The following is a 224,013-nucleotide window of genomic DNA, read 5'->3' as shown; positions in this document are numbered from 1 at the left end:
GCGGCGCGAGCTGGCCAAGCCCGACAACCAGCAGAAGCTCAAGGGGTTGGCGGCGCGACTGTCCAACCGCCGTCGCTGACCGCGCCACCGGCCGTCCTACCCGTACCCACCCCTGGGGAGACCCGGTGACCGACACCCCGCCCGTCGGCGGTCAACCCGCCGTGCCCACTCCCGAGCCGTCGGCCGACCTGCCGGTCGCACCGGCGGCCGCGCCCGAGGGGCCGCCGGCCCGACTCTGGGACCGGATGCGCGACGATCCGCAGTACGCCCCGGAGCACCTCGCCCTGGAGGCGGTGCGCCGGCTCGGGCCGGAGGCCGCCCAGTGGGCAGCCCGGGCCCGCAGCGAACACCCCGGTGTCTCGTCCGACGTCCTGGCCGACCAGGCGGCCCGCAAGTTCGTCAATCTCGCTCGGCTGTCCGGAGCGGTCTCCGGCGCGGCCGGGCTGCCCGGTGCCGTCCTCGACGTCGGCGTGCTCGCCTGGACCCAGGCACGCATGGTGTTGCACATCGCCGCCGCGTACGACGTCGACCCGCTGCACAGCGACCGGGCCACCGACCTGCTCGTGCTCCAGCGCGTGCACAAGGTCGCCGAGAGCGCCCGGCTGGCGCTCGGGGTGGCCGCCGGGCGGGAACGCGCCGACGCGCTCTTCGGCCTGGGCGGCCAGCGTCCGCTCGGCCGGGTCATGTTGCAGCTCGGCGTGCGGCTGGCCCAGATGGCAGGCGTGCGGGCGGCCAAACGACTCGTCGCAAAGATCGTGCCGGGTGCGGCGATCGTGCTCGGCACCTGGGCCAACTCGTCAGCCACCAAGGATCTGGCCGAGCGCTCCCGGGCGCTCTACCGTCAGCGCGGCACCGGCGTCCCGGAGCCCCGCCGCCCGTGAGCCCGCCCCCGAGAGGGGGCGGATCAGTCGGCCAGGCCGGAGGAGCGCCAGGTCACCTCGGCCAGCCGGCCCTGACCCGTGGCGTTGGGGTGGAACCAGTCCAGCGGGTTGAGCAGGTCCAGGGTGAAGCGGACCCTGTGCGCGGCGCCGCCGTCGTGCCGGCACCGTGAGCCGTACGCCCGGCAGGCCGCCACCAACTGCGCGTTGTACGCGTCGATGCGGTCCCGGACGGCGGCCCGGCGCGCCTTGTCGGCGGGGGCCGTCGACGTCGCGTTGGCCAGCAGGGCCGGGCAGATGCCCCGCCGCCAGGCGCGTGCCGCCCGCGCGTCGCCGTGCCCGACCTCCCACAGTCGATAGAGGTCGGGGATGCTCACCACCAGCACCCGGGCCTTCGGTCGGCCGCTGCGCAGCACCCGCAGACCCCTGTCGACGTCGGCCCGGAACTGGGTTACCGGGGTCATCGCGTCCACGCCGCCCCGGCAGATGTCGTTGGCGCCGATCAGCACCGTGACGTAGTCGACGCGATCGCGTACCGCTGCCTGGGCCTGGCCTTCGAGCGCGTCGGCGCGGGCGCCGGGCTTGGCGTGGTTGTACGTCCGACCGCGGATCGCTGCGTTCTGCTCCAGCAGCCGGCGGTAGTGGCTCTGCACCCGCAGGCCGTCCCCTGTCGACCAGGAGTTGCGCTCGCAGGAGGTGAGCACCAGGCAGGAGGCGAAGCCGGTGCTGATCGAGTCGCCGAGGGCGGCGATGCCGCCGGGCCCGCCGGACGACGGCGAGCTCTTCGTGGGGCGGGGGGAGGCCGACGTGCCGCCCTCGCAGGCCAACGCGACAAGCGCGGCGAGACAGGCCAGGGCGGCGACCCACCGTCGAGGCATGGCATCCCCCGTCTCGCGGCACAGAGCGACAGCGCGGTAACTCTAAGCGCTGGACGTGGTGCGACGGGAAGTTGCTGTCGGGTATGCGGCCGAGTGCCGTCGAAGGCGCCACCGGAGTGCTATAACCGCCGCCCGCGCGAGCGATGGTTGCCGGTTAACGACGCCGATCGGGGGTAGATCAGGCGGTATGACGAGATCGCAGCCCCGGCGCGCCCGTGGCACGGTCGGCCACGCCTACAGCGCGCTGAACCTTCGGCTCACCCTCGCCGGTTTCGGGTTGGTGATCATGGTGGTGTTCGCGGTGCTGGCGTTCTGGGCCGGGCTCGCCTGGCTCGGCGTGCTCTGCGCGATCCTCGCAGTGGTCGCCGTGGTCGATCTTGTCGTGATCCAGCGCCGCCGTGCCGCTCGCCGCCGCGAGGAGCCAGGCGTACGACACTCGCTGTTCGAGTGACAGGAGGACGAGATGCCCCACATCGCCACCACCAACCCCGTTACCGGACAGGTACTCAAGACCTATGAGGCGATGTCCACCGAGCAGCTCGACGCCGCCATCGAGCGCGCCGACCTCGCGTACCGGCAGTTGCGGGAGACGACTGTCGACAAGCGCGCCCGGTGGATGAACGCCGCCGCCGACCTGCTGGACGCCGAGCGCGACGAGATCGCCCGGATCATGACCACGGAGATGGGCAAGACGTACGTCGCGGCGCAGGCCGAGGTGACCAAGTGCGCCACGGCGGCCCGCTTCTACGCCGACCGGGCGCCGGGGTTCCTCGCCGACCAGCCGGCCGACGCCGCCGCCGTCAAGGCGACCCGGGCCTTCATCCGCTACCAGCCGATCGGCGTGGTGCTCGCGGTGATGCCGTGGAACTTCCCGCTCTGGCAGGTGATGCGCTTCGCCGCCCCGGCGCTGATGGCCGGCAACACCGGCCTGCTCAAGCACGCCTCGAACGTGCCGCAGACGGCGCTGCTGCTGGAGGACGTGTTCCGTCGCGCCGGCTTCCCCGAGGGGGCGTTCACCACACTGCTTGTCGGCTCCGACGCCGTCGAGCGGATCCTCGCCGACCCTCGGGTACGCGCCGCCACCCTCACCGGCAGTGAGGCGGCCGGACGTTCCATCGCCCAGATCGCCGGCCGGGAGTTGAAGAAGACGGTGCTGGAGCTGGGCGGCAGCGACCCGTTCGTGGTGATGCCCTCGGCCGACGTGGACCGGGCCGCCGAGGTGGCCACCACCGCCCGCTGCCAGAACAACGGCCAGTCCTGCATCGCCGCTAAGCGGTTCATCGTGCACACCGACGTCTTCGACGCGTTCGCCGAGAAGTTCGCCGCGAACATGGCCGCGCTGCGCGTCGGCGACCCCATGGACGCGGACACCGACGTGGGCCCGCTGGCCAGCGAACGGGGTCGTGACGAGGTGCACGCCCAGGTGCGCGACGCGGCGGACAAGGGCGCGACGGTGCTCTGCGGCGGCGAGCTGCCCACCGGCGACGGGTGGTTCTACCCGCCGACGGTGGTCACCGACCTGACTCCCGAGATGCGGATGTGGTCCGAGGAGGTCTTCGGCCCGGTCGCCGGCCTGTACCGGGTGTCCTCGTACGCCGAGGCGATCGAGGTCGCCAACGGCACCAGCTTCGGGCTCGGGTCGAACGCCTGGACCCGGGACGCGGCCGAGCAGGAGCGCTTCGCCACCGACCTGGACGCCGGCAACGTCTTCATCAACGGGATGACCACCTCCTACCCGGAGCTGCCGTTCGGCGGTGTGAAGAACTCCGGCTACGGCCGGGAGCTGTCCGAACTGGGCATGCGGGAGTTCTGCAACATCAAGACCGTCTGGGTGGGTGAGGGCGCGGCCTCCGCCGGCGCCGGCGCGCACGCCGAGTAGCTTCCGAAGCGGTACGCATCACCGAACGACGTCATGGGTAGGAAGTGCGCCCATGACGTCGTTCGGATTCCACGCCTCCCACGAGCAGATCCCTCCCCGCGCGCTGCTGAAGGCGGTGATGCACGCCGAGCGGGCCGGCTTCGACGCCGCCATGTGCTCCGACCACTTCTCCCCGTGGAGCGCCCGGCAGGGTGAGTCCGGCTTCGCCTGGTCCTGGCTCGGCGCCGCGTTGCAGGCCACCGGCATGTCGTTCGGCGTGGTCAACGCCCCCGGTCAGCGCTACCACCCGGCGATCATCGCGCAGGCGATCGGCACCCTCGGCGCGATGTACCCGGGCCGGTTCTGGGCGGCACTGGGCACCGGCGAGGCCAGCAACGAGCACATCACCGGCGAGGTGTGGCCGCGCAAGGACGTCCGCGCCACCCGGCTGCGCGAGTGCGTGGACGTGATCCGGGCGCTGCTGGCCGGCGAGGAGGTCAGCCACGACGGTCTGGTCCGGGTGGACCGGGCCCGGCTGTGGACCCGCCCCGACGAGCCGCCCGCGCTCGTCGGCGCCGCCGTCAGCGTGGCCACCGCCCGCTGGTGCGCCGAGTGGGCCGACGGCCTGATCACCGTGAACGCCCCGGTGGCCCACCTGCGCGAGATGATCGACGCGTACCGGGACGCCGGCGGGCGCGGCCCACTGCACCTCCAGTTGCACGTCTCCTGGGCGCCGGAGCAGGCGCAGGCCGAGGCGCTCGCGTACGACCAGTGGCGCAGCAACGTCTTCGCCCCTCCGGTCTGCTGGGACCTGGAGACCGTCGAGCACTTCGACGTGGTCTCGGCCGACGTGCCGCCCGAGCGGATCGCGCAGGTGGTGAACGTCTCGTCCGACCTGGGCCGGCACGTCGGCTGGCTGGAGGAGTACGCGGCGCTGGGCTTCGACCAGATCGCCCTGCACCACGTGGGGCAGGAGCAGCGCGGGTTCATCGACGCGTTCGGCGCCGAGGTGCTGCCGAAGCTGCGACCGACCGGCTGATCAGGGTCCGGTCTGTCGCACCCCTAGGCTCGTACCCCATGGAAAGCCTGTTTCCGGTCGTCGTCTTCCTGGCGATCGCCACCCTCGGCGCCGCGCTCGCCCGCCGGCTCGGCCTGCTCGCGCCGATCGTGCTTGTCGTGCTCGGCCTGGCGCTCTCCTTCGTGCCCGGCGTCCCACACGTCGAGCTCGACCCGGAGTTGGTGCTGATCGGCATCCTGCCGCCGCTGCTCTACGTCGCCGCGCTGGAGACGTCGGTACCGGCGTTCAAGAACAACATTCGGCCCATCCTGTTGCTAGCGGTCGGCCTGGTGCTGTTCACCGCGTTCGTGGTCGGGTTCGTGCTGCACCTGCTGCTGCCGCAGGTGCCGTTCGCGATCTGCCTGGCCCTCGGTGCGGTGGTCGCGCCGCCGGACGCGGTGGCCGCCACGGCTGTCGCGCGTCGGGTCGGGCTGCCCCGCCGGGTGGTCACCATCCTGGAGGGGGAGAGCCTGGTCAACGACGCCACCGCGCTTGTGCTGCTGCGGGTCGCCACCATGGCCACCGCCGGCTCGGCGGTCGGCGCCACGGACGTCAGCCTCCAGGTGCTGCGGGCCACCGGCGGCGGCATCCTGATCGGCGCGCTCGGCGCGGTGGTCTTCGGCTTCCTGCACCGACGGATCACCGACCCGCTGCTGGACAACGCGCTGTCGTTGATCATCCCGTTCGCTGTGGTGTTCGCCGCCGAGGCGGTGCACTCCTCCGGCGTGGTAGCGGTGGTGGTCACCGGGCTGGCGCTCGGCCACAAGCTGTCCCAACTGCTCTCGGCGGCCTCCCGGTTGCAGGTCGGCGCGTTCTGGCGGCTGGTCCGGTTCCTACTGGAGGGACTGGTCTTCCTGCTGGTCGGACTGCAACTGCGGGAGGTGGTGCGCGACCTCGACGAGCCGGCCGGCTCGCTCGTCCTCATCACCGTCGCGGTGCTCGCCACCGTCTTCCTGACCCGTTTCGTCTGGCTCTTCCCGGCCACCTACCTGGCTCGGCTGGTTCCCCGGATCCGCCGCCGCGACCCGGCCCCGTCGCCGAAGATCCCGGTCATCATCGGGTGGGCCGGGATGCGGGGCGTGGTGACGCTCGCCGCCGCCCTGGCCCTGCCGCTGACCCTGGCCGACGACGAGCCGTACCCCCGGGCCCTGTTCATCTGGTTGGCCTTCGCGGTGATCGTGGTCACGCTTGTCGGTCAGGGCGCCACGCTGCCGTTGGTGGCCCGCCGCCTGAAGCTGCCCCAGGACGACCCCGTGCAGGACGCCCTGTCGGCCGCCGGGGTTCAGCAGCAGGCCAGCAGGGCCGCGCGGGACCGGCTGGAGGAGTTGGCCGAGGGCGCGCCCCAGCCGGTGGTGGACCGGCTGCGCCGGGTGGTGGAGGACCGCACCAACATGGCGTGGGAACGGCTCGGTGGGAACGAGCGGGAAACCCCGTCGCAGGCGTACGGTCGGCTCCGACAACAGATGATCGACGCCGAGCGGGACGTGTTCCGGGCCGCCCGGGACTCCGGTCGCATTCCTGAGGAGGTGCTGGTGCGGGCCTATCGTGACCTGGACCTGGAAGAGTCGTTGCTGCGGCAGGAGGTCGAGCAGTGAGCTGTCAGCACCTGACCGAGGCGGGCACCGCCGAACCGCGCACCCCCGACGAGTGCGCCGACTGCGTGGCCATCGGCAACACCTACTGGGTGCACCTGCGTACCTGCCTGAGCTGCGGACAGGTGGGCTGCTGCGACTCGTCGCCGAACCAGCACGCGAGCAAGCACTTCGCGGCCACCAGCCACCCGGTGATCCGCTCGGCCCAGCCGGGCGAGGACTGGCGCTGGTGCTTCGTCGACGAGGAGATCGGCTGACGGTCGCGGATGGCGCTGGCCGGCCGGTCCTGCCCAGCACAGGAGCAGCCGGCCATCGTCCGCCCGCCGGTCATCAAGCCCGGCGTCGCGGGCGGCGGCTGACCACCGCTCATCGGCCGGTCAGGCATGGCGTCGCGGGCGGCCGGGCGACTGGCCACTGATCACTGGTCGGTCAGGCCCGGTGTTGCGGGGCGGGTGGCCTCCGCTCACTGGCCGGTTCCGTCCGGCGACGCTGGGCGGTCGGCCAGGGCCCACCGGGTGAGCGCGGGGCTGGCCAGGCCCACCACGGCGAAGAGCGCGCCGACGGCCAGCCAGCCGGGCATCCCGCCGTCGAGCACCACGAGTGTCAACAGGGCTGGGCCGGCGGCGCGGGCCAGACCGGCAAGCATTCCGTCCGCCCCCTGGTAGGCGCCGAGCGCATCCGGCGGAGCGAGATCGTAGGCGAGCCCTGCTCCACCAGCGCCGTGCCACAGGTCTCCGGCCGTGTAGACGACGGTGGCGACCAGCAGTAGTCCGACAGCGGCAGCGGTGGGCAGTCGGGCGGTGGCCGCGTACAGCAGCATCGCGGCGGCCAGCACCAGACCGGCCCTGCGCATCGTCCGGGCCGCCGGGGCCGCGGTGTCCGCGCCCCGGCTCAGCCGCACCGCCAGCAGCACGGTGAGCACCGTGTTGGTCAGCAGGACCGCCGCCACGACCGGCGGGGGCGCTCCGACCACGGTCACCGCCCAGAGCGGCACCACCAGTGTGAGGACCGTCTGGTGTAGGGCGAGCACCGCCGACGCGCCGCTCACCGCGAGGAAACGGCCGTCGCGCAGCGGCCGCCCACGGCGGGCAGCGGCCGTCGGGGCCGGCGTGGTCGAGGGCTGCGTGGTTGGAGGCTTCGTGGTTTGGGCCGGCGTGGTCGAGGGCTGCGCGGTCGGGGCCGGCGCGGTTGGGGGACAGGCCGGCAGCCGGAACAGCAGCGCCGCCGACACCAGATAGGTGGCCGCGTTCCCGGCCACCAGGATCTGGTACGCCAGGTGTGTGTCGGCTGCCAGCGCGAATCCGGCCAGACCCGCCCCGACCCCGATGCCCAGGTTCGCCACGGCCCGTAGCGTGGCGAAGGCGTGCACCCGCCCCTGCGGGCCGGCGACGGCGGCGACCAGCGCGGCGCGGACCGCGAGGTTGCCTGAGGCCAGCAGCAGATCGAGCACCGCGACGGCCAGGAACACCGGAAACGAGCCGACGAGCAGGTACGTGGCCGCGACCACCGCCTGGAGCACCTGCAGAACGGCCCGCAGCGTACGTGGGTCGCGCCGGTCGGCGAGGCTGCCGAGCGGCACGCTGGCGCTCAGACCGACCAGCCCGGCCACGCTGAGCCCGGCGCCCACCTGCGCGGCGGAGAGCCCCACGTCCCGGGTGAGGTAGAGGGCCCCGCCGGTCAGCCACAGTCCCGAGCCGACGGTGTTCGCCAGCGTGGCGAGGGAGAGGGTGCGCAGCCGTCCGGACGCCGGCAGCGGCGACACGCCCCCCATCAGCGCACGGCTGCCGTGCCCGAGGAGACGTAGACGACTGGGCCGATCTCGGCGGCCTGACCGCCCTGGATTGCCCAGTCGTCGTCGGAGGCCCTGTCGCTCTGGGCGGGCCGTTCGAACGTGTCTCCGTTGACCGTCATGGTGTCGACGTTAGGGAAGGCCGGGCGGAGTTGACCGTCCCGAACGACGCGAGGCCTGTCACACTGGCCCGCCGTTACGGCAGGGGCGTCAGGGCGTGCCGTCGCAGTGGCCGGCGACGTTCGCCGCGTCCGGAGAAGCCGTACACCCGGGATGGGGCCGTGGTCACGTCCGCCGGTGGTAGAGGTTGCGGCGGGGGACCTGCGCGGGGTCGAGCCACGCTGGCGGGACGAAGTCGGGGTGGCCGTCGCCGCCGAGCCGGACCGCCCAGTCGCCCTGGTGGACGTGGCGGTGGTGGTGGCCGCAGAGCAGCACGGCATTGTCGAGGCTGGTGTCACCGCCGTCGGCCCAGTGCCGTATGTGGTGGGCGTCGCACCAGCGGGGTGGGCGGTCGCAGCCCGGAAAGGCGCAGCCGCGATCGCGTAGGACCAGGGCGCGTCGTAGCGGCCCGGTGACGAGGCGGCGTTGCCGGCCCACGTCCAGTGTCTGGCCGGCGCTGCCGAGGACGGCGGGCAGGATCGTCGCGTCGCAGGCGAGACGGCGGACCGTTGCCGGGGTGAGCCGGAGACCGGTGTCCAGGGCTCCCACGTCGAGGTGCCGGGCCAGCGCGTCGAAGCTGGTGGTGACCACGAGTTGGGCGTGCTCTCCGCCGTGCTCCGGCAACTCGCCGGTGCGCAGGGTGAGACGGCAGAGGTCGGCGAGCGCGTCGTGGCGGCGTTGCCCTGGGCTGCGCGTGTCGTCCGGGCCCGATGGTGCGGTCAACGGGTCGATCGCGGCGCGCAACAGGCCGGCGGCCTCGGCGTCCAGACTGCCGGTCAACCGTAGGCGGCCATCCGACAGCTCGGACAGGGTGACATGACGATCCCGGGCGGATCGGCGGGCCTCGGCCTCCAGCGCCGCCCGGGCGGCGGCCTCGGCAACCTCCGGGGCGACGTGGTCGAGGATGCGGGTGCCCAGCTTGCGCAGCAGGGTCGGCTCGAACTGCCCGGCCCACTCGACCAGCACGCCGACCGCCTTGTCGGCGGGCTCGGCGCCAGCGGTGGCGTGCACGGTGCGAACCGTGTCGCCGATGACCCGGGCCTGCTCCACGCTGATGTCCCCGTTGGCCAAAGCGGCCCGCACCCCCGGTGCTCCGGTGTCCAGCGCCCCGGCCAGGTCGACCAGCCGGCGGGCGGCGGGGACCGTGAGCCGTAACCGGTCACGCAGCCAGACGGCCGTCGAGGACGCGCCCTGCGCCTGGGCCGTGCCCCGGCCGTCCAGCTCACGCACCAGGCTCAGCTGCACTGCCGCCAGACGCTGCTCAAGCCGGTGGGCGGCATCGAGGGCCGCGACGAGGTCGGGCTCGGTGAGAGCCCAGGCCGGCGCGTCGACGCACGCGGCGACCGCCGCCTCCGCCTGCGCCAGCTCCTCGAACATGGACCGAGAATAGAACAGGTGTACGACAACTTCGGGGGCTTGCGCGGGGCGGCTTCCTCATCCCGCTGACCGGTTGCCGGCCCTTGCTACTCCTTGGCGTGGTCGTGCGCCCACATCAGGCTCTCGCTCGATCAACTGCGGTACGCCTGGAGCGCGTCCCGCGCCCACGTCAACATCTCGCACCCGTCGTCCTGGCACTGCATGCAGCGGCTCGGCGGCAGGTGATGCTGGTTGATCACCCTTTGCGCGGTCCAGATCACCAGCGCTGGCGTCACGGGTCCGTCGTCCATGGGCACTGCTCCACCTCCGCAGACAGGTAGATCCCGTCATCGATCTCCGATCAGGGTGAATTGGTGAGCACCGACCGCACCGGGCGCGAAACGTCGACCCTGACGCGCGCTGAAACGGCCCGAAGCCCGGCAGGGGTACGGGCGCCTTCCGTGTCGTCGGCGCCGGGAGAGAGCGTCAGGGCATCCCGCCGGAGTCGCTGGCGACGCCACTGCTGGAGGCCTGGTTGTCGTCTCCGCCGTAGCCCTTGCCGCGCAGGCTGCCGCGGCGCTGGCGGCGCTGCTCGTGCCCGCTCGCCCGGATGGCCTGGCGGGCTCGGCGCATCGTCTCCGCGGGCCCGTCGGCCCGGGCACGGCGACGGCGTCGCCGTGCGATGACCAGCAGGGCGGCAAGCAGGAGGGCTGCCGCAGCCCCGACCAGGATCCACGCTCCTCCGTCCATGTTCGTGATGGTAGGTACGCGGGTCCAGCCGAGCTGGTGGCCGCCCGGGGGAGGGCGGCCACCAGCCGTGCGTGCTCAGGACAGTGAGCAGGCGTTTCCGTTGACGGTGACCAGACCCGGCCTCGGGTTGGCGCCGCCGCCGGTCGTCGCGTTGAAGCCGAACGTCACAGTGCCGCCGGGGGCGATCTTGGCGTTGTACGACTCGTTCTTCGCCGTCACCGTCGCGCCGGCCTGGGTGACCTTCGCCAGCCAGGCCTCCCGGACGCGCTGGTCACCCGTGAACGCAAACCGCACGGACCAGCCGTTGACGGCGGTGGCGCCGGTGTTGCGCACGGTCAACTGCGCCGTGAATCCGGTGCCACCCTGCCAGGCGCCGTAGTTGGCGTAGCTCACCGAGCAGGTGGTGGCCGGCACCGCGCCGGCCTCGCCCTGGTCGGCCAGGAACGAGGAAATCCAGGCCAACGCGGAGTTCCAGTTGATCGCGACCTCGTTCGTCGAGTACGAGTTGATGTCGTCGACGTAGCAGAACTGCGGCGCGCAGCCGGCGAGCAACTGCACCACGAACGGGTCCTGCAGGGCCGCGTTCGCGCCACCGGCGAGGGAGCCGGCGGGCGGGCGGGGCAGGTCCGGGTTGAGCTGGTGACCGAAGATCCGGCTGTGCTGGTTCTGCGCGTTGTGTTCGCCCCAGCCGGTGACGTAGGAGATGTTCAGGGCGTTGCGGCCGAGGATGTAGTCCATCGCCTGGACGGCGCCGTCGCGGTACGTGGCGTCGTGGGTCAGGTCGAAGGCGGTGGCCAGGACGATGGCGTTGTTGATGATGCTGCTGTTGCCGCCCCAGAAGTAGCTGTTGGCGTCACCGGGCATCGGCAGCCCGTACGCCTGCCGGCGCAGCTCGGCGAGGTACGCGTCGGCGGCGCCGGTGACCGAGGCGCGGACCCGGGTCAGCTCGGCGGCCGGCAGCCCGTTAGGCACGGTGGCCAGGTCGAGGCGGCCGAGCGCCGCGACGCTCTGCCAGCCGAAGCCACGGGGGTCGAACACGTCGCCGGTGTGGTGCGGCGAGGCGCTCAGGTCGGTCAGGTAGGTCTGCTCCCCGGTGCTGAGGTACAGCTCGACGGCCGCCCAGTAGAACTCGTCGGTGACGGTGCCGTCGTCGTACGCGCCGCCGCCGGTGCCGTCGGTCGGGCTTGCGTACACCGCGGGGTGGGCCTTGGCGGCGGCGTAGGCCGTCTTCGCGGCAGTGGCGCAGCGGCGGGCGAACGCCGCGTCGTAGGGGGCGAACAGCCGCGCGCACTGGGCGGCGGTGGCGGCCAGGTTGAGGGTGGCCGCTGTCGACGGCGGGTGCAGCTCACGCGGCTGCGGGTCGTCCTGCGGGGCGAGCGGCAGCCCGGTCCAGTTCTGGTCGTGGATCTTGTGGTGGACCATGCCGGCTAGGGGCTTGCCGGCCGGCACCTGCATGCGCAGCAGGAACTCCAGCTCCCACCGGGCCTCGTCGAGGATGTCCGGGGTGCCGTTGCCGCGCTCGGGCACCCGCAGCGTGCTGTCGGCGAGCGCCGCGCCGCCGGCCGCGGTGGCAGCCGTCTTGGTCCGCTCGAACGTGTTGAGCAGCTGGTAGGTGGCGATGCCGCCGTTGACCACGTACTTGCCGTGGTCGCCGGCGTCGTACCAGCCGCCGCGCACGTCGAGGGAGTAGTCGCAGACGCCCGGCTGGCAGGGCACGTTGGTGTCGCCCTTGTTGGGTGCCACGTCCAGGTGCCCGGCGGGGCGGGCGTACTCGTCGCCGATCAGGTCACCGTCGATGGCGATGCCGCTGCGCTGGGCGTAGAAGAACTGCATCGAGTCGGCGTGCAGCCGGTCGTAGAGGGTGCCGGAGATGTCGAACGGGTGGCTCGTCTCGCCGTCGACGGTCAGGGTCAGCCCGCTGCCCGGCGTGCGGTAGCTGGAGAAGTCGACTGTCTGCACGTTCTGGGCGGAGGCGGCGTCCACGCCGCGCGCGGTGGTGGTGCCGCTGGCCAGGACGGCGCCGGCGGCCGAGCGCAACTGCCAGGGCAGCGGCTCGGTGGCCTCGGTGACCACTGTGGCGTTCTTCGGGCCGCCGGGCAGGTAGCCGACCTGGTTGACACGCACCCGTGGCCCGGTGTCCGGCTCGTACGGCGCGGGCGGCTCGCCACCGCGCAGCGAGACGTCATCCAGGCAGATGGTCTGCGTCGCGGCGCTCCCGCCGACCTGGAAGATCAGTTGGGCGTTCGGGTTGTCGTCCGGGACGGTGAAGGTCTGCTCGACCCGCTGGGCGGTGCCGGTGGCCGTGGCGTCCACAGCGGCGTACGTGGTGTACGGGGCGCTGCCGAGCTGCAGCACGGCCTTGACCGCCGCGCCGGGGGTGGCGGAGACGGCGAAGCCGAGGGTGTATTCGGCGCCGGCGATCAGCGGCACCCCGTCCTGGCCGATGCCGGCGTCCCAGGGGTTGGCCAGCCCGCCGGGGACCGTGGTGCAGAGCCTGCCGTCGGTGACCGCGAGCGTGCCGGTGCCGAAGGAGAACCAGGGGCTCACCCCGGCGCTGAAGTCGCCGTTGTCGATCTGCTCGGGGGCGTCCGGTGGCGGTTCGGCATGGGCCGCGCCGGCGCCCGCGCCGGTGAGGGCCAGGGTGGTCGCCGCGGCCAGGAGTAGGCGGCGTCGGGATGGCGTCACGGGGAGTCCTTCCGGGACGGGAGAGGAACAGTGATGGTGGGTGCAGTGGTGCCGAAAAGCTGGGAGCGCTCCCAGGTATCGCGTCGATGTTTCCAGCGGCGGATCGCCCTGTCAATTGATCCGACTGGATGGGTTCTGGCGTGCGACGAGGGCGGCCGGTCCGGCCGCGCGCCCCGTCGCGCCGGCCGGGCGACGTGAGATTGGCCGCGCCACGCGCCGTCGTCCTGATCTCCTAGAGACAACTGCGCCCTTCGCCTGGCAGGCTGCCTCCCATGACCCTGAAGCTGCGTTCGGTGGGAACGAGCGACCGTGGGCTGATCCGCAGCGGAAACCAGGACGCCCTGCACGCCGGCACCTGGCTCGTCGCCGTCGCCGACGGCATGGGCGGAATGGCCGCCGGTGACCTGGCCAGCTCGCTCACCATCGACGCGGTCGCTCCGCTGGACGTGGAGACACCCGAGGACGCCCTGGTGGCGGCCCTCCAGGACGGCATCGCGCTGGCCACCGCCCGCATCCGGCAGGCGGTCGCCGACGACCCCGAGCGCCAGGGCATGGGCACCACGCTCACCGCCCTGCTCTTCGCCCGTACCGGCAGTTGCCTGGCCCTCGCCCACGTCGGCGACTCGCGGGCCTACCTGTTCCGCGAGGGCGTGCTCAAGCAGGTCACCCGGGACGACACCTTCGTCCAGATGCTCGTCGACCAGGGCGTGATCACCGCGGACCAGGCCAGCAGCCACCCGCGCCGGGCCGTCGTCACCCAGGCGTTGCAGGGCGAGGACGTCTCCCCGTCGTACGCGACGATGGTGCCCCGGGCCGGCGACCGGTGGCTGCTGTGCAGCGACGGCCTCTCCAACGTCGTCCGCCCGGACACCCTGGCCGAGGTGCTGACCACCTACCCGGACCGGTCCGCCTGCGCCGGCAAGCTGATCGACCTGGCGCTGCACGCCGGCGGGCCGGACAACGTCACGGTGGTCGTGGCCGACGTCGTCGAGGAGTAGCCGGCCCTCACCGCCGGCGCGGCGCTGCCCGCCGGGTGGGCGTCGCCGTGCCCGGGTCCTCCGGCCACGGATGCCGGGGATAGCGACCGCGCAGCTCCGCGCGGACCTGCGGATAGCCGGTACGCCAGAACGACACCAGATCCGCGGTGACCGCCACCGGCCGGCCGGCGGGGGAGAGCAGGTGCAGCAGCACCGGCACCCGGCCACCGCCGATGCGCGGGGCCGCCGGCCAGCCGAACGTCTCCTGGAGCTTGACCGCCAGCACCGGCGCTGCCGGGTCGGCATAGTCCACCCGGATCCGCGAACCGCTTGGCACCTCGATGCGTTCCGGCGCCAGCTCGTCGAGGCGCGCGGCCTGGGCCCACGGCAGCAGTCGGCGCAGCGCCGAGGTCACGTCCATCCGGCTCAGGTCGGCGCGTCGCCGGGCGGCGGCCAACTCCGGCCCCAGCCACGTCGGCGCGGCGGCGAGCAGCGCCTCGTCGCCGACGTCGGGCCACTCGGCGTCGAGGTGCAGCCGGCAGAACGCCATCCGCTCGCGCAGCCCCCGCGCCGCAGGCGTCCACGGCAGCAGCCCCAGCCCTTCCTGGCGCAGGCCGGTCAGCAGCGCCGCCGCCACCTCCGCCCGGTCCGGGCGGTCCAGCCGCCGTGCCACCAGCTCGATCGCGCCCAGCCGGGTCACCTCCCGGGCCACCACGTCCCCGTCGGACCAGCCCACCTCGCGGCGCGTGGACAGCAGCGGACCCGCCGCCTCCCGGGCGGTCGCCTCGTCCAGCGGCGTGGCGCGGCGGATCCGCGCCGACGGCGTACCGGGGCGGCGGTCCGCGACGGCCACCGCGAGCCAGTCGGAGCCGGCCAGCCCCGACCCGGCCGCCAGCTCCGCGGCGGTCCCACCCGTCATGAGGTACGCGGACCCGCCCGGGCGTCGCACCCGGGCCAGCCGCTCCGGGTACGCGAGACCGACAAGCAGCCCGGCGGCGAGATCGTCGGTCAGCCCGCCCGAGCCGGCACGCCCACCGGCCCCACTGCCGGCGGAGTCGGCGGGGGCCTGCTTGCGGGCGGAGTCGGCGGGGGCCTGCCTGCCGGCGGAGCCGGCGGCGGCCCGCCTGCCGGCGACGTCAGCGGCGGCCTGCCTGCCGGCGGAGTCGGCGGCCCCGGGCGTGGCGCCGGCACGTCCGCTGGCCGTGCGGCCGGTCGGGTCGGCGGGCAGCGCGGCGCGCAGCCGGCGTACCTCGGCACGCCAGCGGGCCGTGGCGCCCGCGTCGGTCCCGGCGCGCAGCCGACGCCAGCCGGCCACCAGGTCGTCACCCGGGCCGGCCGCGCTCTCCTCGGCGAGCAGGGCCACCACCTCGGCGGCACGGTCCGCGCCGACCCGACCGGCGCCGTCGAGCAGCGCCCGGGCCAGCCGCGGGTGCGCCCCGGCGGAGGCGATCACCCGACCCCGCCCGGTGATCCGGCCCGTCCCGTCGACCGCGCCAAGCGTTTCGAGGGTGTCCCGGGCCACCGCCATCGCCGCGGTCGGCGGCGGATCGGGCAGCGCCAGCCCGACGCCGTCCGGGCGCCCCCAGGCGGCCAGCTCCAGCGCGAACCCGGTCAGGTCGGCGGTGGCGATCTCCGGCTCTGCTCGGGCGGGCAGCCGCTCGTGGGTCGCCTCGGACCAGCAGCGGTAGACGTACCCGGGGGCCTCCCGGCCGGCCCGGCCGGCGCGTTGGGTGGCGGCGGCCCGGGAGACCGGCACGGTGATCAGCGCGCCCAGCCCACGGGCCAGGTCGATCCGGGGCACCCGGGACAGTCCGGCGTCCACCACCACCCGCACGCCCGGCACGGTGAGGCTCGTCTCGGCCAGCGCGGTGGACAGCACCACGCGACGCCGGCCGTCCGCGACGGCGGGACGCAGGGCCGCGTCCTGCTCGGCGCCGCGCTGGCGGCCGTGCAACGGCAGCAGGTCGACGGCGTCCCGCAGGTCGCCGAGCCGTCCGGCGACCGCGGCGATCTCACCGGCCCCGGGCAGGAAGACGAGGACGTCGCCGTCGTGTTCGCGCAGCGCCCGCCGGACGGTCGCGGCCACGTGGTCGAGCAGGGCACGGTCCACCGGCCCTGCCCCCGGCGGCGCGACCGGCCGGGCCGGCGGCGCCCAGATCCGCCGTACCGGGTGCAGCGCCGACTCGGCCCGGATCACCGGGGCGGCGGCGGTCCCGCCGAGCAGCGCGGCGAACCTGTCGGTGTCCGGTGTGGCGGACATCGCGAGCAGCCACAGGTCCGGCCGGAGGGTGGCCCGGGCCTCCACCGTGAACGCCAGCGCGAGGTCGGCGTCGAGCTGCCGTTCGTGGCACTCGTCGAGCAGCACCGCGCCCGTGCCGGGCAGCTCCGGGTCGTGGTGCAGCCGGCGGACCAGCAGGCCGGTGGTGACCACCTCGATCCGAGTGGCCGGGCCGACCCGACGCTCGCCGCGCACGGCGTAGCCGACCCGCTCGCCGACGCGCTCGCCGAGCAACTCGGCCATCCGCCGGGCCGCGGCGCGCGCCGCCACCCGGCGGGGTTGGGCGATCACCACCCGGCCGTCGACCCGGTCGGCCACCGCCAACGGCGCGAGGGTGGTCTTGCCGGTGCCCGGCGGGGCCACCAGGACCGCGGCGCCGGCCGCGTCGAGCGCGGTCAGCAGCGCCGGCAACGCCGGACGGACCGGCAGGTCCAGGGTTACGTCGGAAAGCACGGCCCAGTCTCGCACCGGCCCGGGGAACTCAGCCGCGACGGACCTCGGTGAGGCCCTTCAGGAACGAACGCCAGGCGGCCGGGCCGAACGCGAGCGCCGGACCGGAGCGATCCTTGCTGTCCCGGACGGCGATCCGACCGTCGACTGTCGCGACCTCCACGCAGTTGCCGTTGCCACTGCTGCGCGTGCTGGTGCGCCAGTCGGCCCGGTTCAGGTCGAGCGCCGTCATCCGTGGTACCTCTCGTCTGCGTCGGCGTGCCGCAGACGCGGTCACGCAAAGTTACGAGAAGCTTCCTTGAGGTGGGTCAGCGACGCCCCCGGATCGAGTGCCATCCGGCACAGCTCCTCGTGCAGAAGGCTATACCCGAGCACATGATCGGCATCCTCCAGAGCCAGGCCCATCGTGAGGTTATCCAGGTAAACCACGGACGCGTCGGCGGCGTCGGCGAAATTGAGGATCACGTACGGCGTGGTCATCGCCGGGTGCTCGCCGGCCGCGAACGGCAGTACCTGAATTGTCACGTTGGGTAACTGGGCGATGTGGCTCATGTGGACCAGTTGCTCCGCCATCACGGCGGGGCCGCCGACCGGGCGTAACAGCACTGCCTCGTTGAGCACCACCGACATCTGCACGGGCTCGTCGTGGCGCAGCACCTCCTGGCGGCGCAGCCGGGCCGCGACCTTGCGCTCCAGGCCGTCCTCGCCCGCCGTGCGGCGGAAGATCGCCCGGGCGTACGCCTCGGTCTGCAGCAGCCCGGGCACCGACTCGGCCTCGTACGTGCGCAGCGCCGCCGCCTCGGCCTCCAGTCCGACGTAGAACTCGAACCACTCCGGCAGCACGTCGCTGTAGTTCTGCCACCAGCCGCGCTGCTGTGCGCCCCGGGCGATCTCGATCAGCGCCTCGGCGTCCGCGCCGGTGACCTGGTAGAGGGCGAGCGCCGCCCGGACGTCACGGGGCTTGATGCCGATCTGCGCGGTCTCGATCCGGGACAGGTTGCTCTTGGACATGTCGAGCTGGCGGGCGGCCACGTCGAGGGTCATGCCCGCCCGTTCCCGGAGCTGACGGAGCTCGCGAGCGATGCGTCGACGGCGCACGGTGGGGCTGGCGGCGGGGCGGATGGTGGAAGCGGCGGTCACCGTCCGAGTCTGTCACGGCAAGATCCGCAGGTCGCGCCAGCACGGAGTGCAACTATCAAATCTGGGAGTTGCGTTGCAGTAGCTGTCGGTGCATCCTTTTCCGGGTCGCGAACACAGTGGACACACCCGAGCGGGGAGGACCGTTTGCTCATCGCCGACGAGTTCTTCCTCATCGCCCACAACGACACCCGCGGCAAGGCCAAGCTCCACCCGGCGGCGACCGGTCTCGGCCTGGCCGCCGGCCTCCTCGGTGAGCTGACCCTCTACGGGCACATCACCGTCTCGGGTGGACAGGTCACAGTGATCGACCGACGCCCACCCGCCGACGCGCTGGCGCACACAGTGCTCGACCAGCTGATCGGCGAGTCCCAGCACCGGGCGGTCAACGTGTGGCTCAGCTTTCTGGCGCAGAGCGCGACGACCTCGGTGGGCGAGCGGCTCGCCCGGGCCGGCGTGCTGCGCCGCCGGGAGAGCCGGCGGCTGCTCCGCACCTCGGTCAGCTATCTCCCGATCGACCTCAACGCCGTGGCCTGGCCGGCCACCCGGCTGCGGGCACTGCTGGACCGCCCGGACCCGCCGAGCGTGCCGGACGCGCTGCTGCTCGGCCTTGTCGTGGCGGCCGGGCTGACCCGCGAGGTGCTGTGGAGCGCCGGTCCCCGCGCCCACCACCGGCTCAACGTGCTCATCCCCGCGCTGCCGGCGCCCCTGAAGGAGCTTGTCGGGCACACCGAGGCCGCCGTCGGCGCAGCCGTGCTGCGCGGCATCCCCTGATCCCCCCGGTAACCCCAACCCCCTCGACAACCGGAGTAGTCGTATGCCATCGACATCGACAGTCGACAGACCCAGCAACGTCTCCGAAGCCCTCGCGAGGGGTCGCCTCGGCGTCCCCTCGGTCATCTTCTTCGTCCTGTCCGCAGCCGCGCCGCTGACAGTGGTGGCAGGCGTCGTCACCACCGGCTACGGCGTCATCGGCGTGACGGGCATCCCGCTGGCCTTCCTGGTGGTCGCCGCGGTGCTGGCCCTGTTCTCGGTCGGCTACGTGGCGATGTCGCGCCGGGTCGAGAACGCGGGCGCCTTCTACGCCTACATCTCGCGTGGCCTCGGCCGGCCGGCCGGCGTCGGCGCCGCCTGGGTGGCGCTGATCGCGTACAACGCGCTCCAGGTCGGGCTGTACGGCACCATCGGCGTCGCCGCCGAGCCGGTCCTCGACCGGATCTTCGGCGGACACCCGCACTGGTCGATCGTCGCCCTGGTGGCGTGGGCGCTGGTCGGGCTGCTCGGCCTGCTGCGGGTCGACATCAACGGCCTGGTGCTCGCCGCGCTGCTGGTGGCCGAGATCGTGGTGATCCTCGTCTTCGACCTGGGTCAGCTCGGCAATCCGGCCGACGGTCAGGTGAGCTTCTCCGCCCTGTCGCCGGACAACCTCTTCGTGCCGGGCGTCGGCGCGGTGCTGGTGCTGGCCATCCTCGGGTTCGTCGGGTTCGAGTCCGCGGTGGTGTTCAGCGAGGAGAGCAAGGATCCGAAGCGGACGGTGCCGCTGGCGACGTACCTCTCCGTGGCGATCATCGCCGGGCTGTACGCGCTCTCGTCGTGGACCATGACCGTCGCCGTCGGGCCGGACAAGATCGTCGCCGAGGCCGGCGAGCAGAGTGTCGGGCTGATCTTCAACCTGGCCGCCGCCCAGCTCGGCGACACCGCGGTGACCATCGGGCAGGTGCTCTTCCTGACCTCGGTGCTCGCCGCGATGATCTCGTTCCACAACACCACGGCCCGTTACACCTTCGCGCTGGGCCGGGAGCGGGTGCTGCCGGCGGTGTTCGGGCAGACCTCGCCGCGGACCGGCTCGCCCCGGGCCGCGTCGCTGGCACAGAGTGTCCTCGGCCTGCTGGTCATCCTGCTCTACACAGTCAACGGCTGGGACCCGGTGGTCCAGCTGTTCTTCTGGGGCGGCACCACAGGTGGGTTCGGCGTGCTGCTGCTGATCGCCACCACCTCGGTAGCGGTGATCGTCTACTTCGTCCGCCACGGCGGCGAGACCCTCTGGAAGCGGGCCATCGCGCCCGGCCTGGCCACCATCGCGCTCGTTGTGATCATCTGGTTGGCCGTGTCGAACTTCGCCAACCTGCTGGGGGTCGCACCCGACTCCACCCTGCGCTGGGCGCTGCCCGCCGTCTACCCGGTGGCAGCCGCGCTGGGCGTCGCGTGGGCGCTGGTGCTGCGCAGCAACCGTCCGGACACGTACGCCCGGATCGGTCTCGGCGCGGCGAGCGCCGCGGCGGCGGTGCGGTCGGCGGAGCGGCAGGCGCCGACGCCGGCCGGTGCGGAGGTGTCCCGATGAGCGTGACGATCGAGCAGCTCGGGCCGCAGGACACGACGTTTGTCGCGAACCGGATCGCGGAGGCCTTCACGGCCCTGGAGGTGACCTACTGGCTGGTGCCCGACGCGAGCAAGCGTGAGGCCGTGCTGGCCGGGGACTTCGAGATCCTTGTCGACCACGCGATGCGGCACGGGTTCGTGCACGCCACGGGGGACCGGGCCGGTGTCGCGGTCTGGCTCCCGTCGGTCGGTGAGCCGGCTCCGCCGCCGCCCGACTACGACGCCCGGCTCGCCGCCGCGTGCGGCGAGTGGACCGACCGGTTCCAGCATCTCGACGAGTTGTTCGCGGCCAACCATCCGCATCCGGACCATCACCACATGGCCTTCCTGGCCGTTCAGCCGGGACGGCAGGGGCAGGGGTTGGGCACCGCGCTGATGAGGCACCACCACGCCTGGTTGGACGCCAACGGGATGCCTGCCTACCTGGAGGCGAGCAGCCCGCGCAGCCGGGACCTGTACGCACGGCACGGATATCGGGCCGGCGAGCCGTTCCGGGTGCCCGACGGCACGCCGTTCTGGCCGATGTGGCGGGAGCCCGCCGGCCGCTGACGGAACCGGCCGGGCCGCTGCCCACGAGGGGAGCGACCCGGCCGGTGCGCCGATCGAACGTCCTGACACACGATGCGGGGTCGGGGCCACGCTGACCCGGCCCCGCATCGTGTGGGGCCTAGTAGGTGCCGTCGAGCTGGCCGCGCAGCTTGGTCAGCGCCCGGGCCAGCAGCCGGGAGACGTGCATCTGCGAGACGCCGATCTGGTCGGCGATCTGCGACTGGGTCAGGTTGCCGTAGAACCGCAGGGTGAGGATCTTCTGCTCCCGCTCGTCGAGCGTGGCCAGCGCGGGGCCGAGGGCGACCCGCAGCTCGGCGAGCTCGAACTCGTTGTCCTCGCCGCCGAGCATGTCGCCCAGCTCGGTGGCCCGGTCGCCGTCGCCGGTCGGGGTGGACAGCGACACCGCGTTGTACGCGCGGGCGCCTTCCAGGCCCTCCAGGACCTCTTCCTCGGTGAGCTTGAGGTGGGCGGCGATGTCGGCGACCGTCGGCGAGCGGCCGAGGGTCTGCAGCAGCGAGCTGTTGGCGTCGGAGATGGCCAGCCGCAGCTCCTGGAGGCGACGCGGCACCCGGATGTCCCAGGTGCGGTCGCGGAAGTGCCGCTTGAGCTCGCCGATGATGGTGGGGATCGCGTAGCCGGCGAAGTCGACGCCGCGGGACGGGTCGAACTTGTCGATGGCCTTGATGAGGCCGACGGCGGCGGTCTGCGCCAGGTCGTCGGTCGGCTCGCCCCGCCCGCTGTAGCGGTGGGCGAGGTGGTTGGCCAGCGGCAGCCATGCCTCGATCGCCCGGTCGCGCAGCGCGGCGCGCGACGGGTGGTTGGCGGGCAGTGCGGCCATGGCGTTGAGCAGGTCGGCGGCGCTGTCGGTGAGCGCCCGCGGGTCCAGCTTGGTGGTGCTCGTCTGCTCGGCAGCCGTGGTGCTCGCCTGCTCGGTGATCGTTGGCGCGGTCATGGGTGGTCCTCCCTGCACCTCGTCCGCGGACAAAAAGACGTGACGCTTTGGTTTAGCTTTCAATGGGCCGTTCGGGACTCACCTTAACCTGATCAGCTCCCGGAAATCTAGCCGAAAGGTTGATGTACTTAAGGTGTGTTGAGCCACAAAACGGCCCAAAACGGGCAAGATGTCGAGAGGTTGTGAGGTCTCTTACCCGCTTACCGGGCGATCCAGCGGCAGCTGGTCATCTCATCCGGCTCGACCGGTCGGTGTGCCGCACTCGGCCGACCGGTCAACATGAAATCCGACAATCGGGCGGCAGTGTCGACTATCCGTCGTTGTCCCGCCGATGGGACCGGCCGTAGCGTCGCGGGGTAGACACCCGGTTCGGAGGCACCATGCTCGATCCAGCCGCTCCCCAGCTCGTCGTGAACAGTCGCACGCTCTACTTCAGCTGGTTGCCAGCGGATCCGGACGCGGTCGCCGCCCTGGTCCCCGCCGGGTTGCGTCCGCGCGCCGACCGGCAGGTGTTCCTCAATCAGTACGTCGTCGAGGACGAGACGCAGACCTCGGGCTTCGGCGCCTACTCGCTGACGTACCTCGGCATCTCACTCGCCGGCGTGGACGCGCCCGGCGGGCTCAACCCGGGCGGTTGGTGGACCCACTACGTGGCCTCCAGCCGGCTGGTCCGCGAGTACGCCACGGCGCGGGGCGCCCCGGCGCTCGCCGGCCGGACCAGCATCGAGGTGAGCGGTGAGGCGCTGCTCTCCGAGACCGAGGCGGAGGGGGCGCCGCTGATCCGCGCCAGGTGTCGTGTGGGGGAGACCGGCCACGTGATCAGCAGCGGGCACCACCGCTACTTCACCCGCCGCGAAGACCAACTGCTCAGCTCGGTCTACCCGTTCGTGGCCGAGCCGGTCGCGCCGTTCGAGATCGAGTCGGTGGAGTTCCTGCAACCCCGGCACCCCATGTACGCGCTACGCCCCGCCAACCCGCTTACCATCGGCTTCGGCTACTTCTCGCCGCGCTCCTCGTTCGCCTACCCGGGCGGGCTCACCGTGCACCCCGGTGGGGTCGGCCTGCCCGAGCCGGCCCGGCCGGCTCACCAGGTGCCGGCCAACCTCGCCCGCAGCGGCCTGCCGTCCGGGTCGTAGACCAGCCGGTACACCGGCAGCGCCCAGGCGCGGGTGTACCAGGGCAGCCGCTCGGGGCGGTGCGGGCGCAACCGGCCCGGCGGGCGGTCACCGACCTGGCCGCCGTCGTACCACAGTTGCAGCGCGTCGGCCGCTGCCGTGACGGCCGCGACGGCGTCGGCCGGGTCGAGCAGGTCGGCGTCGTCCGCGCCGTCCGCATTGCGGTCCAGGTGCTCGCGCCAGAGCCGCAGCCGCAGGTCCCGGGCGAAGGTCCGCGCCCCGTCGCCCCGACCCGCCGGGTCGGTGGGCGTCCGCTCGTCGCGCGTGTCGTCGAGCACCGCGCAGGACAACTCGCTGTCGTGCGTCCAGGAGCGGCGGTTGAAGTTGTCGCTGCCGACGCTGGCCCAGACGTCGTCGACCACGCAGACCTTCGCGTGCACGTACACCGGGGTCCCGGCGTGGTTCTCCACGTCGAACACGTGCACCCGGTCCGGCGCGGCACGTTCGCACAGCGACAGCGCCTGCTCCCGGCCGACCATGTTGGGTGGCAGGGCGAGCCGGCCGTCCACGTCCGGGTGCCGGGGCACCACGGCGACCAGGTGCAGCTCGGGATTCTCCCGCAGCGCCTGGGCGAACAGGTTGGCCACCTCGGTCGACCAGAGGTACTGGTCCTCCAGGTAGATGAGCCGACGCGCGCGGTGGACCGCCTTGGTGTAGCCCCGTGCCACGGTCCGCTCGCCGTCGGGCGCGAAGGAGTAGCGCGGCCGCACGGCCGGGTAGGTGCGCAGCACCTGGATCTGGTGCGGGCCGCACTCGGGCGGGTCGGCGGGCTGCTCGGGCAGCGGGTCCGGCCGCAGGTCCGCGCCGCGCAGCCGGTCCCGCGCGTACGCCATCGGGTTCTCCGAGTCCAGCGGCATCGGGTCGGTCCAGCGTTCCCGGAACAGGGTGTCAAGCGCGCCGACGACCGGGCCGCGCAGCGCGAGCTGCACGTCGTGCCAGGGCGGGTTCGAGCCGTACCGGGGGGACATCTGGACCGGCTGCGGGTCGCCGCCGTGCGCGGCGTCGTCGCGGCGGCTGTGGCACAGGTCGATCCCGCCGGCGAAGGCGATGTCCCGTTCCGGGTTACCCGGGTGCCGCAGCACCACAAGCTTCTGGTGGTGCGAGCCGCCGCGGCGGACCCGCTGGTCGAGCAGCACCTCGCCGCCGGCCGCGGAGACCGTCTCGCTGAGGTTGCGGTTCTCGGCCTCGCTGTAGGCGAGGGTGTCGAGGTGTGAGCGCCAGATCAGCCCCTTGACCACCACGCCGCGCTGGGCGGCCTGGGCGAAGAGCTGACTCACTGTGGGGCCGTCCGGGCGCAGTCGCTGGTCCGGATCGCCCCGCCAGTCGGTGAAGAAGAGGTGGTCACCGGCGGTCAACGCCTCCACCTCGTCGACCAGCCGGTCGAAGTACGCCGCGCCGTGAATCAACGGCTCGGCGAGGTTTCCCGTGGTCCAGACGGGTAACCCAGAGACCGGGTTGGCCCGTTCCTGTGCGGTGAGGAACCAGTCCTGTAGCGGCAACGTCCAGCCCCCCGGAGGTCGACAACGTCCTCACGGTAGGACCCCGGACGCGGGTCCGCATGCCAGGCCGGCAGACCGGTGACCTGGATGACGCCAGCACGACGCGACAACAGCCGAGGAGGCCACACCATGCCCCGCGAGACAACGAACCCCGTGACCGAGTACCGCGAGCCGGCGGTGGAGAGCGAACGGGGTGCGCTGGTAGCGGTGTTGCTCATGGTGATTCTGGGCGTCGCGGGGATTTTCGCGGTTTCCTGACGTCGGCGCCGGCGCCCCGGACGAACGGGGGCGCCGGCGCCGATCTCAGCGGATGACAGGGCTCAGGGACGCGGGCCCTGACCGTCGGTGTGCGGCACCCGCTCGGTGGGGATGACGCCGAGCCGGCCGGCCTTGAAGTCCTCGAACGCCTGGAGCAGCTCGTCGCGGGTGTTCATCACGAACGGGCCGTACTGCGCCACCGGCTCGCGGATGGGCTGGCCACCCATGATGTAGAGGTCCAGCGCCGGCGCGTTGCTGTCCTGTTCGCGGTCCGCGCCGAAGCGCAGCGCGTCGCCCGGGCCGTGCACCGCGAGCTGACCGGTGCGCACCGGCCGGCGCTCGACGCCGACGGTGCCGCGCCCACCGAGGACGTACACCAGCGCGTTGAAATCGGGCTGCCAGGGCAGGTCGACCTGGGCGCCCGGCTGCACGGTGACGTGGGTGATGGTGATCGGCGTGAAGGTCGACCCCGGGCCCCGGTGCCCGGCGATCTCACCGGCGATCACCCGGACCAGCGCGCCGCCGTCCGGCGTGGTGAGCAGTGCCGACTCGCCGCCGCGGATGTCCTGGTAGCGGGGCGGGTTCATCTTGGCCGAGCGGGGCAGGTTGACCCAGAGCTGCGTGCCGTGGAAGAGCCCGCCGCTGACCACCAGGTGCTCCGGCGGGGCCTCGATGTGGAGCAGGCCGCTGCCGGCCGTCATCCACTGGGTGTCGCCGTCGGTGATGGTCCCGCCGCCACCCTGCGAGTCCTGGTGGTCGAAGATGCCGTCGATGATGTACGTGACGGTCTCGAAGCCGCGGTGCGGGTGCCACGGGGTGCCCTTCGGCTCGCCCGGCGCGTAGTCCACCTCGCCCATCTGGTCGAGGTGGATGAACGGGTCCAGGTCGGCCGTCGACACCCCGGCGAAGGCCCGGCGGACGGGGAAGCCCTCCCCCTCGAAGCCGCTGGGCGCGGTGGTCACCGTGCGGACCTTGCGGAAGGTGGTGGACTCGTCGAGCTTGGGCAGGCGGGGCAGGACGAGGACGTTGTCGACGGTGATCGCTGGCATCGGGAGGCTCCTTAACTTGTGGCGTTGGTGCTCGACGTGCCCCGGGCCGCCCGTAGGCGGGTGCCGAGCCGGTCGAAGATCCGGGTGAGGCAGGCGACCTCGGCGTCGTCGAGGTCATCCATCAGGTGGGTACGCACCGACGCCAGGTGGTGGGGTGCGGCTTCGGACAGGGTGAGCAGCCCGGCGGCGGTGAGCACGGCCTCGCTGCCGCGTCGGTCGTCCGGGCAGGCCTCCTTGCTGACCAGTCCGCGCCGCTGCATCGAGGAGATCTGGTACGTGAGTCGGCTGGGGGAGAAGACCAGTCGGCCGGCCAGCTCGCCCATCCGCAGTCGTTGCCCCGGCGCCTCGGAGAGCAGGACCAGCACGTGGTAGTCGGCGAAGGTGAGGTCGCTGTCGGCGCGCAGGTCGTCTTCCAGCTGGGTGAACAGGCGCTGGCTGGCCTCGATGTAGGCGCGCCAGGCGGCCGCTCGGGTGCTGTCCAGGCTCTCTGTCACGCTCCTGACGATAGCACTAGTTAAAAATTTAACTAGTGCCGTTGAGGGTCGCCTGCATCAAGTCTGTCCGAATGGCTGATTGATTCGTCCAGCTTTGAAGTAAGCACGGAGAAATCGGGCGGCGGGGCCGGAGCGGTATGTGCCAGACTCCGGCCTCGTGGAACACGTGGAGCTCGCCGCCGCCGACCTGCTGCTGCGCCCGTGGCGGGAGGCGGACGCCCCGGCGGTGCGCGACGCCCTGAACGACCCCGCCATCGCCCAGTGGAACCCCCAGGGTGGCGGCCCGATCGACGACCAGGCCGCCCTGCTCTGGGTGCGCCGCCGGGGCGACTGGTCGGGCGGCGACCACGCGTCCATGGCGATTGTCGACGCCGCCGAGGGGAAACTGCTCGGCTCGGTGTCGCTGCACCACATCCACCACGGCGACGCCTCCATCGGCTACTGGACGATGCCGGCGGCACGCGGGCGCGGGGTGGCCACGCGAGCCGTCGTCCGGCTCACCGACTGGGCCTTCGGTGACCTGCGGCTGCACCGGGTGGAGCTGTGCCACGCGGTGGCCAACGCGGCCTCCTGCCGGGTCGCCGACCGGGCCGGCTACCTCGCCGAGGGGACGTTGCGCGAGTCGTACCGTTACGGTGACGGCCGCCGCCACGACGAGCACCTGCACGCCCGCCTGGCGACCGACCGCTGAGTCGGCCCGCCCGACCGTTACTCGGTGACCTTGCGGAGGAAGGCCGCCAGGGTGGCTCGGGTGCGCTCGATCTTCTCCTCCACGGACAGCGTCTCGTGCATCCGTGGCCCGGCGTGCTTCCTGCCCCGGAGGTAGAGCGAGCAGGCCAGGTCCGAGCAGACGTACGCGCCCACGGAGTTGCCCTGCCGGCCGTCCCGGCCGGCCTTGCGGGCCGTCATCAACGAGACGCCGTCGCCGGTGTGATTGGTCAGGCAGAACGAGCACATGCTGCGCCGGACCCGCCCGGTCTGCTGTGCCGCTCGCAGCGCGACGCCGACGAGCGCGCCGTCGGACTCGGCGACCAGATAGGCCCGCTGCGGTGCGGCGGGATCCCGCCAGCCGAGGAAGTCGAGGTCGTCCCAGGGGCGGAACTCAAGATCATTTGGTATGGCCAACCGCTTGGTCTCGCCCTGCGTGCAGTTGACGAAGGACGCGCGGATGGCGGACTCGGTAAGGGCTAGCATAGGTAGTAGCCTAGCTCGCCTAGGCAAACGATTATCGAGACTAGATTCGGGGTGTACGGAGTGACACGTGCGGGGCTCACCGCCGAGCGACTGACCCAGGCGGCCGCCGAGCTGGCCGACGAGGTGGGCGTCGAGAACGTCACCATCGCGGCGCTCGCGCGGCACTTCGGCGTCAAGGACGCGAGCCTGTACTTCCACCTCCGCAACGCACACGACCTGCGGGTCAGGCTCGCCGTCCTGGCGCTCGCCGAGCTGGCGGACCGGGTCGCCGAGGCGCTCGCCGGCAGGGCCGGCAAGGACGCGCTTGTCGCCTTCGCCAACGCCTACCGGGACTACGCGCGCCAGCACCCGGGCCGGTACGCCGCCATGCAGATCGACCTCGACCCGGAGACCGCCGCCGCGAGCGCGGGCGTCCGGCACGCCGAGATGACGCGGGCGATCCTGCGCGGCTACCACCTTTCCGAGCCGGACCAGACCGACGCGGTTCGGATGATGCACAGCACGTTCCACGGCTTCGTGAGCCTGGAGCGGACCGGCGGGTTCCGCCACACCCCGCGTCCGACGGACGACTCCTGGGCGCGCGCCCTCGACGCCCTGGACGCCGTCCTGAGCAACTGGCCGTCGCGGTGACGACCCGGCGGGCACGACTGGCGTGCCCGCCCGGTCCGTACTCGGGCACCCGCGCAGCTGACCCGGGCGGTCATCGTCCGGCCTCTGTGGCGAGCGGACGTCGCTGCGCGGTCCGCTGTCGGAGCAGGACGAGACCCAGCCCCGCCAGGAACCAGGCGGCGAGCACGGCGAGGGGCACGAGCGTGTGTGAGCCGTTGAAGTAACCGAAGTTGTTGACCGCGCGTACGGCCGCGCCCGGGGGAAGCTTCGCCGAGATCGCCTGTGCCCATCCCGGCAGCAGGTCGACGCCTATCGTCGCTCCGCTCGTGGCGTTGCCGATGGTGGTGAGGGTGAGCACGGCGAGCGCGATACCGATCGGGCCGAGCCAGGCCCCGAGGGCCTTCGTCGTGAAGGCGCTGGCGGCCGACAGCAGGATCAGCGACAGGGCCAGCAGCGGGAACGGTGCCGTCAGCGAGCCGTAGACAGGGCCGGCGACAGTTGCCGCGACCACGCCGATCACGACCGCGAATCCGGCCATCGCGTAGAGCCGGTGACGCAGGCGTACCAACGTGGCGGCCGCGGTGAGCCCCTGCGCGAGGACGAACGACGAGAGAGTGACCCCGAACACCACGTAGAAGGCGGACAGCCCGCGGCTGTCGTAGTTCGCCAGCGGCACGATGTCGTTCTCCTGGACGGTCATGCCAGCCTGCCTGCCGAGGCCGGCGACCAGTTGCCGGGCAGCGCCGCTCTCACTCAACCCGCTCGCACCGGCGTAGTCGAGCGTCAGCGTGTCGGAGGAGGTCCCGCTGAGCACCGCGACGGCGTCACCGTCGTGGACCAGGGCCTTTCCGGCCTCGACGCTGATCACCGGTGTGACGGCGACGGCGTCGCCGAAACCCCCGTGGGCGGTGGTGACCAGCCGATCGCCGACCACCGCGATCGGCAGGCGGCTCGGCGTGGGATCGCGTTGCAACCCGACGTAGACGGCGATGAACGCCGTACCGATGATCAGGCCCGTGAGCACGAGCGAGATCCAGGCTCGGCGCTGCGTGGTGACGGGCGGTTTCGCCTCGGGGGGTGGATCGGATGGCGACGTCATGGGTGCTTCCTCGGGTAGTGTGGTTTGAATGTCCAACCAGACGAACCGTAGCACCGACGGTTTGAAATCCAAACCATCGCGGGACACTCTCGCTGTGGCGCTCGACGCAGTCAACGACAGGTGGTCGCTGCACATCGTGCGAGCGCTCGCCTTCGGGGCCTCCCGGTACACCGAGATCCTGCGAGCGGTAGGCGCTCCTCGGGACGTCCTCGCCGCGCGGCTGCGAAAGCTCGCCGAGAGCGGCATCCTGCGCGCGCGATCGACCGAGGACGGCAAGGTCGCGGGGTACGAGCTCACGCAGAAGGGCCGGGATCTGGGGCAGGTCATCCTCGTGCTCAAGCGCTGGGGTGACACCTACAGCGATGCGGACGTGCCAACTGTCGACTTCATCCACGATGTCTGCGGTGAGGTGTTCGTCGCGGAAGTCCGTTGCCAGGCATGCGGCAGGCCCCTCCGGTCCGGAGAGTTGTCAGTCGATCAGGAGGCCGCCGCATGCTGACCGATCTGGAGTTGGCCGACTGGCGGGAGCGGGTGGCCCGGCTGTACCTGTCCGACGTCGATCTGGCCGGCTTCCGCGCCGGCCGCGACGAACTCTTCGCCACCCACCCGCAGAGCCCGATCCCGCCTGCCGAGCGGCCCGGCTTTCCCGGAGTGCGGTACTACCCGCCCAACCCCGAGGCCGTGGTCGAGGCGCCGCTGCGGCCGGCCAGCGGCGAGCTGCGGGTGGACACCGGAGGCCCGGACGGGGTCGTCGCGTACCGGCGGGTCGCGGTGGCCGAGACGCCGTGGGGGCCGCTGACGCTGTGGTGGATCGAGGCGTACGGGGGAGGGCTGTTCGTCCCGCTGCGCGACGGCACCTGCGGGCGGGAGACCTACGGCGGGGGGCGGTACCTCACCGACACGGTGAAGGGCACCTTCGGCCGGGGCGTCGAGCTGCTGCCCGGCGACCGGGTCCGGCTGGACGCCAACTACCTCTACAACCCGAGCTGCGCGTACGACGACCGCTGGGCCTGCCCCCTCGCGCCGCCGGAGAACCGGGTCGACGTGCCGTTGGTCGCCGGCGAGCTGGCGTACCACGACTGACCGGCCGCCCCGGCGGACTGCCGGGACGGCCGGTCGGGCCGGTGGCTCAGCGGGCGTTAGCCGGTGACGAGCCGGGCACCTGCATCCGGCCCAGCAGTTGCCGGGCCTGGTCGGCGAGCTGCGCGTCGACGGTCACCGCGTACTGGCCGGCGCGCAGCGAGCTGGCCGAGGTGAAGTCGCGTTGTCCGCCTGTCATCGCGTGCGCGACCGCGCCGAACACGGCGCCCCAGATCGCACCGATGACCAGGCCCACGAGGATCACCGCCAGCCAGTTGCCCACGGTGAAGATGCCGAACAGCAGGCCGATGAAGAGCCCGAACCAGGCGCCGGTACCGGCGCCGAGCAGGGCCGCGCGGCCGGTGGTCATCCGCCCGAGCACCGTCTCCACGAGTGTGAGGTTCGTGCCGACGATGGCGCTGTGCTCCACCGGGAATCGGTTGTCGGCCAGGTAGTCGACAACCTTCTGCGCGGACGGATAGTCCGGATACGAACCGATCGTCACGGTTGCCGGGCCGCCCTGCGGCCCGTGCCCGTCCCCGGCCGGCGTCGACAGGCGGCCTGCCGGCCCGGACGGAAGTACGTCGCCACTCTGTGTGCCGGGCCGCCACGCGGCGGCCGGCCCCGAAGCTGAGGTCATGAGCATCCTCCCTCGTCAGCCGACCGCGTTCCCGCCAGTGTCGAGCGGTAACGCCCGGTGCCGGGCGGGTGCCGGACCCGGCTCGGCCCGACAGGCGGCCGCCGGCGGCACCGGGCGGCGGCAGGGCGGCGACGGGCGAGGCATGTGCGGGGACGGTCCGGGTAGGCAGGCGGGTGCAGAGCGGACAGATCAGCGACCACGGTTTCCTCGCCGACGGCCGCACGGCGGCGCTCGTGGACCGCGCGGGCTCGGTGAACTGGTGGTGCCCGGGCCGGTTCGACGCGCCGTCGGTGTTCGCGCGGCTGATCGGTGACGGCGCCGGACACTGGGCGATCTGCCCGGACGAGGACTACACCGTCGAGCGTTGCTACCTCGACGGCACGCTGGTGCTGCGGACCGTCTTCCGCACCGCGCAGGGCGAGGTGGAACTGACCGACGCGCTCGCCCTGGAGCCCGGCGCGCGCGAGCACGAGATCGGAATGCGCTCACCCCAGGTGCTGGTCCGCAGCGTGCGGGGCCTGGCCGGCGAGGTGCCGATGCGGGTGCACTACCGACCCCGCTTCGAGTACGGGCGCACCACACCGTTCCTCGTCGAGCGGGACGGGGCCCTGGAGGCCGTCGGCGGGGCCAGCCGCCTCACCCTCGCCAGCGATGTGCCGCTGACCTGCGGCGACGGTGAGGCCACCGGGACGTTCACGGCCCGTGCCGGCACGAGGAACAACTTCACCCTCGGGTACGCCCCGACGTACGACGGGCAGCCGCCGCAGGTGCCCGCAGCGGACCAGACGATCGCCGACACGGTCGAGGGATGGCGCTCCTGGGTCCGGCAGCACGAGTACTACGGGATCTACGCCGAGCAGGTGCGGCGCAGCGCGCTTGTGGTGCAGGGCATGACCTACCGACCGAGCGGCGCGGTGGTGGCCTCGGTGACCACGTCGCTGCCGGAGAAGCTCGGCGGTGACCGGAACTACGACTACCGCTACGTCTGGGTGCGCGACTTCACCCTGACCCTTCGGGCGCTGTGGCGCACCGCCTGTTATGACGAGGTGCAGCGGCAGTTCACCTGGTTGGGTCGGGCGATGGGCCGGATCGACGAGGAGCCGGCACCGATCATGTACGGGGTGCTGGGGGAGCGGGACCTCACCGAACACCGCCTGGACCAGCTCGCCGGTTACCGCGACAGTCCGCCGGTGATGATCGGCAACGACGCGTGGCGCCAGCGCCAGACCGACATCTACGGTGAGGCGTTGGACGCCGCCTGGCTGATGCGCGACCGGCTGGAGCCGTTGGAGTTGGACGTCTACCACCTGCTCCGGTCGCTCGTCGACAAGGCGGAGCGGGACTGGAAGCTACCGGATGCGGGGATGTGGGAGGAGCGCGGGATCCAACGCCACCACGTGTCCTCGAAGGTCCAGTGCTGGGTGGCCCTGGACCGGGCGGTCCGCTTCGGCGAACGGCTGGGTGGACCGTCGGACGTGGCCCGCTGGGCGGCCGCCCGCGACGAGGTACGTGCGGCGGTGCTGGAACGGGGATGGAGCGACCGGCTCGGGGCGTACACGGGCAGTTTCGAATCCGAGGACCTGGACGCGTCGGTGCTGATCATGCCGCTGGTGGGGTTCCTGCCGGCCGACGACCCGCGGATGCGCTCGACCACCCTCGCGGTGGAGACGCGGCTGTCGCACGACGGCCTGCTGCGGCGCTGGGACGGCGACCCGGCGGGATTCGTCATCTGCTCGTTCTGGTTGGTGTGCTGCCTGGCGTTGGCAGGTGAGCGGGACCGGGCGCGCGAGTTGTTCGACGCGCTGGCCGGACGGCTCAACGACCTCGGGCTGTTCGCGGAGCAGATCGACCCGTCGACCGGGGAGCAACTGGGCAATTTTCCCCAGGCGTTCTCGCACATCGGCCTGATCAACGCCGCCGGTGTGCTCAGTGACGTGGAGCAGAACCCGGCGCTGCGCGATCTCGGCATACCGCCGGCGTACTTCACCCCGATGTCGCGCTGACCGCCCACGAGCGTCCCCGGGTGGACGGGCCCGGCTCGGGGGATGATGCCGGCATGAGGCTGGTGCTCACGGCGGACACGCATCTCCCCAAGCGGGCCCGGGATCTCCCGGGGCCGCTGTGGACGGCGATCGAGGCGGCGGACGTGGTGCTGCACGCCGGCGACTGGGTCGACGAGCCGCTGCTGGACGCGATGACCGCCCGTGCGCGGCGGCTCATCGGCGTGTACGGCAACAACGACGGCCCGGCGCTGCGCGCCCGGCTGCCGGAGGTGGCCCGCGTCGACCTCGACGGGCTGCGGGTGGCCGTGGTACACGAGACGGGCCCTCGCACCGGCCGCGAGCAGCGGTGCGCTGCCCGCTTTCCCGACGTCGACCTGCTGGTCTTCGGGCACTCGCACATCCCCTGGGACAGCGTGGCGCCCGGTGGGCTGCGTCTGCTCAACCCCGGGTCGCCCACCGACCGCCGCTCCCAGCCGCACGCCACCTACCTGGAGGCCGAGACAACCGCGGGTCGCCTGACGCGCGTCCGGCTGCACGCCCTGCCGCGTCCCTGAGCCGACCGAGCTACTGGCCGCGGCCCGTCTCGGCCTGGAGTTCGTCGATCCTCTTGGACGCCTCGGCCTTGGTCAGGTCGTCCGGCAGTGTCGCGTCCGCCTCCCGGGCCAACGTGGCCAGGTACGACTCCTGGGCCGCCGTCGGCGGCTCGTCGCCGGTGACCCACTCGTCCGGGTCCTTGATCGCGCCACGCGGGTCGGCCTGGTCGTTGCTACGGTCCGTCATCATCATCACCCTTTCTTCGAACAGGTGTGCCAGTACCCCGATCACCACTGGTTCATGCCCGTCCGCAGCGACTGTCGGCACCTACGATCAGCGGATGAGCGTGAACTCGTCGGGCGTGGTGGTGGTCGGGGCGGGCATCGCGGGGGTGGCCTGCGCGGTGGAGCTGGTCCGGGCCGGGGTGCCGGTGCGGGTCCGCGAACGTGGGCACGTCTGTGGCGGCCGGATGGCCAGCAAACGCTTCGACGGCCGTCCCGCCGACACCGGCGCCGCGTACTTCACCGTCAGCGACCCGGACTTCGCCGCCGTGGTCGACGAGTGGCGCGCCGCCGACCTGGTCCGGGAGTGGACCGACACCTTCTGGTCGTACGACACGAACGGCCGCCACGACGTGCCCGGCCCGATGCGCTACGCCGCGCCCCGCGGGCTGCGGTCGCTTGTCGAGCACCTGGCCGGGGCGGTGCCGGTGACCGTCGACCGGTTGGTGCTCGCCGTGGAGCCCGGCCCGGCCGTCGACGATGAGCCGTGCGCGGCGGTCGCCCTGGCCATGCCGGGGCCGCAGGCCGGCCTGCTGCTCGATCCCGCCCTGGCCGACGCCACCCGTGTCGTACAGGCGCAGACCTGGTCACCGGCCCTGGCCGCGGTGCTGCGTTTCCCGTCCCGTCGCTGGCCGCGCTTCCGCGGCGCGTTCGTCAACGACCATCCGGTGCTCAAGCTGGTCTGCGACGACGGCGACCGGCGCGGTGACGAAGCGCCGGTGCTGGTGGCGCACACCGTGCCGGAGTTCGCCGCCGGGCACCTGGCCCAGCCCACCGGCGCCGGGCCGGCGATCCAGCAGGCCGTCCGGGACCTGCTGGGGCTCACCGAGGAGGCCGCCGACGTGCACGTGCACCGCTGGACGTACGCCACGCCGGCCGGTGACGTCACCGGAAACACCCACCACCTCGACGCCGACGGAATCGGCCTGGCCGGCGACGCGTTCGGCAAGCCCCGCGTGCAGAGCGCCTGGCGCTCCGGTCGCGACCTCGGCCGGGCGCTGGCGGCCCGCCTCGGCTGACCGCCGCTGCCCACTCCTCAGGAGTGCCCACTGGCGGCGACCGGCTGGGCCTCCCGTTCGGACGGGTCCTCGGTCCGCTCACCCTCCCGGTCCAGCAACTGCATGACCGGGGTCGCCGCGACGCCGTGCACCACCACGGAGACGAGCACCACCAGCCCGACGGTGGCCCACAGCAGCTCCGCCTGCGGAAAGTCCGCCTTCGTGGTGGCGTACGCCAGGTAGTAGAACGAGCCCACACCGCGGATGCCGAACAGCGAGATCACCAGGTGTTCGGCCGACCGGCCGGGCGCGCCGCGCAGCGATAACCAGCCGAAGGCCGGCCGGACCAGGAAGACCAGCGCCAGCCCGACGGCCGCCGCCGGCCAGGTCAGCGGGCCGAGCAGGCCGCCCACGATCGCGCCACCGAGCAGCAGCAACAGCACCAGGGTGAGCAGCCGCTCGACCTGCTCGGCGAAGTCGTGCAGCACCGAGTGGAACTCGTGGGTCCGTTCGGCGGCCCGGATGGCCCGCGCGGCCACGAACACCGCCAGGAACCCGTACCCGCCGGCCACCTCCACCAGCCCGTACGCCAGGAAGGTGGCGGCCAGCGCCAGGAAACCCTCGGCGTGCCGGGCCAGCCGCAGCTCGCTTGGCGCGCGGAAGAACAGCTTGCCGAGCAGCCAGCCGATGAGCAGGCCGCCACCCACACCGACGCCCACCTTCCAGAGCACGTCGACGGTGAACCACTCCGCCAGCCACGCGCGCGGGGCGAGGCTTGTCGAGGCGATCGCGATGGCCGCGTAGACGAACGGGAACGCCAGCCCGTCGTTGAGGCCCGCCTCCGAGGTCAGGGCGAAGCGGACCTCGTCCTCGGAATCCTCCACGTCGGTCGGCTCGCCGACCTGCACATCGGCGGCGAGAACCGGATCGGTCGGTGCCAGCGCGGCACCCAACAGCAGCGCCGCGGCCGGCACCAGACCTGCCCACCACCACCCGAGCAGCGCCACCGCCGCGATGCAGAGTGGCATCGCGATGGCCAGCAGTCGCCAGGTGGACGACCACCGGGCCCAGCTCAACGGCCGGTCGATCTTCAACCCGGCGCCCATCAGGGCGACGATCACCCCGATCTCGGTCAGGTGGGTGGTCAACTCGGGGTGGGCCAGCGGGTCCGGTGTCGGCAGCCCGATCGGCAGGAGGAAGACCAGCATGCCGAGGGCGAGGAACGCGATCGGCATGGACAGGGGGCGGTGCTCCAACACCCGGGGCAGGATGCCCGCGAGCAGAGCGCCCACTCCCACCAGCGCGAACGCGACGTCTACCGGCTCCACGAACACCACCTCTCGCCGCACCCGCGCGATGCGGGCAGGTGGCCACAGACCATGCCCCGGAAGACTTCCGGCTATGCGTGTGCGGCGCGGTGAACCGGAGTGAGCCTCACCTCGGCCGGGCGAGCGGGGAATCCGTCAACTCGGCCAGGAGCGCGGCCGGGTCGTCGTAGACCGCCACCGCGCCGGCGCCGGCGAGTTCCCCCCGGCTGGTGCCGCCGCAGGTCAACCCGACGCACGGGATGTCCAGCTTGCCGGCCGCGGCGACGTCCCAGACCGAGTCGCCGACGAAGACGACACGCTCGGCGGCCAGCCCGGACTGCTCCAGCGCCGCTTCGAGAATGTCCGGTGCCGGCTTGCTCTCCCGCGCGTCCGCCGAGGAGGTGACGGTGTCCACCACGTCGTCGGCGTTCAGGGCCCGACGCAGCGCACCCACCTCGTGCTCGGCGGCGGAGGTGGCGAGCACCACCCGCAGCCCCCGCTCGGCGCACGCGCGCAACAGGTCCCTCGCCCCGGGCAGCGGAGTCAGCCGTTCCCAGTACTCGGTGTAGAGGGTGTCGTGCGCCTCGCGCAGCTTCGGGTCGTCATCGCGGTCGCGCTCCGGGCCGAGCAGGTGGTCCAGCAGCTTGTCCGAGCCCATCCCGATCGAGCGGTGCACGGTCGCCATCGGCACCCGGTGGTCGGCCTGGCGCAGCGCCTCCCACCAGCTCACCGTGTGCAGGTAGGTGGTGTCGACGAGCGTTCCGTCGATGTCGAAGAGGACCCCATGGGGTTGTTCGGTGGCCATGAGCGCACTCCTACCCGGTCTGCGGCCGGCTGATTCGTCCGCGCTCGCCGAGGCCGGACGACCTCAGCGGGGTTCGGCCCGCGGAACGAGGATCTCGAACCAGACCGTGGAGCCGCGCACCGACGGGTCGGTGCCCCACGCGTCGCTCAGCTCCTCGATCAGGCCCAACCCGCGCCCGCGACTGCTCAACGTGTCGGTGCGGGCCCGGGTCACGGTGCCCCGGGTGCCGGAGTCGGCGACCGAGACCAGCAGCCGCTCCGGGCTGAGGTCGATCTCCACGCGGGCCGCCGTGCCGGCGTGCAGCAGCGCGTTGGTGGTCAGCTCGCTCGTGCACAGCACCGCCGCGCCGATCACCGACTCGGGCACCTGCCACTCGGTGAGCTGGCCGGTCATCCAGTGTCGGACCCGGCTGGGCGCGGTCGGCTCGGCAGGCACCTCCATCGCCGCCGACCGGCTCGGCTTGAGCGCGTGCTCGACCGCCAGCACGGCCACGTCGTCCTCGGTGCCACCGGACACCGCAGCGGTGGCCACGGCACAGAGGGCACGGGGATCACTGGTGCCGGCCTTGGCGACGGCGTCGCCGAGGGTGTCCAGGCCGGCGGTGAGGCTCTGCCGCCGGCGCTCCACCACCCCGTCGCTGAACAACAGCAGGGTGTCGCCGGGCGGGAACGCGACGGTGACGGTGGTCGGGCGCCCACCCAGCCCCAGCGGGGGACCGGCCGGCAGGTCCACGTACTCGGCGTGCGACCGGCCGTCCGGGGCGCTGCGACGGATCAGCGGGGCGGGATGACCGGCGCTGGCCAGGGTCAATTCCCGCCGCTCGGCGTCGATGACCCCGAACGCCACGGTGGCGAACAGCTCGAGGGTGCCGGCCTCCGCGCCGAGGCTGGTCACCAGCCGGTCCAGCCCAGCCAGCACCGCGTCCGGCGCGGGGTCGGCCAGGGCCAGCGCCCGCAGTGCCGCCCGCACCTGCCCCATCCGCGCCGCGGCCTGCACGTCGTGCCCGGCGACGTCACCCAACACCACGCCCAGCGCGCCGGTGGGCAGCAGGAACGCGTCGTAGAAGTCCCCGCCCGCCGCGTTGCCGTCCACCCCCGGGTCGTAACGGGCCGCGATGCGCAGCCGGGGCAGGTCGGGGAGGTGCTCCGGCAGCATGCTGCGTTGCAACAGTTGGGCCGTGCCGTGCTGGGTCTCGAACCGCCGGGCCCGTTCCGCCGCCTGACCGATCAGCTCCGCCGAGGCGGCCAGCAGTGCCCTATCGGCGGCCGACCAGGAGTGCGGCGCCTGGTAACCGACAGTCAACCCACCGCGGATCACCGATGTGCCCAGCGGCAACACGGCCATCGACCTGATCTTCTGGTCGTGGCGGTCCACTGCCGTCTCGCGCAGCGGCTGCCCGTCACGGGTGAACGACGGCTCGCCCGAGCGGGCCGCGAGCGCGACAGGGCTCGACCAGTCCGCCGGGGCGCGTCGCCACAGCGGCGGCAACCGTTCGTCGGCCTCGTCCATCAGCTCGCCACGGACCCGGCGCACCATCCGCCATCCGCCGCCACCCTCGTCGACCACGAACGCGACCCGGTCGGCGTCGAACGTGGTGATGGTGTGGCGCAGCGCCACCCGAGCCACGTCGTCGAGGGTGAGGGTGCCGGCGAGCGCGGCGGCGACCTCGCTGAGACTCTGCAACTGCTCCGTCACGTGGGTGGTCTCGGCGGCCACCGTCAGGATCCCCACGATCCGCCCGGCGCTGTCCCGGACGGCGGAGTGCCCGCGGGTGAAGACGACAGGCTCGACCACCCCGGAGCTGTCCCGGATCAGGGGGAGCGTGGACTCCTTCTCCAGGAACGGCACACCCTCCCGGTAGGCGCGCTCGATCACGTCACCGAAGCCGGGCAGCGCCCAGACCTCGGCGTACACCTCGGCGGCCGGTCGGCCCAGGGCTGCCGGATGTTTGCTCCCCAGCAACTCGGCATAGCCGTCGTTGTAGAGCAGGACGAGGTCGTCGCCGTACGCCAGGGCCATGGGCATCGGCGAGGCGAGGATCAGCTCGACCACGGCCCGGACCGCCGGATCCCACCTCTCGCGGGGGCCGAGGGGAGTGGCGGACCAGTCGTGGGCGAGCACGGCGGCCGCACCGGGTCCGGTGGATGCGCCGGGGACCGGAATTGCTGGCGTGGGGACTCGCCCGACGGTTCCTGGCATGTTCGCAGCCTAGCCGGCCGTCGGCCAGCCGCATCCGATCATGTGCACGAGTCGCGGCCGGCCCCGGCGCGGTGACTGTTCGGGCAGGTCAGGGCCCCTGTTTGTCGACTTGTCGGAAAAATGGCAGCGACCCGCGCGGACTGCCGTACCGGTGGCCGGGTATGCGCCCGGCGCAGTCCATGCGACAGGAGGGACATCATGCTGAAAACCCTCGCGGTTCGGCAGGCCGACATCGGCGATGCCATCGCCGACACCTGGAGGTCGGTGCTGCTCTTCATCCCGAAGGCAGTGGCCTTCATCGTCATCCTCGTGGTCGGCTGGCTCATCGCCAGAGCGGTCCTCAAGATCGTGGATGCGGTGCTGGAACGGGTGCACTTCGACCAGGCGGTCGAACGTGGAGGCATCAAACGGGCACTGGAGAGAACGAAGTACGACGCCAGCGACATCCTGGCCAGGCTGGCGTACTACGCCGTCCTGCTGTTCACCCTGCAGTTCGCCTTCGGAGTCTGGGGGCCCAACGCGATCAGTGACCTGATCAGCGGTGTGGTGGCCTGGCTGCCGCGCGCGTTCATCGCGATCGTCATCGTGGTGGTCGCCGCCGCGATCGCCAACGCCGCCCGGGATCTGGTCACCGGGGCGCTGGGCGGGCTCTCGTACGGCAAGGTCCTGGCCGACCTGACGGCGATCTTCATCATCGCTCTCGGCGTGATCGCCGCGCTGAACCAGGTGGGTATCGCCACCACGGTCACCACTCCGGTGCTGATCGCGGTGCTCGCCACGGTCGCCGGCATCCTGATCGTCGGCGTCGGCGGTGGTCTGGTGAAGCCGATGCAGAACCGCTGGGACGGTTGGCTCGACCGGGCCGCCCAGGAAGCCCGTGCGGTGCAGGAGCACCGGCGGGCCACCTCGGCCGGGCGCGGCGACATGGAGCGGCAGATGGCCGACCGTGGGGGCGACCGGACCCAGGCCATGCCCCGGGTCGACGAGCAGTCGACGATGTCCGGTGGGCGCGGCACGTACCAGTCCGGTGCGGCCGACGAGACCCAGCAGTACCGCCCGTAGCGGGGCGCACGGCACGATCGTGAGGGGAGGGTGTCCGCGTCACGCGGGCGCCCTCCCCGCGTCACGAGTGGTCCGGGGTGACCGGCCCGTCAGGATCGGTCGAGCGAACGGGCCAGCGCGCAGACGGCGACGAGCCGGGCGAGCGGCCATTCCGGCACGCTCCAGTCCACCGGCCCCCGCGGCGGCGTCCACCCGTGCTCCAGGGCGGCCGCGCGTACCCCCTCGGCGTAGCCGGCGAGCGTCGCGGCGGTCAACGGCCGCCGGTCGCCGTCCAGGCTGTCCCGGACGGCGGCGGCGTGCTGGTCGACGAGCGCCAGCAGCCCGGGACGGGCTGCGGCGGCGGCGAGGCCGGCGGTGCCCACGGAGACGGTGAGGGCGGCCAGGGAGGAGCGCGCCGACTCGACGGCGGTCCCGCTGGCGGCCCAGTGGTACGGCACACGCATGGTGACCGAGGCTAACCGACGGGTGACCGGGTCGACCTCGGCCGCTCGGCGGGTGTCGGCTGGGCCACTGGACGAGTCGGGGCTGGCCGCGAGGGTTGATCCGGCACAGACGGGGCAGCAGGAGAGCAACGGTGCGGCGTGGCACAGAGCACGGCCGCCGCCGGTGGGACGGCACACCAGCACGGAGGGTGATGATGGGGGAGCGGACGGACGGCCCGGACGAGCGGCACCGGCGGCCGGCGGGGGTCAGCGACGAGACGGTCGCGGCGCTGGGCAAGCTCAGCGAGGCGCTGGAGTGCGTGGAACGGGCCCGCGGGCACCTGTACTCGCTGCACCAGCTGATCGGGCACGCCGACCTGATGCTCGACGACGCCGTGGAGCAGTTCCGCGCCGCCGGACATCCGCGCATCGCCGACCGGATCGACACCGAACTGCTCGGCCGCAACGTGATCGCCGGCCGGTGGACGTTCCAGATCGTCGAGGACTTCGACGACGGTTACCACGCGCTGTTCCGTGAGCTGGACCGGCAGGCCCGTGAGGAGTTGGTGGGCGGGCGGCGTCACCTCTACGAGGCGGAGATGAAGGAGCGCCGCCGTACCCGGGGCCGGCCGGGACACGAGGCCCGGCCAGCCGGCGACGGCTAGTCGCCTGTCGCGTTGGCCGGCCGGCGCCGGGCGGCGTCGTCGGCGATGATCACGGTCGCCACCATGAGCGCAACGCAGAGGCTGAACAGCCAGGAGTCGTCGGAGACGAGCCAGGCCGACACGGGCGCCTGCAGCGCGGCGAGCAGGAAGCCGAGCCAGGCGAGGCGGCGCTGACGCGTGGAGAGGATTCCGGAGCCTTGATGCATCCCGAAATTCTTACGCGAACGGGCTCGATTGCCGTCACCCGATCGGCCGATTCTGGCTGAGCTGTCCGCTTTTTCAACCGTCCGGACACCAGTTCTTGTCGCGACGCACGGGCGGCTCCGACCTTCGGTAGGGTGCGCTGCGGCAGGATGGTTTCCCGTGTCGACCTCGCCCGCGCCTCCCCGCGCCACGCTGCTCCTGCTGGCCTATCTCGCATTCGTCAGCCTCGGCCTGCCCGACGGGCTGCTCGGCGTCGGCTGGCCGTCGATCCGGGCGGACCTCGGCGTACCCACCGAGGCGGTCGGATTGCTGCTCACCGCGGGCACCGTCGGCTATCTCACCTCCAGCGTGCTGGCCGGGTTCACGCTGGCCCGCGTCGGCGTGGGCGCGCTGCTCGCCGGCAGCACCCTGCTGGCCAGCCTGGCGCTCACCGGTTACGCCCTGAGCCCCGGGCTGGCCGTGCTCGTGGGCTGTGCGCTGCTGCTCGGGCTGGGCTCCGGCGCGGTCGACTCCGGTCTCAACGCGTACGCCGCCGGGGCCTTCGGCCCGCGACACATGAACTGGCTGCACGCCTTCTTCGGCCTCGGGGTGGCGATCGGTCCACTGATCATGACGGCGGCGCTCACCGCGGGGCTGGCCTGGCGGTGGGGGTACGGCATCGTGGCGGGCGCCCAACTCGCCCTCGCCGGCGCGTTCGCGCTCACCGTACGCGCCTGGCAGCGCCGCGATCCCGCTCCCGAGGCGGGCGGGGGGACGACCGGGGCCGCTCCGGCGGGCCGGGTGCCCGTCCTGGCCACGCTGCGACTGCCGGCGGTCTGGTCCGGGGCACTGGCCTTCGCCCTGTACGTGGCCATCGAGGTGTCCGCCGGACTCTGGGCGTTCCTGCTGCTCACTCAGGGGCGCGGTCTGAGCGGCGCCGTGGCGGGCGGCTGCGTCTCCGCGTACTGGGGCAGCCTGTTCGTCGGCCGGGTGGTGCAGGGCGTGGTGGCCGAGCGGCTGGGGCCACGGTTGGTGTTGCGGGTCAGCCTCGCCGGCATGGCCGTCGGCGCGGCGCTGATCGCGGTGCCCGGGTCGGCCGCGCTTGCCGTGCTCGGCCTGGTCGTGGTCGGCTTCGCCGCCGCGCCGGTGTTTCCGTTGCTCACCCTCACCACCGCCGACCGGGTCGGCGCGGCGCACGCCGACCGGACCATCGGGCTCCAGATCGGCGCCTCCGGCCTGGGCGCGGCGCTCGTACCCGGCGGGCTCGGCGTGCTGATCAGCCACCTGTCCGTGCAGGTGCTCGGCCCGGCCCTGGTGGTGCTCGCGCTGGCGCTGATCCTGCTCTACGAGCTGGGCGCCCGCCGGCCCGCCGCCGGGAGCGGGCCGGAGCGGACCGACGCTGCCGGAAGCGGGCCGGGGCAGACCGACGCCGCGCCGGAGCGGACCGGAGGCGGCGCGGCCGAGGCGCCGGCCCAGTCCCGGACCGCCGCGTCCGACGCGGACTATCCGTTGTCCGGCCCGGTCCGGCCGGTCGTCGACGGGCGGTAGGCGCGCTGGGGGTCGGTCGCCTCCCGTACGGTGCCCTCGGCCTGACCGTCGCGGTCGGCCGCTGCTGGCCCGTGCCCGAAGGCAGCCTCCTCACCGGCGTCGTTGCCAGTCACGTCGTCGGCCTGCCCGTCGATGCTGGAGCCCGCCACAGCGCGCTCCAACTCCTCCAGCGGAAGCCGTTCCTCGTCGCGCCACACCCTGTCGTCCGTCATGACTACAGCCGTACCCGGGCGCGATGATCGCAAACGGGCGCCGGCCGGGCCGAAACGCCACGATGGCCGCCGGAGAGTCCGGCGGCCATCGTCGTTCGGTGCGAGGTCACGGCTGCGGGCGGTCCACCGTGCCACGCCAGCCGCCGGTCTCCTGACCGCGCCGCTCGATGAACGTCTTGAACCGCTCCAGGTCGCCCTTGGCCCGCCGGTCGACGATGCCGAGCTTGTCGCCGGCCTGCTCGACCACCCCGTGCGGCTCGAACTCGAGCTGGAGGGTGACCCGGGTCTTGGCCTCGTCCAGGCGGTGGAAGGTCACCACGCCCGCCTGCTGGGTGCCGCCCGTGGAACGCCAGGCGACCCGCTCGTCGGGCAACTGCTCGGTGATCTCGGCGTCGAACTCACGCTTCACCCCGGCGATGTCCACAGTCCAGTGGGTCATCGTCTCGGAGAGCTGCCGGACCTCCTGCACGCCCTCCATGAACTGGGGGAACTCCTCGAACTGCGTCCACTGGTCGTACGCGGTGCGGACGGGTACGGCTACCTCGACGTGTTCGGTAACGCCACTCATCAGGAATCCTCCTTCAGTCGCGGGTGCGGACGGGATCGGGGGACGATCCCGCTCACCAGCGGGTTGTCTCGTTCTTGTGGCCGAGCGCGGCCCACACCTCGGAGACCGTCTGGTACTCGGTGCCCTCGGGCAGGCGTTCCAGCGCCGCCACGATGTCGTCCGGCGCGTCGTTCTCACGGGCGCTGGCGATGAGCACCAGTCGGTCGCCCGGCAGCGCGCTCATCGAGATGAACCGGCCGAGCCGGCTGCGCTGCTCGACGTCTGTGGAACTCATCCCCTGCGGCGTGCCGGTGCGCAGGTCGCCCGCCGGGGCCGTGGTGGTCTCCGGCTGGTCCTCGCCGGCCGGTTCCGGCACCCGGGACTCGTCGACCCGAGAGCCGCCGGCCCCGGGCCCCTGGACGAGGCCGCTGACCTCCTGGCTCATCTGCTCGTCGATCCTCGGTCCGTGCTTGCTGTTGCCACGCTCCATGCCTTCTGCGCTACCCGGCACCCCGGCCGCTAAACCGGCACCGCGTCACGAACCGGCCCCCGGGCCGGACATCCGGGCGGACATCAGGCGTTCAGGAATCGGCTGGCTTCCGTGGCGGCAGCACCGGCTCCTCCGGGTCGGGATCGCCCGCCTGCAACTGCCGGCCGCGCTGCACCTCGGCGTTGATCTGCACACCCAGCATGAGGGCGGAGTTGGACAGGTAGAGCCAGACCAGGAACGCGATGGCCGCGCCCAGGCTGCCGTAGGTCGTCTTGTACGAGGCGAAATTGGTCACGTAGAGGCCGAAGCCGAAGGACACCGCCGCCCAGGAGACCAGGGCGACCCCGCCGCCGGGGGTGAGCCAGCGGAAGCGGGGCTGGCGTACGTTCGGGGCGATCCAGAACAGCAGGGACAGCAGCACCATCATGACCAGGGCGAGCACCGGCCACTTCGCCACGCTCCACACCGTCCGGGCCAGGCCACCGGCGTGGATCAGGTCGCCGACCGCGTCGGTGACCGGGCCGCTGACGATCAGCGCGAGGGCGACCACCGCGAGCAGCACCAACGTCACCGCGGCCAGACCGATCTGCACAGGCCGCAGCTTCCAGACCGGCCGTCCCTCGGTCACCCCGTAGATCGCGTTGGAAGCGCGGGTGAACGCCCCGATGAAGCCCGACGCCGACCAGAGCGCGCCGAGCAGACCGAAGCTCAGCAGCACCTTGACGTTGCTCTGCTGCACCACCACGGCCCGGATCACCCCGATCATGCCGCCGTCCTTGTCGGCCACCACCGAGCCGGCACCCACCTGCTGGGCGAGGTCGACCACCGTGTCCAGCGTCCGCTCGCCGTCGGAGACCAGACCGACCAGGGCCACCACCACGATGGCGGACGGGAAGAGCGCCAGCACCCCGTAGTAGGTGAGCGCGGCGGCCCAGTCGGAGCAGTTGTCGTTGACGAAGTTCTGCACGCTGCGGACCAGCACCCCACGCCACGTCCGCCAGCTCAGCTGCCGCATCCGCCGGGGCACCCGTTCACCCGGTGTGCCGGCGCGCGTCGTACCGGGCTCCGTGGTCGTCATGCCCGCTCCCTGTGCCCCGGCCACCGGATGACCGGTCGTCCGGTCGGGCCTGGCCCGGCCGGTACCCGCACCGGGACATCGACAAACCGACGCCGACGCCGCCGCGGTGTGCCGTCCCGCCCCGCGGGACGCCGCGGTGTGCCCGTCCCGCCCGCGGGACGCCGTGGTTTGCCATCGCACGCGCGGGGAACCCAGACAGTCACGCTGTCGACACGGAGGAGGACGGGATGCCCGGGCGCGAAGACCTGCCCAGCACGCTGCGGCGCTCTCCAGACAAGGCGCAGCGCACCTGGGAGAAGACACACGACTCGGCGGTGGAGACCTACGGCGAGGGCGAGCGGTCGCACCGCACCGCCTTCGCGGCGGTGAAGCACCAGTTCGAGAAGGTGGGCGACCACTGGGAGCCGAAGGGCCGTAAGGGCCCGAGCGACAGCCAGGCCGCCGGCGGCGGCCCGGAGCGGCGCGCACCCACAGCCGGTGGGGTGGACGCCAACGCCAGCAAGGACCACCTCCTGTCGGTGGCCCGCAAGCTGGACGTACCCGGCCGGTCGAGCATGACCAAGCCGGAGCTGGTCACGGCCATCGAGAAGGCCAACGACCGGGCCACCCGCAAGGCTCGCGGCGACTGACCCACACCCATCGTGGTACGGGCGGACGCGCCACCCCTGCGTCCGCCCGTACCGCTCACCAGTGCCCGCCGCCGGGCGCCTCGATGTGCACCGCCTTCGTGGCCGTGAACTCGTCCAGCAGTTCCGGGCCGTACCCGAAGCCCTGCCCGCTGGCCCGGCGCGGATGCGCGGCGCCGCCGGGCGCCCCGCCGAACACCGAGTTGACCTTCACGGTGCCCACCGGCAGCTCCCGCCAGGCCCGCTGCGCATGGCTCATCGACGCGGTCAGCACCGTGGCGGCGAGCCCGTACGGGGAGTCCGCGGCGCAGGTCAACGCCTCGTCGAAGGAGTCGACCACCACCACCGGGGCGACCGGCCCGAACGTCTCCTCCCGCACCAGCACCATGTCGTGCCGGCAGTCGGTGACCACAGTCGCCGGGTAGTACGCCCCGGGTCCGTCCGGCACCTCTCCGCCGGTACGCACCCGCGCGCCGGCCGCCACGGCCGCGCTCACCTGCCCGTGCACGTGGTCGCGGTGCCGGCGGTCGACAAGCGGCCCCAGCTCGGTGCCCGGGTCGCGACCCGGCCCGACCCGCAGGGCGCCGGCCCGTCGTACCAGCGCCGCCACGAAGTCGTCGGCCACCTTCCGGTGGACGTAGATCCGCTCCACCGCGACGCAGATCTGCCCGGCGTTCGCGAACGCGCCGAGCGCGGCCTGCTCCGCTGCCCAGTCCGGGTCGACACCCGCGTCGACGACGAGCGGGTCGCTGCCGCCGTTCTCCAGCAGCGCCTTCGCGCCGGTACGGGCCGCGGCGGCGGCGATCGTCCGCCCGGTGGCAGTGGAACCGACGTGCGCGACCACGTCCACGTCCTGCGCGGCCAGCGCCGCGCCGACCTCCGCGCCTCCGGTGAGCAGGGACAGCACGCCGGCCGGCAGCGCCTCGTCCAGGGCCCGCGTCAGCAGCCAGCCCGTCGCCGGCGTTCGCTCGCTGGGCTTGTAGAGCACCACGTTGCCGGTGACCAGTGCCGCGCCGAGCAGCCCGCAGGAGACCGCCACCGGGTCGTTCCACGGGGTGAGAGCGGCGACCACGCCCCGCGGCTGCGGAGTCAGGAAGTCCACCGCCTCCGGTGCGCCGTTCAACGTCCGCCCGCCGCGCAGGGGGGCCAGCTCCGCGTACTGTCGCAGGGTGCCGATGCCCGCCTCGACGCCACCGCGGGCGTCCGCGAGTGGCTTGCCCATCTCCGCGGTGACCGCCGCCGCCAGTTCGTCGGTGATCGCCGCGACCGCGTCCGCGGCCCGGTGCAGCATCGCCGCCCGCTCCGCCGCCGCGGTCGCCGCCCACTGCGCGGCCGCGTTCCGGGCCGCCTGGGCCGCCTTGCCGACCTCGTCCGCCGTCGCGATCGGCACCGAGCTGACCGGTTCGCCGTCCGCCGGATCGTGGACGACCAGCTCGCCGCCGGCGCCGCCCGCGCCCCAGACCCCGCCCACCAGCTGCGCAACCGTGTACATGCGGCGGTGGATGCCCCGGCCCCGGCGAGACAAACGCGTTTCGCCCGGTTGCGCGCCGGGTAGGCGGATCGGGTGACTACCACCGGCGCGCAGAGCGCGGACGCCGTCGTCGTCGGAGCCGGGCACAACGGCCTCGTCGCGGCGAACCTGCTGGCCGACGCCGGGTGGGACGTGGTGGTGCTGGAGGCGACAGCCGTGCCCGGCGGCGCGGTCCAGTCCGCCGAGGTGACCGCGCCTGGTTACCTGAGCGACCTCTACAGCTCGTTCTACCCCCTGGGGTACGCGTCGCCGGTGCTGGACGGCCTCGAGCTGGGCGCGTACGGGCTCTCCTGGCGGCACGCCCCGGACGTGCTGGCGCACCTGCTGCCCGACGGCCGGGCCGCGGTGATCAACCGGGACCCCGACGTCACGGCGGCCTCGCTGGAGCAGTTCGCCCCGGGCGACGGCAAACGCTGGCTGAACGCGTACACCGACTGGCTCGACGTGGCCGAGCCGATGCTGACCACGATCACCTCTCCGTTCCCGCCGGTACGAGGCGGGCTGGGCCTGCTGCGCCGGCTGCGGATCGCGGGCGCGCTGCGGCTGGCCCGGCGACTCGTGGTGCCGGTGCGCAAGCTCGGCGACGAGCTGTTCGACGGTCCGGGCGGGCCGGCGCTGCTGGCCGGGTGCGCCCTGCACACCGACCTGTCTCCGGAGGAGGCCGGCTCCGGCGTGTACGGCTGGCTGCTGGCCATGCTCGGCCAGCAGGTCGGCTGGCCGGTGCCCGACGGTGGCGCGCGGCAGATCACCAACGCGCTGGTGGCACGCCTGGAACAACGCGGGGGCCGCATCCTCTACGGCGCGCGGGTCGACCGGGTGCTCACCGCGCGCAGCCGGGCGATGGGCGTTCGCACCGAGGGCGGCGCGCTGTGGCGGGCCCGCCGGGCGGTCCTCGCCGACGTGCCGGCCCCGGCCCTCTACCTCGACCTCGTCGGCGCGGCGGTACTGCCGTCGCGGCTCGTGGAAGATCTGGCGCACTTCCGGTGGGACGGCTCGACGCTGAAAGTGGACTGGGCGCTCTCCGCCCCGGTGCCGTGGACCAACCGGGAGATCGCCGGCGCCGGCACGGTGCATCTCGGCGCGGACCTCGACGGGCTGACCCGCTACGCCGGTGAGCTGGCCCGCGGCGAGCTGCCCCGCGACCCGTTCCTGCTGGTCGGGCAGATGTCAGTGGCCGACCCCAGCCACTCGCCGCCGGGCACCGAGTCGCTCTGGTCGTACACCCATCTGCCGTTCCGGCACGACTGGCGGGCCGAGGAGATCGCCGGGCACGTAGAGCGCATGGAGGACGTGCTGGAGGCGGCCGCCCCGGGCTTCCGGCAGCTCATCGTGGGCCGGCACGTGGCCGGGCCCGCCGATTTGGAGAAGGGCGACCCGAGCCTGGTCGGGGGCGCGCTCGGCGGGGGGACCGCCGCCGCGTACCAGCAGCTGTTCCTGCGCCCGATTCCCGGCCTGGGCCGGGCGGACACCCCGGTGGACCGGCTCTTCCTGGCCAGCTCGTCGGCGCACCCGGGCGGTGGGGTGCACGGCGCCCCGGGCGCGAACGCGGCCCGCGCGGCCCTGGCCCGCGACCGAGCCCTGACGGGCGCCGCCTACGCCAAGGCCATCTCCACGGCCCACAGGACGATCTACCCCGCCTGACCCCGACCCGCCTCGGTGATCAAGAGGTTTGCGTCGGACTCCGGCTCGCCGGTGACGCAAACCTCTTGATCGACGCTGGGGTCAGCTGGTGATGTTGCGGTGCTTGCTGCGCAGGCGGAACGGCATCAGGGCGCTCTCGACCTTGGTCGCGGTGGTCATCTTGGAGACGCCGTCGCGCCGCTCCTCGAAGCGGATCGGGACCTCGAGGATCGTGTGCCCCAGCTTGGTGGCCAGGTAGTGCATCTCGACCTGGAAGCTGTAGCCGTTGGACTGCACCCGGTGCAGGCCGATGTCCTTCAGCGCGTCGGCCTGCCAGATCTTGAAGCCGGCGGTCAGGTCACGGATGCGTACCCGCAGCAGCGTGTGCACGTAGAGATTCGCCCATCCGCTGAGCGCGCGCCGGTACAGCGGCCAGTTCTCGTCCAGCTCGCCACCGGGCACGTACCGGGAGCCGATCACCACGCCGGCCTGGGTGGAGAGCAGCGCGCCCAGCATCCCCGGCAGCGCCTCCGGCGGGTGCGACAGGTCGGCGTCCATCTGCGCGACGAACTCGGCGCCGCTCTCGAGAGCCCTGCTCATCCCGTCGACGTACGCCCGGCCCAGGCCTTCCTTGCCGGCCCGGTGCATCACCTCGATCCGCTCCGGATACTCGATGGCCAGCTTGTCGGCCACCTCGCCGGTGCCGTCGGGGGAGTTGTCGTCGGCGACGAGGATGCGCAGCCCCGGCAGCGGCAGTGCGAGCAGCCGCTCGACAAGCGCCGGAAGGTTGCCCGCCTCGTTGTAGGTGGGCACGACGACTGTCAGGTGTGCGTCTCGCCACGGCGACGGCAGCTGGACGGGCTCGATCATGTCGGACATCCTCGGTTTGCGGACAGGGCTACCTGAGAGGGTAGCCAGTTGCCCGATCGGGATTGAAAAGGCTCCCCGTCGCTCGGGCGAACCGCTGGTGGTGGGCGCGCTCAGCGCAGCCGGCGAACCATCGCGGTGAGGGCCATCGCGACGCCGGCGAGGGCGAGGCTCGACAGCGCCGGCTTGTGGGTGCCCACCCAGAGCGCCGCGGAGCGCCGCCGCGCCTGGTCGCCGAAGATGCCCGCCGCACCCCGGTCCCGGTCGTCGTCGCCGGGGTGGTCCAGGTTGTCCCGCCAGGTCGCCGGGTCGATCTCGTCGCCGGTCTGCTGGCTGTCGTACCCGTCGCGGGCCAGCTTGTGGTCCAGCAGGCCGGGGAACAGGATGTCGCCGAGGCGGGCCTGCCACGTCGGGCCGCCCACGTTCAACTCCCGGGTGCCCCGGTCGGCGGCCCAGACGATGGCCCGCGCCGCCACCTCCGGTGCGAAGATCGGCGGCACCGGCTGCGGGTGTCGGGGCAGCCGGGTCCGCACCCAGGAGAACTGCGGCGTGTTCACGGCGGGCAGCTGCACCATCGACAGCTTCACCCCCGGGCAGTCGTGCAGCAGTTCGGCCCGCAGCGAGTCGTTGAACCCCTGCACCGCGTGCTTGCTCGCGCAGTACGCCGACTGCAACGGGATCCCCCGGTAGGCAAGCGCGGAGCCCACCTGCACGATCGCGCCCCGGCCGCGTGCCCGCATGTGTCGCAACGCCGCGAGGGTGCCGTGCACCGTGCCGAGGTACGTCACCTCGGTGACCCGGCGGAACTCGCGGGCCGGGATCTCCCAGGCCGGCGCGAACACCGACACCATCGCGTTGTTGATCCAGACGTCGATGGCGTCCCAGTGGTGCACCACGTCGTCGGCGGCCTGCTGCACGGCGCCCGCGTCCGCGACGTCGACCTGGTACACCCGCACGGCGGCGGCGCCCAACGACAGGCACTCCCGCTCGGCCGCCGCCAGCCCCGCCGCGCCTCGGGCCAGCAACGCCAGCCGGGCGCCCCGGGCCGCGTACGCGCAGGCCACCGCGCGACCCACGCCGGCGCTCGCGCCGGTCACCACCACCGTCTGCGTCATCGGGAGCCCTTCCGTCGGACGGCGATGTCGGAGAGCCGGTCCAACGTCTCCCGGTTGCGCAGGTGCAGCACCAGGTCGTTGGCCTTGTTGCGGACCCAGCGCAGCGGGCCGGCCGCGAAGTCCTCCCCGAGGCGGACGCGGGTGGCACCGTCGTCGACCGGTTCCAGGGTGAACGCCACGATCGCCTCGCCGGCCGGCCACAGACCGGCGCGCAGCACCAGCCGGTGCGGCGGCTCGCAGACCAGCACCGTCGACGCGTCCTGCAACGAGAACGGCCACGGCCCGGCCCGGTGGTGCAGTTGGCTGCCCACCCGCGGCCAGGCGTCGTCCACGTCGCGCACGTGTGCCGTCCCGACCACCCAGTCGCTGTACGTCCACCCGTCTGCCAGCACGTCGAACACCTGCCGCGGGGGAGCGTCGATCACTTTCTCCACTATCGCCACTGGGCTCCCATACCCTCGTCGTGACGGGGGCTAACGGGCCTGCGGGTTAGCTTCTCGGAAGCGGCGGGTAAGGCCGAGCCGGGGCACCGCCGGCGGCGTTGGCCCACGGCGCCGCAGCCGACGTTTACTCCTCGGGGCGCCGGGAACCCGCCGGCTGTGCGACAGGACCAGGAGGATCCGTATCAGCGCAGGTCAGCCCGGGGGTACGCCGGTGTTGGCCGGGCTGGTCACGGGCCTGCCGAACCCACCCGGGGTGTCCTGTACGACGCGGTCCTGCTCGACCGCGACGGCACCCTGATCGAGGACGTGCCGTACAACGGCGACCCGGAGAAGGTACGCCCGGTCCCGGGGGCGCGGGCGGCGCTGGACCGGTTGCGGGCCGCCGGGCTGCGCCTGGCGGTGGTGACGAACCAGTCGGGTCTGGCCCGGGGCTACTTCAGCGCCGAGCAGATGCGGGCGGTGCACGCCCGGGTGGAGGAGCTGCTGGGCGGCTTCGACGCGTGGCTGGTCTGCCCGCACGACGACTCCGACGGATGCGACTGCCGCAAACCCGCGCCCGGTCTGGTGTACGCCGCCGCCCACGAGCTGGGCACTACCGCGTCGCGCTGCGTGCTGGTGGGCGACATCGGCCGCGACGTGGGCGCCGCGCTGGCCGCCGGGGCGGCCGGGGTGCTGGTGCCCACCCCGGTGACCCGACCGGAGGAGATCGCCGCCGCCGGCTGGGTGGCAACGGACCTGCCCTCGGCGGTGGACGAGATCCTGCGCCGTCAGCGGGCCGTGCAACCCGCGCGGACCGGCGACCCGGTGGGTACGACGTTGGTGGTGCGCTCGGACTCGGCCGGGGACGTGCTCGTCACCGGGCCGGCGATCCGCGCCGTCGCGGCCGGCGCCCAGCGGGTGGTGCTGCTGTGCGGCCCGCGCGGGCGCGCCGCCGCCGAGCTGCTGCCCGGCATCGACGAGATCATCGAGCATCCGCTGCCGTGGATCGACCCCGCGCCGGCGCCTGTCGATCCGGACGCCATGCGGGACCTGACCGCCCGCCTCGCCGCCGTCGGCGCGGACGAGGCGGTCGTCTTCACGTCGTTCCACCAGTCCGCGCTGCCGCTCGCGCTGCTGCTGCGGATGGCCGGGATCACCCGGATCGCCGCGATCAGCGACGACTACCCGGGCTCCCTGGTGGACATCCGCCACCGGGTGCCGGTGGGCGTCCCCGAACCCGAGCGGGCGCTCTCCCTCGCCGCCGCCGCCGGCTACCGGCTGCCGGTAGGCGACGAACCCGTGCTCAGGCTCCGGGACGACGCCGGGGCGTCCCGACCGACCGCTGCCGGTGACCCCGGCTACGTGGTGCTGCACCCCGGGTCGGCCGCGTCGAGCAGGGCCTGCCCGACCGAGCTGGCGGCACGGATCGCCGCGGCGCTGACCGCCGCCGGGCATCGGGTGCTGGTCACCGGCGGGCCCGACGAGCGGACGGCCACCGCCCGGGTCGCCGCGTCGGGCGGCACCGACCTGGGCGGCCGGACGGACCTGGCCGGGCTGGCCGCGCTCGTCGCCGACGCCGCCGCCGTGGTGGTCGGCAACACCGGGCCCGCGCACCTGGCCGCGGCGACCGGGGTGCCGGTGGTCAGCCTGTTCGCGCCGACGGTCCCCTTCGGACAGTGGGGGCCCTACCGGGTGCCCACCGTTCGGCTCGGCGACGCGGCCGCGCCCTGCCGGGACACCCGGGCGGCCAGCTGCCCGGTCCCGGGGCACCCCTGCCTCAGCGGCGTCGACCCGGCCGAGGTGGTCGAGGCGGTACGCACGCTCGTGCCCCGCGGCGGTGGCATCCGATGAACATCCTGCTCTGGCACGTGCACGGCTCCTGGACCACGTCCTTCGTGCACGGCAGCCACCGTTACCTGGTCCCCACCACACCCGACCGTGGCCCGTACGGCCTCGGCCGGGCCCGCACCTACCCGTGGCCGGACAGCGCCGTCGAGGTGGCCCCCGACGACCTGCCCGGCAGCGACGTCGACCTGGTCATCCTGCAACGCCCCGAGGAGATCGACCTGGCCGAGCAGTGGCTGGGGCGTCGCCCCGGGCGCGACATCCCCGCCATCTACGTCGAGCACAACACCCCCAAGGGGGACGTGCCGAACACCCGCCACCCGATGGCCGACCGTGGTGACCTGCTCGTCGCCCACGTCACCGGGTTCAACCAGATCTTCTGGGACACCGGCGCGACCCGCACCCGCGTTGTCGACCACGGCATCGTCGCGCCGGCCGTGTCGTACACGGGTGAACTGGACCGGCTCGCCGTGGTGATCAATGAACCGGTGCGGCGGGGCCGGGTCACCGGCACGGACCTGCTGCCGCAGTTCGCCGAGATCGCGCCGCTGGACGTGTTCGGCATGGGCGTGGCGGGCCTGGCCGACCACCTCGGGCTGCCCGCCGACCGGCTCACCAGTCACGACGACGTGCCCCAGGAGCGGATGCACGCTGAGTTGGCCCGTCGGCGCGCGTACCTGCACCTGTGCCGCTGGACCTCCCTCGGGCTCAGCCTCATCGAGGCGATGGCGATCGGTATGCCTGTCGTCGCGCTCGCCACCACCGAGGCGGTGACAGCGGTGCCACCGGAGGCGGGAGCCCTCGCCACCCGGATGGACACCCTGCTCGACGCCGCCCGCCGGTTCATCGCCGAGCCGGCGGCCGCACGTCAGGCCGGCGCGGCGGCACGGGCCGCCGCGCGCGACAGGTACGGCCTCGACCGTTTCCTCGCTGACTGGGACCGGCTGCTGGAGGAGGAAGTATGCGGATCGCGATGATCTCGGAGCACGCCAGCCCGCTCGCCATCCTCGGAGGCGAGGACGCCGGCGGCCAGAACACGCACGTCGCCGAGCTGTCCGCCGCGCTCGTCGCGGCAGGGCACGAGGTGCGGGTCTACACCCGCCGTGACGCGCTCGACCTGCCGGTGACCGTGCGCGCCCCGGACGGGTACGACGTGGTGCACGTGCCCGCCGGTCCGGCCGAACCGGTCGCGAAGGACGCGCTGCTGCCGCACATGCGGGAGTTCAGCCAGTGGCTGGTCGAGCGGTGGCGGGGCGGGGACTGGACGCCCGAGGTGATCCACGCGCACTTCTGGATGAGTGGCCTGGCCGCGCTGACCGCCGGTCGGCAGACCGGTGTGCCGGTGGTGCAGACGTACCACGCGCTGGGCACTGTCAAGCGCCGCTACCAGGGCGTGCAGGACACCAGCCCGGCCCGGCGCATCTCCTACGAGCGGGAGTTGGGCCGGTCGGTGGACCGGGTGGTCGCCCAGTGCCGCGACGAGGTCGGCGAGCTGGTCCGGATGGGGGTGCCCCGGTCCCGGATGACGGTCGTGCCCTCCGGGGTCAACCTCGCCTCGTTCGCCCCGCTCGGGCCGGTCGCCGACCGCGAGCCGGGCCGAGCCCGGATCCTGACCGTGGGCCGACTGGTCGAGCGCAAGGGTTTCCAGACGGTGGTCCGCGCGATGGCGCTGGTGCCCGACGCCGAGTGCGTCGTGGTCGGCGGCCCGCCCGAGGGGCTGCTGGAGACCGACCCGTACGCCCGGAGGCTGCGCGCCCTGGCCGAGTCGTGCGGGGTCGCCGACCGGGTGCACCTGGTCGGTGCGGTGCCCCGCGAGGAGATGGGCCGCTGGTACCGCTCGGCGGACCTGCTGGTCGCCGCCCCCTGGTACGAGCCGTTCGGGTTGACCCCGCTGGAGGCGATGGCGTGCGGCGTGCCTGTCGTCGGCACCGCCGTGGGCGGCATCCGCGACACAGTGGTCGACGGCACGACAGGCGATCTCGTGCCGGCCCGGGATCCGCAGGCCCTCGCCACCGCGATCCAGCGGCTGCTCGATGACCGGATCCGCCGCTTCCGGTACGCCACGGCGGCGCGTGAGCGGGCCCGGTCGCGCTACTCGTGGGCGGTCACCGCCGAACGCCTGGCCGAGGTCTACGGCGAGGTCGCCGCGGTGCGCCGGCCGACCCGGGTGGTGGCCTGATGCCGGCGGGCAGCCCGCTCGACGCGCACCTGACCAACCTCGCCGCGGCACTGACGCCCTACCGCCGCTGCGAACCGCAGGTGGCGCGCTGGGGCGCGGACCTGGCGCACCGGCTGGTCGGTGGCGGACGGCTGCTCGTGGCCGGCAACGGCGGTAGCGCCGCCGAGGCCCAGCACCTCACCGCCGAGCTGGTGGGCAAGCTGCACGACGACCGTCAGCCCCTGTCGGCCATCGCCCTGCACGCCGAGACCAGCGCCGTGACCGCCATCGCCAACGACTACGGCTACGCCGACGTCTACGCCCGCCAGGTCCGCGCCCACGGCCGGCCCGGCGACGTCCTGTTGCTGCTCAGCACCAGCGGCACCAGCCCGAACCTGCTCACCGCCGCGCACGCCGGGCGCGATGCCGGCCTCACCACGTGGGCACTCACCGGGCCCGCCCCCAACCCTCTCGCCGACGCCTGCGACGAAGCGCTCACCGTGTCGTCGGCCGACAGCCAGGTCGTCCAGGAGCTGCACCTCGTCACCAGCCACCTGATCTGCGAGTACCTGGAACAGGAACTGCCCGCCGCGCTGGCCGCCGCCGGTGCCGTACGCGTGCCCGCCGAGCCGCCGCCGGCCGGTCGGCTCGCGTCCGGTCCGGTGCGGACCGGAGTCGAGGTGGTGCTCGACGGTGGGGCCGGACAGCAGGTCGACGCGTGAGGATGAGGAGGACAGCGTGAGGGGACCCGTGGTGGTGGTCGGGGACACCCTGCTCGACCGGGACGTGGAAGGGGTGGTGAACCGCCTCTGTCCGGACTCCCCGGTGCCGGTGCTCGACGAGACCTCGGCGGTCGACCGGCCCGGCGGCGCCGGCCTCGCGGCGGTCTTCGCGGCCGCGCAGGGCGCCGACGTGGTGCTGGTCACCGCCCTCGCCGACGACGCCGGGGGCGCCCGGCTCAGTGCGCTGCTCGCCGCCGCAGGCGTGCGGGTGTACCCGCTGAGCCTGTCCGGCGCGACGCCGGAGAAGATCCGGCTGCGGGCCCGGGGCCGGGTACTGCTGCGCCACGACCGGGGCGGCGCCTCCGGTGAGCCGGGCCAGCCCTCCGACGAGGTGCTGCGGGTGCTCGCCGCGGCGTCGGCGGTGCTGGTAAGCGACTACGGCAGGGGAGTGGCCCGCCAGCCCGCGCTGCGCGCCGCGCTGGCCGCCACCCGCGCGCCTGTCGTGTGGGACCCGCACCCGCGCGGTCCGGCGGCGGTGCCCGGCGTGCACCTGGCCACGCCGAACGAGTCGGAGGTACGCGAGCTGGTCCCCGCGCTGCCCGGCGCGTCCCGGCTGGCCACCGCGTCGCGGGGAGCGCAGGGCCTGCGTCGGCGGTGGCGGGCGGGCGCGGTCGCGGTGACGTTGGGCGGTGACGGCGCGCTGCTCTGCCACGCCGGGTCGACGCCGCTCGTGGTGCCCACCCCGGGCAGCGCCGAGGGTGACACCTGCGGGGCGGGTGACCGGTTCGCCGCCGCCGCCAGTCTCGCGCTGGCCCAGGGCGCGCTGGTCTCCGAGGCCGTGCAGGTGGCGGTCGCCGAGGCGTCCGCGTACGTGGCGGGTGGGGGAGTGGCGACGGCACTGCCGCCACCGGAGCAGTCGTTTCCACCCGTCCGGCGGGCGGGAACGAACCGCCGGCCGGCGAGCGCGTACGGAGTGGCCGGCCCGGGTGGCGAGCGGGTGGGCATCGCGGCGGTCGCCACGCTGCTGGCCGAGGTGCGGGGTGCCGGCGGCACGGTGGTGGCGACCGGGGGCTGCTTCGACCTGCTGCACGCCGGGCACCTGGCCACCCTGCAGGCCGCCCGGCAGCTCGGCGACTGCCTGATCGTCTGCGTGAACTCCGACAGCAGCGTGACCGGGTTGAAGGGGCCGGACCGGCCGGTGATGGCCGAGGGGGATCGGGCCCGGCTGCTGGCCGCGCTGAGCTGCGTCGACGCCGTCCTCGTCTTCGACGAGCCGACGCCGGAGGCGGTGCTGTCCTGGCTGCGCCCGGACGTGTGGGTCAAGGGCGGCGACTACGCGACAGGTGGCCCGGACGCTGTCGGGCTTCCCGAGGCCGAGGTCCTGCGCCGCTGGGGCGGGAACACGGTGGTGGTGCCGTACCTGGACGGCCGTTCCACAAGCGATCTGATCGCCCGGTCCGCGGGCGGGCGTGTCACCGGCGCGGGCGGGCGACCGGAGCAGCCGGTAGGGCTCGTCGCGCCGGTGTCGACGACACGGGAGCGCACCCGATGACCGCCACGAGGTCGGGTGCCGGGCCCACCGTCCTGGTCACCGGTGGCTCCAGCGGGCTCGGCGCGGCGGTGGTCGCGGCGGTGGCCGCCTCCGGTGGCCGTCCGCTCGTGCTGGACCGGCAGCCACCTGTCGACGGGGTGTCCTGGACCGAGTGCGACCTGGCCGACACCCGTGCCGCCGAGGTGGCCACCCAGCACCTCGCCGAGCAGGCCGGTGGACTGGACGCGGTGGTCACGGCCGCCGGTATGGACGTGCCGGGTCGGCTCGCCGACGTGCCGGGGGAGATCTGGGACCGCATCGTCGCCGTCGACCTGCTGGCCACCGCGGCGGTGATCCGGGCCGCGCTACCGTTCCTGCTGACCTCTCGCGGTCGCATCGTCACGGTCGCCTCGACCCTCGGGGTCAAGGCGGTGAGCGACGCCACGGCGTACTGCGCGGCGAAGTTCGGCGTGGTCGGGTTCACCCGCGCCCTGGCCGCCGAACTCGCCGGCCAGGTCGGGGTCACCCTGCTCATTCCCGGCGGGATGCGTACCGCGTTCTTCGACGAGCGCGACCCGCAGTACCGGCCGGGGCCGGACGCCATCCTCAACGACCCAGTCGACACGGCCGCGGCGGTCATGTTCGCGCTCAACCAGCCGCCCGGCTGCGCGGTGCGCGAGCTGGTGGTCTGCGCCGAGCAGGAGACGTCGTACCCGTGATCCTCGTGCTGCGCGCCCTCGGCGTCGGCGACCTGGTCACCGCGGTGCCCGCGCTGCGGGCGCTGCGGGCCGCGTACCCCTCTCGGGAGCTGGCGCTCGCCGCGCCCGCCGCCCTGGCCCCGCTTGTCGACCTGGTGGGGTGCGTCGACAGGCTGGTGGACACCTCCGGGCTGGACGGGCCGTCCTGGCCCGGCCCCGCCCCGCAGGTAGCGGTGAACCTGCACGGGCGCGGCCCACAGTCGCACCGGCTGCTGGCCGCCGCCCGCCCGGGGCGGCTGGTCGCCTTCGCGAACGCCGACGCCGGGTTCGGCGACGGCCCGCGGTGGGTCGACGACGAGCACGAGGTGGACCGCTGGTGCCGGCTGCTGTCCTGGTACGACATCCCGACCGACCGTGGCGACCTCGGGCTGCGCCGGCCCGACTCGACGGGCCAGCCGGCCGGCACCACGGTGCTGCATCCGGGCAGCAAGGTCCCCGCCAAACGGTGGCCTGCCGAGCGGTTCGCCGCGCTGGCCCGGGCGCTCACCGACCGGGGGCACCGGGTGCTGGTCACCGGCTCGGCCGACGAGCGCGCGCTTGCCACCCGGGTCGCGGACGCGGCCGGCCTCGCCCCGGACGCCGTGCTGGCCGGCCGGACCGGCCTCGGCGCGCTTGCGGCGCTCGTCGCCGACGCCCGGCTGGTGGTCAGCGGGGACACCGGCGTGGCGCATCTGGCCACCGCGTACGGGACCGCGTCGGTGGTGCTGTTCGGGCCGGTGCCTCCGAGTGCGTGGGGGCCGCCGCCGGACCGGCCCCGGCACCGGGCGCTCTGGGCCGGTGCGGGGGATTGGGGCAGGTGGGACGGGGTAGGAAGCCACCCGACATTGACGGCCCTGCGCCTCGACGAGGTGCTCGCCGCCGTGGACGAGGTGGAGAGGGCGGTGCGGGTCTCCGGTGCGGTTGCGGCGTAGCGACCCGGGTCGGCCCGGTTACGGGCGACGCCGACGCGGTAAGGGCTGGACCTTCGTCGATCCGAGCGGTGCGGTCGTGCGGGATCCCGCGACCCTGACGCGGCTGCGGGAGCTGGTGATCCCCCCGGCTTGGCAGGACGTGTGGATCGCGCCGCACCCGAACGGGCACATCCAGGCGACAGGCATCGACGCGGCCGGCCGCAAGCAGTACGTCTATCACCCGGTGTGGCGGGAGAAGCAGGACGCGGCGAAGTTCGACCGCATGCTGGAGGTGGCCCGGCGGCTGCCGGCGCTGCGGGAACGGGTGGCGCAGGACCTGGGCGGGCGCGGGCTGGGTCGGGACCGGGTGCTGGCCACCGTGGCCCGCCTGCTCGACATGGGGATGTTCCGGGTGGGCAGCGACCAGTACGCGGCCGGCGACGACCCGACGTTCGGGGTGTCCACCCTCCGCCCGGAGCACGCGCGCCGGCGCGGCGACTGCGTGGTCTTCGAGTTCCCCGCCAAGGGTGGCATCGAGCAGGTGCGCCGGATCGAGGACCCGGAGCTGTGCGAGGTGCTTGTCAGCCTGCGCCGCCGTCGCCGGTGGGCGGACCGGCTCTTCGGCTACTGGGACGGCCGGGAGTGGCGTGACGTACGCAGCGACGAGGTCAACGGCTATCTCCGCGATGCCTGTGGTGGCGAGATGACCGCCAAGGATTTCCGTACCTGGCACGCCACGGTGCTCGCCGCCGCCGAGTTGGCCGCGGCCGACCCAGCCCGCTCGGTCACCGCCCGGCGCAGGGCGGTGGCGGCGGTGATGCGGGCGGTGGCCGATCTGCTGGGCAACACCGCGACTGTGGCGCGGACGTCCTACGTGGATCCGCGGGTCGTCGACCTCTACCACGACGGAGTGGTGGTGCCCGTCGACCGGGACGCGCCGCGCGAGGAGATCGAACGGGTCGTGTTGGAGTTGCTGGAGAAGGCGTGACCGGCCCCGCCGACGATCCTGGGGGGGAAGCGGCGGGACCGGAGCCTCGGCCCGGGGTGGCACCGGGCGGCCGCCCGCCGCGATCCACGGCGGGCGCCTCGCCACGGCCCCCGTTCGTGACCGCCGTCGAGCCCCGGTGCGGGGGCGCCGCCTCGGCCACGTCGATGGTCAGTCTGACCCGGGCGAGTTGACTCTGGACGCCAGGCGGTTGACGGCCCGCGCCGGAAGCGCCTCGCCGTCGCGGCACGCCTGCGGGCTCATCCCGTACGCCGCCCGGAACGCCCGACTGAAGTGGGCCTTGTCGCCGAACCCCCACCGCGCCGCGATGACCTGCACGGGCTGGGCCCGCAGCGTCGGGTCGGTCAGGTCGCGTCGGCACCGGGCGAGCCGAAGGTCCCGGATGTACGACGCCACGGTGGAGTTCTCGGCCTCGAAGAGGCGGTGCAGTGTGCGCAGCGAGATGTGGTGGGCGTCCGCGACGACCTGTGGGCCGAGCGTCGCCTCGCCCAGGTGACGGTGAACGTACGCCTGCACCTGGGTGAGCAGCGCCCGGCGGCGGACGTCGGTCGGCACGGCGTCCTCGGCGACGAGGTGCCGGCCGAGCATTGTGGTGGCCAGGTCGAGCCCGACCGCGCCGAGCCGGCCGGCGTCGGCGGCATCATACTGCTCGGGGTGCCCGGTCACCCGGAGCAGGAACTGCGCCAGCAGCGCCCCGATGCCCTCGCTGCCGGACATCCGGCCTCCGTAGAGGGCGGCCATCCGCTGTGGTGGCAGCGGCAGCGCGGCGTGCGGGATCATCGTGATGATCGAGGTGGCCTGGTCCCGCTCCGGCTCGGTCGCGTGGTGGCGCACGTCGTGCGGCCGGGACGCGTCGTAGAAGGTGAACTCGCCGGTCAGGATCTCGCTGCGGCGACCGTCCTGGCTGGACGCGCCGATGCCGCCGGTGGTGAGGGCCAGGATGTACAACTCCCGGTCGGACTGACGGACCAGCTTCCGGGTCCGGGTGACGTCCAGCGACGGGTACTCGTACTGCACCAGCTCGATCGGGCCGAGCCCGATGAAGTCGGCGCGGGCGGCGAAGTCGTCGCTGTGGCCGGAGTGGATCCTTACCGGCACCGAGGTGCGCGCGATCAGGTCCAGCCACATGCCGAACCGTTCGCCCGGCGGCAGGACTGTGGTGTCGATGGTGTCTCTCGGCAGCATCGGCGCTCCTCGCTCAGCCCGCCCGGCGTCGGATCAGCGCCTCGACGCCGTCGAGGATCCGGTCCAGGCCGAAGGTGAACTCGTCGTCGGGGTCGTCGTCCTGGTTGAGCACACCAGCGCTCAGCACACGGTGCAACGCGGGGAAGCGGGCCGGGTCGATGAGTCGGGTCACGAGCCGACCGTACGCCGGCATGATCTCGCCCGGTTCGACGCCGGCTGCCCGACTGCCCTCGGCGATCTGGTTGGTGAGCGTGGCCTCGTTGCGGACGTACCCGGTGATCAGCAGGAGCACCGACATCTTCTCGCCCTCGGCGAGCGTGGTGTCGTCGAGGCAGCGCAGCCCGTCCTCCATCCAGTCGAGCTGCTGGGGCGTGATCGGCGGGCCGGTGATGGGCACGTGCAGCAACCAGGGGCGCTGGCGCAGCACGTCGTGCTCGGCCCAGGCCCAACGGGTGAGGCCGGCGCGCCAGTCGTCCTGCGGTGGAGGCGGCCCGGGGGAGGGGCCGTACCCGGTGTCCACCATGAGCATGAGCAGCTCGTCCTTCGAGCCGACATGCCGGTAGAGGGCCATGGTGGCGGCGCCCAACTCCTTGGCCACCCGGCTCATCGAGACGGCCGTCAGCCCGTCGGCGTCGGCGACCCGTACGGCGGCGTCGACGATGCCGGGCACGCTGAGGCCGGGTCGGGGGCCCCGCGGTGGCCGCTCCCGCAGGCCCCAGGCGCTCTCGATGGCCGGTGGGAGCGCCGGACCGCTGTCGTCTTTCGTCTCCGCCACATTTCCTCCTTGCCTCGCCATCCTAGTTCTGCGTATGGTCTACGCATAACAGCGTACGACATACGCAGAGGAGAAACTGATCATGACTTCCCCCACCACACAGGCGTCCCGCGCGGGCCGGCGGGAGTGGATCGGGTTCACGGTGCTGATGCTGCCGCTGCTCCTGGTCTCGATGGACGTGTCGGTGCTCTACTTCGCCGTCCCGTTCATCAGCGAGGAGCTGCGGCCCAGCGCCACCCAGCAGCTCTGGATCTTCGACATGTACGGCTTCGTGCTCGCCGGCCTGCTCATCACCATGGGCGCACTCGGCGACCGGATCGGGCGGCGTCGGCTCCTGCTGCTGGGCGCCACCGCGTTCGGCGCCGCGTCCCTGCTGGCCGCGTACGCCGACAGCGCCGCGACGCTCATCGCCGCCCGCGCCGTGCTCGGCGTCGGCGGGGCCACCCTGATGCCGTCCACGCTCGCCCTGGTGCGCAACATGTTCCACGACGCCAAGCAACGGGGCACCGCGATCGGCATCTGGACCGCCACGCTCACCGGCGGCATCGCCATCGGCCCGGTGCTCAGCGGCGTCCTCCTGGAGCACTTCTGGTGGGGCTCGATCTTCCTGATCAACATTCCGGCGATGCTGTTGCTGCTCCTGCTCGCCCCGGTCCTGGTGCCCGAGTTCCGTAACCCGGTGCGTGGGCGGTTCGACCTGGTCAGTGCGGTCCTGTCGCTCGGCGCGCTGCTGCCGGTGATCTACGGCGTCAAGGAGATGGCCCGCGACGGCGTCAGCGCGGTGCGGGTGCTGGCTGTCGTCGCCGGTCTGCTCGTCGGGGCGCTCTTCCTGCACCGGCAGCGGACCCGGGCGTACCCGATGGTCGACCTGGCGCTGTTTCGCCGCCACGGCTTCGCCGGGTCGCTCGCGGTCAACCTGCTGGCGATGTTCGCCCTCGTCGGGTTCGCCATCTTCACCACCCAGCACCTGCAACTGGTGCTCGGCCTGAGCCCGCTGCGGGCGGCACTGTGGAGCCTCGTACCGTCCCTCGCCGTGGGCGGCGTCGCCCCGGCCGCCGCCGCGCTCGCCCAGCGCGTCGAGCGGGCGTACCTGATCGGCGCCGGCTTCGCGATCGCCGTGCTCGGCTTCGCGGTGCTGACCCGGGTCACGCCCGAGACGCCGCTCTGGCTGCTGCTGCTCGGCGCCAGCGTCTACGCGGGCGGCCTGGTGATGGTGATGTCGCTTGTCACCGAGCTGGTCCTCGGTGCGGCGCCGCCGGAGCAGGCAGGTGTCGCCTCCGCGCTCACCGAGTCGAGCAGCGAGCTGGGCGGCGCGCTGGGCATGGCAATCCTGGGCAGCGTGGGTGCCGCGATCTACCGCCGCGAGGTCCTCGACGAGCTGCCGGCCGGGCTGCCGGGCCAGGCCCGCGACGCGGCCGGGGAGACGCTCGGCGGGGCCCTGGCCGTGAGCCGGGGACTGCCGGCGGAGGTGGGTGACGCGGTGCTGCACGCCGCCCGGTTCGCCTTCACCGACGGGCTGCACCTCGCCGCGATCGCCGCCATGGTGGCGATGGTCCTGGGCGCGGTGACCGCGTTTGTGACGCTGCGCGGCGTCCGGCCGGCCGACCCGGCGGCGCTGGCCGCCGAGTCGACCGAACCAAGCGGTACGCCGCTGTCGGAAGCGTCGTCGGTCAGTCGTTGAGCACGTGCGCGAGCCGGTCGCGGAACCGCCGCTCCGAGTCGCTCACCGACTCGCCGCCGATGCCCAGCAGCCCGCCGCTGGACGCGGCGCCGACCACCTGCTCGGCGATCTTCACCAGCCAGTGCTTGTACGCGCCGGCCTCGCCCTCGTCGACGCGGACGGCCAGCAACGCGTTCGCCTCGCCGGCGCGCACCAGCACGTCGTCGATCATCGCGCCCGGGTCGGCGGGCGCGATGACCGGCAGCTCCTCGCCGCTGTCCGGGTCGCCGACCCGGCTGACGATCTCGCCGGCCACGGCGGCGACCAGCGGGCTGGCCGACTCCCGGCCCGCGGCGATGGTCTCCAGCCCGGCCGCGTTCTCCGCCATGGTCCGGCGGGTGCCGTCGGACTCGGCGGCGCTCGCCGCGGTCAGCACCGACTGTGGCAGGCCGACCAGCAGCCCCCACTCCCCGTCGGAGAAACCGAAACCGGTGTACGCCGGCTGCTCGATCACGGCAATGCCCCTTCCGCCCTGCTCAGTGTGGTCAATCCACGGGCCCCGCACCGGTGCCCGGGTCAGGCTAGTCCAGGGTCAGCAGACCCTGCTCGGACACCACGCGCACCGACAACGTCTTGTACCCGACCTCGTCGAAGAGGACCGTCATCTTGTCGTCCTCGTACGAGAGCACCAGTCCGTTGCCCCACTCCGCGTGGCGCACCTGGCTGTGCACCGGGAACGGCCCGACCGCGCCCTGGTCGGCCACGCTGGTGCCCCGGTGGCAGTTGTCGCAGTGCGCGCAGACCTCGGTCATCTGCTCCCCGAAGTAGGCAAGCAGGGTCTGCCCGCGACAGGCGGTGGTCTCGGCGAAGGCCCGCATCATGTCGGTGCGGGAGCGGGTCACCGTCTGCTGGCGTTCCGCCTCGGCCAGCGCCGCCGTGGCCGCGTCGGTAGGAGTGGGCGAGTAGCGGGGCGCCCCGATGCGCTGCCGGGCGCGCGGCTCGGCGGCGCCGACCTGCTCCAGCAGCGAGAGGTACTGGCCCAGCTTGCGTGGGCCCAGGCCGGTGGTCTCGCGCAGCTCGGTCTTGGTGGCCGGCTTGCGACGCAGCAGCGCGGCCAGGTCCCGCAGCTCGTCGGCGTCCGGCAGGCCGCCGCTGAAGAACCGTTGCAGGCCCACGTCCTCGGCCTGCCAGAGCAGCAGCACCCGGGCCGGCTGCCCGTCGCGCCCGGCCCGGCCGATCTCCTGGAAGTAGCTGTCCGGCGAGTCGGGCAGCGCCATGTGCACCACCCAGGCGATGTTCGGCTTGTCGATGCCCATGCCGAACGCCGAGGTGGCCACCATGATCGGCACCCGGTCGGCGAGGAACGCCTCGTGCAGTTCGTTGCGCGCGCCGGCCGGCATCCCACCGTGGTAGAACTGCGCCGGGAAGCCCGCGTCGGTCAACCGGGCGGCCAGCTCCTCGGCGGAGCGGCGGGTCGGCACGTAGATGATCCCCGGCCGTTCGTCGTCGCGCAGCAACGCGACCAGCCGCCGCCACCGGTAGTCCTCGGTGGGGCAGTGCGCCACCTCCAGGAACAGGTTGGGCCGGTCCAGCCCGGAGACGACCACCTCGGGGTCGCGCAGTCGCAGGCGGGCGACGATGTCGTCGCGGACCGGCGGGGAGGCGGTGGCGGTCAGCGCGACCACCGGCGGCCGGCCGATGCCCTCGATGAGGTGGCCCAGCGCCAGGTAGTCGGGCCGGAAGTCGTGCCCCCAGGCGGAGATGCAGTGCGCCTCGTCGATCGCCACCAGCGCCGGCTTCAGCGCGGCGACCTCGGCCATCCGGTCGGGGTTGCTCAACTGCTCCGGCGTGATGAACAGGAACTCCGCCCGGCTCGACTGGATCTCGGCGATGGCCTCGGCCTGCTGCGCGGCCGACTCGTTCGAGCTGATCCGCACCGCCCGTAGCTCCGGACGCTGTCGCTCGTTGAGCGCCGCGATCTGGTCCTGCTGCAGGGCCAGCAGTGGGGAGATCACCACTGTCGGGCCGGGGATCAGGCTGGCCGGGATCTGGTAGATCGCCGACTTTCCGGCGCCGGTGGGCAACACCACCAGGGCGTCACGTCGCTTCATCACCGCACGCATGGCGGCGAGCTGGTTGGGCCGCAGCGCTTTCCAGCCGAAGAGGCTCCGCGCCGCGCGGCGCAACGTCATCGAGTGCGTGGACAGTTTCATCGAGGGCCGGAGGTACCCGAGCCCACGACCGCCGAAACGCGTTCGGCGATCATGGGCTCGGGCTGATCCGAGGCTCAGCGCAGACGGGGGAGCACCTCGCGCTGGTAGAGGTCGAACAGGCCCTGGTAGTGCGGGCCGGTGTTGGCCACGTACACCTCGTCGAAGCCGGCCTTGGCGTACTTGTCGATCATCTCCAGGTGCGCGTCGACGCTGTTGCCGCACACGAACGCGTCCCGCACCATCTCCGGAGTGACCAGCTCGGCGGCCTGCTCGAAGTGGCGTGGCGAGGGCAGCACCTGGGACAGCTCGCCCGGCACCCCGGCATTGGGCCAGCGCTCGTACGCGATCCGGGCGCCCTCGGACTCGCTTGCCGCGTACGCAGCCTTGAAGCCGGCCTGGCACGGCTTGTCGCCGCCGCCGTTCTCCCGGAAGCGCCGGACCATCTCGCCGTCGGGCATGGTGCTCACGTAGCCGTCGCCGATGCGGGCGGCCAGATCGATGGCCTTCGGCCCGAAGCCGGAGACGTAGATCGACGGCGGGGTGTCGGGCAGCGTGTAGATCCGGGCGTTCTCCACCGTGTAGTGCGTGCCGCGGTGGTTGACGAACCCCCCGCCCCACAGCTCGCGCAGTACCTCGACGGCCTCCTCCAGCATCTCCAGCCGGACGTCGGCCTGCGGCCAGGCGTCGCCGAAGATGTGCTCGTTGAGCGCCTCGCCGGTGCCGACGCCGAGTACGAACCGCCCGCCGTGCAGCACCGCGCTCGTCGCCGCCGCCTGCGCGATCACGGCCGGGTGGATCCGCACGGTCGGGCAGGTCACCGCCGTGGTCACCGGCAGCGAGCAGACCTGGCTGAGCGCGCCGATCATCGACCAGACGAACGGGCTCTGCCCCTGCGCGTCCACCCAGGGGTGGTAGTGGTCGGAGATCCACAGAGCCTCGAAGCCGGCGCGTTCGGCGCCGCGCGCCTGTTCCAGCAACTCGGCCGGCGTGAACTCCTCACTGGACAGAAAGTAGCCAATCTTCATCGCTTCCCCTTCGGCGCGCGGACCTGCTGATGGGGAAGCCGTACCCCGGTCGCGGTCGGTCACACCCGGCTCGCCCGGCCGGAAGGGCTCAGCGTCTACCGAACATCGCCCGGATCGCGGCGAGCAGCAGCAGGGCGCCGACCACCAGGCCGAGCAGGCGTACGCCGGGGATGTCGGCCGGGCTCGTGGCATCGGCCAGCAGGGCGGGATCCATCCCCGCACTCTCCCGGGAACGGTGCCACCGGGCAACTGTAAGGTTTATTGACTATTGAATCGCTCAATGTGACCATGGCAGCACCGCCCGCCGGTGGCGGTGCGCCGAGGGCGTGCGAGAGATGGGGTACGGGGGCCGCATGAGCGAGCGCAACCAGCGGATCGGCGGGTACGCGCCGACGCCCGCGACCGACGCCTACCGCTGCGAGGGGACGGCGTGACCGCGCCCGCCGGGCACCTCCCGGCGCTGGCCGCCGCCGTCCTGCAACCCGGGTTCGTCGGCACCACGCCGCCGCCCTGGGTGTGCCGCTGGCTCGGCGAGGGGCTCGGCTCGGTGGTGCTCTTCGCCCGCAACGTCGTCGACACCAACCAGGTGGCGGCGTTGACCGCGACGCTGCGCGCGGAGCGGCCGGACGTCATCGTGGCGATCGACGAGGAGGCCGGCGACGTCACCCGCATCGAGTCCGCCCGGGGCAGCTCCCGGCCGGGCAACTTCGCCCTCGGCGCGGTCGACGACCCGGCGCTGACCGAGGCGGTCGCCCACGACCTCGGCGTCGAGCTGGCGGCGGCCGGGGTGACCCTCGACTACGCGCCGGACGCCGACGTCAACTCCAACCCGGCCAACCCGGTGATCGGCGTCCGGTCGTTCGGGGCCGACCCGGCGCTCGTCGCGCGGCACACCGCCGCCTGGATCCGCGGATTGCAGCGCGGCGGCGTGGCCGCCTGTGCCAAGCACTTCCCCGGGCACGGTGACACCCGCGTCGACTCCCACCACGACCTGCCCCTGATCACCGCCGACCGGGCCCGCCTGGACGCCTGCGAGCTGGCGCCGTTCCGCTCCGCCGTGGCGGCAGGCGTGCAGGCGGTGATGACCGGTCACCTCCTGGTGCCCGCGCTCGACGAGCGGCTGCCGGCCACGCTGAGTCAGCGCATCCTGGGCGGGCTGCTCCGCGACGAGATGGGTTTCTCCGGCGTGGTGGTGACCGACGCGGTGGAGATGCGTGCGGTCGCCGACCGGTACGGCTTCGCCGGCGCGGCGGTGCTGGCGCTCGCCGCCGGGGCCGACGCGATCTGTGTCGGTGGTGAACGGGCCGACGAGGGGGCGGCCCGGGAGCTGCGCGACGCCATCGTGGCGGCCGTCGTCGCCGGTGAGCTGCCCGAGGAACGCCTCGCCGAGGCAGCCAAGCGGGTCGGCCAGCTCGCCGCCTGGACGGTGGCCGCCCGCGCCGGCCGCTCGGGCGCCGCACCCGGGGCCGCCGACGTCGGGCTGGTCGCCGCCCGCCGTGCCGTGCGGGTCACCACCGGCCCGGCCGCGCTCCGCACGCTGCCGCTGACCCGCGCCGCGTACGTGGTCGAGTTCGAGCCGCCGCGCAACATCGCCATCGGCGCGGAGACCCCGTGGGGCCTCGGGGAGCCGCTGGGCGAGCTGCTGCCCGGCACCACGACGGTCCGCCACGCCGAGCCCGACGTGCCCGCCGATCCGGGCGCCGGTGCCGGGGACCGACCGCTCGTCCTGGTGGTCCGTGACCTGCACCGGCACGAGTGGATGCGGGCGGCGGTCCGCTCAGCGCTCAGCGCTCGGCCCGACGCCGTCGTGGTCGAGCTGGGCGTGCCCGAGCTGGTCACCGGGTCGGTGCACGTGGCCACCCACGGCGCCACCCGGGCCAGCGGGCAGGCCGCCGCCGAGGTGCTCACCGGCCGGGCCGGCTGACCCCTGGCCGGGCCGGCCCTACGGCTGCTCGGCGACCAGGTCGGCGTACTCGGGGTGCTTGTCGATGAACGCGGCCACGAACGGGCACTGCGGCACCACCCGGCCACCGCGGGCGCGCACCTGATCCAGGGTGCCCCGGATCAGCACGCTGCCGACGCCCTTGCCCTGGAAGCCGCGGTCCACCTCGGTGTGGGTGAAGACCAGCACCTCCCCCCGGGGCACGTACGCGGTGAAGCCGGCCAGCGCGTCGTCGACCAGGATCTCGAAGCGGTTCTTGGCGGGGTTGTCCTCGACGAGGGTGCTCACCGGACCATTGTCCCCGTCCGGTCGGTCACCGCGTCGAGTTCGGCAAGCAACCGGTCCACCTCGTCCGCCGTGTTGTAGTGGTAGATGCTGGCCCGCACCGCCCCGCCGCTGTCGCGCAACCCCATCGTCTGGAAGTACTCGTAGGCGTAGTAGTCGCCTGACGACAGGCAGAACCCGGCGTCGCCCAGCGCCTGCTGGGTCGCCGCCGGCGACATCCCGGCGACCCGGAAGGAAACGGTCGGGCAGCGCCGGGCCGGCGAGCCGTAGACGGTGACGGCGGGCCGCGCGGCGAGCCCGGCGAGCAGCTGATCCAGCAGCGCCTCCTCGTGTGCCTGCGCGGCGGTCAGGCCGGCCCGCAGCCGCGCCCGACGGTCGCCGACCGCGTCCGGGTCCAGCCCGGCGAGGTGATCCACCGCTGCGGTCACGCCGGCCAGCAGCGCGAAGCTGGGGGTGCCGTACTCGAAGCGGTCCGGGACCGCGTCGGAGGACGGCACCAGCTTCGTCGGGCGCAGCTCCGCCCACCGGGCCGGGTCGGCCACCATCGCGGCCAGGTGCGGCCCGGACCACTTGTACGCGCTGGTGACCAGCACGTCGGCTCCGAGCGAGGCCAGGTCGGTCGGGCCGTGTGGCACCGAGTGCACCCCGTCGACGCAGACCAGTGCGCCGACGGCGTGCGCGGCCTTGGCGATCGCCGGCACGTCCGGCACGGTGCCGATGGCGTTGCTTCCGGCGGTCACCGCGACCAGCCGGGTCCGCTCACCGATCAGGTCGGCGTACTGGCCGGTGGGCAGCTCGCCTGTGTGCCTGTCGAACTCGGCCCAGCGCACCGTCGCGCCGGCCGCCTCGGCGGCCTGCACCCACGGGCGCACGTTCGCGTCGTGGTCGAGCCGGGACACCACCACCTCGTCGCCCGGCCGCCAGCCCGCGCCGAGCGTACGGGCCAGGGTGTACGTCAGCGCGGTCGCGCTCGGGCCGAGCACCACGCCCTCCGGCTCGGCGCCGAGCAGGTCGGCGACCGCCTGGCGGGCCGCCGCCACCACCTCCAGCGAGCGGCGGCCGGGCGCGAACGCGGCGCTGCGGTTGCCGACGGCAGCGCGCAGCACGTCGGTGACCGCGTCGATCACACCGGCCGCGGTCTGGGTCCCTCCGGCGCCGTCGAAGTGGACGAAGCCCTCGGTCAGGGCGGGATAGGCGGCCCGGGTGCGGGCGATGTCGAAGGCCATGCCGGGACCCTAGCCGGGGTGCCTTCGGCGCTCGCTCTCGCCTGGGCGTCGCGGACGTCTCGTACCCTTGGAAAGGTGACGAACCGACCCGCCACCATCCCCCTGCCCCCCGTTCGCCGCGCCGCCGGGCTGTTCGCCGGTCTGGCGCTCGGCCTCGCCGTGCTCGCCGGTTGCAGCTCCCAGGGCGCCTCCACCGACTGCGGGCTGGACGCCTGCACTGTCACCTTCGAGCGGGGTGTCGACGCCAGCGCCACCATCCTGGGCGTCGAGGCCAAGCTGGTCGGCGCCGAGGGCGACCAGGTGACCGTCGAGGTCGCCGGCGAGCAGCTCACCCTCACCACCGGTCAGCAGGCCACCGAGGCCGGCGGCTTCGGGGTCACGCTGGACAGCGTCACCGACCAGCAGGTCAAGATCCGCGTTTCCCGCAATCCGGGCAACTGACCTGGCGGGCGGCGGTGGCCGACGTTTGGGGATCTCCGAAATCGGAGATTGTGACGGCATGTCACTCACCCGTAGCGCCGAAGCCACCGCCTCCCGAGCGGCGGACAGCCGGTGGCTGGAACTCCTCGCCCGGGCCGGCTTCATCGGCTACGGCATCGTCCACCTGCTCTTCGCCTGGCTGGCCCTGCAGATCGCGTTCGGCACGTCGTCCGACGACGGCGACCAGTCCGGCGCGCTGCGGACGCTCGCCGCACAGCCCCTCGGTAAGTTCCTGGTCATCGCCGTCGCGGTCGGTCTGCTCGCGATGGCGATCTGGCAGGGGCTGGAGGCAGCGGCCGGGCACCGCGCCGAGCGCGGCAGGGAGCGGGTCATCGAGCGGCTGGCCTCGGCCGGCCGGACCATCGTCTACCTCTACTTCGCGTGGACCGCGTTCAAGGTCTTCTCCGACGCCGGCTCCAACAGCGCCGACAACCAGGAGGCGCTGACCGGCAAGCTGATGACCTCCACCGGGGGCCGCTGGCTGGTCGGCCTGGCCGGGCTGGTGGTCGCCGCGATCGGTGTCGGCCTGGTGATCTACGGGCTGAAGAAGTCGTTCGAGAAGCACCTCAAGACCGGTGAGATGAGCCCGAAGACCCGCACGCTCGCGCGCCGACTCGGCATCGCCGGGTACGTCGCCAAGGGCGTCGCGTACGGCATCGCCGGCCTACTGGTGATCGTCGCGGCGGTGAACTACGACCCGAAGAAGGCGCGTGGTCTGGACGCCGCGCTGCACACCCTGCGCGAGCAGTCGTACGGCACGTTCCTGCTGACCCTTGTCGCCCTGGGCATCGCCTGCTTCGGCGTCTACTGCTTCCTCCAGTCCCGGTACCGCAAGGTCTGACGCTGGTCGATATCGGGGACGTCGGGCACTATTGGGCTTTTGCCCGAAGCGCCGACCCCCGGTCGAAGGGAAGCGACACACCCGTGCAGAGCTATCTCGAAACGGCCGTCGCCGCGCTCGCCGCGGCGGCGGTCGCCCTTTTCCTCGTCGAAATCGTCCACCGGCTCACCCGCCGGTTCGGCCGCCGGTCGCTGCTGTTGACCGAGTTGACCGACCACGCGCACCGCCCGTTCCAGGTCGCCGCCACGGTCCTCGCGGTGCAGTTCGCCGTCCGCTTCAGCACCGGGTACGCCGTCGGTGTGAGCTGGCGGCGGCTACTGCTGCACCTGCTGGTGCTCTGCGTGATCGCCAGCGTGGCCTGGCTGGTGGCGGCGCTGCTGATCGTCGTGGAGGACACCGCGCTCGCCCGGTTCCGCGTCGACGTGCCCAACAACCGGCACGCTCGGCGGGTGCGTACGCAGGTGGTGATGCTGCGGCGGCTGACCGTCGCGGTGATCGTCATCCTGACCGTCGGCGTGATGCTCATGACGTTTCCGAGCGTGCGCGGTATCGGCGCCGGCGTACTGACCTCCGCCGGTGTGGTCGGTGTGGTCGCCGCGCTGGCCGCCCAGAGTCTGCTCGGCAACGTCTTCGCCGGGCTGCAACTCGCCTTCAGTGACGCCGTCCGCCTCGACGACGTGGTGGTCGTCGAGGGGGAGTGGGGTCGGATCGAGGAGCTGACCCTCAGCTACGTGGTGGTCCAGATCTGGGACGACCGACGGTTGATCCTGCCCACCTCGTACTTCACCAGCACGCCCTTCCAGAACTGGACCCGGACCGAGGCGGCAGTGCTCGGCACTGCCGAGTTCGACGTCGACTGGGCCGTACCGGTGCAGACCATGCGGGAGGAGTTGCGCCGGCTCGTCGAGGGCACCGAGCTGTGGGACGGCCGGGTCTGCGTCCTGCAGATCACCGACGCCACCGGCGGGACGGTACGGGTGCGCGCGCTGGTCAGCGCCGCCGACGCGGGCAGCCTGTGGGACCTGCGCTGCCTCGTCCGCGAGCACCTGGTGGCCTGGATCCGGGACAACCGGCCCACCGCGATGCCCCGGATTCGTACCGAGCTGGGCGACGCCAACAGCAACCTGCCCTGGCAGTGGGTGCAGCCCCGGCGGCCGACCCGCCGTCCGACCGCCACCGAGGCCCCCGACGACGCTCGCGTCTTCGGCGGCAGCGACGACGGCGACGCGCGCAGCGAAGCCTTCGTCGGCCCCGAGGAGACCGCCCCCTCCCGCGCCTGACGCCACCACCGCGGCCACCCGAGCGTGAGCCCGCGCGCGATCCAGGATCGAGTGGCCTCCGCCCGCCGCGGAGGCCACTCGATCCGTGTTCGGGGCGATCTCTGTGCCCTGTCGGGCACCGGCTCGTGATCGGCGGGATGGGTGAGAGGTTTGGGCGGCCTTGGGTGGGGGATCTGCTGCCGGGCGTCTCTTCGGCGATTGCGGGGTTCGGCCGCCGGGTGCGCGGCGCGGCGATCGGACAACAGGAACGGTCAGCGACCAGTGGCGCTCTAGGATTGACGGGCGGCAACTCCGGGCATACAGCGCGGTGATGAGGAAAGGAGGACAGCATGGCTGACGTGGCAAATGCCCGCACATCCCGCAATGGGAGCGAGCCCTCCACCGCCGAGCTGGTGCAGCGGGCCACCGAACAGGTCTCCCGTCTGATACGAGACGAACTGACGCTGGCCCGGGCGGAGTTGACCCAGAAGGGCAAGCACGCCGGCATCGGGATCGGCCTGTTCGGCGGCGGCGGCGTGCTGGCGTTCTACGGCCTGGGCGCGCTTGTCGTCACGGCGATCCTGCTGCTCGACCTGGTGCTGCCCGCCTGGGCCGCCGCGCTGATCGTCGCGGTGGCGCTCTTCCTGGTGGCCGGCATTCTCGCGCTGGTGGGCAAGAAGCAGGTCAGCCGTGCCGTTCCGCCGATGCCGGCGGCAGCGGTCCGCAGCCTCCGGGCTGACGTGGACACCGTCGCCGCCGCGGTGAAGGACAGGGGTCGGGCATGACGGGCAACGGGACGGGCGACACCGAGGCCCTTCGGGAGGAGATCCGCCGCACCCGGGTCGAGCTGGGCGAGACGATGGAGGCGCTGGCCGCCAAGGCGGATGTCAAGGCCCGCCTGAAGGAGTCCGCCGAGCAGGCGCGGGAGCGGATGCGCGAGCAGGCGGCGCAGACCGTGGCCCGGGTCCGTGGGCAGGCCGCGCGCGGCGCCGGAATGGCACGCGCGCAGGCGTACGACAAGGGCGGCCTGGTCCGCGAGAAGAGTGAGCTGGTTCGACGCAACCCGGTGCCGTGGGCGGCGATCGCCGCCGGCGCGGTGGCCACCGTGGTCGTGCTGATGATCGTGCGGGGGAGGCGTAGGTGAGCAGGAGCATCGGCAAGGTGGCGTACCGGCCGGTCGGCGTGTTGTTGGGTATCGCCGCGGGCACGGTGGCCGGCGCGATCTTCCGGCAGGTCTGGAAGGTCACGGCGGGCGACGGCGAGGCGCCGAACGCCACCGACGAGGACCGCGGCTGGGGCGAGATCCTGGCGGCCGCGGCGTTGCAGGGGGCCATCTTCGCTGTGGTCCGCGCCGCCGTTGACCGGGGCGGAGCGGTGGGTGTCCGCCGGATGACCGGCCACTGGCCGGACTGACCGACGCATCGACTCAGGCCCCCTTCCCGCATCGACGGGAAGGGGGCCTTTCGCACGGCTCGGCACGCCGCCCGACGATCTCAGACATCCGTCAGGTCACATGTCGGAGAAATTCGCCTGAGAGGTCGTGACAGACTTTTCGGGTCCGTGATTTGCTGTTCCACGCTGTTGCGAGATGGCGTGGGTTGAGAGAAGTTCCCTTCGTGGGGGCCGCCTCAGGCGCCGCTGCTCGAAACGGCCAATCGGCCGCACGGCGTGCACGGCCACCAGTTTTAGAAGGAGATACACATGGCGCAGGGAACCGTGAAGTGGTTCAACGCTGACAAGGGCTTCGGCTTCATCACCGTCGACGGCGGGGGTGCTGACGTGTTCGTCCACTTCTCGGCCATCCAGACGAGCGGCTACCGCTCGCTGGAGGAGAACCAGCGGGTGGAGTTCGAGATCGCTCAGGGTCAGAAGGGCCCGCAGGCTGAGCAGGTCCGTCCGCTCTGATCAGAGTGGCTGGCCGTCGTCGGTCAGAGGACTACCCGGCCAGGGGTCGTTGTAGTAAAGCCCCGTATCCCTTCCGGGATGCGGGGCTTCCCACTGTCGCCCGTCAGAGTCGGCGGCGCGAGCGCAGGCCCAGCCAGAGCACCACCACGCCGACCAGGGCCACGATCGGGCCGATCACCGCCCAGATCCGCTCGTCGGTCATCGCGCTGCCGCTGACGTAGCCGAGGCCCTGCACCGTCCACACCGCACCGATCACCACGGCCAGCAGGCCGAGGGTGAGCGTCAGCCAACCCCTCATCGCGCGCTCTCCTTCCCGGATCCGGCGGCACGCCGCCCCCGGGTGCCAGCATCGCCATTGTGGCGGCGCGACGCGAGCACTCGGGGTGGGCGGCTCACCACCGGTCGTGCACCTGCGGGCGGATCAGCTCGTCGTAGACCTCGCGTACACCAGTCTGTTGCGCGGCCGTGAGCGGCGGCAGGTCGGCCGCGGCGGCGTTGCGTCGGGCCTGCTCGGCGTCGCGGGCGCCGGGGATGACGACAGTGACACCGGCCTGGTCCAGCACCCACCGCAGCGCGAACTGCGCCATCGTGCGGTCGGAGTCGACGAGCGGCGCCAGCCGGCGAACGGCCGCGAGGCCCTGCGTGTAGTCGACGCCGGAGAACGTCTCGCCCACGTCGAACGCCTCGCCGTGCCGGTTGTAGTTGCGGTGGTCGTCGGCGGGGAACTCGGTGTGCTCGTCGTAGCGGCCGGAGAGCAGGCCGCTGGCCAGGGGCACCCGGGCGATGATGCCGACGCCGGCCTGCGCGGCCGCCGGCAGCACCTGCTCCAGCGGCTTGTGCCGGACGGCGTTGAGGATGATCTGGACGCTTGCCACACCGGGCCGGGCGATGGCGGTGAGCGCCTGGTCGCATGTCTCCACGCTGACGCCGTACCCCGCGATGGCCTTCTCGGCGACGAGGGTGTCCAGGGCGTCGAACACCGCGTCGTCGGCGAAGACGGCGCTCGGCGGGCAGTGCAACTGGACCAGGTCCAGGGTGTCCATCCCGAGGTTGGCCCGGGACCGGTCGGTCCACTCGCGGAAGTGGGCCAGGGTGTACGCCTCCGGGCGCTGCTCGACGCGCCGGCCCATCTTGGTGGCGACGGTCAGGCCGGCGTCCGGCCGGGACCGCAGGAAGCGGCCGATCAACTGCTCGCTGCGGCCGTCGCCGTACACGTCGGCGGTGTCCAGAAAGGTGACTCCGGCGTCCACCGCGGCGGTGAGCACCGCCATGGCGTCGGCCTCGCTGACCGTGCCCCAGTCGGCGCCGAGCTGCCAGGCGCCCAGGCCGACCACTCCGACGGTCCGGCCGAGCCGGTTGAAGCTGCGCTGTTCCATGCCCCGAGCCTAGTGATCGGGTTGCCGGCCTGCCACGCGAGCCGTACGGTAAACAAGACGGACGTACGGTTTGGAGGCGACGATGTGGGATCCGACGACGTACCTGCGCTACGGCGACGAGCGCTCCCGACCGTTTCACGACCTGGTGGCCCGGGTCCCCGCCGACCGGCCCCGCACGGTGGTCGACCTCGGCTGCGGCCCCGGTCAGCTCACCGCCACCCTCGCCGAGCGCTGGCCGACCGCCCGGGTCGTCGGCCTCGACTCCGCGCCGGAGATGATCGACCGGGCGCGCGACCTGCCGACCCCCGTCGAGTTCGCCGTCGCCGACCTGCGCGAGTGGCGGCCGACCGGCGACGAGGACGTGGTGGTCACCAACGCGGCGCTGCAGTGGGTGCCCGGCCACCAGGAGCTGCTGCGCCGCTGGGCCGCCGAGCTGCCCGCCGGCGCCTGGCTCGCCATGCAGGTCCCCGGCAACTTCGACGCCCCGTCGCACCGGGCGCTGCGTGAGGTCGCCGGCCGCCTGGCCTGGCGTGCCCGGCTCGCGCCGCTGCTGCGCGCCGACCCGGTCGACGACCCCGCCGACTACGCGGAGCTGCTGACCGCCGCCGGCTGCGCGGTGGACGCCTGGGAGACTACCTACGTGCACCTGCTGCCGGCCGAACCCGCCGCCGACCACCCGGTGCTGGCCTGGATGGAGGGCACCGCGCTGCGCCCCGTCCGGGCCGCCCTGGACGCCGCCGGCTGGTCGGCCTTCCGGGCCGAGCTGGGCGTACGGCTCACCGCCGCGTACCCGGTGCGGCACGGTCAGGTGTCCTTCCCGTTCCGCCGCGTCTTCGTCGTCGCCCGCACCGGCGACCATGCCCAGGAGAACCCGTGACCGACCTGTCCACCTTCATCGCCGGCCTGCCCAAGGTGGAGCTGCACGTGCACCACGTCGGCTCCGCGTCGCCCCGGATCGTCGCCGAGCTGGCAGCCCGCCACGAGGGACGCACCCCCGTGCCGGCCGACCCGGAGGCGCTCGCCGCCTACTTCGAGTTCCGCGACTTCGCGCACTTCATCGAGGTCTACCTGAGTGTCGTCGACCTCATCCGCGACCCGGAGGACGTCTGGCTCCTCACCCACGAGGTGGCCCGGGAGCTGGCCCGCCAACAGGTCCGTTACGCGGAGCTGACCATCACTCCGTACTCGCACGTGCGGCGGGGCATCCCCGCGCCGGCGTTCTGTGAGGCGATCGAGGACGCCCGCAGGCGCGCCGCCGCCGACTTCGGCCTCGACCTGCGCTGGTGCTTCGACATCCCCGGCGAGGCCGGCCTGCCGGCGGCCGAGGAGACGCTGCGCATCGCGCTTGACGAGCGCCCCGACGGACTAATCAGCTTCGGTCTCGGCGGCCCGGAGATCGGCGTACCCCGGCCGCAGTTCAAGCCCTTCTTCGACCGGGCCCGCGCGGCCGGGCTGCGCTCGGTGCCGCACGCCGGGGAGACCACCGGCCCGCAGACGATCTGGGACGCGCTCAACGAGCTGAGCGCCGAGCGGATCGGCCACGGCATCTCCGCCGCACAGGACCCGGAGCTGCTCACGTACCTCGCCGAGCGGCAGATCGGCATGGAGATCTGCCCGACGTCGAACGTCCGCACCCGGGCCGTGGCCAGCCTCGACGAGCACCCGCTGCCCCGGCTGGTGGAGGCCGGACTGCTCGTCACCATCAACTCCGACGATCCGCCGATGTTCGGCACCACCCTCAACGACGAGTACGCGGTGGCGGCCCGGCTGCTCGGGGCGGGCCCGCAGGAGCTGGCCGCGCTGGCCCGCAACGCGGTCACCGCGTCCTTCCTCGACCCGGCCGGCAAGCAGCGGATCGCCGCCGAGATCGACGCGTACCTCGCTGCGGCCGGCTGACACCGGTCCGGCGGGTCGGGCGAAGGGGCGCGCGGCGGGAGCGTTGGTGTGGGGGGACCTGAGACTCCCGCCGCGCGCGTGGCTCCACCGGCCGGTGGGTGCGCGGTGCGCTGGCCGGTGGAACTGGTGGGTTCGTGCTCTGATCCTGTCAGCCCGCGAGCGCCTGACCGCCGTCGTTAACCGCGATCTAAGGAAGACTTGCGCCGCCGCACAGCCCCGGCCCGCTCAGCCGATCGGAGCGCCCCCGTCAGCCGATCGGTGGGGAAGGGCTCAGTCGTCGGTGGGGCGCTGGCGGGGCCAGCGACGGCCGCTCGTCTTCTGGTCCCGGGCGTCGCGTGCCATCCGGCCGACGAGGCCGAACCGGCTGACCTGCCGGGGCGTCGCCTCCGGGTCGGCGAGCAGCATCACCACGCTGGCGCCGCCCAGCCGGGCCCGGTCGATGCTGACCGAGCCGTTGGCCTGCAACGCCACCCGCTTGGCGATGTCCAGGCCGAGGCCTGTCGAGCCCTGGTCGCTGGTGCCCCGCCGCAGCGCGCGGTCCGGATTGGCGATGCCCGGGCCCGCGTCGTCGATCCGGATCCCCACGTACCCGTCGCGACGGGACACGGCCACCTCGAACGCCGTGCCCTGCGGGGTGTAGCGGAAGACGTTGCCGATCACCGCGTCCAGCGCGGCGGCCAGCTCGGCGCGCGGCACCGGCGCGGGGATGCGCAGCTGCGCGCCGCTGACCCGGTGCGGCCGGTTCTGGTCACCGGCGAGCGCCGCCCAGAACACCATCCGGTCCCGGACGACCTCGCTGACGTCGCACATCGCCGGGCCGGCCTCGTGGGCCACCGCCTTGCGGGTGGTCTTGATCAGCACGTCGATCTCACCTTCGAGGGTGACGATCGCCTGCCGGATCCGGCGGATGCCCCGCAGCCGGTCCAGCTCCGCCGGGCTGAACGAGCCCACGCTCGTGTCGTCGGACTCCAGCGCCTCCGCGTCCAGCCGGAGCACCGTCAACGGCGTCCGCAGCCGATGTGACAGGTCGGCCACCAGTTCCCGCTCGTCGGTGCGCGCCGCGTCCAGCCGATCGGCCATCCGGTTGAAGGCGTACCCGGCCTCCGCCAGCTCACGAGGGCCCGTCGGCTCCACGCGTACGCCCAGGTCGCCGTCGCCGATCGACAGGGCCGCCTGGACCAGACCGCGGGTGGCCTCCACCGCACGGGCGGCCACCCGGTCGACCACCAGCACCGCCGCGCCGGCCATCGCCGCACCCACCCCGAACAGCAGCAGCCAGGTGCCGCCGGCACCCTCGCCCAACGTCGAGTCCGCCACGAACACCTCGACCACTGCCGTCCTGTCGCCGAGGACCACCGGGTCGAGCCGGACCACCCCGCCGTCGACGTCGGCGACAAGCGAGCGTCGCTCGGCGCGGGCCCGGTCCAGGTCGCTGCCGCTGGCGCGGGCGGCGGACTCGTCCAACCCGAGTCCGTGCACCACCGGCCGGGTCGACGCGCCGTCACCACTGGCCACGACGGCGCGTTCCACCACCGCCGGGTCCGTGCTCACCGCCAGCGCACCGGTCACCAGCGCGCTGCGTCGGGCCGCGTCGGCGATCGCCTCCTCCCGCGTCTGCCCCCGCAGGCTCAACCCGAGCGGGATCAGGAACGCGAGCGCGACGAGACTGCACATGCCGGCCGTGAGCAGGGCCAGCGCCGTCCTCAGTCCGGTGCCACCAGCCGGAACCCGACCCCCCGCACGGTGCGCAGGTAGCGCGGCTTCGCCGCGGACTCGCCCATCTTTCGGCGGAGCCAGTACAGGTGTACGTCGATGGTCTGATCCTCGCCGACCGATGGCTGCCGCCATACCTCCTCCAAGAGTTCCCGGCGGGACACTACCCGCCCGGGTCGTGCGGCGAGATACGCCAGCAGGTCGAATTCCTTACGGGTCAGCGCGAGCGGCTCCCCGTCGAGTTGGGCGCTGCGCTCACCGACGTCGACCCGCAATCCGCCGACTGTGTGCACCGCGGGCTGCACCGTCCGGCTGGCCCGCCCCGCCCGCCGCAGCACCGTGGTGATGCGGGCGTCCAGGTGTGCGCCCGTGAACGGCTTCACCATGTAGTCGTCGGCCCCGGCGCGCAGCAGCTTCACCACCGACTGCTCGTCGTCGCGGGCGGTGGCGATGATGATCGGGACGTCGGTGATGCCGCGCAGCATCCGCAGCGCGTCGGAACCGTCCAGATCGGGCAGGCCGAGGTCCAGTACCACCAGGTCGGGTGTCTCCGCGGCGACCCGACGCAGCGCGTCCAGGGCGGTGCCCACGGCGTGCACGGCATGCCCCCGGTCAGCGAGGGACCGCAGCATCGCGCCGCGTACGACGTGATCGTCTTCGACCAGGAGCACGGAGGCCACGACAAGACCGTACTTGGCCTGGCAAGTTGATCGCGTTGCGACGTACCTGTGAACCGGGCAAGCTGGTACGACGATGTCCTTCACCCTGTTCGCCGACGCCCGACTGGCGCTCGCCCGGGACAGCCTCGCCGGCCTCTCCACCGGCGACGCGCTCGGCGCACGGTACTTCCTGCCAGGGCTGCCGGAGGACCTCACCGACGCCACGCTGCCGCCCGCGCCCTGGGAGTGGACCGACGACACCGAGATGGCCTGCTCGGTGGTCGCTGAGCTGGCCACGACGGGCGGCATCGACCGCGACCGGCTGGCCCTGGCGTTCGCGCGGCGCTGCGACGTCCGGCGCGGGTACGGCCCCGGCGCGATGCTGATCCTGCGGCTGATCCGCACCGGCACCCCGTGGCCGGTGGCCGCCGCGTCCGCCTTCGACGGCCAGGGCTCCTGCGGCAACGGCGCGGCGATGCGGGTGGCCCCGCTGGGCGCGTACTTCGCCGACTCCACCGCCCGCGCCGTCGCGCAGGCCCGCGCCTCGGCCGAGGTGACCCACGCGCATCCCGAGGGGATCGCCGGTGCGGTGGCGGTGGCCGTCGCCGCCGCCCTCGCCGCCCGGGCCCGCCTCGACGGACACCGACCGGACCCGGCCCGGCTCCTGGCCGGGATCGCCGCCGCGGTCGACCCGGGCACCGAGGTGCACCGGAGCGTGAGCCGGGCGGCGGGGCTGCTCGGTCGACCGGTGGACCGGGTGGTGGCGGAACTCGGCAACGGCTCGCGGGTGACGGCTCAGGACACCGTCGGATTCACCCTCTGGGTGGCCGCGACCCACCTCGACGACTACCCGGAGGCCATCCGGGTCTGTGTGCGCGCGGGCGGTGACATGGACACCACGTCGGCAATCGTCGGGGCGATCGTGGCCGCGTACACGGGTGTCAGCACCCCGGGCGGGGTGCCCGAGGCGTGGCTGGCCGCCCGCGAGCCGCTACCCACCTGGCTCCCCTGACCGCCGCGGGCTGCCCGGCGCCTGCGCGGGCTGCCCGGCGCCTGCGCGGGCTGCCCGGCGCCTGCGCGGGCTGCCCGGCGCCTGCGCGGGCTGCCCGGCCTGCGCGGGCTGCCCGGCCTGCGCGGGCTGCCCGGCCTGCGCAGGCCGTCCGGCCATGGTCAACTCGGCTTCCTGCAAACCGGGCCGTCCGGTCGCCTGGATGCCGCGGTTTGCAGGAAGCCGAGTGGATCACCGCTAAATCGGGCTGTCCGTGCGGCTCGGATGCCACGGTTTCCGGGAACCCGAGTGGATCACCGCGATGCTGCGGGAACAGCGGGCTGGGGCTCGGCGTGCGCGGCGGTGTCGTCCGCGCGGCCGGTCCCCTCGGCGAGCGCCGGGTCGTCGGCCGGGTCGCCGGTCACCTCGGCGAGGGCCGCGTCGTCGGCCGGGTCGCCGGTGATCTCGGCGAGGTTCGCGTCCCCGGCCGGGTCGCCGGTCGCCTCGGCGAGCGCCGTGGCCTCCTCGGGGTCGCCGGTGATCTCGGCGAGGGCCGCGTCCTCGGCCGGGTCGCGCCGCCGCCACCGGCTGACCAGCCAGCCGATCGCCGCGCCGCCGCCCAGGCCGGCCAGCAGCCCGCCGGCGAGCATCGCGTCGGCGTTGCCGGGCTCCTCGCCGGAACCACCCGACCCGGCCACCGCCGCGCCGCCGCCAGCGCTGTCGCCGGCGGTGTCGCCGCCAGCGGCGTCTGCGCCGGCGGGACCGTTCGCCGCGCCGGCCGCCGGAGCACCGTGCCCGCCGTGTCCGGCCGGTCCGGCTGCGCCCGCTGCCGGGGGCAGCAGCGTCAGCACCGGGGCCCGGTGCGCGCCGCTGGCGTCCGCCCACCGGACGACAGTGCCGTCGGCGTACGTCTGGACGACCTCGAAGGTGAGCCGCTCCGCCTGCGGCAGCGGGCCCATGGACAGGGCCAGTCGGGCCGGGCCGGACGCGCCCGCGGCGACCCGAACCCAGGTCACCGCCGTGGTCACGGTGCTCACCCCGGAGGAGTGGATGCCGGCGACCGGCGTGTCCAGCGTGCGAGAGCTGATCGTGGGCGCCCAACCGTCGACCGACATCGGGTAGACCTCGGCCACCGGGGCGTCGGCCGGCAACCGGACCTCGATCCGGCTGGTATTCGTGCCGGCCCGCTCCTCGGGCACGCTGAACTCCAGCCGGACGGCGTCACCCTGCCGTGCCTCGGTCGGGGTGGTCGTCACGTCCGCGGCGTGCGCCGCCGCACCGGGCCAGAGCAGCAGCCCCGCGGCGGTCAGCGCGGTCACCGCCGCGATTCGCCGCGGGCGGCCTCCGCCGTGCGTGCTCGCCATCTCGTGCCCCCATCCGTCTCGACGCGACCGGCACCGGTTTCCGGCCACACCACGTAGTTCGGATCCGACGCACGAAAGGTTCAACGCGAGCCGTCTGGAAGGCGCCGACGGTGCGACCGATAGCATCGGCCAAGAGCCGAGGATCGGCACCGTTTCGTACCGCTTGGAGGAGTCACCGTGTCCGCACCCCGTACCCCCGCCGTGGCCGACCCTGTCGTCGTCGCCGCCGGGACGACGGCGGCCGACGCGGTGGCCGCGGCCGGACTGCCCGCGAACGGCCCCAAGGCGATCGTCGTGGTCCGTGACCCGCAGGGTCAGCTGCGCGACCTGGACTGGGCGCCGGCCGAGGAGACCACCGTCGAGCCGGTCAGCCTGGACTCGCCGGACGGGCTCAACGTGCTGCGCCACTCCACCGCGCACGTGCTCGCCCAGGCCGTGCAGGACGTCTTCCCCGAGGCCAAGCTGGGCATCGGCCCGCCCATCGAGAACGGCTTCTACTACGACTTCGACGTCGCCAAGCCGTTCCAGCCCGATGACCTCAGCAAGATCGAGAAGCGTATGCAGGAGATCGTCAAGAGCGGGCAGCGGTTCCGTCGCCGCCGCTTCGGCAGCCTGGACGAGGCGCGCGCCGAGCTGGCCGACGAGCCGTTCAAGCTGGAGCTGATCGAGGTCAAGGGCGAGGGCCTGGACACCGACGAGGTGATGGAGGTCGGCGGCGGCGAGCTGACCATCTACGACAACCTCGACGCGAAGGAGGACAAGGTCTGCTGGTCGGACCTGTGCCGGGGCCCGCACCTGCCGACCACCCGACTGATCGGCGCGTTCAAGCTGATGCGCTCGGCCGCCGCGTACTGGCGCGGGTCGGAGAAGAACCCCCAACTGCAGCGGGTGTACGGCACCGCGTGGCCGACCCGCGACGAGCTCAAGGCGTACCTGAAGCTGTTGGAGGAGGCCGCCCGGCGCGACCACCGCAAGCTCGGGGCGGACCTGGACCTGTTCAGCTTCCCCGACGAGATCGGCTCGGGCCTCGCGGTCTTCCACCCCAAGGGTGGCATCATCCGCCGCGAGATGGAGCAGTACTCGCGGCGTCGGCACGAGGAGGCGGGGTACGAGTTCGTCAACACCCCGCACATCACCAAGGCGCAGCTGTTCCAGACCTCCGGTCACCTGCCGTACTACGCGGACACCATGTTCCCGCCCATGCAGCTGGAGGGCGCGGACTACTACCTCAAGGCCATGAACTGCCCGATGCACAACCTGATCTTCCGGGCGCGCGGGCGGTCGTACCGGGAGCTGCCGCTGCGGATGTTCGAGTTCGGCACGGTCTACCGGTACGAGAAGTCCGGCGTCGTGCACGGCCTGACCCGGGTGCGCGGGCTGACCCAGGACGACTCGCACATCTACTGCACCCGGGAGCAGATGGCCGGCGAGCTGACCACGCTGCTCAGCTTCGTGCTGGACCTGCTGCGCGACTACGGCCTGGACGACTTCTACCTGGAGCTGTCGACCCGCGACGACTCGCCCAAGTTCATCGGCGCGGACGAGGACTGGGCCGAGGCGACCGAGGCTCTGCGGACCGCCGCCGAGACCTCCGGCCTGGACCTGGTGCCCGACCCGGGCGGCGCGGCATTCTACGGGCCGAAGATCTCCGTGCAGGCGCGGGACGCGATCGGCCGGACGTGGCAGTTGTCCACCCTTCAGGTCGACTTCAACCAGCCGGAGCGGTTCGGTCTGGAGTACCAGGCCGCCGACGGCAGCCGGCAGAGGCCCGTGATGATCCACCGGGCGCTGTTCGGGTCGATCGAGCGGTTCTTCGGGGTGCTCACCGAGCACTACGCGGGGGCGTTCCCGGCCTGGCTGGCGCCGGTGCAGGTGGTCGGCATCCCGATTCGCGAGGACCACACCGACTACCTGCACGGTTTCGTCGCGGCGCTGCGCGCCGAGGGCATCCGGGCCCAGGTGGACGCGGGCGACGACCGGATGCAGAAGAAGATCCGTACCGCCCAGCAGCAGAAGATCCCGTTCATGGTGATCGCGGGCGACGACGACGTGGCCGCCGGCACGGTCTCCTTCCGCTACCGCGACGGCTCCCAGCGCAACGGGGTGCCGATCGCCGAGGCGGTCACCCACGTCCTCGACGTGGTGACCTCCCGCACGAACATCGGCCCGTCGGCCGCTGCGGAGTAGGCACGGCCGTGCGCCGTGCCTGATCGCGCTCGATCCAGGAAGTAGTGGCCTCCCCGGCGCGGGAGGCCACTACTTCCCTGTTCGGGCGCGATCCTCCCCGGGCAGGGCGACGCCCGGAGGGTCAGATGCCGCAGGTGGGGGCCGACCAGCCGCCGACGGCCGCCACGTGGGTGTGGTCGTTGTGGTCCGGGTAGCCGGGGCCGAGGATCTGGCCGAAGCCGTGGTTGCGGGCCTGCTGGGCCAGCCGGCACAGCGACGGTGAGCCGACCAGGTCCACCGCGTCGCCGTACAGGTGCCTGCTGTTCGACGCCCCGCCGACCGCGCTGTTGCAGGCGTAGCTGCGGAAGCTGCTGCTGATCGCGATGGGCACGTCGCCGAGGGCGTGCCGCAGCGCCTGGAGCTTCCACATCGAGACGAGCGCGTTGGCGCGGGCGGTGCTCGCCGCGACCGCTCCGCCGGACCAGGTGCTGTTGCAGTTGTTCAGCTCGGCGTAGCTGAAGTTGACGGGTGTGCAGTCGTCGTCCTGGAGGGCGTACAGCCGGTTGAAGGTCTGCGGCCCGGCGACGCCGTCCGCGCCCAGCCCGTACGCCTGTTGGAAGCGGATCACCGCGGACCGGGTCGCCGGGCCGTACGCGCCGTCGATGGTGAGCACGGCCCCGTAGCCGGGGTAGCCGGCGACGCGGATCTGGAGTTGCCGGACGTCCTCGCCGGACATCCCCTGCGACAGGGTGCGACCCCAGGTGTAGCAGCCGTCGGCGTGTGCCGCGCTGGCGGTGAGGGTGACCCCGGTCACCGTGGTGGCGGCGGCCAGCGCGAGCGCCGCGATGACAGTGCCGAGCCGTCGGATCATGAAGATCTCCATTCATCAATTCAAGTGCCTGAATGTATGGAAGTTTCATGTCTGAGCGTCAATCCGTCAACAACTTGCAGCAAGGAGTTTCCCGGTGACGGGTGTCGCGGCCGGCACGCGCGGCTCCGTAGGATCGGCTCGTGACAGGGGCGGAGCGGCACACGGACAGCGACGGCATGGCGGACGGCCTGGAACGGCTCTGGACGCCGCACCGGATGACCTACATCTCCGGCGAGGACCGCCCGGCCGAGGGCTACGAGAAACCGACCGGCTGCCCGTTCTGTCTGGCCCCCGGGCTCCCGCCGGAGGAGAGCCTGGTGGTGGCCCGCGGCGAGCACGTCTTCGTGGTGCTCAACCTCTACCCGTACAACCCGGGGCACCTGCTGGTCTGCCCGTACCGACACGTCGCCGACTACACCGACCTGGACGAGCCGGAGACCGCCGAGCTCGCGTCGTACACGCAGGCGGCGATGCGGGTCGTCCGCAAGGTCAGCAACGCGCACGGCTTCAACCTGGGGATGAACCAGGGCGGGGTGGCCGGTGCCGGCATCGCCGCCCACCTGCACCAGCACGTGGTGCCGCGCTGGGGCGGCGACGCGAACTTCATGCCGGTGATCGGCCGCACCAAGGTGCTGCCGCAACTGCTCGGCGACACCCGCGACCTGCTCGCCCGCGCCTGGCCGTCCTGACCCGCCGGGCCTGACCCCGCCGGCGCGAGGTCCGCGCCGGCCCGGCTAGTCGGCGCGCAGCAGGTCGGTCAGCTCCGCCCAGCTCCGCACCCGGTGTACGCCCGGCAGCAGCGCGGCGTGTGCGGCGACCTCCGCCGGGCGGGGCCGGAACAGGTAGCGGTGCGGCACCGAGTCGAGGTAGCCGAGCACCTCCAGTTTGTCGTCCACGAAGTGGGTCAGGTCGAGCCGCTGGGCGATGGGCGCCTTGGCCGGCCGCGTCCGGCAGAAGTGCACCCGCTCGGCGGGGATGCCGGTGCGGGCCGTGAAGTCGTGGTGGGCCAGCCACTCCCGGGTCCGCCGCTCGGTGGACTCGCCGCACTTGGAGACGAGGTGCACCTCGTCGAACGCCGGCCCGAGCGCCGCGAGCGCGTCGAACGCCCCCTCGACCATGGGCGTGCGCAGGTAGTGCGCCCCGAAGAACGACGTGTCGGCGTCGTCGTCGGCCGGTTCGATGAGCACACCGCCGATGTCCACGCCCAGCCGTCGCATGGTGTCGATCATGCCGTACGGCCTCGACGCGCGCGTACCGCGTTTCCGCGTCCCGAGTTGCTACGCCCCGGCCCGGTGCAGGTGGCACGATCGGCCGATGGCAGTGACGACACGGGTGTTGGGGCGCAGCGGCATCGAGGTCAGCGCCCTCGGCATGGGGTGCTGGGCCATCTCCGGTCCCTGGGCGGAGGGCAGCCAGCCGCTGGGCTGGGGCGCGGTCGACGACGACGAGTCCGTTCGCGCGGTACGCCGGGCGCTCGACGAGGGCATCACCCTCTTCGACACCGCCGACACGTACGGCGCGGGGCACGGTGAGCGGGTGCTGGGGCGGGCCCTCGCCGGCCGCCGGGACGAGGCAGTGATCGCCACCAAGTGGGGTTACACGTTCGACGAGGCGACCCGGCAGGCGACCGGGGAGGACGCGTCACCGGCGTACCTGCGACGGGCCGTGACCGCGTCGCTGCGGCGGCTGGGCACCGACCGGATCGACCTCTACCAGCTGCACCTGGCCGACCTGTCGGTGCCCCGCGCGGAGGCGCTTGTCGGCGTCTGCGAGGACCTGGTCGCCGAGGGCTTGATCCGCGCGTACGGGTGGAGCACCGACCGCCCGGACCGGGCCGCCGCGTTCGGGCACGCCGCTCCCGGCGCCACAGCCGTCCAGCACGCCCTGTCGGTGCTGCGCGACGCCCCCGACGTGCTCGCCGTCTGCGACAAGTACGACCTGGCAAGCGTCAACCAGGGGCCGCTCGGGATGGGCCTGCTCACCGGCAAGTACACCGCCGCGTCGACGTTGCCCCGCGACGACGTGCGCGGCTTGGCGCCGGGCTGGCTGGAGTGGTTCCGGGGCGGCCGCCCCGCGCCGGAGTGGCTGCGCCGGGTCGGTGCGGTCCGCGCCGCGCTGACCGCCGACGGGCGCACCCTCGCCCAGGGCGCGCTGGGGTGGATCTGGGCGCGCAGCGGGCGCGCCATCCCGATCCCCGGCTGCCGTACGGTCGCCCAGGTCGAGGAGAACGCCGCCGCGATGCGTCGGGGCCCGCTCGCGCCGGACCAGTTCGTCGAGGTGGAACGCCAGCTCGCCGCCCTGCGCACCGCCGCGCTGCGCGACGCCGACCGCCCACACTGGCCCCGCCCCACCCACCCCACCGTCCACCCCTGAAGAACTCAGGCGAGGCTAGCGCGGTGGCCCTGAGCTGTGCGTACCCGATGCTAGCTTCGTTGTGGTGCCGGAGCAGGATTGCCGCTCTTCCGGCCCTGGATTTCGATGAAGCGCTTGAGCAGCATGTCGTGCCGGAACTCGTACCCGGAGCCGACCGCGCGCAGGATGTTCCGCCTGCGCGCGTCCTCGAAAAAGGCCATCAGGCGCAGCGGTGTTCCCTCGGTGCGGGCGAGATCCACCATCGCGAACGCGGTGGCCACGCCGACGTTCCGGGCCAGCGCGGCGGTGATGGCGGTCATGAGCGCGAAGGTGGCTCCCATCGCGATGCCGGCCCGCGGGCCATCGACGGATCCGGCCGACCCCCCGAAGAACAGACCCACCGCGAACCCCACCATGATCCCGAGCACGAGCCGCAGGCCGAGGTGGTGCCGCCACACCTCCCGGGGACCGAGCGTCCTGACTTCGATCTCCGCCGGACCAGTCCCGTCCCGGATGGGGTCGAATGACGGACCCGCCCCGACGCCGATGATCGTCCCGGACACCATCTGGTAGCCCCGGCCGACGATGAGGATCGCGCCGAACGTCAGCGCCAACGCTCCGGTGTACAGCACCCAGGGCGGTGGAGGGTCGTCCCCCAATATGCCCGCCTGGGTCAGTAGCACCGACCCCGGGCCGGAGAGGGACCACACCACGAGCCCCACGGGTACGGCCCGGGGTGGAAAGATGTCCCGCCAGCCCGCGGTGGTCAGGGCATCGTCATCGCCGGATGTCGTCGCTTTCGCAGACAGCCGCTGGAACACGTTGGCACCCAGCCCAATGCTGGTGATCGCCGCGTAACGGAGGTCCATCACGGGTGGCAGGAGGACGAACCCCACGACGGTTTGGAGCGCCGCGGCGACGGTCGCGGCGGCCAGGGGTGTGCGCCGGGACGTGGCCCAGGATGGGATCGTCCACCACCGCAGCGACTTGTTCTCCTGCTGGTCGAGGCGCCTGGCCAGCAGCCGCAGCGTGTGGGTGGCCTGGTCGATCGAGAACGGTGGCGCGGGCTGGCGCGGCCGGGGCCGGTACGCGGACCAGACGATCACATCGAGCAGGTGACGCTGGATGGCCAGCGGGGTGGGGAAGCGACCCGGGTCGAGCAGTTCGTCAACGCGGCGGTCATTCCCGGCGTTGTCGTAGATCTCGTTGGTGAGGCCGACGAAGAGCGGATTGGCGAGCGCGGTCGCCAATCTCCCCGTCGGCTCCCCGGTGAGGTTCGCGGCCACTGCCGCCCAGGCTGGCGGGATCGGCTCTGGCCGCTCGTGCAGGAGGTACGTCACCGCATCGGAGGATTCGACGCTCTTGAGTTCCACCATCACGCCGGAGCCCTGGGGGACCTTCTGCAGGGTGCTGGACGCCTCATAGCCTCGCGAGATGAGAACGATCCGGTAGTTCGCGTCGCTCAGCGCAGACAGGATGACCGGGCGCAGGGATTTCTGGACCTGGTCGAGGCCGTCGAGGAAAACCGAGATCCGGCCCTCCTCAAGCAACTCCTCGGCAGCCGCGCGCCCGATGCGCCCCCGGAACATCTGGTACCGGCGGGCCAGCCGGCCGACGAGCCACCGCGTCGGATCCTCGTCGTTGGGATTCCAGCCGACCAGGTCGAACATGACCGGCACCGGCACCCGCGCGGCGTGTTCGGATCCGGCTTTCTTTCGATGTTCCAGCGCCGCGCGCAGGAGCAGCACGGCGGCGGTGGTCTTTCCCGCCGCGGGTTCTCCGGTGAGGATGAGCCGGCCCGATCCGAGCCCGCCGTAGACGGTGTGCAGTTCGCCGAGACCGCCACCCTTGGCCAGGGTTTCCTGGGTGGCACGCTGGACACCCGGCAGGGGAGTGAAGGTTTCCGACCCGTCGAGAGCCGACTTGAACTTCTTCGGTACGTTCCGGGTGGTCAACTGCCACCGCACCGGCAGCTGGGGTTGCGCCGTCAGCCGGCGGAGCTTGGCTTCCCTGTCCCACTCGCGTTTCACCGCTTTCGCCAGTTGGTCCGCCCAGCCGTCGAGCGCCCGTTCGGCCGCGGCCTGACGTGCGTTCAGCCACCACCAGAGAGCGAGGGAAACGACAAGAAGGACGGGTGCGAGTGGCAGGTATCTGCGCGGAATGTTGTTGGAGATGACGCTTGTCGCGATCCCCGCCACCAGGGTCAGCCAGAGCAGATAGTTGGCTATCCGGAGGGATCGCACATGCACTCCCGGCTCGTTGGCTCACCGTGGGGCCCACCCGATCCGCCGTGATGCCGCACGGGTCGGTGCTCGCCGTATTCTAGGTGAATTCGGCACGGCTTCGCCGCCCCGGATCGCTCACTTTCCCGGCCCCAGGCGTGGAAGTTCCACGTCTCGGAGCCGTTGTGGACGCTGGCTCTGCAACCTGACCGCGATGTTGTTCACGCACCGACAAATGTTCGCGACATTCAGGCGAAACAAAGTGCAAGATCGCGCGGGCAGGGTGGCGTTACGGGGTGTGTTCCTTGCGGACCTGGTCGGCCAGGTGGGCGGGCATGGGGTCGTGGCGGACGAAGTGGCGGCGGAAGGTGCCCGTACCGGCGGTCATCGAGCGCAGTTCGACGGCGTAGCGGAGCAGTTCGGCGGCCGGCACCTCGGCGCGCACGAGGGTACGGCCGTCGGCGTCCTCGTCGGGTTCGGTGCCGAGCACGCGGCCGCGCCGGCTGGACAGGTCGCCCATCACCGCGCCCACCGAGCCGTCCGGCACCCGGACGGTCACCTCGTCGATCGGTTCCAGCAGCGCCGGCTGGCCGCGCTCGGCGGCGTCGCGCAGCGCCAGTGCTCCGGCGGCCTGGAAGGCCGCGTCGGAGGAGTCGACGCTGTGCGCCTTGCCGTCGACGAGGGTGACCCGCACGTCCACCACCGGGTGACCGGCGACCAACCCGCGCTCCAACTGGGCGCGGACGCCCTTCTCCACGGACGGGATGTAGTTGTGCGGCACCGCGCCGCCGACGATCCGGTCGACGAACTCGAACCCGGCGCCGCGGGGCAGCGGCTCCACCTCGATGTCGCAGACCGCGTACTGGCCGTGGCCGCCGGACTGCTTGACGTGCCGGCCGTGGCCGGTTGCCGGCACGGTAAGCGTCTCGCGCAGCGACACCGTGACCGGTTCGGTGTCCAGCTCCACGCCGCCGGCGCGCAGGCGGTCGAGCACGACGTCGGCGTGCGCCTCGCCCATGCACCAGAGCACCAGCTGGTGGGTCTCCGGGTTCCGCTCCAACCGCAGGGTGGGGTCACCGGCGACCAGCCGGGCGAGGTTGCGGGCCAGCGCGTCCTCGTCGGCGCGGCTACGGGCGACGATCGCCACCGGCAGCAGCGGCTCCGGCATCTCCCACGGCGCGATCAACAGCGGGTCGTCCTTGGCCGAGACGGTGTCGCCGGTCTCCGCGCTGCCCGACTTGGTGATCGCGCAGATGTCGCCGGCCACGCACTGCGACACCTCGCGCAGGGTGGCGCCCAGCGGGGTGTAGATGTGCCCGACCCGCTCGTCGGCGTCGTGGTCGGGGTGCCCGCGCTCGGCCATGCCGTGCCCGCAGATGTGCACGGTCTGCTCGGGGCGCAGCGTGCCGGAGAAGACCCGGACCAGCGAGACCCGACCGACGTGGCGGTCGACGGTGGTCTTGACGACCTCGGCGACGAGCGGGCCGTCCGGGTCGCAGGTAAGCGGCGGGCGGGGCGAGCCGTCCACGCCGGTGACGGCCGGGAGCTCGTGCTCCAGCGGTGACGGGAACGCGGCGGTCAGCACCTCCAGCAGCGTGTCCAGACCGACGCCGGTCTCGGCGCAGACCGGCACGACCGGGTAGAAGTGGCCCCGGGCGACGGCCTTCTCCAGGTCGTCGATGAGCACCTCGTCGCTGATCTCCTCGCCGTCGAGGTAGCGGTCCATGAGGGTCTCGTCCTCGCTCTCGGCGATGATCCCCTCGATCAGCTCGTTACGGGACTCGTCGATGGCCCGCTGGTGCTCCGGGTCCGGGTCGCGGACGTCGGCGGGAAGCCCGGCGGAGTAGTCGAAGACCCGTCGGGTGATCAGCCCGAGCAGACCCTCGGTGGAGACACCGTCGTCACCGAGCATCGGCAGGTAGAGCGGCATCACGTTGTCGCCGAAGACCCGCTGGCAGAGCGCCACCGCCTCGTCGAAGTCGGCGCGAGGCTGGTCCAGGCGGGCCACCGCGACGGCGCGCGGCAGGTCGACCGCCGCGCACTCCTCCCACAGCGCCACCGTGGCGGCGTCCATCCCACCGGCCGCCGAGACGACGAACAGCGCGGCGTCGGCGGCTCGCAGGCCGGCCCGCAGCTCGCCGACGAAGTCGGCGTACCCGGGGGTGTCCAGCAGGTTGACCTTGATGCCGTCGTGCAGCAGGGGAGCGCAGGACAGGCTCACGGAGCGCTGCTGGCGTACGGCGGCCGGGTCGTGGTCGCCGACTGTGGTGCCGTCGACGACGCTGCCGGCCCGGCCGATCGTGCCGGTGGCCGCGAGCAGCGCCTCGACGAGCGTCGTCTTGCCCGCTCCGGAGTGCCCGACGAGCACCACGTTGCGAACCCGTGCGGGTTCGGTCACCACAGGCGTGCCGCCGGTGGAACCCTTCTCCTGATTTTTCTGCGCCATGGGGGCGCACCTCCCTCAGCCGGTGGTGGGTGGCGACTGCCGCGCGAGGTGGAAGCGGCCCGGGGCGAGTGCGCGGCAATATCCTCCGGTGGTCTGCTGCACAACGGGAACGGGACGGGCGGGCGGGTGAGCTGGCTCACCCCTCCGGCTCGATCTCACACCCGTTGTCGGGTAGGCACAAGCCTCTCCCGGGCGGGTCGGAGGGGCGGCCGTATCGGCGGACCTGGGCGGACCGTTATCGTGGGGACCGCCATGGCGAAGATCTTCCAAGTGTCGGCCCGCGCGGGGATGACCCGCGTCGTCGAGCCGATCGCACGTGCCCTCCTGCGCGGGGGCGTCACTCCCAATGCCGTCACCGTCGCGGGCACCGTTGGTGTGCTCGTCGGCGCGCTCGGCTTCGGTGCCCGCGGCCACCTGGTCGCGGGCGCGTTGATCGTGACCGTGTTCGCGCTCACCGACCTGCTCGACGGGACGATGGCCCGGATGAGCGGCGGCTCCACCAAGTTCGGGGCGTTCCTCGACTCGAGCATGGACCGGGTCGCCGACAGCGCCGTCTTCGGCGCGGTGGCGTACTGGCTGGCCACCCGGGGCGACCACTCCGGGGTGGCCGCCGCCCTGGTCTGCCTGGCCGCCGGCAGCCTGGTCTCCTACGTCAAGGCGCGCGCCGAAGGGCTCGGCATGACCTGCAACGTGGGAATCGCCGAGCGCACCGAGCGGCTGCTGATCGTCGGGGTCGGCGGGATCCTCACCGGCGTCGGCGTGAAGCCGGCGTTGGAGATCGCGCTGTGGCTGCTCGCCGCCATCTCGATCTTCACGGTCGGGCAGCGGATGGCGCACGTCTACCGCCAGGCCCAGCAACTCCAGCCGGACGGTCAGGCGTGAGCGCGGTCCGCACGCGGCCGGCCCGCCGCCGGACGACCGGCGGCCGGGCCGCGTGAACCTCACCGAGCTCGGTTACGTCGCCGGCTGGCGGGTGGCCCGTGCGCTACCCCGGCCGCTGGTGGCGGCGGCCTTCCAGGCGGGCGCGGACCGCGCCCACCGACGCCCCGGCGGGAGTACGGCCCGACTGCGCGCCAACCTGCGCCGAGTGGTCGGCCCGGAGCTGCCCGAGGCCGAGCTGGACGATCTCGTCAAGCGCGGGCTGCGCTCGTACGCCCGGTACTGGATGGAGGCGTTCCGGCTGCCCGCGTTGAGTCGTGCGCAGATCCTGGCCGGCTTCCGACTCGACGGCGCGGACCTGCTCGCCGCCGACGTGGCCGCCGGCCGGGGCGCCGTGGTGGCGCTGCCGCACGCCGGCAACTGGGACGCGGCGGGCGCCTGGGTGGCGGCCACCGGCTGGCCGATCACCACTGTCGCGGAGCGGCTCGCGTCGGAGGGCCTGTACAAGCGTTTCATGGCCTTCCGGGAGGCCCTGGGGATGGAGATCCTGCCGACCCGCGGCGGGTCGCGTCCGGCGTTCGACGTGCTGCTGGACCGGCTCCGTGCCGGTGCGGTGGTGCCGTTGCTGGCCGACCGCGACCTCTCCGCCCGGGGGGTGGAGGTCGACTTCTTCGGCGGGAAGACCCGCATGCCGGCCGGGCCGGCGCTGCTCGCGCTGCACACCGGAGCGCCGCTGTACGTAGCCTCGATGTGGTACGAGCAGGACGCGGCGTGCGCCTCGCTCACCGGTCCGCTGCCGGTGCCGGGGCCCGAGACGGGGCCTCTGGACCAGCGGGCCCGGTCGCTGACCCAGCTGATCGCCGACGGTCTGGCGGCGGGTATCGCCCGGCATCCGGAAGACTGGCACATGTTGCAACGGATGTGGCTGGACCAGCGTGGCGCGGGGGGCGCGGAGTTGTCGGCACCGGCCCCGGGCCGGTCCTGAAGGGGGTGGCTGACGCGTGCGGATCGGCATCGTCTGCCCGTACTCCTTCGATGTTCCCGGCGGGGTGCAGAACCACGTCATGGACCTCGCGGAGGCGCTGATCACCCTCGGGCACGAGGTAAGCGTGCTCGCGCCTGCCGACGAGGACGCCGCGCTGCCGGCGTACGTGGTGTCCGCCGGCCGGGCGGTGCCGCTGCCGTACAACGGCTCGGTGGCCCGGATCGCGTTCGGCCCGGTCTCCACGGCTCGGGTCCGGCGCTGGCTCACCAACGGCGACTTCGACGTGCTGCACGTGCACGAGCCGCTGACGTTGAGCCTGTCGCTGCTGGCGGTGCTGTCCGCGCGCGGGCCGGTGGTGGCCACGTTCCACACGGCGATGACCCGCTCCCGGGTACTGGCCGCCGCGCAGGGCGTGCTGCAGATCGTGTTGGAGCGGATCACCGCCCGGATCGCGGTGAGCGCGCTGGCCCGCAAGGTGCAGGTCGAGCACATGGACGGCGGTGCCGTGGAGATCCCCAACGGGGTGGCGGTGGCGAAGTTCGCCGACGCCCAGCCGTTGCCGGACTGGCCGGGGGAGTGCGGGCCGGGCACCGACGGCACGCTGGGTTTCCTGGGGCGCTTCACGGAGGCGCGCAAGGGCTTCCCGGTGCTGCGGGACGCCTTCGTGGCGTTGGCGGCGACCCGCCCGGGGCTGCGGCTGCTGGTCGCCGGCCCGGGTGACCCGGACGACCTGTACGACCAGTTCCCGGCCGCGCTGCGGGAGCGGGTGACGTTCCTCGGGCTGGTCTCCGAGGCGGACAAGGCGCGGATGCTGCGCAGCGTGCACCTGTACGTGGCGCCGAACACCGGCGGCGAGTCGTTCGGGATGATCCTCACCGAGGCGCTGGCCGCCGGCACCACTGTGGTGGCGAGTGACCTGGACGCGTTCCGCCGCGTGCTCGACGGGGGGCGGGCGGGGCGGCTCTTCCCGACCGGGGACGCGGTGGGGCTGCGCGACGCCCTGTCCGAGCTGCTCGACGATCCGGCCGGGCGGGCCACGCTGAGCGCCTGCGGCGATCAGGTGGTGGCGAATTTCGACTGGCCGGTGGTTGCGCGGCGTGTACTGGAGGTATACGCAGCGGCGATCGAGGCCACCGACGGGCGGGTCATCGACCAGGAGTGGGTGGGGCTGGGCTGATCCGCGTGACGGATGGTGCGGCTGGTGACGCCGGTGACCGGCGGGGGCGCGCGCAACGGAGGAGAAACGGAGCAGCACTACGATGCCGCACATGTGGTGGGTGGTGGCCGCGAGTGTGCTCGTGGGGGTGCTTTCGGCGTACCTCATCTGGACCGCCGGCCGGGTCGAGCGGCTGCAGGGCCGCGCGGAGCTGGCGGCGCGGGCCCTCGACGCCCACCTGCTGCGTCGGGCGGCGGCCGCCGCGGTGCTGGCGGAGCGGCGTTTCGGGGTCGAGCTGTACGCCGCCGCCCGGATCGCGTTGGACGCCCCGCCGCAGGAGCGGGAGGCGGCCGAGAACGACCTGACCCGGCAGTTGCGCTCGGTACGGCTGGACCCGGCCGATTCGGACTGCACGGCGGTCATCGCGGCGAGCCGCCGTCTCGCGTTGTCCCGGCAGGTGCACACCGACCTGGTTCGCGACGCCCGGTCGGCGCGCAGTCGTCCGCTGGTGCGGTTGTTGCGGATGGGGCGGGGTCGGGAGTGGCCGCGCTACTTCGACATCGACGACCCGACGCTCGTCGTGCCGGCGGACGTTCCGGCCGGCTGACGGTGACCGGGCGCCCGGCTGAGCGGCGCGGGTTGAGCGGCGTGGGTTGAGCGGCGCGGGCTGACCCCGGGCGGGGCCGGAGTGGGCCTGGGCGGGCCGGCCCGGCGGTGAGCAGGGCCACAGTGCAGGCCACCGGGGGTCTGATTGGCTGTCGGCGCGGCGTTGCGAGGTGCGTAGCATTTTCGCTGCCACCCCCACCGCACGTCCAAGGAGCGATGACCCGTGTCCGAAAACACCGCCTCGACCACCGGTACCGCCCCCGTCGTCGGCACGGCCCGCGTGAAGCGGGGCATGGCCGAGATGCTCAAGGGCGGCGTGATCATGGACGTCGTCAACGCCGAACAGGCCAAGATTGCCGAGGACGCCGGCGCGGTCGCGGTGATGGCCCTGGAGCGGGTGCCCGCCGACATCCGCGCGCAGGGTGGGGTCTCCCGGATGAGCGACCCCGACATGATCGACGGGATCATCGAGGCGGTGTCCATCCCGGTGATGGCCAAGGCCCGCATCGGGCACTTCGTGGAGGCGCGGATCCTCCAGTCGCTCGGCGTGGACTACGTCGACGAGTCCGAGGTGCTGACCCCGGCCGACTACGCGAACCACATCGACAAGTGGGCCTTCACGGTGCCCTTCGTCTGCGGCGCGACAAACCTGGGCGAGGCGCTGCGCCGGATCACCGAGGGCGCGGCCATGATCCGCTCCAAGGGCGAGGCGGGCACCGGTGACGTCTCCAACGCCACCACCCACATGCGGAAGATCCGTCAGGAGATCGCCCGGCTGGCCTCGTTGCCGGCCGACGAGCTGTACGTCGCGGCCAAGGAGTTGCAGGCGCCGTACGAGCTGGTCAAGGAGGTCGCCGAGAGCGGCAAGCTGCCGGTGGTGCTGTTCACCGCCGGCGGGATCGCGACCCCGGCCGACGCGGCGATGATGATGCAGCTCGGCGCGGAGGGCGTCTTCGTCGGCTCCGGCATCTTCAAGGCCGGCAACCCGGCTCAGCGGGCCGCCGCGATCGTCAAGGCCACCACCTTCCACGACGACCCGGACGTGCTGGCTAAGGTCTCCCGCGGTCTCGGTGAGGCGATGGTCGGCATCAACGTCGACGAGATCCCGCAGCCGCACCGCCTGGCCGAGCGCGGTTGGTGACGGGATCGTGGCCGTACCTGTGATCGGTGTGCTCGCGCTCCAGGGCGACGTCCGGGAGCATGTGGCGGCGCTGGCCGCGGCGGGCGCGGATGCCCGCCCGGTCCGCCGCCCGGGCGAGCTGGACGCGGTCGACGGGCTGGTGATCCCCGGCGGCGAGTCCACCACCATGAGCAAGCTCGCCGACATCTTCGAGATGCGCGAACCGATCGACAAGCGGATCGCCGGCGGCATGCCTGTCTACGGCTCCTGCGCCGGCATGATCATGCTGGCCAGCGAGGTGCTGGACGGCCGGGCCGACCAGCGCGGTTTCGCCGGCATCGAGATGACGGTACGGCGTAACGCGTTCGGCCGGCAGGTCGACTCCTTCGAGGCGCCGGTGGAGATCGCCGGTGTGCCGGGGGAGCCGTTCCACGCGGTGTTCATCCGCGCGCCGTGGGTCGAGCGGGTCGGCGCCTCCGTCCAGGTGATCGGGAAGGTGACCGGCGGCCCGGCCGCCGAGCGGATCGTGGCGGTGCGGCAGGGCAACCTGCTGGCCACCTCGTTCCACCCCGAGCTGACGGGTGACCTGCGCGTACACGCGTACTTCGTGGAGTTGGTGCGGGCCGCCTGACCGGCGGACGCGGGCGGGTGGGCATGGATCCCGGCCCCCGATCGTTGATCCAGGGCGGGTTCTGCGCCGTTTCGGCACCCCGGGCAGGTCCCGGGTGTGACATGGCGCGGTGTGACCTCGGTAAGATTGCCGCGGTTCGGCAGGGCCGTCGCCCGGCGCGGCACTTCCCGCGGGGCCGACCGGCCGCCGGATCGCCGGATGCGGCGCGGAATCGGTGCGGCAGTCGACGCAGGCGTGCAATGACAGACGGAGGTAGAAGATGTCCGGCCACTCAAAGTGGGCGACGACCAAGCACAAGAAGGCCGTCATCGACGCCAAGCGCGGCAAGATGTTCGCCAAGCTGATCAAGAACGTCGAGGTGGCCGCGCGCACCGGCGGCGGAGACCCGTCCGGTAACCCGACGTTGTTCGACGCCATCCAGAAGGCGAAGAAGAGCTCGGTTCCCAACGACAACATCGACCGCGCGGTCAAGCGTGGCTCCGGCCTCGAGGCCGGCGGCGCCGACTGGCAGACCATCATGTACGAGGGCTACGGCCCCAACGGCGTGGCGATGCTGATCGAGTGCCTCACCGACAACCGCAACCGTGCGGCGACCGAGGTGCGCACCGCGCTCACCCGCAACGGCGGCTCGCTTGCCGACGCCGGCTCGGTGTCGTACATGTTCTCCCGCAAGGGCGTGGTGATCGTCCCCAAGGAGGGCACCAGCGAGGACGACGTGATGATGGCGGTCCTCGACGCCGGCGCCGAGGAGGTCAACGACCTCGGTGAGGCGTACGAGGTGGTCTCCGAGCCGACCGACCTGATCCCGGTGCGGACCGCGCTGCAGGACGCCGGCATCGAGTACGAGTCGGCCGAGTCGTCCCTCGTGCCCAGCATGAACGTACCGCTGGACGAAGAGGGCGCCCGCAAGATCTTCAAGCTGATCGACGTCCTGGAGGACTGCGACGACGTGCAGAACGTCTACGCGAACTTCGACGTCAGCGACGACGTGATGGCAGCCGTCGACGCCTGAGGTCCGGCCCGCCAGGCGTGATGTCAGCGTGCCCGTGATCGACTCGACTTCGTGGAAGTCGGGGTGTCCGACGCGTGAGGACACCCCGATTTCCGTGAACCGGAGTCGATCAAGCGCGCCGTCGCCGGGCGGCAGCCACCGGGCCGTACGCTTCCCCGGGGGCGAACGAGGAGGTTCCGGGGAGATGGTGGAGCGGCGATTCGCGACGGGTGACGTGGTCGTTCGGCGGGAGATCCTGCGCGGCGAGGTCTGGTTCGGCTACCCGACGATCTGCGTGGAGGATTCACCGGACCTGCTCGCCCTCTACCTTCCGCCGGGGGCGGAGTTCGGGTTCCCGACCAGCGGCGTCTTCCCGTGTGGGCGGCACCCGTGGGAGACCGCCGGGCACACGGCCTGGCAGGGGCACGGCAAGGTGATGGTGCAGCGCCCCGGTGAGGCGCACTCCGTCGACGTGTTCTGGACGGGCCCGCAACGCGACTTCGCCGGCTGGTACTTCAACCTGCAGGATCCGCTGCGGCGTACCCCGATCGGGGTGGACACCCTGGACCACGAGCTGGACCTGTGGTGGGGTGCGGACGCCGACCGGTACGTCTTCAAGGACGTCGAGATGTTCGCGCAGCGACTCGTCGAGGGCCGCTACCCGGGCATGGCGGACGCGATCCGCGGCGAGGGTGACCGGATCGCCGCCCTGCTCGACGCGGGGCAGCGCTGGTGGAACCCGGCGTGGGCGCGGTGGCAGCCCGACCCGGCCTGGCCGACACCTCGACTGCCGGCCGACTGGGACCTGGTGCCGCCCGCCCGGTGAACAGGCCGCCGACCCTCGTGGGCTGTCAGCCCGCCGCGGGCGCGGCGATGAGGAACTCCTGGTCCGTGCCGCCGGTGCACGGCTCGACCAGCGCCTCGATCAGCGCGTCCGCGGACGCCGCGGTGTCATCGTCACGCAACCCGACGCACAGATCACCGCGAGCCGGCCGGATGCGGTAGGCGGTCGGGGCCGACCCGGTCGACTCGAAGCGGAACAGCTGGATCTCCCTGTCCTTCCGGCAGTCCTTCCAGGGTTCGAGCAGGTTCCGGGCGGGATCGCCCTCACGGATGGTGAGGCAGCCCGGCCCCTGCACGGGATGATTCCACTTGATGAAGTACAACCCGGCGGTCACCGGCTCCAGGTAGGTGTCCGGTGGGGTGGCCTCCGTACAGCGACGCTGGACCGCCACCTCGCTCGGGTACTCGCCGGTGCGGTCCCGCCCCTCGGTGAGGCAGAGCTGCGGGCTGCGGGCGGGGCGGATCTCGGTCAGGCCGCCCTTCGGCCCGCTCGACGGCCCGGCGCTGACACCGGTCGTGGCCGACGAACTGGTGCCCGCGCCGGCCTGCGGCGTGGTCGGCCGCCGCTCGTCGTCGTCGGGCCGCAGGAACCACGCGCCGAGCGCGGCCAGCACGGCGGCGACGGCGAGCAGCGCCAGCGGCGCGGGTCGCGTGAACCAGCGCGGGCCGGCCTCGTCCGGTCGCCCGCCGACCAGCACGTCAGCCGAGGCCGGCCCGGTGGCCTCGGTCGGCGGGTGGGATGACGCGGGCGACGTCGGGGCGTACGCGCCGACGGCGAGCCGGTCCCGCGCCCGCAGCCACGCGTCGACCTGATCGCCAGCCCCGCAGGCGCGGACGAAGGCGGCCAACACCTCGGGTCGCGGCAGGGTGGAGCGGCGCAGGACGTCGGCCGCGGTGCTGCGGGCCAGCACGTCGCCGGACGCTGCCGCGCGCTGTTCCAGTTGCCGGTACGTGAGCCGTGAGGCGTCCTTGAGCTGGCGCAGCAGGTCGACGAACGCGACCGGGTCGGCCGCCTCGTCCGGTCGCAGGTCCCCCGTGGTCATCGCACGATTGTCCAGACATCGTGAGCGCCAGGGCAACCGGCCCCGGGACCGACTGTCCGAGATGGTCGGACAAGACCCGGACATGCCGCTCTGAGCTGCCCGGACATCGCGGCGGTGCGATCGGGGCGTTGTTCTCGGCGAACCTGCTGTCTAGCGTCGTTTCTCGATGGCGGCGCCGCCGAGGGGCGTACGACCGCAGGCTCGGACCGGCACCGGTCCGAGCCCGATCACATCGACGACACGGGGAGATCCGATGGATGACGCTGCCCGGGATCCGGTGCCGCAGGCGGCCACGGCGGGGGAGTACGTCGCGTTGCTCCGGGACGTGCGGCGACGTTCCGGCCTCACGTACCGGGAGATCTCCCGGCGGGCCGGGGCGGCCGGGCACTGGCTGCCGCCGAGCACCCTCGCCACGATGCTGGGGCGGGCGACCCTGCCCCGCGAGCGGACCGTCGTGGCGCTGCTGATCGCCTGCGGGAGGCCAGCGGCGGAGATCGAGCGCTGGGTGGGGGTCCGACACGACATCGACGCTCAACTCGGCGAGCGTACGGGCTGGGCCGACCAGGCGGCGTCGTCGCCGGACGAGACACCAGCCGGCGGGACGCAGCCGGAGACGGTGCTGGCAGAGGCGGTCCCGCCACGGCACTCGATCGCCCGGGTGTACCGGGCCGCCCGGCCGGCGCGGCGACTGCGGCTGGGTGCGCTCGCGCTGGCGAGCGCGCTGACCGTCGGGGCGTTGCTGCCGCACGCCGATGCCATGCGAACCGCGTCGGTAGGCGCCGCGTCGGCCGACGCCTGCCCCCTCGTGCTGCGTCAGGGCATGTACGGGCCGTGCGTCCTGACGCTCCAGGAGCGGCTGGTGGCCGGCGGTCTGCGGGTGCCGGTGGACGGCTGGTTCGGCCCGGACACGACGAGCCGGGTGATCGCCTTCCAGGCGCTGGTCGGCCTGCCGGTCAGCGGCACTGTGGACGGCCCGGTGCTCGACGCGCTGTCGGGCGATCCGGTGGTGGCGACCAGTTGGCCGGAGGACCGGGTCAGCAAGCACCTGCGGGGGACGTTCCCGGAGGACCCGGCGGAGGCGGTGCGGCTGGCGCGCTGCCTGTCCGGGTTGGACCCGCTGCGGGTGGAGGTCACCGCGGACGGGTCGCGGCGCTGGGGGTTGTTCCAGTTCAGCGACATGGAATTGTCGCGGCTCGGCGTCGACCGTCGGACCGCCTTGGATCCGGGTTGGAACATCGGGACGGCACGGGAGGTCTGGTCGCGTACCGGCGACTTCGGCCACTGGCGCTGCGTGCCGTCGCCGTGACGCACCGCTCCCCGCCCGGTCCGCGGACCGGGCGGGGAGCCCCCTCAGACCGGACGACTCACGGTCGCAACCGGGTGGCGAAGACGTACGCGCCGACGGAGTTGCCGGTGGCCATGCCCGCCTCCGCGTCGAAGCGGTAGTGCACGCCCAGGTAGATCCGGCTGAGCGCGTTCTCCCAGGCGGCCTCGTCGAAGCCGTTCATGCGTCGGGTGACTCCCCGGGCGTGCGGGTCGTCGGTGGTGGCGTCGAAGGCGATGGCGTTGGTCCCGAAGAATGCCTTCATCACCGCCGCCCAGGCCCCGGCGAAGGTGGCGTGCCCGGAGATGTACGCGGGGAAGGCCGGTGAGAACGAGACGCCGGCCTCATCCTGCGACAGCGGCTGCCAACCGTTGCCGATGGCGGTCTCCGGCCGCCACAGGTCGATCTTCGTGAGGTACTTGGCGTCCCAGGCGGCGATCGCGGCGTCGGCGAGCGCCAGGGCGACGAGCCCGAAGAGTCGGGCGTTCGCCAGGATGCCGAGTTTCCGCTGCTCCGACACGATCCGGGTGTGCGCGAAGAGTTGGCCCGGCGGCCGGTAGGTCACGGGCAGGTCGTTGGCCCAGAAGAACGCGATCTGCGTCTGTTCGGTGGTGCGCAGCGACGTCGCCCTGCCGCCCAGGGTGCGGACCTCCTCGACCTGCTGGCGGTACTCGTCCGTGGCGAGCAGGTCCGCGTAGTCGTCCGCGTCGGCCGGCAGGCCGGGTCGGAACTGGTCGCCCGCTGTCAACGCGAACGGGGTGACGCGCCCCCAGTTCGGGCTGACCGCGGGCTTTTCGTCGGTCGGCCGCCACGACCCGGCGACCCCGTCCAAGGCGTACCCGCCGGTGGTGCTGGAACCGTCGTTGGCGCGGGCCTGGAGGTTCGCGGCGGCGGCCGCGGCGCCGACGGTCTCGCCGCGCGCGACCTCCGCGCTGTTCACGCCGGACGGCCGCCGCGTCACGGCGGTGCCGTAGGCGCCGTCGAAAACCGTGCGCCGGCTCGGGTACAGGGTGGTCAACACGTCGAACGCCGCCCTGTCGATGGCCGCGTGCAGCGACGGCGCCACGACGTCGTCCATGGTGCCCGGATAGCTGACCGGCACCCGCACCCGGTAGGGGTTGCCGACGCCGGTGACCGAGACGGCGGCGTCCTGCATCGCCGCGTGCAGGATGGCCGCGTGGCGGGACAGTTCGGTCGGTGGCAGCTCCATCCCCTTGAAGGCGCCCAGCAGGATGCCGTTCCAGTACAGGATCGGGTCGGTGGCCGGGTCGATGGCCAGTGGGGTGAGCGAGATGTTGTCCAACCGCACCGTCGACGCCGCGTGGTTGCCGAAGTGGAACAGCAGCACCGCTTTCGGGTCGCCGAACGGCGACGTGAAGTCGAAGGTGAAGCGGCGCGTCGTGGAGGTGAGCGCGACCGTCCGGTCGAAGGCGGAGGTGAAGGGCGTGTCCGCCCGGGAGACCGAGACGCGCACGTCGCGGCTGACGTCCGCCGAGGCGTCGAACTGCAGGCGGTACGGCTGGGCGGCGGTCACCCCGAACTCGAAGTGTCCGACCAGGTCCTCCCACACGTTGTCGCCGGCCGTGGCGCTGGTGCGGACGCGCAGTTGCCCGGCGTTGACGGTGGTGCTGGTCGAGGCGAGGCGGGTCCACCAGGGCGCGGTGCTGCCGTTGTCGAACGTGCCGTTGAGGATCAGGTTGCCCGCCGCGGCGTTGGCCGGCGCGGGGCGGACGACTGTGGTGAGCGTGCTGGCGAGCACTACCGCCAGCACCACGCTGAGCAAGCGCCGGAGCTGCTGTGCGGGGCGCTGGTGCCGCGTGTCGATCGGTGGGGTCATGGAGAGCCTTTCCGGTCCGGGGCAGGCGACGATCAGGTCGTTGCCGTGAGGATCGGCTCACCGTAGGAGTGTTCGCCCTGTTCAGAGCCACCGAACGGGCGTTCGGCCCGGTGCCGTACGGGGCGGGAACGACGACGGGCGTCGGCATCCGTTGCGGACACCGACGCCCGTGCGGCGGACCATCGGCTCAGCCGATCGTCTCCCGCTCCCGCCACGCGGTGCGCAGGGAGGTGCGGCCGTTGGTGCGCAGCAGCGATCCCTCGTACACCCGGGCGCCGGCGAGCAGGAACGCGCCGGTGGCGAGCAGCAGGATCAGAAGCGAGAGGAACGGTTCCCAACCGGCCGCATCGCCGGTGAACAGCCGCAGTGGCATGGCCGTGGGTGACGAGAACGGCAGGTACGACAACACCCGCATCGCGGTGTCGTTGTCGTTCAGGAAGATCACCGCGAAGAAGGGCAGCATCACGGCGAGCTGCACCGGTGTCGAGACGGCGGCGATGTCCTCCTGCCGGTTGGCCAGCGCGCCGGCCGCCGCCCACATTGCCGCGAGCAGCACGAAACCGAGCAGGAAGAACGGCACGAACCAGCCGATCGCCGGGGCGAGCAGGCTGAGCAGTCCGCCGCTGTCGCCGAACTGGAGCCCGATCACGGCCACCACCGCGATCAACGCGATCTGCGCGAACGCCAGGATCGCGCCGGCCACCACCTTCCCGGCCAGCAGCGCCCGTACCGGCACGGCGGCGACCAGGATCTCCACGATGCGGGTCTGCTTTTCCTCGATGACGCTCTGCGCGATCTGTATACCGAACGTCTGCGAGGTGATGAAGAAGACGAACCCGAAGGCGAACGGCACCAGGAACGCCACCACCGGGTCGACCGCGTCCGGGTCGAGCAGTCGTACCGTCGGCTGGCTGCTCAGAGCCTTCATCACGTCGTCGGGGGCTTCCTCCTGGGCCAACACGGTCGGTCCGGCGACCACCGCGGCGTCCACGTCGTCGTCGCGGACGGCCTGCTCGGCGGCCCGGTCGTCGGCGACCACCCGGACCTCCAGGCCGGCGGCGCGCAGCGGACCGGCCGCGCTCTCGGTCACCGCCACCGTGGACGCCCCGCCGGAGAGCAGCGGCGGCAGGATGGTGCTCGCCGCGGCGACCAGCAGGTAGAAGAGCGTGCCGAACAGGAAGGTGCGGTCGCGCAGCTTGACCCGGATCTCGCGTTCGGCGACCAGCCGGGTGGCCTGGGTGACGTTCACTGGGTGACCTCTCGGAAGATCTCGGTGAGCGAGGGGCTGACCGGGCGGAAGGCGCGAACCGGGCCGCGGGCGAGGGCCGCGTGCAGGACGGGCTGCTCGTCGGCGCCGGCCGGCAGGTCGAAGACCACCCGCGCGCCGTCCAACTCGACCAGGGTGATCCCGGGCTGGTCGCGCACCCAACCGGCGTCGGTCGCCACCACCAGCTCGAACCGCGGCGAGGTGTACGAGTCGCGCAGCTGCTGACGGCTGCCGGCGGCCCGGATCACCCCGTCGTTGATGATCACCAGGTCGTCGCAGAGGCGCTCCACCACGTCGAGTTGGTGGCTGGAGAACAGCACCGGCGCTCCGGCGGCGGCGCGTTCGCGCAACACGGCGACGACAGTGTCGACTGCGAGGGGGTCGAGGCCGGAGAACGGCTCGTCGAGTACCAGCACCTCGGGGTCGTGCACCAGCGCGGCGGCGATCTGGGCCCGCTGCTGGTTGCCCAGCGACAGCGTCTCCAGCAGGTCGTCGCCGCGCTCGCCGAGGCCGACCCGCTCCAGCAGCGCGTCCGTGGCCCGCCGGGCGGCGGGGGAGTCCAGGCCGTGCAGCCGACCCAGGTAGGTCACCTGCTCACGCGTGGTCATCTTGGGGTACAGGCCCCGCTCCTCCGGCATGTAGCCGAAGCGGCGGCGGTCCTGCCGGGTGAGCGGCGCGCCGCCCCAGGTCACCTCGCCGGCGTCGGGGGCGAGCACACCCAGGATGATCCGCATGGTGGTGGTCTTACCGGCGCCGTTGGCCCCGACGAAGCCGGTCATCCTGCCGGCTGCCACCTCGAAGGACACGTTCTTGAGCACCTGCCGGTCGCCGAAGCTGCGGTCGACGCCGTTCAGGCGAAGTGTTCTGGTCACGCGTCCACGCTAGATCGGACGCGCCGCCCCGCCCTCCGCCCGACGGGTGAGCCGACGGGTCCGTCGCGCGGTGGACATCGGTCATCCACCGGGACGGACCACCCCGTTCTCGTACGCGAACACCACCGCCTGGACCCGGTCGCGCAGGCCGAGTTTCGCCAGCACCCTACTCACGTGCGTCTTCACCGTCGCCTCGCCCAGCAACATGGCCGTGGCGATCTCCGCGTTGCTCGACCCGGCGGCGAGCAGCACCAGCACCTCCCGTTCCCGTGGGGTCAGCTCGCCCAACGCGGCCTCGGCGTCGGCGCCCCGGTGTGCGGTGCCCGCCGGATCGCCGGGACGGGCGAACGTGGAGATCACCCGCCGGGTGATCTCCGGGGCGAGCAGACCGTCGCCGCGGGCCAGCACCCGGATCGCCTCGATCAGCTCCTCGGGTGTGCCGTTCTTGAGGAGGAAACCGCTGGCCCCGGCCCGCAGCGCGGTGAAGAGGTAGTCGTCGCGGTCGAAGGTGGTGAGGATCAGCACCGCCGGCGCGTCCGGCCCGTCGTCGGTGATCCGCCGGGTGGCCTCCAGCCCGTCCATGCCGGGCATCTCCACGTCCATCAGCACCACGTCGGGGCGCGTGGCGCGGGCCATGGTGACAGCCCGCGCGCCGTCGGCGGCCTCGCCGACCACAGTGATGTCGTCCTCCACCTCGAGGATGATCCGGAAGCCGGTACGCACGAGATGCTGGTCGTCGGCGAGCAGCACCCGAATCGGGGTGGCCGGTGCGGTGCTCACGACGACCGCCCCGCGCCGGTGGTCAACGACTGCCCGTCGCCGGTGTCCCGCTGGCTGCCGATCGTCGGGTCCGCGAGCGGGAAGCGGGCACGGACCCGCCAACCGCCGCCGGCCCGGGGACCGGCCTCCAGCTCGCCGTCGTGCGCGGTGACCCGCTCGCGCATCCCGATCAGACCGAGCCCGGGAACGTCGGGCCGGCGTACGGTTCGTCCGTCGTCGGTCACGTCGATCTCCACCTCCCGAGCCAGATAGCGGACCCGCACGTCCAGCAGGTCCGCCCCGGCGTGCTTCAGGGTGTTGGTCACCGCCTCCTGCGTCACCCGGTAGGCCGCCTGCGAGACCGACTCGGGCAGTGCGACGGGCTCGCCGTACACGCCGAGGGTGGCGTTCAGGCCCGCGGCCCGCGCCCGCTCGACCAGCTCACCGATCCGCTCGACGTCCCCGGGCGCGGGCCGCGTGACGTCGCTGTCGCCGGAGGCGCGCAGCACGCCGAGCATCCGGCGCAGCTCGTCGACGGCGGTGCGGGCGCTCTGTTCGATGGCGGCGAGTGCCGTGCGGGCCAAGCCCGGGTCGCGGTCGAACACCCGGCGGCAGGCGGACGCCTGCACTCCCATCACCGACACGTGGTGGGCGACGACGTCGTGCAGCTCCCGGGCGATCCGGACCCGTTCGCCGAGCACCGCCCGTTCCCGGCCCTCGGCCTGGGACCGACGCAGCTCCTCGGCCTGTTCGCGCAGCTTGTGCTCGCGCCGCGCGGCCACCCAGGCGGTCTCGCCGAAGAAGTACGCGAACCCGAAGACCAGTACGTTCACCAGGGCGCCGCTGACCATCGCGGCGAGCACCGGCGGCACCGGGCCGACCGCGTCGTCGAAGGCGTCGGGCGGAATCCGGTCGATGGTCACCGCGTAGTAGACGCCCAGCCAGGCCAGCATCGTGGCGATCACGCCGATCCGCAGCCGGCGGGCCACCTGATGGTCCGGTCCCCACGCGCCCAACGTGTACAGGGCGCAGAACAGGGCCCACGAGGAGAACTGGGTCTCTGGCGCCGACCGGGCCTGCGCGGCGATGAACGCCGCCGCGACGACCAGCAGGGTGGTGGCCGGCCAGCGCCGCCGCCCGACCAGCGGCAGCGTCACCGCGACGGTCCAGAACAGCTGCTCGGGCCCGGACGGCGGCGGCCCCAGCAGGAACGCTCCGGTGCTGCGGGCCAGGGTGAGGCCGACCAGCGCCAGCCCGGTGATCGCGAGCCCGATCCACAGGTCGATCCGCCGCTGCTCGGCGGTCGGGCCCGGACGGCGCCACTCGTCGCGCTGTGCCTCGGTCATCCGGGAACGATGCCACGTCCGGTGTGGCGTCCGCTATCCGGACGGACCTGCGGTGACAGCGCGGCGCCCGACGCGGTGTCCGCGCCGGGCCGCCGTCTCCGCTGTCGCTCAGGTCGCCTGGCGGCGGGTCTTGAGGGCCGTGTCGATCAGGTCCCACACCAGCACCACGGCGGTGCCCAGCGCGATGAGGGCGTTGACGAGGCCGCGGTTGTCCGCGTCCGCCAGCCAGCTCAGCCGCTCGCCCAGGGCCGGGTTGAGTAGCGCGTCGGAGAGTGCCAGCCACATCAGCGGCACCGTGAACGCCAGGCTGAGCAGCGCCTTCACCGCGAACAGCGGCCAGCTCCAGCGCCCGATCCGGTACTTGACGATCTCGAACACCACGTCGGCGACCAGGACGACGATCAGCGCCGGCAGCCAGAACGACCACAGCGCCGGGTCGAGGATCGGGATGTTGTCGCCGTCGGTGGCGTGGACCCAGGACTGGTAGTGCTGGAACGGCAGGTAGCCGATGGTCACCACCAGCATCACCACCGACGCGATGGTGTCGACGAGCGAGACGCCGCGGTGCGCGGGGACGTCGGGCAGCTCGTCGACGGACCAGTCGGGCAGGTCGACGGTGGGCTGCGCCCGCTCGATGAGGACGAAGGTCAGGGTGAGCCAGAAGCTGATGTGCACTGCCACGTGCAGGGCGATGACGACGCCCGGCCCGATCGCGCCGAAGCCCCTGCCCTCGGCGACCTTGACGACCGTGACCACCGTGCCGGCCAGCGCCGGGATGAAGCTGAGCAGCAGCTTCAGCAGCCGTAGCCAGACCAGGTAGTACGTCGGGCCGATGAGTTGGAGCCGGCGGTCGGCGTAGCGGGCGGCCAGCCGGTCGGGGTTGCCCAGCTCGGTGAGCACCTGCCGCTCGGCGACTGCCGCGTCCTCGCCGCCCCCGGCCCGGTCCTCGATCATGTCCTCGATCGAGGCGCGCAGCTCGGTGGCGATCTCGTCGCGGCGCTGCGCGGGCACCGAGCGCAGGGTGGCGGCCAGGTAGCGGTCGGTCAGGGTGTTCATCGGTCCACTCCTTGGATCAGCCCGGTGATGGAGGTCTGTACGGCGGCGAGGTCGTCGAGGAGCCGGTTCAGCATCGACTCGCCCTCGTCGCTGGTCCGGTAGAACTTGCGCGGCCGGCTCTCCTCGGTGTTCCACTCGCTGGTCAGCAGGCCCTGGTCCTCCAGGCGACGCAGCAGCGGGTAGAGCGTGTTGGCGTCGACCGGAAAGCCGTGGTCGGTGAGCCGTTGCAGCAGTGCGTAGCCGTAGTCCGGCCGGCGGAGCGCGACCAGGCTGGCCACCACGACGGTGCCTCGACGCAGCTCCTGCAGGTGCGTCCGTAGAACATCCTCGCTAACCATGTGTCACACCATACTGTGTGGCACACAGTGTTGTCTACGGGAACATCATCGTGTCCGCTCCAGCCCCGATCGAGGCCGCTACGAGTGCGAGGCGCCCGGTCGACACCGGACGCCCCGCACCTGGCCGGAATCAGCAGGCAGCGCCCTGGCGGAAGTTCCGCTCGACGAAGGTGGCCGGTCCGACCTGGAAGTAGCCCACGCCCGGCCGGATCGGGTGCCCGGTGAACAACTCCACCCGCGACCCGACGCGAACCAGGTACGCCTCGGCGTTCCCCGCGTCGTTGCGGATCAGCGACCCGCGCGCGCCGTAGATCGCCTCCAACTCGGCGAAGGACATGCCGACGCTGGCCCCGGCGGGCGACTGCGGCGGTGCGGTGGCCGTACCGACCTCGACGAGTCGACCGTCGCGGAAGGCGAGCAGGAGGACACCGGCCCAGGAACCGGTCACCCCGGCGTGCACCACCGTGCCGCAGCCCGGCGCCGTCCAGTCGATGCGGCCGGCCGCGGTGAGCGCGGCCAGGCTGGCACCGATCCGGTAGACGCCGGCGCCGCCGACGCTGAGGACCTGCGGGTGGTCGTGCCCGACGGCGGTGGCGAGCGGGCCGCGCGCCGAGGCTGGTGCGGCGCCCCCGATCAGCGGCGCTGCCGCTGCCGGTCCCGCGGCGGTCACCGTGACGAGCGTGCTGAGCGCCAGCGCGGCGGTGGTGAGGAGGATCGAGGGACGGTGCATGGTGTGCTCCTTCGGTGATGGGTCTCCTGCCCTGTTAGTCACCGCGCCGGGGTCAGCGGTTCGTCGGGTTTCCGACCGGCCCGGTCTACTGTGCAGAGACCGTCCTGGCCGGGGGTGACAGGGTGACGGCTCCGCAGCGGATCGGGCCCTACGCCATCGAGCGACTGCTGGGCGTCGGCTCGTTCGCGACCGTGTGGCTGGGCTACGACGCGGTGCTCGACGCGCGTGTGGCGATCAAGGTGCTGGCCGAGAACTGGAGCCACGACCTGCGGGTCAGGGAACGCTTCCTCGACGAGGCCCGGCTGTTGCGCCGCCTGGAGCACGAGCGGCTGATCCGGGTGCACACCGTCGGTGAGTTGCCCGACGGCCGGCCGTACGCGGTCCTGGCCTGGGCGGACGGCGGCAGCCTGCGGGACCGCCTCGCCACCGGTGACCTTCCCGCGCCGGCCGCGCTGCGGCTGCTGGGCGAGGTCTGCGCCGGTGTCGCCGTGCTGCACCGGCACGGCGTCGTGCACCGTGACCTCACCCCCGGCAACGTCCTGTTCCGCTCCGCCGGTCCGGACGATCCCGACGTCGAACAGGTGCTGATCGCCGACCTCGGCCTCGCCAAGGCGCTCGCCGCCGCCTCGGGGCTGACCGCGCGGGCCGGCACCCCCGGCTACATGGCCCCCGAGCAGGACGACCCGGGTGCGGTGGTCGACACCCGCGCCGACGTGTACGGGCTCGGCCGGCTCGGTATCCGGCTGCTGGCCGCCGATCCGCCGGACGCGCGCCCGCCCCGGCCCGGCCTGGCACCGGACCTCCGACTCCGCGCGGGCGTGCCTCCGGCGGTGGCGGCGGTGCTCGCCCGGGCGACCGCGTACCACCCGGCCGACCGCTATCCCGACGCCGCAGTCCTGCGGGCCGCGCTGACCCGCGCGAGCGACCCGTCGCCGTCACCTCGGCCGGGCGCCCGCCGCCCGTACCGTTTGCGGCTGGCCGGGGCCGCTGTCGTGTCCGCCGTCGCGGTGGGTGCGGTGGGCGCCGAGCCGGGTGGCGCCGGGTCGGGCCGACCCGGGGACGGCACGTACACGGCCGGGCCGTTGACCGTGGCGTTGCCGGCCGGCTGGTCCGCAGTGGGAGCGACCTGGGCCGGTCAGTACGGCGCCGATGGCGACCCCGAACCGGCGTTGGTGATGTCCCCGCAACCCCGGCGGTGGGCCGCCGATCCCCGAATGCCCGGCGCGTTCGTCGGCCTCTCCGCCACCACTGCGGCACGCACCACCCCGGCCGGGTTCCTGGCCGAGCGCACGCACGGGGACTGCGCGCCCGCACCGGCCCGCACCACCCGGCAGGCGGGCGTCGAGTGGACGGTGGTGGCGTACCGCTGCGAGCGGGACCGGCCGAGCATCGTCGAGTCGGCCGGCCTGCATCCCGCCCGGCACGCCCTGGTGTACGTGCAGATCGCCCCGCCGACGGACAGCCGGCCCGACTTCGTGGACACCCTGCTCGCCGGAGTGCGGGTCACCGGACCACCACGGTGATGGTGTGCTCCCGACCCTCCTTGGGGATCGTCACGGCGACGGTGCCGGGGCGGACGAAGCGGATGTCCACCACGCCCGCCTCGTACTGCTGAGAGACCAACTCCGGGCGGTCCACGGTGACGAGCCCGGGCCCGATGCCCTGGATGCGCAGCACCGCGCCGGTGGCGAAGCAGAGCGATTTCAGCAGCTCGACCTCGGTCTCGGCGAGCGGCAGGTCGTAGCGGACAGCGCCCTGACAGGCCGGGGTCGCGGCGGCCGGCGGGGGAGTCGTCCGGGGCGTACCCCTCGTTGTGGTGGGTGTGAGGGGTGCCGCGACCGGGCGCCCGCCGGTCGGCGGCGGCGGTCGGGACGGCGACCCGGTGGGCGCGGGCGTCGCCGGGGTCGTGGAGATCGCCGAGGGTGCCGGCGTGGAACGGGTCGCGCCGGGCGGTTGGACGGGCAGTGGTGCGACGGCGTCGGCGCCGCAGGCGGCGACCCCCACGGTGGCCGCGAGGACGACGAGCCGGCGGAACGACGCCCGGCTCATTGAGCGCCGAGCCGCTGCCGGACCTGCCGCCGGGCCAGGTGCAACCGGGACTTCACCGTTCCCACCGGAACGTCGAGCAGGGCGGCGATCTCGGGGTAGCTCAGCCCGAGGACGTCGCGCAGGGCCACCACCTCGGCGTGGTCGGGGTGGACCGAGTCGAACGCGTCGAGCAGGTCGAGGCGGGTGCCAGCCACCACGCTGGTCCGTCGCGGATCCGCCTGGTCGGGTAGCGGCACGCCGCCGGCCTCCAACCGGCAGCGGCGGCGCAGCGTGCGGTAGGTCGAGCGGGCCCGGTTCGCGGTCAACCGGTGCAGCCAGGTCCGGAACGAGGAGCGCCCCTCGAACCGGCTGATGCCGCCGGCCAGGGCCAGCAGCGCGTCCTGGCAGGCTTCCTCGGCGTCCTCCCGGTTGGGCAGGAACCGGGCGCACAGCCGCAGCACCTCCGGGCGCACCGCGACCAGCAGGGCGTCCAACGCCGCCGCCTCACCCCGCGCGGCGCGGCGGGCCAGGGCGTCGAGGTCGTCCGGAGCGGGCATGCCGGGTGTCCAATGCTCGCCGGTGCCGATCCTCAAGCGTACGGCCGTCGGCGCTGTCCGACCCTCCTCCGGTCCGCCACCCGACCCGCGCTACTCGAACCGGGAGACGTCCCCCGCGCCGCGGCGCAGAATCTCCGGCTCGGGCCCGGACAGGTCGATCACCGTCGTCGGCTCCTTGCCGCACTCGCCGGCGTCGAGCACCGCGTCGAGCTGGTGGTCGAGCCGTTCCTTGATCTCCCAGCCCTGGGTCATCGGCTCGTCCTCGCCGGGCAGCGCCAGGGTGCTCGACACCAGCGGCTCGCCCAACTCGGCCAGCAGCGCCTGGGTCACCGTGTGCCGGGGGACGCGCACACCGACCGTGCGCTTGCGCGGGTGCAGCATCCGGCGCGGCACCTCCTTGGTGGCCGGCAGGATGAACGTGTAGCTGCCCGGCGTGGACGCCTTCACCAGCCGGAACACCGCGTTGTTGATCTGCACGAACTGCCCGAGTTGCGCGAAGTCGCGACAGACCAGTGTGAAGTGGTGCCTGTCGTCGAGGTGGCGGATCTGGCGGATCCGGTCCAGGCCGTCCTGATTGCCCAACTGGATGCCGAGGGCGTAGCAGGAGTCCGTCGGGTACGCGACCAGCCCACCGCCGCGGATCAGGTCGGCGACCTGGCCGATGATCCGGGGCTGCGGGTTCTCCGGGTGCACGTCGTAGTACCTCGCCATGCGCAAGAGCCTAGGCGCTTGTCTGTCAGCATGTCCCGTCGCCGTCGTACCGAAAACCCAATGCCTTCCGGGAGTCGCTGTCCGCCTCGTACGCGTCGCCAAGGGCCAGATTGATCGCCAGCCGCTCGTCGAACTCATCCTTCTTGCCGATGCCGAACGCCCGATACAGCTGGATGCCGTCCGCGGGGCCGCTCCGGACCTCGATCCGCCCCCTCACCTCGACGAAGCTGGACGCGGTGACGGAGTCCTCGAAAACGTTGTTCGGACCGGCCACCACGGGCCTGTCCATGATGCTGGTCAACTCGTACGGAGCCGCGAGGAGTTGCTCCAGCCGGGCCTGGACGCGTCGCACCCCCGCAGCGTCGTCGGGCTCGAACACCCACACCCAGATCTCCCGGGGGTGCCCGTCCCAGCAGATGAGTTCGGGGCCGGAGAACTCGCCCTCGAGGTCGCACGTCAGCAGGGCGTTGGGGAAACGTCTCCGCAACTCCGCTAAACGGGTGGCGAGCCCGCCGCATATGCCGCATGTACCTTGATGTCCCATTCGGCCACGGCATCCTCCTCGTCACGGTTCGCCGAATGGTACGGATGGATCCGGGCGCAGCGACCCCTGCCCACCTGCCACCTGCACCGACCAGGGTGCTTTGCCATGCCGGCCGGGCGTCGTATCTCGGTGGATCATGATGGAATGTCTGCCGTCGGGGGCCTGATCCCCATCAACGGGCCGGTGGGTGGTCGATGAGTGACTTCGAGATCATGGTGGGCCGTCTGGAGGGCTCTCTCGACCTGCGGCGACTGCTGCAGGACGTGGAGGACGTCCTGGGTGTGCGCCTGTGGGAGCTGCCCGAAGGGAGTCGCCGGTTCCGGGGTGAGTTGGGTGATCACCGCATCTACGTGAACGACGAGTTCGCGGTGAACGGCATCGACAATCCCACCGAGCCGTTCAAGAGTCATCCGTACGAGGTCATCGTCGATGCGGTCGATGACGCGGACGGGAGGGCCATTGCCGTCCGTCTCTACGAGGCCATGGAGCGGTCTGGTCACTATCGGTTGGTCCTGCTCAAGGAGGGCCAGTTCCTCGACTCGACCCACTTTCCGGAAGCGGAGTGGTGAAGGGCCGGCGCGTCGCTCACCCGACGAGATGCGGGCCACGGCCGTCGGCGCGGACGGTGGAGCCGTCGAGATCACCTCGGTAGGGTAGGTCCCGGTCGGCTCCGACCAACAAGATCCACACCGCCGGGGGGCGCCAGGCATGGCCGATTCGTTCGCGCATCTGCACGTGCACACGGAATACTCGATGCTCGACGGAGCGGCCCGGCTGAAGGACCTGTTCGCCGAGGCCAACCGGCTGGGCATGCCGGCGGTGGCGATCACCGACCACGGCAACATGCACGGCGCGAACGACTTCTACAACCAGGCGATGGCCGCCGGGATCACCCCGATCCTGGGCGTCGAGGCGTACGTGGCGCCGGAGTCGCGCTACCACAAGGCGCGGGTCAAGTGGGGTCGGCCGGAGCAGAAGAGCGACGACATCTCCGGTAACGGCGCGATCACCCACAAGACCATGTGGGCGAAGAACGCGCAGGGTCTGAAGAACCTGTTCACGCTCAACTCGCGCGCGTCCATGGAGGGGCACTACGTCAAGTGGCCCCGGATGGACATGGAGCTGATCGCCGAGCACGCCGAGGGGATCATGGCGACCACCGGCTGCCCGTCGGGCGCGGTGCAGACCCGGCTGCGGCTGGGCCAGTTCGACGAGGCGCTCAAGGTCGCCGCGAGCTACCAGGACATCTTCGGCAAGGACAACTACTTCCTGGAGATCATGGATCACGGCCTCTCCATCGAGAGCCGGGTCCGTGAGGGGCTCACCGAGATCGCCCGCAAGCTGGACATTCCGCCGGTGGTCACCAACGACTCGCACTACACCCACGAGGCGCAGGCCACCGCCCACGACGTGCTGCTGTGCGTGCAGACCGGCAGCAACATCGACGACCCCAACCGGTTCCGCTTCGAGGGCGGCGGCTACTTCGTCAAGAGCGCCGACCAGATGCGCGCGGTCGACTCGTCCGAGCTGTGGCAGGAGGGCTGCCGCAACACCCTGCTGGTCGCCGAGAAGGTCGACCCGAAGGGCATGTTCGAGTTCCACAACCTGATGCCGCGCTTCCCGGTGCCCGACGGCGAGACCGAGGAGTCCTGGTTCCGCAAGGAGACCTTCGCCGGTCTGGCCCGCCGCTACCCGAACGGCATCCCCGAGGGGCATGTCGTCCAGGCCGAGTACGAGCTGGGCGTCATCAACCAGATGGGCTTCCCGTCCTACTTCCTCGTGGTCGCCGACTTCATCCAGTGGGCGAAGAACCAGGGCATCGCTGTGGGTCCGGGTCGTGGCTCGGCCGCCGGCTCGCTCGTCGCGTACGCGTTGGGCATCACCGACCTGGACCCGATCCAGCACGGCCTGATCTTCGAGCGGTTCCTCAACCCCGAGCGGGTCTCGATGCCTGATGTCGACATCGACTTCGACGAGCGTCGGCGCGGCGAGGTGATCAAGTACGTCACCGACAAGTGGGGTGAGGACAAGGTCGCCCAGATCGCGACCTTCGGCACGATCAAGGCGAAGGCCGCGATCAAGGACTCGGCCCGCGTGTTGGGCTTCCCGTACGCGGTCGGCGACCGGATCACCAAGGCGATGCCGCCGGCCGTGATGGGCAAGGACATCCCGCTCACCGGCATCTTCGACCCGAAGCATCCCCGCTACGCCGAGGCCGGCGAGATCCGCGGCCTGTACGACTCCGACCCGGACGTCCGCAAGGTGATCGACACGGCCAAGGGCATCGAGGGGCTGATCCGGCAGACAGGTGTGCACGCCGCGGGCGTCATCATGTCCGCCGAGCCGATCATCGAGCACATCCCGTTGATGCGCCGCGACGCCGACGGGGCGATCATCACGCAGTTCGACTACCCGACCTGCGAGTCGCTCGGGCTGCTGAAGATGGACTTCCTCGGCCTGCGCAACCTGACGATCATCGACGACGCGGTCAAGAACATCGAGCTGAACCACGGCCTCAAGCTCGACCTGCTGGGTCTGCCGCTCGACGACAAGGCCGCGTACGAGCTGCTGGCCCGCGGTGACACCCTGGGCGTGTTCCAGCTCGACGGCGGGCCGATGCGGTCGCTGCTGCGGTTGATGAAGCCGGACAACTTCGAGGACATCTCCGCCGTTCTGGCGCTGTACCGGCCCGGTCCGATGGGCGTCGACTCGCACACCAACTACGCGCTGCGCAAGAACGGCCTCCAGGAGATCACGCCGATCCACCCGGAGCTGGAGGAGCCGCTGCGGGAGATCCTGGCGCCCACCCACGGCCTGATCGTCTACCAGGAGCAGGTGCAGCGCGCCGCGCAGATCCTCGCCGGCTACACGCTGGGTCAGGCGGACCTGCTGCGCCGGGCGATGGGTAAGAAGAAGAAGGAGATCCTCGACAAGGAGTTCATCCCGTTCCGGGACGGCTGCCGCGAGCGCGGCTACTCCGACGAGGCGATCCAGGCCGTGTGGGACGTCCTGGTGCCGTTCGCCGGGTACGCCTTCAACAAGGCGCACTCCGCCGCGTACGGCCTGGTGTCCTACTGGACCGCGTACCTGAAGGCGCACTACCCGGCCGAGTACATGGCCGGGCTGCTCACGTCCGTCGGTGACGACAAGGACAAGATGGCGCTGTACCTGTCCGAGTGCCGCCGCATGCGCATCCAGGTGCTGCCGCCGGACGTCAACACGTCGGCCGGGCCGTTCACCCCGGTCGGCAAGGACATCCGCTTTGGCCTGGCCGCCGTCCGCAACGTCGGTGCGAACGTGGTCGCCTCGATCATGCGGTGCCGGGGGGAGAAGGGCGACTACGCCGACTTCTACGACTTCCTGTCCAAGGTGGACGCGGTGGTCTGCAACAAGAAGACAATCGAATCGCTGATCAAGGCCGGTGCGTTCGACTCGCTGAAGCACCCCCGCAAGGGTCTGCTCGCTGTGCACGCCGACGCCATCGACGCGTACGCCGATGTCAAGCGCAAGGAGGCGGTCGGCCAGTACGACCTCTTCGGGGCCGGCTTCGGTGACGCCGACACGGGCAGTACGACGGTGATGCCGGTCATCAGCGAGAGCGAGTGGGACAAGCGCGACAAGCTGGCCTTCGAGCGCGAGATGCTCGGCCTGTACGTCTCCGACCACCCGCTGTTCGGCCTGGAGCACATCCTCGGCGCGGCGGCCGACACCACAATCGCCTCCCTGGCCGAGGAGGGCGCGGTCCCGGACGGGGCTGTCGTCACCCTCGCCGGCATCCTCTCCGGCGTGCAGCGGCGGGTCACCAAGCAGGGGCGGGCGTGGGCCTCGGCCACCCTGGAGGACCTGGCCGGTGGGGTGGAGACGCTGTTCTTCCCCAACACCTACGAGGTCATCGGGCAGTACATCGCCGAGGACGCCATCGTCGTGGTCAAGGGCCGGGTGGACCGCCGCGACGACACCCCCCGGATCATGGCGATGGACATGTCCATGCCGGACGTCAGCACCAGCGCCACCAACAAGCCCGTCACCCTGACCATCCCGGTGCACAGGTGCACGCCGCCGCTCGTGGAGCGGCTCAAGGAGACCCTGGTGCTGCACCCCGGCGACACCGAGGTGCACGTCAAGCTGCTCAACGGCGGGCGTACCACCACCCTGCGGTTGGGCCCGTTTCGGGTGGCGGCGACGACCGCGCTGATGGGTGACCTCAAGAGCGTCCTCGGCCCGGCCAACGTGAGTTGACCGGTCCGCGGCCCGGCCGGCGTGCGTCGGCCGGGCCGCGACGCCGGCTCAGCCCCGGTCGGGGGCCGCGATCTCGCGCAGCTGGCCGTCGGCCAGCCGCAACCAGCGCTGCACGCCGATCTCGGCGAGGAACCGTTCGTCGTGGCTGACAACGACAAACGCCCCCTGGTACGCGGACAGCGCGCTCTCCAACTGGGCGACGCTCACCAGGTCCAGGTTGTTCGTCGGCTCGTCGAGCAGCAGCAGTTGCGGTGCCGGTTCGGCGCAGAGCACACAGGCGAGGGTGGCGCGCAGCCGCTCACCGCCGGAGAGCACCCCGACGGGCAGGTTCACCCGCGAGCCCCGGAACAGGAACCGGGCCAGCAGGTTCATCCGCCGCGCGTCCGGCAGGCTCGGCGCGTACGCGGCGAAGTTCTCCGCGACCGTGCGGTCGACGTCCAGCAGGTCCAGCCGCTGCGACAGGTACGCGATCCGCCCGTCGGCCCGTTTGATCTCGCCGCCGGCCGGTGCGAGATCGCCGTCGACGAGGCGCAGCAGGGTCGACTTGCCGACGCCGTTCGCCCCGGTGAGGGCGATCCGCTCCGGCCCCCGGATCACCAGGTCGGCGCCGTCGCCGCCGAACAACTCCCGGTCGTCGAAGCGGGCCCGCATCCCCTGGCCGGAGAACACCGTGCGCCCAGCGGGGACTGTCGTGTCCGGCAGGTCGACGGTGATCGTGTCCTCGTCGCGTACCGCCCGGCCGGCCTCGTCGAGCCGGGCCTTGGCCTCGCCGAGCCGGGCCGAGTGCGTCCCCTGCGCCTTACCCGCCGACTCCTGCGCGCTGCGCTTGAGCCCACCGGCCACGATCCGCGCCAGTCCGGCGTTCTTCAGGTTCTTGGAGGCATTGCTGGCCCGCCGGTCGGCCCGCTCCCGGGCCTGCTGCATCTCCCGCTTCTCCCGCTTGACCTCCTGCTCGGCGTTGCGCAGGTTGCTCTCGGCCACCTCCCGCGCCGCCTGCACCGCCTCGGTGTACGCGGTGAAGTTGCCCCCGTACCAGGTGATCTCGCCTCGTTCCAGTTCGGCGATGCGGTCCATCCGGTCCAGCAGCTCCCGATCGTGGCTGACCAGCAGCAGGCAGCCGGACCAGTCGGACAGCACGTCGTAGAGCTTGTGCCGGGCCTCCAGGTCCAGGTTGTTCGTCGGCTCGTCGAGCAGCAACACGTCCGGCCGGCGCAGCAGTTGCGCCGCCAGGCCGAGGGAGATCACCTGACCGCCGCTGAGGGTGTGCAGCCGCCGGTCGAGTGACAGCTCACCGAGGCCGAGGCGGTCCAGTTCGGCGCCGGTGCGCTCCTCGATGTCCCAGTCGTCGCCGATCGTGGCGAAGTGCGCCTCGCTGGCGTCGCCGGCCTCGATGGCGTGCAGCGCCGCGATCCGCTCGGCGACGCCGAGCACCTGGGCCACGGTCAGGTCGCCGACCAGTGGCAGCGTCTGGGGGAGGTAGCCGAGCAGGCCGTCGACGGTGACGCTGCCGCCGCTGGGCGTCAGCTCCCCGGCGATCAGCCGCAGAAGGGTGCTCTTGCCGGCGCCGTTGGGCGCGACCAGGCCGGTGCGACCGCCCGGGACGGTGAAGGACAGCTCCGAGAAGACCGGCGTGTCGTCCGGCCAGGAGAAGGACAGGTTCGAGCAGACGATGAACGCATCAGACATGCGAGTGACCTCAAAGGGTGGGGTGGGCGCGCACGAGCCGCCCGACGACCAGCGGGGACCGGTGGAACGACGACATGGCCACGGCGGCTGCGCGAACGCGCCGAGCCGTTGGCCGAACATGTCCGGTCTCACCCGGAGATGTCGTCGTCACCCGCCATGTCTGGTCTCCCTGGTCGTACCGCTAACCCAACTCCGCAGAGTCTAACAACGGATCTCCGCCCCGCCACCGGGTTCCGGTCTCCGTGCCGCTTCGCAGTATCAGGCAGCCGTACCCGGCGATGCGGAAGCTAGGACACGTCGAAGAGGCGTAGCCCGTCGTACTCGGCGAAATCGGCGAAATCTTTGCCGTTGAAGGTCGCCAGTGGCAGCCGGTCGACAAGGCAGCAAGCCGCGATCCAGGAGTCGTTGGTCGGTCGGGGGCGCCCACGGTGTTGAGCCCGCGCTTGAAGGCGCCCCCAAGTGACCGCCACCGCCTCGTCAAATGGAAGCAGCACGATCCCCGTGCGCCATTGTGCGAGGTCAGCCAGCTTGCGCGGCCCCCAGCTGCGCAGTGCCGTCCACTTGGTCAGCTCTCCGAGCGTCACGAAGGTGATACAGAGGGTCTTACCGGCAAGGCGGGCACTTAAACGACCAGGTAGTCGCCCCCGGAGGATTGCTGACGCGACGTCCGTGTCCAGAACGACAAGGCTCATGCGGCGCCGGCCCGCCGAGAGGTGTAGAGATCGGCGAGGAACTCGTCCAGTTCCTCGTCCGACTCGAACAGGCCCGGGCGGGCCAGGTCATCCACGGAGGCGACCGGCCGGATGCCCTGACGACGGGCCAACTCCTCGGCCGGCACGTGGGCGGCCGTCGGCCACTCGGGCATCCGTTCCGCATTGCTCGACGTCACGGCTCACCTCCTGCGTATCGGGTTGTCCTCGATTCTTCCACTTCCGACGTCAGTGGCGGCCCCTCGCGGCCGGTGTCGCGGCGAAGTTATTCTCGCTCACCGAGGCCGGTATTCGACCTCGGGGCGGCCGGGGGTGCCGTAGCGGGGGCTGCGGACCACGCGGTCGATGGCGACCAGGTATTCGAGGTAGCGCCGGGCGGTCACCCGGGAGATGCCGGTCGCCGCGCTCACCTCGGTCGCGGACAGTCCCGCCTGCGGGCCGGTCCCGTCGGCAAGCGCCGCGCGTACCCGATTGAGGGTCTGCGCGTCGAGGCCCTTGGGCAGGCTGTGCCCGGCGGTGCCGCGCAGGGTGGCGAACATCCGGTCCACGTCGTGCTGCGCCGTCACCTCGCCGTCGGCGAGCGCCTGCGCGCGGTAGTCGGCGTAGCGTTCCAGCTTGTCGCGGAACGCGGCGAACGTGAACGGTTTCAGCAGGTAGTGGGTCACGCCGAGGGACACGGCCGTCCGCACCACTGCGAGGTCCCGCGCGGAGGTCACCGCGAGCACGTCGACGCTGCTGCCGGCCGCGCGCAGCGCCCGGCAGACGTCCAGGCCGTGCAGGTCGGGCAGCCGAAAATCCAGGAGTACGAGGTCCACGTCGCCGCCGCCGCCCGCGCGCAGGGCCGCCATGGCCGCCCGCGCGGTGTGCGCCACCCCGACCACCACGAAACCGGGAACCCGTTCCGTGTACGCGGCGTGCGCCTCGGCCAGCAGCGGCTCGTCCTCGACGACAAGCACTCGGATGTCTGTCATCGCGGGGCACCGCCGACCGGCAGGCGGACCGTGAACAGGCTGCCGCCGTCGTCCGAGCGGCTCACGTCGTAGCGGCCACCGTGGCGGCGGACCACCTGCCCGATAAGCGCCAGACCGAGCCCTCGCCCGGTGTTCTTGGTGGACCAGCCGCGCCGGAACGCGTCCGCCACCCGGTCCGCGGCCAGGCCGGGCCCGCTGTCGGCGACCCGGACCACCAGTTCGTCGTCGACGGCGCCGACGAAGACCCGCACCGTGCGTGGCGGTGGCGTGCCGGCGACCGCCTCCAGGGCGTTGTCGATCAGGTTGCCGACGACTGTGAGCAGGTCGTTTGTCGGCAGAGGGCTGTCGTCCAGGCGGCAGTCCGGTTCGATGACCAGGTCCACGCCCCGCTCGCCGGCCTGGGCGGACTTGCCGAGCAGCAGCGCGGCCAGGGCCGGCTCGGTGACCGCGTCGACCACCCGGTCGGTCAGCTGCTGCGCGAGGGCCAGGTCGCGGGTGCCGAGCCGGACCGCCTCGTCGGCCCGGCCCAGCTCCACGAGCGTCAGGACGGTGTGCAGCCGGTTGGCCGACTCGTGAGTCTGCGCCTGCAACGCCTCGGTCAGCGCGCGGACCGAGTCCAGCTCGCTGGCCAGGGTGCGCAGCTCGGTCTGGTCGCGCAGGGTCAGCACCGTGCCCAGCGGCGCGCCCTCGAAGCGGGCGGTCCGTTGGTTGGCCACCAGCACCCGGTCACCGGCCAGCATGGGCTCGTCGAGGGCGTCGCGGCCGGATCCGAGCAGCTCGGCCACGGCGGGCGGCAGGTCGAGCCCGGCCGCCGGCTGGTCGGTGACCGGCTCGTCGGCGTCGAGGCCCAGCAACCGCCGGCCCTCGTCGTTGACAAGCGCCACCCGCCGATCGGTGGTCAGCACCACGAGACCCTCGCGCACCGAGTGCAGGACCGCGTCGTAGTACTCGTACATCCTGGTCATCTGCGCCGGCCCCAGGCCGTGGGTCTGGCGGCGCAGTCTGCGGCTGAGCAGCCACGACCCGGTCGCGGCGAGCACGAGCGCCGGCGCCGCGACGCCGAGCAGCACGGGAAGCTGGCGCAGCAGCTTGCGGTTGATGGCCCGGGTGGTGATGCCCACCGACACCAGGCCGACGATGCGCCGCTCTTCGTCGTACACGGGCACCACCGCACGCACCGACTCGCCGAGGGTTCCGACGTTGGTGGTGGTGAACGGTTGGCCCGCCAGGGCGGGCCCGATGTCGCCGACGAACGGCTTGCCGATGCGGTCCCGGGTCGGATGCGAGTAGCGGGTGCGGTCGGGGGCCATCACGACCACGAAGTCGGTGTCCGTGGCCCGCCAGGTCGATTCGGCGTACGGCTGGAGGATGCTGGCCGGGTCGGCGGTCGTGAGGGCCGCGCGGACGTCGGGGGAGCCGGCCACGGTCTGCGCGACCGCGAGCACCTTCTCCTGTGCGGCCTGGCGGGAGTCGACGCGGGCCAGCCAGACGGCGCCCGCCGCGCCGCCCAGTACGAGCAGCGTCACCACCACCGCCTGGAGGGCGAACAGCTGCCCCGCGATGCTCCACTGTCGTCGGGCCACCTCCAGCACCTCCTCGAGGTTTTCGCGGTGAACAGAATGACCGCAAGGATGTCAACGGGTGAGACGCGCTTCACATTGTCGACATGGACACCACCGCATCCACCACCACGGCGGAGCCGTCGGCCCGCCGGGACCGTACCCGTTACCTGTACCTGGCCGTCATCGTGGCCGTGCTCGCCGGCATCGTGGTCGGCCTGGTCGCGCCGGATTTCGGCAAGGAACTCAAGCCGATCGGCACGGGCTTCGTCAACCTGATCAAGATGATGATCAGCCCGGTCATCTTCTGCACGATCGTGCTGGGCGTCGGCTCCGTCCGGCAGGCCGCGAAGGTCGGCAAGGTCGGCGGCCTGGCGCTGGGCTACTTCCTGACCATGTCGACTGTCGCGCTCGCCATCGGCCTGGTCGTCGGCAACCTCATCCACCCCGGCTCCGGCCTGGACCTCGGCCAGGACCTCGCGGGCGCGGGCAAGGCCGCCGCCGGAGACGAGGCCGGCGGTACGACGGAGTTCCTGCTCGGGATCATCCCGACCACGCTCTTCTCCGCGCTGACCGAGGGGGAGGTGCTCCAGACGCTGCTGGTGGCGCTGCTCGTCGGCTTCGCCGTGCAGGCGCTGGGCCGGCGCGGTGAGCCCGTGCTCGGCGCGATAGCCGTCATCCAACGGGTCGTCTTCAAGGTGCTCGCCATGATCATGTGGCTGGCACCGGTCGGCGCGTTCGGGGCGATGGCCGCCGTCGTCGGCGCGACAGGCGTGGACGCCCTCAAGAGCCTCGCCCAGATCATGCTCGGCTTCTACGCCACCTGTCTGATCTTCGTGCTTGTCGTCCTGGGCGCGCTGCTGTGGTTCGTGGCCCGGATCTCGATCTTCTCGCTGCTGCGCTACCTGGGCCGGGAGTTCCTGCTGATCCTGTCGACCTCCTCGTCGGAGTCGGCGCTGCCCCGCCTGATCGCCAAGATGGAGCACTTCGGCGTGAGCAAGCCGGTCGTGGGCATCACGGTGCCGACCGGGTACTCGTTCAACCTGGACGGCACGGCGATCTACCTGACGATGGCGTCGCTGTTCATCGCCGACGCGCTTGGCAACCCGCTCTCCATCGGCGAGCAGATCTCGCTGCTGCTGTTCATGATCATCGCCTCGAAGGGCGCTGCGGGCGTCACCGGCGCCGGCATCGCGACCCTGGCCGGTGGGCTCCAGTCGCACCGACCCGACCTGGTCGACGGTGTCGGCCTGATCGTGGGCATCGACAGGTTCATGTCGGAGGCCCGCGCGCTCACCAACTTCGCCGGCAACGCCGTGGCGACGGTCCTGGTCGGCACCTGGACCGGCGAGTTCGACAGGAATCAGGCGGCCGGAGTGCTGCGCGGCGACGACCCGTTCGACGAGGCCACGATGCTGGACGACCACGACGAGGACGAGTCGGCGGCACGCCCCGACGAGGCGTCCGCGCGGGCCGGCGTCCCCGCCTGACCGTCCCGCCCGACCCGGTCACGGCGTTGATCGACACGGGTTCGGCCTTGATCGACACGGGTTCGGTGAAACCGGGCTATCCGAGCGCATCGGACCCCCCCGATTCGCTGATCTCGTGTCGATCACTGACGAGTTGACGCGCCTCAGCTCGCTGCCCCCAGGGCCGCCGCGCAGAACTCGGCGGGTGGCAGGTATTCGTGCGCGGCCACGTAGTGGAGCAGGAGTTGAGGCGCGGCGTACACGACGTCATCGCCCCGTACCTCGAATTCGGCGCTCTCGTGGGCGATCGCGCCCTGCCGGACGGCGTCTCCGGCGTCCTCGCCCAGGTCCCGGACGCAGATCTCGCAGTAGTGGTACCCGCGCGTCTGGCGGACCCGCACCGTGGCCAGTTCGGTCAGAGCCGGCAGCAACCCGTCCGGGACAGCGCCGGTCGGGAACGGATGCGCGGCGTCCAGCCAGCCGACGTTGAGCAGCGGCCATACGTACCATCCTCAGCGATGCGCCGCTTGCGCCTCCTGGTGCGGTGAGCGCAGCCGGCAGCCGGCGGTGACCGTGGGTCACCTCGGTGGGGGCGGATGCGGTCGTGAGCGGTATACCGCAGAGTCATATTCATACCTCTGCGGTATACCGCTCACCAGCACATCGACATGGCGGGCAGCCAAAGCGGATGGCGAGCGCCGGTCGCTGCGACCCGGGCAGCGGGCAGCTGGCAGCGCTTCACCGCCTGCCGGCTCACCCAGCCCCCTTGGCCAGGATCGGCGGCCCGCCGATGTGCGCCGCGGTCACCCGAGCGCCGCACCACGTCGGCGGGCGCCGAGTCACGATGCGACGCGGCACTCAGGATGGGGTTCGCACTTGACAGGCAATGTGTGAGCGTTAACATCGACAACCACCACTGTCTGTCGGGAGGTCCGATGACGCTCGTCCTCGCGCGTTCCACCGCACGGCGCATGGCCGGGTTCACGGCCCTGGTCGTGCTGCTCGCCGTCGGCCTCACCGTCATCGCCGGAAAGCCGGCCGCGGCGTGGGACAACGGCACGGCGAACACCCCGCCGATGGGGTGGAACAGCTACGACTCGTTCAACTGGCGCGTCACCGAGTCCGACGTGCGGGCCAACGCCGACTACATGCGCGACAACCTGCGCCAGCACGGCTGGGAGTACGTCGTCATCGACTGGGCCTGGTACTACCCGGGCCAGCACAACAACAGCCCCAACCAGGACGCCAACCTCAATCCCCGGCTGCGGATGGACGCCAACGGGCGGCTGCTGCCGGACACCACGCGGTTCCCGTCGGCGGCGGGCAGCAACGGGTTCAAGCCGCTCGCCGACTACGTGCACGACCAGGGGCTGAAGTTCGGCGTCCACCTGATGCGCGGCATCCCCCGGCAGGCGGTCGCGGACAATGTGCCGATCCTCGGCACCAACTGCCGGGCCAACCAGATCAACAACAGCACCACCGCGGCCTGGCTCAACCTGATGTGGGGCCTGAACATGTCAAACGCCTGCGCGCAGGCGTACCTGGACTCGGTCTTCCAGCTCCTGGCCAGTTGGGGTGTCGACTTCGTGAAGGTGGACGACATCGCGGCCCCGACGTACCGGCAGGCCGAGGTCGAGGGCTACCGGACGGCGATCCAGCACAGCGGTCGGCCGATGGTGCTGAGCCTCTCGCCCGGCGCGACACCGCTGGCCAGTGGCGCGCACGTGCGGGACAACGCGCACATGTGGCGGATCGTCAACGACCTGTGGGACAACTGGTCGTCGCTCGACGCGCTGTTCGACCAGTTGCGCAACTGGACGCCGTACCGGACGACTGGCGCCTGGCCCGACCCGGACATGATCCCGATCGGGCGGCTGTCGAAGTACGGGCCGGTCGGCTCACCCCGCTACTCCGGGCTCACCGCCGACGAGCAGCGCACACTCATGAGCCTGTGGGCGATCAACCGGGCGCCGCTGATGTGGGGCGGCAACCTGGTCGAGAACCGCGCCGCCGAGCTGGCGTTGATGACAAACGCGGCGGTGCTCGCCGTCGACCAGAACAGCGCCAACAACCGGCAGCTCGTCGGCGGCACCCGGCAGGTGTGGACCGCCGACGTCCCGGGCAGCGACCACCGGTACGTGGCGCTGTTCAACCGCGAGAGCGCGACCGCCAATGTCTCGCTGAACCTGGCTGACCTGGGCATCGGCTCGGCCACCGTCACCGACCTGTGGTCCGGTGCGAGTCTCGGCACCGTCACCGGCACGCTCACCCGTTCCCTCCCCGCCCACGGGAGCGGCCTGTACCGGGTGGCGCCGCTGACCACCGCCCCCACGCCCACCACCTACACGGTGGCCGCGCGGCACAGCGGCAAGCTCCTCGACGTCTCCAACGCGTCCACCTCCGACGGCGCGAACGTCGTGCAGTGGGGCGCGAACGGGCAGGCCAACCAGCGGTGGCGGTTCTCCGACGCCGGTGGTGGCTACTCCACCGTGACGAGCGTCAGCAGCGGCAGGTGTCTCGACGTGTTCGGCGGCGCGGGTGCCACCGCCGACGGTGTCCGGGTGATCCAGTGGGCCTGCAACGGCGGCACCAACCAGCAGTGGCGCGTCGAGGACCTCGGGACCGGGTACGTCCGGCTCGTCGCCCGCCACAGCGGCAAGTGCCTCGACGTGCAGAACGCCGCCACGGCGGACGGTGCCCAGGCCGTGCAGTGGACCTGCGGCACCGGCACCAGCCAGCAGTGGCGACGCACCACCGTGTAGCGCTCCGTCGGCCCCTCGGCGGTGATTCGGTCGCGAAACGCGCCGCCCCCGCGCGACCCCGAGAACAATTGTGGATCGGAAAGGGGTGCCGCGACGAACCGGGGGAGCAGGCGTGCTCGCAACAAGCCTCCTCGGTCGGCTGCGCCGCCGTGACCCGGGGGACGCCGTCCTGCGGCGCGCGGTGCGCCTGACGCTCGTCGCGTCAGTCGTCTTCTACGCCTGCCGTTACGGGGTGGGCAGTCAGGTGCTCGCCACGTACGGGCTGTTCGGCGCGATCGCCGCCGGGTCGTTCGCGCAGCTGCCCGGTCCGGCGCCGCAGCGGGCGCGGATCCTCGTCACGGCGCTGCCGGCCGTCTGGGCGCTGATCGCGGCCGGCACTCTGCTGGCGTGGAGCACGTGGGCGGCGGCCGGCGGAATGCTCGTCATCGGGTTCGTCGTGTCGTTCGCGGGGGTCGGCAACCCGCGCCTGGTGGGTCTGGCCAGCGCGTTTCAGCTCTTCTACATCCTGGCGTCCTTTCCGCCGTACCAACCGGGCACCCTGCCGCAGCGCCTCGGCGGGGTCACGCTCGCGGTCCTGCTGCTCGCCGCGGCCGAGGTGCTGCTCTGGCCCGATCCGGTGCCGGTCACCTTCCGGCAGCTGCTCACCCGGGCGGCCGACGGCGTCGGGGCGTTCCTGAACGACGCCGCCGACGCGCTTACCGACCCGCACGCCGGTCACGGTGGTCGGGACAGCCGGCGCGCCCAGGCGTACGACCTGGTGGCCCCGCTCGGTCTCGGCCGCAACCCGCCGGAGCGGGCACCGACCGCGGCGGGCGCCCAGGACCGGGCGCTGCGGATCTGCGCGGCGACGCTGCGGGAGGTGCTCGCCGAGGCGGATCGGCTCGCGACCGACGCCCCGCCGGAGCCGATCCCGGACCTGGCGGCGGCGCGGCTGCTGCGCGCCTGCGCGGACACGACCCGGGCCGCCGGCCGGAGCCTGTCACCCGGCGTGCCACCTGTCGACCTGGGGAGCCTGGACGCCGCGATCCGCACGGCCGAGGCCGCGTACCCGGTGGAACGGAGTGGCGGCGCGCCGGACGTACCCCGGATGTGCCGGGACGCGACCGCGCTGGCCCTCGCCGACCAGGTGCGGGTCTTCGCCGTCGGCGCCCGGGTCGCCGCTCGGGCACGGCCCTCCGGGGGCGACGCCTACCCCAGACTCTTCGAGTACGCGCGACACAGCCCGTGGACGCTGTACTGGCGGCAGTTCCGCTCCCACCTGGCCCCGCGCTCCGCCCACCTGCACAGCGCGCTGCGACTGGCCGTGGCGCTGTCGGTCGCCCGGGTGGCCGCCGGGGTGTTGCAGCTCCACCACGGCTTCTGGGTGCTCCTGGCGACCCTCACCGTCCTGCGGACCTCGGCCGCCGACACCCGCACCGCGTTGCGGCCCGCCGTGCTCGGCACCATCGCGGGCGTCGTCGTCAGTGGCCTGCTGGTGGTTCTCATCCAGGAGCCCATCGTGTACGCCGTCGTCCTGCCGGTCACGCTGCTGCTCGCGTTCGGTGTCGGTCGGCTGCTGGGCCCGGTGTGGCAGCAGGCACTGTTCACCCTCCTGCTGACTGTCGTCTTCAGTCAGCTCAGCCCCGAGGGTTGGCGGCTCGCCGAGGCGCGTCTCGTCGACGTCGGCCTCGGCGCGGTGATCGGTGTGCTCGCCGGCGTCGCGATGTGGCCGCGCGGCGCGAGCCACGACCTGCGCCACAACGCCGCCCGCTACCTCACGGCCAGCGGGGACGCGGTCGCGCAGACCGTGGAGGCGGTGCTCGGCGACGCGCCGCCGCCCGAGGGCGACCTCGACCGCGTCCGCCGGCGCATGGTCCTTGTCGACTCGTCCTACTGCCAGTACCACTCCGAGCGCCACGACCCCCGACGTGGGCGCGTTGACTGGGACGCCGCCCTGGGCGCCGGGCAGCACGTGGTGCCCGGCGCCGAGTCGCTGCTGCGCCGCAACCCGCCCGGCTGCCTCACCGGCTGGCCGGCGGCGGCGGTCCTGCTCCGGGACGCGGCCGGGCAACTGCGCACGGCGTACGACGACCTGGCCGGCGAGGTGGCACACGGTCGGGCCTCGGGGCCGGTGCCCACCCCGGCCGACTGTGTCGACGAGGTGGACCGGGTCCGGCCGCTGCTCGGCACCGTCGACACCGCGGCGGTGCGACACCTGGTGGAGGTCGACAGGTGGCTCGCCGGCCTCGCCGACAGCCTCACCCGGATCCACCCGCCGCCGCGCTAGCGGGCTGGCGCCGTTGATGTCGCTTCCGGGCCGGAGGCGGCGGGCCCGAGGCGGCGCGCAGGCCGCCGGTCGCCGATTGGCCGTGCCCGGTGGCGGCCAGCCCGCCTAGCGTCGACGGCATGGAGATCGAGCAGGCACAGCAGTTGTGGAAGCCGGAGCCCGGCTGGTTGAACACGGCCTCCTACGGATTGCCGCCCGAGCCGGCGTGGACGGCGTTGCAGGAGGCCCTGGCCGACTGGCGGGTCGGCAGCACGTCGTGGGAGGGCTGGGGTGACTCGGTGAATCGCTCTCGTACCGCCTTCGCCGGCCTGATCGGCGTGCCGGCTGCTGACGTGGCCGTCGGCGCGACCGTCTCGCAGATGCTGGCGCCGGTGGCGGCGTCCCTGCCGGCGGGCACCACAGTGGTGGTTCCGGAGATCGAGTTCACCTCGAACCTGTTCCCCTGGCTGGTCCAGGAGGAGCGCGGCGTCAGGGTCCGCACGGTGCCGGCGGACCGGCTGGCCGACGCGATCGACGCCGACGCCGACCTCGTCGCGTTCAGCCTGGTGCAGTCGTCCGACGGCTCCGTCGCCGCGTACGACGAGATCGTGGCCGCGGCCCGCGCGCACGACGCGCTGGTGGTGGTGGACGCCACCCAGGCGTGCGGGTGGCTGCCCTTCGACGGAAGCAGCGCCGACGTGGTGACCGTCGGGGGCTACAAGTGGCTGATGAATCCGCGCGGCACCGCGTACACCTATCTGGCCCCGGCGCTGCGCGACCGACTGCGCCCGGACGCCGCCGGGTGGTACGCGGGCCGCGACCCGCACGCCTCCTACTACGGCCCGCCGCTGCGGCTGGCCGACGACGCCCGTCGGTTCGACATCTCGCCGGCGTGGTTCAGCTGGGTCGGCGCGGCGCCGGCCATGGAGTTGGTCGCGCAGATCGGGGTGCCGGCGATCCGGGAGCACGACGTGGCGCTCGCCAACCGGTTCCTGGCCGGTCTGGGTCGACCGCCGGGGGACAGCGCCATCGTCAGCGTCGACGTGCCCGATGCGGAGCAGCGTCTCGCGGCGGCCGGCATCCGCGCGGCGGTACGCGCCGGACGGGTCCGCGCCTCGTTCCACCTCTACTCCACCAAAGCCGACGTGGACGCCGCGCTGAACGCGTTGACCGGCTGACCCCGGTGCGGAGGACGGCCGAGCACGGCCCGGCCGCCCTCCGTGCCGTCAGGAGCAGCGGTCGAAGGTCGCAGCGGTATAGGAGAGCGGCTGCCACTCCAGATTGATGCCGATGCTCATGTCCCACTTGCCGTCCGCGAGCCGCCCGAAATCGATGAAGTTGCTGCCCAGCCCGTCGTAGTAGAACCAACCCTCGTACGTGGTGAGGCGGGTCGCCGCCCTGGCGAAGGTCCGAGGGCCGACGACGCCGTCGCCCACGAGGCCCCGATCGGTCTGCCACCGCTTGGTCGCGGCCGTCGTCACCGACCCGAACCGGCAGTCGACGCCGGAGGCGGCGAGGTAGCCGTCGGCCACCAGGATCTTCTGCCACATGGCGACGACGTTGTTGTACGAGCGGGTCGACGCGGAGATCGGGCCCTCGTCGCCCCAGTCGTCCGTCCAGGTCCCCGACCCCGTGACGTAGCCCTGGCTGACGTTGGCCGACGCCGGCGCGGCCGGGATCGCGATGGCGCCGATCGTGGCGGCGGCCATCGCCGTCGCAACGGCCTTGATTCGTAGGTGCATGAGCATCCCCCTTTGGCTGACGAGTAGCTGTCACAGGGGTAGATGCTCGGCGGATCCACCTGGTTCACGACTGACGGATATCAGTGTCAGGCCAGGTGGCCGCCGATCTTCGTGTAGCCGCGCAGCAGGTCCCGGGAGATGATCAGCCGCTGCATCTCGTCGGTGCCCTCGAAGATGCGGTAGAGCCGGACCTGCCGGTACCAGCGCTCGATGGGCAGCTCCCGGGTGTAGCCCATGCCGCCGTGGATCTGGAGCACCCGGTCGACCACCCGGTTGACCATCCCGGCGCCGTAGAGCTTGCCCATCGACGAGGCGTGCCGGGGGTCCAGGCCCTGATCGACGGTCCACGCCGAGCGCAGCACCAGCCAGCGGGCCGCCTCCAGCTCGGTCTCCGAGTCGGCGATCATCCACTGGATGGCCTGGTTGGAGCCGATCTTCGCGCCGAACGTCTCGCGGGTGTTGGCGTAGTCGATGGCCATCTGCAGGACCCGCTCGGCGATGCCGATGGCGTGCGACGGGATGGTGTAGCGGCCCTTGCCGATCCACTCCATGCCCAACGTGAAGCCCTGCCCGATCTCGCCGAGGATGTTGCGGTGCGGCACGCGTACGCCGTCGAAGATCAGCGACGCGGGCCCGCCCTCGCCCATGGTCTGGATGAACTCGGAGCGCCAGCCCATCGTCCGGTCCACCAGGAATGCGGTCGCGCCGCCGTTGCGGGCGCCCTTCTCCCGGTCGGTCACCGCCACCACGATGGCGAAGTCGGCGTCGTGGCCGCCGGTGATGAACGTCTTCTCGCCGTCGAGGATCCAGTCGTCGCCGTCGCGGCGCGCGGACAGCCGGATGTTGGCCGCGTCCGAGCCGGCGCCCGGCTCGGTGATCGCGAAACAGGACCGCCGCTCGCCCTCGATCGTCGGGATGAGGAACTCCTGCTTCTGCTCCTCGGTGGCGTGGAACAGGATGTTGTCCGCCTCGCCACCGAAGCGGAACGGCACGAACGTGTGGCCCAGCTCCGTCCAGATCAACGACTGGAGTACGGCAGGCAGGTTCATCCCGCCGTACTCCTCGGGGGTCGCCAGGCCCCAGAAGCCGAACTTGCGCGCCTTGAGTTGCAGTTCGCGCACCTCCGAGTGGTCCAGGCCCGGCTGGTGCGCGCGCTCCCGGCGCAGCACCTCCGCCTCCAGGGGCATCACCTCGCGGCGGATGAACGACCGGACGGTGTCCCGCACCGCCCGCTCCTCGTCGGTGAGCGAAAAGTCCACGGTGGTCCTCCTGGCGTCGGCGCGGCCGGTCACCCCTAAACTAGCGGTGTAAGTTTTGATGCGTCCAGACCCCACGACAGACCCGACGAGGAGCGCAGTGCCCCGACCCCGCCAGCCCCGGCTCACCCGGCAGCTGATCGTCGACGCCGCCACGGCGCTCATCGACGCCGAGGGTCTGCCCGCGCTCTCCACCCGTCGACTCGCCGCCGCGCTGGGCGTGCAGGGCCCGTCGCTCTACAACCACTTCGCCACCAAGGACGAGATCCTCGACGCGGTCGCCGACACGGTCACCGGCGCCGTCGACACCAGCGGCTTCGCCGGCCGGGACTGGGCCGCCGCGCTGCGCGACTGGGCCTGGTCGTACCGGCGGGCGCTCACCGCGCACCCGAACATCGTGCCGTACCTGGCGCAGGGGCCCGGCCGTCGACCGGCCGCGCTCACCATGGCCGACGCGGTCTACGGCGGCCTCGTCCGCGCCGGGTGGCCGCCCGCGCGGGCCACCCACATCGGCGCTGCGCTGCGCTACTTCGTGGCCGGCTCGGCGCTCGGCTCGTTCGCCCGCGGCTTCGTCGAGGATCCCGAGCTGTACGCCGCGCACTACCCCCACCTGCGCCAGGCGCACCGGCTCGCCGAGCACCAGCAGAGCGTGGACGAGGGCGCCTTCGCCCTCGGCCTGGACGCGTTGCTGCACGGCCTGGCTGCCGAGTACGCCCGCACCGTCGGACCGGTGGAGTCCGGCCGGCCCAGCGGGTAGCGTCCAAACTCCCGGCGCTAGTTTCCTCGCCCGCCGCGACCCCGCCGTCGTCACCGCCGCCCCGCCCGCCGTCGCTCGACCCGCCGCCACCGCCCGCCGCCCACCCCGGAAGGGACGCCATGGACCTCGCCGCCCCGCCGTCGCTGCTGCCCGACGCCCTGCGCCTTCGGCGCCTCCTGCACATCGGCGGAGAGTGGACGTCTCCCGCCGGCACCGACGTGATCGACGTGGAGACCCCGAGCACCGGCGAGCCGATCGGTCAGGTGCCGGCCGGCACGGCGGCCGATGTGGACGTCGCCGTCGCCGCCGCCCGCGCCGCCTTTCCCGGCTGGGCGGCCACCGCGCCGGCAGAACGGTCCGCGTACCTGGACCGGCTGCACGCGGCGCTCGCCGCGCGCGCCGACGACCTCGCCCGCACCATCGCGGTCGAGCTGGGCGCCCCGCTCAAGCTCGCCACCCGTGTGCAGGTCGCGCTGCCACTGATCGTGCTGCGCGACCACGTGGCGCTCGCCGCCCGACCACCGGTCGAGGAGACCGTCGGCAACTCCCTCGTCGTCCGAGAGCCGATCGGCGTGGTCGGCGCGATCACCCCGTGGAACTACCCCCTGCACCAGGTGATGGCGAAGGTCGCGCCAGCGCTCGCCGCCGGCTGCACTGTCGTGCTGAAGCCCAGCGAGTTGACCCCGCTGACCGCGTACCTGCTCTTCGACGCGGTCACCGAGGCAGGTCTGCCGCCGGGTGTGCTCAACCTGGTCCCCGGCACCGGTGCGGTGGTCGGCGAGGCGCTCGCCGGGCACCCCGACGTCGACCTGGTCTCGTTCACCGGCTCCACCGCCACCGGCACCCGGATCATGCGACTCGCCGCCGACCGGATCGCCCGCGTCGCGCTGGAGCTGGGTGGCAAGTCCGCCAACGTGATCCTTCCCGACGCCGACCTGGCCACCGCGGTCAAGGTCGGCGTCGGCAACGCCCTCATGAACTCCGGCCAGACCTGCACGGCGTGGACCCGGATGCTTGTGCACCGCGACCGGTACGCCGAGGCGCTCGACCTGGTCGCGAAGGCGGTGGCCGGCTACGGCGTCGGCGACCCGTTCGACCCTGCCACCCGGCTCGGCCCCCTGGTCTCCGCCGCCCAGGCGACGCGGGTGCGCGGGCACGTGGAGCGGGCTCTCGCCGACGGCGCCCGCCTCGTCGCCGGCGGCCCGGACGCCCCGGTGCCGGCGCGGGGGCACTTCGTCGCCCCGACCGTCTTCGCCGACGTGCACGCGGACAGCGCGCTCGCCCAGGAGGAGGTCTTCGGCCCGGTGCTCGCCGTACTCCCGTTCGACGACACCGACGAGGCCGTCGCCATCGCCAACAACTCGCGCTACGGGCTCGCCGGCGCGGTGTGGTCCGCCGACACCGAGGCGGCGCTCGCGGTGGCGCGGCGGCTGCGGACCGGCGCGGTCGACATCAACGGCGCGGCGTTCAACCCGCTCGCTCCCTTCGGCGGCTACAAGCAGTCCGGCCTGGGCCGGGAGCTGGGCGTGCACGGCCTCGCCGAGTTCTGCGAGCTGAAGGCCATCCAGCGATGAGCGGCCCCGAGCCGGCGGGCGCGCCGGTCGTCGTCCGCGCGCTTGTCGCGCGCGGGCCCGGCGCCGAGCTGCGGGTCGAGCGGGTACGCCTGCCCGCGCCCGGCCCCGGCGAGGTGCGGGTGACGATCCGGGCGGCCGGCGTGTGCCACTCCGACCTGTCCATGGTCAACGGCACTCTGGCCGCGACGTTCCCGCTGGTGCTCGGGCACGAGGCGACAGGCGTGGTGGCCGAGGCAGGTGCGGGCACCCGGCTGCCGGTCGGCACGCCTGTGGTGCTCAACTGGGCGCCCGCCTGCCGGGCCTGCTGGTGGTGCCGGCACGACGAGCCGTGGCTCTGCGCCGCCAACACCGCCCCGACCGTGGCGCGCGGCGAGACCGAGGACGGCGTACCGCTGCATCTCACGCTCGGCCTCGGCGCGCTCGCCGAGGCCGTGGTGGTGCCGGAGAGCGCGGTCGTGCCGATCCCCGCCGGACTGCCCGCCGAGCAGGCCGCGCTGCTCGGCTGCGCGGTGCTCACCGGCGTCGGCGCGGTCGGCAACACGGCCCGGGTCGCGCCCGGCGAGTCGGTCGCCGTCATCGGGCTCGGCGGGGTCGGGCTCGCGGTTCTCGCCGCCGCCCGCCGCGCCGGCGCCGCGACGATCGTCGCCGTCGACGTGGCCGAGGCGAAGCGCGACCTGGCCCTCGCCGCCGGGGCCACCGACTTCCTGCTCTCCGACGACCGGCTCTCCAAGGAGGTGCGGGCGCGCACCGAGGGCCGGGGCGTCGACCACGCCTTCGAGTGCGTCGGGCGCGCCGCCACGATCAGGTCGGCGTGGCGGCTCACCCGGCGCGGGGGAGCGGTCACAGTGGTCGGCATGGGCGCCAAGGACGACATGGTCAGCCTCGGCGCGCTGGACATCTTCCACTCCGCGCGGACCCTGCGCTCCTCGGTGTACGGCTCGTCCGACCCGGACCGGGAGGTGCCGGTGCTGGCCGCCGAGCTCGCCGATGGCGCGCTGGATCTGCGCGTGCTGGTCAGCGGCACGGTCGGGCTGGACGAGGCGCCCACCGCATTCGACCGGCTCGCCCGGGGCGAGGGCGCCCGCTGGGTGGTCACGCTGGACTGAGCCGAGCAGGCGCGCATGCCGGCCGTTTCCGGCCGGCATGCGTGCGGTCTCGATCAGAAGGGTGGGGTGTCCTCACCCATCAACGCCAGCACGACGCCACCCCTCCCGCTCTTGAGGCTCTGGACCACGACCCTGCCGGTGCTGCCGTCGGGCAGCTCCAACGTGAAGGTCTTTCCGACCGCGTTCTTGGGGCCGTTGCCGGCGCTGTTGGCGGGCCGGAAGTCGCCTGCCCACGGCCTGGTCCCACCCTTGCGGGCGGGCTCGGCGAAGAGGGCGGCGGTGCCAGGGGTCCTGGTGCCGTCCGAGGAAAGAAGCACTGAGGCGCTGCGATAGGTAGCCATATGCGCCAAGGCTATCCCGGACCGCGCTCGATCGCGCTCCGCAAAGGCCCTCTGCACCGAACGGCCGTGGGAAAGGCTGCGAGCCGGACGCCGGTAGCTCCGAACATCGACCGACACGGACCGTCGCCCCGGCACCGGCGACGCGTTTCCCACCGTCGGGACGGGCTGGAACAGCGTAGGGTCGGCGTGCAGTGGAGGATTTCGCGCCCGCCGCGCGGTTCGTCACCTGCACGCCGCGATCAGGCGAGTACCACTCTGCACGTTCACCGACCTGCTCCAGGAGGTTCGATCATGTCCAAGGACTCGACGAGCAAGGCGAACGTCAAGAAGAAGGGCAAGACGATCAAGGAAAAGCAGACTGCGAAGCGCCTGAAGCGCGACGAGCAGAACGGGCGCTCCTCAAACGTCGTGCCCACGGGCCGCTGACGCCGGCAACATCGCTCAACTGTCCGAATGCGGTGATGAAGGTACGCGGGCCATAAGATCTACTTCTATGGTCCGCACCACACCTCCGCGTCCTCTGGACATCACCGAGCTCTTCCCCGACCTGCGGGAACATTCCACCACCGCCACCCGCCTGCATCCCCGGCCCGGTGCTCCGACCGTTGCGGACAGCTCGGTAGGCGGACCGCTGCTGTGGCCGGCCGACGAGGTGTGGCCGGTCTGCGACGACGCCGGGGCGCACGAGCCGTACAACCTGACCACCCCGGCCGCCCTGCGCCGCAGGCGGGAGATCTTCGCGACCGCGGAGGCCCGCGAGTCGCCACCGGGCGGGGACTTCCTGACCGCGCAGGAGCGGGCCGAGCTCGATGCCGCCGACGCTCTGGACCTGGACGACCTGATCGAGGATCCGATCCCGTTGGTCCCGGTCGCGCAGCTGTACCGCCGAGATATCCCGGACTACGCCGGTCCGGACGGCACCGACCTGCTCCAGGTGCTGTGGTGCCCGGTGGACCACTCGGACCGGCACTACAGCCCTCGCGTCTTCCTCTACTGGCGCGACAGTTCCGCCCTCGGCTCGTTGCTCGAAGCGCCTCCCGAGCCGCCGGTGATCAGCGACCTGTACCTGCCGGTGCCGTGCGTGGTGCACCCCGAGCAGGTTCGCGAGTACCAGTACGCCGATCTGCTCCCCGACGACCTGCGCGAGCGGGTCGACGCGTGGGATGACGACGAAGACGACAGTCGTCCCCACTATCAGACCGACCTGTCGCTGGCGCCGGGCTGGAAGGTCGGCGGGTACGCGAACTGGTCACTGACCGACCCGTACCCGATGGACTGTGCTGTCTGCGGCACCACGATGACCCTGGTGTTCACCGTGGGCTCGGGCGACTGGAACGGCACGCGTTGCAGCTGGCGCCCGTCCCAGGAGGACGCGACCGCGTCCCCGGACACCGTAGGCGTGCAGATCGGTCGTTGCTATTCGCTGTACACCTTCCGCTGCCCCGAATCCTTTGCGCATCCGCCGGCCACCGCCATGCAGTGACGCGGCCCTCTCCACGGCTTGCCGGCGCAATTGGCGAAGCGGTATCTCGCTACCCGACCGTGCGGACGGTGCCTACTCTTCCGTCGTGGCACGTACCCGCATCAGGAGCATCGTCGTCGACGCGAAGGGGACATGATGGGGCGCAAGGCGATCATCTTCCACGGGACCGGCGGCAACCCGGACGTCGTCTGGTACCGCTGGTTGGCGGGGCGGCTCGAGGCGCGGGGTTACGTCGTCGAAGTGCCGCACCTGCCGGGCCTCAACGTCGAGCCGATCGCGACGTTCCTGCCGACGGTGCTGGCCGGGCAGCACGTCGACGAGGACACCGTCCTGGTGGGCCACTCCGGCGGCGCGGCGTTCCTCCTGGCGTTCCTGGAGCATGTCGAGGTGACCGTCGCTCAGGCGATCCTGGTCGCCGGCTACTGCACCCAGCCCAACACCAGCGATGAACCGGTGCTCCAGGAGAGCTACGACTGGGCCGCGATCCGGTCGCACGTGCGCGACATCGTCTTCATCAACTCCCGCGAAGATCCGTACGGCTGCGACGACAGGCAGGGACGCGCCATGTTCGAGCGGCTCGGCGGCACCCAGATCGTGCGCGACGACGGGCACTTCGGCGACTACGACCAGCCGTACGAGCGGTTCGAGCTGCTCGACCGACTCATTCCCTGACGCTCGTCACATCCGCGCCCGCAGCACGTCGACCTTGCAGCCGGCGCCGTTCGCGACGAGCCACCCGCACGCGCCGTCGAGCCGCGCGGGATCCACCGACGCCCCACGGGTTTTCCGCTCCGGAGTCGTTGCGGCCGGAAAACACCTAGCAGTACTATGCATCGTACTTCTAGGGTTTGGGGGTGGGAGGTCTCGTGAAGGTCGCGAAGGACCTGGTGGCCGCGTCGGCGACACCGATGGTGCTCGGCATCCTGGCCGAGGGGGAGAGCTACGGCTACGCCATCCTCCGGCGGATCAACGAGCTGTCCGGAGGTGAGCTGGACTGGACCGAGGGGCTGCTGTATCCGCTGCTGCATCGGCTCGAGCGCCTGGCCTATGTGGAGGCCAACTGGCAGTCGGTCGCCGGTGAGCGCAAGCGCAAGTACTACCGGATCACCGACCGGGGCCTGGCCGAGCTGGCCGAGCAGCGCCGGCAGTGGGACACCGTCGTGGGCGCGCTCAAGGAGATCTGGCAGGACCGTACGCCGCTGACGGCGCGTCCGCTGGAGGGCCTCGCGTGACGGCGTACGACGGGCCGGAGGAACTGGAGGCGCAGTTCGCCCAGTGGCGGCGCTACGTGCTGCGGCGTCGGGAGTTGCAGTCGGTGGACGCCGACGAGTTGGAAGACCACCTCCGCGGCTCGGTCGACGAACTCGTCGCGGCGGGCCTGAGCCCGGACGAGGCGTTCCTGGTCGCGGTCAAACGGATGGGCAGCCTCGACGAGCTCTCCCGCGAGTTCGCCCGGGAGCATTCCGAACGGCTGTGGAAGCAGCTCGTGCTGACCGGCGACTCCGGCCCGGCCGCCGGCCCGCGCTCCCGTCGGGACCTGTGGGTCATGCTCGGCTGCGCGGCCGGCGCGGTGGTGTCCGTCAAGGCGCCCGCGCTGTTCGGGTGGAACTTCGAGGACGACGGCTCCTTCTACGCGCGCAACGCCACCCTGTTCGCGCTGCCCTGGTTGGCGGCGTTCCTGGCCTGGCGACGGCGAGCCCGACCGGTGGTGATCGCGGTGCTGGCGGCGCTGTTCGTCCTCGGCGCCGTGGCGGCGAACGTCTACCCCCTGGCGGACGACTCGCAGTCCGTCGTCGTCACAGGCGTCCACCTTCCGATCGCCCTGTGGCTCGTGGTCGGTCTGGCCTACGTCGCCGACGACTGGCGCTCGTCGCGTCGACGCATGGACTTCATCCGCTTCACCGGCGAGTGGTTCATCTACTACGTCCTGATGGCCCTCGGCGGCGGCGTGCTCGCGGCGTTCCTGTTCAACACCTTCGCGGCAATCGGGATCGTTCCGGAGGCGTTCGTCTCGCAGTGGCTCCTGCCCTGCGGCGCCGCGGCGGCCGTCGTCGTGGCCGGGTGGCTGGTCGAGGCCAAGCAGAGTGTCGTCGAGAACATCGCGCCGGTCCTCACCCGGCTGTTCACCCCGCTCTTCACCGCCGCCCTGCTCGCCTTCCTCGTGGCCGTCGTCTGGACCAGCCACGGCATCGACGTCGAGCGCGAGGCGCTGATCCTGTTCGACCTGCTGCTCGTCGTGGTGCTGGGGCTGCTGCTCTACTCGCTCTCGGCCCGCGACCCGCTGGCCCCGCCCGGCGCGTTCGACAAACTCCAGCTCGCGCTCGTGGTCAGCGCGTTGGCCATCGACGTGCTGGTGCTGGTGGAGATCACCGGCCGCATCACCGACAACTACGGCGGTACGCCCAACCGGGCGGCCGCGCTCGGCGAGAACGTGATCCTCCTGGTCAACCTCGCGTGGTCGGCGTGGCTGCTGTTGAGCTTCCTCCGTCGGCGTACGCCGTTCGCGGCGCTCGAGCGCTGGCAGACCGGCTACCTGCCGGTCTACGCCGCATGGGCCTGGATCGTGGTCCTCGTCTTCCCCCCGCTGTTCAGTTACGCCTAGAGGCCGATGGGCACGGCCCTCTCCGACCACCTCAACCAAGCGGTTGGTTGACAGCGCGGCACAATGATGCTGAACTATCAACCAACCGCTTGGTTGGGGATGGGTGAGGATGACGGAACGGCACGACCGCAGGCAGGCGCTGGTTGACGCGGCATTCTCGGCGATCGCCGAGAGCGGCTTCGAGGGGTTCCGACTGCGGCCGATCGCCGCAGCGGCAGGCATCGACCACTCCACCCTGCACCACTACTTCCGGACCAAGGCCGATCTGATCGCGGCGGTGCTCGAACACGTGACAAGCCAATTCGAGGCGACGATGCACACCGACCTGGAACCCGCCGCCCGACTGCGGCACCACCTCCGCGAGATCGCCACCGCCGTCGCGCGGCGGCCCGAGTTGTTCATCGTGCTCGACGAGCTCGATCTGCGGGCCCGACGGGACGAGTCCACCGGGGCCGACATCGAGCGCGACGAACAGGGCTGGCGGGACGCACTTGAGGCGATCTTCACCGAGGGCGTCGCGCGGCATGTCTGGTCGACGGACCTCGACGTCGCTGCCAGCGTCGAGCTGGTGATCGCCACCGTCAAGGGCATTCGCCTGCGTCCCGACCGGGCCGAGTCCGTCGTCAACCAACTGTGCGACCTCTTCGCACCGGAAAGGCTCACCCATGACTGACGTGCTCATCGTCGGCGGTGGCATCGGCGGCCTCGCTCTCGCCCAGGGTCTGCGGAAGCACGGCATCGCCGTCAGCGTGTACGAGCGTGACCGCCACCGCGACGACCGGGTGGACCGCTACCGTCTCGCGATCAACCCGGCGGGCAGCCGGTCGCTGCGTGCCTGCCTGCCCGACCGACACTGGCAGGCGTTCACCGACACCGCTGGCCGGCCCGGCGGCGGTTTCGGCTTCCTGGGCACGGACCTGCGCACGCTGGTCCTCGTGGAGGACGCCGTCATGTATCCCGACGATCCCGATCCCGCGGAACGGGCCTACCCGGTCGACCGTTCCACCCTGCGCGGCGTTCTCCTCGACGGACTGGACGACGTCGTCCACTACGACAGGGCGTTCGAGCGCTACGAGCTGACCGCCGACGGTCGCCCCACCGCGCACTTCGGAGACGGGACGTCCGAAACCTGCGACGTCCTGGTCGGCGCGGACGGGATCAACTCCCGGGTACGCGCGCAGTACCTGCCGACCGCCACCCAGCGGGACACCGGTGCGGTGGGCGTCGGGCTCAAGCTGCCGCTGAACGACGACACCCGAGCCTGGCTGCCCGCCCGGCTGGCCACTGGCATGAACCTCATCGTGACCGGTGCGCCGTACTTCCTGTTCACCTCCGTGTTCGAACGCCAGCAGCCGATGGGGGACGACTATCTGCTGTGCGCGTTCGTCGCCCGTACCGACCTGTTCCCCTCGCGTCCGGAGCGCCTCGACGGCGCGCAGGTGAAGACCTACGTCGCGGGGCTGATCACGGACTGGCACCCCGCGCTACGCCACCTGATCGACAGGTGCCCACCGGGCGATGTGAGCGCGTTCCCGTTCCAGGCGTCCGACCGTCCGGCGCCCTGGGTGCCCTCGCGGGTCACCGTGCTCGGCGACGCCGTGCACGGCATGCCGCCGGCCGGCGGCAACGGCGCCAACACCGCGCTGCGCGACGCCGCCCTGCTCACCCGCCAGTTGTCGCTGGCCGACGACGGCCACCTGCCGCTGCTGGACGCGATCGGCGAGTACGAGACCGAGATGCGCGAGTACGGGTTCCACGCCGTCGACCTGGCCATGCGAACCCTCCACCAGGGCATGACGAGCAACCCGCTCAGCGTGGGTCTGACCCGTGGCTGGTTCGGCCTCTGCGGCATCGCGGCACCGCTGCGCCGGATGACGTTCGGCGCGAGCTGGGCCAGGATCAGCGCCCCACGTCACTGGGAGCGGGCCGCCTGACGAGCGCTTCCCTCACTTGCCGGTGACGATGCCCGGGTTGATGCACAGGCCCGGGTTCGCGCCGTTCTTCTCGGCGATCTCCAGGCAGCGGGTGACCTTGTCGACCTTGGCGTTGGTCTCGGTGATCTGCTTGGAGATCTCGGCGTTCTTGCGGTCCTGCTCCAGGTTGCGGGTCTGGGCGAGCTTGTCCTGGAACGCCTTGATGTTGCCCTCGGTCTTGTCGTCGTGGTTCACCCGGGTGATGGTCACCGAGAGGATGTCCACGTCGCTGGCGAGGCGGGTGTCCGCGCTGGTCTTGATGTTCGCCGCGAAGGGCTTGAGGTCGACGTTGAGGTCACCGGTCCGATCATCGATCTTTTCCAGCGGGTTGTACGCGGCGAACGCGTCGTTGACCGCGCTGTCGAGCTGCACGCCCACCCGCTGGCCCCGGAAGCTGTCGAAGTCTCCCTTGTAGTCCATGAACTGCTTCGGTGCGTTCTCCGGCTTGACCTGCCACTCGATGAGCACCTCGACACACGCGTCGGCGAGCGTGCCGGTACGCACGCGCACGCAGTTGTTGCCGCCGATGTGGTCGTACTTCTGCCGACCCGCGTCCCATTCGCCCACCTTCTGCCAGGGGGCCACCCACTTCAGGCCCGAGCCGGTCACCTTCCCGGTGGGCTTGCCGAAGCTGGTGACGATGCCGACCGAGCGGATCGGCACCGAGTGGGCGCTGGAGACGACACCGACCAGCAGGGTGAGGGCGAGGAAGGCGAGCGCCGCGAGGGCGGCCATCCGCTTCAGTGGCCGCGCGGGGGCGACGAGAGCCAGGACGGCGCTGACCGCCAGGGCGACGGCGAAGACGATCGCCATGGTGAAGCCGACGGGCATGGGGTGGCACCTTCCGTAGGGCTGGGTGGATCATCAACCTAGGAGGTCCGGTCAAGCCCGCCGGGCCGGGGAGTGGAGTCCGCACACGTCCTTTGGCGGCGAAGACGCGGGGGGCCGCAACCCACCGGGGCTGCGACCCGACTACGATCCAGCCCACTATGACCATAGAGCGCATCCGCCGGCTCGCCACCGACGTACCGGCCGATCACGCCGCGCCCCCGCGGACCCCCCTGCCGAACTGGCTCCTCGTCCCGGGCCTGGCCCTGCTGGCCATCTCGCTCGCGGCGTACGGCGCCTTCGTGCGTGACCGGCCGTTCCGTGGGACGGACTTCAACATGTACCTCGGGGCCGCCCACGCGTTCCTCGATGGGCAGCCGGTCTACCAGCTCGGGTACACCTCGCTGGCCATCCCGTACACCTATCCGCCGATCACCCTGCCGTTCCTGACGCCGCTGACGCTGCTCGATCCGCGCACCGCGCTCACCGTCTTCAACATCGTGGGTATCGCGGCAATGCTCCTCGCTCTGTGGTTCACCACCAAGATGCTCGGCTACGAGGGCACCGGCGGCCGGCTCGGTCTCGTCGCCGCCGTCGGCGCGGTGCTGGTCTGGACCGAGCCGCTGCAGCGCAACCTCGACCTCGGCCAGATCAACATCTTCGTGATGCTGCTGGTCGTGGCGGACCTCGCCCTGCCCGGCCGGAGCCGGTTCAAGGGCGTCGGCATCGGTGCCGCGACCGCGACCAAGCTGCTGCCCGGACTCTTCGTGGTCTACCTGCTGCTCACCAGGCGAATCCGGGCCGCCATCGTCGCGGCTGGCACCTTCGTCGGGCTCACGCTGCTGGGCGCGATCATCCAGCCGGGCGGCTCGTACGACTACTGGCTGACCGGGCGGGCGTTCGACTCGCACCGGGTGATCTCCGGCGTGCGTTACGGTGGCAACCAGTCCCTGCAGGGGTTCACCGCCCGACTGCTCGGGACCGACCAGCACAACACCATCTGGTGGATGCTCTCCGTCGCCGTCGTGCTGGTCGGTGGCCTCGCCCTGGCCACCGCGCTCCAGCGGCACGGCGAGGAAGCGATGGCCATGGTCGTCGTCGGCTTCACCATGCTGCTCATCTCGCCAGTCACCTGGTCGCACTACTGGCTCTGGATCGGCCCGATGGCTGTGGTGTTGATCGACGTAGCGCGTCGCTCACGCGGCGCGGCACGTCTGATCGCCGGCGTCGTCGCGGTAGCCGCGATCGCTCCGTTTCTCATGTGGCCGGGCCCCTATCGTGGCGATGTCATCCCGCGCGGCCTGATCTGGCAGTCTAACCAGTTTGACGGGCTGGCCCGGCGGTTCGCGGTTGATCCCTACGTGACGACGACGCTTGTGCTCTTCGCGCTCGCCGCGTTGTGGCTGTACTGGCGGTCGCGTGCGCAACGGACGGTCCTGCCGGCCGTCGACACCGCGAACGGATGATCAATTTTCTACGGCGACAGAGGCACGGAACCGCCGCGAGCACCAGGAGACGTCGATGACGCAGGCGATGGACGAGCAGGCGGTCGCAGCGCAGACCATCGAGCCGATGCAGGCCGGCCAACGCGCGGATCTGCCCCGGCGGGCCGGGGTGGAGGCACCGGCCGCCGAGCCGGCAGCGGGCGGGCGGCGGCCGCGCCTGCTGGTCCTCGACGGGCTGCGCCTCGGCGCTGCGCTCATGGTCGTCGCGTACCACCTCGTCGGTGACAAGGCCGGTGCCTGGCAGCCCTCCGCCGCGTCCCACTTCGGGCTGCTGCACTCCGTCTCCAGGTACGGCTTCCTCGGCGTGCAACTCTTCTTCATCATCAGCGGCTTCGTCATCTGCATGAGTGCCTGGGGACGCTCCGTCGGTGACTTCTTCGTCTCCCGCGTCGTCCGGCTCTACCCCGCCTACTGGTTCGCAGTCCTGCTGGCCGCAGCCGTGCTCGTGGCCGTGCCGAGGGGTGTCGACCTCAAGCTCCGCGACGTGGTGGGCAACCTGACGATGATGCAGGAGTTCCTCGGCATCCGGCACCTCGACCTGTCGTACTGGACGCTCACCGTCGAGATGGTCTTCTACCTGCTTTTCGCCATCCTCGTGGCGCGCGGCCTGACCTACCGCGGTGTGGTCGCCTTCTGCGCCATCTGGACCGTCGCCGCGCTTGTCGTGCCCAAGTTCGGCAGTCCGTGGTTCAGCACCGTCGTGGCGGCTGGCCACTCCAGCTACTTCATCGCGGGCATCGCCCTCTACCTCATCTACCGCTTCGGCCCGAACCTGCTGCTGTGGGCGATCGTCGGCCTCTCCTGGCTGATCGCGATCACCTGGCTGCCCATCCTGGCCCAGGCCCGCGACGTCGCCTTCGCGCCGACGGTCGTCGTCGTGACTGCCTTCGTCGTGGTGATGGCGGCTGTCGCTCTCAACGTCTTCTCCTGGGTTAAGTGGGGCTGGGTCGCGACGGCCGGTGCCATGACCTACCCGCTGTACCTCATTCACCAGACGGTCGGGCTCGCCGTCATCGACCGGCTCCAGGACCACCTGTCGCCGTGGTTGCTGATCACGACGCTGATCGCCGGTCTGCTCATCGCCGCCTGGCTGATCCACCGGTTCGTCGAACGGCCCGCCGCTCGCTGGATGAAGCGGCAGCTCAACGACTCGATTCGCCAACTTCGGACCACTCGCTGACAGCGGGGCCCGCGCGCTGAGTGTGCCGGCGCCGCTCCAGGACGCACACAAACGCTCGGCCGGCGCCCCGACGGGGCGCCGGCCGGTGTCATCAGTGGGCTGCGTGTGCGTCACGCGGTCGCCGGCAAATCCCGCGACGGCGCATCCACCGTGCGTCGTTTCAGCGAACCCCCGGGTAGAGAACGCCTACCCGGGGGTACGTCTGGTGCTGACCCATCCGATGCCGGCCGATGCCGTGCAGACCGCGCTCAAACGGGTCTTTCTGGCGGCCGAGGACCTGGACGGCAACCGTGTCGCCCTGCTGACGCGGGAGTTGGCCGCGCAGTGGGGCGTGCCGGCGCTCTGGGAGCAGGTCTGCCGGCCGCTGCTGGCAGGGCTCTCGGGGCGTACCGCCGCCGAGGTCGCCGTCGAACACGCCCTGGCCGAGGGTGTCCGCGTCGGGCTGGACGTGCACCGGCGCGAGCCGGGCCGGTCACTGCCCACCGGCGGGGTGCTGCTGGCCGGTGCCGAGCAGGAGGCGCACTCCCTCGGCCTGCACGCGCTCGCCGCCGCCCTGCGGGAGCAGGGCCGCGGCTGCTTGCACCTGGGGCCCGCGCTGCCCTGGCCCGCCCTGACCAGCGCGGTGTACCGGGCTCGCCCGTACGCCGTCGTGCTCTGGTCGCAGACGCCTGTCACCGGCCGCGCGTACCGCCTGGTGCGTTTCGCCAGGGATTTTCCCCACCTGCGGGTGTACGGCGCGGGGCCGGGCTGGATCGAGCCGCTCGCCGCGCCGGTGGGCCATCTGAACGGGTTGCCGGCAGCCGTCGCCGCCTGTCTGGCGGCTCAGCGGGCGTGATGCCCGCCACATACGATACGGATCGGTTCCGTATCGTTAATCTGCGCCCGTAGGCTGTCCCCGTTACGAGACTGGCCCGTATCGTATTGCGCGACGGGTGCAACCGGGGGGAGAACCGGGCATGGAACTGCACGACAACACGGGACACCCGAGGAGGTGGGCGATCCTGGGGGTGCTGGTGATCAGCCTCCTCGTCGTCGTCCTCGACAACACGATCCTCAACGTCGCCCTGCGCACACTGGCCGACCCGGTGCACGGCCTCGGCGCCAGCCAGGGCGAGCTGGAGTGGTCCATCAACTCCTACACGCTGGTCTTCGCGGGGCTGCTGTTCACCTTCGGGGTGCTCGGCGACCGCGCCGGCCGCAAGCGCTTCCTGATGGTCGGGCTGGCGCTGTTCGGCCTGGCGTCACTGCTCTCCGCGTACGCTGACAGCCCCGCGCAGCTCATCGCGGCCCGCGCCCTGATGGGGGTCGGCGGCGCGGCCATCATGCCGGTGACGCTCTCGATCATCTCCAACGTGTTCGACCCGCGTGAGCGCGGCCGGGCCATCGGCGTCTGGGCCGGCGCGGTCGGCCTGGCCGTGGCGATCGGCCCGATCCTCGGCGGCACGCTGCTGGAGCACTTCTGGTGGGGCTCGGTCTTCCTGATCAACGTCCCGGTGGTCGTCGCCGGCGTGGTCCTGGTGGCGTTGCTGGTCCCCGAGTCGCGTGACCCGCGCCCCGGCCGCGTCGACCTGCTCGGCGTCCTGCTCTCCGTGGTCGGCCTGGTGGCGCTCTCCTACGGCATCATCGACGGCGGCGAGCACGGCTTCGACCGCCCGCTGGCCTGGGGCTCGATCCTGGTGGGCCTCGCCGTGCTGGCCTGGTTCGTCCGGCACGAGCTGCGCTCCGAGCACCCGTCGCTGGACGTCCGGCTGTTCAAGGTGCCCCGGTTCGCCGCGCCCGTGGCGATCGTCGGCCTGGTGTTCTTCGCCGCGATGGGCGTGATGTTCTTCAGCTCCTTCTACCTGCAGCTGGTGCGCGACTACAGCCCGCTGCAGACCGGCCTGCTCTTCCTGCCCTTCGCCGGAGCGCAGCTGATCTTCGCGCCGCGCAGCGCCGCGATGGTCCGCCGCTACGGCGGCCGGGCGGTCGCCGCCGTCGGACTGGGACTGACCGTGGTGGCACTTGCCGCGTTCGCCTTCATCGGCGCGTCCACCCCGATCTGGGTCGTGCTTCTCGTCTTCTTCATCCAGGGTGTCGGGATGGCCAACATCATGCCGCCGGCCACCGAGTCCATCATGTCGGCGCTGCCGCGTGAGAAGGCCGGCGTGGGCTCCGCGGTGAGCAACACCGTCCGCCAGGTGGCCGGCGCGCTCGGCGTGGCGGTCCTCGGCTCGGTGCTCTCGGCTGTCTACCGCAGCGACGTGGGCGACGCGCTTACCGGCCTGCCCGCGCAGGCCCGCGACGCGGCCAACGAGTCGATCTCCGGGGCGTACGCGGCCGCCGGAAATCTCGGCCCGGCGGCGCCGACGCTGATCTCGGCGGCCAACGACGCGTTCGTCACGGCCATGCACTGGGCGGCGGCGCTGTCCGCTATTGTCGCGGCCCTCGGCATGCTTGTGGCGCTGCGCTGGATGCCGGGTCGTGACGCCCTGGCTCCGGCGTCGGCGGCGCCCGCCGCCGAGCCCGAGCTGGCCGGGACGGCCTAGGTTCTCCGACGATGTCCGACATGACCTCCACTGCCGATGCTCCGCGGTCGCCCGGGCGACCGCGGAGCCTCCGCGCCGACGAGGCGATCATCGAGGCGACCCTCGACCTGCTCGCCGAGGGCAGCACCATCGAGGCGCTCTCCATCGAGGCGATCGCCGCCCGCGCCGGGGTCGGCAAGGCCACCATCTACCGCCGCTGGGCCGGCAAGGACGCGCTGCTGCTGGACGCGCTGCGCCGGCTCAAGGGCATCCTGCCGCAGCCCGAGGGGCACTCGCTGCGGGACGATCTGATCCTGCTGGTCGGCGCGATCGGGAAGAATGTCGACCCGCGGGCGTCGAAGATCATGCCCTGCCTGGTGCCGGAGGTGAACCGCAGCCCGGACCACTTCCGCCTGTACCAGAACATCATCTCCCCGCGCCGGCAGCTCATGCGCGAGGTGCTCCGGCGAGGTATCAGCGAGGGACTGCTCCGGCCCGACCTCGACATCGAGGTGACCATGGCGTTGCTCACCGGACCGATGCTGATCCAGCGGGTGCTGCAGTGGAACCCGGAGTTGAACGAGCAGACCCTTCCGGAGCAGGTCGTCGACGCGGTGCTGGCGGGCATCCTGACCCGCTGACCCGGCCCACCGGGCACTGACCGACCGGTCCGTGCCCGGTGGCCCCGGGCTGGCCGGGCGGGTGGCTGCCGGCTCTCGCGGTGGCCCCGGGCTGGTGGGCGGCGGCTGCGCCGATCCGCGATCAGGCGTTCGACGCGCGCAGGCGGTGCAGGCGTAGCGCCAACTGCACCTCCAACGCCCGCTCGGGCCGCTGCCAGTCCGCGCCGAGCAGCTGCCCGACCCGCTCCAGCCGCTGGGTCACCGTGTTGACGTGCACGTGCAACTGCTCGGCGGCGCGGGCCAGGCTGCCGCCCACCCCGAAGTACGCCTCCAGCGTCTTCACAAGCGCCGTCCCGCGCCGGGCGTCGTAGTCGACCACCGGGCCGACCGTGGCGGTGAGGAACTGGGCCACGTCCCTCTCACCCCGGTCACCGACCGTGCCCAGCAACAGCCCGACGAAGCCCAGCTCCGCGGTGCTGGCCCCCTGACCGGCGCGGCCCAGCGCGCCCAGCGCCGTCAGGCAGCGATCCGCCTCGTGGAACGTCCCCGCCAACGTCCCCGGCCCGGTCGACGGGCCGCTCGCCCCGGCGGTCACCGGCCGACCCGTCACTCGCGACAGATCCCGCGCCACCGCGCGGGCGCTGCCGCCGGCATCCTGACCGGGCAGCATGAGAACCACCCGACCGTCGCGCGCCGCGGCCAGACCACCGCGCGCCGAGGCGTACGTGGTGGCCCAGGAGAGCACCCGCTGTCGGGCGGAGCCGGTCGCCGCGATCGCGTCGTCGCCCACCGCCACCAGCACGTGCGGCGCGTCCAGGTCCACGCCGAGCCGACGCGCCCGGGCGCGCAGCGCGTCGGTGTCGCGCAGCGGCCGGGCGATCAGGTCGTCGAGCAGCTCGCCACGGACCCGCCCCTCCGCCTCGGCCACGGTCCGGCGGAACAGCAGCAGCAGCGCGGTCACCAGCGCCGCCCGCTCCAGGATCCGCTGGTCGGCGTCGACCAGCTCGTCGTCGGGACGCAGCACCAACGCGCCCAGGTTCTCCGCGCCGGCCACCACCGCCGCGTACCAGAGCGGGCCGCGGCGCACACTGCGTCCCTCCGTACGCGACGCGGCCACCGCCTCGACGATGTCCGCCCGGTCCGGCTCGTCGATCTCGCCCACCCGGGCCAGCAGGCGGCCCTGGGCGTCCAACGCCAGCAACGCCCCGCCCAGCACCTCGGTCACCGCCGCCGCCACGTCCTCCACGCCGCCGCCGCGCAGCACCAGCGCCGTCATCCGGTCGTGCGCCGCCGCGGCCCGCTCCACCGAGCTGCTGTGCGCCCGGATGGTGGTGTTCGCGGCCGACAACTCGGCCAACGCCGAGCGGGTCTCGGCCAGCAGCCGGGCCGTGTCGATCGCCACGGCGGCGTGCGCGGCGAGGGAGACCAGCAGCGCGACCTCCTCCCGGGCGAACGGCCGGGCCGAGCGGTTGGCCGAGTACAGCACCCCGATCGAGGTGGAGCCGAGCCGCAGCGGCACCCCGAGGATCGCCACCAGGCCCTCCTCACCGACACCGGCGTCGATCTCCCCGGTGTGGTGGAAGCGCGCGTCCTCGCCGTAGTTCGCGGTGACGTACGGGGCGCCGGACTGGGCCACCAGGCCACCGAGGCCGGCGCCCATCGGCAGCCGCAGCCGCTGGAAGCGGGCCGACACGGACCCGTCGGTCACCCGCATGTAGGTGTCGCCGTGCTCGTCGTCGTTGAGCGTCATGTACGCCACGTCGGCGCCGAGGAGGTTGCGGGCCCGGTGCACGATCGCCCGCAGCACGTCGTCCAGGTCGCGCAGCCCGGCCAGGTCGCTGACCGTGTCGTACAGGCCGGACAGCTCGGTCTCGCGGCGTCGGCGGCGCTCCAGCAGCGCGCGGACCCGCAACGCCACCGTCTTGGCCTGCTCCAGCTCGGCCAGCCGGTCGGCGGGCAGCCCGGCGGCGCGCGCGGCCACCAACGGGCCTTCGAACTCCACCGCGGCGGCCTCGCGAGCGAGCAGTTCGAGGAACTCCACAGGCGACGACATGGTCGACATTGTGCTCGGGACCACTAGTTGGCCGTCCAGCCCCCGTCGAGCGCGATCGACGCGCCGGTGATGAACGCCGCCGGCGGCGCGCAGAGGTACGCCAGCAGCTCCGCCACCTCCTCCGGCTCGATGAGCCGCTTGATCGCTGCCCGCGCCAGCATGACCTTCTCGATCACCTCGGCCTCGCCGATGCCGTGGCTGGCCGCCTGGTCGGCGATCTGGCTCTCCACGAGCGCCGTCCGCACGTACGCCGGGTTGATGCAGTTGGCGGTCACCCCGTGCGCGGCACCCTCCAGCGCCACCACCTTCGACAGCCCCTCCAGGGCGTGCTTCGCCGAGACGTAGGCCGCCTTGTACGGCGAGGCGCGCAGGCCGTGCACCGAGGAGATGTTGACGATCCGTCCCCAACCCCTGGCGTACATGTGCGGCAACGCGCGGCGGATCAGCAGGAACGGCGCCTCCACCATGACCCGCTGGATGTACTCGAAGCGCTCGACGGGGAAGTCCTGCACCGGCGCCACATGTTGGAGCCCGGCGTTGTTGACCACGATGTCCACGTCCACGTCGAGCGCGTCCACGGCCGCCGGGTCGGCCAGATCCACGCCCTCGGCGCGTCCGCCGGCCTCGGCGGCCACCGCCTTGGCCGCCTCCAGGTTGCGGTCCACCACGAGCACCGTGGCGCCGGCCGCACCCAACCGCAGGGCACAGGCCCGCCCGATGCCGCTGCCGCCCCCGGTGACCAGGGCGGTCCGACCGGCGAGGTTGACCTGTACGACGTGGGGGACCGCCACGGGTTCTGCCGTCATGGCGCAAGAAGTTACGAGCTGTGTGCCCTGCGGCACATGGGGCAGCGACACATACTCCGTACCACTGCTGTGTGGCCCGACCGCCGTCCCCGCCCACCGGCAGTCTCCGCCGCAGCGGCGCGGTGGCCGGCCTGCTCACCGCTCGCGCGGCGAACACCGCGAGATCTTGGACAGTTTCCGTCAGCCGATGACGGAAACTGTCCAAGATCTCCGCGCGCGCTGCCGGAGACCGCCTCGGCGGTCGAGGTGCGCCGACATCGGCCACCGGCGGACGGCGCCGGGCGGCGAGGCTGCGGCTGCGCCGCGGGCGGATGCTGGCACGAATGCGAGGGCGTGTCCCGTGGGGCCGGTGGGAAGGGCGGCAGTTAGGGTGTCGAACACACGTACTGCTGACAGCTGGGGGAGGGGGCGGCGTGCGGGTGCTGGGGGTCGACCCGGGGTTGACGCGCTGTGGGGTGGGCGTCGTCGAGGGCGTGCCCGGTCGCCCCTGCACGCTCATCGCCTACTACGTGGTCTACACCGACCCGGCCGACGACCTGGCGCTGCGCCTGCTGCACCTGGACCGGTCGCTCGCGAAGCTCGTCGCCGAGCACCAGCCGGAGAGCGTCGCCGTCGAACGGGTGTTCAGCCAGCACAACGTCCGGACGGTGATGGGCACCGCGCAGGCCAGCGGCATCGCCGTGCTGGCCGGGGCGCGGGCGGGGCTGCCGGTGCAGACGTACACCCCCAGTGAGGTGAAGGCAGCGGTGACCGGTTCCGGTCAGGCCGACAAGGCGCAGATGACCGCCATGGTGACCCGGCTGCTGCGGCTGGACGAGCCACCGAAGCCTGCCGACGCCGCCGACGCGCTCGCCCTGGCCATCTGCCATGTGTGGCGCGGTGGCACCCGTTCCAAGCTGGCCGCCGCGGCCGACCGGGCACGACGAGGAGGAGCACGATGATCGCCAGCGTGCGCGGCACGGTGACCGCGACGGGTCCGGATCTGGCCGTGATCGAGGTCGGTGGTGTCGGCCTGGCCGTGCACTGCGCCCCCGGGACGCTCGCGGACCTGCGGGTGGGGCAGCCGGCGCGGCTGGCCACCAGCCTGGTGGTCCGGGAGGATTCGCTGACCCTCTACGGGTTCGCCGACGACGACGCCAAGGCGCTGTTCGAGCTGCTGCAGACCGCCAGCGGGGTCGGCCCGCGGCTGGCTCAGGCCGTGCTGGCCGTGCACACGCCGGACGCGGTCCGTAAGGCCATCGCCAACGCCGACACCGCCGCGCTGACCCGGGTTCCGGGGATCGGCAAGAAGGGCGCCGAGCGCCTGGTGCTGGAATTGCGGGACCGGATCGGCCCGGTGTCGATCGGCGCCGACGGGGTGGGTGGCGTGACCGGCGGCGCCTGGCCCGACCAGGTGCGGCAGGCGCTTGTCGGCCTGGGCTGGACGGCCGGTCAGGCCGACCAGGCGGTGGCCGCCGTGGCGGAGACCATCGACGGGGCCACCCCGCCCGTCCCGGTCCTGCTCAAGCAGGCCATCCGCCTGCTGGGTCGGACCCGATGACCGCCCGGCCGCGACGGGAGGCGGCACGGTGAGCGATACCGACGGGCTCGTCTCGGCGTACGTCAGTGATGCCGACCGGGACGTGGAGGCCACGGTGCGGCCCCGGCGGCTGGCCGAGTTCATCGCCCAGGACCGGGTACGCGACCAGCTCGACCTGCTGTTGCAGGGCGCGATGCGGCGGGGGTCGCCCCCGGATCACATCCTGCTTTCCGGGCCACCCGGGCTGGGCAAGACGAGTCTGGCCAACATCGTCGCCGCGGAGCTGGGCGCGGGCATCAGGGTGACAAGCGGCCCGGCGATCGAGCGTTCCGGTGACCTGGCGGCGATCCTGACCAGCCTCGCCGAGGGTGACGTGCTCTTCATCGACGAGATCCACCGGATCGCCCGGCCGGCGGAGGAACTGCTCTACAGCGCGATGGAGGACTTCCGGGTCGACGTCGTCGTGGGCAAGGGCCCGGGGGCGACGGCGATCCCGCTGGACGTCGAGCCGTTCACCCTGGTCGGCGCTACCACCCGCTCGGGTCTGTTGACCGGGCCCATGCGGGACCGGTTCGGCTTCGTGGCGCACCTCGACTTCTACGCCCCGGCGGACCTGGAGACGCTGCTGCACCGGTCGGCGCGCATCCTCGGGGTGCCGATCACCGCCGACGGCGCGGCGGAGATCGCCGGCCGGTCCCGGGGCACACCCCGGATCGCCAACCGGCTGCTGCGCCGGGTCCGCGACTACGCCGAGGTCCGGGCCGACGGTGTGGTCACCCTGGGCACCGCCCGCAAGGCGTTGACGGTGTACGACGTCGACGCGCTGGGTCTGGATCGGCTGGACCGGGCGGTGCTGACCGCGCTTGTGGACTCGTTCCGGGGCGGTCCGGTCGGCTTGTCGACCCTCGCCGTGGCGGTGGGGGAGCAGCCGGACACCGTCGAGGAGGTCTGCGAGCCGTTCCTGGTGCGCGCCGGTCTGCTGGCCCGTACCCCGCGGGGCCGGGTCGCCACGGAGGCCGCCTGGCGGCATCTGGGGCGTACTCCACCGAATGGTACATTTGGGATGGATGTCCCGTCTGCGCCCGATCTGTTCTCCCAGGACGCCGATCAGCCGTGATGTGAACGTGATCTGTGCCGCATTCGGTGTTCTCAGGTACAGGGATTAGACTTCGCCGCGGTCTGTACAGGATGTGAGAATCCGCCTCCGCTCCGGCACTCTCGTGCCGGGGATGTGGCCAATGGGAAGGCAGTAACCGTGCAATACCTTGCAGCGGGTGGTGGAGCCGGCGGCTTCACGCCGGTCCTGATGGTCGTCCTGCTCTGCGGCGTCATGTACGTCATGATGATCCGTCCCCAGCAGAAGCGTCGCCGCGAGGCGGAGGCCATGCAGGCCGGGCTGGGTCCGGGCGATGAGGTCGTCACGATCGGCGGGCTCTACGGCACGGTCACCGGCGTCGAGGACGACGCCGTTCTGCTCGAGATCGCTCCGGGCGTGCAGACTCGCTACGCCCGGCCGGCCATCGCCCGGGTGGTCACCCGCGCGGAGCTGCCGAGCGAGCCGGTCACCGAGGACGCGGACACCGTCAAGGACTGATCCGGGCGGCGGTCCTGGCGTACGGCCAGGCGACCGGCGCTCGGAGCCACCGCGCCCGACGGGGCAGCGGACGCGACGTGAAAATTGGATAGTTGGGTCGACGCCGGGCGTCGGCACGTTCCCGTGACCGTCGGCGTCCCCCGCCGGCGCGTCCGGCCAGCGTGCCGGCATCCCCGTCGGCCAGGTCAGACCCGTTGGCCGGGACCCCCGGCCCGACACTCGCCGCCGCCGCGCGCAGCGGCGCGACCGTACAGGGAGACAGGACAACCGTGGCACCACCTCAGGGACAGATGCGACCCGGCCGGCAGCTCGCCGTGCTCGGGTTCATCTTCGTCGTCCTCTATCTTTTGGTGTTCTTCTCGGGCGGCGCCAGCGGCAGCTTCAAGGACCGGCTGGAGCCCAAGCTCGGCCTGGACCTGATCGGCGGCACCCGGATGACGCTGGAGGCGACCAACAACGTCGACGGCAAGCCCCCGACGGCCGAGAACCTCGAGGAGGCCCGGCAGATCATCGAGAACCGGGTCAACGGGCTCGGCGTGGCCGAGGCCGAGGTGGTCACCGAGGGCAACCGGAACATCGTCATCTCCCTGCCCGGTGAGAACCGGAACCTCGACGAGGTGGGCAGCGCCGCCGAGCTGCGCTTCCGCAAGGTGCTCAAGGCGGCCGACGGCAGCGGGACGGCCGCCGCGCCGCCGGCCGCCACAGCGGCCCCGCCGGGCAGCGTCACCCCGTCCGGCGCTCCGTCGGCTACCCCGTCGGGCAGCGGCGCGCCGAAGGTGAGCCCGTCGGCCAGCGGTGCGGCGAAGGTGAGCCCGTCGGCCAGCGGTGGGCAGGGCGGGATGGCGCCCGCGCCGTCCGCCAGCGCCACGCCGACCCCCTCGGCCTCTGCTTCGGCTTCGGCGAGCGCCGCCGCGCCGTCCGCCAGCGCCGAGCCGGTGTCGGCGAGCGTCGAGGAGCAGCGCAAGGCCGTCGAGCAGAAGGTCGGCGCCGCCGCCTGGCAGGCCGCCAGCGGTCTGCAGGCCCCCGCAGACCTGAGCGCCGACCCGTCGCTGGGCGACAAGCTGAAGCCGTTCAGCGCGCTGTCGCCGCAGGAGGTCGCCGTGCTGCCGGCGCAGATGCAGTTCAACGTGCCGACGATCAGTTGCGCGCAGCTCGACAAGCGTCCCCCGGCGTCGATCTCCGACCCCAAGCAGCAGGTGGTGTCCTGTGAGGGCGGCGCCTCGAAGTACCTGCTCGACCAGGCCAAGGTCGAGGGCACCGATGTGGACGACGCCGACGCGGTGCTCGACCAGACGAACGCCTGGGTGGTCAGCCTCGACTTCACAGGCGACGGCCAGGCCAAGTGGACCGCGTTGACCCGCGAGGCGTTCACCAACGAGGGCCAGGCCTGCGACGCGAGCGCTCTCGGTCAGGACGGCAAGTGCCGGGTGGCCGTCGTGCTGGACAACGAGATCGTCTCCTCCCCGGAGATCCAGGGTGTGCTGACCGGCAACTCCCAGATCACCGGCAGCTTCAACCAGAAGGACGCCAGCGCGCTCGCCAGCCAGCTCCGCTACGGCGCGCTGCCGGTGACCTTCAAGCCGCAGGAGTCGCAGAACGTCACCGCGACCCTGGGTGCCAGCCACCTGCGGGCCGGTCTGCTGGCCGCCGGCATCGGCATGCTGCTGGTCATCATCTACGCGTTCTTCTACTACCGGCTGCTCGGCTCGGTGATCTTCCTGAGCCTGATCCTGTCCGCGCTGCTCGTCTTCGGCGCGCTTGTGGTGCTCGGCCGGCAGATCGGCTTCACGCTCACGCTCGCCGGCATCGCCGGCATGATCGTCTCGCTCGGTGTGGCGGCGGACTCGTTCGTCATCTACTTCGAACGACTCAAGGACGAGATCCGGGAGGGGCGCAGCCCGCGCAGCGCGGTGCCCCGCGCCTGGATCCGCGCCCGCCGGACGATCATCTCGGCCAACGCGATCACCCTGCTCTCCGCGGTGGTGCTCTACGTGGTCTCGGTCGGCACGGTCAAGGGCTTCGCGTTCGCCCTCGGCCTCGCCACGGTGCTGGACCTGGTAGTGGTCTTCCTCTTCCGGCACCCGATCATGACGATGTTCGCCCGGACCCGGGCGTTCCTGTCCCCGCGGGTCAGCGGCCTGGGCCGGGCTCTTCCGGCCCGCAGCCAGCAGACTCAGCCCCGCAACCCGCGCGCCAAGGAGGCCTGAGATGGCTCAGAACGGTTTGGCGAGCCGCCTCTACAACGGCGAGGCCGGTCTCAACGTCGTCGGTCGGCGCAAGCTCTGGTTCGGCGTCGCCGGGATCCTGATCCTGATCGCGATCCTGAGCGTCTCGATTCGCGGGTTCAGCCTCGGCATCGAGTTCGCCGGCGGCAACTCGTTCCAGGTGCCGGCCAGCGTCGGCACCCTGAACCAGGCCGAGGACCAGGTGAACGCCGCGCTCAAGGCCGAGGGCGGCGGCGCCGAGGTGGTGACGGCGCAGAAGGTCGGCGGCACCGGCGGTGACTCGTACGAGCTGCGTACCGGTCAGCTCAGCGCGGAGCAGGCCACCGCGGTCAAGGCCGACATCGCTCAGCGGTTCGGCATCAACGTGGACCAGATCAGCGGCAACCAGGTCAGCGAGGCGTGGGGCAGCCAGGTCACCTCACGGGCCGTGCTCGGCCTGGTCATCTTCATCGCGCTGGTGATGGTCTATCTGATCCTGCGCTTCGAGTGGCGGATGGCTGTCGCCGCGGTGGCGTCGCTGTTCACGAACCTGCTCCTCACCGCCGGCATCTACTCGCTTGTCGGCTTCGAGGTCACGCCGTCGACGATCATCGGTTTCCTCACGATCCTGGGCTTCGCGCTCTACGACGTGGTGGTGGTCTTCGACAAGGTGCAGGAGAACACCCGGGGCATCACCGCCAACAACAACATGACGTACGGCGAGGCTGCCAACCTGGCCGTCAACCAGAGCCTCATGCGGTCGCTGAACACCTCGGTGGTGGCCCTGCTGCCCGTCGGTGGTCTGCTCTTCATCGGCGCCGGTCTGCTCGGCGCCGGCACGCTGAAGGACCTCGGCCTGGTGCTGTTCGTCGGTATGGCGGTGGCGTTCCTGACCTCCATCCTGGTGGCGACGCCGCTGCTGGCGCTGCTGAAGAACTACGACCCGCGCATCCAGGCGCACAACAAGCGGGTGCAGGCCCGCCGGGGCGCGCTGGGCCGTGGCGAGGTCGTCGGCAAGGGTGCCCCGACCCCGGTCGACGGCGAGGTGGCCGACGCGCCGCTCGACCCGGAGTCCGCCGCGCTGGCCGGCGCCGCCCCGAAGGTGGGCGCGCGGCCGGCGGGCAAGCGGCCGACCGGTGCCCGGGGTGGCCGCCCCGGCGGCGGCGGCAACCGGCCGGGTGGCGCCAAGCGGCGCTGATCGGCCCGGGGCCGACCCGAGAGGAAACGCCCGAACGGCGTCCGGCATGCTGTGCGAGCAGCATGCCGGACGCCGTCGTCGTTGGAAGGGAAGCGGAACAGCCGTGACGGAGACCCACAGCACCGCGGCGCGCGGGGACAGCGGCCCGGAGGCCGCCCGGTTGGTGGCCAGCCGGGTGCTGGACGTGCCGGACTTCCCCAAGCCCGGTGTCCTGTTCAAGGACCTGATGCCGCTGTTCGCCGACGGCAAGGCGTTCCGCGAGGTGGTCGACGGGATCGTCGCGTACCACGGACGGGACGGCTTCGACGTGGTGGTGGGCATCGAGGCGCGCGGGTTCGTCGTCGCGGCGGCCGTCGCGTACGCGGCCGGAGTGGGCGTGGTGCCGGTGCGCAAGGCCGGCAAGCTGCCCCGCCCGGCGCACTCGGTGTCGTACGCCCTCGAGTACGGCGAGGCCACCCTGGAGGTGCACGAGGACGCCTTCACGGCCGGCCACCGGGTCCTGGTCGTCGACGACGTGCTGGCCACCGGCGGCACCGCCGAGGCGACGCTGGACCTGGTCGAGCGGGCCGGCGGGACGGTCACGGGCTTCACCGTGCTGCTGGAGCTCGGCTTCCTGGGTGCGCGGGAGCGCCTGGCCCCGCGTCCGGTGCATGCCCTGTTGACCGTTTGATCCCGGCCCGGCGGGCGGAGGTCACGCCGACCGTCCGGCGGAGCGGCACCCGACCGTCCGTGCGGGTAGCATTGCCCTTTGCTGACACCGGCGGTACACCGTCCGGCGACGCGAGATCAGGCCGGCCGAGGTTCGGCCGGTGTTTTCCGGCGAGCGGTGAGGAGGCCGGTGTCCCACGATGTCGTCCCTCCGGCGGAGGGCACGGTGCACCCCACAGGCGACGCTGACGGCTCGGTGACCCACCGGAACGGCGACGCGCCGGCCCGGGTGACGGGCACCGACAACGGCTCCGGCAGCTCTCCTGCCGACGGCGCGACGGCTGCGACAGGCGTCGCGGCGGGTCCCACCACCGAGGTGCCCCCGGGCGCCGACGGTGTGGTGGTCCCGTTCCCGACCGACGCCGACGTCGACCCGTCGCCGAGCGGTGGCTTCGCGTTGTCCAACGCGCCCACCGGTCGTCGGGTACGCGCCCGGCTGGCCCGGTTCAACGCGCCCTGGCAGACCTCGCAGGTCAGCGAGGTGCTGGAGCCGCTCATCGCCAGCCACCGGGAAAATCACCCGAAGGCCGACGCCCGGCTGCTGCAACGCGCCTTCGACACGGCCGCGCGGTGGCACTCCGGGCAGTACCGCAAGTCCGGCGACCCGTACATCACCCACCCGCTCGCCGTCGCCACCATCCTCGGCAACCTGGGGATGGACACCACCACCCTGGTCGCCGCGCTGCTGCACGACACCATCGAGGACACCGAATACACCCTCGACGCGATGCGCGCCGACTTCGGTGGCGAGGTCGCCCTGCTTGTCGACGGCGTCACGAAGCTCGACAAGGTCAAGTTGGGTGACGCCGCCAAGGCCGAGACGATCCGCAAGATGGTCGTGGCGATGGCCAAGGATCCGCGGGTGCTGGTGATCAAGCTGGCCGACCGGATGCACAACATGCGCACGTTGACCTTCCTGCCCCGCCCCAAGCAGGAGCAGAAGGCCAAGGAGACGCTGGAGATCCTCGCGCCGCTGGCCCACCGGCTCGGTATGAACACGATCAAGTGGGAGCTGGAGGACCTGGCGTTCGGCACGCTGTTCCCCAAGCGCTTCGAGGAGATCAACCGGCTGATCGGGGAGCACCAGCCGCAGCGGGAGTCGCTGCTGCGGCAGGTGACGCAGAAGGTCGGCACCGACCTGAAGGCCGCCAAGATCAAGGCGGAGACGACCGGACGGCCGAAGCACCTCTACTCGATCTACCAGAAGATGATCGTGCGGGGTCGCGACTTCAACGACATCTACGACCTGGTCGGCGTCCGGATCCTGGTCGACACCGTGCGGGACTGCTACGCGGCGCTCGGCGTGATCCACGCCAACTGGCAGCCGGTGCCGGGGCGGTTCAAGGACTACATCGCCATGCCCAAGTTCAACATGTACCAGTCGTTGCACACGACTGTCATCGGGCCCACCGGCAAGCCGGTGGAGATGCAGATCCGCACGTACGCGATGCACCGCACCGCGGAGTTCGGTATCGCCGCGCACTGGAAGTACAAGGAGCACAAGGGCACCCAGATCGTCGGCCCGCCGGCGCACATCGACGAGATGACCTGGCTGCGGCAGCTGCTGGACTGGCAGCGGGAGGCGGCCGACCCGAGCGAGTTCCTGGACGCGCTGCGCTTCGACCTGTCCAGCCAGGAGGTGTACGTCTTCACCCCGAAGGGTGACGTCATCCCGCTGCCGACCGGGTCGACGCCCGTGGACTTCGCCTACGCCGTGCACACCGAGGTGGGGCACAAGTGCATCGGCGCGCGGGTCAACGGCAAGCTGGTGCCGTTGGAGTCGACGCTGTCCAACGGCGACGTGATCGAAATCTTCACGTCGAAGTCCGAGACCGCCGGCCCCACGCAGGACTGGCTGGGCTTCGTCAAGAGCCCGCGCGCCCGCACCAAGATCCGCCAGTACTTCAACAAGGAGCGGCGCGAGGAGGCGATCGAGGCCGGCAAGGACGCGATCGTCAAGGCGATGCGCAAGCAGGGCATGCCGTTGCAGCGGATGCTCACCTCCGACGCGCTGATGTCGATCGCCCGGGACCTGCATCTCGCCGACGTGGCGTCGCTGTACGCGGCGGTCGGCGACAGCCAGGTCTCCGCGCAGTCGGTGGTGCAGAAGCTGATTGCCGCGTACGGCGGCGAGGAGGGCGCGGCGGAGGACATCGCCGAGACCGCCGTCGCCACCCGACCGCCGCGCAGCCGGCAGAGCAGCAGCGACCCGGGCGTGGTGGTCCGCGGCGTCAGCGACGTCTGGATCAAGCTGGCCCGCTGCTGCACCCCGGTCCCACCGGACTCGGTGTTCGGCTTCGTCACCCGCTCCGGCGGGGTGAGCGTGCACCGCGACGACTGCGCCAACGCCGAGGACCTGCGGGCGCAGGCCGAGCGGGTCGTCGAGGTGAGTTGGAAGCTCACGTCCGCCTCCACGTTCCTGGTGGCGATCCAGGTCGAGGCACTGGACCGGCACAAGCTGCTCGCCGACGTCACCCGGGTGCTCTCCGACGAGCGGGTCAACATCCTGTCCGCGACGGTCACCACCACCCGCGACCGGGTGGCGGTGAGCCGGTTCAGCTTCGAGATGGCCGACCCGAAGCACCTGGGCCACCTGCTGGCCACCGTCCGCAAGGTCGACGGGGTCTTCGACGCGTACCGGGTCACTTCGGGCGCCTGAACCCCGTACCCCGCACACGAAAGCGCCCGCCGGCTCAGCCGGCGGGCGCTTCGTTGCTCGGGTCTCAGCCCTGCGGCGCGCTCATCGTGAGGTCGGTGATCACGACCTCCTTCTTCGGGTGGCCACCACCGGCCTGCTGGGCGAACGCACCGTCGTCGCCGGCCTTGGCCACGTCCTTGACGATGTCCATGCCGCCGGTGACGGTGCCCAGCACCGTGTACGCCGGGTCCAGCGGCGAGTCGCCGTAGACGATGAAGAACTGGCTTCCGGTGCTGCCCGGCTGGCCGGAGTTGGCCATCGCGATGACGCCCTCCGGGTACGGCGGGCGCTTGTCGGTGGGCAGGTTCTCCTCGGGCAGCCGGAAGCTCGGGCCACCAGTGCCGTCGGTGTCCCGCCAGCCCTTGCCGGTGGCGCTCGGGTCACCGCACTGCAGCACCTTGATGCCCTCGGTCACCAGGCGGTGGCACTTGCTGTTGTCGAAGAAGTTCTTCTCCGCCAGGTAGGTGAACGCACCCGCCGTGCACGGCACCTGCGACCTGTCGACCTTGGCCGTGATCGGGCCCAGGTTTGTGGTGATCGTCATGGTCTGGACGCCGGTGCCCGACTGCTGGTTGCTGGGCGTCCCGACATCCTTGATCTGCGGGGGCCGCTGGTCGGTGGGCATCGCGTTGTAGACGCACTCCCTGGCGCCGGCCTCCGAGGCGGCGGTGCCGCTCTTGTCGTCGTCGCCGCCGAGGGTCGTGACCAGCCAGACGGTGCCGGCGACCACGAGCACCAGCACGGCGGCGGCCCCGACGATCGCCCGCGTCTGGCGGCGCTTGCGGGCCTTGGCCGAGCGCTCGGCCATCTCCTTCTCGAGTCGGGCGCGTGCCGCCGCGCGCTGCCGCTCTCTGGTGGACGTCACGCCTGGATCCTCCTGGCTGTTTGCTACGGGGTGCCGCTCGGGTGGGGTGGGGCGACCGGTCACCCGGCGCTCGGGCTGCTGGCCGGTGCGCCGGACGGCGCCGGTGCCGCGCCGGTGGTCGGCTCGCCGACCGTGAGGCTCTGGATCACCACGTCGGTCTTGGGCTTGACCTTGGCCCCGGTCCCATTGTCCACGGTCGGCTGGGCGCCGATCTTCTCCACCACGTCGAGCCCACCTGTCACCTTGCCGATCACCGGGAACTTGGGGTCCGTGGTGGTGAAGTCCTTGAAGAAGATCAGGAACTGGCTGCCGTTGGCACCCGGCGGGTTCGAGATCATCGCCACGGTGCCCTTGGGGTACGTCGGCGGCTGGCCGGGCGCCGGGCTGGCCGACGGCGAGGCCGACGGCACGGTCGGTACGTCCTCGTCGTAGAACGAGTAGGTCGGCCCGCCGAGGCCGGTGCCGCTGGGGTCACCGCAGCGCAGCGCGCCGTCGGCGGTGATCTCGTGGCACTTGGTGTTGTCGTAGAACGACCGGCTCGCCAGGTGGGCGATGCTCGCCGCCGCGCACGGGGAGTTGGCCAGGTTCAGCTCGGCGGTGACCGGCCCACCCTGGTTGGTGGTGACTGTCATCGCCCGGGTGCCGTCGGTCGGCAGGTCCTTGGTCGCCGGCATGCCGACGTCCTTGAGGTTGGTGTTGGCGCTCGCGTCCTGCGGCGTCCAGAGGCAGGTGTCGGACGCGGCCGTGTTCTGCTTCGGGTCGGAGTCGAACGCCCCGAGCGCCCAGGCCGAGCCGGCCACGATCACCGCGAGGACCAGGAAGGCGCCCACACCGGCCTGGATCTGCCGGCGGCGCCGCGTGGCGGCGGCCCGGCGAGCCATCTGCCGGTCGAGCTTGGCCCGCGCCAGTTTGCGCTGCCGGTCCCTGCTGGAAGCCACAGGTGCTCCCCTTTCCTCTGCCTGGTCGTCACCGGCGGCCGGGTACCCCGGCCCGTCCGGGCGTCGCGTGTGCCACGCCACACGCCCGCCAGAGTGTACGGCTAGTGACTGGGAATGTGGTGTACGAGGTCCACCCAGCCGCCAGCAGCCCATATCGTGCGATGTCACTGTGTCGGATGGGGCCGCGGGGACGGACGCGCCAAACGCGCTCGCACCGCCGGTTAGGCTGCTCAGGACGACAGCTCGACGGAGAGGACAGCGCCCGTGCTCGTGGCCGGCTTTCCCGCGGACGCCTTCGGCACCAACTGCTACGTGGTGGCCACCGCGCCGGGGGAGCAGTGCGTGGTGGTCGATCCCGGCATCGGGGTGCTCGACCAGCTCGACGCGCTGCTCGCCGAGCACCGCCTGCATCCGGCCGCCGTGCTGCTCACCCACGGCCACCTGGACCACACGTTCTCGGTGGCGCCGGTCTGCGGTGCGCGCGGGATCACCGCGTACGTGCACCCCGGCGACCGGGAGATGCTCGCCGACCCGGCCATGGGCCTGTCGGCCGACCTGACCTCGCTCTTCGGTGGTCGGCTGACCTACACCGAGCCGGAGGACGTGGCCGAGCTGACCGACGGCGCCACCCTCACGCTCGCCGGCCTGGAGATCGCCGTCGACCACGCCCCGGGCCATACCGGCGGGTCGGTGCTGTTCCGGCTGCCCGGCGCCGGGTCGGGCTGGGAGGCGGACGAGATCTGCCTCTCCGGCGACGTCCTCTTCGCCGGCTCGATCGGCCGCACCGACCTGCCCGGCGGCAGCATGCCGGCGATGCTCACCAGCCTGCGCGACAAGATCCTCCCGCTGGCCGACGACACAGTCGTGCTGCCCGGCCACGGCCCCGGCACCACCATCGGCCGCGAGCGCGCCAGCAACCCGTACCTCATCGAGGTGGCCGGCACGACGCCGGCCGCGCCCACCCGGGGCCTCTAGTTCTTTCGTCCGCGCCGCGCGCGGACCCACGACACCACCGCGCCGCGGGTGCGGAATCGCAAGGAGTACGCCGATGAGCAAGCCCACGCCCATCTCCGGTTTCCCGGAGTGGACTCCCGGCCAGCGGATGATCGAGCAGTTCGTGCTCGACAAGATCCGGGACACCTTCGAGCTGTACGGGTTCGCGCCGCTGGAGACCCGCGCCGTGGAGCCGCTGGACCAGTTGCTGCGCAAAGGCGAGACCTCGAAGGAGGTCTACGTGATCCGGCGGCTGCACGCCGACGCGGAGGGCGCCGGCGGTGACGACCAGCTCGGCCTGCACTTCGACCTGACAGTGCCGTTCGCCCGCTACGTGTTGGAGAACGCCGGCAAGCTGACCTTCCCGTTCCGCCGCTACCAGATCCAGAAGGTGTGGCGGGGTGAGCGGCCGCAGGAGGGGCGCTACCGGGAGTTCGTCCAGGCCGACATCGACATCGTCGACCGGGACACCCTGGCCCCGCACCACGAGGCGGAGATGCCCCTCGTGATCGGTGACGCGCTGCGCGCCCTGCCGATCCCGCCGGTGACCATCCAGGTCAACAACCGCAAGATCTGGGAGGGCTTCTTCCGGGGCATCGGGGTGACCGACCCGGAGGCGGCGCTTCGTACTGTCGACAAGCTCGACAAGATCGGCCCGGTGAAGGTGGCCGAGCTGCTGGCCGAGACCGCCGGGGCTAGCGAGGCGCAGGCCAAGGCGTGCCTGTCGCTGGCCGAGATCTCCGCGCCGGACGCCTCCTTCGCCGACGCCGTACGCGCGCTCGGCGTCAACGATCCGCTGCTCGACGAGGGCATCGGCGAGCTGGTCGGTGTGGTGGAGACCGCCGCCGAGCACGCGCCGGGCCTCTGCGTGGCAGACCTGCGCATCGCCCGTGGCCTGGACTACTACACGGGCACGGTCTACGAGACCCAGCTGCGCGGGTACGAGCGGTTCGGGTCGATCTGCTCGGGCGGCCGCTACGACAACCTGGCCACGGCCGGCAACGTCTCGTACCCCGGAGTGGGCATCTCCATCGGCGTGACCCGGCTGCTCGGGCTGCTCTTCGGCGCGGGGGAGCTGTCGGTCTCCCGTTCGGTGCCCACCTGTGTCCTTGTGGCACTGGCCGACGAGGAGCACCGCCCCGCCAGTGGCCGGATCGCGTCGGCGCTGCGCCGGCGGGGCATCGCCACCGAGGTGTCGCCGAGCGCGGCGAAGTTCGGCAAGCAGATCCGCTATGCCGAGCGGCGCGGAATCCCGTACGTCTGGTTCCCGGGGGCGGACGGCGCGCCGGACGAGGTGAAGGACATCCGCTCGGGTGAGCAGGTCACGGCCGACGCCGGGGAGTGGGCGCCACCCCGGGAGGACCTGAAGCCGAAGGTCGGTTGAGTGTCACGACTGGCGCGGACGGCCGCGGGGACCTACGGTAGCGTAAGTTACGCCACCGTAGGGAGTTACTCGTGACCGTGAGCACCACACTGAGCCAGACCGCCCTGCTCGTCGAGCTGGAGCCGGTCGTCGCGCGCAACCTGGACCGTCACCTCTCGCTGGCGAAGGAGTGGTTCCCGCACGAGTACGTGCCGTGGAGCGAGGGGCGCACGTTCGACGGGCCGCTCAATGGTGAGGCGTGGTCGCCTACCGACTCGACCATCCCGGACGTCGCCCGCACCGCGCTGATCGTCAACCTGTTGACCGAGGACAACCTGCCCTCGTACCACCACGAGATCGCCACCCTGTTCGGCCGCGACGGCGCGTGGGGCACGTGGGTGCACAGGTGGACCGCGGAGGAGGGCCGGCACGGCACGGCCATTCGCGACTACCTGACCGTCACCCGGGCGGTCGACCCGGTGGCGCTGGAGCGCGCCCGGATGACCCACATGTCCGCCGGGTACGTCAACGTGCACGACGACGAGGTGCTGCACTCGCTGGCGTACGTCTCGTTCCAGGAGTTGGCGACCCGCATCTCGCACCGCAACACGGGCAAGGCCACCGGTGACCCGGCCTGCGAGGCGCTGCTGGCCCGGGTCGCCGCCGACGAGAACCTGCACATGGTGTTCTACCGCAATCTGCTCGCCGCCGCGTTCGAGCTGGCCCCGAGCCAGGCCATGCGGGCCGTCGCCGACGTGGTGGCCAACTTCCAGATGCCGGGCAACGGCATCGACGGTTTCGCCCGCAAGTCGGTGGCGATCGCCCTGGCCGGCATCTACGACCTGCGCCAGCACCGTGACGAGGTGTTGCAGCCGGTGCTGCGCCAGTGGGACGTCTTCAACGTGACAGGCCTGGACGCCGACGGCGAAGCCGCCCGCGAAGAGCTGGCCTCCCAGCTCGACGCGCTGGAGAACGCGGCGTCCCGCTTCGAGGAGAAGCGCGACGCCCGAGCAGCCCGCCTAGCCCTCCGCTAATCCCCACCCCCACCCCAGCCCCTGTTGATCATGAGGTTGGCGGTTCATTCGATCTCTGAATCGCCCGTCAACCCCATGATCAACACGGTGGGCCGGGGGCGGGGGTCAGGGGAGGGGGAAGAGCAGGCAGGTGCTTGTTGCGTGGGCTATCAGGCGGTTTTCCGCGTCCGTCAGGCGGGCCTCGGCCAGGGCCGTACGGCGGCCGCGTTGCAGCACCGTGCCCTCGCAGCGCAGCGTGCCGCTGTCCACGGTGACCGGGCGGAGGAACTTCACGTTCAGGTCCAGCGAGGTGTAGCCGACCCCGGCGGGCAACGTGGTGTGCACGGCGCAGGCGGCGGCGGTGTCCAGCAGGGTCGAGATGACGCCACCGTGGACGGTGCCCAGCGGGTTGTAGTGGAACTCCTGCGGGACCAGTTCGACGGCGACCCGCCCCTCGTCAGCCTCCATCCGCGCCATGTCGATCAGGTGCATCACCGGGGGTGCGGCGAGCTCTCCGGCGATCATCGCGCGGAGCAGGTCGAGGCCGCTGCGCCGACCGACCTGCGCCGCGTTGGCCGCCGGGTCGGACCAGGTGAAGGTACGGCTGCGCGCCGGCTCCTGGGTCTGTGTCATGGACGCAGCGTGGCAGCACGTTGCTGAGTCTGTCAATGAGACCTAGCCTGGTCGGATGACGCCCGCGGCACTGGACTGGTCGGTGGAGAACTGCACCATCGCCCGCGCGATGGAGATCCTCGGCGAGCGGTGGACGATGGTGGTGCTGCGGGAGGTCTTCAGCGGCGTACGACGCTTCGACGACATGCGCGTTCGCACCGGGATTCCACGTCAGGTTCTCACCAACCGGCTGGTCGTGCTCGTCGAGCGGGGCGTGCTGCGTCGTGAGCCGTACCGGGAGCCCGGCAGCCGGGTGCGCCACGAGTACCGGCTGACGGAGAAGGGCCTGGCCCTCTGGCCGGTGCTTGTTGCCGTGCTCGGGTGGGGTGACCGCTACCTGGCCGACGCCGAGGGCTCGGCCCTGACCGTCGAGCACCGCGACTGCGGCGCCCCGGTACGCGTCGAGCTGCGCTGCGCCGACGGGCACCCGGTGGACGACCCCCGCGACGTGGTGCCCCGCCCGGGTCCCGGCGCACGCCGCCGTACCCCCTGACGCCGGGCGTCGCCACCCGCTGCGCCGCCACCCGCCACCCGCCACCCGCCGGCCGCCGCGTCGCCTGCCGCCGCGTCGCCTGCCGGCTACGCCGTCGCACACGTCCGCCGTGCCGCCGCGCATCCGGCCGCCACGCCGCCTGTCCGCTGCGCCGCCGCACGTCCGTGCCGCCGCCGGCTGGTCCGCCGTGCCGCTCGATCCGTGAAGGTGCGGCGGCGGGGTTGTGGCGTCAACGGCGGCGGTTGGCGAGCGGTGTCCGAAACGGATCCGGTGGTCGTCGAGGTGTGACGGCAGGTGTCCGCGAGCGTGTCAGCGGTGTTGCGGAGGTGTGACCGGCGGGGGTCGACGAATTCGGGCGAAACCTGGTCTTGTCAATGATCTTAAGTATGTGAATACTTCAGTGCACTCGGCCGGTTTTCGCAGATCGGCCGGGTCGCCCTCGGGTCAGCCACCCCCGGCCAGACCCGTCTCCCCCGCCCAGGAGGTTTGTTACATGCGACCCACGAGGTCCTCATTCCGCGTTGCGGCGACAGTTGCCGTGAGCGGAACCCTGGTCGTCGGTTCGCTCATCGGCGCACCCGCCCAGGCCGCCCCCGCCGCCTCGCCCGACGCCGCCGCGGCCCTCTCCGCTCAGCTCGGTGACCGCTCCGCCGGCTCGTACATCGACGCCAGCGGCAAGACCGTCGTCACGGTGACCGACGCTGCCGCGGCGCGTACGGTCAGCAACGCCGGAGCGAGCGTCCGGTACGTCACCCGCGGCGCCGCCGAGCTCAACCGCGCCACCGCCGAGCTGGAGCGCTCGGCGAAGATCCCGGGCACCGCCTGGTGGAGCGACCCGGTCACCAACCAGGTGGTCGTCTCCGTCGACAGCACCGTCACCGGCGCCAAGCTGGAGCGGGTCAAGGCCGCCGCGGCGCGCGCCAACGGCGCGGTGCGGGTCGAGGCCGAGGCCGGTGTGCTGAGCACCCGTATCTCGGGTGGCCAGGCCATCTACACCGGCGGCTACCGCTGCTCGCTCGGCTTCAACGTGCGTAGCGGCAGCACCTACTACTTCCTGACCGCCGGGCACTGCACCAACCTCGGCACCAACTGGTACTCGAACTCCAGCCAGACCACCCTGCTGGGCACCCGTACCGGCACCAGCTTCCCGGGCAACGACTACGGCATCGTGCGGCACAACAACTCCGCCAACGCCGCCGGTAACGTCTACCTCTACAACGGCAGCTACCGGGACATCACCGGCTCCGGCAACGCGTCGGTCGGCCAGTCGGTGCAGCGCTCCGGCAGCACCACCGGCCTGCGCAGCGGCTCGGTGAGCGCCACCAACGCCACTGTGAACTACGCCGAGGGTTCGGTCTCCGGCCTGATCCGCACCAACGTCTGCGCCGAGGGTGGCGACAGCGGTGGCTCGCTCTTCTCGGGTGGTACCGCGCTCGGCCTGACCTCCGGTGGTAGCGGCAACTGCCGCACCGGTGGCACGACCTACTTCCAGCCCGTCACCGAGGCCCTGAGCCGCTACGGCGTCAGCGTCTTCTGATCGATGCACCGCCCGCGGGTCGCCGGATTCCTCCGGCGACCCGCGTCGCGCGTCCGGGGGGCGCCGGGCCGCCTTCCCTGCGCCAACGCCCGCGAGCCGGCGTCCGTGCGCCGCCTCAGACGACGCGATCCGGGCCGTCCGTGGGGAACAGGGGATCCGGGGGTACGACACCTGTCGTCGGCAGGGCCGGCCCGAGTGTGGTGGTGCCCTCGGTGGCCCACGCGAGGTGTGCCCGTCGAGCGGAGAGGACCGCCAGCAGCGGCCAGAGCGACACGCCCACCGCCGTCACCCGTTCGGCCAGGCCGGTTCGTGATCCGTTGGTCACCTCGAACGCGAACCAGCCGAAGAGGGCGAGCAGCACGACAGTGGCGCTCAGCGCCACTCCCCGACGAAACGCCCAGGGCACCCGCGGATGGGCGGTGTCCGGGCCACGCGGCAGCCGCAGCGCCGACCCGGCCGGCCAGAGCGCCAGCGCGAGGACCGCGACGGTAGCCGCGATGCCGTGGCTGAGCGAGCCGCCGACCACAGGCCGGGGAAAGGCGACAAGCGCGATGGTGGCCACGCCGCCGACGGCGAGCAGGAAGCGGCTGGGCAGCCCGGCCGCGTGCAGCACCGCCGCGATCGCCAGGTAGCAGCAGCCGAGCAGCAGCAGAGCAGTGATCATGATCCAGGCGTCGGTGGCGTCGTGCCCCGCCAGTTCGCTGATGGTGTCCCGGACCGGGTCGTACCCGGCCGGCTGCCGGGCGCCCGCGACCGTCCAACCGCCCACCAGCAGCACCGGCGCGGCCATCGCCGTGGCGACGCCCCAGTTCGGTACGGCGCGCATTCGGCCACGTTAACCGGCGCGACGGCCCGCCGAGCCGGGTTCGCCAGGCTGCCACCGGCGACGCGCACCGGACGGCCGCCTGCCCACCAGCGAATCGTGCCGGCCTGCCGGGTGCCCCCGAGCGGAGCCGGCCGCCCCTGACAGAATGCGGGTGAGGACTGTTCCACGATGAGGAGTTGCCAGCCGTGATCCGTACCCACAATGCCGGAAGCCTGCGCGCCGCGGACGCCGGCTCGACGGTGACGCTCGCCGGGTGGGTCGCCCGCCGGCGTGACCACGGCGGCGTCATCTTCGTCGACCTGCGCGACGGCTCCGGCGTGGTCCAGGTGGTGTTCCGCGAGGAGGACGCGCACGCGCTGCGCAACGAGTTCTGCGTGAAGGTCGTCGGCGAGGTGACCCGCCGGCCGGCCGGCAACGAGAACCCGGAGCTGCCCACCGGCGAGGTCGAGGTGACCGTCACCGAGCTGGAGGTGCTCTCCGAGGCCGCGCCGCTGCCGCTGCCGGTGGACGACCAGGTCGAGGCCGGCGACGACCTTCGCCTGCGCTACCGCTACCTGGACCTGCGGCGCAGTGGCCCGGCGAACGCGCTGCGGCTCCGTTCGCGCGCCAGCCAGCTCGCCCGGGGCGTGCTGCACGAGCGGGACTTCCTGGAGATCGAGACGCCGACGCTTACCCGCTCGACGCCCGAGGGGGCCCGCGACTTCCTGGTGCCGGTCCGGCTCCAGCCCGGCAGCTGGTACGCGTTGCCGCAGTCGCCGCAGCTGTTCAAGCAGCTGCTGATGGTCGGCGGCATGGAGCGGTATTACCAGATCGCCCGCTGCTACCGCGACGAGGACTTTCGCGCCGACCGGCAGCCGGAGTTCACCCAGCTCGACATCGAGATGTCGTTCGTGACCGAGGACGACGTGATCGACCTCGGCGAGGCGATCGTGTCGGCGCTGTGGAAGGACCTGGCCGGGCACGAGATCAGCCGGCCGATCCCGCGGATCACCTGGCACGACGCGATGGCCCGGTACGGCTCCGACAAGCCGGACCTGCGCTACGGCGTCGAGCTGACGGACCTGACCGAGTACCTGCGTGGCACCGAGTTCCGGGTCTTCGCCGGGGCGATCGACGCGGGCGGCTACGTCGGCGCGGTGGTCATGCCGGGTGGCGCGTCGCAGAGCCGCAAGGAGCTGGACGGCTGGCAGGACTGGGCGAAGGCGCGCGGCGCGCGGGGCCTGGCGTACGTGGTGCTGGACGCCGAGACCGGCGAGGCGCGCGGGCCGGTGGCGAAGAACCTGTCCGCCGAGCACCTGGGTGGGCTCGCCGACGCGGTCGGCGCCAAGCCGGGCGACGCGGTCTTCTTCGCCGCGAGCGCCACGACCCGCGAGGCGCAGGAGCTGCTGGGCGCGGCCCGCGTCGAGATCGCCAAGCGGGCCGGTCTGGTCGACGAGAGCGCCTGGGCGTTCTGCTGGGTTGTCGACGCCCCCATGTTCGAGAAGACCGACGAGGGTGGCTGGACGGCCGTGCACCACCCGTTCACCTCACCGAACGCCGAGTGGGTGGACCGGTTCGAGGAGGCGCCGGACCGGGCCCTCGCGTACGCGTACGACATTGTCTGCAACGGCAACGAGATCGGCGGCGGGTCGATCCGTATCCACCGGGGCGACGTGCAGAAGCGGGTCTTCGACCTGCTCGGCATCACCCCCGAGGAGGCGCAGGACAAGTTCGGCTTCCTGCTGGAGGCGTTCAAGTACGGCGCGCCGCCGCACGGCGGCATCGCGTTCGGCTGGGACCGGGTCTGCATGCTGCTGGCCGGCGCGGACTCGATCCGTGAGGTCATCGCGTTCCCGAAGACCCGGGGCGGCTTCGACCCGCTGACCGGTGCCCCGACGCCGATCACCGGCCAGCAGCGCACCGAGGCCGGCATCGACGCGAAGCCCAAGCCCCCCGCGACGGCACACACGGGAACGGCCGGCCCGGCGGCCCCGGTGGCCGACCCGGTCTGACCGCACCCGCCCTGATGCTTGGGTGATCAAGAGGTTTGCGTCATCATCGCCCCGCGAGATGACGCAAACCTCTTGATCATCGGTGGGGGAGTGGGCTGCGATGCGGGTGCTTGTTGTCGGCGGTAGTGGGTTTCTGGGTTCCGAGGTGTGTCGGCGGGGCGTTCGCGCCGGGTTCTCGGTGGTGGGAACGTTCCACTTCGGGTCCGTCGGGGTGGAGGGGGTTGACGGGCGGCGGCTGGACGTGACCGACCGCGCCGCCGTGCGCGCACTTGTCGCGCAGGTGCGGCCGGACATCGTGGTCGCGACCCCCTATCGGTACGACGACTGGACGGTCACCGCCGACGGGGCCGCCCACGTTGCCCTCGCCGCCGCCGAGGTGGGAGCGAGGCTTGTGCACCTGTCCAGCGACGCGCTGCACGGCGGCCGACCCACGCCGTACGCCGACGACGACAGGCCCAGCCCGGTCCACGCGTACGGGGCCGCGAAGGCGGCGGCGGAGACCGCTGTGCGGGCGATCGACCCCGGCGCGGCGCTGGTGCGTACCTCGCTGATCCTCGGGGAGGGCAGCAAGCAGATCCAGCTCTGCCGGGACGCGCTCGCCGGCCGCGCCGTCCTGTTCACCGACGAGTTCCGCTGCCCGATCGACGTGGGCGACCTGGCCGACGCCGTACTGGAGCTGGCCTGCTCGTCGTACGCCGGACTGCTCAACGTCGCCGGTCCGGAGGCCGTGAGCCGGGCCGAACTGGGTCTGCTGGTCGCCGAGCGATTCGGTCTGGACCCGGCCGGGCTGAAGACCACCACGGCCACCGCCGCGGGCGTGGTCCGTCCGAGCGACGTACGCCTCGACTCCGCCCGTGCCGCCGGTCTGCTGCGCACGCGGCTGCGCGGAGTGCGTGAGCTCCTGACCTGATGTCCTGCACACTTCCTATGCACAACTATTGTGCATAGGAAGTGTGCAGAGATAGTGTGCAGTCATGGCGGCTGACGAAGCGACCCCGCGGCCTGCCCCGCGGGAGGTACGGATCGACAAGCGGCAGGTGCGGGTGCTCGCGCACCCGCTGCGGATGCGGCTGGTCGGCGCCCTGCGGGTGAACGGGCCGGCCACCGCCACCACCCTCGCCGAGCTGCTCGGCACCAACACCGGCGCGACCAGTTACCACCTGCGCCAACTCGCCGAGGTCGGGCTGGTCACCGAGGATCCCGACCGGGGCAGCGGACGGCAGCGCTGGTGGCAGGCGACGCACGACGTCACCAGCTGGGACCCGAGCGACTTCGACGACGACCCCGACGCCCGCGCCGCGATCGAGTGGATCCAGGGCGACCAGGTGCGCCTCCTCGTCGAGCACGCCGAACGCTGGTTCGCCACCCAACACGAGTGGTCCCCCGCCTGGCGGGATGCCTTCGGCATGGGCGACGTCTTCCTGACCATCCCGCCGGAGCGGCTGGAGGCGCTCAAGGCGGAGGTGTGGCAGGTGCTGGAGCGCTACCACCGGGAGGCCGAGCCGGTCGACACGGCCGAGCCCGCCGACCCGCAGGCCCGCCCGGTGCAGGTCTTCCTGGCGGCCTACCCACTGCTGGACGGCCCCCGATGAGCGCGAGGAGTGAGCCGGTTCTGCGAGCCCCGCAGTCGCGAGTGGAGGTGGCGTCGTGAGCGCGAGGAGTGAGCCGGTTCTGCGAGCCCCGCAGTCGCGAGTGGAGGTCATGTCATGAGCGCGCTCACCGTACGCCAGGTCCGGCGTCGTTACCTCACGCTGTACGGCCTGCGTTGGCTGCCCACCGGGTTGATGATCCCGGTGATGATCCTGCTGATGCAGGAGCGGGGCCTGTCGCTGCCGCAGATCGGCCTGGTCAGCACCGCGCAGGGGCTGCTGGTGCTCGCGTTGGAGCTGCCCACCGGTGGTCTGGCCGACGCCCTCGGCCGCCGCCCCGTCCTGCTCACCGCCGGGGCGCTCAACCTCGCCTCGCTGGCGCTGTTCGCGGTGGCCGACTCGTTTTGGCTGTTCTTCCTGGTCTGGGCGTTGCAGGGCATCTACCGGGCGCTGGACAGCGGCCCGCTGGAGTCCTGGTACGTCGACGCCACCCTGGCCGCCGACCCGCAGGCCGAGTACGAGCGGGGCCTCGGGCACGGCGGCACCGTCATCGGAGTGGCCATCGGCGGCGGCGCGCTGCTCAGCGGCGGCCTGATCGCGCTCGGTCCGCTCGGGCCGGTCAGCGCGCTCACCGTGCCGGTGTTGGCCGCGATCATCGCGCAGGCGGTGGCGCTCGTCGCGCTGCTCGTCCTGCTGGTCGAGGAGCGGCCGGCCACCGGGTTCGCGGCGCTGCGGTCCTCGGTGGCGCAGGCGCCCCGGATGGTCGGCCAGGCCGTCGGCCTGCTGCGCCGGTCCCGGGTGCTGCTGGCCCTGGTGGCGGTGGAGCTGTTCTGGGGCTTCGGCATGGTCACCTTCGAGTCGCTGCTGCCGGTGCGGCTCGCCGAGGTGATCGGCGACCCGGAACGCGCAGCCGCGCTGCTCGGGCCGGCCAACTCGGCGGCCTGGCTCGCCTCGGCCGCCGGCGCCGCGCTGACCCCGTTGCTGCTGCGCTGGTTCGGCGCGGCGCCCGGCGCGGCCCTGCTGCGCATCCTGCAGGGCGTGACTGTCGTCGGGATGGGGCTGCTCGCCGGCCCGGTCGGGGTGCTGGTGGCCTATCTGGCCTGCTACGCGGTGCACGGTGCGTCGAACCCGCTGCACAGTGGCCTGCTGCACCGCCAGGTCGACGGCCCGTACCGGACCAGCGTGCTCTCGCTGAACTCGATGATGGCGCAACCGGCCGCCGCGCTCGGCGGGGTGGTGCTGACCGCGCTCGCCGCAGCGACAAGCGTGGGCACGGCGATGGTGGTCGGCGCGGTCGTGCTGGCCGTCGCCGCCCCGCTCTACCTGCCCGCCTGGCGGGCAGGCCGGCGCGCCGCCGCCGATCCCGCCGACCCGCCAGCGGTCCCCGCGCAGGCACCCGCGCAGGCACCCGCGCAGGCACCCCCGCAGGCACCCGCGCCCGGAGCCGTGCCCGCGCCCGGACCTGCCGAGCAGCGGGCCGGCCGGTAGGACGTCAGGCGAGGCGGATCGAGGTGACGTGGTGGGTGCTGGTGAAGCCGAGGCGGCGGTAGAGCCGCACCGCCCCCACGTTGTCCGGGTAGACGCCGAGCCCGACGGTGTCGTGTCGGGCCAGCAGCGCCCGGGTCATGCCGGCGGTCAGCGCCGCGCCGAGGCCCCGGCCGCGCTGGTCGGGGGCGACGGTCAGGCCCGCCAGGAACCCGACGTCGCCCCGGCTGCGGTCCGCGCCGCACGCCACCAGCCGGCCGCCGGCCCGGATGCCGTACCAGTCGACCACCCGCGGATCGCCCGGCCGGGTGGTGGTGCTCGGGAACGCCTCGTCGACAAGCGCCTGGAGCGCCGGGCGGTCGGCGTCGGTGAGCCGTACGACAGGCTGCTCGTGAGGCTGCGGCGGCGGCGCCACCGTGGTCCAGTGGAAGTCCCAGTCGACGTGCTCGGCCACCGGTAGTCGGGCGGCCAACAGGGCGGGGTCGAGCCGGGGCAGGTGCAGCCGGTGCTCGGGCCGCAGCACCCCGTTGGCGACAAGCGCGGCGCAGATCGCCAGCACCGGCTCGGTGGGGCCGACGGCGTCGGCGCCCAGCCCGCGCTCGGGCGGCAGCAACCACAGCACGGCGCCGTCGCGCCGGTATCCGTGCGCTGGTACGCCCGGCGAGAGCGAGTGCCTGACGAACGGGTGGTCGCCGGCCGCGGCCAGGATGGCCGCCCGGTCGTCGAGCACCTGGTCGTCGATGATCATGGCGACCAGCCTAGGAGCCGGGCCTGGTCGGTCACGCGGGCACCCCGATCCACTGTCGAGATTGGCGAGCCGACCGATTGGGTACATCACGCGCCGACCTACTGGGAACCCCCACCGGAGGACCGACATGCTCGCCATTCTCGCGGCCATCGTCTTTGGCTTCGCCCTGCTGCTCGACCTGCTCAACACCGACTTCGGCGCGCCGGACCTGTTCAACTGGAACACCCTCGTGCTCATCGGCCTGCTCCTGCTCTCGCTCTACCTGGCCGGCGTCGGCAGCGGCCCGCGCGGCGGTGGCGGCGGCCGCTGGTACCGGGGCCGTCGTCCCGGCCGTGGCTGACCGAGACCGATCAGCGATGGCCCGGCCCGCAGCGCGCTTCCGGCGTCGCGGGTCGGGCCCGGTACTGTCTTCGTGATGGAGTCCGACGCTCTCTTCTCCCTCGGTGCGCCCACCGGGCCGCGCAGCGCGCCCGAGGGCACCACCGGTGTCGACGGCTTCACTCCGGTAGCGGACGATTCGCCCCTGCCCGTCCGCATGCGACCCGCGAGCCTGGACGAGTTGATCGGGCAGGACCACCTGCTCGCCCCCGGCGCGCCGCTGCGGCAACTGGTCTCCGGCGGCGCCCCCCTGTCGGTCATCCTCTGGGGGCCGCCCGGCAGCGGCAAGACCACAATCGCGCACCTGGTGGCCGGTGCCACCGACCGCCGCTTCGTCGCCATGTCGGCCCTCTCGGCAGGTGTGAAGGACGTCCGGGCGGTGATCGAGGCGGCCCGTCGCCAGCGCCGCTCGGGCGGCCCGCAGACGGTGCTGTTCATCGACGAGGTGCACAGGTTCAGCAAGACCCAGCAGGACTCGCTGCTCGCCGCCGTCGAGGACCGTACTGTCACGCTGCTCGCGGCGACCACCGAAAACCCGTACTTCTCGGTCATCTCACCGCTGCTGTCGCGGTGTGTGCTGCTCACCCTGCAACCGCTCGACGACGACGCGGTCCGCGGCCTGCTGCGCCGCGCGGTCGCCGACGAGCGCGGCCTGGGCGGCACGCTCACCCTGGCCACCGACGCCGAGGACCACCTGGTCCGGCTCGCCGCCGGTGACGTCCGCAAGGCGCTGACGGCTCTGGAGGCGGCGGCGGCCTCGGCCACGGCGCTCGGCGTCGAGCGCATCGACCTGGCGACCGCAGAGCAGGCGGTGGACGTGGCGGCGGTGCGCTACGACCGCGACGGCGACGCCCACTACGACGTGGTCAGCGCGTTCATCAAGAGCATGCGCGGCTCGGACGTGGACGCCGCGGTGCACTGGCTGGCCCGGATGCTTGTCGCGGGGGAGGACGCTCGGTTCATCGCCCGACGGCTGGTCATCTTCGCCAGCGAGGACGTGGGCATGGCCGATCCCACCGCGCTGAGCGTGGCCACCGCCGCCGCGCACGCCGTGGAGTACGTGGGCCTGCCCGAGGCGCAGCTCAACCTGGCGCAGGCGGTGATCCACCTGGCCACCGCACCGAAGTCGAACTCGGCCACCACCGCGATCGGCGCGGCCATGGCGGACGTACGGGCCGGCCGGGGTGGCCCGGTGCCTCGTGGGCTGCGGGACGCGCACTACGCCGGCGCCAAAGGGCTGGGCCACGGCACCGGATACCGCTACCCGCACGACGACAAGCGTGGCGTGCTCACCCAGCAGTACGTTCCGGACGACCTGGTGGGCGTCGACTACTACCAGCCCAGCCCGCACGGGGCGGAACGGTCCGTGTCGACGCGGCTGCCGTTGCTGCGCCGGATCGTACGCGGGCTGCCGGCCCCGCCCGCCCGTACCGAGATTCCGACCGCCGGGTCGCCCGCCGCCAGCGTCACCGCGCCCGCGACAGCGGTCCCGTCGGTGGCGGCCCCGACCGTCGGGTCACCGGTAACGCCTCAGCCCGACCCGCCGCTTGCCGGTCGGAACGGCCGGCCGGACACGGATGCGGGCGGTCCCCGCACGAAGCAGGACAGCGGCACGGACGCCGCAGGAGAGGGTCAACAGTGAGATCGCGTGGTGCGGACCGCCCCGACGAGGGCCCGGACGAGCGGCGTGATCCCCGCGCCAAGGGCCGCCGGTGGGGTCGAGGCCGAGCCGAGGCCGAGCCGGAGGAGCCGGTGGCCGGCGAGGAGTTCGGCTGGATCGACGACCTGCGCTCGGCAAAGCAGCAACGCGGCGAACTGGGCCCGGACGGGGCCCCGGCCGAGCCCGTCCCACCCCGCGCGGGCGCGGCGACGCCGCCGGACGCGCCGCCCGGCCCACGCCGCCCCGACGCCGAGACCGCCGGAACGCGCCGCCCTGTCGACGGGCCCTGGCCGGGAGAGGCGCCCCCGCCGGGCCGCCGCCCGGACGCCCGCCCGCCCGCCGACCGCGAACTCCCCGACCGCCCACCCGCCGACCGCCTCCGCGCACCCGGTCCGGCCGGCGCTGTCGCGGGCCAGCCGACGCCGCGCGGCGCCCAGCCTGTTCCCGGCACCGGCCCCCGCGCCGCCGCGCCCCCCCTCGCGCCGCCGGCCGTCCGACCGGGCGGCGGTGACCCGGCGAGCCCCCCTGGTCCCCGCCCGCCCGCCGGCGCTCCGGCCGGCCCGGCCCGGCCGCGTCCCACAGTGGGACCGTCCGGCCCGCCCCCGGGACAGCCGACCGCTGGCGTCTCGACCGGCCACTCCCCGGATGCCGCCGCCCCGACCGGCCGGGCGGACGCGATGCCGCCACGGCGCCGGCCGGACGCCGGGCCGCCGGTCCGCCGACCCGGGCCCGATCCGACCGGCGGCGGCCGGCCGCCGGCCGGTGATGGCCCGCCCGTCGGGCGACGGGCGACGGGACCGGTCCCCGATCCGGCGCGAACCGCCGGGCCGCCCACCGCGGCCGGTTCGGCCCGGCTCGGTGCGCCGCCGCCCGGCGTCGCACCGCAGGTCGGCGATGGGTTACGCGCCGACCCCGCGATCGACAGCGACCCGCGTACGGCCCGACGTCGTCCCGGCCCCGTCGACCCGGGAGCGCCCGAGCCCGAGGGGCATGCCCGGGCCGCCGGAGGTGGTCGCCGCCGTGCCGCCGAGCCGGACGAGCCGGTGGTGCCCCGCTCGGGCAATGCCCCACCCATGCCCGAGGCGCCCACCGCGCCGTCCAGCCCCGCAGCCACCAGCGCTGGATCGATCGGCGCCGCCAGCACTGGACCTGCCAGCGTCACGTCCACCGACGGCACCGGCCGCCGTCGGGCGGTCCCCGACGACCAGGGTCGACGCGCGCCGACAGGCGGTGAGCCGCGCGCGGACCGCCCGGAACGGCCAGCCGACTGGCTGCGTCAGGCCGGCCGCCTGCCGCACACCGACCCCGGCCTGCCGGTGGTCAACCGCCGAGGTGGCGATGCGCAGCCGCCGACCGCGAACCGGCCCGTCGGCCGCCGTGCCGCCCCGCCGCCCGCCGGTGATCTGACCGATCGCTCCGGTGGCCCCCTCGCCGTCCCCGATCCGGCAGCGGACCGCGCTGCCGGTCGCCGTCCCGTCGGGCCGCCGGCCGACCCGGGCGCGGAAGCTCCCACCGGCCGTCGGGCGGCCCGGCCCGGTGCGCCGGAGTCCACCGCGGAGCAGCCGAGCGGTCCCGCGCCTCATCCGACAGGTGAGCGACCCGTCGGCCGCCGGGGCGCTCCGGGGACCGCCCCGGATCCGATCAACCGACGCCGCCGTCCACCCGCCGAGCCCGCCACCGACGGACCCACCGGCCGCCCCGGCCAGGTGGACGACCGCGGCGACGACCCGTACGTCGGCCCTGGCGGCAGCGGACGGCCCGCGCCCGTCCGGGGCGCCCGCTCCGCCCCACCCGGCGGTCGGGCCCGGCCCGCCCCCGGCGACGCGCCGGTCTCCGGCGCAGGTCGCCGTGGCCCCGACGGTCCACCCCGTCCCAGCGGCATGCCCGAGCGCGGTGCCGCCCGCCCGGACGGGTCGGCGCGTGCCGCCGTCCCGCCGGGTGCCGGCCCGGATGCTCCGGCGCGTGCCGCCGTCCCGCCCGGCGTCGACCCGGATCGTCCGGCTCGCGGGGCGGTACGCCCGGGCGTCGGCCCGGACGCTCCGCCGCGCCCCGGTTCGGCGCGGCCCCGCCCGGACGGCCCGGCCCGTGCGGCCGTCCCTCCGCCGGGCGTCGGCCCGGACGGTCCGGCCCGTGCGGCCGTCCCTCCGCCGGGCGTCGGCCCGGACGGTCCGGCCCGTGCCGCCGTCCGTCCGCCGGGCGTCGGGCAGCCGCCGGTCGGCGACGACCGAGCGGGTGCCGAGCACGCCGGCCCCGGTGCACCCGCGGCCGCGCGTGCCGCCGCCCCGCGACCGGCGGACCGCTCCGCGGGTCGTGCCCTGCCGCCGCCCCGTGAGGCCGGCCGGCCCGAGCCCAGCGGTGTCGCCCCCGTGCCGCCGTCCGGCCGGCCCGGCGAGCCCGCCGGTGTGGCCCGCGCCGCCGTCGTGGTGCCCGCCGCGACGCCGCCGGGCGACCGGCCGATCGCCGAGGCGACCGACGGGCCCGCACTGCGCGCGGCCGGCCAGGATGCTTCCGACGACGACGCCCCGGGCGCCCGTTCCGAGGTACGCCGGCAGTCACGCGAACGACGCCGACTTCGGGTGGCCATTCTGGCGCTGGTAAGCGTCGTGCTGCTCGGCGCGGTACCGCTCTTCTTCGGGATTCGCACGCTCAGCCGGGACCCGGTCTTCGACAACCTGGACCAGCTCGGTGTGCCCGCGTGGGCCGCGACGAAGACTGTCGACGATGTCAGCGGCAGCCGCTGGTGCCTGCTCGACTGTCGGCTGCGCGAGCGCACCGTCACCTCGGAGAAGTCGCCGGAGGAGACGACGAAGGTCTACGAGGAGGCGCTGCGCCAGGACGGCTGGCAACCGTGGAAGGTGAGTCGCTGCCCGGAGCAGAAGACGAAGGGCAGCTACACCTGCTGGCGTCAGGACGAGCTGACCCTCGACCTGTGGGTACGGGCGCCGGCCTGCGTACCGCCACCTGTCGACGGGGAGCCGGCGATCGTGCCGTCCCCGGAGCCGTCGGCCGCTGCGGGGGAGTGCACCGGCTCGTTGGTGTCGGTGAAGGTGCGCAACGCGATCGACGACGAGCGGACCAGGCCGCAGCCCAGCACCGATCCGTCACTGACCGGAGAGGACCCGTACCCGACGGTCAGCGGAGATCCGCTGGGCGACGTGACACCCTCACCGTCCTGAGCCGCTCTCCATCACGGACGGTAGGGTCTGGGGCTGGCGGGCCCGCCCGTGTCCGGTGACCGGCGACGGCCCGGCTTGTTCGGTGGGCACCACTGTTGTGCGTTCCGGGGACGTCGGGTCCTGCGGAACTCTGCTTGAGGAGGACAGGCGTGGGCGACATTTTGGCGATCGCGGCGCTGATCGCGGCGAGCGCGTTCGCGGTGCTGGTGCTCATCCTGACGCTGCCCATCCTGCGGCTGCGACACACGGTGGACGCCACCACCCGGATGATCAACGATCTCAACGATCGGACCGGACCGCTGCTGGGTGACGTGAACACCACCGTGAAGAACGTCAACGTCGCGCTGGAGCAGGTGCAGACCTCGCTCGACGGCGTGAACCTCCAGCTGGCGAAGGTCGACACGATGACCAGCCACGCCCAGAACGTCACCGCCAACGTCGCCAACCTGGCCACCGTCGTCTCCGCCGCGGCCGCGAACCCGCTGGTCAAGGTTGCCGCGTTCGGTTACGGCGTGCGCAAGGCCGCCGCCGGCCGCCGGCACGCCGAGACCGAGCGCGAGGTGCGCGACACCATCAAGCAGCAGCGACGGGCCGCGCGGCGCGGCAACAGCTGACCGGCCCGGCGCACCAGGAGGTAGCGAGACATGAGGCGCTTGTTCTGGCTCGGCATCGGCGTGGCCGTCGGTGTGATCGTGGTCCGCAAGGCGACCCGCACCGCGCAGGCGTACACCCCCGCCGGCATCGCCAGCTCGTTGTCGGAATCCGCTGGCGGCCTGATGGAGTCGCTGCGTAGCTTCGTGGAGGACGTCCGGGTCGGGATGGCCGAGCGCGAGCAGGAGATCCACCACGCGTTCGCCCAGGGCGAGACGTTCGACGACAAGTTCGCCGACCTGCGGGAGGACCCGCGCATCGGCGATCGAGACATCTTTCCGGAGGAACACCAGCGATGAAGACGGCGGAGATCAAGCGGCGGTACCTCGCGCACTTCGAGGCGAACGGCCACGCCGTGGTGCCGTCCGCTCCGCTGCCCGCCATCAGCGACCCGAACCTGCTGTTCGTCAACGCCGGCATGGTGCAGTTCGTGCCGTACTTCCTGGGCCAGCAGACCCCGCCGTACCGGCGGGCGGTGAGCGTGCAGAAGTGCATCCGCACCCCGGACATCGACGAGGTCGGCAAGACCAGCCGGCACGGCACGTTCTTCCAGATGAACGGCAACTTCTCCTTCGGTGACTACTTCAAGGCCGGCGCGATTCCGCTGGCCTGGGAGTTGTCCACGAAGCCCGTCGCCGAGGGTGGGTACGGACTGGATCCGGAGCGGATCTGGCCGACGATCTACCTCGACGACGACGAGGCGTACGAGATCTGGCGGTCGGTGGGTGTGCCGGCTGAGCGGATCGTCCGCCGGGGCAAGGCGGACAACTTCTGGTCGATGGGCATTCCCGGCCCGTGCGGTCCGTCGTCGGAGCTGTTCTACGACCGGGGCCCGGAGTACGGGGCCGAGGGCGGCCCGGCGGTCGACGAGGACCGGTACATGGAGTACTGGAACCTCGTCTTCATGCAGTTCGAGCGCGGCCCGGGCACGACCAAGGAGGACTACCCGATCCTGGGTGACCTTCCCGCGCAGAACATCGACACCGGCATGGGCCTGGAGCGGATGGCCTCCATCCTGCAGGGCGTCGACAACCTCTACGAGATCGACGAGGTCCGGCCGATCCTGGCCCGCGCGGCGGAGCTGACCGGCAAGCGTTACGGCGCGCACTCCGGGCATGTGGCAAGCGAGTCGCACCCGGACGACATTCGGCTGCGGGTGGTCGCGGACCACGTGCGTACCGCGTTGATGCTGATCGGCGACGGCGTGACCCCGTCGAACGAGGGTCGCGGCTACGTGCTGCGCCGGATCATGCGCCGGGCGATCCGGTCGATCCGGCTGCTCGGCTGGCAGGACCGGGCGCTGCCCGAGCTGCTGCCGGTCGCGCGGGACTGCATGGCGCCGTCGTACCCGGAGCTGGCGACCGACTTCGACCGGATCGCGCAGTACGCGTACGCCGAGGAGGAAGCGTTCCTGTCGACGCTGCGCGCCGGGACGACGATCCTGGACACGGCGATCGCCGAGACCCGCACGGCGGGCGGCACGGCGCTGTCCGGAGCGAAGGCGTTCCAGCTGCACGACACGTACGGCTTCCCGATCGACCTGACCCTGGAGATCGCGGCGGAGCAGGGCCTGAAGGTCGACGACGAGGGCTTCCGTCGACTGATGGCCGACCAGCGGACCCGGGCGAAGGCGGACGCGCAGGCCCGTAAGACGGGGCACACCGACGTGTCGGCGTACCGGTCGGTGCTCGACGCGGGCGGCCCGGTGACGTTCACCGGCTACGGCGAGGTGGCCCGCGAGTCGCGGGTGCGGGCGCTGCTGGGCGCCGACGGCCCGCGTCAGGCGGCGACCGAGGGTGAGACAGTCGAGTTGGTGCTCGACACGACCCCGTTCTACGCCGAGGGCGGTGGCCAGCAGCCCGACCACGGCATCATCACCGTCGGCGACGGTCAGGTCGAGGTGCTCGACGTGCAGCAGCCGGTGCCCGGCCTGATCGTGCACCGGGCCCGGGTCATCCGGGGTGAGGTGCACCCGGGCGACACCGGCTACGCCGAGATCGACACCACGAGGCGGCGGGCGATCTCCCGGTCGCACACGGCCACCCACCTGGTGCACCAGACCATGCGCAACTTCCTCGGCGAGTCGGCCACCCAGGCGGGTTCGCTGAACGCGCCGGGCCGGCTGCGGTTCGACTTCAACACCCCGACGGGTGTGTCGCCGACGGTCCTGCGGGACGTGGAGCAGCAGGTGAACGAGGTGCTCCTGGCCGACCTGGAGGTGCACGCCTTCATCACGTCGCTGGACGAGGCGCGGCGGATCGGTGCGATGGCGCTGTTCGGCGAGAAGTACGGCGAGGAGGTGCGGGTCGTCGAGGTCGGCGACTACGCCCGTGAGCTGTGCGGTGGCACGCACGTGGCCCGCTCGGCGCAGCTCGGCCTCGTGAAGATCCTCTCCGAGTCGTCGATCGGCTCCGGTGTCCGCCGGGTCGAGGCGCTTGTCGGCATGGACGCCTTCGGCTTCCTGGCCAGGGAGCACCTGCTGGTGTCCCGGCTGGCCGAGCTGTACCGGGTGCCCAACGACCAGGTCGCCGACCGGGTCGAGCAGACCGTCACCCAGCTCCGCGACGCGGAGAAGGAGCTGGAGAAGCTGCGCGCCCAGTTGGTGCTGGGCGGGGCGGGGGCGCTCGCCGCGCAGGCGAAGGATGTGCGCGGGGTGGCGTACGTGGGCACCGAGGCGCCGGAGGGCGCTGCCGGCAACGACGTACGGACCCTGGCGCAGGAGATTCGCGGCAAGATCGACCCGGCGCGGCCGGCGGTGGTCGCGGTGGCGGCCCGCGCCAACGGCAAGGCGTCGCTTGTGGTGGCGGTCAACGCGGCGGCCCGCGCTCGGGGCCTGGCCGCATCGGACCTGGTGAAGGCGGCGTTCTCCGGGCGCGGCGGGGGGAGCCCCGACCTGGCCCAGGGCGGCGGCCTGCCGGCGGCCGAGGCGCCGAACCTGTTGCTCACCGTCGAGAAGGCGATCACCGAGGCGTGATGGCCGGTCATAGTCGACCAGGGCGGGCCGATCGGTCCGCCCTGGTTCGTCGACAGCCGAGGGGTGACCGACGGTGAGCGGATTCACACGGGGCGTTCGCATCGGCGTGGACGTCGGTCAGGTGCGGGTAGGCGTGTCCCGCTCGGATCCGGACGGGGTGCTGGCCACGCCGCTCGTCACCCTCGCCCGCGATCTCAGCGCCGCGCCGGACGCGGTGCCGAGCGACCTTGCCCAGCTCGCGGCGCTGGTGGCCGAACATGAGGCGGTCGAGGTTGTCGTCGGCCTTCCGGTCAATCTGGCCGGTAAACACGGCCCGGCGGCGGTCGGAGTGAAGGCGTACGCTGACCGACTGGTCGATGTGATAGCGCCCGTACCGGTAACGCTTACCGACGAGAGGATGTCGACGGTGGTCGCTTCTCGTAGGCTTGCCGAACGTGGCGTCCGAGGTAAACGTCAACGTGCGGTTGTCGACCAGGCGGCCGCGGTGGAGATCCTGCAGAGCTGGCTGGACGCGCAGCGGAGGCGGACGTAATGATCGACGATCTGGATCTTGGATTCGACGAGCCGGAGCGGGGTGAGAAGGGCCGACACCGGCGCAGCTTCGTCCGTAAGCGCAACGGCGGCTCCGGCTCCGGGGGTCGCGGCAAGACCTTCCTGGCGCTGCTGATGGCCCTGCTCCTGCTGGGCGGCATCGGTGGCGGGGCGTTCTACGGGTTCGACCGGATCCAGAACTACTTCGTCACCCCCGACTACGACGGCAGCGGCTCCGGCGAGATCACCGTCGAGATCAAGAACGGCGCGCTGCTCGCCGACATGGCCGACGCCCTGGTCGCCGCCGACGTGGTGAAGAGCCAGAAGGCGTTCATCGAGGCCGCCGAGGCCAACTCGCGCAGCAAGAACATCCAGCCGGGCACGTACAAGCTGCGCAAGCAGATGAGCGGCGCGAGCGCCGTGACGGCCATGCTCGATCTGAAGAACAAGATCGTCAACGGGCTGACCATCCCCGAGGGCCGCACCAGCATGAACATCTACAAGCTGCTCTCGGAAAAGACCAAGATCCCGGTGAAGGACTTCCAGGCCGCCGCGAAGGACCCGGAGGCGCTCGGCGTCCCGGACTGGTGGTTCAAGCGCGACGACGGCAAGAAGGTCGTCAAGTCCATCGAGGGCTTCCTCTACCCGGACACGTACGAGATTCCGCCGAAGGCCACCGCCGAGAGCATCCTCAAGCTGATGGTGGACAACTTCCTCTCGGTGACCGGCGAGATGAAGTTCGCCGACCGCGTGCAGAAGGAACGCAAGGTCAGCCCGTACGAGGCGCTGATCGTGTCCTCGCTGGCGCAGGCCGAGGCCGGTAACAAGGACGACCTGGGCAAGGTCGCGCGGGTGGCCTACAACCGGGTGTACGGCGAGTTCCCGTGCAACTGCCTGGAGATGGACGTCACGGTCAACTACTACCTGGAGTCGACCGGGCAGAAGACCAAGTCGTCGAAGGAGATGACGGCGGCCGACATGGACAACCCGAAGAACCCGTACAACCGCAAGCTGCCGGGCCTGGTCCCCACCCCCATCAACAACCCTGGCAAGCAGGCGTTGGAAGGCGCGATGAATCCGCCGGTGGGTAAGTGGCTCTTCTTCGTGGCCATCGACAAGCAGGGTCACTCGGAGTTCGCCGAGACACCCGAGCAGCACGAGCGGAACAAGGCCAAGGCCCGGGAGGCCGGTATCATCTGACGAATTCCCGACCACCGAAAAGTCTCCCTTTCCGCTGCGGAAAGGGAGACTTTTCGTCAGCCCGGAGACACCATTTGCGGTGTCGTTGTCAGTGGCTTGTGCCGGTCCACGAGCCGGTGCGCGGGTTCAGGAACGATGCTGTCACCGACGTCGACGAAACGTCAGGCGAACAGCGTCGCCACGGCCGCCGACGGGTGGTGCGGCGGTCGGCGCGGTCGGTAGGGTCGAGGCGACGTGCACGGGGGGCGGAGATGACGCGGACAGTGGTGGCCCGCCGGGCCGCGGTGCTGGGCAAGCCCATCGCGCACTCGCTGTCCCCGGTGATCCACACCGCCGGCTACGCCGCCGCCGGGCTCGCCGGCTGGTCGTACACCCGGATCGAGTGTGCGGCGGCGGAGCTGCCGGCCCTGGTCGCCGGCCTGGGCCCGGAGTGGGCCGGGCTGTCGGTGACCATGCCGGGCAAGGAGGCGGCGCTCGCCGTGGCCGACGCCGCGTCGCCGGTCGCGGTCGCCGTCGGCGCGGCCAACACGTTGGTACGCCGTCCGGACGGCTCCTGGTACGCGGACAACACCGACGTCGGCGGCATGGTCGAGGTGCTCACCGGTGCGGGGGTGGTGCCCGGCGCCGCCGTCACCGTGTTGGGCGCGGGTGGCACGGCCCGCGCCGCACTCGCCGCCGCCGCCCAGTTGGCCTGCTCGTCGGTCACGGTGGTGGCCCGCCGGCCGGAGGCGGTCGACGAGCTGCGTCCGGTGGCGGCCACGCTTGACGTCGCGCTGACAGCCGGCGCGTGGGCCGATGCCTCCCAGCACCTCGGCACCGCCGACGTGGTCGTCTCCACCGTCCCGAAGGGTGTCGCCGACCCGCTCGTCGACACGGTGACGTGGCGGCCGGACGGGGTGTTCTTCGACGCGCTGTACGACCCGTGGCCCACGCCGCTGGCGGCGTCCGCGCTCGGGGCCGGTCTGCGGGTGGTGTCCGGATTGGACCTGTTGCTGGCGCAGGCGGTCGGCCAGTTCGAGCAGTTCACCGGCGTGGCCGCGCCTGTGGAGGCGATGCGGGAGGCCCTGGTGGCGGCCCGCAGGGCGACTTCCTTAGCTGACGGTTAAGACGCGCTTACGGGAAACTGTCCTCCGTACGACATGCCCTGGTCGTGGATACGCTGCTCACGGTTATCGCAGCAGACACAGGGAGTTCTCCTTGACCAGGCATGGACTGCACCGCATCACCCGGCTCCGCAACGGTCCCCGGCGCAAGGCGATCGCCATCGGCGTGGTCGGCGGTGCGGTGGTGGCCGGCATCGTGGCGACCATGATGCCGCTGCTGGCCAGCGACGACCTGTCGATCCGCGCGGTCGCGGACACCACCGCCACGGTGGTGACCCAGGACGGCGACAACGCCACCAAGACGACCCTGGCGACCTGCCCGGCGCGCTGCGACGGCAACCCGCGCGGTGGTCGGGAGGCGGTCGTCGAGTTCGCGGTGACCACCGTTCCGGCCGCCGCCGTCAACGTGCGGGCGACGCTGCGCATGCACGCCTGGCAGCAGTTCGCCGCCACGGTGACCGCGCACGCCTCGGGGTTGAGCGCCCGCGAGACGCGCCCCGTCCCGGCGACGGCGGGCGCCGCGCTGGACACCGTGACCGGCGTGGCCAAGGGCGTCAACGAGTGGGACGTGTCCAAACTGGTGACCGGCAACGGCACCTGGACGGTGTCGCTCGCCCAGACCGGCCTCGAGACCCGCGTCTACTGGGCGTCGGTCGAGAACCGCAACCCGGACCTGCGACCCAGCCTGGTGATCAGCTACGACCTCGGCACCCCGCCGTCGTCGGCGCCGACGACCCGACCGGCGCCGCCGCCCTCGCCGAGTGCGCCGCCGACCACCGCCGCGCCCAAGCCCACGCCGACGGTCGCGCCGTCCCGGACACCAACGCCCACGGGCAGTCCCGAACTCCCGTCCGGCAAGTGCGGCCAGGTGTCGGACACGCTCGTCCCCTCCTGCGGCGCCTGGTGGGGCATGTACTCACCTGCCAACGCGGGCAGCGGCTGGGATCACGCCAAGGCGATCGCCAGCGTCGAGGCGCAGGTCGGGCGCAAGTTCGACATCGTGCACCGCTACCACGACTTCTCCAACGCCGGCAGCAACGGCGCGTTCCCCGACGCGTACGAGGCGCAGCAGATGCGCGAGGGTCGGCTGATGTTCTTCGCCTGGGAATCGCGCGACTTCTCCGCCGGCACGACGCTGAAGTGGTCCGACGTCTACAGCGGTCGCCACGACGCCACCATCGACGCGGTCGCCGGTCGCATCCGGGCCGCCAAGGTGCCTGTGTTCCTGGGCTTCGACCACGAGCCGGAGGACGAGCCGAACAAGGGCAGCGACGCAGACTTCGTCCGCGCCTGGAAGTACGTGTACGAGCGGTTCGCCAAGGCCGGCGCGGACAACGCCGTCTGGGTGTGGACGATGATGGGCTGGTCCGGGCACTACTCCCGGTACGCCGGCCTCTACCCTGGCGACAGGTACGTCGACTGGGTGGCCTACGACCCGTACAACTTCCACGTCTGCAACGGCAGCACCGTGTGGAAGAGCCCGAGCACGACAGTCGACGGCTTCTACCGCTGGCTCGACGAGTCCAGCATCGGGGCCGGCAAGCCGCGGATGCTCGCCGAGTTCGGCACGAACTTCAACTCCGCCGACCCGGGGGCCAAGCAGCGCTGGTTCCAGGAGTTCCCGGCCGCACTGAAGGCCCACCCGAAGATCAAGGCTGCCATCTACTTCAATTCGCCGGGCATGACCACCCGCACGGCGACCTGTGACATGACGATGAACCACGACGCGTCCTCGGTGGCCGGCTTCACGCAGGCCGGCAAGGACGCGTACCTGCGGCAGCCCACCGGAGGGAGCCGCTGACCGACGATGACGACATCGTGAACGCCGACACCGTTCATCGGGAGTTCGCCGGCTGATCCTCCGGCGTTCTGTCGGCTAGCAGATTCATGCACCGCCCAATCGGCGGATGCGCCTACCAGGCTGGGCGAGGGACGCTACCTCGGGTTCTCATCCATCTTGGAGGCGCAGCGTGCCCAAACTCTCGCACTTGTGGCGGTTGTCAGGACGACGTCGTACTCGGGCGGGGGTGGTCGCGCTGGCGACCGTCGCCGCGGTGCTCAGCGTGCCCTCGGTGTCCTCGGCGGCGGTGGTGCCGGTTCCCGAGACCGCGACCCTGGTGTCCGGTAATCCCAGCGACACGACCCCGCACGCCCGCGACGGTGAGACCCGCGCCTTCGCGCAGGTAGGCAACACCGTCTTCGTCGGCGGCAGCTTCACCCAGCTCCGGCAGACCGCCAGCTCCGCGTGGATCACCCAGCGCTACCTCTTCGCGTACGACCGCACCACAGGCACTATGTCCACGACGTTCCTGCCGGTGCTCGACGGCGCGGTCAACACGCTGCTCGCCGGTCCCGGCGGCACGCTTATCGTCGGCGGCGCCTTCAAGAACGTCAACGGGGTCTCCCGCAAGAACCTGGTCGCGCTGAACCCCGCGACCGGCGCGACCATCGACAGCTGGGTCGGGCGCTCCGACGGCGGCACCGTCCGCGACCTGGTCCTCTCCGGCAACTCGCTCTACGTGGCCGGCGCGTTCAACTGGCTCAACGGCACCGCGCACGCCGGTCTCGGCCGGCTCAACGCGACCACCGGCGCAATCGACCCGACGTTCAGCATCGACGCCACCGTCGGGCGGCACAGCACCACGTCGTACGTGTGGACGATCGACGTCACGCCGGACGGCCACACCCTGGTGCTGGGCGGCAACTTCACGCTCGTCAACGACCTGCCGCGCAACCAGATCGCGCTTGTCGACCTCACCGGCACCCCGACGCTGCTGGACTGGAGCACCGAGAAGTACGTGTCGCCGTGCGCGTCCCCGGCGACGTTCGTGCACTACGTGCAGGACGTGCGGTTCGGCGAGGACGGCAGCTGGTTCGTGGTCGGCTCGAACGGCGGCGGCGGTTGGCCGACCGCGTACTGCGACGCCCTGGCTCGTTTCGAGACCCCCGCCCGGGGCGCCGGCCAGCTCGCCACCTGGATCGACTTCACCGGCAACGACACCATCACCTCGGTCGAGGTGGCCGACAACGTCATCTACCTCGGCGGGCACTTCCGGTGGCTGAACAACCCGAACGCCAGCGACACCGCCGGCAACGGCGCGATCGACCGGCTGGGCATCGCCGCGGTCACCCCGGCCACCGGCCTGCCGGTGAACTGGAACCCGCGTCGCAGCGGCAGCGCCTCGATGCCCGCCGGCACCAGCGCCTGGGGTTCGGCGGTGCCGGTGCTGTGGCGGGGCTCGGACGGCCTCTACTTCGGACACAACTCCGACGGGATGGGCGAGGAGTACCACGGCCGGCTCGGCATGTTCCCGCTCGCCGGTGGTCGTACCTTCACCGCGAAGAACCCGCCGTCGGCGACCGCCGGCAACCTCTACGTGGCCACCGCCTCGGGCGCCGTGACCAAGGTGCCGTTCGACGGCACCGCGCTGGGCGCCGCGACCGCGACCAGCCAGCCCGCGTACACCGCGGCGGGCGCGACCTGGCGGGTCGACGACCGGATCTACTGGGCGCACACCGTCGCGGGAACGCCCACCGGCAGCCGGATCGACATCTCGCTGTTCAGCGGCGGCGCGATCGGGTCGCCGTGGGAGGCGTCCGGCTACAACGACTGGTTCAATCCGGCGCTGCTGACCGGCGCCTTCTACCTCGACGGCCGGCTCTACTACACCCGCACCGGCGCGAACAGCCTCTACTACCGCTACTTCGAGATCGACGGCAGCTATCTGGGCGCCACCGAGTTCGCGCTGCCCACCACCGGCGTCACCTGGTCGGGTGTGCGCGGCATGGCCTGGGTCGGCGGGCAGATCGTCTACGGTGCCACCGACGGCACGCTGCGCAGCGCGCCGTTCGACCCGACGGCCGCGCCGACCGCCGTGGTCAACGGTGCCGCGGCGACGGTCATCGCCACGGCGACGCCCGAGTTGTCCTGGTCCACCCCCTCGCTGTTCTTCTCCGTGCAGTAACGGTCCACCGTTCGTAACGGAGCGTCGGTAGATTGTTCACGTTGGGTCGGCGGCGGGACCACCGCCGCCGACCCCACGATGTGGGGGAGGGGTCGTTGGTCGGCGCTGCTGGCATCCGCGCGAAACGCGCCGTGCACCTGGTCTTCGCGCTCAAACGCGCCTGGTACCGGCTGCGCTACCGACGGCTCACACTCGGCCGGGACGTGGAGATCCGGGGCCGGATCCGGCTGCGCCGGGGCGTACGGGTGAGCATCGGCGACCGGACCCGCCTCAACAAACTGGTGCGCTTCGCCGGCCCCGGCGAGGTTCGCGTCGGCGCCGACTGTCTGCTCAACGCCACGTGGATCGGCGTCTGGACATCCGTGACAGTGGGAGACCGGTGCCTGCTGTCCGATTGCGAACTCCTCGACAACGACTTTCACAACCTGCCACCCGAGCAGCGGCACGCGCCGCCCGGCCCGGCGACGCGCGCCCCGATCGTTCTCGAGGAGAACGTGTGGATCGGCGCGCACGCCCTGGTGCTCAAGGGGGTCCGCGTCGGCCGGGACAGCGTCGTGGGCGCGGCGACCGTGGTGCGCACGGACGTGCCACCGGGTGTCGTCGTCGTCGGCAATCCTCAACAGACGGTGAAGAAGTTCCATGACTGACGCAACGCCCGCCTCCTGGCCCACGGACGGCCCGTCCGCCGGCACCGCCCGTGCCGTCACGCTCACCGACCTGCTGCGGGTGCCGATGCACCGGCTGCGGCTGGTGGTCGCCGTCGCACTGGTCGGCCTGCTCGCCGCCCTCGGCTACGTGCTGCTCGTCCCGGCGGCGGTGAGCGCGAGCGCGGTCGTGGCGGTCCGCCCGGTGGTCACCGACGCCTTCACACCCAGCGGCGCGGGCGCCGACCGCGCCGTGAACATGAACGTGGAGAGCGGCCTCGCCACGGGCACGCAGGTGGTCCAGCGTCTCGCCGACGCCGCCGGCGGCGAACCGCGTGACATCCGCAACGCCCTCGAGGTCGAGGTCCCCACCGGCGGGCAGATCCTGCGTTTCACCTACCAGGCGCACGACGCGCAGCGGGCTGTGGAGGGCGCCAACCTCGCCGCGCAGGCGTACCTGGACGTGCGGCGCACGATGTACGAGCAGCAGCGCGCCGAGATGCTGCGCTCCTACGACGCGAGCATCACCAAGGTCACCGCCCAACAGGCTGCCGTGCAGAAACGGGTGACGAGCGCCAAGGGCACCCCCGCCGGGGACGCCGCGCTTGCCGAACTGTCCGGAATCAACAATCAGCTCACCCAGCTCAACGCCTCCCGTACCGAGATCGCCGCGGTCGACGTGAACCCCGGCTGGATCACGCAGACCGCCGAACGGGCACTTGCCACCTCCGCCGGCCACCGGCCCCTCTACCTGGTCGCCGGCCTGCTCGGCGGCGCGCTGATAGGCGTCGTGCTGGCGTACGCCTGGGAGTCGACCGACCGGCGGGTCCGCTCGGTAAGCGACGGCCGGGACGCCACCGGTCTGCCACTGCTCGGCACGGTGCGTCGGCAGGCGTTTCGGGGCAGCCCCCGGGCCGTCGACGCGGACATCCGCTACGTGGCGATGGCGGTCGCCGAGCGGGTCCGCCAACCCGCCCGGGTCGCGCTGGTCACCACCCGGGAAGACGCCACGGCACTCACCGCCGGGCTGGCCGTGGCGCTCGCCGCGGACGGCCGGGAGGTCTTCGTCGCCGACGACAGCGGGCGCGCCGAGCGCCTGCGCGCCGCCGTCCTCGCCGACCGTGGGCGGCTGCCCATCGACCCGTCCCGACCGTCGGTGCCCAAGCCGCGCCCGGCCGTCGCCGCCGCCCCCGCCGCCGCGGCCACGGCGGAGAGCCCGCCGCCGCGGCGGCCCTCCCCGCACCCGCCCGGCGCCCGTCCGTCCACCGACCCGGACGCCACGCTGACCCTGCCCCGGGTGGCGTCCGCCCAGACAGAGAACGGCCGGCCGGCGTCGGCCGACGAGGTGACAGTGGGTGTGGGCAGCGTCCGCTTCGGCACCTGGCGGCAGGGCGCCGACCACGGGCTGGTGCTGTTCAACTCCCCGCCGGCCGAGTCCGACGAGCGTGGCGTGGCGGTGGCCCGGCAGGGCAGCGCCGTGGTGATCGTCGAGCGGGACCGCACCCGGCAGAGCGACCTGCGGCGGCTCGTGGAGCGCCTGCGCGCCGCGGGGGTCAGCCCGCTGGGCTTCGTGCTCACCCGCAATGGCCGGGCCTGACACGTGTCGGTCACCCGTGCTCCGGCGATCGAGCCGCCACCCGGTGACGCCGCCGCCCCCCTCGGGCCGCCGACACCGGTCCCACCCCCGGCCCGGCTGCCGCTCTGGCCGCTGGCGTTGATGTTCGGGCTGGTGCCGCTCTGGTGGGCGATCGGGGCGTTCTACCTGGGCTGGCCGCTGCTGGGTGCACTGCTGCTCGCGTTGCTGCTCACCCGGGGTCGGGTGCCGCTGCCACCGACGTCCGGCATCTGGCTGCTGTTCCTGGCCATCGTGGTCGTCAGCGCCACCCAGCTGCCGTCGCCGGCCTCGCTGCTGACGTTCGCCCTGCGGTTGGCCTTCTACCTGACCGCGCTCGTGGTCGCCGTCTACGTCTACGCCGCCGCCCGGGAACGCGCCGACCTGGTGGCGGTGCTCACCCCGCTCTGCGCGTTCTGGTTCGCGCTTGTGGTGCTGGGCTGGCTCGGGGTGCTGGTGCCCCGGCTGGGGATGACCACCCCGATGGAGGTGCTGCTGCCCGGCGGGGTGGCCCGTACCCCGTTCATCAGGGACATGGTGCACCTGAGAACCGCGGAGTACAGCGAGCGCTCGCTCAACCCGATCTACCGGCCGGCCGCGCCGTTCTCGTACACCAACAACTACGGCAGCGCGTACGCCATGACCCTGCCCTGCGTGGTGGCGTACACGATGTTGCGCCGTCGGGGGTTGCTGCGCTGGGTGCTGTTGGCGTCGCTGCCGCTGTCGCTCGCGCCGGCGTTCCTCACGCTGAACCGGGCGATGTTCCTCAGTCTGGGCGCCGGGCTCGCGGTGCTCGGGGTGCGGGCCAGCCTGCGCGGCAACGTCCGGGTCGCCGCGTCAATCGTCGGCGTGGTCGTCATCGGCGCGCTGGCCACCCTGTTCATCCCGATCACCGACCTGATCAGCCAGCGGGTCGATTCCAGCGACACCAACACGGACCGCCTGTCGCTCTACACCGAGGTGATCCGCCGCGTACAGGACTCGCCCTGGCTGGGCTACGGCGCGCCGGTGAACGTGGACACGGTCTCCGCCGACGCGCCGATCGGCACCCAGGGGCAGCTGTGGATGGTGTTGTTCAGTCACGGCGTACCGGCGCTTGTGTGTTTCCTGGCCTGGTTCGTCGCCGCCGCGGTGATCTGCGCGCGGGCGACCTCGGCGGCCGGGCAGTGGCTGGCGGTGGTGCCGGTGGTCTGCCTCGTGCAGGTCCCGTTCTACGGCATGGCCAACCAGAACCTGTCGGTCGCGTTCTTCGCTGTCGCGTTCGCCATGGCGCTCGCCGAACGGGAACGGCTCACGAGCGCGCGGCGAAGGCACCGGCCACGCACGCCCGCCACGGCGGTGCCGGCATGACCGCCGCCACCCGGCCGCCGACCGGCCCGCACCGCTCGGCGGCGGACGCCGCCGGCACGGACGACGTCGGCATGGCCGAGACGCGCCGCAGCGCCCGCAGCGGCGTGGCCGGGCTGCTCGGCGCCGCCACCAGCGGCCTGTTCGGCTTCGTGCTGGCCGTGGTGATCACCCGGGGGTACGGGACGACGGGCGCGGGCGCGTTCTTCGCCGCGATCGGCGTGGTCACCGTGGCCACCGCGGTGTGCACGCTGGGCGCGGAGACCGGTCTGATGTGGGCGCTGCCCCGTCGTCGTCTCGGCGTCCGGGGCGACGCGGCCCGGGTGCTTCCGGTGGCGCTGATCCCTCCGCTGCTGGCCGGGCTCGTGGTCGCCGCCGTCGGAGCGCTGAGCGCCGACGCGCTCGCCCCCCGACTGCTGCGGGGCTCGGGCGAGCACGGCGAGGCGTTGCTGACGCTCACCTTCGCCGCCGTGCCTGTGGTGGTGGCGATGACCCTGCTGCTGGCCGCGCTGCGCTGCGTGCGACCCATCCGCGCGTACGTCGGCGTGCAGTTCCTCCTGCTGCCGGTGGCCCGCCCGGCGCTGGTCGGCGCCGCCGCGCTGGTCGGCGGTGGTCTGCTCGCCGGGATGACCGGCTGGCTGGTGCCGGCGGCGCTGGCGCTGCTGGCCTGCCTCACCCTGGTGGCCGGCCCGCTCGGCCTGGGCCGGGGCGCGGCGCTGCGACCGGGCCGGGCCGACTGGTCGACGTTCTGGCGCTTCGCGCTGCCACGGGCCGCCTCGGCGGCCATCGACGCGGGCAGCATGTGGGTGGGGGTGCTGCTGACGTCGGTGCTGGCCGGCCCGGCCGACGCGGGTGTCTTCGGCGCGGTCGGCCGGTACGTGCTGGCCGGTCAGCTCGCCATGCAGGGGCTGCGGGTGGCGGTGTCACCACAGCTGTCCCGGCTGCTGGGGCGCGGTGAGCGGGCCGCCGCGGCGGCCGTGCACCGGCAGTTGACGACCTGGGGGCTGGTGCTGTCCTGGCCGGTGTACCTGCTGCTCGCGGTGTTCGCGCTCGCGTTCCTGCAACTGTTCGGCCCGGAGTTCACCGCCGGCGTGCCCGCCATGACGGTGCTCGCGCTGGCGATGCTTGTGAACACCGGCGTCGGCAACGTGCAGAGCCTGCTGCTGATGGGCGGGCGCAGCGGCCTGCACCTGGTGTCCACGGTGGCCGGGCTCACCGTGACCGTCTCGCTCGGGCTCTGGCTGATTCCCGGGCACGGCGCGACGGGCGCGGCGTTCGCCTGGGCCGCCGGCATCGCCACCGAGAACCTCACCGCCGCGGCGTTCGCCCGCGCGGTGGTCGCCGAGCCGCTTGTCGACGCCGCGACGCTGCGCGCGGCGGCGGCCACCGTCGGCGGTGTGGGCCTCGCGGCGGGGATCGGTGTGCTGGCCGGCGGCCGTGGCCTGCCCGGCCTGGCGCTGGCGCTGGGCGTGTTGCTGGCCGGTTGCGTCGGCATGTTGACGTTGCCCCGGGTGCGCGCCGGCATCCGGGTGACCATGAGGCAGATCCGTGGGTCCGACGATGCGGCCACGGCCGTCCGGTCGGCTCCGGAATCGACGAGAGGCAGGTGAGGGCCGTCGTGGCGTCCATCCGTGACCGGGTCAAGCAGCTGGTGCCGACCCAGGTGACCACCCGGGTGCGAGAGTCCCTGGTCGACTACGGGGTACGCACCAGTGACCGGCGACCCCTGCCGGACTTCCTGATCATCGGCACCAAGCGGGGCGGCACCACCTCCCTGTGGAACTACCTCATCCAGCACCCCCTGGTGCCCCGGCTGTTTCCCGCGTGGAACACCAAGTCGGCGCACTACTTCGAGGAGCACTGGGGTCGCGGCGAGGCGTGGTACCGCTCGCACTTCCCGACCGAGCGGCAGCGTGAGGCCCTCACGAAGCGGCACGGCGGGCCGGTCCGGGTCGGCGAGGCCGCCCCGCTCTACATGTTCCACCCGCTCGCCGCGCAGCGGGTCGCGGCGCTGATGCCGACGGTGAAGCTGATCGTGCTGCTGCGCGACCCGGTCGAGCGGGCGTACTCGCACTGGAAGGAGCGCCGCACCCACGGCATCGAGCCGCTTGACTTCGCCGAAGCGCTGGCCGCCGAGCCGGAGCGTACAGCGGGGGAGCGGGAGCGGCTCATCGCCGAGCCGGAGGCGTTCAGCGAGGCGTACGACTGGTACACGTACCGGGCCCGGGGGCGTTACCTGGAGCACCTGGAGCCGTGGTTGGAGCGCTTCGACTCCGGGCAGATCCTCTTCCTGCCCAGCGAGGACCTGTACCGCGACTCCCGCGCCACCTACCAGCGCACCCTCGACTTCCTCGGGCTGCCCCCGTACGACCTGCCGAACTTCAAGGTCTACAACGACCGGCGCTCCGCTCCGCTGGAGCCGGCGCTGCGCGCCGAGTTGACCGACTACTACCGCCCGTACAACGACGCGCTGCGCGAGCGGCTCGGGTTGGACCTCGACTGGGCGGACCGGGCGGCGTGACGACCGGGGTCACCCCGGCCACCGATCCTCGATCCCGGGTGGACGGCCTGGGCTGGGTGAGCCGCGCGGTGTTCCCGGACGACCGGGTCGGTCTGACGGTGGGTGGCGCGCTGCCGGCCGGGCATCGGGCGGTGGCCCGGTATGCGGTGGTGCCGTCGGTGGCCCGGGCCCGGTTCCTCGTGCCGCTGGGCGCGCCCCGGGCCGGCGCGGCGTCGTTGCTGGCGTACAACGCGTTGCGGCCGCCGAAGGTGCGGGCGCTGCGGGCGGCGCTCGGCGGGCTGGCCCGGTTCGGCGGGGCGGGTCTGGCGCCGTTTCCGACGCTCACCGTCTCGGTGCCGGTGGGTGCGCCCGTGGCCGAGCTGCTGCTGACCGAGCGGCTCGCCGCCGCGCTGGGCGGCACGCCGCTGTTGGCCGCGTGTGGGGTCCGCCCGCCGGACCCGAACGTCAAACCCACCCTGCAACTGTTCACCGTCGACGGTCACCCGCGCGGCTACGCGAAGATCGGCTGGAACGACGCCACCCGGGCGCTTGTCACCGCCGAGGCGAGCGCCCTGCGGGAGTTGCGGGCGGTGACAGGCGTCGCCGACCATCCGGTGCCGCCGGGGCTGCTCACCGAGACGGCGTGGGCCGGCCAGGCGGTCGCGGTGATCGAACCGCTGCCGCCGGACGTACGCGGTGTGCCGGCCGACGACCCGCCCCGGATCGCGGCGCTGCTCGCCGTCGCCCGCCGGGGCGCCCCGGCCGGGACGCCCCGACCGCTTGCCTCCTCGACGTTCCTGACCCGGCTGGCCGCCCAGGCCGAGCGGGCCGCCACGGCCGAGCCGGCCGGGGCGCGGGCGGTGGCGGCGGTCGCCGCGCTGGCCCGCCGGCACGGCGACACGGCCGTCGAGTTCGGCCACTGGCACGGCGACTGGGTGCCGTGGAACCTGGGCACGCACGACGGTCGGCTGGTGGCCTGGGACTGGGAGCACAGTGGCCCGGACGTGCCTGTCGGCTTCGATCTGGCGCACGACGCGTTCCAGCGGTCGCTGGTGCTGCGCGCCGAACCGGCGGCGGTGGCCGCCGCCGCGGTGGACGGGCAGGTGGATCGGCACGGTGCGCGGCTGGGCCTCGGCCCGGCGCAGTGCCGGCTGGTGGCCGACGCGTACCTGCTGGAGATGTGGCTGCGGACGTGGCGGCTGGCGGACGCCGGCGCCGGGTGGAACGGCGCGCTGCATCCCGCACTGTTGGACGTCATCGAGAAACGACAAAGCGACTGAACCGGAGACAGCGCGACGCCGGGAGCGCGTCGTAGAGTGACGACAAAATGGCAGGTCGTGATGACGATCAATAGGCCGTGGGGGCCGACAGTGGGCCTGACCACGCCGAGCGGAGATCGTCGCCTCGTCCGGTCGCGCTATTCAACGACCGGGAAACCTGTGATCTGCTTCTGCCTGGCGTGAATCGGAATTCCAAGCGAACTTGTGGGGAGTCGCGTGGACACGAACGACGACAACAATTCGTCGGTGCTGCTGCTGGTGGGTTCCAGCGGCGGACACCTGGCCCAACTACTCGCCCTTAGGCCCTGGTACGAACGGTGGCGGCGCTGCTGGGTCACCTTCGACACACCGGAGGCGGTGTCGCTGCTGGCCGGCGAGGACCTGGTTCCGGCGCACCATCCGACCACCCGCAACGTGCCGAACCTGCTGCGCAACGCGCGACTGGCCTGGCGGGTGCTGCGTGGGCGGCGGGTGGCGGCCGTGGTCACCACCGGCGCCGGCGTGGCCGTGCCGTTCGTGGTGCTGGCCCGCCTGCGTCGCATCCCGACCGTCTACATCGAGGTGTACGACCGGATCGACACCCCGACGCTCACCGCCCGGCTCTGCCGCCCGTTCCTGTCCGCGATGCTCGTGCAGTGGGACGAGCAGCGCCGGCAGTATCCGGAGGCCACAGTCGTCGGGACCCTCCTGTGAGCGGGGAGGCGAGCACGGCCCGCCGCGACACCGCCGCCGACGGGTCCCGCCTGCCGCGCCAGCGCGACACCACGGACGTCGGTCAGACCCGGCTGCTCGTCGCCGTCGGCACCGACAAGCACCCCTTCGACCGGCTCGTCGACTGGCTGGCGCAGTGGCACGCGCAGGCCGGTCCGGTCGGGTTGACAGTGCAGCACGGGCACACGGCGGCGCCGCCGCTGCCCGGTGCGGTGCCCTTCCTCGGCCACGACGCCCTGCAGGAGGCGATGGCCGACGCCGACCTTGTGGTGTGCCACGGCGGCCCGGCGACGATCCTGGAGGCCCGCCGGCACGGCCACCTGCCCATCGTGGTGCCGCGCGACCCGTCGCACGGCGAACACGTCGACGACCACCAGCAGCTCTTCGCCCGCCGGCTCGGCGCGGCCGGGCTGGTGGCGCTCTGCGAGACCCGGGAGGCGCTGCACGACGCGCTCGCCGCCGGGCAGGCCGACCCCTCCCGGTACGCGGTGGCCGCAGACCCGGCCGCGCACGAGGCCCGCCGCGCGGCCGTTGCCCGCGTCGGGCAGATCGTGGATGACCTGGTGGCCCGGTCGATCCGGCGCCGACCCCGCTGGCGGACCTGGCCGCGACCCGGCCAGGGTACGGAGGAGACCCGATGACCCCAGCGCCGAGCGTCAGCGTCGTGGTGCCCACCCGGGACCGCCCCGAGCTGCTGCGGGCCGCCCTCGCGGCGATCCTCGCCCAGGAGTACCCGGGCAGCATCGAGGCCGTCGTCGTGTTCGACCAGTCCACGCCCGACGAGTCGCTGACCGGCCTGGCCGGGCCGGACCGGGTGGTGCGGGTCATCGGCAACGGGCGGGCGCCGGGGCTGGCCGGGGCGCGCAACAGCGGCACCCTCGCCGCCGAGGGTGAGCTGATCGCGTTCTGCGACGACGACGACGAGTGGCTGCCGGGCAAGCTGGCCGCCCAGGTCGACGCCCTGGCCGCCGACCCGACGGCCGAGTTCGTCTGCTGCGGCATCCGGGTCAGCTACGACGGGCACACAGTCGACCGGGTGCTCGACAAGGAGCGGATCACCCTCGACGACCTCCTGCGGGACCGGTTGACCGAGCTGCACCCGTCCACCTTCCTGATCCGTGCGACGGCGCTGCGCGACGGCTTCGGCCTGGTCGACGAGGAGATTCCGGGCAGTTACGCCGAGGACTACGAGTTTCTGTTGCGGGCCGCCCGCAGCGCGCCGCTGATCAACCTGCCGACGCCGTCGGTGCTGGTGCGGTGGCACAAGCGCTCGTACTTCGCGCAGCGCTGGGACACCATCTCCGAGGCGTTGCAGTGGCTGCTGCGGCGCTACCCGGAGTTCGCCACCCAACCGGCGGGCGCGGCCCGGGTCACCGGGCAGATCGCGTTCGCCCAGGCCGCCTCCGGTGATCGCCGGGGCGCGCTGCGGTGGGCGGGACGCACCCTGCGCAGCAACCCACGCGAGCCGCGCGCCTACCTGGCGCTCGCGGTCGCCGGTCGGGTGGTCCGGGCCGACGCGGTGCTGCGTACCCTGCACAAACGCGGCCGGGGCATCTGATCCGTCGCGCGGGGCGCCGTGCGCGACCGCCCTGCGGACGGTTCGGGCCGTCCGCAGGGCGGGACGCGGCGGGCAGCGCGACGCGCCCGTCGCGCGCCGTGACAGACTGACAGTTGTGTTGCGCTGGCTGACTGCAGGTGAATCGCACGGTCCCGCCCTCGTCGCGTTGATGGAGGGGGTGCCGGCCGGCGTCGAGGTGGGCACCACCGAGATCGCGGGCGAGCTGGCCCGCCGTCGGCTGGGCTACGGCCGTGGTGCCCGGATGTCGTTCGAGCAGGACGAGATCGAGGTGATCGGCGGGCTGCGGCACGGCGTCACCCTGGGCAGCCCGGTGGCGATCCGGGTGGGCAACTCCGAGTGGCCGAAGTGGCGCACGGTGATGGCCGCCGATCCCGTCGACCCCGACGAGCTGGCCCGGCAGGCCCGCAACGCCCCGCTGACCCGCCCCCGTCCCGGTCACGCCGACCTGGCCGGCATGCAGAAGTACGGCCACCACGACGCGCGGCCGATCCTGGAGCGCGCGAGCGCCCGGGAGACCGCCGCCCGGGTGGCAGTCGGCACCGTCGCCAAGGCGTTGATCCGGCAGGCTCTGGGCATCGAGATCGTCTCGCACGTCGTCGAGCTGGGGCCGGTGGCCGCGAAACCCGGGCTGCGCCCGACGCCGCAGGACGCCGACCGCATCGACGCCGACCCGCTGCGCTGTCTCGATCCGGAGGCCAGTGCCCTGATGGTCGCCGAGGTCGACGCCGCGAAGAAGGCCGCCGACACCCTCGGCGGCGTGGTGGAGGTGCTGGCGTACGGGGTGCCGCCGGGCCTGGGCAGTCACGTGCAGTGGGACCGCAAGCTCGACGCCCGGCTGGCCACGGCGCTGATGTCGATCCAGGCGATCAAGGGAGTGGAGATCGGCGACGGGTGGCAGCAGGCCCGCTCCCGCGGCTCCGAGGCGCACGACGAGATCATCCCGTCGGCCACCGGCGTCCGCCGCGTCACCGACCGGGCCGGCGGGCTGGAGGGCGGCATCACCACGGGCGAGCCGCTGCGGGTACGCGCCGCCATGAAGCCGATCTCCTCGCTGAACCGGGCGCTGGCCACCGTGGACGTCGTCACGGGCGAGCCGGCGACCGCCATCAACCAGCGCTCCGACGTCTGCGCGGTGCCCGCGGCCGCGGTCGTCGCCGAGGCGATGGTGGCGCTGGTGCTGGCGGAGGCGGCCACCGAGAAGTTCGGCGGTGACTCGGTCGCCGAGATCCGCCGCAACCTGGCCGGCTACCTCGACGCGCTGGTCATCCGCTGATGGCACCGGTCGTAGTCCTGGTCGGGGTGCCCGGCTGCGGCAAGACCACGGTGGGGCAGGCGCTCGCCGCCAACCTCGGCGTGGAGTTCCGGGACACCGACGCCGACATCGAGCAGCTGGCCGGCAAGACCATCCCGGAGATCTTCATCGACGAGGGTGAGGAGCACTTCCGAGCCCTGGAGCGGGCCGCCGTGGCGGCGGCACTCGCCGCCGGCACCGGCGTGCTCGCCCTCGGCGGCGGCGCGGTGCTGGCCGAGGAGACCCGGGCCGCCCTGGTGGGGCACCGGGTCGTGCACCTCTCGGTGGAGCTGCCCGACGCGGTGAAGCGGGTCGGGCTCGGCGCGGGCCGGCCGCTGCTGGCGATCAATCCGCGCGCCACCCTCAAGCACCTCATGGATCAGCGCCGGCCGCTCTACGCCGAGGTGGCCACCGAGACGGTGATCACCGACGGCCGCGCCCCGGCGGCGGTCGTCGCCGAGATCGCCACGCTGCTGCCCCGCTGACCCGGCCAGCCCCGCGCCGGGCCCGCGTCGGGCCCGCGCTTATTCACGGGCGACGGCGTCGAGCACGTCGGCGAGCCCCTTCGGCTCGCTGAGCATCGGCCAGTGCCCGGTGGGCAGCTCGAACAGCCGCCCACCGGCCAGCCCGGTGAAGTACGGGTGCCCCTGGTCGATCATCTCGCGCACCACAGTGAGCGGGAAGGTGCTCGCGACAAGCGCGGTCGGCACCGGGCGGCCACCCGTGCGGCGTACCGGATCGGTCGCCGTGCGCAGGGGCTGCGGCGTGGCCTGCTCGCGCAGGAGGGCCAGTGTCGGCTCGTCCAGGCCGGCCAGGTTTGTCGGGTCGGCGGCCGGGTCCCAGGCCGGCGGTGGCAGCAGGTGCCCGTCGCCGATCGCCGCGCGCAGCCGCTGCTGTTCCTCCGGCGGCACCGTGTCGAACTGTGCCGTGCCGTCCGGCAGCGGCCCACTCTCCACGTAGACCACCCGGGCGATGCGATCCGGAACGCGGTCGGCCGCCTGCGCCACCGGCATGCCGCCGCCGGAGTGCCCGACGAGCAGCACATCGCGCAGATCCTCCACCTCGATCAGCCGGACGATGTCGATGGTGTGCGTCTCCAGTGTCACCTCCGGCCCGGCGAGGTGGTGGCGCTCGGCCACCCCGGTCAGCGTCATCGGGTGGACGTCGTGCCCCCGCGCGCGCAGCAGGCCGGTCACCTCCCGCCACGCCCACGCGCCCAACCAGAATCCCGGTACCAGTACGAACGTCGCCATCTGTCGCTCCTTCTCTCGGTTACCGACCGACCGTACGATCGAATCCGGACAGGATCCGCCCGGTTTGAAGGAGTGGCCCGTGTCGCATCCCGCCGGTCGGGTGCTGGCCCTTCTCGAACTGCTCCAGGCCCGGCACCGGGCGACGGCCGGCGAGCTGGCCAGCCGGCTCGGCGTGGACGAACGGACCGTGCGCCGATATGCGGCCACACTTGTCGAGCTGGGCATCCCGGTGCTCGCCGACCGGGGCCGCCACGGCGGCTACCGCCTGCACCAGGGGTTCAAGCTGCCGCCGCTGATGCTCACCGACGACGAGGCGGTGGCCGTGCTGCTCGGCCTGGTCGTCGCCGAGCGGGTCGGGCTGGCCACCGAGCTGCCGGCCACGGCGACCGCGCTGGCGAAGATCCGCCGGGTGCTGCCGGCGGCGCTCGCCGACCGGCTGACCGCCGTGCAGGAGCACCTCGGCTTCACCCTGCGGCGGCCCGAGCCCCAGGCCCGGCCGGCGTCGGGCACCCTGTTGGCCCTGGCGGCGGCCGCCCGGCACCGGCAGCGGGTGAGCCTGGACTACCGATCCTGGCGCGGTGAGCTGTCGCATCGTGAGCTCGACCCGTACGGGCTGGTCTTCCACGCCGGCCGCTGGTACGTCACAGGCCATGACCACAGGCGCGGAGAGGTGCGCACGTTCCGACTGGACCGCATCGGCGCCGTGACGCCCGGCGAAGCGACGTTCACGGTGCCGGACGGCTTCAACGCGGTGGCGTGGCTGACCCGGTCGCTGGCGGGCGTGCCCTACCGGCACGAGGTGGAGGTGCTGCTGGAGACCGACCTGGTCACCGCCCGGCGACGCGTCCCGCCCAGCGCGGCCGAGCTGACCGCCAGCGGCGACGGGGTGCTGCTGCGGGCCCGGGCGGAGAGCCTTCCGGGCATGGCGGCGCTGCTCGCCGGGCTGGGCTGCGCGTTCACCGTGCGCCACCCGGAGGCGTTGCGTGCCGCCGTGGCCGAGCACGCGCGCCTGTTGGCCGAGTGGGCCGCCCGGCCAGCAGGTGGACAGACGCCCTCGCCACGCCGTCCGCTGGACTAGGCTGCCGGCGATGAACGAGGTGACCCGGATTCCGGTCGGCGGCGAACGGCCGTACGACGTGCTTGTCGGACGCGACCTGCTGGACGCGCTCCCCGGGCTGCTGCCCGGGGCGACCCGGGCGGCGGTGCTGCACACGCCCCCGCTCAAGGCCCTGGCGGACGCGATCGGCGAACGGCTGCGCGCGGCCGGCGTCGAGCCACTGCCGATCGAGGTGCCCGACGCGGAGTCGGGCAAGCAGATCGACGTGGCGGCCGCCTGCTGGGACCGGCTGGGAGCGGCCGGCTTCACCCGTGCCGACGCGGTGGTCGGGGTCGGCGGCGGCGCGGTGACCGACCTGGCCGGTTTCGTCGCGGCCTGCTGGCTGCGTGGGGTGCGCTGGGTGCCGGTGGCCACCTCGCTGCTGGGCATGGTGGACGCCGCCGTGGGCGGCAAGACCGGGATCAACACCGCCGCCGGCAAGAACCTGGTCGGCGCGTTCCACCCGCCGGTAGGCGTGCTGGCCGACCTGGCCACCCTGGACAGCCTGCCCGCCGTCGACCTGGCGGCCGGGCTGGCCGAGGTGGTCAAGTGCGGCTTCATCGCCGACCCGGTGATCCTTGATCTCGTCGAGCGTGACCCGGCGGCGGCCACCGACCCGCGCGGGCCGGTGGCCCGGGAGCTGATCGAGCGGGCCATCCGGGTCAAGGCCGACGTGGTCGCCGACGACCTGCGCGAGTCGGGCCTGCGGGAGGTGCTCAACTACGGTCACACCCTGGCCCACGCCATCGAACAGGTCGAGGGTTACCGCTGGCGGCACGGCCACGCGGTGGCCGTTGGTCTGGTGTACGCCGCCACGTTGGCCCGGCTCGCCGGCCGGTTGGACACGGCGACCGCCGACCGGCACCGGCGCACCCTGGCCGCGCTCGGCCTGCCGGTGAGCTACCCCGCCGACGCCTGGCCGCGACTGCTGGCCGTCATGCGGGTGGACAAGAAGGCCCGGGGCAGCCGGTTGCGGTTCGTGGTGCTGGACGCGCTGGCCCACCCGGCGATGCTGGAGGGCCCGGACGACGCGCTCCTGGAGGCTGCCTACCGCGAGGTGGCCACCCCGTGAAGGTGTACGTGTTGAACGGGCCGAACCTGGGCCGGCTGGGCACCCGGGAGCCCGCCGTGTACGGCTCGACGAGCTACGCCGACCTGGTGACGCTCTGCGAGGCCACCGGCCGGGAGCTGGGGCTGGACGTGACGGTCCGACAGACGGACGCCGAGCACGAGTTGCTCGGCTGGCTGCACGCCGCCGCCGACGAGGGCGCCGCCGTGGTGCTCAACCCGGCCGCCTGGTCGCACTACTCGTACGCGGTGCGCGACGCCTGCGCCATGCTGCCTGGGCCACTGGTGGAGGTGCACCTCTCCAACATCCACGCCCGTGAGGAGTTCCGACACCACTCGGTGGTCTCCGCGGTGGCGACCGGGGTGATCTGCGGCCTCGGCATCGACGGCTATCGTCTCGCCCTGCACCACCTGGCCGCCCGCGCAGGGGTCGCCCCGAGCGGGGACCGGGCGATTCGACGCAGCTAGTAGACTCCTAGGGTCTGTCCGCCAATTGATGATCAAGGCAGGAAATGGCCTCCACCAACGACCTCAAAAACGGCCTGGTACTCAACCTGGACGGCGAGCTCTGGGCCGTCGTCGAGTTCCAGCACGTCAAGCCCGGTAAGGGTGGCGCGTTCGTACGCACCACGCTGAAGAACGTGCTGTCCGGGAAGGTGGTCGACAAGACCTTCAACGCGGGCACCAAGGTCGAGACCGCGACCGTGGACAAGCGCACGATGCAGTATTTGTACGCCGACGGCGAGGACTTCGTCTTCATGGATCTGGAGACCTTCGACCAGATCACCGTGCCCGGTGGCACCGTCGGTGAGGCAGCCAACTACCTGCTGCCAGAGGCGGAGGCGACCGTCGCCCAGCACGAGGGTGTGCCGCTCTACATCGAGCTGCCCACAAGCGTCGTGCTGGAGGTCACCTACACCGAGCCCGGCCTGCAGGGCGACCGTTCGACCGGCGGCACCAAGCCGGCGACCGTGGAGACCGGCGCCACCGTGCCGGTTCCGCTGTTCATCACCACCGGTGAGAAGATCAAGGTCGACACCCGCGACGGCCGTTACCTCGGCCGCGCCTGATGGCTGAGGGTCCCAAGCAGCAGATGCCGGCGCGCCGCAAGGCGCGCAAGCGGGCGCTGGACGTCCTCTACGAGGCCGACCTGCGGGATCGGCCGCCCGTCGAGGTCCTGGCCGGCTACCTCCAGCGCATCGAACAGCCCCGCCCGGAGCACCTGGGTTACGCGGTGGGCCTGATCGAGGGGGTCGCCGAGCACCTCAACCGCATCGACGAGCTGATCGCCAGCTACGCCGAGGGTTGGACGTTGGAGCGGATGCCGGTGGTCGACCGCAACCTGGCCCGGATCGCCGTCTACGAGTTGCTCTACGTCGACGAGATCGACGACGCGGTGGCGATCAGCGAGGCCGTCGAGCTGGCCCGGCAGATGTCCACCGACGATTCGCCGCGGTTCCTCAACGGCGTGCTCGGCCGCATCGCCGAGTACGCCACCCGCTGAGCGACCGCGTACCCGCACGAGAAGGAAGGGCCCGTGCCAACCGGCACGGGCCCTTCCTTTCGGTGAAGCGACAGCTCAGGAGGCGAAGAACGCCCGGGGGTCGGCCACCAGCACGCCGTGCTCGGTGAGCCGCTCGATCAGACCCGACGGTGAGGCGTCGTAGACGATCGCGAGCGCCCGCAGGTCGTCGGCGCGGATGGAGAGCACCCGGCCGTTGTAGTCACCGCGCTGCTGCTGGATGGCGCGGGCGTAGCGGGCGACATAGGCCAGGTCCTCGGAGGCCTCGTCGTAGAGCCGCTCCAGGTCCAGGACGATCTTGCTGGTGGGCTCGTGCCGGACGCCGCTGCCGTCGGGCAGCAGTTCCGAGACGGGGACACGGTAGAACTCGGCCAGCTCGGCCAGACGGGACACCGTCACGGCCCGGTCGCCACGCTCGTACGAGCCGACCACCACGGCCTTCCACCGCCCGTTCGACTTCTCCTCCACACCCTGCAGGGAGAGGCCCTGCTGCTGGCGGATGGAGCGCAGGCGTGCGCCCAGAGATTTGGCGTATTCAGAGGGCATTCGGACACTCCCAGTGCTGCTCGGGGTTCTCCCGTCGATCGCTACGGAGCGTGACGGTACGGGGAATGGGACACGTGGTCAAGTGGTCGTGACCTTACCGTTGGGGAGCACCGAGGGAGTTATCCCCATTTCGTGCGCCTGATCCGGTGGTCAGCGGCCGCTGTCCGTCGGCCCGGTGACCACTGGTAACGTGGCGTGAAGCCCCGGTCAGGTCCGCTCGCGCGAGCCGGCCGGAGGTGCCCGACATCCTTTAACGACCCGTCCTGTGAGGCGGGGAAGGAGGTCCGCCGTGGCATACCCACCGGCTGCCCGTTCGTCACCACCGCGACAACCCTCGGTGAAGGTGATCCTCGCCAGCGCCGACGTGCAGCGAGTGGTCGACCGCATCGCCCACCAGATCCTGGAGAAGACCCAGGGCGCCGCCGACACCGTGCTGCTGGGGATTCCCACCCGGGGAGCGCCCCTCGCGCGGCGGCTCGCCTCCCGGATCAGCACCTTCGAGGACGTCGTCGTCCCGGTCGGTGTGCTCGACATCACGCTCTACCGCGACGACCTGCGCCGGCACGCCACCCGCGCGATCGGCCCGACCCAGGTGCCCACCGGCGGCATCGACGGCAAGCGGGTGATCCTCGTCGACGACGTGCTCTTCTCCGGGCGCACCGTGCGTGCCGCTCTCGACGCGCTCAACGACGTGGGCCGCCCGGCGTCGGTGCAGCTCGCCGTCCTGGTCGACCGTGGCCACCGCGAGCTGCCGATCCGCGCCGACTACGTCGGCAAGAACATCCCGACGGCGCTCGCCGAGAGCGTCAAGGTGACGCTCGCCGAGATCGACGGCGCCGACGAGGTCAAGTTGTACGGGGGTGCCACCCAGTGAGCGCGAGGAGTGCAGCGCAGCGGAGCCCCGCAGTCGCGAACGAAAGGCCAGCAGAGTGATCAGGCACCTGCTCTCCGGCGCGGACCTGGACGCCGACACCGCCACCGAGATCCTGGACACCGCCGCCGAGATGGCAACGGTCGCCGGCCGCGAGATCAAGAAGCTGCCCGCCCTGCGCGGCCGGACTGTGGTGAACCTCTTCTACGAGGACTCCACCCGCACCCGGATCTCGTTCGAGGCGGCGGCGAAACGGCTCAGCGCCGACGTGATCAACTTTTCGGCCAAGGGGTCCAGCGTCGCCAAGGGCGAGAGCCTGAAGGACACCGCGCTGACCTTGCAGGCCATGGGCGCCGACGCGGTGGTCGTGCGGCACCCCGCCTCGGGCGCCCCGCACCGGCTCGCGAACTGGGTGGACGGGTCGGTGGTGAACGCCGGCGACGGCACCCACGAGCACCCCACCCAGGCGCTGCTCGACGCGTACACCATGCGGGCCCGGCTGGGCCGGCTGGCCGGCCTGTCCGTCGCGGTGGTCGGGGACGTGCTGCACTCCCGGGTGGCCCGCTCCAACGTCCTGCTGCTGTCCACCCTCGGCGCGAAGGTCACCCTGGTCGGCCCGCCCACGCTCATCCCCGTCGACATCGCCGGCGCCCTCGCCCCGGGCACCGACGTGTCCTACGACCTCGACGCGGTGCTGCCCGACGTGGACGTGGTGATGATGCTGCGGGTGCAGCGGGAGCGGATGCAGGACTCCTACTTCCCCTCCGCGCGCGAGTACTCCCGCCGCTACGGGCTGGACGGCCCGCGGATGCGCCGCCTGCCCGAGCACGCGATCGTCATGCACCCGGGCCCGATGAACCGGGGAATGGAGATCACCCCCGAGGTGGCCGACTCACCCCGCTCCACCATCGTCGAACAGGTCACCAACGGGGTCTCCGTGCGGATGGCTGTTCTTTACCTGCTGCTCGGAGGGAACAACAGGTGACCGCGTACCTCATCACCAACGTGAGCATCGTCGGCGCCGCGCCGACCGACCTGCTGATCCGCGACGGCGTCGTCGCCGAGGTCGGGCCGGGGCTGTCCGCGCCGGACGCCGTGGTGGTCGACGGCGCCGGGCTGGTCGCCCTGCCCGGCCTGGTCGATCTGCACACCCACCTGCGCGAGCCCGGCCGGGAGGACGCCGAGACCGTGGAGTCCGGGTCCCGGGCGGCGGCGCTGGGCGGCTACACCGCGGTCTGCGCGATGGCGAACACCTCGCCTGTCGCGGACACCGCGGGCGTCGTCGAGCAGGTCTGGCGACTCGGCCGGGAGGCCGGGCTCGTCGACGTGCAGCCGGTCGGCGCGGTCACCGTCGGGCTGGCCGGCGAGCGCCTGGCCGAGCTGGGCGCGATGGCCGACTCCGCGGCCCGGGTGCGGATCTTCTCCGACGACGGGCACTGCGTCGCCGACCCGCTGCTGATGCGCCGGGCCCTGGAGTACGTCAAGGCGTTCGACGGGATCATCGCCCAGCACGCCGAGGAGCCCCGCCTCACCGAGGGCGCCCAGATGCACGAGGGTGAGGTCTCCACCCGGCTCGGCCTGATCGGCTGGCCGGCGGTCGCCGAGGAGGCGATCATCGCCCGGGACGTGCTGCTGGCCGAGCACGTGGGCAGCCGCCTGCACGTCTGCCACGTCTCCACCGCCGGCAGCGTCGAGGTGCTGCGCCAGGCCAAGGCCCGTGGTGTACGCGTCACCGCCGAGGTCACCCCGCACCACCTGCTGCTCACCGACGAGCGTGCCGAGACCTACGACCCCGTCTTCAAGGTCAACCCGCCGCTGCGGACGGCCGCCGACATCAGCGCCCTGCGGTCCGCGCTCGCGGACGGCGTCATCGACATCATCGCCACCGACCACGCCCCACACGCCGTGGAGGACAAGGAGTGCGAGTGGGCGTACGCCCGACCGGGGATGCTCGGTCTGGAGACGGCCCTGTCCATCGCGCTTGATGTGCTCGGCCCCGAGTGGGACCTGATCGCCGAGCGGATGTCGCGTACCCCCGCCCGGATCGCCGGACTCACCGGCCACGGCGTCGACCCGGCGCCCGGCGTGCCCGCCAACCTGACACTTGTCGACCCGGCCGCCCGCCGCACCATCGAGCCGACGGAGCTGGCCAGCCGCAGTCGCAACACCCCGTACGCCCGCATGACGCTGCCGGGTCGCATCGTGGCGACCTTCCTGCGCGGCGAGCCGACGGTCCTGGACGGAAAGGCAGTCAAGTAATGGTCAAGCGCAGACCCGCGATCCTGGTGCTAGAGGACGGGCGCACGTTCCCCGGCGAGGCGTACGGCAGTGTCGGCGAGACCTTCGGCGAGGCGGTCTTCAACACCGGCATGACCGGCTACCAGGAGACGCTCACCGACCCGTCCTACCACCGGCAGGTGGTCGTGCAGACCGCCCCGCACATCGGCAACACAGGCGTCAACGGCGAGGACGACGAGTCCGGCCGGATCTGGGTGGCCGGTTACGTCGTCCGCGACCCGGCCCGGATCGGCTCCAACTGGCGGGCCACCGGCAGTCTGGAGGACCGCCTCGCCACCGAGGGTGTGGTGGGCATCAGCGGCGTGGACACCCGGGCGTTGACCCGGCACCTGCGCGAGCGGGGCGCCATGCGGGTGGGCATCTCCAGCGTCGAGAAGGACCCGCAGAGCCTGCTGGCCCGGGTCCGGCAGTCACCGCAGATGGTCGGCGCGGACCTGTCCGCCGAGGTGAGCACCCCCGAGCCGTACGTCGTCGAGGCGCTCGGCGAGCACCGGTTCACAGTGGCCGCGCTGGACCTGGGCATCAAGCGCAACGTGCCGCGCCGGCTGGCCACGCGCGGGGTGACCACACACGTACTGCCCGCCTCGTCGAGCATCGAGGACCTGCTGGCCACCGGCGCCGACGCGGTCTTCCTGTCGCCGGGCCCCGGAGACCCGGCCACTGCCGACGGTCCGGTGGCGCTGGCGAGGGAGGCGCTGCGGCGGGAGGTGCCGCTGTTCGGCATCTGCTTCGGCAGCCAGATCCTCGGCCGGGCGCTCGGCTTCGGCACCTACAAGCTGGGCTACGGCCACCGGGGCATCAACCAGCCGGTGCTCGACCGGGCCACCGGCAAGGTCGAGGTGACAAGCCACAATCACGGCTTCGCGGTGAAGGTGCCGGGCGCGGGCGCCGGCGCGGTGGTTCCCGACCAGGTGATCGACACCGACTTCGGCGGCGTCCAGGTGTCGCACGTCTGCCTCAACGACAACGTCGTCGAGGGGCTGCGGGCCGTGGACGTGCCCGCGTTCACAGTGCAGTACCACCCGGAGGCGGCCGCCGGCCCGCACGACGCCGACTATCTCTTCGACCGGTTCGCCGACCTGATCGAGGGTCGGAACCACAGCAGGGGGCGCAGCAATGCCTAAGCGGACCGATCTCAAGCACATCCTCGTGATCGGCTCCGGGCCGATCGTCATCGGGCAGGCCTGCGAGTTCGACTACTCCGGCACCCAGGCGTGCCGGGTGCTGCGCAGCGAGGGCATCCGGGTCAGCCTGGTCAACTCCAACCCCGCCACGATCATGACGGACCCGGAGTTCGCCGACGCCACGTACGTCGAGCCGATCACTCCGGAGTTCGTGGAGCTGGTCATCGCCAAGGAGCGCCCGGACGCCATCCTGGCGACCCTGGGCGGGCAGACCGCGCTGAACACCGCCGTCGCCCTGCACTCCGCGGGCGTCCTGGAGAAGTACGGCGTCGAGTTGATCGGCGCGAACATCGACGCCATCAACCGGGGCGAGGACCGCCAGCTGTTCAAGGAGATCGTGGCGAAGGCAGGCGTACGCCTGGGCGTCGACGACCCGGCTGCGCTGGTGCCCCGGTCCCGGGTGTGCCACTCCATGGACGAGGTCGAGGCGACAGTCGCCGAGCTGGGCCTGCCGGTGGTGATCCGGCCGTCGTTCACCATGGGTGGCCTGGGCTCCGGCATGGCGCACACCCCGGAGGACCTGGCCCGCATCGCCGGCGACGGCCTGACCGCCAGCCCGGTGCACGAGGTCCTCATCGAGGAGAGCGTGCTCGGCTGGAAGGAGTACGAGCTTGAGCTGATGCGCGACCGGCACGACAACGTGGTCGTCGTCTGCTCGATCGAGAACGTCGACCCGATGGGCGTGCACACCGGCGACAGCGTCACCGTCGCGCCGGCCATGACGCTCACCGACCGGGAGTACCAGCGCCTGCGTGACCTGGGCATCGCCGTGCTGCGCGAGGTCGGGGTGGACACCGGCGGCTGCAACATCCAGTTCGCGGTCAACCCGGTGGACGGCCGGATCGTCGTGATCGAGATGAACCCCCGGGTGTCGCGCTCCTCGGCGCTGGCCTCCAAGGCGACAGGCTTCCCGATCGCGAAGATCGCCGCCAAGCTGGCCATCGGCTACACGCTCGACGAAATCCCCAACGACATCACGCTGAAGACCCCTGCGGCGTTCGAGCCGTCCCTCGACTACGTCGTGGTGAAGATCCCCCGGTTCGCGTTCGAGAAGTTCCCCGGCGCGGACCCGGAGCTGACCACCACGATGAAGTCGGTGGGCGAGGCCATGAGCCTCGGGCGCAACTTCACCGAGGCGCTGAACAAGGCGATGCGCTCGATGGAAACCAAGGCCGCCGGTTTCTGGACCACTCCAGATCCGCAGGGCGTCACCCTGGCCGACACCCTCGCCGCGCTGCGGATCCCGCACGACGGCCGGCTCTACACGGTGGAGCGGGCGCTGCGCCTGGGCGCGTCGATCACCGAGGTCAACGAGGCGTCCGGCGGAATCGACAGCTGGTTCCTGGACCAGATCGCCGCGTTGATCGAGCTGCGCGCCGAGATCGTCGACGCGCCGGTGCTCGACGCCGAGCTGCTGCGTCGCGCCAAGCGGGCCGGCCTGTCCGACCGGCAGCTCGCCGCGCTGCGTCCCGAGCTGGCCGCCGAGGACGGCGTACGGACCCTGCGGCACCGCCTCGACGTGCGCCCGGTCTACAAGACCGTGGACACCTGCGCGGCCGAGTTCGAGGCCACCACGCCCTACCACTACTCCACGTACGACCTGGAGACCGAGGTCGCGCCGTCGGACCGGCCGAAGGTGCTGATCCTGGGCTCCGGCCCCAACCGGATCGGGCAGGGCATCGAGTTCGACTACTCGTGCGTGCACGCCGTGCAGGCGTTGCGGTCGGCCGGTTACGAGACCGTCATGGTCAACTGCAACCCGGAGACGGTCTCCACCGACTACGACACCGCCGACCGGCTCTACTTCGAGCCGCTGACCTTCGAGGACGTCCTCGAGGTCTGGCACGCGGAGGACTCCTCCGGCCGGGCCGCCGGCGGCCCGGGCGTGATCGGTGTGGTCGTGCAGCTCGGCGGGCAGACCCCGCTGGGGTTGGCGCAGCGGCTCAAGAACGCCGGCGTGCCGATCGTCGGCACCTCTCCGGAGTCGATCCACCTGGCCGAGGAGCGGGGCGCGTTCGGCGCGGTGCTGGCCCGCGCCGGGCTCCGCGCGCCGGCGCACGGCATGGCCACGTCCTACGACGAGGCCAAGGCGATCGCCGACGAGATCGGTTACCCGGTGCTGGTCCGGCCGTCGTACGTGCTGGGCGGGCGGGGCATGGAGATCGTCTACGACGACCCGACGCTGCGCGACTACATCGGCCGGGCCACCGACATCTCCGGCGACCACCCGGTGCTGGTGGACCGGTTCCTCGACGACGCCATCGAGATCGACGTGGACGCCCTGTGCGACGCCGACGGCGCGGTCTACATCGGCGGCGTGATGGAGCACATCGAGGAGGCCGGCATCCACTCCGGCGACTCGTCCTGCGCGCTGCCGCCGATCACCCTCGCGGGGTCGCACCTGGCCGAGGTCCGCCGCTACACCGAGGCGATCGCCCGCGGTGTCGGCGTCCGCGGTCTGCTCAACGTGCAGTACGCGCTCAAGGACGACGTGCTCTACGTCCTGGAGGCCAACCCGCGTGCGTCGCGGACCGTTCCGTTCGTCTCCAAGGCGACGGCCGTTCCGCTGGCCAAGGCGGCGGCCCGGATCGCGCTCGGCGCGACAATCGCCGAGCTGCGCGCCGAGGGCCTGCTCCCGGCGACGGGGGACGGGGGCACGATGCCCGCCGACGCGCCGATCGCGGTCAAGGAGGCGGTGCTGCCGTTCAAGCGCTTCCGGACCCGGGCGGGCAAGGGGATCGACTCTCTGCTCGGGCCGGAGATGAAGTCGACAGGCGAGGTGATGGGCATCGACACCAACTTCGGGCACGCCTTCGCCAAGAGCCAGTCCGCCGCGTACGGGTCGTTGCCGACCGCCGGGAAGATCTTCGTCTCGGTGGCCAACCGGGACAAGCGCGGCATGATCTTCCCGATCAAGCGACTGGCCGACCTGGGCTTCGAGATCGTGGCGACCGCCGGCACCTCCGAGGTGCTGCGCCGGCACGGCATCGCCTGCGAGCAGATCCGCAAGCACTACCAGGCCGGCGAGGGTGACGACGCGGTGTCGCTGATCCTCGGCGGCGACGTGGCGCTCGTCATCAACACGCCGCAGGGCTCGGGTGCCAGCGCCCGCTCGGACGGCTACGAGATCCGCAGCGCCGCCGTCACCGCCGACATCCCCTGCATCACCACTGTCCCGGGCGCGGCGGCGGCGGTCATGGGCATCGAGGCGCGCATCCGGGGGGACATGCAGGTCCGCCCCCTGCAGGATCTGCACGCCACTCTCCGGGCGGCACAGTGACCCTGTTCGAGCGGGTCGTACGGCCGGGGTTGTTCCGCCTCGGCGGTGGGGACGCCGAGGCGGCGCACGAGTGGACACTGCGGCGGTTGGCCGCGCTGTCGCGGCGTCCGGTGGCCCTCGCCGCCCTGCGGGCCCGGTACGCGGTCGACGCGCCGCGCACGGTGTTCGGCGTGCGGTTCCCCAACCCGGTCGGGCTCGCCGCCGGCATGGACAAGGACGGCGCCGCGTTGGCTGCCTGGCCGGCGCTCGGCTTCGGCTTCGTCGAGGTCGGCACCGTCACCGCGCACGCCCAGCCGGGCAATCCCCGGCCTCGGCTGTTCCGGCTGCCGGGCAGCGAGGCGGTGATCAACCGGATGGGCTTCAACAACGCCGGGGCCGCCGCGCTCGCCGCCCGGCTGGACGCGCTGCCACGCCCGATCGGGGTGCCGCTGGGCATCTCGCTTGGCAAGTCCAAGGTGACCCCGCTCGACGAGGCGGTCGAGGACTACCTCGCCTCGTACCGCGCGCTGCGCGGGCACGGCGACTACTTCGCGGTAAACGTGTCCTCGCCGAACACGCCCGGCCTGCGGTCGTTGCAGGATCGGGCACACCTGGACGCCCTGCTGGCCGCGCTGGTGGGGGAGAAGCCGATCCTGGTCAAGATCGCACCGGATCTCACCGAGGCGGCGATCGCCGAGCTGCTGGAGGTGTGCCTGGCCCGGGGCGCCGCCGGCGTGATCGCCACCAACACCACGCTGTCCCGGGACGGACTGGCCCCGGCCGACTCCGCGCGCGGCGCCGAGACCGGAGGACTGTCCGGCCGGCCCCTGACCGGCCGCGCCCGGAACGTGGTCGCCTTCGTGCACTCCGAGACCGGTGGCCGCCTGCCGATCATCGGCGTCGGCGGAGTGCTGGACCCGGACGACGCGGCGCGGATGATCGACGCCGGGGCCGCCCTGGTGCAGCTCTACACCGGCTTCATCTACCGGGGCCCGGCCCTGGTCCGCGCCTCCGCCCGGGCCACCGCCCACGCGGCGGCCACAGCGGTGGCGCCGGACCCGGTCGCCGGACGGTGACCGCCCCGGCCCGGTGCTGGCCCGCCCGCAGCGCCGGGCCGGCACCGGGTCGGGCTGCGCTGGGCTGGGCCGCCCTGTGGCCGGCTGCGCTGGGCTGGGCCGGCTTCGCGCTGGCCCGGCCCCTCAGCCCTGACCCGGCCCGGCCGCCTGCCCATCACGGCCCGGCACGTCCGTGTCGGAAAGAGGAGTACGTGTGACACCCGAGGAGATCCTGGCCGCCGACCGGGCGCATGTCTGGCACCCGTACGCCGCGCTGCCACCGGCCAACCCGCCGTACGTGGTGCGGAGCGCCCAGGGCGTACGGCTGACCCTTGCCGACGGGCGGGAACTGGTGGACGGGATGTCGTCCTGGTGGGCGGCGATCCACGGCTACCGGCACCCGGTGCTGGACGCGGCCGTGACCGACCAGCTCGGACGGATGAGCCACGTGATGTTCGGCGGGCTCACCCACGAGCCGGCCGTGCAGCTCGCGCAAACCCTTGTGGAGCTGGCCCCGGAGGGTCTGGAGCACGTGTTCCTGGCCGACTCGGGCTCGGTGGGCGTCGAGGTGGCGGTGAAGATGTGCCTGCAGTACCAGCGGGCCGTCGGCCGACCCCAGCGACGGCGGTTGGCGACGTGGCGGGGCGGCTACCACGGCGACACGTTCCACCCGATGAGCGTCTGCGACCCGGAGGGCGGGATGCACCACCTCTGGGGTGAGGTGCTGCCCCGGCAGATCTTCGCCCCGGTGCCGCCCGGGGGCTTCACCGACCCGCCCGACGAGGCGTACGTGGCGGCGTTGGTGGACACCGTCGAGCGGCACGCCGACGAGCTGGCCGCCGTGATCGTCGAGCCCGTCGTCCAGGGTGCCGGTGGGATGCGGTTCCACCACCCGGGTTACCTGCGGGTGCTGCGCGAGGTGACCCGCGCGCACGGGGTGCTGCTGATCTTCGACGAGATCGCGACCGGATTCGGCCGTACCGGCGCGATGTTCGCCGCCGAGCACGCCGGGGTGGCCCCGGACGTGCTGTGCGTGGGCAAGGCCCTCACCGGGGGCTACCTGACCCTGGCCGCGACGTTGTGCACGGCGGAGATCGCCCGGGGCATCTCTGCCGACGGCGTCCTGGCTCACGGGCCCACGTTCATGGGCAACCCGCTGGCCTGCGCGGTCGCCAACGCCTCCATCGGGCTGCTGCGGGCCGGAGACTGGGCGACGCAGGTGTCCAGGGTCGGCGTCGGCCTGCGCACCGGCCTGGAGCCGCTGCGCGCCGCCCCGGGCGTGGTCGACGTGCGGGTGCTCGGTGCGATCGGGGTGGTCCAACTCGACCACGAGGTCGACCTCGGCGCGGCCACCGCGGCGGCCGTCGAGAGCGGCGTCTGGTTGCGGCCGTTCCGCGACCTGATCTACACGATGCCGCCGTACGTCACCGACGACGCCGACCTGGCCCGCATCACGGCCGGGGTGGCGGCGGCGGTGGCGGCCGGCTGAACGGTTCCGGTCAACGAGTACGCCGAGGCGGTTCGCCGCCCGGACGAGAAGAGGGGAAGTACGCCGATGGAGAGCTTCGGCAACCGACTGCACCGGGCCACCGCCGAGCGCGGGCCGCTCTGCGTGGGCATCGACCCGCATCCCGGTCTGCTGGCCCGCTGGGGTCTCGCGGACGACGTCGACGGCCTGGAGCGGTTCGCAGGGACCGTGGTGGACGCCCTCGGTGACCGGGTTGCGGTGGTCAAGCCTCAGTCGGCCTTTTTCGAGCGATTCGGATCCCGCGGTGTGGCGATCCTTGAGTCAACTATCCGACAGTTACGAGAAGCCGGTTCGCTCGTTCTTCTCGACGTCAAGCGTGGCGACATCGGCTCAACGGTCAGCGCGTACGCCTCCGCGTACCTCGATCCATCCAGCCCGCTGTATGTCGACGCGGTTACGGCCAGTCCCTACCTGGGAGTAGGTTCGCTGGCGCCGATGTTCGAGTTGGCCGCCAAGCATGGCGGCGGTGTCTTCGTGCTGGCCCTCACCTCGAACCCCGAGGGCGCGGCCGTGCAGCGGGCCCGCACGGCCGACGGGCGTACCGTCGCGCAGACCGTGATCGACGAGATTTCCCAGCTCAACAGGGGTGCTGACCCCCTCGGCAGCTTCGGTCTGGTGGTCGGCGCGACCATCGGTGACACCGGCCATGACCTCTCCGGCGTGGGGGGTCCGCTGCTCGCTCCAGGGCTCGGCGCGCAGGGTGCGGGTGCCGCCGATCTGCGTACCGTCTTCGGTTCCAGCCTCGCCGCGGTGCTCCCGTCGTACTCCCGGGAGGTCCTGTCGGCGGGACCGGACGCCGATGCTCTGCGGGCCGCCGCGGACCGGGTTCTGGCCGACTGCAGGGCCGTCCTGGCTGCCCGGTGACTGACTGACGGCTCGGTCACTTTGCGGTGATCATCGCGCGCCCACGTTGCCGAAAGCTCCGCTGACCGCTAGTTTTCCCCGCGCTGGGAACCACGGACCCCTTGGTTCACAGCGACACCACGTTTCACAGATGCGGCGGTGCGCCCCGCCCGTCGCGATAGGGACCTGAGGAGAACTGGTGCCGCTCCCGTCACTGACCCCCGAACAGCGCGCTGCCGCGCTCGAGAAGGCCGCGGAGATCCGCAAGGCCCGTGCCGAGCTGAAGGAGCAGCTCAAGCAGGGCAAGACCACTCTCGGTGCCGTCCTCGAGCGGGCCGAGAGCGACGACGTCGTCGGCAAGCTCAAGGTTTCGGCCGTCCTGCAGGCGATGCCGGGCATCGGCAAGATCCGGGCTACCCAGATCATGGAGAAGCTCAAGATCGCTGACAGCCGTCGCCTGCGTGGCCTCGGCGAGCAGCAGCGCAAGGCACTGCTTGGAGAGTTCGCCGCCAACTGAACCTGGCAGCGTGTAGAAACAAGCAGTGAGCACGGATGACGAGGCGCGCCCGGCGGCTCGGCTCACTGTCCTGGCTGGACCTTCGGGTTCCGGCAGGGAGAGTGTCGTCGAGCTCGTTCGGGCGCGTTTCCCGTCCGTGTGGATCCCGGTGCCGGCAACGACAAGGCCGCGCCGGGAGCCGGAGGCCAATGGAGTGCAGCGGGTCTTTCTCGCCCCGGCGGAGTTCGAGCGCCGGGTGGCCACCGGCGACCTGGTGGAGTGGTCGCGGATCGGCGCGTACCACCGGGGCACTCTCTACCCGCCGCTGCGCGTCCGGCTCGACGCCGGGCAGCCGGTCCTGCTGCCGCTCGACGTCGCCGGGGCCCGGCTGGTGCGGGCGCGACTGCCCGACACGCGGCTGGTGCTGCTGATCCCGCCCGGGCGTCGGCCTGACGCCGCCGTGGTGGCGGCCTTCACGCACACGCTGACCCACGACCGCACCGATCGGGTCGCCGACGAGCTGGTAGGCTTACTCGGTTCTTCTTATCCGGATCCGGCCTGGTCACGCGTGCGTGGCTGACGGCCGGTCGCCGTTGAGACTCAGCACCGCGTCCGCGCGGTTCGAAAGACGCAGAGGTTAATTCGTGGGATCCATCGCCAACCCCGAAGGCATCACCAACCCGCCGATCGACGAGCTCCTCGAGAAGACGACGTCGAAGTACGCGCTTGTCATCTTCGCCGCCAAGCGCGCGCGCCAGGTCAACGCCTACTACAGCCAGCTCGGTGAGGGCCTCCTGGAGTACGTCGGCCCGCTCGTCGAGACCACCCCGCAGGAGAAGCCCCTCTCCATCGCCATGCGCGAGATCAACGCGGGCCTGCTCACCGCCGAGCCGACCGACCAGCCGTAAGCCCGCACCCGTCGATGTCCGCCTCGATCGTCCTCGGGGTCGGCGGCGGCATCGCCGCCTACAAGGCGTGTGAGCTGCTGCGACTCTTCACCGAGTCGGGTCACCGGGTCCGTGTCGTGCCGACCGCGTCGGCGCTGCGGTTCGTCGGGGCACCGACCTGGGCGGCGCTCTCCGGTCAACCGGTCGCTGACGACGTCTGGTCCGACGTGCACGAGGTGCCGCACGTCCGCCTCGGCAAGCAGGCCGACCTCGTGGTGGTCGCGCCGACCACCACTGACCTGCTCGCCAAGGCCGCCCACGGGCTCGCCGACGACCTGCTGACCAACACGCTGCTGACCGCCCGCTGCCCGGTGGTGCTGGCTCCGGCCATGCACACCGAGATGTGGGAGCACCCGGCCACCGTCGCCAACGTCGCCACGTTGCGGGCCCGGGGCGTCCGGGTCATCGAGCCGGCCGTCGGGCGGCTCACCGGCGCCGACACCGGCAAGGGTCGACTGCCCGACCCGGCGGAGATCTTCGCGGTCGCCCGCCAGGTCCTCGCTCGGGGCGTGTCCGCTCCCGCCGACCTGACCGGCCGCCGGCTGGTGGTCACCGCCGGCGGCACCCGCGAGCCGCTGGACCCGGTCCGCTTCCTCGGCAACCGCTCCTCCGGCAAGCAGGGCTACGCCTTCGCCCGGTCGGCTGTCGCCCGGGGCGCGCGGGTCACCCTGATCACGGCCAACGTCGCCCTCACCGACCCCGCCGGGGTCGACCTGGTCCGCGTCGGCACGACCGCCGAGCTGCGTGAGGCGACCCTCAAGGCCGCCGTCGAGGCCGACGCGGTCGTGATGGCGGCGGCTCCGGCCGATTTCCGACCGGCGACGTACGCGCCTGGCAAAATCAAGAAGTCGGACGACGGTGTGGCACCCACCATCGAGCTCGTCACCAACCCGGACATCGCGGCGGAGCTCGGCCAGCGCAAGCGACCGGAGCAGGTGCTCGTGGTGTTCGCCGCCGAGACCGGCGACGCGGAGGCCAACGGCCGGGCGAAACTCGCCCGGAAGCGGGCCGACCTGATCGTCGTCAACGAGGTCGGCCCGGACCTGGTCTTCGGCGCCGACACCAACACGGTGACGGTCATCGGCGCGGACGGCTCGGTGAGCCGTCTGCCGGAGCAGTCCAAGGAGGCCGTGGCCGACACCGTGTGGGACCTCGTCGTGGCGCGGCTGGCCAACCGCTCCTGACGGGTGGAACAGCGCGCGACCGACCCCGACACCGGCCGCAGCGGTGACTAGACTGCCGCGGAACGACCTCACACGCTTAGGAGTGCCGTGACACGCCGCCTCTTCACGTCCGAATCGGTCACGGAAGGCCACCCGGACAAGATCGCCGACCAGATCAGCGACGGCATCCTCGACGCGCTGCTCACCGAGGACCCGCACAGCCGGGTCGCGGTCGAGACCATGATCACCACCGGCCAGGTACACATCGCCGGTGAGGTCACCACGAAGGCGTACGCCGACATCCCGACCATCGTCCGGCGCACCATCCTCGACATCGGCTACGACTCGTCGAAGAAGGGCTTCGACGGCGCGTCCTGCGGGGTCAGCGTCTCGATCGGCGCGCAGTCCGAGGACATCGCGCAGGGCGTGGACAACGCCTTCGAGTTGCGCACCGGCGCGTCGGAGAGCGCGCTGGACGCGCAGGGCGCCGGCGACCAGGGCATGATGTTCGGCTTCGCCTGCTCGGAGACTCCGGAGCTGATGCCGCTGCCGATCGCGCTCGCCCACCGGCTGGCCCGCCGCCTCGCCGCGGTGCGCAAGGACGGCACCATCCCGTACCTGCGTCCGGACGGCAAGACCCAGGTCACCATCGAGTACGAGGGGCTGCGCCCGGTCCGCCTGAACACGGTTGTGGTGTCCAGCCAGCACGCCGCGGACATCTCGCTGGAGTCGCTGCTCACCCCGGACGTGCGTGACTCCGTCATCGCTCCCGAGCTGGAGAGCCTCGGTCTGGACACCGACGGCTACCGGCTGCTTGTCAACCCGACCGGCCGGTTCGAGATCGGCGGCCCGATGGGTGACGCGGGCCTGACCGGCCGCAAGATCATCGTCGACACCTACGGCGGGTACGCCCGCCACGGCGGCGGCGCGTTCTCCGGCAAGGATCCGTCCAAGGTGGACCGCTCGGCCGCGTACGCGATGCGCTGGGTGGCCAAGAACGTCGTCGCCGCCGGCCTGGCCGAGCGGTGCGAGGCGCAGGTCGCCTACGCCATCGGCAAGGCGCACCCGGTGAGCCTGTTCATCGAGACGTTCGGCACCGAGACCGTGCCGGTGGCCTCGATCGAGAAGGCCGTCGGCGAGGTGTTCGACCTGCGCCCGG

Annotated in this window: 215 protein-coding genes and 2 pseudogenes (2 of these 217 cut by a window edge); 136 read left to right on the top strand and 81 right to left on the bottom strand. The window is 72.4% G+C overall.

From position 1 onward, the window contains the following. On the top strand, nucleotides 1–79 hold the 3' portion of the coding sequence (locus ACLQ26_RS05440) for a hypothetical protein (protein ID WP_007457988.1). Its footprint begins 68 nt before the window's first position; the window shows 79 of its 147 coding nt (coding positions 69–147); its start codon lies beyond the left edge, outside the window; the stop codon is at nucleotides 77–79. Nucleotides 80–125: 46 nt separating this feature from the next. Further along, a complete protein-coding gene (locus ACLQ26_RS05435; RefSeq protein WP_425743366.1) occupies nucleotides 126–881 on the top strand; it encodes an EcsC family protein in 756 nt (251 codons plus the stop codon). A 23-nt stretch (nucleotides 882–904) separates the two neighbouring features. Here ACLQ26_RS05435 and ACLQ26_RS05430 read toward each other — a convergent pair whose 3' ends face one another. Next, nucleotides 905–1,756 carry a GDSL-type esterase/lipase family protein gene (locus ACLQ26_RS05430; RefSeq protein ID WP_425743365.1) on the bottom strand — a complete coding sequence of 284 codons (852 nt, stop codon included), beginning with the start codon at nucleotides 1,754–1,756 and terminating at the stop codon, nucleotides 905–907. Nucleotides 1,757–1,943: 187 nt separating this feature from the next. Between ACLQ26_RS05430 and ACLQ26_RS05425 the strand changes: the two genes are divergently transcribed. From ACLQ26_RS05425 to ACLQ26_RS05405, 5 genes are read left to right on the top strand one after another with little or no spacing between them, the layout of a single operon-like run. Beyond that, a complete protein-coding gene (locus ACLQ26_RS05425) occupies nucleotides 1,944–2,207 on the top strand; it encodes a DUF6343 family protein (protein ID WP_425743364.1) in 264 nt (87 codons plus the stop codon). Between the two features lie 12 nt (nucleotides 2,208–2,219). After that, entirely contained in the window at nucleotides 2,220–3,635 is a 1,416-nt protein-coding gene (locus tag ACLQ26_RS05420) for an NADP-dependent succinic semialdehyde dehydrogenase (RefSeq protein ID WP_425743363.1), read from the top strand. Nucleotides 3,636–3,687: 52 nt separating this feature from the next. After that, the gene (locus ACLQ26_RS05415; RefSeq protein WP_425743362.1) at nucleotides 3,688–4,653 is read left to right on the top strand and encodes a TIGR03885 family FMN-dependent LLM class oxidoreductase; all 966 of its coding nucleotides are present in this window, start codon (nucleotides 3,688–3,690) and stop codon (nucleotides 4,651–4,653) included. A 38-nt stretch (nucleotides 4,654–4,691) separates the two neighbouring features. After that, nucleotides 4,692–6,266: a Na+/H+ antiporter gene (locus ACLQ26_RS05410; RefSeq protein WP_425743361.1), complete on the top strand. Its 1,575-nt coding sequence runs from the start codon at nucleotides 4,692–4,694 to the stop codon at nucleotides 6,264–6,266. Beyond that, nucleotides 6,263–6,520, top strand: a complete 258-nt coding sequence (locus ACLQ26_RS05405; protein ID WP_007458001.1) for a UBP-type zinc finger domain-containing protein — start codon at nucleotides 6,263–6,265, stop codon at nucleotides 6,518–6,520. The genes ACLQ26_RS05410 and ACLQ26_RS05405 overlap by 4 nt, the downstream gene beginning before the upstream one ends. A gap of 206 nt (nucleotides 6,521–6,726) precedes the next feature. On the opposite strand, the gene ACLQ26_RS05400 is transcribed toward ACLQ26_RS05405, so the two are convergent. The 6 genes from ACLQ26_RS05400 to ACLQ26_RS05375 form a co-directional block, all read right to left on the bottom strand. Continuing rightward, on the bottom strand, nucleotides 6,727–8,034 hold the full coding sequence (locus ACLQ26_RS05400) for an MFS transporter (RefSeq protein ID WP_425743360.1): 1,308 nt from the start codon (nucleotides 8,032–8,034) through the stop codon (nucleotides 6,727–6,729). Further along, the gene (locus ACLQ26_RS05395) at nucleotides 8,034–8,174 is read right to left on the bottom strand and encodes a hypothetical protein (RefSeq protein ID WP_425743359.1); all 141 of its coding nucleotides are present in this window, start codon (nucleotides 8,172–8,174) and stop codon (nucleotides 8,034–8,036) included. Before ACLQ26_RS05395 ends, ACLQ26_RS05400 begins: the two co-directional genes overlap by 1 nt. A gap of 163 nt (nucleotides 8,175–8,337) precedes the next feature. Continuing rightward, nucleotides 8,338–9,588 (bottom strand): DUF222 domain-containing protein, encoded by a 1,251-nt coding sequence (locus ACLQ26_RS05390; protein WP_425743358.1) that lies wholly within the window; start codon nucleotides 9,586–9,588, stop codon nucleotides 8,338–8,340. Between the two features lie 131 nt (nucleotides 9,589–9,719). Then, complete coding sequence (locus ACLQ26_RS05385; RefSeq protein WP_425743357.1) at nucleotides 9,720–9,878, bottom strand: hypothetical protein; 159 nt, start codon at nucleotides 9,876–9,878, stop codon at nucleotides 9,720–9,722. Nucleotides 9,879–10,053: 175 nt separating this feature from the next. Further along, nucleotides 10,054–10,317 carry a hypothetical protein gene (locus ACLQ26_RS05380; protein WP_425743356.1) on the bottom strand — a complete coding sequence of 88 codons (264 nt, stop codon included), beginning with the start codon at nucleotides 10,315–10,317 and terminating at the stop codon, nucleotides 10,054–10,056. A gap of 75 nt (nucleotides 10,318–10,392) precedes the next feature. Further along, nucleotides 10,393–13,002, bottom strand: a complete 2,610-nt coding sequence (locus ACLQ26_RS05375; protein ID WP_425743355.1) for a glycoside hydrolase family 9 protein — start codon at nucleotides 13,000–13,002, stop codon at nucleotides 10,393–10,395. A 272-nt stretch (nucleotides 13,003–13,274) separates the two neighbouring features. Between ACLQ26_RS05375 and ACLQ26_RS05370 the strand changes: the two genes are divergently transcribed. Continuing rightward, a complete protein-coding gene (locus ACLQ26_RS05370; protein ID WP_007458011.1) occupies nucleotides 13,275–14,000 on the top strand; it encodes a PP2C family protein-serine/threonine phosphatase in 726 nt (241 codons plus the stop codon). 7 nt (nucleotides 14,001–14,007) lie between these two features. Here the strand turns inward: ACLQ26_RS05370 and ACLQ26_RS05365 are convergent. The 4 genes and pseudogenes from ACLQ26_RS05365 to ACLQ26_RS05350 all read right to left on the bottom strand — a co-directional run. Next, nucleotides 14,008–14,994 (bottom strand): annotated as a pseudogene (locus tag ACLQ26_RS05365) (ATP-dependent helicase C-terminal domain-containing protein); the annotation flags it as partial. A 174-nt stretch (nucleotides 14,995–15,168) separates the two neighbouring features. Continuing rightward, nucleotides 15,169–16,710: pseudogene (locus tag ACLQ26_RS05360) on the bottom strand (helicase-related protein); the annotation flags it as partial. A 28-nt stretch (nucleotides 16,711–16,738) separates the two neighbouring features. Then, on the bottom strand, nucleotides 16,739–16,939 hold the full coding sequence (locus tag ACLQ26_RS05355; RefSeq protein ID WP_425743354.1) for a DUF397 domain-containing protein: 201 nt from the start codon (nucleotides 16,937–16,939) through the stop codon (nucleotides 16,739–16,741). A gap of 41 nt (nucleotides 16,940–16,980) precedes the next feature. After that, the gene (locus tag ACLQ26_RS05350) at nucleotides 16,981–17,805 is read right to left on the bottom strand and encodes a helix-turn-helix domain-containing protein (RefSeq protein WP_425743775.1); all 825 of its coding nucleotides are present in this window, start codon (nucleotides 17,803–17,805) and stop codon (nucleotides 16,981–16,983) included. Nucleotides 17,806–17,991: 186 nt separating this feature from the next. Here ACLQ26_RS05350 and ACLQ26_RS05345 point away from each other — a divergent pair, with 186 nt between their 5' ends. The 3 genes from ACLQ26_RS05345 to ACLQ26_RS05335 are packed head-to-tail and all read left to right on the top strand — an operon-like array spanning nucleotide 17,992 to nucleotide 20,772. Beyond that, nucleotides 17,992–18,618: a GOLPH3/VPS74 family protein gene (locus tag ACLQ26_RS05345; RefSeq protein WP_425743353.1), complete on the top strand. Its 627-nt coding sequence runs from the start codon at nucleotides 17,992–17,994 to the stop codon at nucleotides 18,616–18,618. A gap of 43 nt (nucleotides 18,619–18,661) precedes the next feature. Beyond that, nucleotides 18,662–20,185, top strand: a complete 1,524-nt coding sequence (locus ACLQ26_RS05340) for an APC family permease (RefSeq protein ID WP_425743352.1) — start codon at nucleotides 18,662–18,664, stop codon at nucleotides 20,183–20,185. Next, nucleotides 20,182–20,772 (top strand): GNAT family N-acetyltransferase, encoded by a 591-nt coding sequence (locus tag ACLQ26_RS05335; RefSeq protein WP_425743351.1) that lies wholly within the window; start codon nucleotides 20,182–20,184, stop codon nucleotides 20,770–20,772. Before ACLQ26_RS05340 ends, ACLQ26_RS05335 begins: the two co-directional genes overlap by 4 nt. 118 nt (nucleotides 20,773–20,890) lie before the next feature. Here the strand turns inward: ACLQ26_RS05335 and ACLQ26_RS05330 are convergent, their stop codons facing one another. After that, on the bottom strand, nucleotides 20,891–21,724 hold the full coding sequence (locus tag ACLQ26_RS05330; RefSeq protein ID WP_007458025.1) for a SigB/SigF/SigG family RNA polymerase sigma factor: 834 nt from the start codon (nucleotides 21,722–21,724) through the stop codon (nucleotides 20,891–20,893). A gap of 380 nt (nucleotides 21,725–22,104) precedes the next feature. Here ACLQ26_RS05330 and ACLQ26_RS05325 point away from each other — a divergent pair, with 380 nt between their 5' ends. Next, nucleotides 22,105–22,860 (top strand): hypothetical protein, encoded by a 756-nt coding sequence (locus ACLQ26_RS05325; protein ID WP_425743350.1) that lies wholly within the window; start codon nucleotides 22,105–22,107, stop codon nucleotides 22,858–22,860. On the opposite strand, the gene ACLQ26_RS05320 is transcribed toward ACLQ26_RS05325, so the two are convergent. Continuing rightward, nucleotides 22,809–24,398 carry a phospholipase D family protein gene (locus tag ACLQ26_RS05320; RefSeq protein ID WP_425743349.1) on the bottom strand — a complete coding sequence of 530 codons (1,590 nt, stop codon included), beginning with the start codon at nucleotides 24,396–24,398 and terminating at the stop codon, nucleotides 22,809–22,811. The genes ACLQ26_RS05325 and ACLQ26_RS05320 overlap by 52 nt on opposite strands. 129 nt (nucleotides 24,399–24,527) lie before the next feature. Here ACLQ26_RS05320 and ACLQ26_RS05315 point away from each other — a divergent pair, with 129 nt between their 5' ends. Next, nucleotides 24,528–24,656 (top strand): hypothetical protein, encoded by a 129-nt coding sequence (locus tag ACLQ26_RS05315; protein WP_255787601.1) that lies wholly within the window; start codon nucleotides 24,528–24,530, stop codon nucleotides 24,654–24,656. Nucleotides 24,657–24,718: 62 nt separating this feature from the next. Here the strand turns inward: ACLQ26_RS05315 and ACLQ26_RS05310 are convergent, their stop codons facing one another. Next, a complete protein-coding gene (locus ACLQ26_RS05310; protein ID WP_425743348.1) occupies nucleotides 24,719–25,705 on the bottom strand; it encodes a pirin family protein in 987 nt (328 codons plus the stop codon). An 11-nt stretch (nucleotides 25,706–25,716) separates the two neighbouring features. Then, nucleotides 25,717–26,199 carry a MarR family winged helix-turn-helix transcriptional regulator gene (locus ACLQ26_RS05305; protein ID WP_425743347.1) on the bottom strand — a complete coding sequence of 161 codons (483 nt, stop codon included), beginning with the start codon at nucleotides 26,197–26,199 and terminating at the stop codon, nucleotides 25,717–25,719. A 157-nt stretch (nucleotides 26,200–26,356) separates the two neighbouring features. Here ACLQ26_RS05305 and ACLQ26_RS05300 point away from each other — a divergent pair, with 157 nt between their 5' ends. After that, complete coding sequence (locus ACLQ26_RS05300; protein WP_425743346.1) at nucleotides 26,357–26,890, top strand: GNAT family N-acetyltransferase; 534 nt, start codon at nucleotides 26,357–26,359, stop codon at nucleotides 26,888–26,890. 17 nt (nucleotides 26,891–26,907) lie between these two features. Here ACLQ26_RS05300 and ACLQ26_RS05295 read toward each other — a convergent pair whose 3' ends face one another. Further along, complete coding sequence (locus ACLQ26_RS05295; protein ID WP_425743345.1) at nucleotides 26,908–27,393, bottom strand: FBP domain-containing protein; 486 nt, start codon at nucleotides 27,391–27,393, stop codon at nucleotides 26,908–26,910. 60 nt (nucleotides 27,394–27,453) lie between these two features. Here ACLQ26_RS05295 and ACLQ26_RS05290 point away from each other — a divergent pair, with 60 nt between their 5' ends. After that, nucleotides 27,454–28,023 (top strand): TetR/AcrR family transcriptional regulator, encoded by a 570-nt coding sequence (locus ACLQ26_RS05290; protein WP_425743344.1) that lies wholly within the window; start codon nucleotides 27,454–27,456, stop codon nucleotides 28,021–28,023. Between the two features lie 70 nt (nucleotides 28,024–28,093). Here ACLQ26_RS05290 and ACLQ26_RS05285 read toward each other — a convergent pair whose 3' ends face one another. Beyond that, nucleotides 28,094–29,101 (bottom strand): hypothetical protein, encoded by a 1,008-nt coding sequence (locus ACLQ26_RS05285; protein ID WP_425743343.1) that lies wholly within the window; start codon nucleotides 29,099–29,101, stop codon nucleotides 28,094–28,096. Nucleotides 29,102–29,129: 28 nt separating this feature from the next. Between ACLQ26_RS05285 and ACLQ26_RS05280 the strand changes: the two genes are divergently transcribed. Together ACLQ26_RS05280 and ACLQ26_RS05275 are read left to right on the top strand one after the other, a co-directional pair. Further along, nucleotides 29,130–29,600 carry a winged helix-turn-helix transcriptional regulator gene (locus ACLQ26_RS05280; protein ID WP_425743342.1) on the top strand — a complete coding sequence of 157 codons (471 nt, stop codon included), beginning with the start codon at nucleotides 29,130–29,132 and terminating at the stop codon, nucleotides 29,598–29,600. Then, on the top strand, nucleotides 29,597–30,184 hold the full coding sequence (locus ACLQ26_RS05275) for a DUF1684 domain-containing protein (RefSeq protein WP_425743774.1): 588 nt from the start codon (nucleotides 29,597–29,599) through the stop codon (nucleotides 30,182–30,184). Before ACLQ26_RS05280 ends, ACLQ26_RS05275 begins: the two co-directional genes overlap by 4 nt. Nucleotides 30,185–30,230: 46 nt before the next feature. Here the strand turns inward: ACLQ26_RS05275 and ACLQ26_RS05270 are convergent, their stop codons facing one another. After that, nucleotides 30,231–30,821: a general stress protein gene (locus ACLQ26_RS05270; protein WP_425743341.1), complete on the bottom strand. Its 591-nt coding sequence runs from the start codon at nucleotides 30,819–30,821 to the stop codon at nucleotides 30,231–30,233. Nucleotides 30,822–30,994: 173 nt separating this feature from the next. On the opposite strand from ACLQ26_RS05270, the gene ACLQ26_RS05265 reads away from it, so the two are divergent. Together ACLQ26_RS05265 and ACLQ26_RS05260 are read left to right on the top strand one after the other, a co-directional pair. After that, complete coding sequence (locus tag ACLQ26_RS05265; RefSeq protein WP_425743340.1) at nucleotides 30,995–32,824, top strand: glycoside hydrolase family 15 protein; 1,830 nt, start codon at nucleotides 30,995–30,997, stop codon at nucleotides 32,822–32,824. 53 nt (nucleotides 32,825–32,877) lie between these two features. Beyond that, nucleotides 32,878–33,378 carry a metallophosphoesterase family protein gene (locus ACLQ26_RS05260; RefSeq protein WP_425743339.1) on the top strand — a complete coding sequence of 167 codons (501 nt, stop codon included), beginning with the start codon at nucleotides 32,878–32,880 and terminating at the stop codon, nucleotides 33,376–33,378. A 10-nt stretch (nucleotides 33,379–33,388) separates the two neighbouring features. Here ACLQ26_RS05260 and ACLQ26_RS05255 read toward each other — a convergent pair whose 3' ends face one another. After that, nucleotides 33,389–33,604 (bottom strand): DUF3072 domain-containing protein, encoded by a 216-nt coding sequence (locus tag ACLQ26_RS05255; protein WP_357119772.1) that lies wholly within the window; start codon nucleotides 33,602–33,604, stop codon nucleotides 33,389–33,391. 115 nt (nucleotides 33,605–33,719) lie between these two features. Between ACLQ26_RS05255 and ACLQ26_RS05250 the strand changes: the two genes are divergently transcribed. After that, complete coding sequence (locus ACLQ26_RS05250) at nucleotides 33,720–34,658, top strand: NAD(P)/FAD-dependent oxidoreductase (RefSeq protein WP_425743773.1); 939 nt, start codon at nucleotides 33,720–33,722, stop codon at nucleotides 34,656–34,658. Between the two features lie 17 nt (nucleotides 34,659–34,675). On the opposite strand, the gene ACLQ26_RS05245 is transcribed toward ACLQ26_RS05250, so the two are convergent. The 3 genes from ACLQ26_RS05245 to ACLQ26_RS05235 all read right to left on the bottom strand — a co-directional run bounded on the left by ACLQ26_RS05245 (nucleotide 34,676) and on the right by ACLQ26_RS05235 (nucleotide 38,948). Continuing rightward, nucleotides 34,676–35,965 (bottom strand): cation:proton antiporter, encoded by a 1,290-nt coding sequence (locus ACLQ26_RS05245; protein WP_425743338.1) that lies wholly within the window; start codon nucleotides 35,963–35,965, stop codon nucleotides 34,676–34,678. Nucleotides 35,966–36,071: 106 nt separating this feature from the next. After that, nucleotides 36,072–36,749: an HAD family hydrolase gene (locus ACLQ26_RS05240; RefSeq protein WP_425743337.1), complete on the bottom strand. Its 678-nt coding sequence runs from the start codon at nucleotides 36,747–36,749 to the stop codon at nucleotides 36,072–36,074. Nucleotides 36,750–36,812: 63 nt separating this feature from the next. Continuing rightward, on the bottom strand, nucleotides 36,813–38,948 hold the full coding sequence (locus ACLQ26_RS05235) for a SpoIIE family protein phosphatase (RefSeq protein ID WP_425743336.1): 2,136 nt from the start codon (nucleotides 38,946–38,948) through the stop codon (nucleotides 36,813–36,815). A gap of 198 nt (nucleotides 38,949–39,146) precedes the next feature. Between ACLQ26_RS05235 and ACLQ26_RS05230 the strand changes: the two genes are divergently transcribed. Further along, nucleotides 39,147–40,010 (top strand): mechanosensitive ion channel family protein, encoded by an 864-nt coding sequence (locus tag ACLQ26_RS05230; RefSeq protein WP_425743335.1) that lies wholly within the window; start codon nucleotides 39,147–39,149, stop codon nucleotides 40,008–40,010. Between the two features lie 89 nt (nucleotides 40,011–40,099). Here ACLQ26_RS05230 and ACLQ26_RS05225 read toward each other — a convergent pair whose 3' ends face one another. After that, entirely contained in the window at nucleotides 40,100–40,453 is a 354-nt protein-coding gene (locus tag ACLQ26_RS05225) for a DUF6401 family natural product biosynthesis protein (RefSeq protein WP_425743334.1), read from the bottom strand. A 194-nt stretch (nucleotides 40,454–40,647) separates the two neighbouring features. Between ACLQ26_RS05225 and ACLQ26_RS05220 the strand changes: the two genes are divergently transcribed. Continuing rightward, nucleotides 40,648–41,097 (top strand): hypothetical protein, encoded by a 450-nt coding sequence (locus tag ACLQ26_RS05220; protein ID WP_425743333.1) that lies wholly within the window; start codon nucleotides 40,648–40,650, stop codon nucleotides 41,095–41,097. Here the strand turns inward: ACLQ26_RS05220 and ACLQ26_RS05215 are convergent. After that, the gene (locus tag ACLQ26_RS05215) at nucleotides 41,094–41,303 is read right to left on the bottom strand and encodes a hypothetical protein (protein ID WP_039905880.1); all 210 of its coding nucleotides are present in this window, start codon (nucleotides 41,301–41,303) and stop codon (nucleotides 41,094–41,096) included. The two genes, ACLQ26_RS05220 and ACLQ26_RS05215, sit on opposite strands and share 4 nt — an antisense overlap. Nucleotides 41,304–41,460: 157 nt before the next feature. Between ACLQ26_RS05215 and ACLQ26_RS05210 the strand changes: the two genes are divergently transcribed. Next, nucleotides 41,461–42,828, top strand: a complete 1,368-nt coding sequence (locus ACLQ26_RS05210; RefSeq protein ID WP_425743332.1) for an MFS transporter — start codon at nucleotides 41,461–41,463, stop codon at nucleotides 42,826–42,828. Here ACLQ26_RS05210 and ACLQ26_RS05205 read toward each other — a convergent pair. From ACLQ26_RS05205 to ACLQ26_RS05190, 4 genes are all read right to left on the bottom strand, one after another. Next, nucleotides 42,783–43,040, bottom strand: coding sequence for a hypothetical protein (locus ACLQ26_RS05205; protein WP_425743331.1), 258 nt, complete (start codon nucleotides 43,038–43,040; stop codon nucleotides 42,783–42,785). The genes ACLQ26_RS05210 and ACLQ26_RS05205 overlap by 46 nt on opposite strands. A 106-nt stretch (nucleotides 43,041–43,146) precedes the next feature. Next, complete coding sequence (locus tag ACLQ26_RS05200) at nucleotides 43,147–43,608, bottom strand: SRPBCC family protein (RefSeq protein ID WP_425743330.1); 462 nt, start codon at nucleotides 43,606–43,608, stop codon at nucleotides 43,147–43,149. 52 nt (nucleotides 43,609–43,660) lie between these two features. After that, nucleotides 43,661–44,077, bottom strand: coding sequence for a DUF2795 domain-containing protein (locus ACLQ26_RS05195; RefSeq protein ID WP_425743329.1), 417 nt, complete (start codon nucleotides 44,075–44,077; stop codon nucleotides 43,661–43,663). Between the two features lie 91 nt (nucleotides 44,078–44,168). Then, on the bottom strand, nucleotides 44,169–45,155 hold the full coding sequence (locus ACLQ26_RS05190; protein ID WP_425743328.1) for a YihY/virulence factor BrkB family protein: 987 nt from the start codon (nucleotides 45,153–45,155) through the stop codon (nucleotides 44,169–44,171). Nucleotides 45,156–45,382: 227 nt separating this feature from the next. Between ACLQ26_RS05190 and ACLQ26_RS05185 the strand changes: the two genes are divergently transcribed. Further along, nucleotides 45,383–45,784 carry a ChaB family protein gene (locus ACLQ26_RS05185; RefSeq protein WP_425743327.1) on the top strand — a complete coding sequence of 134 codons (402 nt, stop codon included), beginning with the start codon at nucleotides 45,383–45,385 and terminating at the stop codon, nucleotides 45,782–45,784. 55 nt (nucleotides 45,785–45,839) lie between these two features. Here ACLQ26_RS05185 and ACLQ26_RS05180 read toward each other — a convergent pair whose 3' ends face one another. Next, a complete protein-coding gene (locus ACLQ26_RS05180) occupies nucleotides 45,840–47,273 on the bottom strand; it encodes an aldehyde dehydrogenase family protein (protein ID WP_425743326.1) in 1,434 nt (477 codons plus the stop codon). Nucleotides 47,274–47,345: 72 nt separating this feature from the next. On the opposite strand from ACLQ26_RS05180, the gene ACLQ26_RS05175 reads away from it, so the two are divergent. Beyond that, nucleotides 47,346–48,953: a phytoene desaturase family protein gene (locus tag ACLQ26_RS05175; protein WP_425743325.1), complete on the top strand. Its 1,608-nt coding sequence runs from the start codon at nucleotides 47,346–47,348 to the stop codon at nucleotides 48,951–48,953. Nucleotides 48,954–49,034: 81 nt separating this feature from the next. Here the strand turns inward: ACLQ26_RS05175 and ACLQ26_RS05170 are convergent, their stop codons facing one another. The 3 genes from ACLQ26_RS05170 to ACLQ26_RS05160 all read right to left on the bottom strand — a co-directional run bounded on the left by ACLQ26_RS05170 (nucleotide 49,035) and on the right by ACLQ26_RS05160 (nucleotide 51,357). Next, the gene (locus ACLQ26_RS05170; RefSeq protein ID WP_425743324.1) at nucleotides 49,035–49,802 is read right to left on the bottom strand and encodes a polyprenol monophosphomannose synthase; all 768 of its coding nucleotides are present in this window, start codon (nucleotides 49,800–49,802) and stop codon (nucleotides 49,035–49,037) included. Between the two features lie 110 nt (nucleotides 49,803–49,912). After that, nucleotides 49,913–50,914 (bottom strand): SDR family oxidoreductase, encoded by a 1,002-nt coding sequence (locus ACLQ26_RS05165; RefSeq protein WP_425743323.1) that lies wholly within the window; start codon nucleotides 50,912–50,914, stop codon nucleotides 49,913–49,915. After that, nucleotides 50,911–51,357, bottom strand: coding sequence for an SRPBCC family protein (locus ACLQ26_RS05160; RefSeq protein ID WP_425743322.1), 447 nt, complete (start codon nucleotides 51,355–51,357; stop codon nucleotides 50,911–50,913). The genes ACLQ26_RS05165 and ACLQ26_RS05160 overlap by 4 nt, the downstream gene beginning before the upstream one ends. Before the next feature lie 156 nt (nucleotides 51,358–51,513). On the opposite strand from ACLQ26_RS05160, the gene ACLQ26_RS05155 reads away from it, so the two are divergent. From ACLQ26_RS05155 to ACLQ26_RS05120, 8 genes are read left to right on the top strand one after another with little or no spacing between them, the layout of a single operon-like run. Beyond that, nucleotides 51,514–53,187, top strand: a complete 1,674-nt coding sequence (locus ACLQ26_RS05155; protein WP_425743321.1) for an HAD-IIIA family hydrolase — start codon at nucleotides 51,514–51,516, stop codon at nucleotides 53,185–53,187. Beyond that, nucleotides 53,184–54,158 (top strand): glycosyltransferase family protein, encoded by a 975-nt coding sequence (locus ACLQ26_RS05150; protein ID WP_425743320.1) that lies wholly within the window; start codon nucleotides 53,184–53,186, stop codon nucleotides 54,156–54,158. The genes ACLQ26_RS05155 and ACLQ26_RS05150 overlap by 4 nt, the downstream gene beginning before the upstream one ends. Further along, nucleotides 54,143–55,360 (top strand): glycosyltransferase, encoded by a 1,218-nt coding sequence (locus ACLQ26_RS05145; RefSeq protein ID WP_425743319.1) that lies wholly within the window; start codon nucleotides 54,143–54,145, stop codon nucleotides 55,358–55,360. The genes ACLQ26_RS05150 and ACLQ26_RS05145 overlap by 16 nt, the downstream gene beginning before the upstream one ends. Then, a complete protein-coding gene (locus ACLQ26_RS05140) occupies nucleotides 55,357–56,061 on the top strand; it encodes a D-sedoheptulose-7-phosphate isomerase (RefSeq protein ID WP_425743772.1) in 705 nt (234 codons plus the stop codon). Before ACLQ26_RS05145 ends, ACLQ26_RS05140 begins: the two co-directional genes overlap by 4 nt. A gap of 16 nt (nucleotides 56,062–56,077) precedes the next feature. Further along, a complete protein-coding gene (locus ACLQ26_RS05135) occupies nucleotides 56,078–57,613 on the top strand; it encodes a PfkB family carbohydrate kinase (protein ID WP_425743318.1) in 1,536 nt (511 codons plus the stop codon). After that, nucleotides 57,610–58,311 (top strand): SDR family oxidoreductase, encoded by a 702-nt coding sequence (locus ACLQ26_RS05130; RefSeq protein ID WP_425743317.1) that lies wholly within the window; start codon nucleotides 57,610–57,612, stop codon nucleotides 58,309–58,311. The genes ACLQ26_RS05135 and ACLQ26_RS05130 overlap by 4 nt, the downstream gene beginning before the upstream one ends. After that, nucleotides 58,308–59,261: a glycosyltransferase family 9 protein gene (locus tag ACLQ26_RS05125; RefSeq protein WP_425743316.1), complete on the top strand. Its 954-nt coding sequence runs from the start codon at nucleotides 58,308–58,310 to the stop codon at nucleotides 59,259–59,261. Before ACLQ26_RS05130 ends, ACLQ26_RS05125 begins: the two co-directional genes overlap by 4 nt. Next, nucleotides 59,245–60,228, top strand: a complete 984-nt coding sequence (locus tag ACLQ26_RS05120; RefSeq protein ID WP_425743315.1) for a DNA topoisomerase IB — start codon at nucleotides 59,245–59,247, stop codon at nucleotides 60,226–60,228. The genes ACLQ26_RS05125 and ACLQ26_RS05120 overlap by 17 nt, the downstream gene beginning before the upstream one ends. Nucleotides 60,229–60,396: 168 nt before the next feature. On the opposite strand, the gene ACLQ26_RS05115 is transcribed toward ACLQ26_RS05120, so the two are convergent. Continuing rightward, a complete protein-coding gene (locus ACLQ26_RS05115; protein ID WP_425743314.1) occupies nucleotides 60,397–61,431 on the bottom strand; it encodes a helix-turn-helix domain-containing protein in 1,035 nt (344 codons plus the stop codon). A 13-nt stretch (nucleotides 61,432–61,444) separates the two neighbouring features. Next, nucleotides 61,445–62,206, bottom strand: coding sequence for a TetR/AcrR family transcriptional regulator (locus ACLQ26_RS05110; protein WP_425743313.1), 762 nt, complete (start codon nucleotides 62,204–62,206; stop codon nucleotides 61,445–61,447). An 82-nt stretch (nucleotides 62,207–62,288) separates the two neighbouring features. Between ACLQ26_RS05110 and ACLQ26_RS05105 the strand changes: the two genes are divergently transcribed. Continuing rightward, nucleotides 62,289–63,887 (top strand): MFS transporter, encoded by a 1,599-nt coding sequence (locus tag ACLQ26_RS05105; protein ID WP_425743312.1) that lies wholly within the window; start codon nucleotides 62,289–62,291, stop codon nucleotides 63,885–63,887. Here ACLQ26_RS05105 and ACLQ26_RS05100 read toward each other — a convergent pair. The 4 genes from ACLQ26_RS05100 to ACLQ26_RS05085 form a co-directional block, all read right to left on the bottom strand. After that, on the bottom strand, nucleotides 63,877–64,380 hold the full coding sequence (locus ACLQ26_RS05100) for a hypothetical protein (protein WP_425743311.1): 504 nt from the start codon (nucleotides 64,378–64,380) through the stop codon (nucleotides 63,877–63,879). The two genes, ACLQ26_RS05105 and ACLQ26_RS05100, sit on opposite strands and share 11 nt — an antisense overlap. Nucleotides 64,381–64,447: 67 nt before the next feature. Beyond that, nucleotides 64,448–66,079: a RecQ family ATP-dependent DNA helicase gene (locus tag ACLQ26_RS05095; protein ID WP_425743310.1), complete on the bottom strand. Its 1,632-nt coding sequence runs from the start codon at nucleotides 66,077–66,079 to the stop codon at nucleotides 64,448–64,450. 74 nt (nucleotides 66,080–66,153) lie between these two features. Beyond that, entirely contained in the window at nucleotides 66,154–67,104 is a 951-nt protein-coding gene (locus tag ACLQ26_RS05090; protein WP_425743309.1) for a TIGR03557 family F420-dependent LLM class oxidoreductase, read from the bottom strand. Nucleotides 67,105–67,192: 88 nt separating this feature from the next. Next, on the bottom strand, nucleotides 67,193–67,318 hold the full coding sequence (locus ACLQ26_RS05085; protein ID WP_255421242.1) for a hypothetical protein: 126 nt from the start codon (nucleotides 67,316–67,318) through the stop codon (nucleotides 67,193–67,195). Between the two features lie 216 nt (nucleotides 67,319–67,534). Between ACLQ26_RS05085 and ACLQ26_RS05080 the strand changes: the two genes are divergently transcribed. Continuing rightward, a complete protein-coding gene (locus ACLQ26_RS05080) occupies nucleotides 67,535–69,028 on the top strand; it encodes a glycoside hydrolase family 3 protein (protein ID WP_425743308.1) in 1,494 nt (497 codons plus the stop codon). A gap of 18 nt (nucleotides 69,029–69,046) precedes the next feature. On the opposite strand, the gene ACLQ26_RS05075 is transcribed toward ACLQ26_RS05080, so the two are convergent. After that, nucleotides 69,047–69,334, bottom strand: a complete 288-nt coding sequence (locus ACLQ26_RS05075) for a GNAT family N-acetyltransferase (RefSeq protein ID WP_363687444.1) — start codon at nucleotides 69,332–69,334, stop codon at nucleotides 69,047–69,049. Then, the gene (locus tag ACLQ26_RS05070) at nucleotides 69,331–70,557 is read right to left on the bottom strand and encodes a cysteine desulfurase-like protein (protein WP_425743307.1); all 1,227 of its coding nucleotides are present in this window, start codon (nucleotides 70,555–70,557) and stop codon (nucleotides 69,331–69,333) included. The genes ACLQ26_RS05075 and ACLQ26_RS05070 overlap by 4 nt, the downstream gene beginning before the upstream one ends. Before the next feature lie 75 nt (nucleotides 70,558–70,632). Here ACLQ26_RS05070 and ACLQ26_RS05065 point away from each other — a divergent pair, with 75 nt between their 5' ends. The 7 genes from ACLQ26_RS05065 (at nucleotide 70,633) to ACLQ26_RS05035 (ending at nucleotide 75,042) form a co-directional block, all read left to right on the top strand. Beyond that, a complete protein-coding gene (locus tag ACLQ26_RS05065; protein WP_425743306.1) occupies nucleotides 70,633–70,998 on the top strand; it encodes a hypothetical protein in 366 nt (121 codons plus the stop codon). Between the two features lie 58 nt (nucleotides 70,999–71,056). After that, nucleotides 71,057–71,878, top strand: coding sequence for a DUF1206 domain-containing protein (locus ACLQ26_RS05060; protein ID WP_425743305.1), 822 nt, complete (start codon nucleotides 71,057–71,059; stop codon nucleotides 71,876–71,878). An 83-nt stretch (nucleotides 71,879–71,961) separates the two neighbouring features. Beyond that, nucleotides 71,962–73,158 (top strand): mechanosensitive ion channel family protein, encoded by a 1,197-nt coding sequence (locus ACLQ26_RS05055; RefSeq protein WP_425743304.1) that lies wholly within the window; start codon nucleotides 71,962–71,964, stop codon nucleotides 73,156–73,158. A 329-nt stretch (nucleotides 73,159–73,487) separates the two neighbouring features. Continuing rightward, entirely contained in the window at nucleotides 73,488–73,922 is a 435-nt protein-coding gene (locus ACLQ26_RS05050) for a phage holin family protein (protein WP_425743303.1), read from the top strand. Then, a complete protein-coding gene (locus ACLQ26_RS05045) occupies nucleotides 73,919–74,281 on the top strand; it encodes a DUF3618 domain-containing protein (RefSeq protein WP_007458125.1) in 363 nt (120 codons plus the stop codon). The genes ACLQ26_RS05050 and ACLQ26_RS05045 overlap by 4 nt, the downstream gene beginning before the upstream one ends. Continuing rightward, nucleotides 74,278–74,550, top strand: coding sequence for a DUF4235 domain-containing protein (locus tag ACLQ26_RS05040; RefSeq protein WP_007458126.1), 273 nt, complete (start codon nucleotides 74,278–74,280; stop codon nucleotides 74,548–74,550). The genes ACLQ26_RS05045 and ACLQ26_RS05040 overlap by 4 nt, the downstream gene beginning before the upstream one ends. 288 nt (nucleotides 74,551–74,838) lie before the next feature. Beyond that, nucleotides 74,839–75,042: a cold-shock protein gene (locus tag ACLQ26_RS05035; RefSeq protein ID WP_007458127.1), complete on the top strand. Its 204-nt coding sequence runs from the start codon at nucleotides 74,839–74,841 to the stop codon at nucleotides 75,040–75,042. Nucleotides 75,043–75,145: 103 nt separating this feature from the next. Here the strand turns inward: ACLQ26_RS05035 and ACLQ26_RS05030 are convergent, their stop codons facing one another. Both ACLQ26_RS05030 and ACLQ26_RS05025 read right to left on the bottom strand, forming a co-directional pair. Then, nucleotides 75,146–75,340 (bottom strand): hypothetical protein, encoded by a 195-nt coding sequence (locus ACLQ26_RS05030; RefSeq protein WP_363687434.1) that lies wholly within the window; start codon nucleotides 75,338–75,340, stop codon nucleotides 75,146–75,148. Between the two features lie 94 nt (nucleotides 75,341–75,434). After that, a complete protein-coding gene (locus ACLQ26_RS05025) occupies nucleotides 75,435–76,418 on the bottom strand; it encodes an aldo/keto reductase (protein WP_363687432.1) in 984 nt (327 codons plus the stop codon). A gap of 82 nt (nucleotides 76,419–76,500) precedes the next feature. On the opposite strand from ACLQ26_RS05025, the gene ACLQ26_RS05020 reads away from it, so the two are divergent. Continuing rightward, nucleotides 76,501–77,295, top strand: coding sequence for a trans-aconitate 2-methyltransferase (locus ACLQ26_RS05020; protein ID WP_425743302.1), 795 nt, complete (start codon nucleotides 76,501–76,503; stop codon nucleotides 77,293–77,295). Beyond that, the gene (locus ACLQ26_RS05015) at nucleotides 77,292–78,314 is read left to right on the top strand and encodes an adenosine deaminase (protein ID WP_425743301.1); all 1,023 of its coding nucleotides are present in this window, start codon (nucleotides 77,292–77,294) and stop codon (nucleotides 78,312–78,314) included. The genes ACLQ26_RS05020 and ACLQ26_RS05015 overlap by 4 nt, the downstream gene beginning before the upstream one ends. 270 nt (nucleotides 78,315–78,584) lie before the next feature. On the opposite strand, the gene ACLQ26_RS05010 is transcribed toward ACLQ26_RS05015, so the two are convergent. Together ACLQ26_RS05010 and ACLQ26_RS05005 are read right to left on the bottom strand one after the other, a co-directional pair. Beyond that, a complete protein-coding gene (locus ACLQ26_RS05010; protein WP_425743300.1) occupies nucleotides 78,585–79,988 on the bottom strand; it encodes a HAMP domain-containing sensor histidine kinase in 1,404 nt (467 codons plus the stop codon). A gap of 29 nt (nucleotides 79,989–80,017) precedes the next feature. Further along, nucleotides 80,018–80,707 (bottom strand): response regulator transcription factor, encoded by a 690-nt coding sequence (locus ACLQ26_RS05005; RefSeq protein ID WP_007458139.1) that lies wholly within the window; start codon nucleotides 80,705–80,707, stop codon nucleotides 80,018–80,020. A gap of 73 nt (nucleotides 80,708–80,780) precedes the next feature. Between ACLQ26_RS05005 and ACLQ26_RS05000 the strand changes: the two genes are divergently transcribed. Continuing rightward, nucleotides 80,781–81,698: an ADP-ribosylglycohydrolase family protein gene (locus ACLQ26_RS05000; RefSeq protein WP_425743299.1), complete on the top strand. Its 918-nt coding sequence runs from the start codon at nucleotides 80,781–80,783 to the stop codon at nucleotides 81,696–81,698. Nucleotides 81,699–81,988: 290 nt separating this feature from the next. Here the strand turns inward: ACLQ26_RS05000 and ACLQ26_RS04995 are convergent, their stop codons facing one another. Next, complete coding sequence (locus tag ACLQ26_RS04995; RefSeq protein WP_425743298.1) at nucleotides 81,989–82,993, bottom strand: DUF1775 domain-containing protein; 1,005 nt, start codon at nucleotides 82,991–82,993, stop codon at nucleotides 81,989–81,991. A gap of 222 nt (nucleotides 82,994–83,215) precedes the next feature. Here ACLQ26_RS04995 and thrS point away from each other — a divergent pair, with 222 nt between their 5' ends. Continuing rightward, the gene (gene thrS / locus ACLQ26_RS04990) at nucleotides 83,216–85,225 is read left to right on the top strand and encodes a threonine--tRNA ligase (RefSeq protein WP_425743297.1); all 2,010 of its coding nucleotides are present in this window, start codon (nucleotides 83,216–83,218) and stop codon (nucleotides 85,223–85,225) included. A 121-nt stretch (nucleotides 85,226–85,346) separates the two neighbouring features. Here thrS and ACLQ26_RS04985 read toward each other — a convergent pair whose 3' ends face one another. Then, on the bottom strand, nucleotides 85,347–86,087 hold the full coding sequence (locus tag ACLQ26_RS04985; RefSeq protein WP_425743296.1) for a D-Ala-D-Ala carboxypeptidase family metallohydrolase: 741 nt from the start codon (nucleotides 86,085–86,087) through the stop codon (nucleotides 85,347–85,349). Nucleotides 86,088–86,251: 164 nt separating this feature from the next. Here ACLQ26_RS04985 and ACLQ26_RS04980 point away from each other — a divergent pair, with 164 nt between their 5' ends. Further along, on the top strand, nucleotides 86,252–86,764 hold the full coding sequence (locus ACLQ26_RS04980) for an HIT family protein (protein WP_358154824.1): 513 nt from the start codon (nucleotides 86,252–86,254) through the stop codon (nucleotides 86,762–86,764). 45 nt (nucleotides 86,765–86,809) lie between these two features. Here ACLQ26_RS04980 and ACLQ26_RS04975 read toward each other — a convergent pair whose 3' ends face one another. Then, nucleotides 86,810–87,292, bottom strand: coding sequence for a hypothetical protein (locus tag ACLQ26_RS04975; protein WP_425743295.1), 483 nt, complete (start codon nucleotides 87,290–87,292; stop codon nucleotides 86,810–86,812). Between the two features lie 97 nt (nucleotides 87,293–87,389). Between ACLQ26_RS04975 and ACLQ26_RS04970 the strand changes: the two genes are divergently transcribed. Continuing rightward, a complete protein-coding gene (locus tag ACLQ26_RS04970) occupies nucleotides 87,390–88,448 on the top strand; it encodes an aldo/keto reductase (protein ID WP_425743294.1) in 1,059 nt (352 codons plus the stop codon). Between the two features lie 50 nt (nucleotides 88,449–88,498). Here ACLQ26_RS04970 and ACLQ26_RS04965 read toward each other — a convergent pair whose 3' ends face one another. Then, the gene (locus ACLQ26_RS04965) at nucleotides 88,499–90,625 is read right to left on the bottom strand and encodes a hypothetical protein (protein WP_425743293.1); all 2,127 of its coding nucleotides are present in this window, start codon (nucleotides 90,623–90,625) and stop codon (nucleotides 88,499–88,501) included. Nucleotides 90,626–90,938: 313 nt separating this feature from the next. Further along, complete coding sequence (locus tag ACLQ26_RS04960; RefSeq protein ID WP_425743292.1) at nucleotides 90,939–93,095, bottom strand: elongation factor G-like protein EF-G2; 2,157 nt, start codon at nucleotides 93,093–93,095, stop codon at nucleotides 90,939–90,941. Between the two features lie 252 nt (nucleotides 93,096–93,347). On the opposite strand from ACLQ26_RS04960, the gene pgsA reads away from it, so the two are divergent. From pgsA to ACLQ26_RS04920, 8 genes are all read left to right on the top strand, one after another. Beyond that, nucleotides 93,348–93,977 carry a phosphatidylinositol phosphate synthase gene (pgsA, locus tag ACLQ26_RS04955; protein WP_425743291.1) on the top strand — a complete coding sequence of 210 codons (630 nt, stop codon included), beginning with the start codon at nucleotides 93,348–93,350 and terminating at the stop codon, nucleotides 93,975–93,977. A gap of 52 nt (nucleotides 93,978–94,029) precedes the next feature. Further along, nucleotides 94,030–94,959, top strand: coding sequence for a phosphatidylinositol mannoside acyltransferase (locus ACLQ26_RS04950; protein WP_425743290.1), 930 nt, complete (start codon nucleotides 94,030–94,032; stop codon nucleotides 94,957–94,959). A gap of 16 nt (nucleotides 94,960–94,975) precedes the next feature. Further along, nucleotides 94,976–96,136: a glycosyltransferase family 4 protein gene (locus tag ACLQ26_RS04945; protein WP_425743289.1), complete on the top strand. Its 1,161-nt coding sequence runs from the start codon at nucleotides 94,976–94,978 to the stop codon at nucleotides 96,134–96,136. Nucleotides 96,137–96,218: 82 nt separating this feature from the next. Beyond that, the gene (locus ACLQ26_RS04940) at nucleotides 96,219–96,722 is read left to right on the top strand and encodes a hypothetical protein (protein WP_425743288.1); all 504 of its coding nucleotides are present in this window, start codon (nucleotides 96,219–96,221) and stop codon (nucleotides 96,720–96,722) included. Nucleotides 96,723–96,944: 222 nt separating this feature from the next. Further along, nucleotides 96,945–97,862 (top strand): pyridoxal 5'-phosphate synthase lyase subunit PdxS, encoded by a 918-nt coding sequence (gene pdxS / locus ACLQ26_RS04935; RefSeq protein WP_363687085.1) that lies wholly within the window; start codon nucleotides 96,945–96,947, stop codon nucleotides 97,860–97,862. A gap of 7 nt (nucleotides 97,863–97,869) precedes the next feature. Then, a complete protein-coding gene (gene pdxT / locus ACLQ26_RS04930) occupies nucleotides 97,870–98,472 on the top strand; it encodes a pyridoxal 5'-phosphate synthase glutaminase subunit PdxT (RefSeq protein ID WP_425743287.1) in 603 nt (200 codons plus the stop codon). A gap of 259 nt (nucleotides 98,473–98,731) precedes the next feature. Beyond that, the gene (locus tag ACLQ26_RS04925; protein WP_007458175.1) at nucleotides 98,732–99,484 is read left to right on the top strand and encodes a YebC/PmpR family DNA-binding transcriptional regulator; all 753 of its coding nucleotides are present in this window, start codon (nucleotides 98,732–98,734) and stop codon (nucleotides 99,482–99,484) included. Between the two features lie 184 nt (nucleotides 99,485–99,668). Further along, a complete protein-coding gene (locus ACLQ26_RS04920; protein ID WP_425743286.1) occupies nucleotides 99,669–100,289 on the top strand; it encodes a DUF402 domain-containing protein in 621 nt (206 codons plus the stop codon). A 25-nt stretch (nucleotides 100,290–100,314) separates the two neighbouring features. Here ACLQ26_RS04920 and ACLQ26_RS04915 read toward each other — a convergent pair whose 3' ends face one another. Next, nucleotides 100,315–101,349, bottom strand: coding sequence for a helix-turn-helix domain-containing protein (locus ACLQ26_RS04915; protein WP_425743285.1), 1,035 nt, complete (start codon nucleotides 101,347–101,349; stop codon nucleotides 100,315–100,317). A 253-nt stretch (nucleotides 101,350–101,602) separates the two neighbouring features. Here ACLQ26_RS04915 and ACLQ26_RS04910 point away from each other — a divergent pair, with 253 nt between their 5' ends. Then, nucleotides 101,603–102,655, top strand: coding sequence for a peptidoglycan-binding protein (locus tag ACLQ26_RS04910; protein ID WP_425743284.1), 1,053 nt, complete (start codon nucleotides 101,603–101,605; stop codon nucleotides 102,653–102,655). Nucleotides 102,656–102,713: 58 nt separating this feature from the next. Here the strand turns inward: ACLQ26_RS04910 and ACLQ26_RS04905 are convergent, their stop codons facing one another. The 8 genes from ACLQ26_RS04905 to ACLQ26_RS04870 form a co-directional block, all read right to left on the bottom strand. Beyond that, the gene (locus ACLQ26_RS04905; protein ID WP_425743283.1) at nucleotides 102,714–104,510 is read right to left on the bottom strand and encodes a carbohydrate binding domain-containing protein; all 1,797 of its coding nucleotides are present in this window, start codon (nucleotides 104,508–104,510) and stop codon (nucleotides 102,714–102,716) included. A 187-nt stretch (nucleotides 104,511–104,697) separates the two neighbouring features. Next, entirely contained in the window at nucleotides 104,698–105,759 is a 1,062-nt protein-coding gene (locus tag ACLQ26_RS04900) for an ABC transporter permease (protein ID WP_425743282.1), read from the bottom strand. After that, nucleotides 105,756–106,649 carry an ABC transporter ATP-binding protein gene (locus tag ACLQ26_RS04895; RefSeq protein WP_425743281.1) on the bottom strand — a complete coding sequence of 298 codons (894 nt, stop codon included), beginning with the start codon at nucleotides 106,647–106,649 and terminating at the stop codon, nucleotides 105,756–105,758. The genes ACLQ26_RS04900 and ACLQ26_RS04895 overlap by 4 nt, the downstream gene beginning before the upstream one ends. 81 nt (nucleotides 106,650–106,730) lie before the next feature. Then, nucleotides 106,731–107,429 carry a response regulator gene (locus tag ACLQ26_RS04890; protein WP_425743280.1) on the bottom strand — a complete coding sequence of 233 codons (699 nt, stop codon included), beginning with the start codon at nucleotides 107,427–107,429 and terminating at the stop codon, nucleotides 106,731–106,733. Next, entirely contained in the window at nucleotides 107,426–108,754 is a 1,329-nt protein-coding gene (locus ACLQ26_RS04885) for a sensor histidine kinase (RefSeq protein ID WP_425743279.1), read from the bottom strand. Before ACLQ26_RS04885 ends, ACLQ26_RS04890 begins: the two co-directional genes overlap by 4 nt. A gap of 108 nt (nucleotides 108,755–108,862) precedes the next feature. Next, complete coding sequence (locus ACLQ26_RS04880; protein ID WP_425743278.1) at nucleotides 108,863–109,810, bottom strand: permease prefix domain 1-containing protein; 948 nt, start codon at nucleotides 109,808–109,810, stop codon at nucleotides 108,863–108,865. Then, nucleotides 109,807–110,148, bottom strand: coding sequence for a PadR family transcriptional regulator (locus ACLQ26_RS04875; protein WP_007458189.1), 342 nt, complete (start codon nucleotides 110,146–110,148; stop codon nucleotides 109,807–109,809). Before ACLQ26_RS04875 ends, ACLQ26_RS04880 begins: the two co-directional genes overlap by 4 nt. Before the next feature lie 130 nt (nucleotides 110,149–110,278). Further along, nucleotides 110,279–110,878: a hypothetical protein gene (locus ACLQ26_RS04870; protein ID WP_425743277.1), complete on the bottom strand. Its 600-nt coding sequence runs from the start codon at nucleotides 110,876–110,878 to the stop codon at nucleotides 110,279–110,281. 122 nt (nucleotides 110,879–111,000) lie between these two features. Between ACLQ26_RS04870 and ACLQ26_RS04865 the strand changes: the two genes are divergently transcribed. Beyond that, a complete protein-coding gene (locus ACLQ26_RS04865) occupies nucleotides 111,001–112,401 on the top strand; it encodes a protein kinase domain-containing protein (protein ID WP_425743276.1) in 1,401 nt (466 codons plus the stop codon). Here ACLQ26_RS04865 and ACLQ26_RS04860 read toward each other — a convergent pair. The 4 genes from ACLQ26_RS04860 to ACLQ26_RS04845 form a co-directional block, all read right to left on the bottom strand. Beyond that, a complete protein-coding gene (locus ACLQ26_RS04860; protein WP_425743275.1) occupies nucleotides 112,382–112,927 on the bottom strand; it encodes a hypothetical protein in 546 nt (181 codons plus the stop codon). The two genes, ACLQ26_RS04865 and ACLQ26_RS04860, sit on opposite strands and share 20 nt — an antisense overlap. Beyond that, nucleotides 112,924–113,463, bottom strand: a complete 540-nt coding sequence (locus ACLQ26_RS04855; RefSeq protein ID WP_425743274.1) for an RNA polymerase sigma factor — start codon at nucleotides 113,461–113,463, stop codon at nucleotides 112,924–112,926. Before ACLQ26_RS04855 ends, ACLQ26_RS04860 begins: the two co-directional genes overlap by 4 nt. Before the next feature lie 90 nt (nucleotides 113,464–113,553). Continuing rightward, the gene (locus tag ACLQ26_RS04850; RefSeq protein WP_425743273.1) at nucleotides 113,554–114,174 is read right to left on the bottom strand and encodes an L-threonylcarbamoyladenylate synthase; all 621 of its coding nucleotides are present in this window, start codon (nucleotides 114,172–114,174) and stop codon (nucleotides 113,554–113,556) included. A gap of 25 nt (nucleotides 114,175–114,199) precedes the next feature. Beyond that, the gene (locus ACLQ26_RS04845) at nucleotides 114,200–114,661 is read right to left on the bottom strand and encodes a hypothetical protein (RefSeq protein WP_425743272.1); all 462 of its coding nucleotides are present in this window, start codon (nucleotides 114,659–114,661) and stop codon (nucleotides 114,200–114,202) included. A 251-nt stretch (nucleotides 114,662–114,912) separates the two neighbouring features. Here ACLQ26_RS04845 and ACLQ26_RS04840 point away from each other — a divergent pair, with 251 nt between their 5' ends. Both ACLQ26_RS04840 and dnaE read left to right on the top strand, forming a co-directional pair. Continuing rightward, nucleotides 114,913–115,287: a hypothetical protein gene (locus ACLQ26_RS04840; protein ID WP_425743271.1), complete on the top strand. Its 375-nt coding sequence runs from the start codon at nucleotides 114,913–114,915 to the stop codon at nucleotides 115,285–115,287. 139 nt (nucleotides 115,288–115,426) lie between these two features. Beyond that, on the top strand, nucleotides 115,427–118,957 hold the full coding sequence (gene dnaE, locus ACLQ26_RS04835) for a DNA polymerase III subunit alpha (RefSeq protein WP_425743270.1): 3,531 nt from the start codon (nucleotides 115,427–115,429) through the stop codon (nucleotides 118,955–118,957). Nucleotides 118,958–119,005: 48 nt separating this feature from the next. Here the strand turns inward: dnaE and abc-f are convergent, their stop codons facing one another. From abc-f to ACLQ26_RS04810, 5 genes are all read right to left on the bottom strand, one after another. Further along, on the bottom strand, nucleotides 119,006–120,643 hold the full coding sequence (gene abc-f, locus ACLQ26_RS04830) for a ribosomal protection-like ABC-F family protein (protein WP_425743269.1): 1,638 nt from the start codon (nucleotides 120,641–120,643) through the stop codon (nucleotides 119,006–119,008). Nucleotides 120,644–120,930: 287 nt separating this feature from the next. Next, nucleotides 120,931–121,335: a type II toxin-antitoxin system VapC family toxin gene (locus ACLQ26_RS04825; protein ID WP_425743268.1), complete on the bottom strand. Its 405-nt coding sequence runs from the start codon at nucleotides 121,333–121,335 to the stop codon at nucleotides 120,931–120,933. Then, nucleotides 121,332–121,532 (bottom strand): hypothetical protein, encoded by a 201-nt coding sequence (locus ACLQ26_RS04820; RefSeq protein ID WP_358104891.1) that lies wholly within the window; start codon nucleotides 121,530–121,532, stop codon nucleotides 121,332–121,334. Before ACLQ26_RS04820 ends, ACLQ26_RS04825 begins: the two co-directional genes overlap by 4 nt. Nucleotides 121,533–121,628: 96 nt before the next feature. Then, on the bottom strand, nucleotides 121,629–122,324 hold the full coding sequence (locus ACLQ26_RS04815) for a response regulator (protein ID WP_425743267.1): 696 nt from the start codon (nucleotides 122,322–122,324) through the stop codon (nucleotides 121,629–121,631). Then, the gene (locus ACLQ26_RS04810; RefSeq protein WP_425743266.1) at nucleotides 122,321–123,907 is read right to left on the bottom strand and encodes an ATP-binding protein; all 1,587 of its coding nucleotides are present in this window, start codon (nucleotides 123,905–123,907) and stop codon (nucleotides 122,321–122,323) included. Before ACLQ26_RS04810 ends, ACLQ26_RS04815 begins: the two co-directional genes overlap by 4 nt. An 83-nt stretch (nucleotides 123,908–123,990) precedes the next feature. Between ACLQ26_RS04810 and ACLQ26_RS04805 the strand changes: the two genes are divergently transcribed. Then, the gene (locus ACLQ26_RS04805) at nucleotides 123,991–125,373 is read left to right on the top strand and encodes a cation:dicarboxylate symporter family transporter (RefSeq protein ID WP_425743265.1); all 1,383 of its coding nucleotides are present in this window, start codon (nucleotides 123,991–123,993) and stop codon (nucleotides 125,371–125,373) included. A gap of 143 nt (nucleotides 125,374–125,516) precedes the next feature. Here the strand turns inward: ACLQ26_RS04805 and ACLQ26_RS04800 are convergent, their stop codons facing one another. Continuing rightward, nucleotides 125,517–125,783, bottom strand: coding sequence for a hypothetical protein (locus ACLQ26_RS04800; protein ID WP_425743264.1), 267 nt, complete (start codon nucleotides 125,781–125,783; stop codon nucleotides 125,517–125,519). Nucleotides 125,784–126,287: 504 nt separating this feature from the next. Between ACLQ26_RS04800 and ACLQ26_RS04795 the strand changes: the two genes are divergently transcribed. The 3 genes from ACLQ26_RS04795 (at nucleotide 126,288) to ACLQ26_RS04785 (ending at nucleotide 131,537) form a co-directional block, all read left to right on the top strand. Further along, nucleotides 126,288–128,114 (top strand): alpha-galactosidase, encoded by a 1,827-nt coding sequence (locus ACLQ26_RS04795; protein ID WP_425743263.1) that lies wholly within the window; start codon nucleotides 126,288–126,290, stop codon nucleotides 128,112–128,114. Nucleotides 128,115–128,226: 112 nt separating this feature from the next. After that, a complete protein-coding gene (locus ACLQ26_RS04790) occupies nucleotides 128,227–130,380 on the top strand; it encodes an FUSC family protein (RefSeq protein WP_425743262.1) in 2,154 nt (717 codons plus the stop codon). A gap of 119 nt (nucleotides 130,381–130,499) precedes the next feature. Further along, nucleotides 130,500–131,537, top strand: coding sequence for an aminotransferase class V-fold PLP-dependent enzyme (locus ACLQ26_RS04785; protein ID WP_425743261.1), 1,038 nt, complete (start codon nucleotides 130,500–130,502; stop codon nucleotides 131,535–131,537). Nucleotides 131,538–131,585: 48 nt separating this feature from the next. Here the strand turns inward: ACLQ26_RS04785 and ACLQ26_RS04780 are convergent, their stop codons facing one another. Together ACLQ26_RS04780 and ACLQ26_RS04775 are read right to left on the bottom strand one after the other, a co-directional pair. Further along, a complete protein-coding gene (locus ACLQ26_RS04780; protein ID WP_425743260.1) occupies nucleotides 131,586–132,101 on the bottom strand; it encodes a peptidoglycan-binding domain-containing protein in 516 nt (171 codons plus the stop codon). Nucleotides 132,102–132,187: 86 nt separating this feature from the next. After that, the gene (locus ACLQ26_RS04775; RefSeq protein ID WP_425743259.1) at nucleotides 132,188–133,360 is read right to left on the bottom strand and encodes an acyl-CoA dehydrogenase family protein; all 1,173 of its coding nucleotides are present in this window, start codon (nucleotides 133,358–133,360) and stop codon (nucleotides 132,188–132,190) included. A 97-nt stretch (nucleotides 133,361–133,457) separates the two neighbouring features. Between ACLQ26_RS04775 and ACLQ26_RS04770 the strand changes: the two genes are divergently transcribed. From ACLQ26_RS04770 to ACLQ26_RS04760, 3 genes are all read left to right on the top strand, one after another. Then, a complete protein-coding gene (locus tag ACLQ26_RS04770; protein WP_425743258.1) occupies nucleotides 133,458–134,114 on the top strand; it encodes a TetR/AcrR family transcriptional regulator C-terminal domain-containing protein in 657 nt (218 codons plus the stop codon). Nucleotides 134,115–134,233: 119 nt separating this feature from the next. Further along, on the top strand, nucleotides 134,234–135,688 hold the full coding sequence (locus ACLQ26_RS04765) for an aldehyde dehydrogenase family protein (RefSeq protein WP_425743257.1): 1,455 nt from the start codon (nucleotides 134,234–134,236) through the stop codon (nucleotides 135,686–135,688). Then, nucleotides 135,685–136,794: a zinc-binding dehydrogenase gene (locus ACLQ26_RS04760; RefSeq protein WP_425743256.1), complete on the top strand. Its 1,110-nt coding sequence runs from the start codon at nucleotides 135,685–135,687 to the stop codon at nucleotides 136,792–136,794. The genes ACLQ26_RS04765 and ACLQ26_RS04760 overlap by 4 nt, the downstream gene beginning before the upstream one ends. Before the next feature lie 53 nt (nucleotides 136,795–136,847). On the opposite strand, the gene ACLQ26_RS04755 is transcribed toward ACLQ26_RS04760, so the two are convergent. Beyond that, nucleotides 136,848–137,135 (bottom strand): hypothetical protein, encoded by a 288-nt coding sequence (locus ACLQ26_RS04755; RefSeq protein ID WP_393296456.1) that lies wholly within the window; start codon nucleotides 137,133–137,135, stop codon nucleotides 136,848–136,850. 291 nt (nucleotides 137,136–137,426) lie between these two features. On the opposite strand from ACLQ26_RS04755, the gene ACLQ26_RS04750 reads away from it, so the two are divergent. The 7 genes from ACLQ26_RS04750 (at nucleotide 137,427) to ACLQ26_RS04720 (ending at nucleotide 143,154) form a co-directional block, all read left to right on the top strand. After that, nucleotides 137,427–137,561: a hypothetical protein gene (locus ACLQ26_RS04750; protein ID WP_425743255.1), complete on the top strand. Its 135-nt coding sequence runs from the start codon at nucleotides 137,427–137,429 to the stop codon at nucleotides 137,559–137,561. 67 nt (nucleotides 137,562–137,628) lie between these two features. After that, nucleotides 137,629–138,618, top strand: a complete 990-nt coding sequence (locus ACLQ26_RS04745) for a hypothetical protein (protein ID WP_425743254.1) — start codon at nucleotides 137,629–137,631, stop codon at nucleotides 138,616–138,618. A 132-nt stretch (nucleotides 138,619–138,750) separates the two neighbouring features. Continuing rightward, nucleotides 138,751–139,290: an RBBP9/YdeN family alpha/beta hydrolase gene (locus tag ACLQ26_RS04740; protein ID WP_425743253.1), complete on the top strand. Its 540-nt coding sequence runs from the start codon at nucleotides 138,751–138,753 to the stop codon at nucleotides 139,288–139,290. Between the two features lie 236 nt (nucleotides 139,291–139,526). Further along, a complete protein-coding gene (locus ACLQ26_RS04735; RefSeq protein ID WP_425743771.1) occupies nucleotides 139,527–139,850 on the top strand; it encodes a PadR family transcriptional regulator in 324 nt (107 codons plus the stop codon). Then, nucleotides 139,847–141,220, top strand: coding sequence for a permease prefix domain 1-containing protein (locus ACLQ26_RS04730; RefSeq protein ID WP_425743252.1), 1,374 nt, complete (start codon nucleotides 139,847–139,849; stop codon nucleotides 141,218–141,220). The genes ACLQ26_RS04735 and ACLQ26_RS04730 overlap by 4 nt, the downstream gene beginning before the upstream one ends. A gap of 109 nt (nucleotides 141,221–141,329) precedes the next feature. Next, nucleotides 141,330–141,893 carry a TetR/AcrR family transcriptional regulator gene (locus ACLQ26_RS04725; protein WP_425743251.1) on the top strand — a complete coding sequence of 188 codons (564 nt, stop codon included), beginning with the start codon at nucleotides 141,330–141,332 and terminating at the stop codon, nucleotides 141,891–141,893. After that, nucleotides 141,886–143,154 (top strand): FAD-dependent oxidoreductase, encoded by a 1,269-nt coding sequence (locus ACLQ26_RS04720; RefSeq protein WP_425743250.1) that lies wholly within the window; start codon nucleotides 141,886–141,888, stop codon nucleotides 143,152–143,154. The genes ACLQ26_RS04725 and ACLQ26_RS04720 overlap by 8 nt, the downstream gene beginning before the upstream one ends. A 12-nt stretch (nucleotides 143,155–143,166) precedes the next feature. On the opposite strand, the gene ACLQ26_RS04715 is transcribed toward ACLQ26_RS04720, so the two are convergent. Further along, complete coding sequence (locus ACLQ26_RS04715; protein WP_425743249.1) at nucleotides 143,167–144,024, bottom strand: SPFH domain-containing protein; 858 nt, start codon at nucleotides 144,022–144,024, stop codon at nucleotides 143,167–143,169. Between the two features lie 158 nt (nucleotides 144,025–144,182). Between ACLQ26_RS04715 and ACLQ26_RS04710 the strand changes: the two genes are divergently transcribed. The 5 genes from ACLQ26_RS04710 (at nucleotide 144,183) to ACLQ26_RS04690 (ending at nucleotide 149,851) form a co-directional block, all read left to right on the top strand. Further along, entirely contained in the window at nucleotides 144,183–145,487 is a 1,305-nt protein-coding gene (locus ACLQ26_RS04710) for a glycosyltransferase 87 family protein (RefSeq protein ID WP_425743248.1), read from the top strand. 55 nt (nucleotides 145,488–145,542) lie between these two features. Continuing rightward, complete coding sequence (locus ACLQ26_RS04705; RefSeq protein WP_425743247.1) at nucleotides 145,543–146,706, top strand: acyltransferase family protein; 1,164 nt, start codon at nucleotides 145,543–145,545, stop codon at nucleotides 146,704–146,706. A 205-nt stretch (nucleotides 146,707–146,911) separates the two neighbouring features. Next, nucleotides 146,912–147,541 carry a transcriptional regulator gene (locus tag ACLQ26_RS04700; RefSeq protein ID WP_425743246.1) on the top strand — a complete coding sequence of 210 codons (630 nt, stop codon included), beginning with the start codon at nucleotides 146,912–146,914 and terminating at the stop codon, nucleotides 147,539–147,541. 121 nt (nucleotides 147,542–147,662) lie between these two features. Further along, a complete protein-coding gene (locus ACLQ26_RS04695) occupies nucleotides 147,663–149,231 on the top strand; it encodes an MFS transporter (protein ID WP_425743245.1) in 1,569 nt (522 codons plus the stop codon). Between the two features lie 11 nt (nucleotides 149,232–149,242). Then, nucleotides 149,243–149,851, top strand: coding sequence for a TetR/AcrR family transcriptional regulator (locus ACLQ26_RS04690; protein WP_358154503.1), 609 nt, complete (start codon nucleotides 149,243–149,245; stop codon nucleotides 149,849–149,851). A 121-nt stretch (nucleotides 149,852–149,972) separates the two neighbouring features. Here the strand turns inward: ACLQ26_RS04690 and ACLQ26_RS04685 are convergent, their stop codons facing one another. Further along, complete coding sequence (locus ACLQ26_RS04685; RefSeq protein ID WP_425743244.1) at nucleotides 149,973–151,892, bottom strand: helix-turn-helix domain-containing protein; 1,920 nt, start codon at nucleotides 151,890–151,892, stop codon at nucleotides 149,973–149,975. Between the two features lie 14 nt (nucleotides 151,893–151,906). Continuing rightward, nucleotides 151,907–152,689, bottom strand: a complete 783-nt coding sequence (locus tag ACLQ26_RS04680) for a 3-hydroxybutyrate dehydrogenase (protein ID WP_425743243.1) — start codon at nucleotides 152,687–152,689, stop codon at nucleotides 151,907–151,909. A gap of 413 nt (nucleotides 152,690–153,102) precedes the next feature. Here ACLQ26_RS04680 and ruvC point away from each other — a divergent pair, with 413 nt between their 5' ends. From ruvC to ACLQ26_RS04640, 8 genes are all read left to right on the top strand, one after another. Beyond that, nucleotides 153,103–153,630 (top strand): crossover junction endodeoxyribonuclease RuvC, encoded by a 528-nt coding sequence (gene ruvC / locus ACLQ26_RS04675; protein ID WP_425743242.1) that lies wholly within the window; start codon nucleotides 153,103–153,105, stop codon nucleotides 153,628–153,630. Next, nucleotides 153,627–154,229, top strand: a complete 603-nt coding sequence (gene ruvA / locus ACLQ26_RS04670) for a Holliday junction branch migration protein RuvA (protein ID WP_425743241.1) — start codon at nucleotides 153,627–153,629, stop codon at nucleotides 154,227–154,229. Before ruvC ends, ruvA begins: the two co-directional genes overlap by 4 nt. Before the next feature lie 28 nt (nucleotides 154,230–154,257). Further along, nucleotides 154,258–155,325: a Holliday junction branch migration DNA helicase RuvB gene (gene ruvB / locus ACLQ26_RS04665; RefSeq protein ID WP_425743240.1), complete on the top strand. Its 1,068-nt coding sequence runs from the start codon at nucleotides 154,258–154,260 to the stop codon at nucleotides 155,323–155,325. A 138-nt stretch (nucleotides 155,326–155,463) separates the two neighbouring features. Then, the gene (gene yajC / locus ACLQ26_RS04660) at nucleotides 155,464–155,802 is read left to right on the top strand and encodes a preprotein translocase subunit YajC (RefSeq protein ID WP_425743239.1); all 339 of its coding nucleotides are present in this window, start codon (nucleotides 155,464–155,466) and stop codon (nucleotides 155,800–155,802) included. 269 nt (nucleotides 155,803–156,071) lie between these two features. Next, the gene (gene secD / locus ACLQ26_RS04655; RefSeq protein WP_425743238.1) at nucleotides 156,072–158,009 is read left to right on the top strand and encodes a protein translocase subunit SecD; all 1,938 of its coding nucleotides are present in this window, start codon (nucleotides 156,072–156,074) and stop codon (nucleotides 158,007–158,009) included. 1 nt (nucleotide 158,010) lies between these two features. Continuing rightward, nucleotides 158,011–159,204, top strand: a complete 1,194-nt coding sequence (secF, locus tag ACLQ26_RS04650) for a protein translocase subunit SecF (protein WP_425743237.1) — start codon at nucleotides 158,011–158,013, stop codon at nucleotides 159,202–159,204. A 103-nt stretch (nucleotides 159,205–159,307) separates the two neighbouring features. Then, nucleotides 159,308–159,874, top strand: a complete 567-nt coding sequence (locus ACLQ26_RS04645; protein WP_007458278.1) for an adenine phosphoribosyltransferase — start codon at nucleotides 159,308–159,310, stop codon at nucleotides 159,872–159,874. A gap of 168 nt (nucleotides 159,875–160,042) precedes the next feature. Further along, nucleotides 160,043–162,571 carry a RelA/SpoT family protein gene (locus ACLQ26_RS04640; protein ID WP_425743236.1) on the top strand — a complete coding sequence of 843 codons (2,529 nt, stop codon included), beginning with the start codon at nucleotides 160,043–160,045 and terminating at the stop codon, nucleotides 162,569–162,571. 64 nt (nucleotides 162,572–162,635) lie between these two features. Here the strand turns inward: ACLQ26_RS04640 and ACLQ26_RS04635 are convergent, their stop codons facing one another. Both ACLQ26_RS04635 and ACLQ26_RS04630 read right to left on the bottom strand, forming a co-directional pair. Beyond that, a complete protein-coding gene (locus ACLQ26_RS04635; RefSeq protein ID WP_425743235.1) occupies nucleotides 162,636–163,475 on the bottom strand; it encodes a peptidylprolyl isomerase in 840 nt (279 codons plus the stop codon). 59 nt (nucleotides 163,476–163,534) lie between these two features. Then, nucleotides 163,535–164,413 (bottom strand): peptidylprolyl isomerase, encoded by an 879-nt coding sequence (locus tag ACLQ26_RS04630; protein WP_425743234.1) that lies wholly within the window; start codon nucleotides 164,411–164,413, stop codon nucleotides 163,535–163,537. A 264-nt stretch (nucleotides 164,414–164,677) separates the two neighbouring features. Here ACLQ26_RS04630 and ACLQ26_RS04625 point away from each other — a divergent pair, with 264 nt between their 5' ends. The 3 genes from ACLQ26_RS04625 to ACLQ26_RS04615 all read left to right on the top strand — a co-directional run bounded on the left by ACLQ26_RS04625 (nucleotide 164,678) and on the right by ACLQ26_RS04615 (nucleotide 167,803). Next, a complete protein-coding gene (locus ACLQ26_RS04625) occupies nucleotides 164,678–165,388 on the top strand; it encodes an MBL fold metallo-hydrolase (RefSeq protein WP_425743233.1) in 711 nt (236 codons plus the stop codon). Nucleotides 165,389–165,461: 73 nt separating this feature from the next. Further along, nucleotides 165,462–166,790 (top strand): histidine--tRNA ligase, encoded by a 1,329-nt coding sequence (gene hisS / locus ACLQ26_RS04620; protein WP_425743232.1) that lies wholly within the window; start codon nucleotides 165,462–165,464, stop codon nucleotides 166,788–166,790. Nucleotides 166,791–166,861: 71 nt separating this feature from the next. Continuing rightward, nucleotides 166,862–167,803, top strand: coding sequence for an acyl-ACP desaturase (locus ACLQ26_RS04615; RefSeq protein ID WP_425743231.1), 942 nt, complete (start codon nucleotides 166,862–166,864; stop codon nucleotides 167,801–167,803). Between the two features lie 105 nt (nucleotides 167,804–167,908). Here ACLQ26_RS04615 and ACLQ26_RS04610 read toward each other — a convergent pair whose 3' ends face one another. Then, nucleotides 167,909–168,415: a PaaI family thioesterase gene (locus ACLQ26_RS04610; RefSeq protein ID WP_425743230.1), complete on the bottom strand. Its 507-nt coding sequence runs from the start codon at nucleotides 168,413–168,415 to the stop codon at nucleotides 167,909–167,911. A gap of 55 nt (nucleotides 168,416–168,470) precedes the next feature. Between ACLQ26_RS04610 and ACLQ26_RS04605 the strand changes: the two genes are divergently transcribed. After that, the gene (locus ACLQ26_RS04605) at nucleotides 168,471–168,947 is read left to right on the top strand and encodes a winged helix-turn-helix transcriptional regulator (RefSeq protein ID WP_425743229.1); all 477 of its coding nucleotides are present in this window, start codon (nucleotides 168,471–168,473) and stop codon (nucleotides 168,945–168,947) included. A gap of 493 nt (nucleotides 168,948–169,440) precedes the next feature. Then, entirely contained in the window at nucleotides 169,441–170,484 is a 1,044-nt protein-coding gene (locus ACLQ26_RS04600) for a S1 family peptidase (RefSeq protein WP_425743228.1), read from the top strand. Between the two features lie 115 nt (nucleotides 170,485–170,599). On the opposite strand, the gene ACLQ26_RS04595 is transcribed toward ACLQ26_RS04600, so the two are convergent. Beyond that, nucleotides 170,600–171,310 (bottom strand): DUF998 domain-containing protein, encoded by a 711-nt coding sequence (locus ACLQ26_RS04595; protein WP_425743227.1) that lies wholly within the window; start codon nucleotides 171,308–171,310, stop codon nucleotides 170,600–170,602. A 185-nt stretch (nucleotides 171,311–171,495) separates the two neighbouring features. Between ACLQ26_RS04595 and aspS the strand changes: the two genes are divergently transcribed. The 4 genes from aspS (at nucleotide 171,496) to ACLQ26_RS04575 (ending at nucleotide 176,378) form a co-directional block, all read left to right on the top strand. After that, on the top strand, nucleotides 171,496–173,301 hold the full coding sequence (aspS, locus tag ACLQ26_RS04590) for an aspartate--tRNA ligase (RefSeq protein ID WP_425743226.1): 1,806 nt from the start codon (nucleotides 171,496–171,498) through the stop codon (nucleotides 173,299–173,301). Between the two features lie 100 nt (nucleotides 173,302–173,401). Continuing rightward, nucleotides 173,402–174,211 carry an SDR family oxidoreductase gene (locus ACLQ26_RS04585; protein ID WP_425743225.1) on the top strand — a complete coding sequence of 270 codons (810 nt, stop codon included), beginning with the start codon at nucleotides 173,402–173,404 and terminating at the stop codon, nucleotides 174,209–174,211. Between the two features lie 64 nt (nucleotides 174,212–174,275). Continuing rightward, nucleotides 174,276–174,893 carry an ArsR/SmtB family transcription factor gene (locus ACLQ26_RS04580; protein ID WP_425743224.1) on the top strand — a complete coding sequence of 206 codons (618 nt, stop codon included), beginning with the start codon at nucleotides 174,276–174,278 and terminating at the stop codon, nucleotides 174,891–174,893. Nucleotides 174,894–175,007: 114 nt separating this feature from the next. Next, the gene (locus ACLQ26_RS04575) at nucleotides 175,008–176,378 is read left to right on the top strand and encodes an MFS transporter (RefSeq protein WP_425743223.1); all 1,371 of its coding nucleotides are present in this window, start codon (nucleotides 175,008–175,010) and stop codon (nucleotides 176,376–176,378) included. Between the two features lie 4 nt (nucleotides 176,379–176,382). On the opposite strand, the gene ACLQ26_RS04570 is transcribed toward ACLQ26_RS04575, so the two are convergent. Beyond that, a complete protein-coding gene (locus ACLQ26_RS04570; RefSeq protein WP_425743222.1) occupies nucleotides 176,383–177,123 on the bottom strand; it encodes a GNAT family N-acetyltransferase in 741 nt (246 codons plus the stop codon). 127 nt (nucleotides 177,124–177,250) lie between these two features. Here ACLQ26_RS04570 and ACLQ26_RS04565 point away from each other — a divergent pair, with 127 nt between their 5' ends. The 22 genes from ACLQ26_RS04565 (at nucleotide 177,251) to ACLQ26_RS04460 (ending at nucleotide 204,210) form a co-directional block, all read left to right on the top strand. Next, nucleotides 177,251–177,463, top strand: coding sequence for a hypothetical protein (locus tag ACLQ26_RS04565; protein WP_007458297.1), 213 nt, complete (start codon nucleotides 177,251–177,253; stop codon nucleotides 177,461–177,463). A 75-nt stretch (nucleotides 177,464–177,538) separates the two neighbouring features. Next, entirely contained in the window at nucleotides 177,539–179,143 is a 1,605-nt protein-coding gene (locus tag ACLQ26_RS04560; RefSeq protein WP_425743221.1) for a replication-associated recombination protein A, read from the top strand. 2,501 nt (nucleotides 179,144–181,644) lie between these two features. Beyond that, nucleotides 181,645–182,337: a hypothetical protein gene (locus tag ACLQ26_RS04555; protein ID WP_425743770.1), complete on the top strand. Its 693-nt coding sequence runs from the start codon at nucleotides 181,645–181,647 to the stop codon at nucleotides 182,335–182,337. Between the two features lie 149 nt (nucleotides 182,338–182,486). After that, entirely contained in the window at nucleotides 182,487–182,951 is a 465-nt protein-coding gene (locus tag ACLQ26_RS04550; protein WP_007458303.1) for a DUF948 domain-containing protein, read from the top strand. Nucleotides 182,952–182,981: 30 nt separating this feature from the next. After that, nucleotides 182,982–183,287, top strand: a complete 306-nt coding sequence (locus tag ACLQ26_RS04545; RefSeq protein ID WP_425743220.1) for a hypothetical protein — start codon at nucleotides 182,982–182,984, stop codon at nucleotides 183,285–183,287. Beyond that, nucleotides 183,284–185,962, top strand: a complete 2,679-nt coding sequence (alaS, locus tag ACLQ26_RS04540) for an alanine--tRNA ligase (protein ID WP_425743219.1) — start codon at nucleotides 183,284–183,286, stop codon at nucleotides 185,960–185,962. Before ACLQ26_RS04545 ends, alaS begins: the two co-directional genes overlap by 4 nt. Nucleotides 185,963–186,035: 73 nt before the next feature. Continuing rightward, the gene (gene ruvX / locus ACLQ26_RS04535) at nucleotides 186,036–186,494 is read left to right on the top strand and encodes a Holliday junction resolvase RuvX (RefSeq protein WP_425743218.1); all 459 of its coding nucleotides are present in this window, start codon (nucleotides 186,036–186,038) and stop codon (nucleotides 186,492–186,494) included. Further along, the gene (gene mltG, locus ACLQ26_RS04530; RefSeq protein ID WP_425743217.1) at nucleotides 186,494–187,693 is read left to right on the top strand and encodes an endolytic transglycosylase MltG; all 1,200 of its coding nucleotides are present in this window, start codon (nucleotides 186,494–186,496) and stop codon (nucleotides 187,691–187,693) included. The genes ruvX and mltG overlap by 1 nt, the downstream gene beginning before the upstream one ends. A gap of 251 nt (nucleotides 187,694–187,944) precedes the next feature. Continuing rightward, nucleotides 187,945–188,799, top strand: a complete 855-nt coding sequence (locus tag ACLQ26_RS04525) for a shikimate dehydrogenase (protein ID WP_425743216.1) — start codon at nucleotides 187,945–187,947, stop codon at nucleotides 188,797–188,799. 91 nt (nucleotides 188,800–188,890) lie between these two features. Beyond that, nucleotides 188,891–190,597, top strand: coding sequence for a glycosyl hydrolase (locus ACLQ26_RS04520; protein ID WP_425743215.1), 1,707 nt, complete (start codon nucleotides 188,891–188,893; stop codon nucleotides 190,595–190,597). A 226-nt stretch (nucleotides 190,598–190,823) separates the two neighbouring features. Continuing rightward, complete coding sequence (locus ACLQ26_RS04515) at nucleotides 190,824–192,761, top strand: hypothetical protein (RefSeq protein WP_425743214.1); 1,938 nt, start codon at nucleotides 190,824–190,826, stop codon at nucleotides 192,759–192,761. A gap of 95 nt (nucleotides 192,762–192,856) precedes the next feature. Further along, complete coding sequence (locus ACLQ26_RS04510; RefSeq protein WP_425743213.1) at nucleotides 192,857–193,408, top strand: acyltransferase; 552 nt, start codon at nucleotides 192,857–192,859, stop codon at nucleotides 193,406–193,408. Continuing rightward, nucleotides 193,401–195,002, top strand: coding sequence for a lipopolysaccharide biosynthesis protein (locus ACLQ26_RS04505; protein ID WP_425743212.1), 1,602 nt, complete (start codon nucleotides 193,401–193,403; stop codon nucleotides 195,000–195,002). The genes ACLQ26_RS04510 and ACLQ26_RS04505 overlap by 8 nt, the downstream gene beginning before the upstream one ends. Before the next feature lie 27 nt (nucleotides 195,003–195,029). Continuing rightward, nucleotides 195,030–196,367 carry an O-antigen ligase family protein gene (locus ACLQ26_RS04500; RefSeq protein WP_425743769.1) on the top strand — a complete coding sequence of 446 codons (1,338 nt, stop codon included), beginning with the start codon at nucleotides 195,030–195,032 and terminating at the stop codon, nucleotides 196,365–196,367. After that, complete coding sequence (locus ACLQ26_RS04495) at nucleotides 196,364–197,974, top strand: lipopolysaccharide biosynthesis protein (RefSeq protein ID WP_425743211.1); 1,611 nt, start codon at nucleotides 196,364–196,366, stop codon at nucleotides 197,972–197,974. The genes ACLQ26_RS04500 and ACLQ26_RS04495 overlap by 4 nt, the downstream gene beginning before the upstream one ends. A gap of 8 nt (nucleotides 197,975–197,982) precedes the next feature. Beyond that, complete coding sequence (locus ACLQ26_RS04490) at nucleotides 197,983–198,885, top strand: sulfotransferase domain-containing protein (RefSeq protein WP_425743768.1); 903 nt, start codon at nucleotides 197,983–197,985, stop codon at nucleotides 198,883–198,885. Next, nucleotides 198,882–200,144, top strand: coding sequence for a hypothetical protein (locus tag ACLQ26_RS04485; RefSeq protein ID WP_425743210.1), 1,263 nt, complete (start codon nucleotides 198,882–198,884; stop codon nucleotides 200,142–200,144). The genes ACLQ26_RS04490 and ACLQ26_RS04485 overlap by 4 nt, the downstream gene beginning before the upstream one ends. A 216-nt stretch (nucleotides 200,145–200,360) precedes the next feature. Next, nucleotides 200,361–200,837: a UDP-N-acetylglucosamine--LPS N-acetylglucosamine transferase gene (locus ACLQ26_RS04480; protein WP_425743209.1), complete on the top strand. Its 477-nt coding sequence runs from the start codon at nucleotides 200,361–200,363 to the stop codon at nucleotides 200,835–200,837. Continuing rightward, entirely contained in the window at nucleotides 200,834–201,496 is a 663-nt protein-coding gene (locus ACLQ26_RS04475) for a glycosyltransferase (RefSeq protein WP_425743208.1), read from the top strand. Before ACLQ26_RS04480 ends, ACLQ26_RS04475 begins: the two co-directional genes overlap by 4 nt. After that, the gene (locus ACLQ26_RS04470; protein ID WP_425743207.1) at nucleotides 201,493–202,413 is read left to right on the top strand and encodes a glycosyltransferase family 2 protein; all 921 of its coding nucleotides are present in this window, start codon (nucleotides 201,493–201,495) and stop codon (nucleotides 202,411–202,413) included. The genes ACLQ26_RS04475 and ACLQ26_RS04470 overlap by 4 nt, the downstream gene beginning before the upstream one ends. Nucleotides 202,414–202,528: 115 nt before the next feature. Further along, nucleotides 202,529–203,707: a chorismate synthase gene (gene aroC, locus ACLQ26_RS04465; protein ID WP_363686917.1), complete on the top strand. Its 1,179-nt coding sequence runs from the start codon at nucleotides 202,529–202,531 to the stop codon at nucleotides 203,705–203,707. After that, nucleotides 203,707–204,210, top strand: coding sequence for a shikimate kinase (locus ACLQ26_RS04460; RefSeq protein ID WP_425743206.1), 504 nt, complete (start codon nucleotides 203,707–203,709; stop codon nucleotides 204,208–204,210). The genes aroC and ACLQ26_RS04460 overlap by 1 nt, the downstream gene beginning before the upstream one ends. A 39-nt stretch (nucleotides 204,211–204,249) precedes the next feature. On the opposite strand, the gene ACLQ26_RS04455 is transcribed toward ACLQ26_RS04460, so the two are convergent. Then, nucleotides 204,250–204,978 carry an alpha/beta fold hydrolase gene (locus ACLQ26_RS04455; protein WP_425743205.1) on the bottom strand — a complete coding sequence of 243 codons (729 nt, stop codon included), beginning with the start codon at nucleotides 204,976–204,978 and terminating at the stop codon, nucleotides 204,250–204,252. Nucleotides 204,979–205,057: 79 nt separating this feature from the next. On the opposite strand from ACLQ26_RS04455, the gene ACLQ26_RS04450 reads away from it, so the two are divergent. Genes ACLQ26_RS04450 through nusB form a run of 5 tightly spaced genes read left to right on the top strand, consistent with a single transcriptional unit; the run spans nucleotide 205,058 to nucleotide 208,646 of the window. Further along, nucleotides 205,058–206,056 (top strand): helix-turn-helix transcriptional regulator, encoded by a 999-nt coding sequence (locus ACLQ26_RS04450; RefSeq protein WP_425743204.1) that lies wholly within the window; start codon nucleotides 205,058–205,060, stop codon nucleotides 206,054–206,056. A gap of 10 nt (nucleotides 206,057–206,066) precedes the next feature. Continuing rightward, complete coding sequence (gene aroB, locus ACLQ26_RS04445) at nucleotides 206,067–207,146, top strand: 3-dehydroquinate synthase (protein WP_425743203.1); 1,080 nt, start codon at nucleotides 206,067–206,069, stop codon at nucleotides 207,144–207,146. After that, on the top strand, nucleotides 207,143–207,610 hold the full coding sequence (gene aroQ, locus ACLQ26_RS04440) for a type II 3-dehydroquinate dehydratase (RefSeq protein WP_425743202.1): 468 nt from the start codon (nucleotides 207,143–207,145) through the stop codon (nucleotides 207,608–207,610). The genes aroB and aroQ overlap by 4 nt, the downstream gene beginning before the upstream one ends. Nucleotides 207,611–207,654: 44 nt before the next feature. Beyond that, the gene (gene efp, locus ACLQ26_RS04435; protein WP_007458344.1) at nucleotides 207,655–208,212 is read left to right on the top strand and encodes an elongation factor P; all 558 of its coding nucleotides are present in this window, start codon (nucleotides 207,655–207,657) and stop codon (nucleotides 208,210–208,212) included. Between the two features lie 23 nt (nucleotides 208,213–208,235). Next, a complete protein-coding gene (nusB, locus tag ACLQ26_RS04430) occupies nucleotides 208,236–208,646 on the top strand; it encodes a transcription antitermination factor NusB (RefSeq protein ID WP_193376622.1) in 411 nt (136 codons plus the stop codon). Nucleotides 208,647–208,721: 75 nt separating this feature from the next. Here the strand turns inward: nusB and ACLQ26_RS04425 are convergent, their stop codons facing one another. Continuing rightward, nucleotides 208,722–209,210 carry a transcriptional regulator BldD gene (locus ACLQ26_RS04425; RefSeq protein WP_007458348.1) on the bottom strand — a complete coding sequence of 163 codons (489 nt, stop codon included), beginning with the start codon at nucleotides 209,208–209,210 and terminating at the stop codon, nucleotides 208,722–208,724. Nucleotides 209,211–209,499: 289 nt separating this feature from the next. On the opposite strand from ACLQ26_RS04425, the gene pyrR reads away from it, so the two are divergent. The 13 genes from pyrR to metK form a co-directional block, all read left to right on the top strand. After that, nucleotides 209,500–210,084, top strand: coding sequence for a bifunctional pyr operon transcriptional regulator/uracil phosphoribosyltransferase PyrR (pyrR, locus tag ACLQ26_RS04420; RefSeq protein WP_425743201.1), 585 nt, complete (start codon nucleotides 209,500–209,502; stop codon nucleotides 210,082–210,084). Nucleotides 210,085–210,139: 55 nt separating this feature from the next. Continuing rightward, the gene (locus ACLQ26_RS04415) at nucleotides 210,140–211,066 is read left to right on the top strand and encodes an aspartate carbamoyltransferase catalytic subunit (RefSeq protein ID WP_425743200.1); all 927 of its coding nucleotides are present in this window, start codon (nucleotides 210,140–210,142) and stop codon (nucleotides 211,064–211,066) included. Next, nucleotides 211,063–212,340, top strand: a complete 1,278-nt coding sequence (locus ACLQ26_RS04410; RefSeq protein ID WP_425743199.1) for a dihydroorotase — start codon at nucleotides 211,063–211,065, stop codon at nucleotides 212,338–212,340. Before ACLQ26_RS04415 ends, ACLQ26_RS04410 begins: the two co-directional genes overlap by 4 nt. Beyond that, nucleotides 212,340–213,503 (top strand): glutamine-hydrolyzing carbamoyl-phosphate synthase small subunit, encoded by a 1,164-nt coding sequence (gene carA / locus ACLQ26_RS04405; RefSeq protein WP_425743198.1) that lies wholly within the window; start codon nucleotides 212,340–212,342, stop codon nucleotides 213,501–213,503. Before ACLQ26_RS04410 ends, carA begins: the two co-directional genes overlap by 1 nt. Beyond that, nucleotides 213,496–216,843: a carbamoyl-phosphate synthase large subunit gene (carB, locus tag ACLQ26_RS04400; RefSeq protein WP_425743197.1), complete on the top strand. Its 3,348-nt coding sequence runs from the start codon at nucleotides 213,496–213,498 to the stop codon at nucleotides 216,841–216,843. Before carA ends, carB begins: the two co-directional genes overlap by 8 nt. Next, nucleotides 216,840–217,898, top strand: a complete 1,059-nt coding sequence (locus tag ACLQ26_RS04395; protein ID WP_425743196.1) for a quinone-dependent dihydroorotate dehydrogenase — start codon at nucleotides 216,840–216,842, stop codon at nucleotides 217,896–217,898. Before carB ends, ACLQ26_RS04395 begins: the two co-directional genes overlap by 4 nt. 193 nt (nucleotides 217,899–218,091) lie before the next feature. Continuing rightward, entirely contained in the window at nucleotides 218,092–219,366 is a 1,275-nt protein-coding gene (locus ACLQ26_RS04390; RefSeq protein WP_425743195.1) for an adenosylmethionine--8-amino-7-oxononanoate transaminase, read from the top strand. 66 nt (nucleotides 219,367–219,432) lie between these two features. After that, the gene (gene pyrF, locus ACLQ26_RS04385) at nucleotides 219,433–220,269 is read left to right on the top strand and encodes an orotidine-5'-phosphate decarboxylase (protein ID WP_425743194.1); all 837 of its coding nucleotides are present in this window, start codon (nucleotides 219,433–219,435) and stop codon (nucleotides 220,267–220,269) included. Nucleotides 220,270–220,447: 178 nt separating this feature from the next. Further along, entirely contained in the window at nucleotides 220,448–220,765 is a 318-nt protein-coding gene (mihF, locus tag ACLQ26_RS04380; protein ID WP_007458370.1) for an integration host factor, actinobacterial type, read from the top strand. A gap of 25 nt (nucleotides 220,766–220,790) precedes the next feature. Further along, complete coding sequence (locus ACLQ26_RS04375) at nucleotides 220,791–221,324, top strand: guanylate kinase (protein ID WP_425743193.1); 534 nt, start codon at nucleotides 220,791–220,793, stop codon at nucleotides 221,322–221,324. 64 nt (nucleotides 221,325–221,388) lie between these two features. Beyond that, nucleotides 221,389–221,652, top strand: coding sequence for a DNA-directed RNA polymerase subunit omega (gene rpoZ, locus ACLQ26_RS04370; protein ID WP_007075826.1), 264 nt, complete (start codon nucleotides 221,389–221,391; stop codon nucleotides 221,650–221,652). A 14-nt stretch (nucleotides 221,653–221,666) separates the two neighbouring features. After that, nucleotides 221,667–222,875, top strand: a complete 1,209-nt coding sequence (gene coaBC, locus ACLQ26_RS04365; RefSeq protein ID WP_425743192.1) for a bifunctional phosphopantothenoylcysteine decarboxylase/phosphopantothenate--cysteine ligase CoaBC — start codon at nucleotides 221,667–221,669, stop codon at nucleotides 222,873–222,875. An 87-nt stretch (nucleotides 222,876–222,962) separates the two neighbouring features. Beyond that, on the top strand, nucleotides 222,963–224,013 hold the 5' portion of the coding sequence (gene metK / locus ACLQ26_RS04360) for a methionine adenosyltransferase (RefSeq protein ID WP_363686891.1). Its footprint extends 143 nt past the window's final position; the window shows 1,051 of its 1,194 coding nt (coding positions 1–1,051); its start codon is at nucleotides 222,963–222,965; the stop codon falls past the right edge of the window.

Origin of the sequence: Micromonospora sp. DT43 (genome assembly GCF_049841645.1) — a bacterium.
Lineage (GTDB): Bacteria > Actinomycetota > Actinomycetes > Mycobacteriales > Micromonosporaceae > Micromonospora.
This window is presented reverse-complemented; position numbering and strand designations above follow the sequence as displayed.

Bases quoted from the DNA above. Each gene is read 5' to 3' on its own strand.
- ACLQ26_RS05430 (WP_425743365.1), bottom strand. From the start codon at position 1,756: ATGCCTCGACGGTGGGTCGCCGCCCTGGCCTGTCTCGCCGCGCTTGTC.
- ACLQ26_RS05425 (WP_425743364.1), top strand. From the start codon at position 1,944: ATGACGAGATCGCAGCCCCGGCGCGCCCGTGGCACGGTCGGCCACGCC.
- ACLQ26_RS05420 (WP_425743363.1), top strand. From the start codon at position 2,220: ATGCCCCACATCGCCACCACCAACCCCGTTACCGGACAGGTACTCAAG.
- ACLQ26_RS05415 (WP_425743362.1), top strand. From the start codon at position 3,688: ATGACGTCGTTCGGATTCCACGCCTCCCACGAGCAGATCCCTCCCCGC.
- ACLQ26_RS05410 (WP_425743361.1), top strand. From the start codon at position 4,692: ATGGAAAGCCTGTTTCCGGTCGTCGTCTTCCTGGCGATCGCCACCCTC.
- ACLQ26_RS05400 (WP_425743360.1), bottom strand. From the start codon at position 8,034: ATGGGGGGCGTGTCGCCGCTGCCGGCGTCCGGACGGCTGCGCACCCTC.
- ACLQ26_RS05395 (WP_425743359.1), bottom strand. From the start codon at position 8,174: ATGACGGTCAACGGAGACACGTTCGAACGGCCCGCCCAGAGCGACAGG.
- ACLQ26_RS05390 (WP_425743358.1), bottom strand. From the start codon at position 9,588: ATGTTCGAGGAGCTGGCGCAGGCGGAGGCGGCGGTCGCCGCGTGCGTC.
- ACLQ26_RS05385 (WP_425743357.1), bottom strand. From the start codon at position 9,878: ATGGACGACGGACCCGTGACGCCAGCGCTGGTGATCTGGACCGCGCAA.
- ACLQ26_RS05380 (WP_425743356.1), bottom strand. From the start codon at position 10,317: ATGGACGGAGGAGCGTGGATCCTGGTCGGGGCTGCGGCAGCCCTCCTG.
- ACLQ26_RS05370 (WP_007458011.1), top strand. From the start codon at position 13,275: ATGACCCTGAAGCTGCGTTCGGTGGGAACGAGCGACCGTGGGCTGATC.
- ACLQ26_RS05355 (WP_425743354.1), bottom strand. From the start codon at position 16,939: ATGACGGCGCTCGACCTGAACCGGGCCGACTGGCGCACCAGCACGCGC.
- ACLQ26_RS05340 (WP_425743352.1), top strand. From the start codon at position 18,662: ATGCCATCGACATCGACAGTCGACAGACCCAGCAACGTCTCCGAAGCC.
- ACLQ26_RS05335 (WP_425743351.1), top strand. From the start codon at position 20,182: ATGAGCGTGACGATCGAGCAGCTCGGGCCGCAGGACACGACGTTTGTC.
- ACLQ26_RS05330 (WP_007458025.1), bottom strand. From the start codon at position 21,724: ATGACCGCGCCAACGATCACCGAGCAGGCGAGCACCACGGCTGCCGAG.
- ACLQ26_RS05325 (WP_425743350.1), top strand. From the start codon at position 22,105: ATGCTCGATCCAGCCGCTCCCCAGCTCGTCGTGAACAGTCGCACGCTC.
- ACLQ26_RS05315 (WP_255787601.1), top strand. From the start codon at position 24,528: ATGCCCCGCGAGACAACGAACCCCGTGACCGAGTACCGCGAGCCGGCG.
- ACLQ26_RS05310 (WP_425743348.1), bottom strand. From the start codon at position 25,705: ATGCCAGCGATCACCGTCGACAACGTCCTCGTCCTGCCCCGCCTGCCC.
- ACLQ26_RS05295 (WP_425743345.1), bottom strand. From the start codon at position 27,393: ATGCTAGCCCTTACCGAGTCCGCCATCCGCGCGTCCTTCGTCAACTGC.
- ACLQ26_RS05285 (WP_425743343.1), bottom strand. From the start codon at position 29,101: ATGACGTCGCCATCCGATCCACCCCCCGAGGCGAAACCGCCCGTCACC.
- ACLQ26_RS05280 (WP_425743342.1), top strand. From the start codon at position 29,130: ATGTCCAACCAGACGAACCGTAGCACCGACGGTTTGAAATCCAAACCA.
- ACLQ26_RS05270 (WP_425743341.1), bottom strand. From the start codon at position 30,821: ATGACCTCAGCTTCGGGGCCGGCCGCCGCGTGGCGGCCCGGCACACAG.
- ACLQ26_RS05260 (WP_425743339.1), top strand. From the start codon at position 32,878: ATGAGGCTGGTGCTCACGGCGGACACGCATCTCCCCAAGCGGGCCCGG.
- ACLQ26_RS05255 (WP_357119772.1), bottom strand. From the start codon at position 33,604: ATGACGGACCGTAGCAACGACCAGGCCGACCCGCGTGGCGCGATCAAG.
- ACLQ26_RS05240 (WP_425743337.1), bottom strand. From the start codon at position 36,749: ATGGCCACCGAACAACCCCATGGGGTCCTCTTCGACATCGACGGAACG.
- ACLQ26_RS05235 (WP_425743336.1), bottom strand. From the start codon at position 38,948: ATGCCAGGAACCGTCGGGCGAGTCCCCACGCCAGCAATTCCGGTCCCC.
- ACLQ26_RS05230 (WP_425743335.1), top strand. From the start codon at position 39,147: ATGCTGAAAACCCTCGCGGTTCGGCAGGCCGACATCGGCGATGCCATC.
- ACLQ26_RS05225 (WP_425743334.1), bottom strand. From the start codon at position 40,453: ATGCGTGTGCCGTACCACTGGGCCGCCAGCGGGACCGCCGTCGAGTCG.
- ACLQ26_RS05220 (WP_425743333.1), top strand. From the start codon at position 40,648: ATGGGGGAGCGGACGGACGGCCCGGACGAGCGGCACCGGCGGCCGGCG.
- ACLQ26_RS05215 (WP_039905880.1), bottom strand. From the start codon at position 41,303: ATGCATCAAGGCTCCGGAATCCTCTCCACGCGTCAGCGCCGCCTCGCC.
- ACLQ26_RS05205 (WP_425743331.1), bottom strand. From the start codon at position 43,040: ATGACGGACGACAGGGTGTGGCGCGACGAGGAACGGCTTCCGCTGGAG.
- ACLQ26_RS05200 (WP_425743330.1), bottom strand. From the start codon at position 43,608: ATGAGTGGCGTTACCGAACACGTCGAGGTAGCCGTACCCGTCCGCACC.
- ACLQ26_RS05195 (WP_425743329.1), bottom strand. From the start codon at position 44,077: ATGGAGCGTGGCAACAGCAAGCACGGACCGAGGATCGACGAGCAGATG.
- ACLQ26_RS05190 (WP_425743328.1), bottom strand. From the start codon at position 45,155: ATGACGACCACGGAGCCCGGTACGACGCGCGCCGGCACACCGGGTGAA.
- ACLQ26_RS05185 (WP_425743327.1), top strand. From the start codon at position 45,383: ATGCCCGGGCGCGAAGACCTGCCCAGCACGCTGCGGCGCTCTCCAGAC.
- ACLQ26_RS05180 (WP_425743326.1), bottom strand. From the start codon at position 47,273: ATGTACACGGTTGCGCAGCTGGTGGGCGGGGTCTGGGGCGCGGGCGGC.
- ACLQ26_RS05170 (WP_425743324.1), bottom strand. From the start codon at position 49,802: ATGATCGAGCCCGTCCAGCTGCCGTCGCCGTGGCGAGACGCACACCTG.
- ACLQ26_RS05165 (WP_425743323.1), bottom strand. From the start codon at position 50,914: ATGACGCAGACGGTGGTGGTGACCGGCGCGAGCGCCGGCGTGGGTCGC.
- ACLQ26_RS05150 (WP_425743320.1), top strand. From the start codon at position 53,184: ATGAACATCCTGCTCTGGCACGTGCACGGCTCCTGGACCACGTCCTTC.
- ACLQ26_RS05145 (WP_425743319.1), top strand. From the start codon at position 54,143: ATGCGGATCGCGATGATCTCGGAGCACGCCAGCCCGCTCGCCATCCTC.
- ACLQ26_RS05130 (WP_425743317.1), top strand. From the start codon at position 57,610: ATGACCGCCACGAGGTCGGGTGCCGGGCCCACCGTCCTGGTCACCGGT.
- ACLQ26_RS05115 (WP_425743314.1), bottom strand. From the start codon at position 61,431: ATGCTGCCGAGAGACACCATCGACACCACAGTCCTGCCGCCGGGCGAA.
- ACLQ26_RS05105 (WP_425743312.1), top strand. From the start codon at position 62,289: ATGACTTCCCCCACCACACAGGCGTCCCGCGCGGGCCGGCGGGAGTGG.
- ACLQ26_RS05095 (WP_425743310.1), bottom strand. From the start codon at position 66,079: ATGAAACTGTCCACGCACTCGATGACGTTGCGCCGCGCGGCGCGGAGC.
- ACLQ26_RS05090 (WP_425743309.1), bottom strand. From the start codon at position 67,104: ATGAAGATTGGCTACTTTCTGTCCAGTGAGGAGTTCACGCCGGCCGAG.
- ACLQ26_RS05085 (WP_255421242.1), bottom strand. From the start codon at position 67,318: ATGGATCCCGCCCTGCTGGCCGATGCCACGAGCCCGGCCGACATCCCC.
- ACLQ26_RS05070 (WP_425743307.1), bottom strand. From the start codon at position 70,557: ATGGCCTTCGACATCGCCCGCACCCGGGCCGCCTATCCCGCCCTGACC.
- ACLQ26_RS05060 (WP_425743305.1), top strand. From the start codon at position 71,057: ATGTCACTCACCCGTAGCGCCGAAGCCACCGCCTCCCGAGCGGCGGAC.
- ACLQ26_RS05050 (WP_425743303.1), top strand. From the start codon at position 73,488: ATGGCTGACGTGGCAAATGCCCGCACATCCCGCAATGGGAGCGAGCCC.
- ACLQ26_RS05045 (WP_007458125.1), top strand. From the start codon at position 73,919: ATGACGGGCAACGGGACGGGCGACACCGAGGCCCTTCGGGAGGAGATC.
- ACLQ26_RS05035 (WP_007458127.1), top strand. From the start codon at position 74,839: ATGGCGCAGGGAACCGTGAAGTGGTTCAACGCTGACAAGGGCTTCGGC.
- ACLQ26_RS05030 (WP_363687434.1), bottom strand. From the start codon at position 75,340: ATGAGGGGTTGGCTGACGCTCACCCTCGGCCTGCTGGCCGTGGTGATC.
- ACLQ26_RS05025 (WP_363687432.1), bottom strand. From the start codon at position 76,418: ATGGAACAGCGCAGCTTCAACCGGCTCGGCCGGACCGTCGGAGTGGTC.
- ACLQ26_RS05020 (WP_425743302.1), top strand. From the start codon at position 76,501: ATGTGGGATCCGACGACGTACCTGCGCTACGGCGACGAGCGCTCCCGA.
- ACLQ26_RS05010 (WP_425743300.1), bottom strand. From the start codon at position 79,988: ATGTGCAGTCTCGTCGCGCTCGCGTTCCTGATCCCGCTCGGGTTGAGC.
- ACLQ26_RS05000 (WP_425743299.1), top strand. From the start codon at position 80,781: ATGTCCTTCACCCTGTTCGCCGACGCCCGACTGGCGCTCGCCCGGGAC.
- ACLQ26_RS04985 (WP_425743296.1), bottom strand. From the start codon at position 86,087: ATGGAGATCTTCATGATCCGACGGCTCGGCACTGTCATCGCGGCGCTC.
- ACLQ26_RS04980 (WP_358154824.1), top strand. From the start codon at position 86,252: ATGGCGGACGGCCTGGAACGGCTCTGGACGCCGCACCGGATGACCTAC.
- ACLQ26_RS04975 (WP_425743295.1), bottom strand. From the start codon at position 87,292: ATGCGACGGCTGGGCGTGGACATCGGCGGTGTGCTCATCGAACCGGCC.
- ACLQ26_RS04970 (WP_425743294.1), top strand. From the start codon at position 87,390: ATGGCAGTGACGACACGGGTGTTGGGGCGCAGCGGCATCGAGGTCAGC.
- ACLQ26_RS04960 (WP_425743292.1), bottom strand. From the start codon at position 93,095: ATGGCGCAGAAAAATCAGGAGAAGGGTTCCACCGGCGGCACGCCTGTG.
- pgsA (WP_425743291.1), top strand. From the start codon at position 93,348: ATGGCGAAGATCTTCCAAGTGTCGGCCCGCGCGGGGATGACCCGCGTC.
- ACLQ26_RS04940 (WP_425743288.1), top strand. From the start codon at position 96,219: ATGCCGCACATGTGGTGGGTGGTGGCCGCGAGTGTGCTCGTGGGGGTG.
- ACLQ26_RS04925 (WP_007458175.1), top strand. From the start codon at position 98,732: ATGTCCGGCCACTCAAAGTGGGCGACGACCAAGCACAAGAAGGCCGTC.
- ACLQ26_RS04920 (WP_425743286.1), top strand. From the start codon at position 99,669: ATGGTGGAGCGGCGATTCGCGACGGGTGACGTGGTCGTTCGGCGGGAG.
- ACLQ26_RS04915 (WP_425743285.1), bottom strand. From the start codon at position 101,349: ATGACCACGGGGGACCTGCGACCGGACGAGGCGGCCGACCCGGTCGCG.
- ACLQ26_RS04910 (WP_425743284.1), top strand. From the start codon at position 101,603: ATGGATGACGCTGCCCGGGATCCGGTGCCGCAGGCGGCCACGGCGGGG.
- ACLQ26_RS04905 (WP_425743283.1), bottom strand. From the start codon at position 104,510: ATGACCCCACCGATCGACACGCGGCACCAGCGCCCCGCACAGCAGCTC.
- ACLQ26_RS04885 (WP_425743279.1), bottom strand. From the start codon at position 108,754: ATGACCGAGGCACAGCGCGACGAGTGGCGCCGTCCGGGCCCGACCGCC.
- ACLQ26_RS04880 (WP_425743278.1), bottom strand. From the start codon at position 109,810: ATGAACACCCTGACCGACCGCTACCTGGCCGCCACCCTGCGCTCGGTG.
- ACLQ26_RS04875 (WP_007458189.1), bottom strand. From the start codon at position 110,148: ATGGTTAGCGAGGATGTTCTACGGACGCACCTGCAGGAGCTGCGTCGA.
- ACLQ26_RS04870 (WP_425743277.1), bottom strand. From the start codon at position 110,878: ATGCACCGTCCCTCGATCCTCCTCACCACCGCCGCGCTGGCGCTCAGC.
- ACLQ26_RS04860 (WP_425743275.1), bottom strand. From the start codon at position 112,927: ATGAGCCGGGCGTCGTTCCGCCGGCTCGTCGTCCTCGCGGCCACCGTG.
- ACLQ26_RS04855 (WP_425743274.1), bottom strand. From the start codon at position 113,463: ATGCCCGCTCCGGACGACCTCGACGCCCTGGCCCGCCGCGCCGCGCGG.
- ACLQ26_RS04850 (WP_425743273.1), bottom strand. From the start codon at position 114,174: ATGGCGAGGTACTACGACGTGCACCCGGAGAACCCGCAGCCCCGGATC.
- ACLQ26_RS04840 (WP_425743271.1), top strand. From the start codon at position 114,913: ATGAGTGACTTCGAGATCATGGTGGGCCGTCTGGAGGGCTCTCTCGAC.
- dnaE (WP_425743270.1), top strand. From the start codon at position 115,427: ATGGCCGATTCGTTCGCGCATCTGCACGTGCACACGGAATACTCGATG.
- abc-f (WP_425743269.1), bottom strand. From the start codon at position 120,643: ATGTCTGATGCGTTCATCGTCTGCTCGAACCTGTCCTTCTCCTGGCCG.
- ACLQ26_RS04825 (WP_425743268.1), bottom strand. From the start codon at position 121,335: ATGAGCCTTGTCGTTCTGGACACGGACGTCGCGTCAGCAATCCTCCGG.
- ACLQ26_RS04815 (WP_425743267.1), bottom strand. From the start codon at position 122,324: ATGACAGACATCCGAGTGCTTGTCGTCGAGGACGAGCCGCTGCTGGCC.
- ACLQ26_RS04805 (WP_425743265.1), top strand. From the start codon at position 123,991: ATGGACACCACCGCATCCACCACCACGGCGGAGCCGTCGGCCCGCCGG.
- ACLQ26_RS04795 (WP_425743263.1), top strand. From the start codon at position 126,288: ATGACGCTCGTCCTCGCGCGTTCCACCGCACGGCGCATGGCCGGGTTC.
- ACLQ26_RS04785 (WP_425743261.1), top strand. From the start codon at position 130,500: ATGGAGATCGAGCAGGCACAGCAGTTGTGGAAGCCGGAGCCCGGCTGG.
- ACLQ26_RS04780 (WP_425743260.1), bottom strand. From the start codon at position 132,101: ATGCACCTACGAATCAAGGCCGTTGCGACGGCGATGGCCGCCGCCACG.
- ACLQ26_RS04765 (WP_425743257.1), top strand. From the start codon at position 134,234: ATGGACCTCGCCGCCCCGCCGTCGCTGCTGCCCGACGCCCTGCGCCTT.
- ACLQ26_RS04760 (WP_425743256.1), top strand. From the start codon at position 135,685: ATGAGCGGCCCCGAGCCGGCGGGCGCGCCGGTCGTCGTCCGCGCGCTT.
- ACLQ26_RS04755 (WP_393296456.1), bottom strand. From the start codon at position 137,135: ATGGCTACCTATCGCAGCGCCTCAGTGCTTCTTTCCTCGGACGGCACC.
- ACLQ26_RS04750 (WP_425743255.1), top strand. From the start codon at position 137,427: ATGTCCAAGGACTCGACGAGCAAGGCGAACGTCAAGAAGAAGGGCAAG.
- ACLQ26_RS04745 (WP_425743254.1), top strand. From the start codon at position 137,629: ATGGTCCGCACCACACCTCCGCGTCCTCTGGACATCACCGAGCTCTTC.
- ACLQ26_RS04740 (WP_425743253.1), top strand. From the start codon at position 138,751: ATGATGGGGCGCAAGGCGATCATCTTCCACGGGACCGGCGGCAACCCG.
- ACLQ26_RS04735 (WP_425743771.1), top strand. From the start codon at position 139,527: ATGGTGCTCGGCATCCTGGCCGAGGGGGAGAGCTACGGCTACGCCATC.
- ACLQ26_RS04725 (WP_425743251.1), top strand. From the start codon at position 141,330: ATGACGGAACGGCACGACCGCAGGCAGGCGCTGGTTGACGCGGCATTC.
- ACLQ26_RS04720 (WP_425743250.1), top strand. From the start codon at position 141,886: ATGACTGACGTGCTCATCGTCGGCGGTGGCATCGGCGGCCTCGCTCTC.
- ACLQ26_RS04715 (WP_425743249.1), bottom strand. From the start codon at position 144,024: ATGCCCGTCGGCTTCACCATGGCGATCGTCTTCGCCGTCGCCCTGGCG.
- ACLQ26_RS04710 (WP_425743248.1), top strand. From the start codon at position 144,183: ATGACCATAGAGCGCATCCGCCGGCTCGCCACCGACGTACCGGCCGAT.
- ACLQ26_RS04705 (WP_425743247.1), top strand. From the start codon at position 145,543: ATGACGCAGGCGATGGACGAGCAGGCGGTCGCAGCGCAGACCATCGAG.
- ACLQ26_RS04695 (WP_425743245.1), top strand. From the start codon at position 147,663: ATGGAACTGCACGACAACACGGGACACCCGAGGAGGTGGGCGATCCTG.
- ACLQ26_RS04690 (WP_358154503.1), top strand. From the start codon at position 149,243: ATGTCCGACATGACCTCCACTGCCGATGCTCCGCGGTCGCCCGGGCGA.
- ACLQ26_RS04685 (WP_425743244.1), bottom strand. From the start codon at position 151,892: ATGTCGACCATGTCGTCGCCTGTGGAGTTCCTCGAACTGCTCGCTCGC.
- ACLQ26_RS04680 (WP_425743243.1), bottom strand. From the start codon at position 152,689: ATGACGGCAGAACCCGTGGCGGTCCCCCACGTCGTACAGGTCAACCTC.
- ruvA (WP_425743241.1), top strand. From the start codon at position 153,627: ATGATCGCCAGCGTGCGCGGCACGGTGACCGCGACGGGTCCGGATCTG.
- secF (WP_425743237.1), top strand. From the start codon at position 158,011: ATGGCTCAGAACGGTTTGGCGAGCCGCCTCTACAACGGCGAGGCCGGT.
- hisS (WP_425743232.1), top strand. From the start codon at position 165,462: ATGAGCAAGCCCACGCCCATCTCCGGTTTCCCGGAGTGGACTCCCGGC.
- ACLQ26_RS04610 (WP_425743230.1), bottom strand. From the start codon at position 168,415: ATGACACAGACCCAGGAGCCGGCGCGCAGCCGTACCTTCACCTGGTCC.
- ACLQ26_RS04605 (WP_425743229.1), top strand. From the start codon at position 168,471: ATGACGCCCGCGGCACTGGACTGGTCGGTGGAGAACTGCACCATCGCC.
- ACLQ26_RS04600 (WP_425743228.1), top strand. From the start codon at position 169,441: ATGCGACCCACGAGGTCCTCATTCCGCGTTGCGGCGACAGTTGCCGTG.
- ACLQ26_RS04595 (WP_425743227.1), bottom strand. From the start codon at position 171,310: ATGCGCGCCGTACCGAACTGGGGCGTCGCCACGGCGATGGCCGCGCCG.
- ACLQ26_RS04585 (WP_425743225.1), top strand. From the start codon at position 173,402: ATGCGGGTGCTTGTTGTCGGCGGTAGTGGGTTTCTGGGTTCCGAGGTG.
- ACLQ26_RS04580 (WP_425743224.1), top strand. From the start codon at position 174,276: ATGGCGGCTGACGAAGCGACCCCGCGGCCTGCCCCGCGGGAGGTACGG.
- ACLQ26_RS04575 (WP_425743223.1), top strand. From the start codon at position 175,008: ATGAGCGCGCTCACCGTACGCCAGGTCCGGCGTCGTTACCTCACGCTG.
- ACLQ26_RS04570 (WP_425743222.1), bottom strand. From the start codon at position 177,123: ATGATCATCGACGACCAGGTGCTCGACGACCGGGCGGCCATCCTGGCC.
- ACLQ26_RS04565 (WP_007458297.1), top strand. From the start codon at position 177,251: ATGCTCGCCATTCTCGCGGCCATCGTCTTTGGCTTCGCCCTGCTGCTC.
- ACLQ26_RS04560 (WP_425743221.1), top strand. From the start codon at position 177,539: ATGGAGTCCGACGCTCTCTTCTCCCTCGGTGCGCCCACCGGGCCGCGC.
- ACLQ26_RS04545 (WP_425743220.1), top strand. From the start codon at position 182,982: ATGAGGCGCTTGTTCTGGCTCGGCATCGGCGTGGCCGTCGGTGTGATC.
- alaS (WP_425743219.1), top strand. From the start codon at position 183,284: ATGAAGACGGCGGAGATCAAGCGGCGGTACCTCGCGCACTTCGAGGCG.
- mltG (WP_425743217.1), top strand. From the start codon at position 186,494: ATGATCGACGATCTGGATCTTGGATTCGACGAGCCGGAGCGGGGTGAG.
- ACLQ26_RS04525 (WP_425743216.1), top strand. From the start codon at position 187,945: ATGACGCGGACAGTGGTGGCCCGCCGGGCCGCGGTGCTGGGCAAGCCC.
- ACLQ26_RS04505 (WP_425743212.1), top strand. From the start codon at position 193,401: ATGACTGACGCAACGCCCGCCTCCTGGCCCACGGACGGCCCGTCCGCC.
- ACLQ26_RS04495 (WP_425743211.1), top strand. From the start codon at position 196,364: ATGACCGCCGCCACCCGGCCGCCGACCGGCCCGCACCGCTCGGCGGCG.
- ACLQ26_RS04470 (WP_425743207.1), top strand. From the start codon at position 201,493: ATGACCCCAGCGCCGAGCGTCAGCGTCGTGGTGCCCACCCGGGACCGC.
- ACLQ26_RS04460 (WP_425743206.1), top strand. From the start codon at position 203,707: ATGGCACCGGTCGTAGTCCTGGTCGGGGTGCCCGGCTGCGGCAAGACC.
- ACLQ26_RS04455 (WP_425743205.1), bottom strand. From the start codon at position 204,978: ATGGCGACGTTCGTACTGGTACCGGGATTCTGGTTGGGCGCGTGGGCG.
- aroB (WP_425743203.1), top strand. From the start codon at position 206,067: ATGAACGAGGTGACCCGGATTCCGGTCGGCGGCGAACGGCCGTACGAC.
- efp (WP_007458344.1), top strand. From the start codon at position 207,655: ATGGCCTCCACCAACGACCTCAAAAACGGCCTGGTACTCAACCTGGAC.
- nusB (WP_193376622.1), top strand. From the start codon at position 208,236: ATGCCGGCGCGCCGCAAGGCGCGCAAGCGGGCGCTGGACGTCCTCTAC.
- ACLQ26_RS04425 (WP_007458348.1), bottom strand. From the start codon at position 209,210: ATGCCCTCTGAATACGCCAAATCTCTGGGCGCACGCCTGCGCTCCATC.
- carA (WP_425743198.1), top strand. From the start codon at position 212,340: ATGGTCAAGCGCAGACCCGCGATCCTGGTGCTAGAGGACGGGCGCACG.
- carB (WP_425743197.1), top strand. From the start codon at position 213,496: ATGCCTAAGCGGACCGATCTCAAGCACATCCTCGTGATCGGCTCCGGG.
- pyrF (WP_425743194.1), top strand. From the start codon at position 219,433: ATGGAGAGCTTCGGCAACCGACTGCACCGGGCCACCGCCGAGCGCGGG.
- coaBC (WP_425743192.1), top strand. From the start codon at position 221,667: ATGTCCGCCTCGATCGTCCTCGGGGTCGGCGGCGGCATCGCCGCCTAC.